Source organism: Streptomyces sp. NPDC001914, assembly GCF_042891215.1.
In the GTDB taxonomy this organism is placed as follows: domain Bacteria; phylum Actinomycetota; class Actinomycetes; order Streptomycetales; family Streptomycetaceae; genus Streptomyces.
In genome coordinates, this window is sequence record NZ_JBIASW010000011.1 from 113,808 (window position 1) to 296,044 (window position 182,237).

Annotated in this window: 160 protein-coding genes, 1 tRNA gene and 1 riboswitch (1 of these 162 only partly in view); of the genes, 88 read left to right on the top strand and 73 right to left on the bottom strand. The window is 71.8% G+C overall.

Annotation, left to right across the window (positions count from 1 at the left end; translation table 11 throughout):
* From ACFYYF_RS28400 to ACFYYF_RS28425, 6 genes are all read right to left on the bottom strand, one after another.
* Nucleotides 1–147: the start of a 4-coumarate--CoA ligase family protein gene (locus ACFYYF_RS28400; protein ID WP_388780415.1), read on the bottom strand. The gene continues 1,419 nt to the left of window position 1, outside the view; the window shows 147 of its 1,566 coding nt (coding positions 1–147); it begins with the start codon at nucleotides 145–147; its stop codon lies beyond the left edge, outside the window.
* A gap of 17 nt (nucleotides 148–164) precedes the next feature.
* Nucleotides 165–1,325, bottom strand: coding sequence for an acyl-CoA dehydrogenase family protein (locus ACFYYF_RS28405; RefSeq protein WP_361678536.1), 1,161 nt, complete (start codon nucleotides 1,323–1,325; stop codon nucleotides 165–167).
* A 253-nt stretch (nucleotides 1,326–1,578) separates the two neighbouring features.
* Nucleotides 1,579–3,447: an acetyl/propionyl/methylcrotonyl-CoA carboxylase subunit alpha gene (locus tag ACFYYF_RS28410; protein WP_388780416.1), complete on the bottom strand. Its 1,869-nt coding sequence runs from the start codon at nucleotides 3,445–3,447 to the stop codon at nucleotides 1,579–1,581.
* 8 nt (nucleotides 3,448–3,455) lie between these two features.
* Entirely contained in the window at nucleotides 3,456–5,054 is a 1,599-nt protein-coding gene (locus tag ACFYYF_RS28415) for a carboxyl transferase domain-containing protein (protein WP_361678542.1), read from the bottom strand.
* A complete protein-coding gene (locus tag ACFYYF_RS28420) occupies nucleotides 5,051–6,724 on the bottom strand; it encodes an acyclic terpene utilization AtuA family protein (protein ID WP_388780417.1) in 1,674 nt (557 codons plus the stop codon). The genes ACFYYF_RS28415 and ACFYYF_RS28420 overlap by 4 nt, the downstream gene beginning before the upstream one ends.
* On the bottom strand, nucleotides 6,721–7,515 hold the full coding sequence (locus ACFYYF_RS28425) for a TIGR03084 family metal-binding protein (RefSeq protein ID WP_388780418.1): 795 nt from the start codon (nucleotides 7,513–7,515) through the stop codon (nucleotides 6,721–6,723). The genes ACFYYF_RS28420 and ACFYYF_RS28425 overlap by 4 nt, the downstream gene beginning before the upstream one ends.
* A gap of 162 nt (nucleotides 7,516–7,677) precedes the next feature.
* Here ACFYYF_RS28425 and ACFYYF_RS28430 point away from each other — a divergent pair, with 162 nt between their 5' ends.
* Entirely contained in the window at nucleotides 7,678–8,445 is a 768-nt protein-coding gene (locus ACFYYF_RS28430; RefSeq protein ID WP_388780419.1) for an SDR family oxidoreductase, read from the top strand.
* Nucleotides 8,446–8,877: 432 nt separating this feature from the next.
* Here ACFYYF_RS28430 and ACFYYF_RS28435 read toward each other — a convergent pair whose 3' ends face one another.
* The 3 genes from ACFYYF_RS28435 to ACFYYF_RS28445 all read right to left on the bottom strand — a co-directional run bounded on the left by ACFYYF_RS28435 (nucleotide 8,878) and on the right by ACFYYF_RS28445 (nucleotide 14,138).
* Entirely contained in the window at nucleotides 8,878–9,870 is a 993-nt protein-coding gene (locus tag ACFYYF_RS28435) for a DMT family transporter (protein ID WP_388780420.1), read from the bottom strand.
* Between the two features lie 100 nt (nucleotides 9,871–9,970).
* The gene (locus tag ACFYYF_RS28440; protein ID WP_361678557.1) at nucleotides 9,971–11,095 is read right to left on the bottom strand and encodes a peptidoglycan bridge formation glycyltransferase FemA/FemB family protein; all 1,125 of its coding nucleotides are present in this window, start codon (nucleotides 11,093–11,095) and stop codon (nucleotides 9,971–9,973) included.
* Between the two features lie 46 nt (nucleotides 11,096–11,141).
* The gene (locus ACFYYF_RS28445) at nucleotides 11,142–14,138 is read right to left on the bottom strand and encodes an FAD-binding and (Fe-S)-binding domain-containing protein (RefSeq protein ID WP_388780521.1); all 2,997 of its coding nucleotides are present in this window, start codon (nucleotides 14,136–14,138) and stop codon (nucleotides 11,142–11,144) included.
* Between the two features lie 487 nt (nucleotides 14,139–14,625).
* Between ACFYYF_RS28445 and ACFYYF_RS28450 the strand changes: the two genes are divergently transcribed.
* The 7 genes from ACFYYF_RS28450 to serC all read left to right on the top strand — a co-directional run bounded on the left by ACFYYF_RS28450 (nucleotide 14,626) and on the right by serC (nucleotide 21,613).
* Nucleotides 14,626–16,419, top strand: coding sequence for an ATP-binding protein (locus tag ACFYYF_RS28450; protein ID WP_388780421.1), 1,794 nt, complete (start codon nucleotides 14,626–14,628; stop codon nucleotides 16,417–16,419).
* Nucleotides 16,416–16,823 (top strand): roadblock/LC7 domain-containing protein, encoded by a 408-nt coding sequence (locus tag ACFYYF_RS28455; RefSeq protein ID WP_361678563.1) that lies wholly within the window; start codon nucleotides 16,416–16,418, stop codon nucleotides 16,821–16,823. Before ACFYYF_RS28450 ends, ACFYYF_RS28455 begins: the two co-directional genes overlap by 4 nt.
* Nucleotides 16,820–17,176, top strand: a complete 357-nt coding sequence (locus tag ACFYYF_RS28460) for a DUF742 domain-containing protein (protein ID WP_388780422.1) — start codon at nucleotides 16,820–16,822, stop codon at nucleotides 17,174–17,176. Before ACFYYF_RS28455 ends, ACFYYF_RS28460 begins: the two co-directional genes overlap by 4 nt.
* Nucleotides 17,157–17,795, top strand: a complete 639-nt coding sequence (locus ACFYYF_RS28465) for an ATP/GTP-binding protein (RefSeq protein ID WP_388780423.1) — start codon at nucleotides 17,157–17,159, stop codon at nucleotides 17,793–17,795. Before ACFYYF_RS28460 ends, ACFYYF_RS28465 begins: the two co-directional genes overlap by 20 nt.
* Nucleotides 17,792–19,012 carry a cytochrome P450 gene (locus ACFYYF_RS28470; protein ID WP_361678566.1) on the top strand — a complete coding sequence of 407 codons (1,221 nt, stop codon included), beginning with the start codon at nucleotides 17,792–17,794 and terminating at the stop codon, nucleotides 19,010–19,012. Before ACFYYF_RS28465 ends, ACFYYF_RS28470 begins: the two co-directional genes overlap by 4 nt.
* A 112-nt stretch (nucleotides 19,013–19,124) precedes the next feature.
* Nucleotides 19,125–20,348, top strand: a complete 1,224-nt coding sequence (locus tag ACFYYF_RS28475; RefSeq protein ID WP_365482343.1) for a cytochrome P450 — start codon at nucleotides 19,125–19,127, stop codon at nucleotides 20,346–20,348.
* A 146-nt stretch (nucleotides 20,349–20,494) separates the two neighbouring features.
* Nucleotides 20,495–21,613: a phosphoserine transaminase gene (gene serC, locus ACFYYF_RS28480; protein ID WP_388780424.1), complete on the top strand. Its 1,119-nt coding sequence runs from the start codon at nucleotides 20,495–20,497 to the stop codon at nucleotides 21,611–21,613.
* A gap of 168 nt (nucleotides 21,614–21,781) precedes the next feature.
* Here the strand turns inward: serC and ACFYYF_RS28485 are convergent, their stop codons facing one another.
* Nucleotides 21,782–22,780, bottom strand: coding sequence for a WD40 repeat domain-containing protein (locus ACFYYF_RS28485; protein ID WP_388780425.1), 999 nt, complete (start codon nucleotides 22,778–22,780; stop codon nucleotides 21,782–21,784).
* A 175-nt stretch (nucleotides 22,781–22,955) separates the two neighbouring features.
* Between ACFYYF_RS28485 and ACFYYF_RS28490 the strand changes: the two genes are divergently transcribed.
* Nucleotides 22,956–23,639: an SGNH/GDSL hydrolase family protein gene (locus tag ACFYYF_RS28490; RefSeq protein ID WP_388780426.1), complete on the top strand. Its 684-nt coding sequence runs from the start codon at nucleotides 22,956–22,958 to the stop codon at nucleotides 23,637–23,639.
* A gap of 116 nt (nucleotides 23,640–23,755) precedes the next feature.
* Nucleotides 23,756–24,748, top strand: coding sequence for an aldo/keto reductase (locus ACFYYF_RS28495; RefSeq protein WP_388780427.1), 993 nt, complete (start codon nucleotides 23,756–23,758; stop codon nucleotides 24,746–24,748).
* Between the two features lie 249 nt (nucleotides 24,749–24,997).
* Here the strand turns inward: ACFYYF_RS28495 and thpR are convergent, their stop codons facing one another.
* The 3 genes from thpR to ACFYYF_RS28510 all read right to left on the bottom strand — a co-directional run bounded on the left by thpR (nucleotide 24,998) and on the right by ACFYYF_RS28510 (nucleotide 27,756).
* The gene (gene thpR, locus ACFYYF_RS28500) at nucleotides 24,998–25,588 is read right to left on the bottom strand and encodes an RNA 2',3'-cyclic phosphodiesterase (RefSeq protein ID WP_388780428.1); all 591 of its coding nucleotides are present in this window, start codon (nucleotides 25,586–25,588) and stop codon (nucleotides 24,998–25,000) included.
* A gap of 93 nt (nucleotides 25,589–25,681) precedes the next feature.
* Nucleotides 25,682–27,046 carry an MFS transporter gene (locus ACFYYF_RS28505; protein WP_388780429.1) on the bottom strand — a complete coding sequence of 455 codons (1,365 nt, stop codon included), beginning with the start codon at nucleotides 27,044–27,046 and terminating at the stop codon, nucleotides 25,682–25,684.
* Between the two features lie 272 nt (nucleotides 27,047–27,318).
* Nucleotides 27,319–27,756, bottom strand: a complete 438-nt coding sequence (locus tag ACFYYF_RS28510) for a MarR family transcriptional regulator (protein ID WP_339130041.1) — start codon at nucleotides 27,754–27,756, stop codon at nucleotides 27,319–27,321.
* Between the two features lie 144 nt (nucleotides 27,757–27,900).
* Between ACFYYF_RS28510 and ACFYYF_RS28515 the strand changes: the two genes are divergently transcribed.
* Nucleotides 27,901–28,083, top strand: coding sequence for a hypothetical protein (locus tag ACFYYF_RS28515; RefSeq protein ID WP_037624226.1), 183 nt, complete (start codon nucleotides 27,901–27,903; stop codon nucleotides 28,081–28,083).
* Nucleotides 28,084–28,134: 51 nt separating this feature from the next.
* On the opposite strand, the gene ACFYYF_RS28520 is transcribed toward ACFYYF_RS28515, so the two are convergent.
* Complete coding sequence (locus tag ACFYYF_RS28520; RefSeq protein ID WP_361678589.1) at nucleotides 28,135–29,586, bottom strand: NCS2 family permease; 1,452 nt, start codon at nucleotides 29,584–29,586, stop codon at nucleotides 28,135–28,137.
* Nucleotides 29,587–29,822: 236 nt separating this feature from the next.
* Between ACFYYF_RS28520 and ACFYYF_RS28525 the strand changes: the two genes are divergently transcribed.
* Together ACFYYF_RS28525 and ACFYYF_RS28530 are read left to right on the top strand one after the other, a co-directional pair.
* Nucleotides 29,823–30,098: a DUF2530 domain-containing protein gene (locus ACFYYF_RS28525; RefSeq protein ID WP_388780430.1), complete on the top strand. Its 276-nt coding sequence runs from the start codon at nucleotides 29,823–29,825 to the stop codon at nucleotides 30,096–30,098.
* Nucleotides 30,099–30,209: 111 nt separating this feature from the next.
* Nucleotides 30,210–32,609: a cation-translocating P-type ATPase gene (locus tag ACFYYF_RS28530; protein ID WP_361678595.1), complete on the top strand. Its 2,400-nt coding sequence runs from the start codon at nucleotides 30,210–30,212 to the stop codon at nucleotides 32,607–32,609.
* 15 nt (nucleotides 32,610–32,624) lie between these two features.
* On the opposite strand, the gene ACFYYF_RS28535 is transcribed toward ACFYYF_RS28530, so the two are convergent.
* The 5 genes from ACFYYF_RS28535 to ACFYYF_RS28555 form a co-directional block, all read right to left on the bottom strand.
* The gene (locus ACFYYF_RS28535) at nucleotides 32,625–33,560 is read right to left on the bottom strand and encodes a hypothetical protein (RefSeq protein WP_388780431.1); all 936 of its coding nucleotides are present in this window, start codon (nucleotides 33,558–33,560) and stop codon (nucleotides 32,625–32,627) included.
* Nucleotides 33,561–33,772: 212 nt separating this feature from the next.
* A complete protein-coding gene (locus ACFYYF_RS28540; protein WP_388780432.1) occupies nucleotides 33,773–34,618 on the bottom strand; it encodes a calcium-binding protein in 846 nt (281 codons plus the stop codon).
* A 260-nt stretch (nucleotides 34,619–34,878) separates the two neighbouring features.
* On the bottom strand, nucleotides 34,879–35,682 hold the full coding sequence (locus ACFYYF_RS28545) for a hypothetical protein (protein WP_388780433.1): 804 nt from the start codon (nucleotides 35,680–35,682) through the stop codon (nucleotides 34,879–34,881).
* Nucleotides 35,683–35,925: 243 nt separating this feature from the next.
* Nucleotides 35,926–39,087 (bottom strand): sacsin N-terminal ATP-binding-like domain-containing protein, encoded by a 3,162-nt coding sequence (locus tag ACFYYF_RS28550; protein WP_388780434.1) that lies wholly within the window; start codon nucleotides 39,085–39,087, stop codon nucleotides 35,926–35,928.
* A gap of 638 nt (nucleotides 39,088–39,725) precedes the next feature.
* Nucleotides 39,726–40,652, bottom strand: coding sequence for a DUF3027 domain-containing protein (locus ACFYYF_RS28555; protein WP_361678610.1), 927 nt, complete (start codon nucleotides 40,650–40,652; stop codon nucleotides 39,726–39,728).
* A 422-nt stretch (nucleotides 40,653–41,074) separates the two neighbouring features.
* Between ACFYYF_RS28555 and ACFYYF_RS28560 the strand changes: the two genes are divergently transcribed.
* From ACFYYF_RS28560 to ACFYYF_RS28575, 4 genes are all read left to right on the top strand, one after another.
* Nucleotides 41,075–42,499, top strand: coding sequence for an MFS transporter (locus ACFYYF_RS28560; protein ID WP_361678613.1), 1,425 nt, complete (start codon nucleotides 41,075–41,077; stop codon nucleotides 42,497–42,499).
* Nucleotides 42,500–42,574: 75 nt separating this feature from the next.
* On the top strand, nucleotides 42,575–43,078 hold the full coding sequence (locus tag ACFYYF_RS28565; protein ID WP_361678616.1) for a DUF2771 domain-containing protein: 504 nt from the start codon (nucleotides 42,575–42,577) through the stop codon (nucleotides 43,076–43,078).
* A 20-nt stretch (nucleotides 43,079–43,098) separates the two neighbouring features.
* The gene (locus tag ACFYYF_RS28570) at nucleotides 43,099–43,803 is read left to right on the top strand and encodes a futalosine hydrolase (protein WP_388780522.1); all 705 of its coding nucleotides are present in this window, start codon (nucleotides 43,099–43,101) and stop codon (nucleotides 43,801–43,803) included.
* Nucleotides 43,787–44,650 carry a 1,4-dihydroxy-6-naphthoate synthase gene (locus ACFYYF_RS28575; RefSeq protein WP_388780435.1) on the top strand — a complete coding sequence of 288 codons (864 nt, stop codon included), beginning with the start codon at nucleotides 43,787–43,789 and terminating at the stop codon, nucleotides 44,648–44,650. Before ACFYYF_RS28570 ends, ACFYYF_RS28575 begins: the two co-directional genes overlap by 17 nt.
* A 21-nt stretch (nucleotides 44,651–44,671) precedes the next feature.
* On the opposite strand, the gene ACFYYF_RS28580 is transcribed toward ACFYYF_RS28575, so the two are convergent.
* Nucleotides 44,672–45,055, bottom strand: coding sequence for a cold-shock protein (locus ACFYYF_RS28580; protein WP_361678622.1), 384 nt, complete (start codon nucleotides 45,053–45,055; stop codon nucleotides 44,672–44,674).
* 197 nt (nucleotides 45,056–45,252) lie between these two features.
* Between ACFYYF_RS28580 and ACFYYF_RS28585 the strand changes: the two genes are divergently transcribed.
* On the top strand, nucleotides 45,253–45,504 hold the full coding sequence (locus ACFYYF_RS28585) for a hypothetical protein (RefSeq protein WP_361678625.1): 252 nt from the start codon (nucleotides 45,253–45,255) through the stop codon (nucleotides 45,502–45,504).
* Nucleotides 45,505–45,593: 89 nt separating this feature from the next.
* Here the strand turns inward: ACFYYF_RS28585 and ACFYYF_RS28590 are convergent, their stop codons facing one another.
* Both ACFYYF_RS28590 and ACFYYF_RS28595 read right to left on the bottom strand, forming a co-directional pair.
* Entirely contained in the window at nucleotides 45,594–46,214 is a 621-nt protein-coding gene (locus ACFYYF_RS28590; protein WP_388780436.1) for an HAD family hydrolase, read from the bottom strand.
* A gap of 69 nt (nucleotides 46,215–46,283) precedes the next feature.
* Entirely contained in the window at nucleotides 46,284–47,288 is a 1,005-nt protein-coding gene (locus ACFYYF_RS28595) for an HAAS signaling domain-containing protein (RefSeq protein WP_388780437.1), read from the bottom strand.
* A gap of 527 nt (nucleotides 47,289–47,815) precedes the next feature.
* Here ACFYYF_RS28595 and ACFYYF_RS28600 point away from each other — a divergent pair.
* Entirely contained in the window at nucleotides 47,816–50,371 is a 2,556-nt protein-coding gene (locus ACFYYF_RS28600) for a helicase-associated domain-containing protein (RefSeq protein ID WP_388780438.1), read from the top strand.
* Nucleotides 50,372–50,446: 75 nt separating this feature from the next.
* Nucleotides 50,447–52,093 carry a DNA repair helicase XPB gene (locus tag ACFYYF_RS28605; protein WP_388780439.1) on the top strand — a complete coding sequence of 549 codons (1,647 nt, stop codon included), beginning with the start codon at nucleotides 50,447–50,449 and terminating at the stop codon, nucleotides 52,091–52,093.
* 128 nt (nucleotides 52,094–52,221) lie between these two features.
* Here the strand turns inward: ACFYYF_RS28605 and ACFYYF_RS28610 are convergent, their stop codons facing one another.
* A complete protein-coding gene (locus tag ACFYYF_RS28610) occupies nucleotides 52,222–52,416 on the bottom strand; it encodes a hypothetical protein (RefSeq protein ID WP_361678639.1) in 195 nt (64 codons plus the stop codon).
* Between the two features lie 485 nt (nucleotides 52,417–52,901).
* Here ACFYYF_RS28610 and ACFYYF_RS28615 point away from each other — a divergent pair, with 485 nt between their 5' ends.
* A complete protein-coding gene (locus ACFYYF_RS28615) occupies nucleotides 52,902–54,971 on the top strand; it encodes a HelD family protein (protein WP_388780440.1) in 2,070 nt (689 codons plus the stop codon).
* Nucleotides 54,972–55,050: 79 nt separating this feature from the next.
* Here the strand turns inward: ACFYYF_RS28615 and ACFYYF_RS28620 are convergent, their stop codons facing one another.
* Nucleotides 55,051–56,265, bottom strand: a complete 1,215-nt coding sequence (locus ACFYYF_RS28620; protein ID WP_388780441.1) for a trypsin-like serine peptidase — start codon at nucleotides 56,263–56,265, stop codon at nucleotides 55,051–55,053.
* A gap of 226 nt (nucleotides 56,266–56,491) precedes the next feature.
* A complete protein-coding gene (locus ACFYYF_RS28625) occupies nucleotides 56,492–57,196 on the bottom strand; it encodes a copper homeostasis protein CutC (RefSeq protein ID WP_388780442.1) in 705 nt (234 codons plus the stop codon).
* A gap of 155 nt (nucleotides 57,197–57,351) precedes the next feature.
* On the opposite strand from ACFYYF_RS28625, the gene ACFYYF_RS28630 reads away from it, so the two are divergent.
* Nucleotides 57,352–59,853 (top strand): N-acetylmuramoyl-L-alanine amidase, encoded by a 2,502-nt coding sequence (locus ACFYYF_RS28630; RefSeq protein WP_388780443.1) that lies wholly within the window; start codon nucleotides 57,352–57,354, stop codon nucleotides 59,851–59,853.
* 27 nt (nucleotides 59,854–59,880) lie between these two features.
* On the opposite strand, the gene ACFYYF_RS28635 is transcribed toward ACFYYF_RS28630, so the two are convergent.
* Nucleotides 59,881–60,558 (bottom strand): maleylpyruvate isomerase family mycothiol-dependent enzyme, encoded by a 678-nt coding sequence (locus ACFYYF_RS28635; protein WP_388780444.1) that lies wholly within the window; start codon nucleotides 60,556–60,558, stop codon nucleotides 59,881–59,883.
* A gap of 66 nt (nucleotides 60,559–60,624) precedes the next feature.
* Complete coding sequence (locus ACFYYF_RS28640) at nucleotides 60,625–61,665, bottom strand: saccharopine dehydrogenase family protein (RefSeq protein WP_388780445.1); 1,041 nt, start codon at nucleotides 61,663–61,665, stop codon at nucleotides 60,625–60,627.
* A gap of 110 nt (nucleotides 61,666–61,775) precedes the next feature.
* On the opposite strand from ACFYYF_RS28640, the gene ACFYYF_RS28645 reads away from it, so the two are divergent.
* The 3 genes from ACFYYF_RS28645 to ACFYYF_RS28655 all read left to right on the top strand — a co-directional run bounded on the left by ACFYYF_RS28645 (nucleotide 61,776) and on the right by ACFYYF_RS28655 (nucleotide 64,743).
* The gene (locus ACFYYF_RS28645; RefSeq protein WP_388780446.1) at nucleotides 61,776–62,828 is read left to right on the top strand and encodes a helix-turn-helix domain-containing protein; all 1,053 of its coding nucleotides are present in this window, start codon (nucleotides 61,776–61,778) and stop codon (nucleotides 62,826–62,828) included.
* Nucleotides 62,786–63,463 carry a hypothetical protein gene (locus ACFYYF_RS28650; protein WP_388780447.1) on the top strand — a complete coding sequence of 226 codons (678 nt, stop codon included), beginning with the start codon at nucleotides 62,786–62,788 and terminating at the stop codon, nucleotides 63,461–63,463. The genes ACFYYF_RS28645 and ACFYYF_RS28650 overlap by 43 nt, the downstream gene beginning before the upstream one ends.
* A 173-nt stretch (nucleotides 63,464–63,636) precedes the next feature.
* Nucleotides 63,637–64,743, top strand: a complete 1,107-nt coding sequence (locus ACFYYF_RS28655) for a GNAT family N-acetyltransferase (RefSeq protein WP_388780448.1) — start codon at nucleotides 63,637–63,639, stop codon at nucleotides 64,741–64,743.
* Nucleotides 64,744–64,786: 43 nt separating this feature from the next.
* On the opposite strand, the gene ACFYYF_RS28660 is transcribed toward ACFYYF_RS28655, so the two are convergent.
* Nucleotides 64,787–65,050: a DUF4031 domain-containing protein gene (locus ACFYYF_RS28660; protein ID WP_361678662.1), complete on the bottom strand. Its 264-nt coding sequence runs from the start codon at nucleotides 65,048–65,050 to the stop codon at nucleotides 64,787–64,789.
* The gene (locus ACFYYF_RS28665; RefSeq protein ID WP_388780449.1) at nucleotides 65,047–65,442 is read right to left on the bottom strand and encodes a hypothetical protein; all 396 of its coding nucleotides are present in this window, start codon (nucleotides 65,440–65,442) and stop codon (nucleotides 65,047–65,049) included. Before ACFYYF_RS28665 ends, ACFYYF_RS28660 begins: the two co-directional genes overlap by 4 nt.
* A gap of 56 nt (nucleotides 65,443–65,498) precedes the next feature.
* Here ACFYYF_RS28665 and ACFYYF_RS28670 point away from each other — a divergent pair, with 56 nt between their 5' ends.
* Genes ACFYYF_RS28670 through ACFYYF_RS28685 form a run of 4 tightly spaced genes read left to right on the top strand, consistent with a single transcriptional unit; the run spans nucleotide 65,499 to nucleotide 69,585 of the window.
* Nucleotides 65,499–66,419, top strand: coding sequence for a MurR/RpiR family transcriptional regulator (locus ACFYYF_RS28670; RefSeq protein WP_361678668.1), 921 nt, complete (start codon nucleotides 65,499–65,501; stop codon nucleotides 66,417–66,419).
* Nucleotides 66,420–66,457: 38 nt separating this feature from the next.
* Nucleotides 66,458–67,393, top strand: coding sequence for an N-acetylmuramic acid 6-phosphate etherase (gene murQ, locus ACFYYF_RS28675; protein ID WP_388780450.1), 936 nt, complete (start codon nucleotides 66,458–66,460; stop codon nucleotides 67,391–67,393).
* Between the two features lie 16 nt (nucleotides 67,394–67,409).
* The gene (locus tag ACFYYF_RS28680; protein ID WP_388780451.1) at nucleotides 67,410–68,963 is read left to right on the top strand and encodes a PTS transporter subunit EIIC; all 1,554 of its coding nucleotides are present in this window, start codon (nucleotides 67,410–67,412) and stop codon (nucleotides 68,961–68,963) included.
* A 34-nt stretch (nucleotides 68,964–68,997) separates the two neighbouring features.
* Nucleotides 68,998–69,585 (top strand): hypothetical protein, encoded by a 588-nt coding sequence (locus ACFYYF_RS28685; protein ID WP_361678676.1) that lies wholly within the window; start codon nucleotides 68,998–69,000, stop codon nucleotides 69,583–69,585.
* A gap of 107 nt (nucleotides 69,586–69,692) precedes the next feature.
* Here ACFYYF_RS28685 and ACFYYF_RS28690 read toward each other — a convergent pair whose 3' ends face one another.
* Nucleotides 69,693–69,905, bottom strand: a complete 213-nt coding sequence (locus tag ACFYYF_RS28690; RefSeq protein WP_365482283.1) for a hypothetical protein — start codon at nucleotides 69,903–69,905, stop codon at nucleotides 69,693–69,695.
* Nucleotides 69,906–70,020: 115 nt separating this feature from the next.
* Between ACFYYF_RS28690 and ACFYYF_RS28695 the strand changes: the two genes are divergently transcribed.
* Nucleotides 70,021–70,863, top strand: a complete 843-nt coding sequence (locus tag ACFYYF_RS28695) for a helix-turn-helix domain-containing protein (RefSeq protein ID WP_388780452.1) — start codon at nucleotides 70,021–70,023, stop codon at nucleotides 70,861–70,863.
* Nucleotides 70,844–71,044, top strand: a complete 201-nt coding sequence (locus ACFYYF_RS28700) for a DUF397 domain-containing protein (RefSeq protein ID WP_388780453.1) — start codon at nucleotides 70,844–70,846, stop codon at nucleotides 71,042–71,044. The genes ACFYYF_RS28695 and ACFYYF_RS28700 overlap by 20 nt, the downstream gene beginning before the upstream one ends.
* An 82-nt stretch (nucleotides 71,045–71,126) precedes the next feature.
* On the opposite strand, the gene ACFYYF_RS28705 is transcribed toward ACFYYF_RS28700, so the two are convergent.
* From ACFYYF_RS28705 to thrC, 5 genes are all read right to left on the bottom strand, one after another.
* The gene (locus ACFYYF_RS28705; protein WP_388780454.1) at nucleotides 71,127–72,248 is read right to left on the bottom strand and encodes an NADH:flavin oxidoreductase; all 1,122 of its coding nucleotides are present in this window, start codon (nucleotides 72,246–72,248) and stop codon (nucleotides 71,127–71,129) included.
* 311 nt (nucleotides 72,249–72,559) lie between these two features.
* Nucleotides 72,560–74,182: a chaperonin GroEL gene (groL, locus tag ACFYYF_RS28710; RefSeq protein ID WP_037622287.1), complete on the bottom strand. Its 1,623-nt coding sequence runs from the start codon at nucleotides 74,180–74,182 to the stop codon at nucleotides 72,560–72,562.
* 370 nt (nucleotides 74,183–74,552) lie between these two features.
* Nucleotides 74,553–74,756, bottom strand: coding sequence for a cold-shock protein (locus ACFYYF_RS28715; RefSeq protein ID WP_005315736.1), 204 nt, complete (start codon nucleotides 74,754–74,756; stop codon nucleotides 74,553–74,555).
* 441 nt (nucleotides 74,757–75,197) lie between these two features.
* The gene (locus ACFYYF_RS28720) at nucleotides 75,198–75,473 is read right to left on the bottom strand and encodes a MoaD/ThiS family protein (RefSeq protein ID WP_355766811.1); all 276 of its coding nucleotides are present in this window, start codon (nucleotides 75,471–75,473) and stop codon (nucleotides 75,198–75,200) included.
* Nucleotides 75,470–76,768 (bottom strand): threonine synthase, encoded by a 1,299-nt coding sequence (thrC, locus tag ACFYYF_RS28725; protein ID WP_361678692.1) that lies wholly within the window; start codon nucleotides 76,766–76,768, stop codon nucleotides 75,470–75,472. Before thrC ends, ACFYYF_RS28720 begins: the two co-directional genes overlap by 4 nt.
* Nucleotides 76,769–76,785: 17 nt before the next feature.
* A riboswitch (SAM riboswitch) is annotated at nucleotides 76,786–76,942 on the bottom strand.
* A 205-nt stretch (nucleotides 76,943–77,147) separates the two neighbouring features.
* Here thrC and ACFYYF_RS28730 point away from each other — a divergent pair.
* Both ACFYYF_RS28730 and ACFYYF_RS28735 read left to right on the top strand, forming a co-directional pair.
* Nucleotides 77,148–78,092 carry a glucosyl-3-phosphoglycerate synthase gene (locus ACFYYF_RS28730; protein ID WP_361678695.1) on the top strand — a complete coding sequence of 315 codons (945 nt, stop codon included), beginning with the start codon at nucleotides 77,148–77,150 and terminating at the stop codon, nucleotides 78,090–78,092.
* A 79-nt stretch (nucleotides 78,093–78,171) separates the two neighbouring features.
* Nucleotides 78,172–79,632 carry a trehalose-6-phosphate synthase gene (locus ACFYYF_RS28735; protein WP_388780455.1) on the top strand — a complete coding sequence of 487 codons (1,461 nt, stop codon included), beginning with the start codon at nucleotides 78,172–78,174 and terminating at the stop codon, nucleotides 79,630–79,632.
* A gap of 427 nt (nucleotides 79,633–80,059) precedes the next feature.
* Here ACFYYF_RS28735 and otsB read toward each other — a convergent pair whose 3' ends face one another.
* Nucleotides 80,060–80,914, bottom strand: a complete 855-nt coding sequence (otsB, locus tag ACFYYF_RS28740) for a trehalose-phosphatase (protein WP_388780456.1) — start codon at nucleotides 80,912–80,914, stop codon at nucleotides 80,060–80,062.
* 326 nt (nucleotides 80,915–81,240) lie between these two features.
* Nucleotides 81,241–81,468, bottom strand: a complete 228-nt coding sequence (locus ACFYYF_RS28745) for a DUF3263 domain-containing protein (RefSeq protein ID WP_261701885.1) — start codon at nucleotides 81,466–81,468, stop codon at nucleotides 81,241–81,243.
* 185 nt (nucleotides 81,469–81,653) lie between these two features.
* Here ACFYYF_RS28745 and ACFYYF_RS28750 point away from each other — a divergent pair, with 185 nt between their 5' ends.
* The 4 genes from ACFYYF_RS28750 to ACFYYF_RS28765 all read left to right on the top strand — a co-directional run bounded on the left by ACFYYF_RS28750 (nucleotide 81,654) and on the right by ACFYYF_RS28765 (nucleotide 85,417).
* On the top strand, nucleotides 81,654–82,649 hold the full coding sequence (locus ACFYYF_RS28750; protein WP_361678704.1) for an ROK family protein: 996 nt from the start codon (nucleotides 81,654–81,656) through the stop codon (nucleotides 82,647–82,649).
* Between the two features lie 7 nt (nucleotides 82,650–82,656).
* Nucleotides 82,657–83,841 (top strand): N-acetylglucosamine-6-phosphate deacetylase, encoded by a 1,185-nt coding sequence (nagA, locus tag ACFYYF_RS28755; protein WP_361678708.1) that lies wholly within the window; start codon nucleotides 82,657–82,659, stop codon nucleotides 83,839–83,841.
* A gap of 144 nt (nucleotides 83,842–83,985) precedes the next feature.
* Nucleotides 83,986–84,915 (top strand): 1-phosphofructokinase family hexose kinase, encoded by a 930-nt coding sequence (locus ACFYYF_RS28760; RefSeq protein ID WP_388780457.1) that lies wholly within the window; start codon nucleotides 83,986–83,988, stop codon nucleotides 84,913–84,915.
* A gap of 76 nt (nucleotides 84,916–84,991) precedes the next feature.
* Nucleotides 84,992–85,417, top strand: a complete 426-nt coding sequence (locus ACFYYF_RS28765; RefSeq protein WP_388780458.1) for a hypothetical protein — start codon at nucleotides 84,992–84,994, stop codon at nucleotides 85,415–85,417.
* Between the two features lie 73 nt (nucleotides 85,418–85,490).
* Here the strand turns inward: ACFYYF_RS28765 and ACFYYF_RS28770 are convergent, their stop codons facing one another.
* On the bottom strand, nucleotides 85,491–86,453 hold the full coding sequence (locus tag ACFYYF_RS28770) for a CBM35 domain-containing protein (protein WP_388780459.1): 963 nt from the start codon (nucleotides 86,451–86,453) through the stop codon (nucleotides 85,491–85,493).
* Between the two features lie 117 nt (nucleotides 86,454–86,570).
* The gene (gene cdgB / locus ACFYYF_RS28775; RefSeq protein ID WP_388780460.1) at nucleotides 86,571–88,280 is read right to left on the bottom strand and encodes a diguanylate cyclase CdgB; all 1,710 of its coding nucleotides are present in this window, start codon (nucleotides 88,278–88,280) and stop codon (nucleotides 86,571–86,573) included.
* A gap of 588 nt (nucleotides 88,281–88,868) precedes the next feature.
* Here cdgB and ACFYYF_RS28780 point away from each other — a divergent pair.
* Nucleotides 88,869–89,351, top strand: a complete 483-nt coding sequence (locus ACFYYF_RS28780) for a flavin reductase family protein (RefSeq protein WP_339135563.1) — start codon at nucleotides 88,869–88,871, stop codon at nucleotides 89,349–89,351.
* A gap of 67 nt (nucleotides 89,352–89,418) precedes the next feature.
* On the opposite strand, the gene arfB is transcribed toward ACFYYF_RS28780, so the two are convergent.
* Entirely contained in the window at nucleotides 89,419–89,847 is a 429-nt protein-coding gene (gene arfB, locus ACFYYF_RS28785; protein WP_365489449.1) for an alternative ribosome rescue aminoacyl-tRNA hydrolase ArfB, read from the bottom strand.
* A gap of 214 nt (nucleotides 89,848–90,061) precedes the next feature.
* Here arfB and ACFYYF_RS28790 point away from each other — a divergent pair, with 214 nt between their 5' ends.
* The gene (locus tag ACFYYF_RS28790) at nucleotides 90,062–90,637 is read left to right on the top strand and encodes a TerD family protein (RefSeq protein ID WP_361678727.1); all 576 of its coding nucleotides are present in this window, start codon (nucleotides 90,062–90,064) and stop codon (nucleotides 90,635–90,637) included.
* A gap of 71 nt (nucleotides 90,638–90,708) precedes the next feature.
* Here the strand turns inward: ACFYYF_RS28790 and ACFYYF_RS28795 are convergent, their stop codons facing one another.
* Nucleotides 90,709–92,118: a M1 family metallopeptidase gene (locus ACFYYF_RS28795; protein ID WP_388780461.1), complete on the bottom strand. Its 1,410-nt coding sequence runs from the start codon at nucleotides 92,116–92,118 to the stop codon at nucleotides 90,709–90,711.
* Nucleotides 92,119–92,529: 411 nt separating this feature from the next.
* Between ACFYYF_RS28795 and ACFYYF_RS28800 the strand changes: the two genes are divergently transcribed.
* Nucleotides 92,530–93,030 carry a hypothetical protein gene (locus ACFYYF_RS28800; protein ID WP_361678733.1) on the top strand — a complete coding sequence of 167 codons (501 nt, stop codon included), beginning with the start codon at nucleotides 92,530–92,532 and terminating at the stop codon, nucleotides 93,028–93,030.
* A 128-nt stretch (nucleotides 93,031–93,158) separates the two neighbouring features.
* Here ACFYYF_RS28800 and ACFYYF_RS28805 read toward each other — a convergent pair whose 3' ends face one another.
* Together ACFYYF_RS28805 and ACFYYF_RS28810 are read right to left on the bottom strand one after the other, a co-directional pair.
* A complete protein-coding gene (locus tag ACFYYF_RS28805; protein ID WP_388780462.1) occupies nucleotides 93,159–94,112 on the bottom strand; it encodes a hypothetical protein in 954 nt (317 codons plus the stop codon).
* A 144-nt stretch (nucleotides 94,113–94,256) separates the two neighbouring features.
* Nucleotides 94,257–94,964: a pentapeptide repeat-containing protein gene (locus ACFYYF_RS28810; protein ID WP_388780463.1), complete on the bottom strand. Its 708-nt coding sequence runs from the start codon at nucleotides 94,962–94,964 to the stop codon at nucleotides 94,257–94,259.
* Between the two features lie 123 nt (nucleotides 94,965–95,087).
* On the opposite strand from ACFYYF_RS28810, the gene ACFYYF_RS28815 reads away from it, so the two are divergent.
* The 3 genes from ACFYYF_RS28815 to ACFYYF_RS28825 all read left to right on the top strand — a co-directional run bounded on the left by ACFYYF_RS28815 (nucleotide 95,088) and on the right by ACFYYF_RS28825 (nucleotide 98,940).
* Nucleotides 95,088–96,323, top strand: a complete 1,236-nt coding sequence (locus ACFYYF_RS28815; RefSeq protein ID WP_388780464.1) for an FAD-dependent oxidoreductase — start codon at nucleotides 95,088–95,090, stop codon at nucleotides 96,321–96,323.
* Between the two features lie 56 nt (nucleotides 96,324–96,379).
* Complete coding sequence (locus tag ACFYYF_RS28820) at nucleotides 96,380–97,360, top strand: zinc-binding dehydrogenase (RefSeq protein WP_388780465.1); 981 nt, start codon at nucleotides 96,380–96,382, stop codon at nucleotides 97,358–97,360.
* A gap of 80 nt (nucleotides 97,361–97,440) precedes the next feature.
* On the top strand, nucleotides 97,441–98,940 hold the full coding sequence (locus ACFYYF_RS28825; protein ID WP_365489470.1) for an MFS transporter: 1,500 nt from the start codon (nucleotides 97,441–97,443) through the stop codon (nucleotides 98,938–98,940).
* A gap of 29 nt (nucleotides 98,941–98,969) precedes the next feature.
* On the opposite strand, the gene ACFYYF_RS28830 is transcribed toward ACFYYF_RS28825, so the two are convergent.
* The 3 genes from ACFYYF_RS28830 to ACFYYF_RS28840 all read right to left on the bottom strand — a co-directional run bounded on the left by ACFYYF_RS28830 (nucleotide 98,970) and on the right by ACFYYF_RS28840 (nucleotide 101,725).
* Nucleotides 98,970–100,376, bottom strand: a complete 1,407-nt coding sequence (locus tag ACFYYF_RS28830) for an NAD(P)/FAD-dependent oxidoreductase (protein ID WP_388780466.1) — start codon at nucleotides 100,374–100,376, stop codon at nucleotides 98,970–98,972.
* 9 nt (nucleotides 100,377–100,385) lie between these two features.
* Nucleotides 100,386–101,039: a rhomboid-like protein gene (locus ACFYYF_RS28835; protein ID WP_388780523.1), complete on the bottom strand. Its 654-nt coding sequence runs from the start codon at nucleotides 101,037–101,039 to the stop codon at nucleotides 100,386–100,388.
* Nucleotides 101,040–101,176: 137 nt separating this feature from the next.
* Nucleotides 101,177–101,725, bottom strand: coding sequence for a DUF1062 domain-containing protein (locus tag ACFYYF_RS28840; protein ID WP_388780467.1), 549 nt, complete (start codon nucleotides 101,723–101,725; stop codon nucleotides 101,177–101,179).
* 348 nt (nucleotides 101,726–102,073) lie between these two features.
* Here ACFYYF_RS28840 and ACFYYF_RS28845 point away from each other — a divergent pair, with 348 nt between their 5' ends.
* The 4 genes from ACFYYF_RS28845 to ACFYYF_RS28860 all read left to right on the top strand — a co-directional run bounded on the left by ACFYYF_RS28845 (nucleotide 102,074) and on the right by ACFYYF_RS28860 (nucleotide 107,439).
* Nucleotides 102,074–103,090: a phosphoribosylglycinamide synthetase gene (locus tag ACFYYF_RS28845; protein ID WP_388780468.1), complete on the top strand. Its 1,017-nt coding sequence runs from the start codon at nucleotides 102,074–102,076 to the stop codon at nucleotides 103,088–103,090.
* A 184-nt stretch (nucleotides 103,091–103,274) separates the two neighbouring features.
* A complete protein-coding gene (locus ACFYYF_RS28850; protein ID WP_388780469.1) occupies nucleotides 103,275–106,295 on the top strand; it encodes a BTAD domain-containing putative transcriptional regulator in 3,021 nt (1,006 codons plus the stop codon).
* A 125-nt stretch (nucleotides 106,296–106,420) separates the two neighbouring features.
* Nucleotides 106,421–106,591: a hypothetical protein gene (locus tag ACFYYF_RS28855; protein ID WP_388780470.1), complete on the top strand. Its 171-nt coding sequence runs from the start codon at nucleotides 106,421–106,423 to the stop codon at nucleotides 106,589–106,591.
* A 134-nt stretch (nucleotides 106,592–106,725) separates the two neighbouring features.
* On the top strand, nucleotides 106,726–107,439 hold the full coding sequence (locus ACFYYF_RS28860; protein ID WP_361678763.1) for a response regulator transcription factor: 714 nt from the start codon (nucleotides 106,726–106,728) through the stop codon (nucleotides 107,437–107,439).
* A gap of 4 nt (nucleotides 107,440–107,443) precedes the next feature.
* Here ACFYYF_RS28860 and ACFYYF_RS28865 read toward each other — a convergent pair whose 3' ends face one another.
* Genes ACFYYF_RS28865 through ACFYYF_RS28885 form a run of 5 tightly spaced genes read right to left on the bottom strand, consistent with a single transcriptional unit; the run spans nucleotide 107,444 to nucleotide 115,783 of the window.
* A complete protein-coding gene (locus ACFYYF_RS28865; protein WP_388780471.1) occupies nucleotides 107,444–108,517 on the bottom strand; it encodes an acyl-CoA dehydrogenase family protein in 1,074 nt (357 codons plus the stop codon).
* Nucleotide 108,518: 1 nt separating this feature from the next.
* Nucleotides 108,519–109,673, bottom strand: coding sequence for an acyl-CoA dehydrogenase family protein (locus tag ACFYYF_RS28870; protein WP_388780472.1), 1,155 nt, complete (start codon nucleotides 109,671–109,673; stop codon nucleotides 108,519–108,521).
* A gap of 10 nt (nucleotides 109,674–109,683) precedes the next feature.
* Complete coding sequence (locus ACFYYF_RS28875; protein ID WP_388780524.1) at nucleotides 109,684–113,778, bottom strand: amino acid adenylation domain-containing protein; 4,095 nt, start codon at nucleotides 113,776–113,778, stop codon at nucleotides 109,684–109,686.
* A 5-nt stretch (nucleotides 113,779–113,783) separates the two neighbouring features.
* On the bottom strand, nucleotides 113,784–114,908 hold the full coding sequence (locus tag ACFYYF_RS28880) for a M20/M25/M40 family metallo-hydrolase (RefSeq protein ID WP_361678772.1): 1,125 nt from the start codon (nucleotides 114,906–114,908) through the stop codon (nucleotides 113,784–113,786).
* Complete coding sequence (locus ACFYYF_RS28885; RefSeq protein WP_361678775.1) at nucleotides 114,905–115,783, bottom strand: RimK family alpha-L-glutamate ligase; 879 nt, start codon at nucleotides 115,781–115,783, stop codon at nucleotides 114,905–114,907. The genes ACFYYF_RS28880 and ACFYYF_RS28885 overlap by 4 nt, the downstream gene beginning before the upstream one ends.
* A 276-nt stretch (nucleotides 115,784–116,059) precedes the next feature.
* On the opposite strand from ACFYYF_RS28885, the gene ACFYYF_RS28890 reads away from it, so the two are divergent.
* The 8 genes from ACFYYF_RS28890 to ACFYYF_RS28925 all read left to right on the top strand — a co-directional run bounded on the left by ACFYYF_RS28890 (nucleotide 116,060) and on the right by ACFYYF_RS28925 (nucleotide 124,418).
* A complete protein-coding gene (locus ACFYYF_RS28890; RefSeq protein WP_388780473.1) occupies nucleotides 116,060–116,800 on the top strand; it encodes a sulfotransferase family protein in 741 nt (246 codons plus the stop codon).
* 330 nt (nucleotides 116,801–117,130) lie between these two features.
* Nucleotides 117,131–117,541 (top strand): hypothetical protein, encoded by a 411-nt coding sequence (locus tag ACFYYF_RS28895; protein ID WP_388780474.1) that lies wholly within the window; start codon nucleotides 117,131–117,133, stop codon nucleotides 117,539–117,541.
* Between the two features lies 1 nt (nucleotide 117,542).
* The gene (locus ACFYYF_RS28900; RefSeq protein WP_388780475.1) at nucleotides 117,543–118,595 is read left to right on the top strand and encodes a BtrH N-terminal domain-containing protein; all 1,053 of its coding nucleotides are present in this window, start codon (nucleotides 117,543–117,545) and stop codon (nucleotides 118,593–118,595) included.
* Nucleotides 118,596–118,638: 43 nt separating this feature from the next.
* A complete protein-coding gene (locus ACFYYF_RS28905) occupies nucleotides 118,639–119,934 on the top strand; it encodes a DegT/DnrJ/EryC1/StrS family aminotransferase (RefSeq protein WP_388780476.1) in 1,296 nt (431 codons plus the stop codon).
* Nucleotides 119,931–120,773 carry a transketolase gene (locus tag ACFYYF_RS28910; protein WP_388780477.1) on the top strand — a complete coding sequence of 281 codons (843 nt, stop codon included), beginning with the start codon at nucleotides 119,931–119,933 and terminating at the stop codon, nucleotides 120,771–120,773. The genes ACFYYF_RS28905 and ACFYYF_RS28910 overlap by 4 nt, the downstream gene beginning before the upstream one ends.
* The gene (locus ACFYYF_RS28915) at nucleotides 120,770–121,750 is read left to right on the top strand and encodes a transketolase family protein (protein WP_388780478.1); all 981 of its coding nucleotides are present in this window, start codon (nucleotides 120,770–120,772) and stop codon (nucleotides 121,748–121,750) included. Before ACFYYF_RS28910 ends, ACFYYF_RS28915 begins: the two co-directional genes overlap by 4 nt.
* Nucleotides 121,751–121,779: 29 nt before the next feature.
* Nucleotides 121,780–123,066 carry an acetyl-CoA carboxylase biotin carboxylase subunit family protein gene (locus tag ACFYYF_RS28920; RefSeq protein WP_388780479.1) on the top strand — a complete coding sequence of 429 codons (1,287 nt, stop codon included), beginning with the start codon at nucleotides 121,780–121,782 and terminating at the stop codon, nucleotides 123,064–123,066.
* Nucleotides 123,067–123,092: 26 nt separating this feature from the next.
* Nucleotides 123,093–124,418, top strand: a complete 1,326-nt coding sequence (locus ACFYYF_RS28925) for a PLP-dependent aminotransferase family protein (protein ID WP_388780480.1) — start codon at nucleotides 123,093–123,095, stop codon at nucleotides 124,416–124,418.
* Nucleotides 124,419–124,493: 75 nt separating this feature from the next.
* On the opposite strand, the gene ACFYYF_RS28930 is transcribed toward ACFYYF_RS28925, so the two are convergent.
* Nucleotides 124,494–125,360 carry an alpha/beta hydrolase gene (locus ACFYYF_RS28930; RefSeq protein WP_388780481.1) on the bottom strand — a complete coding sequence of 289 codons (867 nt, stop codon included), beginning with the start codon at nucleotides 125,358–125,360 and terminating at the stop codon, nucleotides 124,494–124,496.
* A gap of 326 nt (nucleotides 125,361–125,686) precedes the next feature.
* Between ACFYYF_RS28930 and ACFYYF_RS28935 the strand changes: the two genes are divergently transcribed.
* Nucleotides 125,687–126,502 (top strand): SAM-dependent methyltransferase, encoded by an 816-nt coding sequence (locus ACFYYF_RS28935; RefSeq protein ID WP_388780482.1) that lies wholly within the window; start codon nucleotides 125,687–125,689, stop codon nucleotides 126,500–126,502.
* A 112-nt stretch (nucleotides 126,503–126,614) separates the two neighbouring features.
* On the opposite strand, the gene ACFYYF_RS28940 is transcribed toward ACFYYF_RS28935, so the two are convergent.
* The 4 genes from ACFYYF_RS28940 to ACFYYF_RS28955 form a co-directional block, all read right to left on the bottom strand.
* Nucleotides 126,615–127,328 (bottom strand): 4'-phosphopantetheinyl transferase family protein, encoded by a 714-nt coding sequence (locus tag ACFYYF_RS28940; protein WP_388780483.1) that lies wholly within the window; start codon nucleotides 127,326–127,328, stop codon nucleotides 126,615–126,617.
* A 67-nt stretch (nucleotides 127,329–127,395) separates the two neighbouring features.
* Nucleotides 127,396–127,626 (bottom strand): acyl carrier protein, encoded by a 231-nt coding sequence (locus ACFYYF_RS28945; RefSeq protein ID WP_388780484.1) that lies wholly within the window; start codon nucleotides 127,624–127,626, stop codon nucleotides 127,396–127,398.
* 27 nt (nucleotides 127,627–127,653) lie between these two features.
* Nucleotides 127,654–128,478: an aminoacyl--tRNA ligase-related protein gene (locus ACFYYF_RS28950; protein ID WP_388780485.1), complete on the bottom strand. Its 825-nt coding sequence runs from the start codon at nucleotides 128,476–128,478 to the stop codon at nucleotides 127,654–127,656.
* An 11-nt stretch (nucleotides 128,479–128,489) separates the two neighbouring features.
* Nucleotides 128,490–129,365, bottom strand: a complete 876-nt coding sequence (locus tag ACFYYF_RS28955; protein WP_388780486.1) for a diiron oxygenase — start codon at nucleotides 129,363–129,365, stop codon at nucleotides 128,490–128,492.
* 593 nt (nucleotides 129,366–129,958) lie between these two features.
* Between ACFYYF_RS28955 and rocD the strand changes: the two genes are divergently transcribed.
* A complete protein-coding gene (gene rocD, locus ACFYYF_RS28960) occupies nucleotides 129,959–131,161 on the top strand; it encodes an ornithine--oxo-acid transaminase (protein ID WP_388780487.1) in 1,203 nt (400 codons plus the stop codon).
* A 64-nt stretch (nucleotides 131,162–131,225) separates the two neighbouring features.
* Nucleotides 131,226–131,981 (top strand): SDR family oxidoreductase, encoded by a 756-nt coding sequence (locus ACFYYF_RS28965; protein ID WP_365489538.1) that lies wholly within the window; start codon nucleotides 131,226–131,228, stop codon nucleotides 131,979–131,981.
* 271 nt (nucleotides 131,982–132,252) lie between these two features.
* On the opposite strand, the gene ACFYYF_RS28970 is transcribed toward ACFYYF_RS28965, so the two are convergent.
* From ACFYYF_RS28970 to ACFYYF_RS28985, 4 genes are all read right to left on the bottom strand, one after another.
* Nucleotides 132,253–133,587 (bottom strand): MDR family MFS transporter, encoded by a 1,335-nt coding sequence (locus ACFYYF_RS28970; RefSeq protein ID WP_388780488.1) that lies wholly within the window; start codon nucleotides 133,585–133,587, stop codon nucleotides 132,253–132,255.
* Nucleotides 133,584–134,864, bottom strand: a complete 1,281-nt coding sequence (locus ACFYYF_RS28975; RefSeq protein ID WP_388780489.1) for an ATP-grasp domain-containing protein — start codon at nucleotides 134,862–134,864, stop codon at nucleotides 133,584–133,586. The genes ACFYYF_RS28970 and ACFYYF_RS28975 overlap by 4 nt, the downstream gene beginning before the upstream one ends.
* 6 nt (nucleotides 134,865–134,870) lie before the next feature.
* Entirely contained in the window at nucleotides 134,871–135,761 is an 891-nt protein-coding gene (locus ACFYYF_RS28980) for a [LysW]-aminoadipate kinase (protein ID WP_388780490.1), read from the bottom strand.
* A 114-nt stretch (nucleotides 135,762–135,875) separates the two neighbouring features.
* Nucleotides 135,876–136,049, bottom strand: coding sequence for a lysine biosynthesis protein LysW (locus ACFYYF_RS28985; protein ID WP_328451071.1), 174 nt, complete (start codon nucleotides 136,047–136,049; stop codon nucleotides 135,876–135,878).
* Between the two features lie 569 nt (nucleotides 136,050–136,618).
* On the opposite strand from ACFYYF_RS28985, the gene ACFYYF_RS28990 reads away from it, so the two are divergent.
* Nucleotides 136,619–136,828, top strand: a complete 210-nt coding sequence (locus tag ACFYYF_RS28990; RefSeq protein WP_388780491.1) for a hypothetical protein — start codon at nucleotides 136,619–136,621, stop codon at nucleotides 136,826–136,828.
* Between the two features lie 114 nt (nucleotides 136,829–136,942).
* On the opposite strand, the gene ACFYYF_RS28995 is transcribed toward ACFYYF_RS28990, so the two are convergent.
* The 3 genes from ACFYYF_RS28995 to ACFYYF_RS29005 all read right to left on the bottom strand — a co-directional run bounded on the left by ACFYYF_RS28995 (nucleotide 136,943) and on the right by ACFYYF_RS29005 (nucleotide 140,447).
* On the bottom strand, nucleotides 136,943–137,623 hold the full coding sequence (locus ACFYYF_RS28995) for a 2OG-Fe dioxygenase family protein (protein ID WP_388780492.1): 681 nt from the start codon (nucleotides 137,621–137,623) through the stop codon (nucleotides 136,943–136,945).
* A gap of 77 nt (nucleotides 137,624–137,700) precedes the next feature.
* On the bottom strand, nucleotides 137,701–138,891 hold the full coding sequence (locus ACFYYF_RS29000; protein ID WP_388780493.1) for an acetyl-CoA carboxylase biotin carboxylase subunit family protein: 1,191 nt from the start codon (nucleotides 138,889–138,891) through the stop codon (nucleotides 137,701–137,703).
* A gap of 251 nt (nucleotides 138,892–139,142) precedes the next feature.
* Complete coding sequence (locus ACFYYF_RS29005; RefSeq protein ID WP_388780494.1) at nucleotides 139,143–140,447, bottom strand: MFS transporter; 1,305 nt, start codon at nucleotides 140,445–140,447, stop codon at nucleotides 139,143–139,145.
* Between the two features lie 396 nt (nucleotides 140,448–140,843).
* Between ACFYYF_RS29005 and argC the strand changes: the two genes are divergently transcribed.
* The 19 genes from argC (at nucleotide 140,844) to ACFYYF_RS29100 (ending at nucleotide 159,903) form a co-directional block, all read left to right on the top strand.
* Nucleotides 140,844–141,875 carry an N-acetyl-gamma-glutamyl-phosphate reductase gene (argC, locus tag ACFYYF_RS29010; RefSeq protein WP_361679081.1) on the top strand — a complete coding sequence of 344 codons (1,032 nt, stop codon included), beginning with the start codon at nucleotides 140,844–140,846 and terminating at the stop codon, nucleotides 141,873–141,875.
* 101 nt (nucleotides 141,876–141,976) lie between these two features.
* The gene (gene cysC / locus ACFYYF_RS29015) at nucleotides 141,977–142,540 is read left to right on the top strand and encodes an adenylyl-sulfate kinase (protein ID WP_388780495.1); all 564 of its coding nucleotides are present in this window, start codon (nucleotides 141,977–141,979) and stop codon (nucleotides 142,538–142,540) included.
* A 53-nt stretch (nucleotides 142,541–142,593) separates the two neighbouring features.
* Nucleotides 142,594–143,499: a sulfate adenylyltransferase subunit CysD gene (cysD, locus tag ACFYYF_RS29020; protein ID WP_388780525.1), complete on the top strand. Its 906-nt coding sequence runs from the start codon at nucleotides 142,594–142,596 to the stop codon at nucleotides 143,497–143,499.
* Between the two features lie 2 nt (nucleotides 143,500–143,501).
* On the top strand, nucleotides 143,502–144,869 hold the full coding sequence (locus tag ACFYYF_RS29025) for a sulfate adenylyltransferase subunit 1 (RefSeq protein WP_388780496.1): 1,368 nt from the start codon (nucleotides 143,502–143,504) through the stop codon (nucleotides 144,867–144,869).
* Between the two features lie 73 nt (nucleotides 144,870–144,942).
* The gene (locus tag ACFYYF_RS29030) at nucleotides 144,943–145,857 is read left to right on the top strand and encodes a LysR family transcriptional regulator (protein ID WP_361678851.1); all 915 of its coding nucleotides are present in this window, start codon (nucleotides 144,943–144,945) and stop codon (nucleotides 145,855–145,857) included.
* A 133-nt stretch (nucleotides 145,858–145,990) separates the two neighbouring features.
* Nucleotides 145,991–146,569 (top strand): cobalamin B12-binding domain-containing protein, encoded by a 579-nt coding sequence (locus tag ACFYYF_RS29035; protein ID WP_388780497.1) that lies wholly within the window; start codon nucleotides 145,991–145,993, stop codon nucleotides 146,567–146,569.
* Entirely contained in the window at nucleotides 146,566–147,867 is a 1,302-nt protein-coding gene (locus ACFYYF_RS29040; RefSeq protein ID WP_388780498.1) for a methylaspartate mutase, read from the top strand. Before ACFYYF_RS29035 ends, ACFYYF_RS29040 begins: the two co-directional genes overlap by 4 nt.
* The gene (locus tag ACFYYF_RS29045; RefSeq protein ID WP_388780499.1) at nucleotides 147,864–148,823 is read left to right on the top strand and encodes an amino acid ABC transporter substrate-binding protein; all 960 of its coding nucleotides are present in this window, start codon (nucleotides 147,864–147,866) and stop codon (nucleotides 148,821–148,823) included. The genes ACFYYF_RS29040 and ACFYYF_RS29045 overlap by 4 nt, the downstream gene beginning before the upstream one ends.
* Nucleotides 148,824–148,852: 29 nt before the next feature.
* Complete coding sequence (locus ACFYYF_RS29050) at nucleotides 148,853–149,896, top strand: DMT family transporter (protein ID WP_388780500.1); 1,044 nt, start codon at nucleotides 148,853–148,855, stop codon at nucleotides 149,894–149,896.
* Complete coding sequence (locus tag ACFYYF_RS29055) at nucleotides 149,893–150,942, top strand: aspartate-semialdehyde dehydrogenase (protein ID WP_388780501.1); 1,050 nt, start codon at nucleotides 149,893–149,895, stop codon at nucleotides 150,940–150,942. Before ACFYYF_RS29050 ends, ACFYYF_RS29055 begins: the two co-directional genes overlap by 4 nt.
* Nucleotides 150,939–152,039, top strand: a complete 1,101-nt coding sequence (locus ACFYYF_RS29060; RefSeq protein WP_361678870.1) for an aspartate kinase — start codon at nucleotides 150,939–150,941, stop codon at nucleotides 152,037–152,039. The genes ACFYYF_RS29055 and ACFYYF_RS29060 overlap by 4 nt, the downstream gene beginning before the upstream one ends.
* Before the next feature lie 3 nt (nucleotides 152,040–152,042).
* Nucleotides 152,043–153,092: a TauD/TfdA family dioxygenase gene (locus tag ACFYYF_RS29065; protein ID WP_361678873.1), complete on the top strand. Its 1,050-nt coding sequence runs from the start codon at nucleotides 152,043–152,045 to the stop codon at nucleotides 153,090–153,092.
* A 49-nt stretch (nucleotides 153,093–153,141) separates the two neighbouring features.
* Nucleotides 153,142–153,786, top strand: coding sequence for a hypothetical protein (locus ACFYYF_RS29070; RefSeq protein WP_388780502.1), 645 nt, complete (start codon nucleotides 153,142–153,144; stop codon nucleotides 153,784–153,786).
* 40 nt (nucleotides 153,787–153,826) lie between these two features.
* A complete protein-coding gene (locus ACFYYF_RS29075) occupies nucleotides 153,827–154,543 on the top strand; it encodes a hypothetical protein (protein ID WP_388780503.1) in 717 nt (238 codons plus the stop codon).
* 77 nt (nucleotides 154,544–154,620) lie between these two features.
* A complete protein-coding gene (locus ACFYYF_RS29080; protein WP_388780504.1) occupies nucleotides 154,621–155,559 on the top strand; it encodes a DMT family transporter in 939 nt (312 codons plus the stop codon).
* Between the two features lie 101 nt (nucleotides 155,560–155,660).
* On the top strand, nucleotides 155,661–156,254 hold the full coding sequence (locus ACFYYF_RS29085; RefSeq protein WP_361678885.1) for a DUF1326 domain-containing protein: 594 nt from the start codon (nucleotides 155,661–155,663) through the stop codon (nucleotides 156,252–156,254).
* Complete coding sequence (locus tag ACFYYF_RS29090) at nucleotides 156,251–157,141, top strand: DUF2182 domain-containing protein (RefSeq protein ID WP_388780505.1); 891 nt, start codon at nucleotides 156,251–156,253, stop codon at nucleotides 157,139–157,141. The genes ACFYYF_RS29085 and ACFYYF_RS29090 overlap by 4 nt, the downstream gene beginning before the upstream one ends.
* Nucleotides 157,142–157,201: 60 nt before the next feature.
* On the top strand, nucleotides 157,202–158,452 hold the full coding sequence (locus ACFYYF_RS29095) for an amidohydrolase (RefSeq protein WP_388780506.1): 1,251 nt from the start codon (nucleotides 157,202–157,204) through the stop codon (nucleotides 158,450–158,452).
* Nucleotides 158,449–159,903: an FAD-dependent oxidoreductase gene (locus ACFYYF_RS29100; protein WP_388780507.1), complete on the top strand. Its 1,455-nt coding sequence runs from the start codon at nucleotides 158,449–158,451 to the stop codon at nucleotides 159,901–159,903. The genes ACFYYF_RS29095 and ACFYYF_RS29100 overlap by 4 nt, the downstream gene beginning before the upstream one ends.
* A 122-nt stretch (nucleotides 159,904–160,025) precedes the next feature.
* On the opposite strand, the gene ACFYYF_RS29105 is transcribed toward ACFYYF_RS29100, so the two are convergent.
* A tRNA-Thr gene (locus tag ACFYYF_RS29105) sits at nucleotides 160,026–160,099 on the bottom strand.
* A gap of 240 nt (nucleotides 160,100–160,339) precedes the next feature.
* Between ACFYYF_RS29105 and ACFYYF_RS29110 the strand changes: the two genes are divergently transcribed.
* From ACFYYF_RS29110 to ACFYYF_RS29120, 3 genes are all read left to right on the top strand, one after another.
* On the top strand, nucleotides 160,340–161,476 hold the full coding sequence (locus ACFYYF_RS29110) for a sn-glycerol-3-phosphate ABC transporter ATP-binding protein UgpC (protein WP_361678897.1): 1,137 nt from the start codon (nucleotides 160,340–160,342) through the stop codon (nucleotides 161,474–161,476).
* Between the two features lie 246 nt (nucleotides 161,477–161,722).
* Entirely contained in the window at nucleotides 161,723–162,172 is a 450-nt protein-coding gene (locus tag ACFYYF_RS29115; RefSeq protein ID WP_361678900.1) for a hypothetical protein, read from the top strand.
* 104 nt (nucleotides 162,173–162,276) lie between these two features.
* Entirely contained in the window at nucleotides 162,277–163,008 is a 732-nt protein-coding gene (locus ACFYYF_RS29120; protein ID WP_361678903.1) for a nucleotidyltransferase family protein, read from the top strand.
* A 287-nt stretch (nucleotides 163,009–163,295) separates the two neighbouring features.
* Here ACFYYF_RS29120 and ACFYYF_RS29125 read toward each other — a convergent pair whose 3' ends face one another.
* The 6 genes from ACFYYF_RS29125 to ACFYYF_RS29150 form a co-directional block, all read right to left on the bottom strand.
* On the bottom strand, nucleotides 163,296–165,005 hold the full coding sequence (locus ACFYYF_RS29125) for a DoxX family protein (RefSeq protein WP_361678906.1): 1,710 nt from the start codon (nucleotides 165,003–165,005) through the stop codon (nucleotides 163,296–163,298).
* A 117-nt stretch (nucleotides 165,006–165,122) separates the two neighbouring features.
* Nucleotides 165,123–166,064, bottom strand: a complete 942-nt coding sequence (gene rlmB / locus ACFYYF_RS29130) for a 23S rRNA (guanosine(2251)-2'-O)-methyltransferase RlmB (RefSeq protein ID WP_365489619.1) — start codon at nucleotides 166,062–166,064, stop codon at nucleotides 165,123–165,125.
* 120 nt (nucleotides 166,065–166,184) lie between these two features.
* Nucleotides 166,185–167,585, bottom strand: a complete 1,401-nt coding sequence (cysS, locus tag ACFYYF_RS29135) for a cysteine--tRNA ligase (protein WP_388780508.1) — start codon at nucleotides 167,583–167,585, stop codon at nucleotides 166,185–166,187.
* Between the two features lie 303 nt (nucleotides 167,586–167,888).
* Nucleotides 167,889–168,455: a 2-C-methyl-D-erythritol 2,4-cyclodiphosphate synthase gene (gene ispF / locus ACFYYF_RS29140; protein ID WP_388780509.1), complete on the bottom strand. Its 567-nt coding sequence runs from the start codon at nucleotides 168,453–168,455 to the stop codon at nucleotides 167,889–167,891.
* Nucleotides 168,445–169,197, bottom strand: a complete 753-nt coding sequence (gene ispD / locus ACFYYF_RS29145) for a 2-C-methyl-D-erythritol 4-phosphate cytidylyltransferase (RefSeq protein ID WP_361678918.1) — start codon at nucleotides 169,195–169,197, stop codon at nucleotides 168,445–168,447. The genes ispF and ispD overlap by 11 nt, the downstream gene beginning before the upstream one ends.
* Before the next feature lie 354 nt (nucleotides 169,198–169,551).
* A complete protein-coding gene (locus ACFYYF_RS29150; protein ID WP_003953493.1) occupies nucleotides 169,552–170,034 on the bottom strand; it encodes a CarD family transcriptional regulator in 483 nt (160 codons plus the stop codon).
* A 964-nt stretch (nucleotides 170,035–170,998) separates the two neighbouring features.
* Between ACFYYF_RS29150 and ACFYYF_RS29155 the strand changes: the two genes are divergently transcribed.
* Nucleotides 170,999–171,667, top strand: coding sequence for a DUF461 domain-containing protein (locus ACFYYF_RS29155; protein ID WP_388780510.1), 669 nt, complete (start codon nucleotides 170,999–171,001; stop codon nucleotides 171,665–171,667).
* Nucleotides 171,668–171,870: 203 nt separating this feature from the next.
* Here the strand turns inward: ACFYYF_RS29155 and ACFYYF_RS29160 are convergent, their stop codons facing one another.
* Nucleotides 171,871–172,551 (bottom strand): response regulator transcription factor, encoded by a 681-nt coding sequence (locus ACFYYF_RS29160; protein ID WP_037622332.1) that lies wholly within the window; start codon nucleotides 172,549–172,551, stop codon nucleotides 171,871–171,873.
* Nucleotides 172,548–173,825: an ATP-binding protein gene (locus tag ACFYYF_RS29165; protein ID WP_361678925.1), complete on the bottom strand. Its 1,278-nt coding sequence runs from the start codon at nucleotides 173,823–173,825 to the stop codon at nucleotides 172,548–172,550. The genes ACFYYF_RS29160 and ACFYYF_RS29165 overlap by 4 nt, the downstream gene beginning before the upstream one ends.
* A gap of 243 nt (nucleotides 173,826–174,068) precedes the next feature.
* On the opposite strand from ACFYYF_RS29165, the gene phoU reads away from it, so the two are divergent.
* The 6 genes from phoU (at nucleotide 174,069) to ACFYYF_RS29195 (ending at nucleotide 181,249) form a co-directional block, all read left to right on the top strand.
* The gene (phoU, locus tag ACFYYF_RS29170) at nucleotides 174,069–174,758 is read left to right on the top strand and encodes a phosphate signaling complex protein PhoU (RefSeq protein WP_361678927.1); all 690 of its coding nucleotides are present in this window, start codon (nucleotides 174,069–174,071) and stop codon (nucleotides 174,756–174,758) included.
* 187 nt (nucleotides 174,759–174,945) lie between these two features.
* Nucleotides 174,946–175,098 carry a hypothetical protein gene (locus tag ACFYYF_RS29175; RefSeq protein ID WP_328451008.1) on the top strand — a complete coding sequence of 51 codons (153 nt, stop codon included), beginning with the start codon at nucleotides 174,946–174,948 and terminating at the stop codon, nucleotides 175,096–175,098.
* 332 nt (nucleotides 175,099–175,430) lie between these two features.
* Nucleotides 175,431–179,339: an ATP-binding domain-containing protein gene (locus tag ACFYYF_RS29180; protein ID WP_388780511.1), complete on the top strand. Its 3,909-nt coding sequence runs from the start codon at nucleotides 175,431–175,433 to the stop codon at nucleotides 179,337–179,339.
* Between the two features lie 135 nt (nucleotides 179,340–179,474).
* Complete coding sequence (locus ACFYYF_RS29185) at nucleotides 179,475–179,933, top strand: hypothetical protein (protein ID WP_388780512.1); 459 nt, start codon at nucleotides 179,475–179,477, stop codon at nucleotides 179,931–179,933.
* An 83-nt stretch (nucleotides 179,934–180,016) separates the two neighbouring features.
* On the top strand, nucleotides 180,017–180,514 hold the full coding sequence (locus ACFYYF_RS29190; RefSeq protein WP_388780513.1) for a lactococcin 972 family bacteriocin: 498 nt from the start codon (nucleotides 180,017–180,019) through the stop codon (nucleotides 180,512–180,514).
* A gap of 357 nt (nucleotides 180,515–180,871) precedes the next feature.
* Nucleotides 180,872–181,249: a hypothetical protein gene (locus ACFYYF_RS29195; RefSeq protein WP_388780514.1), complete on the top strand. Its 378-nt coding sequence runs from the start codon at nucleotides 180,872–180,874 to the stop codon at nucleotides 181,247–181,249.
* Nucleotides 181,250–181,252: 3 nt separating this feature from the next.
* Here the strand turns inward: ACFYYF_RS29195 and ACFYYF_RS29200 are convergent, their stop codons facing one another.
* Nucleotides 181,253–182,050: a maleylpyruvate isomerase family mycothiol-dependent enzyme gene (locus tag ACFYYF_RS29200; RefSeq protein WP_388780515.1), complete on the bottom strand. Its 798-nt coding sequence runs from the start codon at nucleotides 182,048–182,050 to the stop codon at nucleotides 181,253–181,255.
* Nucleotides 182,051–182,237 lie beyond the last annotated feature (187 nt).

Below are 182,237 nucleotides of genomic sequence, written 5' to 3' on the forward strand. Positions count from 1 at the left end.
CTGGTCGACCTGCGCGTAGGTGAGCGTGGTGCCGTCGACGCCGTCGACGAGCGCGGGCGTCTCGCCGCGCTCGGCCGCGTGGCCGAGGACGGCGTCGTGAATGGGTTCCTCGACGGCCGGTACATCTGCGTACTCGCTGCGGAACACGGTTCCTCCTAGAGCGCTCAGTACGACTTGGGCAGACCCAGGGTCTGGTGGGAGACGTAGTTGAGAATCATCTCCCTGCTGACGGGCGCGATACGAGACACGCGCGCCGCCGTAATCAGCGAGGCGAGGCCGAACTCGCGGGTGAGGCCGTTGCCCCCGAGGGTGTGCACCGCCTGGTCGACGGCCCGCACGCAGGCCTCCCCGGCCGCGTACTTGGCCATGTTGGCGGCCTCCCCCGCCCCGATGTCGTCGCCCTCGTCGTACAGGTACGCGGCCTTCTGCATCATCAGCCGGGCCAGTTCGAGCTCGATGTGGGCCTGCGCGAGCGGGTGGGCGATGGCCTGGTGCGCCCCGATCGGCGCCTTCCAGACGGTGCGCTCCCGCGCGTACTCCACGGCCCTGGCGAGCGCGAAACGGCCCATGCCGATCGCGAACGCGGCCGTCATCACGCGCTCCGGGTTGAGCCCGGCGAACAGTTGCAGCAGTCCCGCGTCCTCGTCGCCGACCAGCGCCTCGGCCGGCAGCCGCACGTCGTCCAGGGTGAGCTCGAACTGCTTCTCCGCGCTGGCCAGTTCCATGTCGATCTGGCGCCGTCCGAAGCCCTCGGCGTCCCGCGGGACGATGAACAGGCAGGGCTTGAGGCTGCCGGTGCGCGCGTCCTCCGTGCGGCCCACGATGAGCGTCGCGTCGGCGATGTCGACGCCGGAGATGAACACCTTGCGGCCGGTCAGGACCCAGTCGGTGCCGTCGCGGCGGGCCGTGGTGGTGATGCGGTGCGAGTTGGAGCCGGCGTCGGGCTCGGTGATGCCGAACGCCATCGTGCGGGTGCCGTCCGACAGGCCCGGCAGCCATGTGCGCTTCTGCTCCTCGGTGCCGAAGCGGGCGATGACCGTGCCGCAGATGGCGGGCGACACGACGAGCATCAGCAGCGGACAGCCCGCCGCGCCCAGCTCCTCCAGGACGATGGACAGTTCCGCGATGCCGCCGCCTCCGCCGCCGTACTCCTCCGGCAGGTTCACCCCGAGATAGCCGAGCTTGCCCGCCTCGGCCCACAGCTCGTCGGGGTGACCGCCCTCGGCGACGGCCTTGGTGAGGTACTCGCGGCCGTAGCGCTTGCCGAGAGCGGCGACCGCGGAACGGAGCGCCTTGTGTTCGTCGGTCTCGGTGACAGGGCTCATGAGGGCTCCTCGGTACGGAAGTTCGGTACGGAAGTACGGAAAGTGCGGGAGTACGAGGGGTGCTGGAGTGCTGGAGTGCTGGAGTGCTGGAGTGAGGGTGCTGGAGTGCTGAGGGCGCTGGGGGTTCGCGTGATGCGGTGCCGCCGCCCGTACGCGCCGGATCGCAACCGCGCGGCGGCCCGCGGCGTGGCGGGACCGGGACCGGCGTCCGCCGCGCGCGCCCCGCTCCGGCGCCCCGGAGCGGGACTCCGGTTCACTCCGCGGCGCCGGCCGGCGCCGCATCCTCGCTCACGACGGCCAGCAGCGCCCCCACCTCCACCTGTTGTCCGACCACGGCGTGCAGGGCGGTGAGGGTCCCCGCCGCCGGTGCCGAGATCCTGTGCTCCATCTTCATGGCCTCCAGCCACAGCAGCGGCTGCCCGGCCCGCACGGCGGTGCCCTCGGCCAGCCCCTCGGCCACCCGGACGACGGTGCCGGGCATCGGCGCGAGCAGCGAGCCCGGGGCCCGGTCCGCCGCCGGATCGGGGAAGCGGGACAGCTCGGTCAGCGCGGTCCCGTTCACGAAGACCCGGCCACCGGCGTACCTCGTCACCTCGAACGTCCGCCGCACGCCCGCCACTTCGAGGACGACCCGGCCGGCGTCGGCGTGCAGCACGCGCACGCCGTCGGCCGCGAGCCCCTGCCGCGTGTGCCGGTACGCGGCCTCGTGCTCGGCGCCGTGCATCCGGTAGCGCTTGGTCTGCGGCCCCGACGCCAGGTTCCGCCAGCCGCCGAAGCGCGAGCGTCCGTGCGCGTCGGCCAGGGCCGCGGCGAGCGGGGCGTACGGATCCGGGGCGGGCCCGGTCAGCTCGGCGAGGTGACGGTCGTAGAACCCGGTGTCCATCCGGGCCCCGGTGAACTCCTCGTGCCGCAGCGAGCGTACGAGCAGATCGCGGTTGGTGACCGGGCCGTGGAGCGTGGCCCGCTCCAGGGCGCCGGCCAGCCTGCGGACGGCCTCCGCGCGGGTGGCGGCGTGCGCGACGACCTTCGCGAGCATCGGGTCGTAGTGGATGCCGACCGAGTCGCCGTCGGCGAACCCGGTGTCCAGCCGGACGCCGTCCGGGACGGCGATCCTGTGCAGGGTGCCCGTCTGCGGCGCCCACGCGCCCGCCGGGTCCTCCGCGTACAGCCGGGCCTCCACCGCGTGGCCCCGTGCGGGCGGCGGCTCGGCCTCCAGCCGTTCCCCCTCCGCGATCCGCAGCTGCAGGGCCACCAGGTCGACCCCGAACACGGCCTCCGTGACCGGGTGTTCGACCTGGAGCCGGGTGTTCATCTCCAGGAAGTGCGCGGTGCCGTCGGCGACCAGGAACTCGACCGTGCCCGCGCCGACGTAGTCCACCGCGCGGGCGGCGCGCACCGACAACGCGTGGAGCGTGCGCGTGAGTTCGTCCCCGATTCCGGGTGCGGGCGCCTCCTCGATCACCTTCTGGTGGCGGCGCTGGAGGGAGCAGTCGCGGGTGCCGAGCGGCCAGACCGTGCCGTGCGCGTCGGCCAGGATCTGCACCTCGACGTGCCGGCCGCCCTCCACGTACGGCTCGACGAACACCTCGCCGTCACCGAAGGCGCTCAGCGCCTCCGCCCGGGCCGTCTCCAACTCGGCGTCCAGGTGCGCCAGTTCGCGGACGATTCGCATACCGCGGCCACCGCCGCCCGCGGCGGCCTTGACCAGCACCGGCAGATCCGCGGCGGTGACGTGCTCCAGCGGTTCGAGCCCCATCAGCTTCTTGGCCCGCGTCTTGGACGCCATCGCCTCGATCGCCTCGGGCGACGGCCCGACCCACACCAGCCCGGCGTCGATCACCGCCCGCGCGAAGTCCGCGTTCTCCGACAGGAACCCGTACCCCGGGTGCACCGCGTCCGCGCCCGCGTCCAGCGCGGCCCGCACGACGAGATCGCCCCGCAGATACGTCTCGGCGGGCGTCGCACCCGGCAGCCGTACCGCGGCGTCCGCCTCGCGGGTGTGCAGGGCGTTCTCGTCGGCGTCCGAATACACCGCCACCGTGCGCACCCCGGCCGCACGGCAGGTGCGGAAGACCCGGCAGGCGATCTCGCCCCGGTTGGCGACCAGCAGACTCGAAATCACGTGATCCCTCACATCCGGAAGACGCCGAAGCCACCGCGCGCGCCCTCGAAGGGCGCCGTGTGGATCGCGGACAGGCACAGGCCGAGGACGGTGCGGGTGTCGCGCGGGTCGATGACCCCGTCGTCGTACAGCCGCCCGGACAGGAACATCGGCAGCGACTCGGACTCGATCTGCTGCTCCACCATGGCGCGCAGCGCCGCGTCGGCGTCGTCGTCGTACGGGTGGCCCTTCGCGGCGGCCGACTGCCGGGCGACGATCGACAGGACGCCCGCGAGCTGCTGCGGTCCCATCACGGCCGACTTGGCGCTGGGCCAGGCGAACAGGAACCGCGGGTCGTAGGCCCGCCCGCACATGCCGTAGTGCCCGGCTCCGTAGGAGGCTCCCATGAGCACCGACAGATGCGGGACCCGCGAGTTGCTGACCGCGTTGATCATCATCGCGCCGTGCTTGATGATGCCGCCCTGCTCGTACTCCCTGCCGACCATGTAGCCGGTGGTGTTGTGCAGGAAGAGCAGCGGGATGTCGCGCTGGTTGGCCAGCTGGATGAACTGGGCGGCCTTCTGGGACTCGGCGCTGAAGAGCACGCCCTGGGCGTTGGCGAGGATGCCGACGGGGTAGCCGTGCAGGCTCGCCCAGCCGGTGGTCAGGCTCGTCCCGTACAGGGGCTTGAACTCGTCGAAGTCCGAGCCGTCGACGATCCGGGCGATCACCTCGCGCGGGTCGAAGGGGTGCTTCAGATCGCCGGGGACGATGCCGAGCAGTTCGTCCTCGTCGTACTTGGGGGGCTCGGCCGGGGCCGGATCGCCGTACGCCTTGCGGTGGTTGAGCCGGGCGACGACCCGGCGGGCCTGGCGCAGCGCGTCCCGCTCGTCGACGGCGAAGTAGTCCGCGAGGCCCGACACGCGCGCGTGCATCTCCGCGCCGCCCAGCGACTCGTCGTCGCTCTCCTCGCCGGTGGCCATCTTCACCAGCGGCGGCCCGCCGAGGAAGACCTTCGCCTTCTCCTTGACCATGATGACGTGGTCGGACATGCCGGGGACGTACGCGCCGCCGGCGGTCGAGTTCCCGAAGACCACCGCCACCGTGGGGATTCCGGCCGCCGACAGCCGGGTGAGGTCGCGGAAGATCGCGCCCCCGGGGATGAAGATCTCCTTCTGCGAGGGCAGGTCGGCGCCGCCCGACTCGACCAGGCTGATGCAGGGCAGCCGGTTCGCGAGGGCGATGTCGTTGGCCCGCAGCGCCTTCTTCAGGCTCCACGGGTTACTGGCGCCGCCGCGCACGGTGGGGTCGTTGGCGGTGATCAGGCACTCGACGCCCTCGACCACCCCGATGCCGGTGACGAGCGAGGCGCCCACCGCGTAGTCGCTGCCGTAGGCCGCGAGCGGCGACAGCTCAAGGAAGGGCGTGTCGGGGTCGAGCAGCAGCTCGATGCGCTCACGGGCCAGCAGCTTTCCGCGCTTCCGGTGCCGCTCGACGTACTTCTCGCCGCCGCCCGCGAGGGCCTTGGCGTGCTCGGTGTCGAGGTCGGCGAGCTTGGCGAGCATGGCCTCGCGGTTCGCCTGGTAGTCCTGGCCGCCCACGTCCAGGGCGGACGAAAGGACCGTCATAGCAGGACCTCCGGGATGTCGAGGTGACGGGAGCGGAGCCATTCGCCGAGCGCCTTGGCCTGTGGGTCGAAGCGGGCCTGGGAGGCGACGCCCTCGCCGAGGATGCCCTCGACCACGAAGTTGAGGGCGCGCAGCCGGGGCAGGACGTGCCGGACGACCTTCAGCGGGCGGCTCTCCGGGATCAGCTCCCGGAAGCGGTCGGCAGTCAGCTCGTGGGCGAGCCAGCGCCAGGCCTCGTCGGTGCGGACCCAGACGCCGACGTTGGCGTCGCCGCCCTTGTCGCCGCTGCGGGCACCGGCGACCAGGCCGAGGGGGGCCCGGCGGACCGGGCCCGGGGGCAGGGGCTCGGGCAGGGCGGGTTCCTCCGCCGCTTCCAGGACGAGCGTGTCCTGGGCCGGGAGCACGGACAGGCGGGTTCCGTCGTGCAGGACGGCCCGGTGGTCGACGGCGCCCTGAGGGACGTACACATCCTCGAAGACCCCATAGGGGGCGCCCTTCCCCGGTGGTGCCACCACATGGAATCCGGGGTAGCTGGCGAGCGCCAGCTCGATGGCCGCGCCGCTCAGCGCGCGCCCCACGACGGCCTGGTCGGGGTCGCGGACGACGAGCCGCAGCAGGGCGCTCGCCGTCTCCTCGGTGTCCGCGTCGGCCCGGTCGGTGCGCACCAGCTCCCAGCGCACCTGCGCGGGCGGTGTCTTGGCGAGGGCGTCGCCCATCTGCTGGCGCACCAGCGCGGCCTTGGCCTCGATGCCGAGTCCGGTCAGGACGAAGGTGACCTCGTTGCGGAAGCCGCCGAGCTTGTTGAGGCCGACCTTGAGGGTGGGGGGCGGGGCCTCGCCGCGCACGCCGTCGATCCGCACCCGGTCGGGTCCGTCCTGGACGAGCCGTACGGTGTCCAGGCGGGCGGTGACGTCGGGTCCCGCGTACCGGGCGCCCCCGGTCTCGTAGAGGAGCTGTGCGGTGACCGTGCCGACGTCGACGAATCCGCCGGTGCCGGGGTGCTTGGTGATGACGCAGCTTCCGTCCTCGTGGATCTCCGCGAGCGGGAACCCGGGGCGGCGTACGTCACCGTCGCCGAAGAAGGAGTAGTTGCCGCCGGTGGCCTGGGTCCCGCACTCCAGCACGTGCCCGGCGACGACGGCTCCCGCGAGCCGGTCGTGGTCCGTGGGCCGCCAGCCGAAGTGGGCGGCGGCGGGCCCGGTGACCAGGGCCGCGTCGGTGACCCGGCCGGTGACCACGACGTCCGCGCCCGCCGACAGGCACTCGGCGATGCCGAAGCCGCCGAGGTAGGCGTGGGCGGCGAGACCGCCCGGGTACGCGGCGGTGAGGTCGTCGCCCTCGACATGGGCGACGCGCACCGGGATGCCGAGCCGGCCCGCCAGCTCCCGTACGGCGTCGGCGAGCCCCGCCGGGTTGAGGCCCCCGGCGTTCGTCACGATCTTCACGGACCGTTCGTGCGCCAGGCCGAGACAGTCCTCCAGTTGCCGCAGGAAGGTGCGGGCGTATCCGGCGGCGGGGTCCTTCAGCCGGTCCCGGCCCAGGATCAGCATGGTCAGCTCGGCGAGGTAGTCGCCGGTGAGGACGTCCAGTTCACCGCCGGTGAGCATCTCGCGCAGGGCGTCGAAGCGGTCGCCGTAGAAGCCGGAGGCGTTGCCGATGCGCAGCGTCACCTGACGCCCTCCCTCGGCGGGCGTCCGTCGCCGGGCGGGCCCGCGAAGGCCTGGGCGATGCCGAGCCAGCGGTCGGCGTCGGGGCCCTCGGCACGCACGTCGACATCGGCGCGGTTGGCCCGCTGGGTGACCAGCAGACAGAAGTCGAGGGCGGTGCCGGTGACGCGCTGGGCGGCGTCCTCGGGGCCGTAGCTCCACAGGTCGCCGGAGGGTGCCTGGATCTCCACCCGGAACTCCTCGGCGGGCGCGGCGAGCCCGCGCGCGGCGAAGGCGAAGTCCCGTGTGCGCACCCCGATGCGGACCACATGCCTGAGGCGGTCGGTGGGGGCGCGGACCACACCCAGGGCGTCGGCGATGTCCTGGCCGTGGGCCCAGGTCTCCATGAGCCGGCCGGTGGCCATGGAGGCGCCGGACATGGGCGGGCCGTACCAGGGGAAGCGGGTGCCCGGCGCGGCCTCCCGCAGCGCCCGGTCCAGCGCGGTGCGTCCGGCGCGCCAGCGCGCCAGCAGTTCGGCGGACGGCAGCCGGGCCCCGTCGTCGGCACCGTCGTCCACGAACGTCGTGGGCGCCGCGAGCGCCTTCTCGACGAGGCCGTGGAAGGCGTCGGCGTCCGTGACGGACAGGAGGGCGGAGTGGTCGGTCCAGGCGAGGTGGGCGATCTGATGGGCGACGGTCCAGTGGGGCGCGGGCGTCGGGAGCGCCCACTGCTCCGGGCTCGACTCGGCCACGAGCCGGTCGAGTTCTTCGCTTTCGTCACGCAGATCGTCGAACACGGGCGTCGGATCGGACATGGGGGGAGCATGTCAGCGGCCCCAGAAACAATCAAGCATGCTTGCATCAATTTATTTCCCGCGATCCGCCCCCGCCCCGTCACATCTCCCGGCCCCGGTCCGTCATACCGATGACGACGCGATGAAGCGGGACACAGAGGGACTGCAGAGGGAGACGTGAACATGAGCGAGACCAGGAAGATCGCGGTGGCCGGGGCGACCGGGCGGCTCGGACGGCATGTCGTGGACGTGCTGACGGAACGCGGACACACGGTCGTACCGATGTCCCGGGCCACCGGGGTCGACGTCGTCACCGGCGCCGGGCTGACCGAGGCGCTGGAGGGCGTGGACGTCGTGATCGACGCGTCCAGCACGCCCTCGCCCGACCGGGAGGTGGCGACGGAGTTCTTCACGGCCGCGGCCCGCAATCTGCACGAGGCCGGGCAGAAGGCCGGGGTCGGCCGGCTGGTGGTCGTGTCGATCATCGGCATCGACGCCTCGGTCGCCGGATACAACGCGGCCAAGCTGGAGCACGAGCGCGCGGTGCTGGCCGGACCGGTGCCGGTGCGGGTGCTGCGGGCGGCGCAGTTCCACGAGCTCGTGGAGCAGTTCCTGCAGTGGGGGCGTCAGGGCGACACCGTCCACGTCCCGAGGATGCGGACCCAGCTCGTCGCGGCGCGGGCCGTCGCGGAGGCGCTGGTGGAGCTGGCCGAGGCGCGGGAGGCGCCGGGGGCGCGGGCGCCGTTCCCCGAGGTGGCCGGTCCGCGCGAGGAGAGCCTGGAGGAGGCGGCCCGGCTGCTGCTGTCCCTCCGGGACCCGGCCGCGCAGCTGATCGCCGTGAGCGACCCGGCCGACCCGGAGCGGGACCTGTTCGAGAACGGCGGCCTGCTCCCGGGCGCGGACGCCCGGCTGACGGGCCCGACGTTCGCGGAGTGGGCCGCGACTTCCTGAACCGGACGCACCCCCGGTCACCGGGGCGCGCACCACCGGGCCCCCGGACGGCAGCGGGCACCGGGAGCCGCGGGCACCGGGAGGCAGGGGGTTCGTGCCGGGCACCGGCCGTGCCAGGGGCACCAGTCACCGCCGGGCCACCGGGCCGCGGCAGTGGCGTCGGGCCGCCCGGGCGACCGTGAGCGCCCGGAGCCGTGGGCACCGCAAGACCGGCGGTTCACGCCGGGCCACCGGGCCGCCGCAGGACGCCGCACCGGGGGTCGCGGGGCGGATTGTCAGGGAGAGCCGCGAGGCGGGGCCGGCCCGGGCAGCTCGCCGGGGGCGGTGACGAGGTGCCGGTCCGGGCGGGTCTCGGGGCGCGCGGAGGCGGGGCCGGAAGCGCGGTTCCGGACATCCCCCGGGATCGGGTCGGGGTGCCGGTTCGGGGTGGGGTCAGGGCACGTCGAGCGGGAGGGTCGCCTTGCCTCGGCCGACCTGGGTGCGGACCGCGCCCATGCTCGCGCCGATGACCAGGGCGATCGCGGCCGCCTGGGTGGCGGTCAGGGCCTGGTCGAGGATGAGGAAGCCCGCTGTCGCGGCGATGGCGGGCTCCAGGCTCATGAGGATCGCGAAGGTGGAGGCGGGCAGGCGGCGCAGGGCGAGGAGTTCGAGGGTGTAGGGCAGGACGGAGGAGAGGACCGCGACCGCGGAGCCGAGGGCCACGGTGGTGGGGTCCAGGAGCCGGGTGCCGGACTCGGCGATCCCCAGCGGGAGGAACAGCAGCGCCGCCACCGCCATGGCCAGCGCCAGCCCGTCGGCCTGCGGGAACCGGCGGCCCGTGCGGGCGCTGAAGACGATGTACGCCGCCCACATCGCGCCCGCCCCGAGCGCGAACGCGACGCCCACCGGGTCCAGTGAGCCGAATCCTCCGCCGCTCAGCAGGAAGACCCCGCACAGGGCGAGCCCCGCCCACACCGCGTTGACCGCGCGGCGGGAGGCGAACACCGAGAGCGCGAGGGGGCCGAGCACCTCCAGGGTGACGGCGGCGCCGAGGGGGATGCGGGCGACCGACTCGTAGAAGAGGCCGTTCATCGCGCCCATGGCGATGCCGAAGACGGCGACCGTCCCCCAGTCGGTGCGCGAGTGGCCGCGCAGCCGGGGACGGCAGAACAGGAGCAGGATCACCGCGGCGGCGAGCAGGCGCAGGGTGACCACGCCGAGCGCGCCGGCCCGGGGCATGAGGGTCACCGCGAGGGCGCCGCCGAACTGGACCGAGATCCCCCCGGCCAGCACCAGTCCGACGGGCCCGAGGGAGCCGAGACGGCCGGGCGCGCCGCCCGAGGACACGGGGACGTGCTCCGTCCCGGGGGCGGTTGCGGACGACGGGGTGGTGGCGCTGGGGGTGCTCACGGGCGGTCCTGGAGGCTGGCTCGGTCGGGCGTTCATCACGATGTACTGCCGAGTCCAGGGTAGTGGACTTCGTCAGGAGTGTGAACCGCTTATACAGCTGTCCTGCATGCTGAGACCCGGATCGGGACGCCCCGCCTCACCGTCGGGACATGTAGACGTCCAGCGCCTTGTGCAGCAGCCGGTTGATGGGGAGGTCCCACTCCCCGAGGTACTCCGCGGCCTCGCCGCCCGCGCCCGCCTTGAAGCGCAGCAGTCCGACGAGGTGGTCGCTCTCGTCGAGGGTGTCGGTGATGCCGCGGAAGTCGTACACGGCGGCGCCCAGCGCGTGGGCGTCGCTCATCATGCGCCACTGGATGGCGTTGTTGGGCTGGACCTCGCGCTTGCGGCTGGTGGAGGCACCGTAGGAGTACCAGACGTGGCTGCCGACGGTCAGCATGGTCGCCGCGGCCAGGACGTCGCCCTCGTGGCGGGCGAGGTACAGCCGCATGCGGTCGGGGTCCTCGGCCGTCAGCGAGGTCCACATCCGCTGGAAGTAGGGCAGCGGGCGCGGGATGAACCGGTCCCGTTCCGCCGTCTCCGCGTAGAGCTCGTAGAACGCGGGCAGGTCGTCGTAGCCGCCCCTGACCACCTCGACGCCGGCCTTGTCGGCCTTCTTGATGTTGCGCCGCCACTGCTGGTTGAGGCCCTTGTGGATCTCCTCCAGGGAGCGCCCGGCGAAGGGGACCTGGAAGACGTAGCGCGGCTGGCCGGCCGCGAAGCCCTCCTCGCCGCCCGGCTCGGTCCGCTGCCAGCCCATGGCCCGCAGCCGCTCGGCGATCTCCGCGGCGCCCGGCTCGTGGGAGGTCGCGGTCACCTCGCCGAGGCGCCGCGCCGCGGGATCGGCGATGGCCGTCTTCACGGTGTCCGCGCTCCAGCGCCGCGCGACGACGGGCGGCCCCATCTTCACGGTGAACGCGCCGCGCGACTTCAGATGCGCGACCATCGGCCGCAGCCAGCGTTCGGCGAGGTCCGGGTCGTGCCAGTCGATGACGGGCCCCTCCGGCAGATACGCCAGGTACCGCCTGACCTTCGGCAGCGGGCGCAGCAGCACGAGACCGGCCCCTCGAAGGCGGCCGTCGGCGTCGAACCAGCCGAGGCTCTCCGCACGCCAGTCCGGCTTCACGTCCCCCCAGGACGGCACCTGCATATGGCTGGCCGAGGGCCGCGAGCGGACGAACGCCAGGTGTTCGTCGCGGGTGATCGACTGCAGGCGCAGGGTCATGCGGGTCGCTCCTCGGAGTCCTTCGGCCGGTGAAATGCCAGCGTAGCTACGCGGTTCCCGCGGGCCCCCCGTTCCGTGGGCCGGCGTCCAGAGCCTGTGCCAGGACCTCCGCCAGGTGGCGGCCCCTGCGGCCGGAGAGCTGGGCCAGCTGGGTGCGGCAGGAGAAGCCGTCGGCGAGGACCACGGCGGTGTCGCCGGCCGCCCGGACCGCCGGGAGGAGCTGTTCCTCCGCGCAGGCCCGCGACACCTCCTCGTGGCCCCGCTCGAAGCCGAAGTTGCCCGCGAGTCCGCAGCAGCCGCCGGCGAGGGCGCCTCTCAGGCCCGCCGCCTCGCGCAGCCGGCGTTCGGCCCCGTCGCCGAGGACCGCGTGCTGGTGGCAGTGCGTCTGGCCCACCGCCGGGCGGTCCAGGCGGGGCGGGGTCCAGTCCGGCGCGTGGCGTTCCAGTGCCTCCGCGAAGGTCACCACCGCGGCGGCGAGGCGCGTCGCGCGCGGGTCGCCGGGCAGCAGTTCGGGCAGGTCCGTGCGCAGGGCCGCGGCGCAGCTCGGCTCCAGCACGACGACCGGGAGGCCGTCCATGGCGAGGTAGGGCTCCATGAGGTCGAGGGTGCGGCGCAGGACGGCGCGGGCGCGGTCGAGCTGGCCGGTCGAGACGTACGTCAGTCCGCAGCAGACGCGGTGCCGGCGGCGCGGGAGGAGCAGGCCCGGGCGGAGGGGGCCCCTGGTGACCCCGTCGCCGACGGGCCCGTGGCGCCACACCGTCCTCGGCGGCAGCAGGACCGCCAGTCCGGCGGCCTCCAGGACCCGTACGGCGGCACGGCCGACGGAGGGTTCCAGGTGTTCGGTGAAGGTGTCGGGCCACAGGAGGACCGTCCTGTCCCCGAACCCGGGGAACAGTCCGGCCGGGGGCCGCCGCCCCTCACGCTCCGCCCCGCCCGGACCGCCCGGACCGCCCGGGGCGTCCGGTCCGCCCGGTGCCTCCGTCGCGCCCCGGCGCCGTTCGCGCACGTACGCCCGTGCCCGGTCCCGGAACCGGGCCGACCACCACTGGCTGAACGTCTCCGGTGCCAGCCGCGGGATCTCCCGTGCGGGTGCGACACCGGCCAGGCGCTTGGCCGCGGCGGCCAACAGGGGCAGGGACATCAGGGAGTTGACGAGCCGGGCCGAGCGGGTGCGGGTCACGGCCGCGAGCCAGAAGGGGAGCCGGCCCAGCGCGTAGTGCGCGGCGGGGCGCCGGCGGCCGGCGTAGTGGTGGTGGAGGAACTCCGCCTTGTACGTGGCCATGTCGACGCCGACGGGGCAGTCGGACCGGCAGCCCTTGCACGACAGGCACAGGTCCAGCGCGTCGCGGACCTCCGTCGAGCGCCACCCGTCGGTGACGATCTCGCCGGCGAGCATCTCGTGCAGCAGCCTGGCCCGCCCGCGTGTGGAGTGCGCCTCCTCGCCGGTCGCCCGGAAGGAGGGGCACATGACCCCGTCGCCGCCCTGCGCCGATGCCGTACGGCACTTGGCGACGCCCACACAGCGGCGCACCGCCGCCGAGAAGTCCCCGCCGTCCGCCGGATAGCCGAACTCCACGTCGACGGGGCGGTGCGGCAGCACCGCGAAGCGCAGGTTCTCGTCCAGCCGGTGCGGGCGCACGAGCATGCCGGGGTTGAGCAGGTCGCGCGGATCCCAGAGGTCCTTGGCCTGTTCGAAGAGGCGGACCATGTCGGCGCCGTACATGGCCGGCAGCAGTTCGGCCCGGGCCTGCCCGTCCCCGTGCTCGCCGGACAGGGAGCCCCCGTGGGAGACGACGAGGCGGGCGGCCTCCTCGGAGAAGCGCCGGAAGCGGGCCACGCCCGCCGGGGAGATCAGGTCGAAGTCGATCCGGACGTGGATGCAGCCGTCGCCGAAGTGCCCGTACGGGGTGCCGTGCAGGCCGTGGGCGGCGAGCAGGGCGCGGAAGTCGCGCAGATAGGCGCCGAGCCGGGCGGGCGGGACCGCGCAGTCCTCCCAGCCGGGCCAGGCCTCGCCGCCGAGCCCGCGGCCCCGGCCGGCCGGGGCGCCGTCGCCCGCGTACGGCATCCGGGTCGCCGTGCCGCTCGCGTCCTCCCGCAGCCGCCACAGCGCCCGTTGCCCCGCCGGGTCGGTGACCACGAGCGCGTCCCGTACGCCGGCGGCGCGCACGATCGTGTCCGCGCTCGCGCGTGCCTCGGCCGGCGATCCGCCGCCCGTCTCCACGAACAGCCAGGCCCCGCCGCGCGGCAGCCCCGCGTCGGCGGGCACGAGATCGGCGGCCATCCCCTCCACGGTCAGCGGCCCGTGCCCGAGCAGGCCGGCCGCGGCGTCGGCGGCGGCGCTCTCGTCGGGGTAGGCGAGGACGGCGAGGGCCCGGGCGCGGGGTGCCTCGACCAGGCGTACGACCGCCTCGGTGAGCAGGCCCCAGGTGCCCTCGGAGCCGCAGAACGCGCGGGCCACGTCCGCGCCGCGCTCGGGCAGCAGCGCGTCGAGGGCGTATCCGGAGATCCGCCGCGGAAGCTCGGGGAAACCGGTCCGCAGCAGCGCCAACTCGCCCTCCACCAGGGCTTTCAGGCCGTCCGGTGCGCCCTGCCAGGCACGGCCGAGGCGGCGGGTGTCACCGGCCGCGCCGACGACGGTGATCTCCCGTACGTTGTCGGCCGTGGTGCCCCAGGCGACCGAGTGGGAGCCGCAGGAGTTGTTGCCGATCATCCCGCCGAGGGTGCAGCGGCTGTGCGTGGAGGGGTCGGGGCCGAAACGCAGGCCGTGCGGGGCCGCGGCCTCCTGGAGGCGGTCGAGGACGGCACCGGGCTGGACGACGGCCGTACGGGCCTCCGGGTCCACCGCGAGGATCCGGTTCATGTGGCGGGTGAAGTCCAGGACGACCCCGGTGCCCGTGGCCTGCCCGGCGATCGAGGTGCCGCCGCCGCGCGCCACGACCGGCACCGCGTGCTCGCGGCACACGGCGAGCGCGGCGGCCACGTCGTCGGCGTCCCGCGGGGCCACCACGCCGAGCGGTACGCGCCGGTAGTTGGAGGCGTCCATGGTGGTCAGCGCCCGTGCCGTCACGTCGAAGGAGACCTCGCCGCGCACGGCGCCCACGAGGTCGGACCTGAGCCGGCCGTCCGGCTCCTCGGGCTTCCCGGCCAGGAGTCCGTCCGGCCCCTCCCCCGACAGCCCGCCGAGTCGTCCGGGGTTCCGTCCCCGGCCTCGCCGCCGGGACCGCCCGCCCGGCTCGCCCCCGGCCCGCCCGCCGGGATTCCCCCCGGGGCTTCCTTCCGGCCGTCCACCCAGATCCGTCATGTCTCCAGGATGCCGCCGGGCTTCGGCAGCGGCCCTCCGGCCGCGCACCCGAAAGGCCCCGATATGCGGGGGCGATCATGAAACCGCTTTTCGAAGCTTCCCAATCGGATCACGAACTCTCATATAGTGACGGCGACTTGAGCATCATGTGTCGCTTCTCGCCCAGGACCGACCGAGGACACGACCGAGGACACGTTCTCCCCCCAGGAACACGACCGAGGACCGATTGATGACCCCGCCCCAGCCCTCCGGCGAACGACCCACCCCGCGCGCCACGGCGAAAGCCGCGCTGACCGCCGCCGTCCCGGCCGCCGCCGCGGTGGTGGCCGCCGTCCTGCTGGCCCCCGAGCCCGCCCGCGTGCCCCTCGCCTGGGGCAGCGGCGCCGCCGCGTTGCTGCTGTGCGCCGCCGTCGCGGTGGCCGCCCACGCGGTGCAGGCGAAACGCATCGCGCTCCGGCGCCTCGACGGCGTGACCAAGGACGCCGGCCGGCTCCTGCAGGAACGCGCCCGGCTGGCCGAGGAGTTCGGCCAGGAGCGGGCCCGGCTCGCCGACGAGAGCGCCCGCGAACGCGCCCGCGCCGCCGAGGCCGCCGCCCAGGAACGGATCCGTCTGACCGAGACGGCCGAGCGCGAACGCGCCCGCCTCACCGAGCAGTTCGCCGAGGAGCGGGCCCTGCTCACCGGGGACCGCGCCCGGCTCACCGAGCGCAACGCCGAACTCTCCGAGCGCACCCGGCGGGCCGTCGGCGACCGTGCCGCCGCGATCTCCGCGACCGCCAACGCGGCGGCCCGCATGCAGGCGCTCTCCACCGGCATGCTCGCCGACCTGCGGGCCATGGAGGAGCGGCACTCCGACGAGGACGTCCTCGCCGACCTCCTCCACCTCGACCACCGCACCGCGCAGGCGGGCCGCCTCGCCGACTCCGTCGCCGTGCTGACCGGCGCCCGCTCGGGACGCCGCTGGGCCCGGCCGATCGTCATGGAGTCCATCCTGCGCGGCGCCATGGGCCGCATCGGCGGCTACCAGCGCGTGCGCGTCCACTCCACCAGCGAGGCCGCCGTCGCCGGCCACGCCGCCGAGGGCGTGATGCACGCGCTCGCCGAACTCCTCGACAACGCCGCCAACTTCTCGCCGCCCACCGCCGAAGTGCACGTGTACGTCGAGGAGGTCCCCGCCGGTGTCATCGTCTCCGTCGAGGACAGCGGCCTGGTCATGGGCGACGTGCCGCTGCGGCGCGCCGAACGCGCCGTCTCCGGGGAGGCGGTGGGCCCGGCCGGTCTCGGCGGCCTCACCGGCACCCGCCTCGGTCTCGCGGTGGTCGGCCGGCTGGCCCGCAAGCACGGTCTGAAGGTGTCCTTCCGGCCCTCCGCCCGCGGCGGCACCGGCGTGCTGGTCCTGATCCCGCAGGACATCCTCACGCAGCTGAACGCCCCCCTCACCACGGCCCCGCCGCCCGCCGGCCCCGAGGCGGTCTCCTCCGCCCCGACCGCCGTCGACGGCCACACGTCCGCGCCGACGCGGCCGGACGGCACCGGAACGCCGGAGCCCGTGACGGCGCCGGACCCGCAGGAGTCCCGTACACCCGCGGAATCCGCCGAGTCCCCGGCCTCTCCGGCGTCCCCCGTGTCCTACGCCGCCGCCCGCGCGGCCGGCGATCTCGACCCGGACCCCGTCCCGACCCACGACTCGCCCCGGCACGAGCAGGGCCTCGCGGCCACCGGCGGCCTGCCCAAGCGCCGCCGCGGACGCACCCTCGCGCACGCCGAGCGCAGCCGCTCGCACGCCGAACGCGCCGCCGCCCCCGAGCCCCGTACCGGCGACGACCCCAAGAACCGGCCGGCCGCCCGCTTCGGCACCTTCCGCCAGGCGGTACGCGGCACGGCGCCGGAACCCGCGGAGGCCGGCGACCCGGCCCCGGCCAAGACACCGGCACGGGCCGAGGACCACGCATCGGCAACGACCAGTCCCCCCACCACGACCCCCACCGCGCACCCGCTCCCGGAAGGCGACACCACTTCATGACCGGCACCATCACCGCCGACGAGAAGCTCACCTGGCTCATCGAGGGTCTCCTTGAGCGCACCCCGGGCGCACGGCACGCGCTCGTGCTCTCCCGCGACGGACTGAAGCTGTGCCGCACCCCGGAGCTGTCGGTCGACCAGGCCGACCAGCTCGCCGCCATCGCCGCCGGCATCCAGTCGCTGTCCCACGGCGCCTCCGTGGAGTTCGGCGACGGCAGCGGCGGCGTGCGCTCGGCGATGGCCGAGTTCTACGGAGGGGTGCTGTTCATCGTGGAGGCCGGTGACGGCGCTCACCTCGCCGTCGTCACCGCCGAGGACGCCGATGCCGGACTGGTGGGCCACAACATGAGCGAACTGGTGGAACAGCTCGGCGAGTACCTGACCGCGCCGCCCCGCTCGTCATGAGCCGTCCTGGCAGGGACGACGCACCCGACCGGCTCTACACCCTCACAGGAGGGCGCACCCGGTCGGGCCCCGACACCCCCTTCGACCTCGTGACCCTGGTGGTCGCCGAGTGCGATCCGGCGGTGGGCATGCAGTCCGAGCACGCCGCGATCCTGCGGATGTGCGAGCGGCCGACGGCGGTCGTGGAGATCGCGGCGGAGCTGAGCCTGCCGGTGTCGATCACCCGCGTCCTGCTGTCCGACCTGCTCTCCACGGGCCGGGTCAGCGCCCGTCACCCGCACACCACTGTTCCCTCCGGTCTTCCCGATCCCGACATCCTGGAGCAGGTGCTCGTTGGACTCCGTAACCTCTGACGCTCGTGCGCCCCTGTCCGCGTCGGCCGACAACGGCCTCAAGATCGTGATCGTGGGCGGCTTCGGTGTCGGCAAGACGACCCTCGTCCGCTCGGTCAGCGAGATCCGTCCCCTCAACACCGAGGAGACGATGACGCAGGCCGGCGAGAGCGTCGACGACATCAGCGAGGTGCGCGGCAAGTCCGCGACCACCGTCGCCTTCGACTTCGGACGCATCACGCTGGACACGCACAACATCCTGTACCTGTTCGGCGCGCCCGGCCAGGAGCGGTTCTGGTTCCTGTGGGACCGGCTGTTCTCCGGGACGCTCGGGGCGATCGTCCTGGTCGACACCCGCCGCATCGACGAGTCCTGGTACGCCATCGACCGGCTGGAGCACCACGGCACGCCCTTCATCGTGGCCTGCAACGACTTCGGCGGCCCCGCGCACACCCCCGCGCAGATCCGCGAGGCCCTCGACCTCGACCCCCACGTACCGCTGCTCGACTGCGACGCCCGCTCCCGGGAGTCCAGCAAGCAGGTGCTGATCACGCTGGTGGAGCACCTCCAGTCCCTGTACGCCCGTCACGGCGCCGCGGCCGCGGAAGGCGCCCTTCACTCACCGGAGCCCGCGCTGTGACCTCCGCCCCCACCACCGCGCCCGTCCCCCTCGGCGGACCGCGGTTCCAGACCGAACCCGCCGAGCTGTACCGGGAGATGCGGCGCGACCACGGCTCCGTCGTGCCCGTCGTCCTCGACGGCGACATCCCGGCCTGGCTCGTGCTCGGCTACCGCGAACTGCACCAGGTCACCGGCGACCCCCAGCTCTTCAGCCGGGACTCGGAGCTGTGGAGCCAGTGGGACCGCATCCCCGACGACTGGCCGCTGCTGCCGATGATCGGCCGCAGGCAGCCCTCCATCCTGTACACCGTCGGAGAGCGCCACCGCGAGCGCGCCGCGATGATCAGCGACGCTCTCGAAGCCGTCGACCCCTTCGAACTGCGCTCCCAGGCCGAGAAGTTCGCCGACGAGCTGATCGACGCGATCTGCCCCAAGGGCGAGACGGACCTCATCGGCGACTACGCGGCCCTGCTGCCCGTACGGGTCCTCGCGACGCTCTACGGCTTCTCGGACGAGCAGGGCCCCGGACTGGTCACCGCCCTGAACGACATGATCAACGGGCGCGAGGGCGCGCTGGCCGGACAGCAGCATCTGGCCTCCTCCATGGCCGGGTTGATCGCGGACCGCACGGAGAAGCCCGCCGACGACGTCGTCTCGCGGATGCTCGCGAACACCGCGGGCTTCGACGCCATGGAGATCGTCCAGGACCTCATGGTCATGATGGCCGCCGGCCACCAGCCGACGGCCGACTGGATCGGCAACTCGCTGCGGCTGATGCTCACCGACGACCGGTTCGCTGCCTCCCTGTTCGGCGGCCGGCACAGCGTCGCCGAGGCCATGAACGAGGTCCTGTGGGAGGACACGCCGACCCAGAACGTGGCCGGACGCTGGGCCTCCCGCGACACCCAGCTCGGCGGCCGCCGGATCCGCTCCGGCGACCTGCTGCTGCTCGGTCTCCAGGGCGCCAACTCCGACCCCCAGGTCCGCACCGACAGCTCCGCGCTCACCGGCGGCAACAACGCCCACTTCTCCTTCGGCCACGGGGAGCACCGCTGCCCGTTCCCGGCCCAGGAGGTCGCCGAGGTCATCGCGCGGACCGGCATCGAGGTCGTCCTGGACCGGCTGCCTGACATCGACCTGGCCGTGCCCGCCGAGACACTGACCCGGCGCCCCTCCCCGTGGCTGCGGGGACTGAACGAACTGCCCGTGCGGTTCACGCCCGTACCCGTCCTCTGAGACCCCCCTCGCCACCCGGCCGGCACACCCCTCGTCCGGCCGGGTCCCGGGGCTGTCCCCATGCCCCGGGGAAAACGCTTCACCCCACCCCAGCCCTTGGAGGCACCCCCGCATGACCACCGGTACCGAAGAGACCCGCATAGCCCTGGACCCCTTCGTCGCCGACCTCGACGGCGAGAGCGCCGCGCTGCGTGCCGCCGGGCCGCTCGCCGCCGTCGAACTGCCCGGCGGTGTCCCGGTGTGGGCGGTCACCCACCACGCCGAGGCGCGCGCCCTGCTCACGGACCCCCGCCTGGTGAAGGACATCAACGTCTGGGGCGCCTGGCAGCGCGGCGAGATCGCCCCCGACTGGCCGCTGATCGGCCTCGCCAACCCCGGCCGCTCCATGCTCACCGTGGACGGCGCCGACCACCGGCGGATGCGCACCCTGGTGGCACAGGCGCTGACCCCGCGCCGGGTGGAGCAGATGCGGGAGCGGATCGCGAAGCTGACGGAAAGTCTGCTCGACAACCTCACCGGTGACGTCGTCGACCTGAAGGCCGACTTCGCCTACCCCCTGCCCATGTACGTCGTCGCCGACCTCATGGGCATCGACGAGTCCCGGCTGCCGCGCCTCAAGGAGCTGTTCGAGAAGTTCTTCTCGACGCAGACCCCGCCCGCCGAGGTCATCGCGACCCTCACCGAGCTGGCCGGGATCATGGCGGAGACGGTGGCGGCCAAGCGTGCCGAGCCGGGCGACGACCTGACCAGCGCGCTGATCCTGGCCTCCGAGGACGGCGACCACCTCACCGACGCCGAGATCGTCTCGACCCTCCAGCTCATGGTCGCGGCCGGTCACGAGACGACGATCTCCCTCATCGTCAACGCGGTCGTCAACCTGTCCGCACACCCCGACCAGCGCGCCCTCGTCCTGTCCGGCGAGGCGGACTGGTCCGCGGTCGTCGAGGAGACCCTGCGCTACGCCACCCCGACCTCGCACGTCCTCATCCGCTTCGCCACGGAGGACGTCCCGGTCGGCGACAAGGTGATCCCGGCGGGCGACGCGCTCATCGTGTCGTACGGGGCGATCGGCCGCGACGAGAACGCCCACGGGCCCACCGCGGGCGAGTTCGACATCAGCCGCACGAGCAAGAACCGGCACATCTCCTTCGGCCACGGACCCCACGTCTGCCCCGGCGCGGCCCTGTCCCGGCTGGAGGCGGGCGTCGCCCTGCCCGCGCTGTACGAGCGCTTCCCGTCCCTGGACCTGGCCGTCCCGGTGTCGGAACTGCGCAACAAGCCGGTGGTGACGCAGAACGACCTGTTCGAGCTGCCGGTCCGGCTCACCGCCGAGTGAACTGACCGGGCGTGACCCGCGGGCCGCCGGAGGAGCCGCCACGGCCCCTCCGGCGGCCGCGCCCGCACCACGCCCCGTCAACACGCGCCGTCTCAGCCGACGGACGACGTTTCACCGAGGTTTCCCGGAACGGCTAGGCTCCAGGCGTGGCTGATATCCAGATCCCCGCTGACCTCAAGCCCGCCGACGGACGATTCGGCGCCGGCCCCTCCAAGGTGCGGACGGAGGCACTGGACGCGCTGGCCGCGACCGGCGCCTCCCTGCTCGGCACATCCCACCGCCAGGCCCCGGTCAAGAACCTGGTCGGCAAGGTGCGCGAGGGCGTGCGCGAGCTGTTCTCCCTGCCCGACGGGTACGAGGTCGTCCTCGGCAACGGCGGCTCCACCGCGTTCTGGGACGTCGCGACGCACGGCCTGATCGAGAACAAGTCGCAGCACCTCACGTTCGGCGAGTTCTCCTCCAAGTTCGCCAAGGCCGCCAAGCTCGCCCCGTGGCTCGCCGAGCCGACCGTGGTCTCCTCCGACCCGGGCACGCACCCCGAGCCGGTCGCCGAGGCGGGCGCCGACGTCTACGCCTTCACCCACAACGAGACCTCGACCGGTGTCGCCGCCCCGATCAAGCGGGTCGCGGGCGCCGACGAGGGCGCCCTCGTCCTGGTGGACGCCACCTCCGGCGCCGGCGGCCTGCCCGTCGACATCGCCGAGACCGACGTCTACTACTTCGCCCCGCAGAAGTCCTTCGCCTCCGACGGCGGCCTGTGGATCGGTGTGTTCTCCCCGGCGGCGATCGAGCGCGCCGAGCGCATCCACGCCTCCGGCCGGCACATCCCGGAGTTCTTCTCGCTGCCCACGGCGATCGACAACTCCCGCAAGAACCAGACGTACAACACCCCGGCGCTGGCCACGCTCTTCCTGCTCAACGAGCAGCTGGAGTGGATCAACGGCCAGGGCGGCCTCGCCTGGTCCGCGGCCCGCACGAAGGACTCCTCGACGCGCCTGTACCGCTGGGCCGAGGACAGCAAGTACGCCACCCCGTTCGTGACGGACGCGGCCAAGCGCTCGCAGGTCATCGGCACGATCGACTTCGCCGACGAGATCGACGCCGCCGCGATCGCCAAGGTCCTGCGCGCCAACGGCATCGTCGACACCGAGCCGTACCGCAAGCTCGGCCGCAACCAGCTCCGCGTCGCCATGTTCCCGGCGATCGACCCGGCGGACGTCGAGGCGCTGACGCGCTGCATCGACCACGTGATCGAGAAGCTGTAACCGCACGACGGCGACCGAGGGGCGTCCGGCACGCGAGTGCGGGGCGCCCCTTCGCCGTGCGCGGGGACCGCCGGGCGCCCTCGGCCGTACCTGCGGCCCGTGACCGCGGCTCAGCGGCACTGCGGGCCATGACCGCGGCTCAGCGGCACTGCGGGCCATGACCGCGGCTCAGCGGCGGCGCAGCCGCCTGAAGCCGAACACCACGGCGAACAGGGCCGCGACCGCGATGGCGCCGATCTTCACCTCGCCGTCCATCCCGTCACCGCTGCCGCCCCCGGCGGCCGAACCACCCTCCTTGGAAGACGAGTTGGAGCCCGACCCCGAGGCGCCCGGCGCGTCCTCCGGCTCCACGGCGCTGTCCGCGCCCTCGCTGCCGTACATGAGCTTCGATCCGTCGGGCGTGTAGGTGATCGACTCGCCCTGGCCCTGGAGGGGCACGTTCAGGCGCTCCTGACGTTTGATCCGCCCGTCGTTCCAGGCGTAGGCGATGCCGCCGAAGTAGCCGCGCACGGCGAGCTGCCGGCCGTCGGGGGAGAACGCGCCGTCGGTGACCCACAGGTCGATGGTGGCCACCGGCTTGAAGACGTTGGTCGAGCCGGCGGAGAGCTCGGCGGGACCTTCGTAGAGGTGGCCGCCGTCCTCGTCCTTGTCGGCGATGTAGACGCGCCCCGTCTTGGGATGCACCATCAGCGCCTCCGCGTTGCGGGGGCCGTCCGAGTACTTCACGTCGTACTGGGTGGCGCGGACCGTCTGGTCCTTGAGCACCTTCGGCTCGGGGAGCTTGTAGATCCACACGTGGTCCCACTTGCCGCCGAGGTTGTCGCCGATGTCGCCGACGTACAGGTCGCCGTCGGGACCCAGGGAGATCGCCTCGACGTCCCGGGGCGCGCCGACCCCGCTCATGGTGATCCTGGCGACGGTCTCGCCCGTACGGCTGTCGACCGCGTACAGGTACGGCCCGTCGTCGCTGTCGTTGTGGGTCCAGTAGACGCCCGGGTGGATGCGCGAGGCGGCCAGTCCGCTGGATTCCTTGATCCGGGGGTCCTTGATGGTGAATCCCCCGTCCCCGCCGTCGGCGAGGGCGGGCGCCGCCAGGGCGAGGACGAGGGCCGCTCCGGCAAGGGCTCCGGCGGCGGCTCCGGACACGAACGAGTGGGATCGGCGCATGGCCCAAGCCTGCCATCCCACCGGCCCGTTCACGTCGCCGCCCGCCCCTCGGACCCGCGCATCCCGGCCCGGCGCCCCGCCCGGACCCGCGCGGCGCGCCGGGCCGCGCGGGGGCGTGTCCAGCCTCACACCGCCGGGGCCCGTGGCGCCTGGGGCGATCGTCCATGATGATCGGATGCTCAGGTTCATGCCCGTCGGCGACTCCATGACGATCGGTAGCGCGGGCGAACACACGTGGCGTTACCGGATGTGGCAGCACCTGCGCGCGACCTGCGGGGGCCCGTTCAAGATCGTCGGCCCGCGCGAGACGCTCCACGACAAGGCGACCGGCTCCGCCGACTCCTACGAGTACGCGGACCCGGAGTTCCCCCGCGCCCACCTGGCCGGCTGGGGCGAGGGCTGGCTGCACATGGCCCCCCTGATCCGCGAGGCGGTCCGCGCGGAGCGCGCCGACGTCCTGCTGGTCTCGCTCGGCCTCATCGACCTCGGCTTCTACACCAACGCCGTCCAGACGGCCGACAACGTCCGCGTCTTCGTCGCGGAGGCCCGCGCCGCGAACCCGCGCGTCCGCATGGTCCTGCTCCCGGTGATACCGAACGTCCGCGCCCAGGACGACGCCCTTTTCGCCGCCGAGGTGGCCGCCTTCAACGAACTCCTCGCCAAGACGGTCGCCGACCTCGACGAGGCGCGCTCCCCGCTGCTGCTCGCGTCCCCGCCCGCCTCGTACGACATCGCCTTCGACACCTACGACGGCACCCACCCGAACGCGAGCGGAGAGCACAAGATCGCGGAGGGTTTCGCGGAGGCGATGCACCAGGCCTGGGACCTGGGCGAGCCCTACACGGCCGGGCCCGCCTGACCGCCGCGTCCGGCCCTCGCCCGCGCGGCCGGCGCCGGCCACCCCCGGCCCCCTCCCGCGCGGCCGTCCGGCCCGCCCTTGCCTAGAGCGCACTCCACGCCGTTGGCTGGTGAACCATGAAGTACACACAGCTCGGACGCACGGGGCTCAAGGTCAGCCGGCTCGTCCTCGGCACCATGAACTTCGGCCCGCAGACAGACGAGACCGACAGCCACGCGATCATGGACGCGGCGCTGGACGCGGGGATCAACTACGTCGACACCGCGAACGTGTACGGCTGGGGCGAGAACAAGGGCCGTACGGAATCGATCATCGGCAACTGGTTCGCCCAGGGCGGCGACCGCCGGGACCGGACGGTCCTCGCCACCAAGATGTACGCGAACATGGGCGCCGAGGGCGACCCGTGGCCCAACCACGACAAGCTCTCCGCCCTGAACATCCGGCGCTCGGTCGAGGCGAGCCTGAAGCGGCTCCAGACCGACTACATCGACATCTACCAGTTCCACCACGTCGACCGGTCCACCCCCTTCGAGGAGATCTGGCAGGCCGTCGACGTCCTGGTGCGGCAGGGGAAGATCCTCTACGTCGGGTCCAGCAACTTCCCCGGCTACAAGATCGCCCAGGCCAACGAGATCGCCGCCCGCCGCGGCGGGACCATCGGCCTGGTCAGCGAGCAGTGCCTCTACAACCTCGCCGAGCGCCGCGCCGAGATGGAGGTCATCCCGGCCGCCGAGGAGTACGGGCTCGGTGTCATCCCCTGGTCGCCGCTGCACGGCGGACTGCTGGGCGGTGTGATCAAGAAGGAGGTCGAGGGCGGCCGCCGGGCGAGCGGCCGGGCCGCCGACGCCCTCGCCGACACGGCCGTACGCGCCCAGATCCAGGCGTACGAGGATCTGCTGGAGAAGCACGGCCTGGAGCCCGGAGAGGCCGCGCTGGCCTGGCTGCTGACCCGCCCCGGGATCACCGGACCCATCGTGGGCCCGCGCACCGCGCAGCAGCTCGAATCGGCGCTGCGCGCGGTCGAGCTGGAGCTGTCGAAGGAGGTCCTGGAGGGGCTCGACGAGATCTTCCCGGGTCCGGGCCCGTCCCCCGAGGCGTTCGCCTGGTAGGGAGCGCGTCCGCCCTCGGGGTTCCGGCCTCGGGACGTCGGCTCGGGCTTCGGCCTCGGGCCTCGGCTCGGGCTTAGGCCTCGGGATGCCGGCCTCGGGGTGCTCGCCCCGGCGGCCGGCAGTGCGCGGCCTGCGCCCGGCGGTGGCGGTCGTTACCTGACCGCCGCCGCCAGGGCCACGACGACGAACATCAGCACGAGCACACCGGCCATGATCCGGTTACGGGTCTTCGGGTTCACGCCAACGAGGTTAACGGGCCGCGGGACCGCTCCCGTCGCCCGCCCCCAGCGGGCAGGCGGCCACCGTCTCGTATCGCGGCTGCTCACCGGGCACTCCCGACGTCGGCAGGTTGCTGCGGACGAGACACAGCTCACCCACCGTCCAGGACTTCCCGGCGAACGCGTCCAGCGCGGCGACGTACGGCCTGAAGTCCGCGGAGTCGCGGCTGCGGGCCACCGTCAGATGCGGCCGGTAGCGGCGGTGCTCCTCCATCTCGACGCCCGCCTTGCGGCCCGCCGCCTCCGCCCGGTCCGCCAGCAGCCGCATGGCCGCGATGTCCCCCGCCGCGCCCACCCACAGGGCCCGCCCGCCGAAGTGCCCGCCGCCGCGCAGGGACAGCGGGAACGGATCGGTGCGCCGGCCGGCCCGCAGCAGTCGCTCCGTGAGGTCCGGGACGGTCTCGTCGGCCACCTCGCCGTAGAACGCGAGCGTGAAGTGCCAGCCGGGGCGGTCCGTCCACCGCAGGGCGTCCGCACCCGGCGTCCGCCGCAACGCGTCCACCGCCGGTGCCAGCTCACGCATCGCACCGGCGGGGGGCAGGACGGCCGCGAAGAGTCTCATGCCCCCAGCCTTCCAGGGAACGGCGATCAGCACACGGGAGTACGCGAGAGGCGGCCGGCCCGTACGGGGTCGGCCGCCTCTCGCGTCGCCGGGTCACACCGCGGTGGCGACCCGCTCCTCGCTCCGGGCCCGCGGGACGAAGCGGACGCGCGGGCGGCCGTGATGCCACCCGAGGGAGACCCGCAGCCCGCCGAGACGGGCGAGGACCAGACCGATCGCCGTCGCGGCGGCCATCGAGACCAGGCCGCCGAGCGCGAAGCCCACGCGGGGGCCGTAGACGTCCGTGACCCAGCCGATCAGCGGCGCGCCGAGCGGTGAGCCGCCCACGAAGACCATCATGAACAGCGCCATGACCCGGCCGCGCATGGCCGGGTCGGTGGCCATCTGGACCGAGGTGTTCGCGGTGACGTTCACCGTCAGCCCGAAGATGCCGATCGGGACCATCAGGAGCGAGAACAGCCAGAGCGTGGGAGCCGTGGCGGCGACCACCTCCAGCGCGCCGAACGCCACCGCCGCCGCGATCAGCACGCGGAGCCGGGCCGTGCCGCGCCGGGCCGCGAGCAGCGCTCCGGCCAGCGAACCCAGCGCCATCAGCGTGTTGAAGAGGCTGTAGGCCCCGGCGCCCGAGTCGAAGATGTCGTCCGCGTACGCCGACAGCCAGACGGGGAAGTTGAAGCCGAAGGTGCCGATGAAGCCGACGAGGACGATCGGCCAGATCAGTTCGGGGCGCCCGGCGACATAGCGGAGGCCCTCGCGCAGCTGGCCCTTGGCGCGTGGCGCCCGCTCGACGACGTGCAGTTCACGGGACCGCATCAGCAGCAGACTCGCCAGCGGGGCCACGAACGACAGGCCGTTCAGCAGGAAGGCCCAGCCGGTGCCCACTCCGGTGATCAGCAGGCCCGCGACGGCGGGTCCGACCAGCCGCGCGGACTGGAAGTTGGCCGAGTTCAGGCTGACGGCGTTCTGGAGCTGGCCGGGACCGACCATCTCGGAGACGAAGGACTGGCGTGCCGGGTTGTCGACCACGGTGGCCATGCCGACGGCGAACGCGGCGAGGTAGACGTGCCAGACCTGGACGTGTCCGGAGAGCGTGAGGAAGGCGAGCACGAGGCCGGTGAGGGCCATCGCCGTCTGCGTCACCAGCAGCGTCGGCCGCTTGGGGAGGCGGTCGACGAGAACACCGCCGTACAGGCCGAAGAGCAGCATCGGCAGGAACTGGAGCGCGGTGGTGACACCGACCGCGGCGGAGGAGCCCGTGAGGCTGAGCACCAGCCAGTCCTGGGCGATGCGCTGCATCCAGGTGCCGGTGTTGGAGACGACCTGGCCCAGGAAGAACAGGCGGTAGTTACGGATCTTCAGCGAGCTGAACATCGAGGAGGAGCGGGGGGAGTCGCGGGTGGCTGTGGAGTCGTGGGTGGCTGGTGCGGGGGCGGAGTGTGCTCCGGGTCCCGTACTCAAAAGGGCTCGCCTCCAGGGCAGTCGTGGACGTCGGCGTCATGGGGGGCGTCGGCGCTTGCGGGGCAGGGCGGGCCCTCGTGCTCCGCGATCGCTGATCCGGACCGAGATCGCTGATCCGGGCCGAGACCGGTGATCTCGGGGCCGAGACCGGTGATCTCGGGGCCGAGACCGGTGATCCGAACCAAGATCAGTGATCCGAACCGAGATCAGTGATCCGATGCGTGACCGGTGATCCGGACCGGGGTCGCGGAGCGCGGGAGGGCCGCCGTCGGTCAGATGTGCGCGAGCTTCTCCAGGACGGGAGCGGCCTCGCGGAGCTTGGCCCACTCGTCCTCGTCGAGGGCCTCGACCAGTCCGGCCAGGAACGCGTTCCGCCTGCGGCGGCTCTCCTCGAGCATTGCCTCGGCCTTGTCGGTCTGCGTCACCACCTTCTGGCGCCGGTCCTCGGGGTGCGGCTCCAGCCTGACCAGCTCCTTGGCTTCGAGCAGCGCGACGATGCGGGTCATCGACGGCGGCTGCACGTGTTCCTTGCGGGCGAGCTCGCCGGGCGTGGCACTGCCGCAGCGGGCGAGGGTGCCGAGCACCGACATCTCGGTGGGGCTCAGCGACTCGTCGACCCGCTGGTGCTTGAGTCGACGCGACAACCGCATCACTGCGGAGCGCAAGGCGTTCACGGCGGCCTCGTCGTCGCCATGGGTGAGGTCAGGCATGTTCTTTAGCGTAACTCATTACTCTCGCTAAAGAACAACGGGGCACCCCCGAAACGCGCCATCGGACGCGGGGATCACTCATATGAGTGAGATCGCTCCGGAAAGTGACCCGGATCCGGTCGGGAAGCGGCGACCCTCGACTCCATGGGGACCAGCGTGCTCAGCCTGCGTATCGACGGGGAGCTGCTCGACCGGCTCCGCGACCATGCCGCGAAACGCGGAATGAGCGTCCAGGACTATGTGGTCCGGACGCTCATTCGCGACGACTTCGACGAGCGGTTCCAGACCGCCGTCGAGGAGACGGAGAAGTTCTACGGGGTCACGTGACCCCGCGGGTGCCGCCGGGGGTCGTACGGACCCCCGCCCGGCCTATGGCGCTCAGGTCAGGCCGAGGGCCGGCATGAGGTAGTAGAAGGTGAAGACCGCCGCCACCACGTACATGGCGACCGGGACCTCACGGCTGCGGCCCGCCGCCAGGCGCAGCACGACGAAGGTGATGAAGCCCATCCCGATGCCGTTGGTGATCGAGTAGGTGAACGGCATCATCATCATCGTCACGAAGGCCGGGATGGCGATCGTGTAGTCCGCCCAGTCGATCTCCTTGACCGAGTGGGACATGATCAGGAAGCCGACCGCGATCAGCGCCGGGGTGGCGGCCTGGGCCGGGACCATCGTGGCGACGGGGGCCAGGAAGAGGGCCACGGCGAAGAGCGCGCCGGTGACCACGTTCGCGAAGCCCGTGCGGGCGCCCTCGCCGACGCCGGCCGTGGACTCCACGAAGCACGTGGTGGCCGACGAGGAGGAGGCGCCGCCCGCGGCGACGGCGATGCCGTCGACGAAGAGGACCTTGTTGATGCCGGGCATGTTGCCCTGCGCGTCCGTCAGCTTGGCCTCGTCGCTGATGCCCATGATCGTGCCCATCGCGTCGAAGAAGCACGACAGCAGCACGGTGAAGACGAAGAGGATGCCGGTCAGCACGCCGACCTTGCTGAAGCCGCCGAAGAGGCTGAACTGGCCGACGAGCCCGAAGTCCGGGGCCTCGACCGGGTTACCGGGCCACTTCGGGACGGTCAGTCCCCAGTTGGGCACGGTGGTGACCGCGTTGATGATCACCGCGACGACCGTCATGGTGACGATCGAGATGAGGATGGCGCCGGGCACCTTGCGCACCATCAGCGCGAGGGTGAACAGGGTGCCGAGGATGAAGACCAGCACGGGCCAGCCGTGCAGGTGGCCGTCGGTGCCGAGCTGGAGCGGGACGGTCGTCTGGGCGATGTCCGGGATCCGCGTGACGAAGCCGGAGTCGACCAGGCCGATCAGCATGATGAACAGGCCGATGCCGATCGCGATGCCCTTGCGCAGGCCGAGCGGCACCGCGTTCATGACGCGCTCGCGCAGACCGGTGGCGACCAGGAGCATCACGACGAAGCCCGCGAGGACCACCATGCCCATGGCGTCCGGCCAGGACATCCGGGGGGCGAGCTGGAGGGCGACGACCGTGTTCACGCCGAGGCCGGCGGCCAGCGCGATGGGCACGTTGCCGATGACGCCCATGAGGAGCGTGGTGAAGGCCGCGGTCAGCGCGGTCGCGGTCACGAGCTGCCCGTTGTCGAGGTGGTGCCCGTACATGTCCTTCGCGCTGCCCAGGATGATCGGGTTCAGCACGATGATGTACGCCATCGCGAAGAAGGTGGCGAAACCGCCGCGGATCTCGCGCGGAAGGCTGGAGCCCCGCTCGGAGATCTTGAAGAAGCGGTCGAGAGCGCTCTGCGCGGGCCGGGACTCCGGCTCCTGCGGGGCGGGGGCCTTGGTGGCGGCCGAGGTGGACATGCGGGTCCTCAAACGTGCAGGGGGACGGGACGTGATCGAGCCTGGTCAGCAGTCGTTCACCAGCAGGTTCCCCCAGGTCGCTGTTGGTGTTTTATACGAATACAACTGGCCAGACTCGGACCGTTTCAGTATGAACATATGAGTCAGAAATCGCTATCTCCGCGCGTAGACCCTTGCCGTACATAGGGAGACCGGGTGCGAACACAACCGGTCGCGGACCCTCGTAAGCTGTGCACATGGCGAAGTGGACCCCCAAGCACGAGGCGCCGGAGCCCCTGGAGGGCCCCGTGGTCGCCACCATCACGGGCGGCACGATCCTCTGGTTCGTCCTCTTCCTGGTGCAGCTCCCGTTCTACGGCTGGTTCGACGACCACGGACACCTGTGGTGGCTGTGGACCTGTCTGGCCGGCGCGGGCCTCGGGCTGATCGGCATCTGGTACGTCCGCAAGCGTGACGCCGCGATCAAGCGCGCCCGGGCGGGCGGCTCCCCCGCCACCCCCGTGACGGAGTAAGGGACTTTCTCCACCCACGGCAGCATTGCCCGCCGCCCCCGGTCCTCCCCAGGTCGGAACTTTGGCGCACTCGGCGGGTGAAGCCGCATATCCGCACGTACCGTCGATGGCATGACCCACACCGACGCGGGCGCCGGACTGGATCCCGTACACCCCGTGCCCATGGCCGCCTCCCGGCGGGCCGAGGGGCTGTCGGCCGCCGAGGTGGCCGAGCGGGTCGCGCGCGGCGAGGTGAACGACGTCCCGGTGCGCAGCAGCCGCTCCATCGGCGAGATCGTCCGGGCGAACGTGTTCACCCGCTTCAACGCGATCATCGGCGTCCTGTGGCTGGTCATGCTGTTCGTGGCGCCGTTCCAGGACAGCCTGTTCGGCTACGTGATCATCGCCAACACCGGGATCGGCATCATCCAGGAGTGGCGCGCCAAGAAGACCCTGGACTCGCTCGCGGTCATCGGCGAGGTGAAACCCACCGTCCGCAGGGACGGCGTCGCCGCCGAGGTGCGGTCCTCGCAGATCGTGCTCGGGGACCTCATAGAGATCGGGCCGGGCGACAAGGTCGCCGTCGACGGAACCTGCGCCGAGGCCGACGGGCTGGAGATCGACGAGTCGCTGCTCACCGGTGAGGCCGACCCCGTGGTCAAGCACGCCGGCGACCCGGTGATGTCCGGCAGCTTCGTGGTCGCCGGCAGCGGCGCCTTCACGGCGACGAAAGTGGGCCGGGAGGCGTACGCGGCACAGCTCGCGGAGGAGGCCTCGCGGTTCACGCTGGTCCACTCCGAGCTGCGCACCGGCATCTCCACGATCCTCAAGTACGTGACGTGGATGATGATCCCGACCGCCATCGGCCTGATCATCAGCCAGCTCGTCGTCAAGCAGCACGGCTTCAAGGACTCCGTCGCGCGGACCGTCGGCGGGATCGTGCCGATGGTCCCGGAGGGCCTGGTCCTGCTCACCTCCGTCGCCTTCGCGATCGGCGTGATCCGCCTCGGCCGAAAACAGTGCCTCGTCCAGGAGCTTCCCGCCATCGAGGGCCTGGCCCGCATCGACACCGTCTGCCTCGACAAGACCGGCACCCTCACCGAGGGCGGCATGGACGTCACGGAACTGCGGCCGCTGAACGGCGCGGACGAGTCGTACCTGCGCAAGGTCCTCGGCGCGCTCGGCGAGTCGGATCCGCGGCCGAACGCCTCCCTCCAGGCGATCATGGCCGCCTACCCGGACAGCGAGGAGTGGCGCTGCACCCAGTCCCTGCCCTTCTCCTCCGCCCGCAAATACAGCGGCGCGGGCTTCAGCGAGGGCAACGGCGAGTCGAGCACCTGGCTGCTCGGCGCCCCCGACGTGCTGCTGGCAGCCGAGGACAAGGCGCTCGCCGAGACCGAGCGCCTCAACGAGGCGGGGCTGCGGGTGCTGCTGCTCGCCAGGACCACCAAGGACCTCGACGACCCCGGCGCCGCGGAGGCCGCCCGGCCCGCCGCGCTGGTCGTACTGGAGCAGCGGCTGCGCCCGGACGCGGCCGACACCCTGCGCTACTTCGCCGAGCAGGACGTCAAGGCCAAGGTCATCTCCGGTGACAACGCGGTGTCGGTGGGAGCGGTCGCCGGGAAGCTGGGGCTCACCGGCGAGGTCGTGGACGCGCGCCGCCTGCCGGACGAGCGCGAGGAGATGGCCAAGTCCCTGGAGAAGGGCACGGTCTTCGGACGGGTCACCCCGCAGCAGAAGCGGGACATGGTCGGTGCCCTGCAGGCCCGCGGGCACACGGTGGCGATGACCGGCGACGGTGTGAACGACGTCCTGGCCCTGAAGGACGCCGACATCGGGGTCAGCATGGGCTCGGGGTCCGAGGCGACCCGCGCGGTGGCCCAGATCGTGCTGCTGAACAACAGCTTCTCGACCCTGCCCTCGGTGGTCGGCGAGGGCCGCCGGGTCATCGGGAACATCACCCGGGTCGCGACGCTGTTCCTGGTGAAGACGGTCTACTCGGTGCTGCTGGCCGTGCTGGTGGTGTGCTGGCAGGTCGAGTACCCGTTCCTGCCGCGTCACCTGACCCTGCTGTCCACCCTCACGATCGGCGTCCCGGCGTTCTTCCTCGCCCTCGCCCCCAACAAGGAGCGCGCTCAGCCCCACTTCGTGCGGCGGGTCATGCGGTATTCGATCCCGGGCGGCGTCGTCGCCGGAGCGGCCACCTTCCTGATGTATCTGATCGCGCGCCACTACTACACGGGAGAGGGCGCACTGGAGGCGGAGACGAGCGCCGCGACGCTGACGCTGTTCCTGGTCTCGATGTGGGTGCTCGCGATCATCGCCCGGCCCTACACCTGGTGGCGGATCTGCCTCGTCGCCTCGATGGGCGGGGCGTTCCTGCTGGTGCTCGTCGTGCCGAGGCTCCAGCACTTCTTCGCGCTGAAGCTGGTCGGCACGACGATGCCGTGGATCGCGGTGCTGATCTCGGTGACGGCGGCGGCCGTCCTGGAATTCCTGTGGAGATGGGTCGACCGCCGCGTACCCGCGTAGGGCTAGATCACCTGACTACTGCACGTCGACGTAGTCACCCGCGGCGTTGACGGCCGGGGTGGTCGCGGTGCCCGCGAAGCTGTAGCGGAAGTAACCGTCGACGGTGGCCGTCGTGGTGGTCTTCAGGTTGCCGGTGCTGTCCGACTTGATCGTCTTGATCGTGGTGTAGGTGCTGCTGCTCTTCTTGCGGAACTGCAGCTTCACCGACTGGCCCGTGTAGCCGTGGTAGGCGAAGTCGTCCCAGTTGGCGCGGGAGAGCTTGCCGGTGACCGTGACGGTCTTGCCCTTCTTCACCGGCTCCGGCGCGGCGTTGACCGTCAGCTTGGAGTAGCGCTGGAGCTTGGTGGTGGCGAGGTCGCCGGCACCGGCGAAGCCGACCTGGCTCCAGTCGATGTCCTCGCCCAGCGGGTCCTGGTCGTTGAAGTCGAGGACGTAACCGTCGGCCTTCCACGTGGTGGCGTCCTCGTTGCCCACGAAGTCCCAGGTCGGGTCGGCCTCGATGGTGCTCGTGCAGTTCGCCTTCGTGGCGGAGACGTCGGTGCAGCTCGGCCAGTCGGGGCCGACCAGCCAGTTGGCCTGGTCCTCGTAGGAGCCGCGGTAGAGCTCGATGTCCATGTACGTGTCGGAGGCGTAGATGTCGACGTCCGCGGCGTGCGTCACGGTGAAGGTGACGGGGACCGTGACCTTGTTGCTGACGCCCACCACGATCGGCTTGCCGTTGTTGACCTTCACGGCGGAGAAGGTGACGTCCAGCGGGTACGGCTCGCCGTCCTCGCCCGTGGAGCCGGTGTAGGCCGACTTGCCGTCGGCGGCCTCGCGCGCGGCCTGCGCGATCTTCTGGACGTCGTCGTGGTCGAACGAGTGACCGCCCGTCGCCTGGGCGGCGGGTACGGCGAGGGCGGAAAGAGCCAGGGCGCCGGAGAGGGCGGCCACAGTGGCACGTATGCGCATGCGATCCCCACGTGGAGAAAGGGGCCCCGACGGCGGCCGGGCCTGACGGCCGGCGATCGCGGGGTCCAAGTGATCATGGAGTCCGTTGACTCGGAAGACATGATCGCCGACGCCTTCACAAGGTTGTACGCGGGGTGAACTTTTTGTGAGCCGTTCCGGACGGACCAGAGGCCCCCGGCACTGGAGCCGGGGGCCTCTGGGCGCATCAGGTGTTACTGCACGTCGACGTAGTCACCCGTGGCCTTGATGGCGGGGGTGGTCGTGGTGCCCGCGAAGCTGTAGCGGAAGTAACCGTCGACGGTGGCCGTCGTGGTCGTCTTCAGGTTGCCGACGCTGTCCGACTTGATCGTCTTCAGCGTGGTGTACGTGTCACTGGTCTTCTTGCGGAACTGGAGCTGCACCGACTGGCCGGCGTAGCCGTGGTACTGGAGGTCGTCCCAGTTGGCGCGGGAGAGCTTGCCGGTGACCGTGACGGTCTTGCCCTTCTTCACCGGCTCCGGCGCGGCATTGACCGTCAGCTTGGAGGCGCGCTGCACCCGGGCGGTCTTGTAGGCGTCGACGATGGTGTAGTCGTAGTCGTTGCCCATGGCACCGACCCACACCTTCCAGGTGCCGGCCAGGATGTTGGAGTAGATGTTCTCGTTCGGGTCGGCGACGATCGTGACCTTGCAGGTCCCGGTGGTGGCGCCGGTGGCGGTGCAGGTGCCCGTGTCGGCGTCCGGAACGAGGACGCCGTCGGGGCTGTCCACGTCCGAGCCGTGCCAGAGCTGGGCATAGCCGTCGTAGATGCCGGTCGGGTCGCTGGCCGACACCGAGATGGTGAAGGACTTCTTGAGCGTGGTGCCGACGACGATGTCCTTGCCACCGTTGACGGTAACGCTCGTGATCTTGGTGTCGCCGACCGTCTCGTCCGCGGGCGAGGAGCCGGTGAACGGCGTGACCTTCGAGGTGGACGGCGCCAGCGAGGCGAGCGAGCCGTGACCGTCCGCCTGCGCGGCCGGAACGGCGAGAGCGGAAAGAGCCAGGGCGCCGGAGACGGCGGCCACAGTGGCACTCATGCGCATGCAATCCCCCAGTGGAGATAGAGCCCGGGTGCGGTCGAGCCTCGCGGCTCGGGGGCACGGGGGCCCAAATGATCGTGGAGTCTGATGACTCAGGTGAAAAGATCATCCAGGTCGTCGAATGGTTGTACGTTGGATGAACTTTTTTCTTACGCGTGAGCGGGCGGGGACAAACAGGAATCCCCGGCCCGTGGAGGGCCGGGGATTCAGGTCACGCCCGGTTGCCCGGCTGGATCGTCGTCCGGCCGGAGCGCGTGTTACTGCACGTCGACGTAGTCGCCCGCGGCGCTGACGGCCGGGGTGGTCGTGGTGCCCGCGAAGCTGTAGCGGAAGTAACCGTCGGCGGTGGCCGTCGTGGTGGTCTTCAGGTTGCCGGAGCTGTCCGTCGTGACCGTCTTCAGCGTGGTGTACGTGCTGCTGCCGGCCTTACGGAACTGCAGCTTCACCGGCTGGCCCGTGTAGCCCGCGTACTTGTGGCTGTCCCAGTTCGCACGGGTCAGGGCACCGGTGACCGTGACGGTCTTGCCCTTCTTGACCGGCTCGGGGGCGGCGTTGACCGTCAGCTTCGACAGGCGCTGGACCTTCGCCGCGCCGAGGTCGTTCTGCCACTTGGTGTGCCCGCTGTTGTCGAGGGCGACCGAACCGACCTTCCAGCTGCCGGCCTGGGAGTTGGCCAGGTCGTCGTAGTCGCCGGTGGCGGCCGGACGGAACTGGATCTTGGCCGTGCACTTGAGCACGGTGGAGGACGAGGCGGTGCAGGTACCGGGGTCGTCGCCGCCGATGAGAGCTTCGCTCGGCGAGGTGATCGAGGTACCGCGGTAGAGCAGCGGACCGCTGATGAAGGAGCTCGCGCTGAGGCTCGCGGGGTGCGTCACGGTGTAGGACGCACTGACCGTGACCTGAGCGGAAGCGCCGACCACGATGTTCTTACCGCTGTTGATCACGACGTTGGAGACGGTGACGTCGGCCAGCGGGTTGCCTGCGGCCTGTGCGGCCGGCACGGCGAGAGCGGAAAGGGCCAGGGCGCCGGTCACGGCGGCCACGGCGGCTCGTATGCGCATGGGATTCCCCAGGTGGAGAAAGGGGGGCCCGGAGATGGTCGTTCCTCACGGGACCCAAGTGATCGGTGAGTCTGTTGACTCGAAGGGTGAGATTAGTGAGAGGCGGGACGGGTTGTACGGGCGGGGTAAGGGAATCGCAGTTTTTAGGTGCGCATGACGCGGCGATGGTGAAGCACAGAGAAAAGCCCGGCCCCGGAATTCCCGGGACCGGGCAGACGTGCCGCGCGAATGCCGCGGGCCGGGTCAGTCGAACCAGCGGTCCCGGGCCAGCTCCTCCGTGCGGGACGGATCCTCCAGCAGCGCGGCGACCTCGAAGCGGCGCGGCCACTGGCCCGCGGACCAGGCGAGTCCGGCGGCGACACCCTCCAGGGTGGAAGCGTGCAGGACCCCGTCGCGCGTACGGCGCCAGTCGAGCTCGGTGCCGTCGACCACCAGCTCCTCGTGCTCGACGTACGAGGCGGGGGTCGCCGGGCCCAGCAGGACCCGTACGGACTCCGGTACGTCGTGCTCGGTGCCCTCGGAGGTCACCTCGCCGGTGACGGACTCGCTGAGCCGGCGCACCTGGAACAGCTCGGCGAGCTCGGCGGCCCGCGACGGAGGCACCGGCAGCAGCGGCACCCCGTCGGTGAAGGCCAGCAGGTCCGGTGAGTCCACGACCACCGCGTCGGCCGCGTCCACGACCCGCACCTCGCCGTCCACGACCGCCCGCAGCTCGTCCGGCAGCGTCACCCGCTCGGGGTCGAGGTCGGCCAGCGCGCTGTACAAGCCGTGCAGTTGGGCCCCCGAGACCGGGCGGTCGGGGTCGGCGAGCCGGTCGAGCAGTTCCGCCGCTCCGCCCGGCTCGTCGAGCAGGGCAGCAACGGAGGTGCGGACACCGAGCGCCCGCAGGACCTGCTCGTCGTCGAAACCGGTCGCGTCGGCCTCGTCGTACAGACCCCGCAGCAGCGGATCGCCGCCGGCTGCCCGCAGACCGGCGGGCCGGCGCCCGTCGAGCACCGGATGGCCGCGCAGCCACCACGCCGTGTACGGCCGGACGATCTCGTGCGTGCCGTCCGGGAGCAGGACGCGCACCTGCTGGATGATCGCGTCCCGCAGCGGCGGCCGGGCGAGCAGCGCCAGGGCCTGCGGCCAGTGGTCGTCGTCCACCAGGTCCAGATCCCGTACGGCCACGATCTCCGTGGCGACGGGCGGCACCGGCGAGTCGGGCAGCCGGTCCAGGACGTCCTCGCACCACACGTCCACCGCGTCCAGCAGACCCGCGTCGTCCGGCTCGGCGAAGTCCCCCTCGCGCGGCTCCAGTTCGTCCGGGTCGAGCACGACGTCGGTGGCGCGCACCAGGGCGAAGCCCGCGAGGACGCCGCAGGCGGCGAGCGGCTGCTCGCCCCAGCGCTCGGCCAACTCGGAATCGACGGAGGCCAGTTCGTCCTCGCGCATGATCCGGGCGAACGGGCTTCCGGGCAGCACGAGTTCGCCGGCGGGCACGAGTTCACCCTCGTCGTCCGGCAGGGCGAGCGCGCCCAGCCAGGGCTCGTCGCCGGGTTCGAGCGCGGCGTCACGGACCAGCGCGAGGACGGTGTCCGCGAGCTCCTCCGCGTCCAGGGTGTCCTCGTCCCACGCGCCGCCCTCGTCGTCGAGCGAGGCGGCCACCGCGGCCCGCACCTGCGGCGTCGTGAGCACCGCGCGGGGCGAGGCCGGCAGAGCGCCCAGCTTCTCCAGGAGGGGGTGGGCCGCGTCCGGGTGCGCGACCTTCAGGCCGAGCCTGGCCAGCGTGGCGGGGGCGACCAGGGACCCCTCGGGGGTGGGCAGCAGGATCTGGCGGGGCCCGATCGTCGTACGGCCGTCGGCCAGCGGCACCGGCAGTCCCGACAGCCGGTCCGGGTCGACCCCGGCGAGGCTGTCGTACAGGCGGTACCACCACTCCGGGTCCTTCTCCAGGCCGGCCAGCCGGTCCACGGCCTCGGTGAGCGGGACCCGGGCGACGCCCAGTGTGCGCAGCTCCACTCGCCGTTCGAGCCCGGCGGGCAGCAGGCCCGTCAGCACCTCGGCGAGCACCCGGACGGTCTCGGCGCCCGCGCCCTCCACCACCTCGGCGTCGCGCGGCCGCAGGGCGGCCGGGGTGTCCGTGGGGCTGCTCCCCGGCCAGTCCTCGGGGGTGTCGACGGCCGGCGGGCCCGCCGGCGGGGCGGCGGGCGGCAGGAAGGCGGTGCGCGGCAGCCGGTCCAGGACCGCCTGACGCAGCGCTCCGTCGAGCTCGCCCTTGCCGAGCGGGCCGGGCACCAGGTCGATGATCCCGGTGTCCACCGGCCGCCAGGACGCGAGGAGTTCGGCGTAGGCGTCCGCCGCGCGCTCCACCAGGAAGTCCGTCAGCGGGCCGGGGGCCGTGTGGCGCCGGGTGGTGTCGAGCGGGAACGAGGCGATGAGGAGCGCGGGCACGCCTAGGGCCTCGTCGCTCGGCGTCGGCGCGTGCACGACGGGGCTGGTCCTCGGGCGGGCCGGGGCTCCCTCGGGGCCGACCGGGACGGCCCAGGTCACGGACCAGTGCGGGCGCAGGCGCTCCTCGACCGGGCGGTCGGCGAGCAGGGCGGGGTCGAGGGTGCCGTGTGCCGCGACCGTGCGGTAGCGGGTGGTGCCGTCGCGGGAGTCGTCGATGACGGCGCCGTGCTCGGCGGTGGTCCGGCGCAGGGTGCGGACCTCCGCGTCGCCGATCTCCACGACCACTTCCTCCAGGCCCGGGAGGGCCAGCAGGAGGGCGTCGTCGATGTTCCGCAGGAGGCGCTCGGCGAGGTCCTCGGCGGCGGTGTCGCGCAGCGGGAGGATCACGGCGGTGTCGTACGGGGCCGGGGCGGTGCCCTCGGCCGCGAACGGAAGCCTCAGCAGCGGCACGTGGCCGTCCCGGCGGCGGATCTCGTCGCCGAGGCCGGGGCTGTCGGTGGCGGTGCCGGCGGCGAGGTCGCGGGCCTCGGCGAGCGCCCAGCGGACGCCGCCGTGCCGGCCCACGACGGCGGGCTCGTCGGTGACGGCGAGGACCGCCGCGAAGCCGACGCCGAAGCGGCCCACGGCCGTGTCGTGGGCGTCCCGCTTCGCGGAGGCCCTGAGGGTGGCGAGGGATTCGACGCCGGTCGCGTCCAGGGGGGCGCCGGTGTTGGCCGCCACCAGGACGCCGTCGCGGAGTGTGAGGCGCAGGCGGCCGGGGGCGCCGGCGCGGGCCGAGGCGTCGGCGGCGTTCTGGGCGAGTTCCACGACGAGGCGGTCGCGGTACCCGCCGAGGACGAGGTCCTCCTCGGCGTTGGCGTCCTCGCGGAACCTGGCCGGGCTGGCCGCCCAGGCGTCCAGTACTCCGCGGCGCAGGCGGGCCGTGCCGAACGGGTCCGCACCCTCGGCAGCCGGCCGCACGAACTTACTCACGGGTTCACTCTCCCTCTCGCCTGACGCGACCGCGAATGCTGCACCGCGTCGCGGCATGAAGGTACCGCGAGCGTTCTCCGACTCCGGCCCGGCGGGTGGGCCGGGGCCGTCACCGGCGGGTGGGCCGGGGCCGCGCCGGTGCATCAGGCCGCCGCCGGTACCGGTGGGTGGGTCGGGGCCGTCACCGGTGGGCGTCGCGGGTCCCGCCGGTGGGTGGGCCGGGGCCGCGCCGGTGCATCAGGCCGCCGCTGTCGGGCAGAGAAGTGACCGTTAGTGGCGACGGCCATCGATGTACCGGCACGTCCCCTCGCGTCGCATCCCGGCTGCGGGTGCGTCGTGGTGGCGGACCATTTCGGCCCCGGCTGGTGAGCCTCCAGCCCCAGCCGGTGAAGCTCCAGCCCCAGCCGGGGAAGTTTCAGCCCCGGGCGGGGAAAATTCAGCACCCGCCGGTGAAGCTTCAGCCCCGGCCGGGAAAATCCAGCCCCTCCGGCGTTTGAGGAGCGGGGTCTGGGGCGGAGCCCCAGGGTGGGACGGGTAGGGGCGGAGGGGGCGATGAACGGCTGGGGAGCGTTCGTGCCGGGGGAGGTGAAAGCACCGGTTCCCCGCCCCCCGGTCGAGGCCCCGGGGCCAGTGGAGAGCTAGGAATGCCCCAGCTCCGCCTCGGACTCGTCCGTGGTGGACGGGACCGAGCCCGAGTCCGGGGACGGACGCAGCGGGAAGGGATCCACCTGGGTCTCGTCGATCACGGGAAGCGGCGGCCGCGGCGGCGTCGGCATGACGGCGGCCTCGGAGTGCCCTCCGCACCCGTACGCGAGAGACACCACCCGCCCGTCCGCCGGCGAGAACTCGTTCGCACAGACACCGAACGCCTGCCCGAGCGAGCCCCCGATACGGTTCAGGAAGCCGCAGCTCACGCACGTGGCGGGCGCGGCCTGCGCCATGGCCGTCTTGGCGCCGAACGAGTCCTCCCAGCGGTCGGCCGCGACATGCAGCCCGTACCGGGAGAGGACCCGGGCCCGGCGGAGCCCCAGTTCCTCGGCGACGGCGGCGATCGAGCCCCGGCGCGGAGTCATCGGCAGCTGCGCGGGCGTGCCCGCGGTCACCTCCGCGTCCTCCGCCTCCACCAGCTCGGCCATGTCCTCGGAGACCGCGGAGTTCGGCGCGGGCTCGTCCTCGCCGGACCAGCCCGGCTCCAGCCGGAGGTCCTCGGCGTCCGTGGGAAGCAGGTCCCCGGGGCCCATGTCACCGGGGCGGAGCCGCTCGCTCCACGGCACCCACTCCGGGGCCAGCAGGGCGTCCGTGCCGGGCAGCAGCACCGTCTCGTCGAGGGTGACGATCTTCGCCCGCGAGGCACGGGCCACGGTGGACGCCCAGCGCCAGCCGCGGTACCCGGGTTCCTTGCACTCGAAGTAGTGCGTGACAACGCGGTCCCCCTCGGAGACCAGCCCGAGGTGCTCGCCGACGACGCCGGGGTACGCGGCCTCCTCGGCGGCCGCGCGGGCGAGGTCGACGGCCTCGGCGCACAGACGGTCCGGGGTGCGGCTTCGCGTTGTCGCTGCGCTCACAGGTATCGCTTCTCTCCTACGCCGTCTCACGGGTGCGCCAGTCCTCGGCGGGGGTGCGGACGGAGCGGACCGGTGGGCCGCGTCGACGTCCGCGCCCGATCGCACTCGGGCGCACCTACGCCATCCATTCTGCGGGATGGCCGAGAGGCGCGCGGCCGAGAACAATCGCCGCAGGCGCGTTACGCACGCTACCTTCTCCTGGCCCCTGGGCCCACACCGGCGGGCGTCTTCGGGACCCCGCGCCGGGATCTTTGCCGCTCCGCGGCCCCCCGGAGTCCGTCCCTCCGCGGGGTTTCCCCCGGCGCCGGGCGCCGGATGTCCGCGACGCGCCCAAGCGTCCCGCCCGGTCCGATCGGCCCCACTCGGCCCCCGTACGCGCGGTAACCGCACTACGCACCCCGAACTCGGGGCACTATGACGGAGTGGCGTCCGCAAGGTCACCCCAGGGAGCAACCGGTGTCGGTGGCGCCAAGGGGACCAACCGAAATGGCGGATCGGGCCGGGTGACCGGATCCGTCCGTGCGGTGGGGCGTGCCCTGCACTTCCCCGTGACGCGGACGGTCCGCGGCATCCGCAAGGCCACGCACGCGCACGGAGCGGGCGAGTCGGGCCTCGGGAAACTGATCGAACTGCACGCGGTGAACGGCGCGGGCGACGTCATGATCACCGTGGCGCTGGCGTCCACCGTGTTCTTCTCCGTGCCGACCGACGAGGCCCGCGGAAGAGTCGCCCTGTACCTGGGCATCACGATGGCACCCTTCGCCATCCTCGCCCCCGTGATCGGTCCGCTGCTCGACCGGCTGCCGCACGGCCGGCGGGCCGCGATGGCGGGCTCGATGCTCGCGCGGGCCATGCTCGCCCTGATGCTGGCGAGCGCGGTCGTCACCGGCACCTTCGAGCTGTATCCCGCCGCGCTCGGCGTGCTCGTCGCCTCCAAGGCGTACGGCGTGGTGCGCAGCGCCGTCGTGCCCCGGCTCCTGCCACCCACGTTCTCCCTGGTCAAAGCCAATTCCCGGGTCACCTTGGGTGGACTCCTGGCCACAGGTGTGGCCGCGCCCGTCGCCGCCCTGCTCCAGTCGGCGGGCGCTCGCTATCCGCTCTACGGCGCCTTCACGATCTTCATCCTGGGCACGTTCCTGTCGTTCTCGCTGCCGCCCAAGGTCGACTCCGCCAAGGGCGAGGACACGGCACTGCTCGCCGCCGACGCGGACCATCTGCACGGCCCGCATCTGAAGAAACCCCCGCGCCCCGGACTGCGGACGGTCGGAACGGCCGTCACCCACGCGCTCGGCGCCAACGCCTCGCTGCGCTGCCTGTCCGGCTTCCTGATCTTCTTCCTCGCCTTCCTGCTGCGCGAGCACCCGCTCACCGGCAAGAGCGCGGCGGTCTCTCTCGGCCTGGTGGTCGTCTCGGCAGGCGTGGGCAACGCGCTCGGCACGGCCGTCGGAGCCTGGCTGAAGCAGCGCGCCCCGGAGATCATCATCGTGACGGTGGTGGCGGTCGTGGTGGCCGCGGCGGTCACGGCGGCACTCTTCTTCGGCACCCTGATGGTGGCGTGCCTCGCGGCGGTCGCCGGCTTCGCGCAGGCTCTCGCCAAGCTGTCCCTGGACGCCCTGATCCAGCGTGACGTCCCCGAACTTGTCCGGAATTCGGCGTTCGCGCGCTCCGAGACACTGCTCCAGATGGCCTGGGTGCTCGGCGGGGCCATCGGTATCGCGATGCCGCTCAACGGACCGCTCGGGCTCTCCGTCGCCGCCGGGATCGTCGCCGTCGGATGGCTGACGACCGTGCGGGGGCTGCTTCTGGTGGCACGGCGCGGGGGATCGGCCCGCGGCCGTGTCTCCTGAGCCGCGCGGGGGCCACACGCGGCACGCCGCACCCCACGTGGGGGCACCGGTGGGCGTGCCCGATAGCCTTCGGTCATGACCTCCCTGCCCCGCGGCAGAGCCGCTAATGGACAACGCGCTGCGCGCCGTCGCCGCGCCGTCGCCACGGTCGGCGCCGTTTCCGCCGGACTCCTCACCCTGTCCGCCTGTGACAAGCCGACACCGATCGCCACCGTCACGGTCGGCACCAAGTCGGTGAGCTCCGAGGCCGACTGCTACAACGACGGCGACGCCCTCAAGGCGGACCTGACGGGCTGCCTGCGGTCCAAGGACATCAAGTCCATCACCGTCGACCCCGACGAGACCGTGCGGTTCGGCGTGGACCCGAAGATCGCGGACGAAGGCTGGACGATCCTGATGAACGGGCAGCAGCTGCTGCCCGAGACCACCAACAAGACGTACCTGACGATCCCGGGCAGCGTCTTCTTCAACCAGCAGTACGGCGCCACCGGCAACTCGACGCTCGTCTCCGTCAGGGAGGGCAAGACGTCGCCCACCGGCCTGTGGTCCTTCAAGTTCAAGAAGGACTCGGACAACTGATCGCCGCCGCCGGGCCGAGGGTGCTCGTGGCCACCGCCGTCTCCGTGGAGTCGGAAGCGGTGGCCGCGGCGTCGTCCGGCACGGCGCAGGAGATACGGATCCCGGGGGCGACGCTCCACCGGACCGGCGGGCTCGATCTGCTCGCCGCCGGTGTCGGCCCCGCCCGCGCCGCCGCCTCCGTGTCCGCCGCGCTGACCGCCGCCGCCCTCGGCGGCGTGCCCTACGCCCTCGTCGTCTGCGCGGGGATCGCGGGGGGATTCCAGCCCGGCGCGCCCGTGGGCTCGCTCGTGGTCGCCGACGACATCGTGGTGGCGGACCTGGGCGCCGAGGCGCCGGAGGGGTTCCTGCCGGTCACCGAGCTCGGCTTCGGGACCGTCAGCCACCGGCCTCCGGAATCACTCGTACGGGAGACCGCGTCCGTCACCGGCGCCGCCGTCGGCACGGTCCTCACCGTGTCGACCGTGACCGGCAGCACGGCGCGCGCCGCCGAACTGCGCGCCCGGCACCCGCACGCCCTCGCCGAGGCGATGGAGGGCTTCGGGGTGGCCGAGGCGGCCGCCGCGCACGGTGTGCCGGTGCTGGAGATCCGCGCGGTGTCCAATCCCGTCGGCCCGCGGGACCGCGCCGCGTGGCGCATCGGCGAAGCCCTCGCGGCCCTCACCGGGGCATTCGGGAAGCTGGGGCCCCTCTTGGAGAGTTGGAACCCACATGAGCGCACCCACTGAATCCGCCGACACCCTGCGGATCGCCTACTCGCCCTGCCCCAACGACACGTTCGTCTTCGACGCCTGGGCGCACGGCCGTGTCCCGGGGGCGCCCGCGCTGGACGTGACCTTCGCGGACATCGACATCACCAACGGCATGGCCGAGCGCGGCGAGTTCGACGTACTGAAGGTGTCGTACGCCGTACTGCCGTACGTCCTCGACGACTACGCGCTGCTGCCGTGCGGCGGCGCGCTCGGGCGGGGCTGCGGTCCGCTCGTCCTGACCAAGGAGGCCGGTACGGACCTGACCGGCCGCACGGTCGCCGTGCCGAGCGAGCGGTCGACGGCGTATCTGCTGTTCCGGCTGTGGGCGGCGGACACGGTTCCCGGCGGAGTCGGCGAGATCGTGGTCATGCCGTTCCACGAGATCATGCCGGCCGTGCGGGACGGGAAGGTCGACGCGGGACTCGTCATCCACGAGGCGCGTTTCACGTACCGGAACTACGGGCTGCACAAGCTCGCCGACATGGGCGAGCACTGGGAGCGGACCACCGGGCTGCCGATCCCGCTGGGCGCGATCATCGCCAGGCGGTCGCTGGGGGCCGAGCGGCTGCTGGAGCTCGCCGAGGCCGCACGGGCCTCGGTCCGCGCCGCCTGGGACGACCCCGAGGCCTCCCGTGCCTACGTCCTGGAGCACGCCCAGGAGATGGACCCGGGCGTCGCGGACCAGCACATCGGCCTGTACGTCAACGAGTTCACGGCCGATCTGGGCGAGCCCGGTTACGCGGCGGTCCGCGGGCTGCTCACCCGTGCGGCGGCCGAGGGGCTCGTACCGCCCCTCGGACCGGACGCGCTGGCCTTTCCCTGATCCCCGGCTCGCGCCCGGGCCTCACACGTCGAGCTGGTCGGCGACCGCGCGCAGCAGACCCGCGATCTTCTTGCCCGAGGTCTTGTCCGGGTAGCGGCCCTGTTCCAGGGTGGGCGTGATGTTCTCGAGCAGGGTCGTCAGGTCCTGGACGATGGACGCCAGTTCGTCCGGCTTGCGGCGCTGGGCGGCCGCGACCGACGGGGCCGGTTCCAGCAGCGTGACCGAGAGGGCCTGGTCGCCGCGCTGACCGGCGACGACGCCGAACTCGACACGCTGGCCGGGCTTGAGGGCGTCTACACCGGCGGGCAGGACCGAGGAATGGACGAAGACGTCGCCGCCGTCGTCGCGGGAGAGAAAGCCGAAGCCCTTCTCAGTGTTGAACCACTTGACTTTGCCGGTGGGCACGTCTGTCCTCGTCCTCGTACTCGTCGGAAACTTCTCTGGGAAGAGCTCGGAAGGTTGCGGGGGCAACTGCCCGAGAAACGCCTCTGGATAGCACTACAGCGGGTCAGCCGACCCGCCGGTACCAAGGCTAATGGTCCGTCGGCTCGTGACAAGACGTCGCTGGATTGTTCCTTCGCGCAGGGAACTACCCTGGTGGGGTGCGTGACAAAACCCAAGCGAATTCCGCTGAAGCCGGTGACCGGCTGATCCGTGCCGGTGCCATCGTGTTCTTCGTCGGAGCGTTGGCCACACTGGTCACCGTGGCCCCGCTGTTGCTCGGTACGAAACCTTTTCCGTTCTACATGTTCGGCTTGAGCATGCTCATGGGTGTCGGATTCCTGCTGGCCGGGGCGGGCGTGCTCCAGTCCGCCGCGCAGGGCCGCCGCCGGGCCCGCGCCGCCCGTTCCTGACGGCGGCCGTTCCCGGCGGAGGCGCCCCCCTCACGGCCGCGGCGGTCGTCCCGGCGGCGGGTCCGGCCGGGGCCGTGTCCGGCGTGCCCTCAGCGGTGGTTGTCCAGCCACGCCGGGAACTCCGTGAGGTCGCCGAGGACGACGTCCGCGCCCGCCGCGCGCAGTTCCTCCGCGTCGCAGGGACCGGTCGCCACGGCCACGCTGTACGCCTGAGCCGTGCGCGCTCCGCGTACGTCGCCGGTGTGGTCGCCGACGTACACGCTCGCGCCGTGCTCGCGCAGCGCGACCGCCTTCTGTTCGGCCCACAGGTTGCCGACCACCTCGTCCGCCTCGATGCCGAGGTGGTCCAGGTGCAGCCTGGCGTTGGGCTCCCACTTCGCGGTCACGACCAGTGCGCGGCCGCCCGCCGCCCGTACCGCCGTGACGGCCTCGCGCGCTCCGGGCATCGCGAGCGTGCCGGTGATCGCGTGCTCGGGGTACATCGCGCGGTAGAGGTCGGCCATCGCCGGTATGTCCTCGGCCGGGAACCAGTGGGCGAGTTCCTGCTCCAGCGGGGGCCCGAGCCGCGTGACCACGAGATCGGAGTCGATGTACGTCCCCGTCCGTTCCGCCATCGCCTCGAAGCAGGCGTGGATCCCGGGACGGGAGTCGATCAGGGTCATGTCGAGGTCGAAGCCGACGGTCAGCGCAGGTGAGGTCATATGGGCCATTGTGCCCAGGCTCCCGGGAACACGGTCCACACCTTTTCCGGAAGGCCCGCACCTTCCGGTGGGCCGGGGTCAGCGCCTGCGCTGGGAGCGCCAGGCCAGGTACAGGGCCGAGGCGATCGCCGCGCCCCGCACGACGAAGGGCCAGGTCTCGGCCATCGCCTCGTTCATGTGGCCCTCGGCGACGGGAGCGCCCCACCGGCCCTCCGAGCGGCCCCAGAGCCAGACGACGCCCGCCGTGACGGAGAGCCCCGGCAGGACGAGCACGGCCCACTTCGACTCCGCCTGGGTGAGCCGGCGCGAGCCGTAGGCGATCAGCCAGCCGAGGCCGAGCGCGAACCAGTTGCCGAGGACCGCGCCGGCGACGAGGAGGGCGGCGGCGAGCAGGAGCAGCGGATTGGTGTATCCGCCGGCGCGCGGGAGCAGACGGCGGAGCCGCCGGCGCGCGGGGGTGGCCTCGGCTGCCGGCTCGTCCCGGGGGTCCGGTGCCGCGCTCTCCTCGGCCGGGTCCGTCTCCTTCCCCGGGCCGTCCTCCTTGTCCCCCGGGGGCGGCTTGAGCAGCTCGGGGATCTCCACGCCGCCGACGAACCCCGGCACGCTGTCGCCGAGTCCGAAGGGGCTGCCGGTGCCGCGCCACCAGTCGGGCCGGGTCGCGCTGTCGCCCAGTTCGGCCGCGCTCGCCAGATGGGGCGGGGAGGGGACGTCGGTGCCGGTGCTCTCGGCGGGCCGCTCCTGGGCCGGGCGGGGGCGGGGGACGACACGGCGCAGTTTCCCGGGGCGCTCCTCCGGTTCGGCGGCGGCGCGCTGGGACGGCACGGCGGCCCAGGTCCGGGTGCCGGCGCCGGTTCCCGCGGTGCCCTGTCCGGCCGCCGCGACGATCTCGTCGGGGGTGCCGAGCCGGTCGAGGATGCGGCGGACCGCTGCCGGGGTGTCGGAGCCGGCCCGGCGCCGGTCGATCTCCTCGCGCAGTTCCGTGACCAGGCGCATGCGGGTGTCCGACGGCAACTGCCGCTGCTGGGCCAGGTCGCCGACCCGGCTCAGATAGTCGAAGACCAGCTGGTCGCTCTCGATCCCCACGAAGTCCCCTCCGGGGCCGGTGCGTTGGATACCCCGTGGGGACGAAGGTACCGGTTCTCCCCGGCGCGGGAGCGTCGGGTCCCGGGCTCGGCCTGCCGTACGAGAGGCACCGGGCCGGCGGGCCGCCGGGAGCCGGCCGCCGGAAGCCGTACGGGACCCGGGGCCGGGCCACTTGAAGACGCGCGCGGCGCCGGGGCCGGCGCCGGGAGCCGTGCGCGGCGCCGGAGACCGGGCAGCGGGAGACCTGCGGGACACGGAGACGGGGCACGGGGAGACGTGCGGGACAGCGGAGACCGGGCACCGGGAGACCTGCGGGACGGCGGAGACCGGGCAGCGGGAGACACCTGCGGGGAAGCGGAGACCGGGCACGGGGAGACGTGCGGGACGGCGGAGACCGGGCAGCGGGAGACGTGCGGGTGGCGGGGCGGGCGGGAATGTGATGACAGGTCCCGGATCGCGCGGCCGCCCGGCGGTCCACCGGCCGGGGGCCGGGTCCGGCGGGCATGCCACCCGCTACCGTTGACAGGATGAGCCCCGAGACGACCGCCCCGCGGTCCCTGGCGGAAGCACTCCGCGCGCGGGACGACGCCTCGCTGTCCGCCCTCCTGCGTTCCCGGCCGGACCTGATCACCCCCGTCCCCACGGATCTCACCCAGCTCGCCACGCGGGCGGGCACCCGGGCGTCGGTCGTGCGCGCCCTGGAGCGTCTGGACCGCTTCACGCTCCAGACGGCGGAGGCGCTGGCGGTGGCGCGGGAACCGGCGACGTACGACGAACTGCTCGGGCTGCTGGCGGGCGACGACGGCGACCCGGCGGTCACGGCCGCCTTCCCGCACGCGCTCGGGACCCTTCGCGAGCAGGCGCTCGTGTGGGGTGCCGACGACCGCGTCCGGCTCGTCCGCACGGCACGTGAACTGCTCGCGCCCTCCCCGCAGCACCCGTCCCCGACGGGGCTCGGGCCGACGGTCGGCGAGGCCACGGCCGGCATGTCGCCCGGGCGTATCCAGGAGATCGTGGCCGCGGCGGGGCTGGCGTCCACCCATGACTCCGTGTCGGCGGTGGCCTCGCTGAGCGCCCTGTTCGCCGACCGGGGCCGGATGTCGGCGCTGCTCGACGAGGCGCCCGCCGAGGCGGTGGAGGTGCTGTCCCGGCTGGTGTGGGGTCCGCCGTACGGGCAGGTGACGGCGGAACCCGCGGCACATCTGCGCTGGCTGATCGCGCGGGGGCTGCTGCTGCCGACGGCGCCGGGCACGGTCGTGCTGCCCCGTGAGGTCGCCCTGCATCTGCGGGCCGGCCGCGCGCACCGGGTGACCGAACCGGTGGCGCCCGCGGTCGAGACCGCGGCGAACCACCGTCCACAGGCTGTGGACGCCGCCGCGGCCGGCCAGGCGTACACGACGCTGGCGACCGTCGAGGAGCTGCTGAAGGACTGGCACGAGGGCGGACCCGCCGTGCTGCGCGCGGGCGGTCTGAGCGTGCGGGACCTCAAGCGGACGGCGGTGGCGCTCGACGTCCCCGAACCGGTCGCCGCGTTCTGGGTGGAACTCGCCTACGCGGCGGGCCTGGTGGCGTCGGACGGCGAGGCCGACGAACGCTACGCGGCGACGCCCGCGTACGACGCGTGGCTGGAGCTGCCCGCCGCGGAGCGCTGGGGGCGGCTCGCCTCGGCGTGGCTCGCGGCGACCCGCACGGCCGGTCTCGTGGGCGGGCGGGACGCGAAGGACCGTACGCTCTCGGCGCTCGGCCCCGGCCTCGACCGCTCACCGGCACCCGAGGTCCGCCACCGCGTCCTCGCCCTGCTCGCCGGGCTTCCCGAGGGCGCCTCCCCCGACACCGACTCACTCCTGGCCCGGCTGTTCTGGGAACGGCCCTCGCGCGGTGCCCGGCCCTCACCGGAGGACCTGCGGGCCCGGCTGGCCCGCTGGACGCTGTCCGAGGCGGAGCTGCTCGGGGTGACCGGCCGGGGCGCGCTGTCCGCCCAGGGGCGGGCGCTGCTGGGCCTGCCGGCCACGGCGGACGCACAGGCCGCGCAGCCGTCCGGGCCGGGCGACAAGCTTCCCGCGCACAAGCGGCGCCCTCCCCTGGCCGCTCCCGTGGCCGCCGCCGCGCAGCCCACCCCCGCCGAGCAGGCCGCCGCCGCGGCCCGGGCCGTCGCCCTCCTCGCGCCGCTGCTGCCCGAGCCCCTCGACCACGTCCTGCTCCAGGCGGATCTGACGGCGGTCGCCCCCGGCCCGCTGGAGCGTCCGCTGGCCGACACCCTCGGGGTGCTCGCGGACGTCGAGTCCAAGGGCGGCGCGACGGTCTACCGCTTCACCCCGGCCTCGGTGCGCCGGGCGCTCGACGCGGGCCGCTCCGCGTCCGACCTGCACGCCTTCCTCGCCGCCCACTCCCGTACGCCGGTCCCGCAGCCGCTGGCCTATCTGATCGACGACATGGCGCGCCGGCACGGCCACCTGCGGATCGGGGCGGCCTCGGCGTACGTCCGCTGCGACGACGAGTCCGTGCTCAACGAGATCCTGGCCGACAAACGCTCCCAGGAGTTCGGGCTGCGGCGGATCGCGCCGACCGTGCTGGTCGCGCAGACCGACCCCTCGACCCTCCTCGCCGGTCTGCGGACGATGGGCTTCGCGCCGGCCGCCGAGTCGGCGGAGGGCGACGTGCTGATCAGCCGGGCGCACGCCCACCGCACCCCGCCGCGTACGGCGCCCGAGCCCGTCCCGGACGGCCCGCCGGTCCCCGACGCCACGCTCCTCGGTGCCGCGATCCGCGCGATCCGGGCCGGCGACCTCGCCTCCACGGCCCCGCGCAAGGACGACCCGGCCGCCGGGCGTCCGGGCGACGGCGCGCTGCCGCGCACCAGCTCCGCCGAGACCCTCGCCACCATGCAGGCCGCCGTGATGACCGGCGAGGCGGTGTGGATCGGCTACGTCAACGCCGAGGGCGCGGCCAGCCAGCGCGTCATCGCCCCCATCCGGGTCGAGGGCGGCTTCGTGACGGCGTACGACCACACGGCGGACGAGGTGCGCACGTATCCGCTGCACCGGGTCACGGGGGTCGCGGAGCTCGCCGACGACCAGCCGTGACCGCCCGCCGGTAGGGCACACTGGACGTTTGGCCGAGCATCCGCGCCGGGTGCCGCCACGCAGAAAGGGACGGGTGTGAACGGACCCCTCATCGTCCAGTCCGACAAAACGCTGCTGCTGGAAGTCGATCACGATCTGGCCGACGCCTGCCGTCGGGCCATCGCCCCCTTCGCCGAGCTGGAGCGGGCGCCCGAGCACATCCACACCTACCGGGTGACCCCGCTCGGCCTGTGGAACGCGCGGGCCGCCGGGCACGACGCCGAGCAGGTCGTGGACGCGCTCGTGGAGTTCAGCCGCTATCCGGTCCCGCACGCGCTGCTGGTGGACATCGCCGAGACGATGGACCGCTACGGACGCCTCGCCCTGAGCAAGCACCCGGCCCACGGGCTCGTCCTGACCACCACCGACCGGCCCGTCCTCGAGGAGATCCTGCGCTCCAAGCGGATCACCCCGCTCGTCGGCAACCGGATCGACCCGGACACCGTGGCCGTCCACCCCTCCGAGCGCGGCCAGATCAAGCAGACCCTGCTGAAGCTGGGCTGGCCGGCCGAGGACCTCGCCGGGTACGTCGACGGCGAGGCGCACGCCATCGAGCTCGACGAGACCGGCTGGGCGCTGCGGCCCTACCAGCGTCAGGCCGTGGAGAACTTCTGGCACGGCGGCTCCGGTGTGGTCGTGCTGCCCTGCGGCGCGGGCAAGACGCTCGTCGGGGCCGGTGCCATGGCGGAGGCCAAGGCGACCACGCTCATCCTCGTCACCAACACCGTCTCCGCCCGGCAGTGGAAGCACGAGCTGGTGAAGCGGACCTCGCTGACCGAGGACGAGATCGGCGAGTACAGCGGCACCCGCAAGGAGATCCGCCCGGTCACCATCGCCACCTACCAGGTGCTGACGACCCGGCGGAAGGGCGTCTACCCGCACCTGGAGCTCTTCGACTCCCGCGACTGGGGCCTGATCCTCTACGACGAGGTCCATCTGCTGCCCGCCCCGGTCTTCAAGTTCACCGCCGACCTCCAGGCCCGGCGCCGGCTGGGGCTGACCGCCACGCTGGTACGGGAGGACGGGCGCGAGTCGGACGTCTTCTCGCTCATCGGGCCCAAGCGGTTCGACGCGCCCTGGAAGGAGATCGAGGCGCAGGGCTACATCGCGCCGGCCGACTGTGTCGAGGTGCGGGTGAACCTCACCGACTCCGAGCGGCTCGCGTACGCCACCGCCGAGAACGAGGAGAAGTACCGCTTCTGCGCCACCACCGCGACCAAGCGGAAGGTGACCGAGGCGCTGGTCCGCAGGTTCGCCGGTCAGCAGATCCTCGTGATCGGGCAGTACATCGACCAGCTCGACGAACTGGGCGAGCATCTGAACGCGCCCGTGATCAAGGGCGAGACCAGCAACGCGCAGCGGGAGAAGCTGTTCGACGCCTTCCGGGAGGGCGAGATCAGCGTGCTCGTCGTGTCCAAGGTCGCGAACTTCTCCATCGACCTGCCGGAGGCCACGGTGGCCATCCAGGTCTCGGGCACCTTCGGCTCCCGCCAGGAGGAGGCCCAGCGTCTGGGCCGCGTCCTGCGCCCCAAGGCCGACGGCCACCAGGCCCACTTCTACTCCGTGGTCGCCCGCGACACGATCGACCAGGACTTCGCCGCCCACCGCCAGCGCTTCCTGGCGGAACAGGGCTACGCCTACCGGATCATGGACGCCGACGAACTACTGACAGACACCGAGTAGCAAGAATTCAGCCCCTCCGGCCTTTGAGGAGCGGGGTCCGGGGCGGAGCCCCGTGGGGGGCGGAACGACGGGGCCGGGCCCGATGTCAGGGGCCCGGACCGGAGTTCTGGTGGGCCCGGGGAGAAACCTCAGCGGCGCCGGACGCCCGCTTCTTCGCCGTACTCGCCGAGCAGGACGACCCCGATGGCCGCGCGCCCGTACACCTTGACTGCTTTCAGCGCGTCGCCGAGGCGATGCCGGTGCTGGATGGAAGTGACGGCCGTCGCGCCACGCGCGACAGGCCCGGGACGGGCAGGACCTGGGGTGAAAGTGGCTGCGCTCATATCTCCATGGTGCGGCCACCCCGACCCGAACGGCGTCGGTCCATGGACCGAACCTCGCCCACCCTCAGGTACGGCTCCGGGCCGGCCGCCGTACGCCTCACGACGGACCCCGCCCCCTAGGGACTCCGGGGCCGGACCCTGACACGCCCCGCGGGCACCGGGAAGGGCGCGGGTCAGGGCAACGGGAAGGGCGCGGGTCAGGGCAACGGGAAGGGCGCGGGTCAGGGCGCTGGAAAACCATTGGCCCCGGCATCCATCCTTCGCCTAGAATCTTCGGTCTTGCCCGCCTCCCTTCACGGAGTGCCGCCGCCCGGCCGGAAACCGGACGGCACCCGGAATCCCCCTGCGGATTCCGCAGGGATTCCCCGCGGAATCCCGACGGAATCCGCGGCGATTCACGATCTGCATCACTCGCGCAGCACTGCCACGAGCACCACGGCACTCCCGCAGCACCCCCACAGCAGGTTTCCCGGAGGCAATTCCCCGTGTCCACCCTGTCCGAAGGTCCGTCCGGCGCCCCGTCGGAGTCCGACGACCCCCTCTCCCGCGAACGCTCCCACCTGACCCGGTCCCGTACGGCGCTCCGCGCGATGCGCGAGGACGCGGAGAACCTCGACATCCGCGACGTCACCGCGAACTGGGTGAACGCCGAGGTGCTGCACCGCCAGATCGCCGAGCGCATCAAGGCCCTCGCCGACCTGAGCCACACCCCGCTGTTCTTCGGACGGCTCGACTACCTGCACGCCCCGGGCTCCGACCTGGCGGAGGGTGCCGAGGGCGAGCGTTTCTACATCGGGCGACGGCACGTCCACGACGCCGACGGCGACCCGATGGTCATCGACTGGCGTGCTCCGGTGTCCCAGCCGTTCTACCGGGCCTCGAAGAAGGACCCGATGGACGTCGGCCTGCGCCGCCGCTTCGGCTACACCGGCGGCGACCTCACGGCGTACGAGGACGAGCACCTTTCCGACCCGGCCGAGACCGCGGCCACCAGCAAACTGCTCCAGCAGGAGATCGAGCGTCCGCGCGTCGGCCCGATGCGCGACATCGTGGCGACCATCCAGCCCGAGCAGGACGAGATCGTCCGGTCCGGGCTGTCCGGTTCGGTCTGTGTGCAGGGAGGCCCCGGCACCGGAAAGACGGCCGTCGGCCTGCACCGGGTCGCGTATCTGCTGTACGCGCACCGGGAACGGCTCGCCCGCACCGGCACCCTGGTGATCGGACCGAACAAATCCTTCCTGCACTACATCGAGCAGGTCCTGCCCGCGCTCGGCGAGCTGGAGGTCAGACAGGCGACCGTCGACGACCTCGTCGCGCACGTCGAGGTGCGCGGCAGCGACGACGCGCCCGCGGCCGTGATCAAGGGCGACGCCCGGATGGCCGAGGTGCTGCGCCGGGCCGTGCGCTCGCACGTGACCGTCCCCACCGAGCCCGTGATGGTGGTCAGGGGGTCGCGGCGCTGGCGTGTTCCCGCGTACGAGCTGGAGGAGATCGTCCGCGAGCTGCTGGACCGGGACATCCGGTACGGCGCCGCCCACCAGGCCCTCCCGCAGCGGATCGCGCACGCCGTGCTGGTCCAGATGGAGCGCTCCGGCGAGGCACCGGACGACCGGGTGCAGGACGCCGTCGCCCGCAACGCCGCCGTGAAGGCCGCCGTGAAGGCGATCTGGCCGCAGGTCGACCCCGCGAAACTGGTGCTCCGGCTGCTGACCGACGCCGAGTTCCTCGCAGCGCACGCGGAGGGACTGCTGGACGAGGGCGAGCAGAAGGAGATCCTCTGGGCCAAGCCCGTGCGCAGCGTGAAGAGCGCGAAGTGGTCGGCCGCCGACGCCGTGCTGATCGACGAGGCCACGGACCTCGTCCAGCGCACGCACTCCCTCGGGCACGTGGTGCTCGACGAGGCGCAGGACCTGTCGCCGATGCAGTACCGCGCCGTGGGCCGGCGCTGCACGACGGGGTCGGCGACCGTGCTCGGGGACCTGGCACAGGGGACGACCCCGTGGGCGACCCGCAGCTGGGAGGAGGCCCTCGGGCATCTGGGCAAGGGCGACGCGGTCGTCGAGGAGCTGACCGCGGGTTTCCGTGTCCCCACCGACGTGATCACCTACGCTTCCCGGCTGCTGCCGCACATCGCGCCCGGTCTCGCTCCGGTCGCCTCGGTGCGGGAGAACCCGGGCTTCTTCGAGGTGCGCGAGCGTACGGCGGACGCCGACGTCCTGGGCGCGGTGGAGGAGTTGCTGGACCAGGAGGGGTCGGTCGGGCTGATCGCCGCCGACGCCCGGATCCGGGTGCTCGCCGAGGCGCTGACGGCGGCGGGGCGGACGTATCTCGGTCCGGGCGAGGAGACGACGGCGGAGACCCGGCTGACGCTGGTGCCGGCCTCCCTCGCGAAGGGCCTGGAGTACGACTACGTGGTCCTGGACGAGCCGCGGGCCGTCGTCGACGGGGAGCCGGACGAGCGCACCGGGCTGCGTCGTCTGTACGTGGCCCTCACCCGGGCGGTGTCGGGGCTGATCGTGACCCACGCGGCCCCGCTCCCGGCCGAGCTGGTCTGACCGGCCGACGGCCCCGGCACGGACGCCGACGGCCCCCGGCATCGGATGCCGGGGGCCGTGAACCACGGTGCGTGAGGGGTTACTTGAACTTCCTGCTGGTCGCCAGGTAGACCTGCTTGGCGTTCTCGCCGAGGCGCGGCCCGGTGATGAACGTCTTGCGGTCGCTCAGGGAGTTGTTGGAGACGAGATAGGTCCGGCCGTTGTGGCTCAGGAACCAAGGACCGCCGGACGCGCCGCCGTTCATGGTGCAGCCGATCATGTACTGGGCGGGGACGTTGCTCGCGAGCACGAACCGCTTGGTGGCGCCGTGGCAGTCGTACATCTTCGAGCCGTCGTAGGGCGCCTCGGCCGGGTAGCCGCGGACCTTCATGGACTTGACCTTGTTGGCGGCGGGAGCGGCGAACCACACCGGCAGCGCCGAACCGAGCTGTTCCTGAAGGGACTTGCCGCCGCTCTCGGGCTTGACGTGGAGCACGGCGTAGTCGTACCCGGAGGCCGCGTTGCCGGTGTGGCCGCCGCCCTTCATCCACTGGGAGGAGGTGGTGGCCCAGTCGGCCCACCAGATGCCGTACGGGGAGACCGACTTGGCGCGCGGGTTAGTGATCTGACGGCTGGTCAGGCTCGCGCTGTTGTTGTACGAGGGGACGAAGGCGATGTTGCGGTACCAGCCGCCGCCCTTGCCCGCGTGCACACAGTGGCCCGCGGTCCAGACGAGGTTGGACTTGCCGGGGTGTGCCGGGTCGGTGACGACGGCGGCCGAGCAGACCATGTTGCCCTGGGGCGAGGAGAAGAACATCTTGCCGACGGGCGGCGCGTAGTGGTGGTAGGTGCTCTTGACCTTGGCGGCGGTCTGCTTCGTCACCTTGCCGTCGGGCAGGTAGGAGGTGGCGCCGCTGCCCGAGCCCGAACTGGTGCTGCCCGCCCGGGCGACCGGGATGCTGGCCTTGGCCTGGGCCATCTTCTCCGGCGACCAGAAGTCCTTGATGTAGGGGTTGGCGAAGTCCTCGGCCTTGGAGGCCCAGTCGCTGTAGTCCTGCCATCCCCCGTTCTTCCACTTGTCCAGGGCGGCGCCGCCGAGTTCGGTGGGGATGCCGTCGGGCAGCTTGTACCCGCCGAGCGAGCCGGAGCCGTCGTCCTGGCCGGTGTCGACACCCTTGTCGGCCTGGGCGGACGACGAGGGCCGCGCGGCGGTCCCCTCGTCGTCCTTCTTGCCGTCACAGGCCGTGGTGGTGATCATGACGGCCGCGATCGCGGCGGCGGCCGCCGCGAGCGTGCGGCTGCGTATGGATGGCATGAAGCCTTGTCCCCCTGATGCTGCTGTGCTGCCGCACCGCTTTCGCCGGCACGCACATCCGTGTGATTGTCATGCCCCGGCCGATCGGGGCAGATCAAATATGCACGCAAAAAGCCGTGCGGTGATCGGCACGTGACTCTCACAACACAACAACTACGAGGCGGAGATGGATCCGTGACCTCCCGGACCCGCCCGGCGCACGGGACCGGCAGGGGGATGGGGCCGGCTACGCGTCGACGGCGGTCCGCCACTCCCGTACCGACTCCGCGGAGACCGGTCCCGCCCAGCCCTCCGGACGTGCGGCACCGCCGATGTGGAAGGCGTCGAGGCCCGCCGCGCGCAGCCGCGGCAGATGACCGAGCCGCAGACCGCCACCGACCATGATCCGCGGCTTGTACCCGGGTTCACCGCGGCGGGCGGCCTCGGCCGCGAGGACGGAGAGTCCGTCGTCGACACCCGCGGGGGACCCGGCGGTCAGATAAGCGTCGAGGCCGGGCAGGTCCGCGAGCTGCTTGCGCAGCGCGTCACGGTCGGCGGCGCGGTCGATCGCGCGGTGGAACGTCCAGCGGCAGCCGTCCAGTTCGGCGACGATCCGCTCCACGGCGGTCAGGTCGGGGCCGCCGTGCTCGTCGAGGAACCCGAGCACGAACTCGTCCGCGCCCGCGGCCCGCAGCTCGCCCGCGGCCCGTACGAGAGCGTCGGCACCCGCGGCGCCGCCCGCCGAGAAGCCGTCGGACAGGCGCAGCATCACGCGCAGCGCGATGTCGACGGAGGCACGGATCGCGGCGAAGGTCTCCACCGACGGCGTCAGCCCGTCGGCCGCCATGTCCGTGACCAGCTCCAGCCGGTCCGCACCGCCGGCCTGAGCGGCGACCGCGTCCTCCACGCCGAGGGCGATCACCTCCAGGACCGCGCTCTTCCGCTCACTCATCGGACCTCTTCCCTTGGGCCGCTATAGGTCTAGTCCAATCCAACAGTACGCGGGCGGGCGGCGGGGCGCGAGAAGATCGCGACGCCGTCCTAGTTGATCTTTCATATAACCTCCTCGTGCGTGAAGATCATGTGATGACCGCGTGAAGGGGTGGGATGGTGCGACGACGTGCGTGGGGTGTGGCCGTTCTGACGGCCGCGGTGGTCTCCGGAGCCCTGGTGGCCCGGGGAACCGGTGCCGGGACCGGCGGGAGCGACGGCGGATCCGGGCCGGTCCGGACCCGTACGACGACCGCCGCGCTTACGGTGGCCGACGGCGGCAGGTCGGCCCGGCTGAGCCGGCGGGACACCGCTCCCTTCAGCATGCTCGGGATCACCTGGGCCGACGCGTCCGCACGGGTGAGCGGCACGATCGAGGTCCGGACCCGGGACACCGCGCGCCACGCGTGGTCCGGGTGGCTGCGTCTTGACGGTGACAGCGGCGAGGGCGAAGAGGGCGCGTCCCGCGGTGGCACCGCTCCGGCGTGGGTGGGCCCGTCCGACGGGGTGCAGGTCCGGATGTCCGGAGCGCCGTCGCGGCGGCTGCCCGAGGGTCTGAGACTGCACATGATCGACCCGGGCGGTGACGGGGCCTCGGGGCTGGAACCCGCCGGGTTCGTGATGGACCCGACCGGGACGGCGGACCCGACCGGGACGGCGGACGCGACCGGCCCGGCAGAGCCGACCACGACGGACGTGCCCGCGGAGGCCTCCGCTCCCGACGACGAGTCCCCGTCCCCGGCCTCCGAAACCTCGCCCGACCCGACGGCCTCCGCCGTGCCCACGGAGTCGGCGGTCCCGCCCTCCGAGAGCGCGAGCCCTTCCGCGCCCGGCTCCTCGCCGACCGCGACCACGACCGTGCCCCCGGCCCCGCAGTCCACCGTGCCGCGCCCGCCGATCGCCTCGCGCGCGGACTGGGGCGCCGACGAGTCCATCAGCCCGGAGGAGCCCGGCTATCTGCCGGGCGGGAGGATCAAGGCGGTGGTGCTGCACCACACCGCCACCTCCAACGACTACACCTGCGCCGAGGCCCCGGCCCTCATCCGGGCCGTCTACGCCTACGACGTGCAGCAGCTGACCTGGAAGGACATCGGCTACAACTTCCTCGTCGACAAGTGCGGCACGGTCTACGAGGGCCGCAAGGGCGGTGTCGACCGGCCGGTGATGGGCGCGCACGCCTACGGCTTCAACTCCGAGACCACGGGCATCGCCGTCATCGGTGACTACAGCGACGCGGCCCCCTCCAAGGAGGCGATGACCTCGGTCGCCCGGCTCGCCGCGTGGAAGCTCGGCCAGTACGGCGTCGACCCGACGGGCACCGCCACCCTCACCGCGGGCGCGAGCGGGCCGAACTACTTCCGCCGGACGTGGGAAGCGGGCACCAGAATGACCTTCCCCGTCATCCACGGCCACCGCGACGGCTACAACACCGTGTGCCCGGGCGACGCCTACTACGCCCTGCTGCCCACGGTCCGTTCCTGGGCGGGCGGGACCGTCGAGGGGCTGAAGCTGGACTCGGTCGCGGGTGGCGGCGCCTCCGGCACCACCGTCCCCGCCGACACCGCCGTCACTGTGACGTGGTCGGCCTCCACCCCGGCCGCCCTGGTCGGGCAGTACGACGTCCTGGTGGACGGCGAGGTCGCGGCGAGCGTCGCCGGCACCGCCTCCTCCGCCGAGGTGACTCTCGCCCCGGGGACCCACAGGATCGCCGTGCGGGGCGTCCACCAGTCCGGCAGGACCGCGGTCACCGAGGACGTCACCGTCATCGCCGAGACCGCCTCGCCCACCCCCGCCCCCGGCTCTCCCACCCCGACCACCGCGTCTCCGACGGGCACCACCACTCCCGACGCGACCACCTCGCCCACGGCGGCGCCCACCACCCCCGCGGCAACCGCCTCGCCCACCACGAACCCCACGACCCCCACCACGACCGCCTCGCCCACCACGAAGCCCACCACCCCCACCACGAAGCCCACGCCCCCCGCCGACACCACCCCGCCCGACTTCAGCACCAAGCCGAATCTCGCCCTGCGCACCGGCACGGTGAGCACCACGGCCGTCCCGGTCACCCTGAGGTGGAAGGCCACCGACGCGAACGGCCTGAAGGAGGTCCGCCTCACCGCCCCGGTCGCCAGGACCTACGGCCCGACGGTCACGAGCGCGAGCCTCACCACCAGGTCCGGCGCGGCCACGACCTGGCGGATGACCGCGTACGACAAGGCCGGCAACGCCCGCTCGGCCTCGGTGAGCGGCACGCCCGTGATCCTGCAGGAGAGCGCGGCCACGAGGTCCGGCACCTGGACGTCCAGGTCGTCGAGCAGCTACCTGGGCGGCAGGTCGTACGTCAGCTCCACCAAGAACTCCTCGCTGACCTGGACGTTCACCGGGCGCTCGGCGGCCCTGGCGGTCTCGCGCGGCGCGGCCTCCGGCCAGGTGTACGTGTACGTGGACGGCAGGAGGACCGCCACCGTGGACCTGAGGTCGACGACCACGAAGTACCGCGACGCCGTCTGGGCGACGACGTGGGCCGCCGCCGCCCGGCACACCGTGAAGCTCGTGGTCGTCGGGACCGGCGGCCGGCCCACGGTCACGACCGACGGGCTCGTGTACCTGAAGTAGTCGCTCGCCGTCCGGCGGCCGGTCGGCTCACCCGAACAGGTTGAGCTCCTCCTCCCGCGCCCCCACCAGCTCGTACACCGTCGTCCTCGGGACCGGCCGGCCCGAGCAGAGCCGTACGAGGGTCGCGGCGCCGCCGATGTAACGTGCCGGGGGACGGTCGCCCGGCACACCGCCCAGGAGCAGCGGATCGTCGAGCTGGTCGACGTCGGCGTGCAGCGGCACCCGGCCGGTCCCGCGGCTGTGGCGCACCAGGAGCGCGAGCGCCTGCGGAAGTCCCTCGCCCTCGTAGGCACCCGGTTCGCCGAACGCCTCGCGCACGTCTCCGGCGTGGATCCACTCGCCGAGCGCCACGGCGTCGAGGGCGCCTCGGGTACGGGCGATCGCCGGGCCCGCCTCGGTCATCCCGCGTTCCAGCTCGTCGATCACCCGCTCCGTCGGCCAGTCGGAGCGCTCGGCGATGTCACGGTCGTTGGACTCGGGCTCGAACACCCCCGGTTCGTAACGGCGCTCGACGACCCGGGTGAGCACGGCCGAGCAGTGCGCCAGCAGGTCCCGCACCGTCCACGCCGGACATCCGGCCGTCGGACGGGAGAAGTCCCCCTCCGGGCGGGCCCGCAGCAGCGGGATCAGCGCGTCGCGCTCGGTGCGCAGGAGCAGACCGGGCAGTTCCGGGTCCCGGACATCGTGTGCGTCTTGAGGAATCATGACTCCACGCTAGGGGCCGACGGGCGCGAAGGCCGCGGTCCGCCGTGCCCGTTGTCCGGCGGACCGTCACCCGGGCAGGTCGACGGAGACGTGCGGGGACAGGGCGCGGAGGAAGTCCGGCGCGTCGAAGATCTCTCCGGCGGAGGCGACTCCGGTCGTCCTGGTGCGTCCGGTGAGGATGCGGTCGAGCGCCTCCACCACGAGCGGCGCGGTGACGGCGTAGATGTCCCCTCCCCGTGCCACGGCCCGGCGTTCGGCGCCGCCGGAGCGCACCACGACGTCGACGACGAAGGTCTGGTCCGACCGTCCGCGCTCGTCGGCCGCGCTCGGCGCCGGGGTGTCCGGGGCCGCGAGTTCCCCGGCCGCCTCGACGGTCATGTAGGTGCACACCTCGGGGACGGCCACGTGACGGGGCACGGTGACCACGTCGGCCATCGAGAACTCGCCGAGGACGGCACGCGGGCCCGTCGGTTCGGGGAACGGCCACTCCAGGACGGGCAGGTCGCCGTGGACGTACTCCAGCCGCCCCTTCGTGTAGCGGACGCGCCGGCCGCCGCGCCGCTCCCGGGAGACCGCGCCCGCGGCGCGGGTCCCGGCGGTGGGGTGCCAGCCGCTCAGCCCGTACGCGATGTGCGCCTCGTCGGCCCGCGTCCACTCGCCCATGGCGGCGGTGACCAGCAGGTCGCCGAAGCCGCCGTAGAAGGCCATCGCCGGGACGATCACCGCTCCCGCCGCCCGGGCCCGCTCGGCGAAGTGCGTGAACGTGTCGAGGTTGGCCTCGATCTCGGCCGCCACGTCCACGTACGGGATCCCCGCGCGCAGGGCCGCCCCGATCACGGGGGCGGCCGTCGTGGCGAAGGGTCCGGCGCAGTTGACCACCGCGGCGGCGCCGGTCAGCGCGTGGTCGAGGGACGCCGGGTCGTCGACCGTGGCCGGACGGACGTCCAGGTCCGGCCACGCGGCCGCCATGTCCTTCAGCTTCCCGGCGTCCCGGCCGGAGAGGACCGGGGTGAACCCGCGCTCCAGCAGTTCGGCCACCACGAACCGGCCCGTGTGGCCGTACGCCCCGAACACCGTCACCGACTGACCCGACCGACCGGACTTCATGGGTACTCCCCCGTCCTCGAAGTGAACTGCCTTGATCCGTAAGGACATCCTGGCGAGAGCGGGCGTCCCGCACGAGTGTCCGGAACGCCACGCCCCATACACTTCCGGACATGACCTCTGTCGCGCTGGCCGTCACCGACGGGATGCTGCACTTCGAACTGGGCCTGGCCTGCGAGGTGTTCGGCTCCGCACCGGACGCCGTGCGGGTCCCCTGGTACGACCTCGCGCTCTGCGGGCCGAAGGCCGTGCGGGTCGGCCCGTTCCGGCTGGAGCCCGACCACGGCTTCGACCGGCTCTCCCGCGCCGACACGGTGATCGTCCCGGGCTGGGCCGATGTCGACCGGGAACCGCCCGCCGACCTCGTCGACGCGGTGCGCGCGGCCCACGAGGCGGGCGCGCGCGTGGCGTCCCTGTGCACCGGCGCGTTCGTCCTGGCCGCCGCCGGGCTGCTGGACGGGAGACGCGCGACCACGCACTGGGCGCACACCCGGGTGCTGGCCGCCCGACATCCCCGGGTGAGGGTGGATCCGGACGTCCTCTACGTGGACGACGGCGGTGTGCTCACCTCGGCGGGCAAGGCCGCCGCCATGGACCTGTGCCTGCACCTCGTCCGCCTCGACCACGGCTCCTCGGTCGCCAACACCGTCGCCCGCAACCTGGTCGTGCCCCCGCACCGGGACGGCGGCCAGGCCCAGTTCGTCAGCACCCCGGTGCCCGCCCCCGATCACCATCCGCTCGCCGGGCTGCTCCCCTGGGCCATCGAGCGGCTGGACCGTCCGCTGACCGTGGAGGACCTGGCCCGCCGGGCGGGGATGAGCTCGCGCCATCTGGGCCGCCATTTCCGGTCGGTGACCGGCACCACCCCGCTCCAGTGGCTGCTGACCCAACGGATCCGCCACGCGCAGGAGTTGCTGGAGACCACCGACGCGGGCGTCGACGCCATAGCGGCGGCCACCGGCATGGGGACCGCCACGACACTGCGCCGGCACTTCAACCGCACGGTGGGCGTGCCGCCGGACGCCTACCGCCGCACCTTCCGTGCCCGGACGGGCCCCGCACCGGCGGACGCTTCCAGGGAGGGCACCACGCCGGGGACCGCGGCGGCGGGGACAATGGAGGCATGGCAGCAGAGAGCAACCGCCACCCCGCCCACGAGGAACTGACGAAGCGCTGGGCGGACACCGTCCTGGCCGCACGGGACGGCGACGGGTCCGGACCCGCGCCGGGGCCCTACGCGGCGAACCTGCTGGACCGGTGGGCCGAGCCGCAGCGCCGGTACCACACCACCGACCACCTCCTCGCGGTCCTCGACCGCATCGACGTGCTGGAGGCCCACGGGGAGCGTCCGGGCGATCAGGCGGCCGTGCGTCTGGCCGCCTGGTTCCACGACGCCGTGTACCTACCGGACCGCTCGGAGAACGAGGAGCGGTCCGCCCGGCTCGCCGAACGCGCGCTTGACGAACTGGGCGTCGCCCCGGACCGCACGGCCGAGGTCGCCCGGCTCGTCCGGCTCACGGTCTCCCACGACCCCGCCGACGACGACACCGACGGCGCCGTCCTGTGCGACGCGGATCTCGCGGTCCTGGCCTCGCCCCCGGCCGCGTACGCCGCCTACACGGCCGCCGTCCGCGAGGAGTACGCCTTCGTCCCCGACGACGCCTTCCGCGCGGGCCGCGCGGCGATCCTCCGCCAACTCCTCGACCTGCCGAAGCTGTTCAGAACAACCTACGGACAACAGACCTGGACCACCCAGGCCCACCACAACATGCAGTCCGAACTGGCCACGCTGACCGAGTAATGATCCAACTCCGGCAAAATCTCAGCCCCTCCGGCGTTCGAGGAGCGGGGTCTGGGGCGGAGCCCCAGGGGTGGGAAGGGCAGGGGCGAAAGAGGCTTGAGGCCCGGCACGGCGGGCGCCACGGCGGGTAATCCCGTAGGTCCGCCCGGGTGATCCGCCCTATCCTCGGCCGCATGACAGACACGGGCGGGGATCAGGTCGAGGAAGCCGTCGCAAGCTGCACCGCACTGCTGCGGGCGGCGGCCGGACACGACTGGGACGGCACACGCGCGGGCCGCCTGGAGTGGAACTGCCGGCGGACCGCCGAGCACATCGCCGGTGACCTCATCGCGTACGCCGGCCAGCTGGCCGGCCGGGCCACCACGGCCTACGTGCCGTTCGAGATCACGATGGACGAGGGCACGGACGACGCGGGCGTCGTCGACGTGATCGAGACGACCGGCGCCCTGCTCGCCGCCACCCTCCGCACGACCCCCCGCGAGGTCCGCGCCTTCCACCCGTACCCGTTCCGCAGCGCGAACCGCGAGGGCTTCGCCGCGATGGGCGTCGCCGAGGTCCTGCTGCACACGCACGACATCGCCGAGGGCCTCGGCCTGCCGTACGAGCCGCCGGCCGGGCTGTGCGCCTGGGTCCTCACCCGGATCTTCCCGCACGTACGGCCCGAGCCCGACGCCCCGTGGAGCACGCTCCTGTGGGCCACCGGGCGCGGCGACCTGCCCGGCCGTGACCCGCTCACCGAGTGGCGCTGGAACAACAACCTGGTGATCGGCACCGAGCGGCTGACCCTCCAGGGCGTCACCCCGGCCGCCGCCGCCGATCTCCACGCGGGCGGCACGGGCGGTTTCGCGTGGATCGAGGGCGGCCCGTTCGAGGGCACCCGGTTCGCCGCCGGGATGGTCGTGAGCTCCTACGAGGAGGGGGCGCACCGGGCGGAATGGGGGATGTTCGTGCTCGTACGGCGCGAGGACGGTCTCGCGGTGGGCGGGATCGGCTTCCACGGCGTGCCCGACGCGGAGGGACACGCGGAGGTCGGCTACGACCTCGCGGAGAGCGCCCGCGGCCGGGGCTACGCCACCGAGGCCCTGCGCGCCCTGGCCGAGACGGCCCTCGCCCGCGACGACGTCAAGCTCCTGATCGCCGCCGTCGAGCAGGAGAACGCCCCCTCGCAACGGGTCGTCGCCCGTGCCGGTTTCACCCGGGCGAGCGAGGACGTGGAGAAGGCCGCCCGCGAACTGCACGGCCTAGAGGCGTCCTTGAGGCTGTACTCCCGCGAGGCCTGAGCCCGCGTCCGGGCCGGGTGCCTCCCGGGACGGGCCGGCCCGGTCAGCGTGCCCGCTTGCGGCGGCGCAGTCCCGCGCCGTGCAGCAGCCGGACGACCTCGCGGCTGCTGACCTCCACCGCTCCGGCGGCGACCGCGTCGGCGTAGCGGTGCGAGGGGATGTCGTAGTGGTCGCGCTCGAAGGCCCGTGGGGGCGCGCCCAGTTCCCCGGCGAAGGCGTGGAGTTCGTCGTACGAGACGTCGCTGATCAGGTGGGACCAGACACGGCCGTGCCCCGGCCAGGTGGGCGGATCGATGTAGACGGTCACGAGGGCGGGTTCGTGCCGGTCGCCGAGCCGAGCGAGCCGACCGGGGAGATCTTCACGCCCGCCTGGTGGCACACCCAGTGCGGGTCGGGGCCCAGTTCGGGCTCGACGTCCAGCGCGTGCGGGTCGCCGGAGGAGCACACCGGGCACAGTGGCCACCGTCCGTGCCGCTCCAGGATGGCGTCCTGCACGTCCTGGGCCACCAGACCGGCGACGAATCCGACGCCCTCCGGCCACTGTTCGACCCACCAGCGGCGCTGCACCACCGAGTCCTCTACCAGGGAGACGACGTCCGCCTCCGCCACCCGGCCCGCGACGAGGTCGGCGAGCACACGGGCGCGCGCCGCGTGCAACGCCTGCTCCAGGGGGCTGAGGGGTGTACCGGAGGGGTCCATGCCCCTATTGTGCGCACCCTTGACCGTACGCCCCAAAGGAAAATATCTTTCACTGTGTGACCCATGACGTGAAGGAAATTTTCGCGGGTGAGGCACCCCCCGCCCCCGCGGCCCTCGCGGCCAAGGTGCGGACCCTCGCCCCCTCGATGACACGCTCCATGCAGCGGGTCGCCGAGGCCGTGGCCGGTGACCCGGCCGGATGCGCGGCCCTCACGGTCACCGGACTCGCCGAGCTCACCGGCACGAGTGAGGCCACCGTCGTGCGCACGGCCCGGCTCCTCGGCTACCCGGGATACCGGGACCTGCGCCTCGCGCTCGCCGGGCTCGCCGCCCAGCAGCAGTCGGGCCGGGCCCCCGCCGTCACCGCGGACATAGCGGTCGACGACCCCATCGCCGACGTCGTCGCCAAGCTCGCCTACGACGAGCAGCAGACCCTCGCCGACACCGCCGCCGCGCTCGACACGGTCCAGCTCGGCGCCGCCGTGGCCGCCATCGCCACCGCCCGCCGCGTCGACGTCTACGGCGTCGGCGCGTCCGGCCTCGTCGCCCAGGACCTCCAGCAGAAACTCATGCGGATCGGCGTCATGGCCCTCGCGCACATCGACCCCCACCTCGCCGTGACCAGCGCGGTCCAACTGCGGGCCAAGGACGTGGCGATAGCCATCACGCACTCCGGCTCGACCGGCGACGTCATCGAACCGCTCAGGGCCGCCTTCGACCACGGGGCGACGACGGTGGCGATCACCGGCCGTCCGGGCGGCCCGGTCGCGCAGTACGCCGACCACGTCCTCACCACCTCGGCCGCCCGCGAGAGCGAGCTGCGCCCGGCGGCCATGTCGTCGCGGACCAGCCAGCTCCTGGTGGTGGACTGTCTGTTCGTGGGGGTCGCCCAGCGCACCTACGACACGGCGGCGCCCGCGCTGTCCGCCTCGTACGAGGCGCTGGCGCACCGTCACTCCCCGCGCGGCGGCCGGTAGCCGCTCCGCACGACCTCGTCCGAAAGAGCCGCCTCTCCATGACCTCCATGCCCAACCACGGCGATCTTCGAGCAGAGTTGGAGACGCTGACCACCGAGGCTTTCCGCCCCGAACTGTCGGAGATCGACCGGCTGCCGACGCTGGAGATCGCGCGGCTCATGAACGGCGAGGACGCGACGGTGCCCGCGGCCGTCGCCGCGCAGCTCCCCCGCATCGCCGCCGCGATCGACGACATCGCCGAGCGCATGTCCCGCGGCGGCCGTCTCGTCTACGCGGGCGCCGGCACCGCGGGCCGCCTCGGCGTCCTGGACGCCTCCGAGTGCCCGCCCACGTTCAACGCCGATCCCTCCCGGGTCGTCGGCCTCATCGCGGGCGGCCCGGACGCCATGGTGACCTCGGTCGAGGGCGCCGAGGACTCGCGGGACCTCGCGGCGGCCGACCTGGACGCGCTCGCCCTGACGCCCGACGACACCGTGGTCGGCGTCTCCGCCTCGGGCCGCACCCCGTACGCCGTCGGCGCGGTCGAGCACGCCCGCAAACAGGGCGCTCTCACCGTCGGCCTGTCCTGCAACGCGGACAGCGCGCTCGCCTCCGCCGCGGACCACGGCATCGAGGTCGTGGTCGGCCCCGAACTGCTCACGGGCTCGACCCGGCTGAAGTCCGGCACCGCGCAGAAGCTCGTCCTGAACATGCTGTCGACGATCACGATGATCCGGCTCGGCAAGACGTACGGGAACCTGATGGTCGACGTCCGGGCCTCGAACGAGAAGCTGCGGGCCCGCTCCCGCCGCATCGTCGCCCTCGCCACCGGGGCCTCCGACGAGGAGATCGAGCAGGCGCTCGCCGCCACCGACGGCGAGGTGAAGGACGCCATCCTGACGATTCTCGGCGGAGTCGACGGGCCCACCGCCGCCCGCCTTCTGGAGGAGTCGGGGGGCCATTTGCGCGCCGCGCTGGCGGCTTCGGCCGACTGACCAGCACGCTCGGGGGGTGAGCACCCCCGACTCCACCACAGCGGCGGCGATCCTCCCCCTCGTGGGCGGTCCCGCGAACGTCCTGGCCGTCGCCCACTGCATGACCCGGCTCCGGCTGGGTCTGCGGGACCCGGGCCTGGTGGACGAGCCGGGCCTGCGGGCCCTGCCCGCCGTCCTCGGTCTCGTCGCGGACGGCGGCTCGTACCAGATCGTCCTGGGCCCCGGCACGGTGGCCCGGGTGACCCCCGCGTTCGAGGCGCTGCTGGCGAACGCCCCCGCGCCCCTCGCCCCGCACGGCCCGGCGACCGCCACCTCGCCGGACGGGGCCGCCCCCGGCGCCGCCGGTCCCGCGGACCCGACCGCTCCGCACGGCACGGAACCGGCGACCGCCGCGGACCGGCTCGCCCTGCGCGGCGCCGAGCTCAAGGCCGCCCGCTCCCGACGCAACGCCACCCCGCTCAAGCTGTTCCTGCGGCGGATCGCGGACGTCTTCGTGCCGCTGATCCCGGCCCTGATCGGCTGCGGGGTGATCGCCGGCCTCAACGGCCTGCTGATCAACCTCGGCGTGCTCAGGGGCCTCACCCCCGCACTGACGGCCATCGCCTCCGGGTTCATGGCGCTGATCGCCGTCTTCGTGGGCCACAACACGGCCAAGGTGTTCGGCGGCACCCCGGTCCTCGGCGGCGCGGTGGCCGCGGTCGTCGTGTACCCGGGAGTCGCCAAGGTCACCGTCCTCGGTGTGACGCTCGCCCCCGGCCAGGGCGGTGTCCTGGGCGCCCTGGCTGCGGCCCTGCTCGGGACGTACGTGGAGAAGTGGTGCCGCGGCTGGGTACCGCCCACCCTGGACGTCCTCCTCACCCCCACCCTGACCGTGCTGCTGACCGGCCTGGTGACGCTGTACGCGCTGATGTACGCGGCCGGTGAGCTGTCCGCCGCCATCGGCACCGCCGCCGCCTGGCTGCTCTCCACCACGGGCGCCTTCGCCGGGCTCGTCCTCGGCGCCCTGTTCCTCCCCCTGGTGATGCTCGGCCTCCACCAGGCCCTCATCCCCATCCACACCACGCTCATCGAGCAGCAGGGCTACACCGTCCTGCTGCCCGTGCTCGCCATGGCGGGCGCGGGCCAGGTCGGCGCCGCCCTCGCGGTGTACGTCCGGCTGCGCCACGACACCTCGCTCCGTACGACGATCAGATCCGCGCTCCCGGCCGGTCTCCTCGGCGTCGGCGAACCCCTGATCTACGGCGTCTCCCTGCCCCTCGGCCGGCCCTTCGTCACGGCGTGCGCGGGCGGAGCGGCGGGCGGCGCGTTCATCGGATTCTTCTCGATGCTGGGCGAGCGGGTCGGCTCGACCGCCATCGGCCCCTCCGGCCTGGCCCTGTTCCCGCTGCTCTCCGGCAACCGGGGTCTCGCCGTCACCGCGGCCGTCTACGCGGGCGGGCTGCTGACCGGATACGCGGTCGGCTTCGCCGCCACGTACGTCTTCGGCCTCCGCGGCATCCGCGACGACGCTCCCGACGGCGGCCTCGGCAGCGAGCCGCCGGCCCGCCGGGCGGAACAGGCCGCCGTGTAGCCGCGCTGTCGGTGGCGCGTGCGAGGCTGGGGGCATGAACCACGCACAGCTGACCGCCCTCGGCCGCGCCCTGCGGCTGCTCGGGGAGCACGGCGACACACTGACCGCCGACACCCCCGACGCCAGGCTGCACGAGGTCAAGGCGGATCTGAAGCGGGCCCTGGACCTGCTCGACGAGACGGTGTCGACGGCCAAGCCGACCACCCGCTGCTCCGAGCACCCGAACGGCCCGGTGGACGAGAGCGCCCCGGACCGCTGTCTGCTCTGCGAGACCCGCCGCCGCACCGCCCGCCGCACCGAGGTCAACGACGCGTACACGCACGGCCGGACGCCCGCACCGGACGAGCTGCCCGACCGCACGATGTCCCGCTACGGCGTGCGCGGCGACCGCCCCCAGCCCCAGCAGCGCTGGCTCCCGGAGGTCTGGAACGGCCAGACGTGGCTCCTGTGCGGCACCCCCCGCCGCGACCGCCAGGAAGCCGAGCGCTTCCTGGCCGCCGAGCGCCGGGCTCCCCGCCCCGGCATGGCCTACCGCCTCGTCCACGAGTTCACCGACTACGAGGTGCTGCGCATCTGGGGCACCCCGGTCAAGGTCGACATCGAACCCATGGGGAATCTCTAGACGGGCAGGTGGGCCCGGCCGGACGGCCCAGGGTGACCGGACCGGCCCGGAGGCCCGGCAGGCCGGAGAGGGCCGGGAACGGGCGGCCCCCTGCCGGAGTCCGCGGATCAGGGCAGGCGCCCCTCCGCGTTGATCCGCCGCACCCGTGCCCGCAGCACCTCCCCCGGCGGCGCCTCCGCCAGGGCCTCGGGCGGACAGTCCCACTCGATCCCCCCGCCCGGCGGCCGCAGTTGTACGAGGCCGCCCTCGCGCCCCATGACCCGGCCGAGCCGCCCGTCCCGCACGTCGATCGCGTACTCCTCGCCCGACGTCGTCTCCATCGCACCGAACCTTCCACGCTGAGTGTTCGCTTTCACCACCCAGCGTGACCGTCGTGCCCGTAACCTGGCCAGAGTCGGCGCTCCAACAACCCCACCTGTTGGACGGGAGGTCGCCATGCCCAGCCCCAAGGACCTCGACCCCTCCTCCTCCCCGCGCGCCATGATCGGCGCGGAGCTGCGGCACGCCCGCGAGAGCGCCGGCCTCAGCCAGTCGGACCTGGGTGAACCGCTCTTCGTCAGCGGTTCCTTCATCGGCCAACTGGAGTCGGGGACACGCCGGTTGCAGCTCGAATACGCCGTCCGGATAGACGAGATCCTCGGGACCAGGGGCTTCTTCGAGCGCAACTGCAGGGCCCTGGCCAGGTCGAAGTACCCGGACCACTTCGTGGAGGCGGCGGAGGCGGAGGCCTTGGCGGCGGCGATCAGGGAGTATGCGACGCTGCTGATCCCGGGGTTGCTGCAGACGCGGGGGTACGCGGAGGAGATCTTCCGGGCCTACAAGCCGACCGCGCAGGGCGAAGAGATCGAGGCTCTGGTGACGGCCCGACTCGAACGCGCTCGTCTCATCGGCCATCCAACAACGCCGTTGTTGTGGGTGGTTCTGGACGAAGCCGTACTCCGGCGCCGGGTCGGCGGTCGCGGGGTGATGTCAGCGGCCCTCCTTCACATCACGGCCCTGGCCCGTCAACACCGGATCATTGCCCAGGTACTGCCGTTCAGCTCCGGAGCCCATGCGTCGATGACCGGCCCTTTGAAGCTGATGGAGTTCGAGGACGCGCCCCCGCTGTCGTTCGTCGAGGGACCGGACATGGGGAAGCTGATGGACGATCCGGCAACAGTCGCCCGCCACAACCTCACCTTCAACCTGCTTCAGGCTGCGGCCCTTTCACCACAGGACTCGCTGGCCCTGATCGAATCCGTGGCGCAGGATTACGGGCATGGAGACCAACACCCGTGAGAGCGACCTGACCACCGCTACCTGGCACAAGTCCAGCTACAGCGGGGGCGAGGGCGGGAACTGCCTGGAGGTCGCCGAAAGCCGACGCAACGTCATCCCGGTCCGGGACTCCAAGAACCCCGGCCCGGTGATCACCTTCGGCACCGCAGCCTGGGGCGCTTTCGTCGCGCACCTCGGCTGACCGGAAGAGCGCAAAAAAGGGACGGCGCCCGCGTCACAGCGGGCGCCGTCCCTCCCCCGTTCCCCCCGTTACCGGGAAGCTGTCAGCTCAGCGAGCCGAGCGCCGCCGCGTCGTACGGCGCGAGCTCGTCGAAGCGGCCGGCCAGGACCTTCGCCGCCCACTGGGGGTCCTGGAGCAGCGCGCGGCCGACGGCGACGAGGTCGAACTCGTCGCGCTCCATGCGGTCGAGGAGGTCGTCGATGCCCTTGACCGGGGAGCCCTCGCCCGCGAAGGCCTTGATGAAGTCGCCGTCCAGACCGACCGAGCCGACGGTGATGGTGGGCCTGCCCGTCAGCTTCTTCGTCCAGCCGGCGAGGTTCAGGTCGGAACCGTCGAACTCGGGCTCCCAGTAGCGGCGCGTGGAGGCGTGGAAGGAGTCCACTCCGGCCGCGGCGAGCGGGGCGAGGATCGCCTCCAGCTCCTCCGGGGTCTCCGCGAGGCGGGCGTCGTACGCCTGCTGCTTCCACTGCGAGTAGCGGAAGATGACGGGGAACTCGGGCGAGACGGCCGCCCGCACCGCGGCGACGATCTCCGCCGAGAACTTCGTACGGGCCACCGGGTCGCCGCCGTAGGCGTCCTCGCGCCGGTTGGTGCCCGCCCAGTGGAACTGGTCGAGCAGGTAGCCGTGGGCACCGTGCAGTTCGACACCGTCGAAGCCGATGCGCTCGGCGTCGGCGGCGGCCTTGGCGAACGCCTCGATGACGTCGTCGAGGTCCTGCTGGGTCATGCTCTTGCCGGTGACCTCGGCGCCCTCCTTGTAGAGGCCGGAGGGGCCGACCGGCGGGGCGTCGGCGAAGGGCGGCTCGCCCGCCTTGCGGACCATGCCGATGTGCCACAGCTGCGGGACGATCGTGCCGCCCCCCGCGTGCACGGCGTCGGCGACCTTCGCCCAGCCGGCGAGCTGGTCCTCGCCGTGGAAGCGCGGCACGCTGTCGCTCTGCCCGGCCGAGTCGTGGCCCACGTAGGTGCCCTCGGTGACGATCAGGCCGACGCCCGCGGCGGCGCGGCGGGAGTAGTACCCGACCACGTCCTCTCCCGGTACGCCGCCCGGCGAGAACATCCGGGTCATCGGGGCCATGGCGATCCGGTTCGGGACGGTCAGGCCGTTGATGGAGATGGGACGGGCCAGGATCTCGGCTGCGCGGGACGCGGCGTCAGCGGTCACGTGGGGGCTCCTCGGGGAGGTGGGCGGTATGACGTCGGGCTGTCTGCGAAACAGGAGATTCCATGCGGTATGTGCACATGCATCGACTGCTCGTCAGCGTCAACCTCCGCACCGGGCGAGGCATTCCGCCGCCCCCGCACTCACCCCTGTGATCCGGGCCACGTAACGGGCCGTACCGTCCCCGGCGAACGCCCGGGGCAGGCGTCCGGGGCAGGGGCAGGCGTCCGGGCCGGGAAACGCCCGAGGGCGGCACCCTCCCTCGCGGGAAGGTGCCGCCCTCGGAACGTCAGGACGTTGATCGACGGGGTCGATCAGAAGTCCATGTCACCGCCCGGCATGCCGCCCGGAGCGGCCGCGGCGGCCTTCTCCGGCTTGTCGGCGATGACGGCCTCGGTGGTCAGGAACAGCGCGGCGATGGAGGCGGCGTTCTGCAGGGCAGAGCGCGTCACCTTCGCCGGGTCGATGATGCCTTCGGCGATCATGTCGACGTACTCACCGGTCGCGGCGTTCAGGCCGTGGCCGACGGGAAGGTTGCGCACCTTCTCGACGATGACGCCACCCTCGAGGCCACCGTTGACGGCGATCTGCTTGAGCGGGGCCTCCAGGGCCAGACGCACGGCGTTGGCGCCGGTCGCCTCGTCACCCGAGAGCTCGAGCTTCTCGAAGACCGAGGAAGCCTGGAGCAGGGCCACGCCACCACCGGCGACGATGCCCTCCTCGACGGCCGCCTTCGCGTTGCGAACGGCGTCCTCGATGCGGTGCTTGCGCTCCTTGAGCTCGACCTCGGTGGCGGCACCGGCCTTGATGACGGCCACGCCGCCGGCCAGCTTCGCCAGACGCTCCTGGAGCTTCTCGCGGTCGTAGTCCGAGTCCGAGTTCTCGATCTCGGCACGGATCTGGTTCACACGGCCGGCGACCTGGTCGGCCGAGCCGGAGCCGTCGACGATCGTGGTCTCGTCCTTGGTGATGACGACCTTGCGGGCGCGGCCCAGCAGGTCCAGACCCGCGTTCTCCAGCTTGAGGCCGACCTCCTCGGAGATGACCTCGCCGCCCGTGAGGATGGCGATGTCGCCGAGCATGGCCTTGCGGCGGTCACCGAAGCCCGGGGCCTTGACGGCGACGGACTTGAAGGTGCCACGGATCTTGTTGACGACCAGGGTCGACAGGGCCTCGCCCTCGACGTCCTCGGCGATGATCAGCAGCGGCTTGCCCGACTGCATGACCTTCTCCAGGAGCGGGAGCAGGTCCTTCACGTTCGCGATCTTGGAGTTCGCGATCAGGATGTACGGGTCGTCGAGGACGGCCTCCATACGCTCCATGTCGGTGGCGAAGTACGCCGAGATGTAGCCCTTGTCGAAGCGCATACCCTCGGTGAGCTCCAGCTCCAGACCGAAGGTCTGGGACTCCTCGACGGTGATGACGCCTTCCTTGCCGACCTTGTCCATCGCCTCGGCGATGAGCTCGCCGATCTGGGTGTCGGCGGCGGAGATGGAGGCCGTGGAAGCGATCTGCTCCTTGGTCTCGACATCCTTCGCCTGCTCCAGCAGGGCACCGGAGACGGCCTCGACGGCCTTCTCGATACCGCGCTTGAGGGCCATCGGGTTGGCGCCGGCGGCGACGTTGCGCAGGCCCTCGCGGACGAGCGCCTGGGCGAGAACGGTCGCGGTGGTCGTACCGTCACCGGCGACGTCGTCCGTCTTCTTGGCGACTTCCTTGACCAGCTCGGCGCCGATCTTCTCGTACGGGTCCTCGAGCTCGATCTCCTTGGCGATGGAAACACCATCGTTGGTGATCGTGGGCGCGCCCCACTTCTTCTCGAGGACGACGTTGCGGCCCTTGGGGCCGAGGGTGACCTTGACGGCGTCGGCGAGCTGGTTCATCCCGCGCTCGAGACCGCGCCGTGCCTCCTCGTCGAACGCGATGATCTTGGCCATGTGAAGTGGTCCTCCCGGACGGGGTGGATTGCTCCGGATCGCGCCCGCGCCCGCGACGGACGGCCCCCGAGCCCTGTGGTTCCTTGCCCCACAGGCCCGTGAGCCTCGCCGGCCCGATCCAAGTTCTGTCACTCTCACTCGGAGAGTGCTAACGCCAATGATTAGCACTCGACCCCTGCGAGTGCAAGCGCCTCTCAGCAAAACAGGGCCGCCGGGCAGCCTCCGCGCGACGCCCCGGCCGAGGGGGCTCGCGGGCACGCGGGCGCACGCGCCACGCGGCAGGACCGGCCGGGGACGCACGAGGGGCCCGCATCCCCTGCGGGATGCGGGCCCCTCGTGCGTGAGTGAGTCGGTGGTCGTTCGCGCCCGATCAGACGGCGAGTTTGACCATGTCCGCCTGCGGACCCTTCTGGCCCTGCGAGATCTCGAACTCCACTCGCTGACCCTCTTCAAGGGTGCGGTAGCCGTCCATCTGAATCGCGCTGTAGTGCACGAAGACGTCCGCACCACCGTCGACCGCGATGAAGCCGTACCCCTTCTCCGCGTTGAACCACTTGACGGTGCCCTGAGCCATGCCTAACTCCCCTATTACTGGCCCTTGCACAGATCCACACTTCGCGGATCCGGGTCAGACCTCACCCCCCAACGGTTGGGGGTGTGCGCCGGAACGCGTCGACCGCGGCTGAATGTATCTGTCCAACTGCCCTCTGCAACAGGTCAATCGGACGAGAATTCTGGGCATGGCCGATCAATGATATGCGGAGAATGCGCAAGGATTCGGGGCAAGTCGGGCCCCGCAAATGCCATAAAATGCCCAAAAAGGTGAGCCATTTTGGCTACTTCTTGTCGCCCGCCGAAGGGTCACTCATATGCGTCCGGCATGAAACCAACATCCAGATCGGCGCGACTTCCCCAACTCTAGCGCGTTCAACCCTACAGAATTGCCCCCTCCGCTTGTCTCACGGAGGGGGCAATTATGTGAACGCAATGTGTTCGGCATTACCGAGGGTAACGATCAGCCTCCGGCGACGGCCGGAATGATCGAGACGCCGACGCCGTCCGGGGTCGCCGTCTCCAGTCCCTGCTCGAAGCGCACGTCGTCGTCGTTGACGTACACGTTCACGAAACGGCGCAGCTTGCCCTGGTCGTCCAGGACGCGCGCGGCGATGCCCGTGTGGTTCTTCTCCAGGTCGCTGATGACCTCGGCGAGGGTCGCGCCCTCGGCCGTCACCTCGGCGGCGCCACCGGTGTAGGTGCGCAGGATGGTGGGGATGCGGACGTTGACGCTCATGATGCGAGGCCAGCCTCTCGGAAGGAGTCGAGGTTCGGGCGGATGGTCGCGGTCAGCCCGGTGTCGGAGGCCACCGCGTCCAGGGTCTTGAGGCCGTCGCCGGTGTTCAGCACGACCGTGGTGAGGGCCGGGTCGAGAAGACCGTTCTCGATGAGCTTGCGGGTGACGCCGACGGTCACGCCGCCCGCCGTCTCCGCGAAGATGCCCTCGGTGCGCGCGAGCAGCTTGATCGCGTCGACGATCTGCTCGTCGTTCACGTCCTCCACCGCGCCGCCGGTGCGCCGCGCGATGTCGAGCACGTACGGGCCGTCCGCCGGGTTGCCGATCGCGAGCGACTTGGCGATGGTGTCCGGCTTCTGCGGCCGTACGACGTCGTGGCCGGCCTTGTAGGCGACGGAGACCGGGGAGCAGCCCTCGGCCTGGGCGCCGAAGATCTTGTACGGCTTGTCCTCGACGAGTCCGAGCCTGATCAGCTCCTGGAGCCCCTTGTCGATCTTCGTGAGCTGGGAGCCGGAGGCGATCGGCACGACGAGCTGGTCGGGGAGCCTCCAGCCGAGCTGCTCGCAGATCTCGTACGCCAGGGTCTTGGAGCCCTCCGCGTAGTACGGCCGCAGGTTCACGTTGACGAAGCCCCAGCCCTCGCCGGCCGGGTCGCCGATCAGCTCGGAGCAGAAGCGGTTCACGTCGTCGTAGTTGCCCTCGATGCCGACGAGCTCGCCGCCGTAGACCGCGGCCATGACGACCTTGCCCTGCTCCAGGTCGTGCGGGATGAACACGCAGGAGCGGAAGCCGGCGCGGGCCGCCGCGGCGCCCACCGCTCCGGCCAGGTTGCCGGTGGAGGAGCAGGAGAGGGTGGTGAACCCGAAGGCGCGGGCCGCTTCGAGGGCCTGGGCGACGACGCGGTCCTTGAAGGAGTGCGTCGGGTTGCCGGAGTCGTCCTTGACGAAGAGCTTTCCGGCGTCGACGCCGAGCTCACGGGCGAGGTTGTCGGCCTGGACGAGCTTGGTCCAGCCGGGGTTGATGTTCGGCTTGTCCGCCACGTCCGCGGGGACGGGCAGCAGCGGCGCGTAGCGCCAGATGTTCGCGGGTCCCGCTTCGATGCGCTTGCGGAGTTCCTCGGTGTCGTACGCCGAGAAGTCGTAGGCGATCTCCAGCGGGCCGAAACACTCCTCGCAGGCGAAGAGCGGGCCGAGCGGGACGCGGTGTCCGCACTCGCGGCAGGAAAGCGCCGCGGCGGGGCCGAGGTCTACCGCGTCGGCGGAGTTCGTGGTGCTTGCAACTGTCTGCGCAGCCATGGAGGCGAGGCCCTTTCTCCTCATCTTCCTCACGACGCACTTCGCCGTGAGACGGATTTGGCACCTTCCCTAGCCGGGAGCCTCGCGACGCGATCGACATCGATCGGTACGAGACCGGCTGGAGGGTTGCCGGGGCTTCATCGGGCCGTATCCCTCTGCCCCTCTGGATGAGCGGTATTTGATTGTTGAACTGTTGAACACGATACGCGCCGACGATCCAGGACATGCGATGGTCATGCGCGTTGTTCAAGACTGTAACCGAAGGCCAGGACAGTTGAGATAGTCGTCCGAACCGCGAGACGACGGCAATCGATCTGCCGCTGGCCGCAGCGGGCACGCCGATGAGAGCGTGTGATCAGACAGTGAGGAGCCGCAGACGGTGCTGAGAGAAGTCGAAAGCTGGCTGAGCACACGCTCCTGGTCCGCGACCGACCGCCCGCTCCACAAGATCATGGCAGCCAAACGCGTCACCGGCTCCACGGTCAGTGTCGTCCTGCCCGCGCTGAACGAGGAGGAGACGGTCGGCGAGATCGTCGCGATCATCCGCCACGACCTGATGCAGCAGGTGCCCCTCGTCGACGAGATCGTCGTCGTCGACTCCGGATCGACCGACCGCACCGCCGCGGTCGCCGCCGCCGCGGGCGCGCGGGTCGTCCACCGCGACGACATCCTCCCGCGCATCCCGGCCGTGCCCGGCAAGGGCGAGGTGTTGTGGCGGTCGCTGCTCGTGACGAGCGGGGACATCGTCTGTTTCGTCGACGCGGACCTCAGGGAGTTCTCGTCCGACTTCGTCTCCGGGATCGTGGGACCGCTGCTCACCGACCCTGGCGTGGACCTGGTCAAGGCCATGTACGACCGCCCGATGGCCGGCGGCGGCGGGCAGGGCGGCCGGGTCACCGAGCTGATGGCCCGCCCCCTGCTGAACATGCACTGGCCCCAGCTCGCGGGCTTCGTCCAGCCGCTCGGCGGCGAGTACGCGGCCCGCCGCTCGCTGCTGGAACAGCTCCCCTTTCCCGTCGGCTACGGCGTCGAACTGGGCATGCTCGTCGACGCCCTGCACCTGGTGGGCCTGGACGCCCTCGCCCAGGTCGACGTCGGGGTGCGCAAGCACCGGCACCAGGACGGCCAGGCACTCGGCCGCATGGCCGCCGCCATCTACCGCACCGCACAGCTCCGGCTGGCACGCGGGCACCTGATCCGCCCCTCCCTCACCCAGTTCGAGCGCGACCGCGACGGTTTCCGGCCGCGCACGTACTCCGTGGACACGGAGGAAAGGCCGCCGATGAGCGAAATCTCCGAGTACCAGGCGCGCGAAGCCGCGTAGTCAGGCCCTGAACGGCCGGGCATCGCATACGGCCGAAGGGCGCGTTTGAGCGTTTCGAGACGGGGCTAGGTTTCGAGGCATGGCTTCAACGCACGGTGCCCACAGGATTCTGGTCGCCTCCAACCGCGGCCCGGTCACCTACGAGGTACGGGAGGACGGCTCGCTGCACGCCAGACGCGGCGGCGGCGGCCTCGTCTCGGGACTCTCGGCGATCGGGCCGGACGCGGGCGCCCTCTGGGTCTGCTCCGCGCTCGGCGACGGTGACCGGGAGGCCGTCCGGCGCGGAGTCCACGAGGACGGCGTACGGATGCTGGCCGTCGACGCGGACACGCACGCCGACGCGTACAACGGCATCGCCAACTCCGTGCTGTGGTTCGTGCACCACCTGCTCTACCAGACCCCGCTGGAGCCGGTCTTCGACGCGGAGTTCCGGCGCCAGTGGGAGTCGTACCGGACCTACAACCGCGCCTTCGCCGAGGCGCTGGCCGAGGAGGCGGCCGAGGGCGCGGCCGTGCTGGTCCAGGACTACCACCTGTGCCTGGTGCCCGGGATGCTCCGCGAACTGCGCCCCGACCTGCGCATCGGTCACTTCTCCCACACCCCGTGGGCGCCCGAGGACTACTTCCGGATACTGCCCGACGACATCCGCGCGGAGCTGATGGCGGGCATGCTCGGCGCGGACCGGGTGGCCTTCCTGACCTGGCGGTGGGCCACCGCGTTCATGCGCTGCGCGGAGGAGACCGATCCCGCCCGCTACCGCGCCGTCCTGCCCCCGGACGGTGCCCCCAGGACGATCGAGCACCTGGACGGCACCGGGGCGCCGGTGCGCGAGACCCGCGTCGGCGTGCACGGCCTCGGCGCGGACGCCGAGTTCCTGCGCGAGCGCTCGCACCGCGCGGACGTCGGGGAGCGGATGGCCGCGCTGCGCGAGGAGATCGGCGCGGACCGCCGGACGATCGTGCGCGTCGACCGGACCGAGCTGTCCAAGAACATCGTGCGGGGGCTGCTGGCGTACCGGCAGCTCCTCGACGACCACCCGGAGTGGCGCGAGCGGGTCGTCCACGTGGCGTTCGCCTATCCGTCGCGGCAGGACCTCGCGGTGTACCGGGACTACACGGCCGAGGTGCAGCGCGTGGCTGACGAGATCAACTCCCAGTACGGGACGCCTGGCTGGACCCCGGTGGTGCTGCACGTGAAGGACGACTTCGCGCGCTCGCTCGCCGCCTACCGGCTCGCCGACGTCGCCCTCGTCAACCCCATCAGGGACGGCATGAACCTCGTCGCCAAGGAGATCCCGGTCGTCTCCGACGAGGGCTGCGCGCTGGTCCTGTCCCGGGAGGCCGGGGCGTACGAGGAACTGGGCGAGGACGCGATCTCCGTGAACCCGTACGACGTGACCGGGACGGCGCGGGCGCTGCACGAGGCGCTCGTGATGCAGCCGGGCGAACGCGCGGAACGCACCAAACGCCTGACCGCGGCCGCCACGGCCCTCCCCCCGGCCCAGTGGTTCCTGGACCAACTCCACGAACTGGAGTCCTGACCGGGAGCGGGCGGCGGTCGCGGTTCCGGTCCGGTGGGTGGGTCGGGGCCGCGCCGGTACATCAGGCCGCCGCCGTCGGACGGAGAAGTGACCGTTAGTGGCGACGGCCATCGATGTACCGGCACGTCCCCTTCCGCCGGATCCCGGCCGCGGGTGCATCGTGGTGGCGGTCCCAGCCCAAGATTTCAGCCCCGGCCGGCAAAAGTTCAGCCCCTCCGGCGATTGAGGAGCGGGGTCCGGGGCGGAGCCCCAGGGGGTCACGTCTCGGGTGCCGTGCAAGATTTCAGCCCCGGCCGGCAAAAGTTCAGCCCCTCCGGCGATTGAGGAGCGGGGTCTGGGGCGGAGCCCCAGGTTCGGGACGGGTAGGGGCGGAGGGGGCGAGACAAGCCTGACCCGCGCCGGGTCACCGGGGTGACGAGCGGCCGGGTCAGGGGAGTTCGGCCGCGATGGCCGCGAGCAGCCGGACGACTCCGGCGGGCCCCTCGACCACCAGGTCGGCCCGCTCGGCGAGCTCGGCGACCTCGGAGCTGCCGCTGCACACCAGGAGCCCGGGAATCCCGTCGGAGCGCAGCTTCTCGACGGCGGCGAAGGCGGGCAGATCCCCCAGATCGTCACCCGCGTACAGAACGGCCTCGGCACCGGTCTCCCGGATGTACTCCAGAAGGGCGACCCCCTTGTCCATGCCCGGCGGACGCAGCTCCAGGACCATGCGCCCCGGCTCGACGATCAGCCCGTGCCGGGCGGCAAGTTCACCCAGCGGCCCCCGCAACGCCTCGAAAGCGGCCTGCGGATCGGCGGCACGCCGCGTGTGCACGGCGACCGCACGGCCCTTCTCCTCGATCCAGGTGCCCTGCCAGGCGCCGATCCGGTCGAGGAACCCCGGCAGCTCGGCACGGACGGCGGCCACGCCGGGGTGCGGGGCGGGCGCGGTGACCGTACCGCTGACCGCGTCCCAGCGCTCGGCGCCGTAGTGGCCGAGGACCACCAGGTGCTCCAGCCCCGCCACACCCGCGAACCCGCCGTGGCGCACGGCGACCCCGGCCGGGCGGCCGGTGACCACGGCGACGGAGGCGACCTTGGGGGCGAGCGCGGCGAGCGCGGGGACCGCGTCGGGGTGGGCGCGGGCCCGGTCGGGGTCGGGGACGATCGGGGCGAGGGTTCCGTCGAAGTCGAGTGCGACGACCGTCCTGGCGGGACGCGTGAGGATCGCTTCCAGCGCGTCGCGACCGGCGGGGGTCACCGGAGCCGGCAAGGAGTCCTTGGATTCGGGGTGGCTGCCCATGGGGCGACCCTATCGGGGCCGCGGCGGCAACACCTCCGACTCCCGACCGACCGGGCACCCCCGGACAGCGAATGCCTCGATCCCAGCACCGCCCCCGACCACCGGCACCAGCACCGGGTCCCACCACTCGCCCCGCCGACCGCCGCCGCCATCGGCTCCCGCCACCCGCCCCGCCCCAGGCCCCGGCCGCCCGGCCCGAGCCACCGGATCCCGCCGCCCCGCCCGCCGTCCCACCGGCACCGGGTCTCACGACTCCCTCCGCCCCCGGCTCCCGCCGTCCGGCCCACCGGCACCAGCACCACCACCGGGTCTCGCCGCGCGCGGTCTCAGCGCTCGTCGCGGCGGGACTCGCGGACCCGGCGGAGTCTGTTCACCGTGACGGGGTCGTGCGCGAGGGCTCGCGGATCGTTCAGGAGCGCGTTCAGGAGCTGGTAGTAGCGGACCGGGGCGAGGCCCAGCTGTTCGCGTATGGCGCGTTCCTTGGCGCCGGGGCCGGGGAAGCCGCGGCGCTCCAGGGCGAGAATGCTCCGTTCACGCGCGGGCAGTTCTTCCATGGACAGCACGGTAGCCCCCGGTACCGACAGGCGCCGGGTACGGGGCCTGTCGGCGACCGGCACGGGCCTTCCCCGCCTTCGGGGCCCCCTCCCCGGCCCCGGTCACGTCTCGGAATGCGGATTAAGGGTCTCCATCACGCGAGTGGACTAGACCTTTCCAGGGGTAAAGCGCGACACTGTCCCCCGTGAGACACGTCATCGCCCTCGATGTGGGCGGCACCGGCATGAAGGCCGCCCTCGTCGGGGTGGACACCGAGCCCTCCCCGGACCGCCCCGACGCGCCGCGGCCGCAGGCCTCCGGACACCCCGCGCTGCTGTACCAGGCCCGCCGGGCGACCGGCCGCGAGCGCGGGCCCGACGCCGTCGTCGAGGACATCCTCGACTTCGCCGCGGAACTGCGCGCCTACGGCGAGGAGCACTTCGGGACGAGCGCGCTGGCCGCCGGCGTCGCCGTCCCCGGCATCGTCGACACCGCCGAGGGCATCGCGGTCTACGCCGCCAACCTAGGCTGGCGCGACGTCCCGCTGCGCCGGCTGCTCGCCGAGCGGCTGGGCGGCGTGCCCGTCGCGCTCGGGCACGACGTGCGCACCGGCGGCCTCGCGGAGGGCCGGATCGGCGCCGGGCGGGGAGCCGACCGCTTCCTGTTCGTCCCGCTGGGCACCGGCATCGCGGGCGCCATCGGCATCAACGGCGGCGTCGAGGAGGGCGCGCACGGCTTCGCGGGCGAGATCGGCCACATCGTCGTACGGCCCGGCGGTTCCCCGTGTCCGTGCGGGCAGCGCGGCTGTCTGGAGCGGTTCGCCTCGGCGGCGGCCGTCAGCCAGGCCTGGGCCGAGGCGTCCGGCGACCCCGGGGCGGACGCGGCGGACTGCGCCAAGGCCGTCGAGTCGGGCGACCCGAGGGCGCTGGCCGTCTGGCAGGAAGCCGTCGACGCGCTCGCCGACGGCCTGGTCACCGCGCTCACCCTCCTGGACCCGCGCACCCTGATCATCGGTGGCGGGCTCGCCGAGGCGGGGGAAACCTTGTTCACACCCCTGCGGGCCGCGGTCGAACGCCGTGTCACGTTCCAGAAGCTGCCGTCCATCGTCCCCGCCGCCCTCGGGGACACCGCCGGATGCCTCGGTGCCGGGCTCCTCGCCCGGGACCTCCTGAACACCACTTCTACGACTCCCCGGAGGTAACCACCCGATGGCCCCTAGCAAGGTTCTCGCCGGCGCCCGGGTGGTACTGCCCACCGGGATCGTGCACGACGGCCGCGTGATCATCGACGGTCCGCGGATCGCCGGCGCGGGTGCCTCCGAGACGCGACCTGCCGGAGTCCACGGGGCGGTCCCCGCGGACGCGGACGTGACCGACCTGTCCGGCCACTGGGTGGTCCCCGGCTTCGTCGACATCCACAACCACGGCGGTGGCGGCGCGTCCTTCACCTCGGGAACGGCCGAGGACGTCCTGCGGGGCATCCACACCCACCGGCTGCACGGCACCACGACCGTCGTCGCCTCGACCGTCACCGGCGACATGCACGGCCTCGGCGAACGCGCCGGGATGCTCTCCGAGCTGGCCGAGCAGGGCGACATCGCCGGCATCCACTTCGAGGGCCCGTTCATCTCGCCGTGCCGCAAGGGCGCGCACTCCGAGGAACTGCTGCGCGACCCGGACCCGGCGGACGTCCGCAAGCTCCTCGACGCGGCCCGCGGCCGGGCCGCCATGGTCACGCTCGCCCCCGAACTGCCCGGCGGCCTCGACTCCGTACGGCTGCTCGCCGAGCACGGGGTGATCGCCGCGATCGGGCACACGGACGCGACGTACGAGCAGACGAAGGCGGCCATCGACGCGGGCGCGACCGTGGCGACGCACCTGTTCAACGCGATGCCGGCGCTCGGGCACCGGGCGCCGGGTCCCATCGCGGCCCTCCTGGAGGACGAGCGGATCACGGTCGAGCTGATCAACGACGGCACGCATCTGCACCCCGCCTCGCTGGAGCTGGCGTTCCATCACGCCGGGCCCGGCCGGGTCGCCTTCATCACCGACGCGATGGACGCGGCCGGCTTCGGCGACGGCCGCTACATGCTCGGCCCGCTGGAGGTCGAGGTCGCGGACGGCGTCGCCCGCCTGGTGGAGGGCGGGTCGATCGCGGGCTCCACGCTCACCCTCGACCGCGCCTTCCAGCGCGCCGTCACGGTCGACCGGCTGCCGGTCGAGCAGGTCGTCGCGGCCATTTCGGCCAACCCCGCCCGCCTGCTGGGCCGCTACGACCGGGTGGGCTCCCTCGAACCCGGCAAGGACGCCGACCTCGTGGTTCTCGACGCCGACTTCGCCCTCAAGGGCGTCATGCGCGGCGGCGAATGGGTGGTCGATCCCCAACTGGGGTGATTCACACCTTTGTTGCTTGCGGCGGTTGGCCCGGGGGGACTGGGCCGACCGCCGTTGTGTTTGGCATGATCGAGCCTCCGGAAACACCGGCGGGCGTCCGACCGGCGCCCAGGTCGCAGAACTCTTCGGGGGAGGTCGTCGCAGGTGATCCTCACGGTCACGCTGAACACCGCTCTCGACATCACCTATCGCGTACGGGGACTGCGCCCGCACAGCTCTCACCGGGTGAGCGAGGTGACCGAACGCCCGGGCGGCAAGGGCCTGAACGTGGGTCGCGTGCTGGCCGCGCTCGGACACGAGGTGACGGTCACCGGATTCACCGGCGGCGCGACCGGACGCGTCGTACGGGACCGGCTGGCCGAGTCGGCCGGGGTGGTGGACGCGCTCGTGCCGGTGGGGGGATCGACGCGCCGCACGATCGCCGTCGTCGACACCACGACCGGTGACACGACCCAGCTCAACGAACCGGGACCGGCGATAACCCCAGCCGAGTGGGCGGCCTTCCAGGAGACGTACGGACACCTGCTGCGCTCCGCCTCGGCCGTGGCCCTGTGCGGCAGCCTCCCCCCGGGGGTCCCGGTCGGGGCCTACGCCCAGCTCGTACGCTCCGCGCGCGCGTCGGCCGTCCCGGTGCTGCTCGACACCAGCGGGGAGCCGCTGCGCCGGGGAGTCGCGGCCCGCCCCGACATCGTCAAGCCGAACGCCGAGGAACTGGCCGAACTCACCGGCTCCCACGACCCCCTCCAGGCCACCCGCTCGGCACGCCGGCGCGGCGCCCACACGGTCGTGGCCTCCCTCGGCGCGCAGGGACTCCTCGCGGAGAACGCGGCGGGCCGCTGGCGGGCCGCTCCCCCGCGCCCGGTCCACGGCAATCCGACGGGCGCGGGCGACTCGGCGGTCGCGGGCCTGCTGTCGGGCCTGGTCGAGAACCTGCCGTGGCCGGAACGGCTGGCACGGGCTGTGGCCCTGTCCGCGGCGACCGTACTGGCCCCGGCCGCGGGCGAGTTCGACCGTCCCGCCTACGAGGCCCTGACGGAACAGGTGGCCGTGACGAGCGAGGCGTCCGCGGCGTAGCCCGTGTGACCTGATCCGCACAACCGCGGAGAAAAACTCCGCGCCGAACTCGGACTGAACGATTAACGTCATGCGCATGTCACTCACTCAGTCAAAGCTTCGCAGGACCGTTCAGCTCGGGGGCACCGCCCTGGGGGCGATGATCCTGACGGTGGCAACCTCGAACGCCGCGCAGGCCAACCCCATGCAGGCCGAATGCTCGACCACCGGCGCGTACGGATACGTGTACTCGGACTTCTACGGCGCCGACACCCGGATCGACTTCGACATGACCGTCTACGACTCGCTGGCCGACGGGCACCACGTCCGGGCCCGCCTCATCACCAAGGACGTCAACGGCGTCCGCAAGAACTGGCCCTGGCACGCCAACATCAAGGGCTACAACACCAGCCTCGACCTGACCTCGTACGCCATCAACCAGTCGGGCATCTTCGACTGGGGCGTCCAGGTGGCCCGGTTCGAGGGTGACACGCTGCTGAACTCCTGCACGAACTGGATCTGACCCGACGCGAGAGGGGCGTGACGGCAGTCCCGCTGCCGTGACGCCCCTCTCGTGTTCGCCTACCGGCCGCGGGCTACTTCCACCCGGACTCCAACCAGAGCTGGTCGAAGTTCGCGTCGCACTGGTTGCCCTCCGCGCAGGAGATCTGAATCGTGTTCGTGCCCTTGTTGAGGGTGATGTCCGCCCAGGTGTTGGTCCAGCCCTTCGCGGCGTCGCCCTCCGCCGCCTTGGCGAAGTTCTGCAGGTTGAGGGGGCGATCCTGGGCGGTGCCGTTGACTGTGAGGGTGGCGTTGGCGTCCTTGCCGGGCACTCCGTAGTCGACGTTCAGCGTGTACTTGCCGGCCTTCTCGATGCCGCTGACGTTCCAGATGACCGACGCGCCGACGTGGTTGAACCCCGTGACATAGACACCGCCGTCCGCCTTGGCGCCCTGGATGTCCGATGCCGTCGTCACCCCGCCGTCCAGCTTCAGCGCCTTCGCGTCGATCTTGGGGAGCGCCTTGGGCTCGTCGGCGTTCTTCGTCTCCTGTTGGGTCGGGGCGGCGCTCTGGGAAGCCGTCGGGGTCGTGCCCGCCTGGTCGCCCTTGTCGTCGTCTCCGCCGCCCGTCATGGCGACGGCGATGCCGATCACCACGGCGGCGACCACGGCGATCGCGCCGATGAGGAGCCCCTTGGTGTTCGGGCCGCGGCCGCGACCGCCGCCGTCACCGTGACCGGGCATCGGCGTCCGCGCCGTCTGCGCGCCGCCGGGAGCGGTCTCGGGGGCTCCGTAGTACGCGTTCGGCTGGCCGTGGCCGCCCTGCTGCGGAACCTGGCCGTACGGGGCGGTGGGGGCCTGCTGGCCGTAGCCGCCCTGAGCGGTCTGCTGGCCGTACTTGCGCTCGCCGACCGCCCGCACCCGGTTGACCGAGCCCGGGTAGCCGTAGCCGCCGCCTCCGGGGGGCGGCGTGGCTCCGTTGGCCTGACCGTCGGCGTACAGATAGCCGAACGGGTCGTCCTCCTCGGGCGTGCTCGCGCCGTTGTTGCCGGGCGTCATCCCTTGGTCTCCTCAGCGGGTGCGGTTCTGATGCGGTACACGAATGAATGGCGAGCCTACCCGGTTTCACTGGGCCGAACGGGGGGCCTTCACCGCATCGACGCACTGACCTGCGTGTTATCCCGCACGCCTGTGCTGTTTGGGACGAGAACGTTTCTCGACGTACATCCGCTCGTCAGCGGATTTCAACACCTCGTCCGCCGTCATCCCGCAGTGGGCCCACCCGATGCCGAAGCTGGCGCCCACACGGACGGCCCGCCCGTCGACCCTGATGGGAGGAATGATCGCGTTCCTCAGGCGTACGGCGAGGTCCTGGGCGTCCGCGCGGCCGAGACCGTCGGCGAGCACCACGAACTCGTCACCGCCGAGCCGGGCCACCGTGTCGCCGTCCCGGACCCCGTGGGTCAGGCGGCGGGCGACCTCGATGAGAACCTCGTCACCCGCGTTGTGCCCGAACCGGTCGTTGATCGACTTGAATCCGTCGAGGTCGCAGAAGAGCACCGCGAGCCCCTTGGTGCCGTCGTCCGTCTCGCCCTCGGGGGCGACGGTGTGCACATGGTGGTCGAAGGCCTCGAACGCCTCGGCGCCGTTGCGGAAGTCGAAGCCGTTCCCGTCGTAGGCGGGGTGGCCGCTGTCGTCGTACTCGCCGGACAGCGGGTCCACGAAGTCCCCGTGACCGTACGCGGCGTCCAGCGAGGCGACCAGGCCGGGCGGCAGGGACGCCGGGCGTCGGCACAGGCGGGCGCCGAGCCGGGAGCGCAGCTCGGCGGAGTTGGGCAGGCCCGTGAGGGCGTCGTGCGAGGCGCGGTGCGCGAGCTGGAGCTCCCGGCGCTTGCGGTCCTCGATGTCCTCGACGTGGGTGAGCAGGAAGCGGGGGCCGTCGGCGGCGTCCGCGACGACGGAGTTGCGCAGGTGGACCCAGACGTACGTGCCGTCGCGGCGCCCGAGCCGCAGCTCGGCCCGGCCGCCCTCGGCGGAGGTCCGCAGCAGGGTGCCGATGTCCTCGGGGTGCACGAGGTCGGAGAAGGAGTAGCGGCGCATCGCGGAGGCGGGGCGGCCCAGCAGCCGGCACAGGGCGTCGTTGGTGCGCAGGATGCGGCCGTGCTGGTCGCCGCCCATCTCGGCGATGGCCATGCCGGAGGGCGCGTACTCGAAGGCCTGCCGGAAGGACTCCTCGCTGGCGCGCAGGGCCTGCTGCTCGCGCTCCAGGCGGACCAGGGCGCGCTGCATATTCGCGCGTAGACGGGCGTTGCTGATGGCGATGGCGGCCTGGAAGGCGTACATCTGGAGGGCTTCGCGGCCCCAGGCGCCCGGCTTGCGGCCGTTGCGCGGCCGGTCCACCGACAGCACGCCGATCAGCTCACCGTGGCCGCCGCTGCCGCTGCCGGTGACGCTCGGGGTGTACAGCGGGGCGAAGAGGCGGTCGGAGGGGTGCCACTCGTCCTCGAAGCGGGGCGCGGGACCGTCGGTGTACCACTGCGGCACGTCGTCCTCGTCCAGGACCCAGCCCTCGGTGTGGGGTATGAACCGCAGGTCGCCCCAGGCCTCGCCCATGGTGAGCCGGCGGTCCCAGGACGTGCGGGAGCCGACGCGTCCGGTGATGAGGGCTTCGGCGGCCGGGTTCCCGGCGAGGGCGGCGACGACGAGGTCGCCGTCGGGGCGCACGAGGTTGACACACGCCAGCTCGTAGCCGAGCCCGGTGACGACGCCGTCGGCGACGGTCTGCAGCGTGTCGGCCAGACTGCGGGCCGTGTTCATGTCCGCCATCACCTGGTGCAGCTGCCTCAGGGTCGCAAGACGGACGTAGGGCTCCGACTCGGTCTCCATTCGCCCTCCCCTCGAGACCTCGCAGCAACTCCAGGGTTCTCTCGGCGTACTGGGTGCTCTTTCGGTTCCGTGCTGACTGCCCGGCGCTTCTCCGTGAACCCCTTCACGCCATACTGCTCGGTAGCTTCCCCGCTTAACGCCTCCGCCACTGAATCACAGCGCGCTCCCCACTCGGTACACAGGGTCAACAAAATATGGCTCCTGTGACTCAAGTCACAGCTGAACCTGAGCAATTGAGTGGAGTTTCTGCATTTCAGTGTGCGTTTGCCGAATGCATTATTGGCCGACTGTGCAGAACCTGTGCACGCCGGCCTTCCGAACGAGTACGCAGAAGAGTACGGCCGTCACCGACCGCGCGTTCGCCCACCCCGCCCGTAACCGTTCCCGGGCCCCCGCCCCCTCCGCGCCGGGCCCCGTCGCCCCGGCCCGGCCCCGTCCCGGGACCTAGGTCCCGCATCGGTCCGAGGTCCGATGCGCCGCCCGCGGCGCGGAGACTAGCGTTTCGGCGTGCTCACGACTTCCCCCGCTCTTCCCGCCACCCCGTCCGTGCATGCTGAGGGGGTGAGCAACGACGAGTTCCGCGCCGCCATGACCCGGCTGGCCGCGGGTGTGGTCCTGGTGACCGCCCACGAGCCCGCGCTGGCCCCGGACGGGCCGCGCGGCGAGGACGTCGGCATGACCGCGACCGCGTTCATGTCCGTCTCCCTGGACCCGCCGCTCGTCCTGGTGAGCCTGCGCGAGGGGTCCCGGATGGACGACCTGCTCGACGAACAGCCCCTGTGGGGCGTCTCCGTGCTCGCGGAGAGCCAGCGCCACATCGCCGGCCGCTTCTCGATGAAGGGCCGCATCAGCGACCGGCTCCTCTTCGAGGACATCCCCTACGTCCGCGGCGAGGCGTCCGGCGCCCTCCTGGTGGGCGGCGCGCTGGCCACCCTGGAGTGCAGCACCGAGCAGCGGATCGCCGCGGGCGACCACACCCTCGTCATCGGCCGCGTCCTGACGGCCCGGGTGCCGAGCGCGGACGGCGGCCCCCTGACGTACTTCAAGGGCCGCTACCGGCAGCTCGGCTGAGGCGCCCGGAACGGGCCCGGCGGTCCACGGCGGCCGGCGGGGCCGGCCACGGTGGAGGAAGCGGGCCCTAGCCCCAGTCGCGGCCCGTGCGGCCGCGCTTGGTGTCGGAGCGGGCCTTCTTCTCGCGCAGCCGCCGTTCGTTGATGCCCCGCGGGATGCGGGTGGGGCGGCGGGGCTTGGGCGGCGGCGCGGTCGCCTCGGCGAGCAGGGAGGCCAGACGCACGGCCGCCGTCTCGCGGTTGCGCCACTGGGAGCGGTGTTCGGAGGACCGGACGCTGATGACCCCGTCGACGAGCCGCCCCTCCAGCTTCGCGAGGGCACGGTCCTTCCAGACGGGCGGCAGCGCCTCGGTGCTCGCGAGGTCGAAGCGGAGCTCGACCTGCGAGTCGCTGGTGTTCACGTGCTGCCCGCCCGGACCGCCGGAGCGCGAGAAACGCCACATGAGCTCGGCCTCGGGCAGGGAGACGGAGCCGCGGATGACATAGGGACCGGACATGTGTTCATGGTCGCGCGCGCGGCCGGTCCGCGTCACCCGCTTTTCGGCGTCCGTCGGAGTGAAGAGCGGCCCGTGCCGGGGTGAAGAGGGGGGTCTCGGTAAAAAAGGTAAAGACAGACGGAACCTCGGGTACCCCCCTTGGCGTTCATAGGGGTGACGGTAGCTTCGTCCCCAGTACGAAGCCCGTACGTCACGAGGGAAGGGACTCCCAACAATGGCTGTAAGCCTGTCCAAGGGTGGCAACGTCTCGCTCACCAAGGAGGCTCCGGGCCTGACCGCCGTCACCGTGGGCCTCGGCTGGGACGTCCGCACCACCACGGGCACCGACTTCGACCTCGACGCCTCGGCCATCGCGGTCAACCCCCAGGGCAAGGTCTACTCGGACGCCCACTTCGTGTTCTTCAACAACAAGCAGACCCCGGACCAGACCATCGTCCACACGGGCGACAACCGCACGGGTGAGGGCGCGGGCGACGACGAGGCGATCAACGTCAACCTCGCGGGCCTGCCCGCCGACGTCGAGAAGATCGTCTTCCCGGTCTCCATCTACGACGCGGAGAACCGCTCGCAGAACTTCGGCCAGGTCCGCAACGCCTACATCCGCATCGTGAACCAGGCCGGCGGCACCGAGATCGCCCGCTACGACCTCTCCGAGGACGCGGCCACCGAGACCGCCATGGTCTTCGGCGAGCTCTACCGCAACGGCGCGGAGTGGAAGTTCCGCGCGGTCGGCCAGGGCTACGCCTCGGGCCTCGTGGGCATCGCGCAGGACTTCGGCGTCAGCGTCTGACGCCCGGCGCGCAGGCGCACTTCGAGAGGAGCCCCCGGACCGCGGTTCGCCCGGGGGCTCCTCTCGTGCGCTCACGGGTGGGCCGGTTTCCCCTCCCCGTACAGCCAGTTCTTCCAGATGCCGCTGAAGTCCTTGTCCGGCGCGGCCTTCTCGACGTACGCGGTGAACTGGGCCGTGTCCGCGTTCCCGTGCCGGTGCGTGGCCGCCCAGCCCTGGACGATGTCGTAGAAGGTGTCGTCGCCCACGAGCTGGCGGATCTTGTGCACGACCATCGCACCGCGGTAGTAGACCGGCGGATCGGAGATCTGCGCGGCACCGGGCGGGTCCGCGGGCGGGAAGGCCCAGACCTCGCTGCTGTCGACCGGTTCGTAGTAGTCGCCCCGGTAGAGGGAGTTGAAGATCTTCTCGGCCGAGTCGCCGCCGTGGTCCTCCTGCCACAGCCACTCCGCGTAGGTGGCGAACCCCTCGTTGAGCCACATGTCCCGCCAGGACTTCGGGGTGACCGAGTCGCCGAACCACTGGTGGGCCAGTTCGTGGACCAGCGTCCCGGTGTCGGGGGCGCCGGGGAAGACGGGGCGCGTCTGGGTCTCCAGGGCGTAGCCCGCGTCGTCGGGGCGGTCCACGATCGCGCCGGTGGAGGAGAAGGGGTACGGGCCGAAGTTGTACTGCTCCCAGTCCATGACCTCGGGGATCTGCGCCAGCACCTTCTCGCTCGCCTGCTTCTGGGTCGGGTCCACCGCCACGTGGACCGGAAGGCCGTCCTTCGTCGTCGAGCGGGTGACGTCGTACCGGCCGATCGCGAGCGTCGCCACGTAGCTCGCCATCGGTTCGGCGGTGTGCCAGGCGTACGTCGTGCGGCCGTCCTTGGTCGACTCGCCCGTCAACTCGCCGTTGGAGAGGGCCTGGAAGCCCTTCGGAACGGTGATCCTGACGTCGTAGGCCGCCTTGTCGGAGGGGTGGTGGTCGCCGGGGAACCAGGCCATCGACCCGGTGGGCTCCCCGAGGGCGAGGGCACCGTCGGCCGTGCGCAGCCAGCCCTCCTTGGAGGCGTCGGCGTCGGTGATCGTCCGGGGGATCCCGGAGTAGCGGACGGTCGTGCTGAACGTCTCCCCCTTGTCGAGGTCGTCGTGCGGGCGCACGGTCAGTTCCTGGCCCGCCCGGCTCCAGCCGGCGGCGCGGTCCTCGACGGTGACGTCGGAGACGTGCAGCCCGAGCAGGTCGAGGTGGAAGGCGCTGAGGTCCGCCCGGGCCCGCGCGGTGATCTCTGCGGTCCCCGTCAGCCGTTTGTCCCGGGGGTCGTAGGACAGGGTGAGTCCGTAGTGCGTGACGTCGTACCCGCCGTTGCCCATCTTCGGGAAGTACGGGTCGCCGACACCGGCCGCGCCGGGTTTCCCGTGCACGCCGTCCCCGCCGCAGGCGGTGAGCCCGGCGACGAGCGCGAGAGCCAGGGCAAAGGTGACGGTGGCGGAAGATCGGGGCACATCCGCGATCCTAGGCCGCCGCTCCGCCCCGTGCGGGGTGCGATGGCAGGCCCGGGGCTCCGGCACCCCGGCTCCGGCCGAAAACCACCGCCGCCGGATCCCGGCAGTCCGGAACCCGACCGCCCCACCCACCCGTCCATCGGGGGCCCGCCCTGGACGGACGGGAGAAGGACCGGCCCCGGACGGACAAGAGGAAGACGACCCCGGGACGCCGGAAGCGGACGGGACGAGCGGACGGACGCGGACGCCCCGGACGCATGCGAAGGAGTCCCCCTGACCGACGGGAGGCGGACGGCCCGGGCGGACGGGAGCAGACCACCCGGGCGGACGGGAGCGGACCGCCCCGGGCGGACCGGAGCGGACCACCCCGGGCGGACCGGAAGGGGACCCCCGGCGTGACACCATCACCTCGTGCTCGACATCGGCTACGCCCTCTCCAACCGCTTCCCCGACCCTCCGCAGACCGACTACCGGCGCGCGGACGTCCGCGCGCTGCGGCACGACCTGTTCTGCGGGGACGTCTACCTCGCCGACACCAAGACGGACCGGGAGGTGTCCACGGGCTGGGGCTGGGTGCCGGTGCTCGACTTCGCGTGGGCGCTGTGCGACATCGTGGAGCAGCTCGACCGCGACCCGCTGGGCAGCCGGGCCTCCCGCCCCCAGCAGGCGGAGCTGGACTTCACGGAGTCCACCGACCGCATGCTCTTCGAGCGCCGCTTCGGCTGGGTGGACATCGAGGCGGACTGGATGCCGGGCGACGAGGAGCCGCTGACCTTCTCCCACACCGAACTCCGCCGCGAGGCCCGCGACTTCCTGCACGACCTGCTCGCGGACCTGACCGACCTGCACGAGGACCTCGCCGAGAACCCCGCGATCTGGACCCTCCAGGCCCGCTTCCCCCGCGTCTCCTAGACCGGCCGGCATGGCGTTCTCCGGCATGCGGAGGGATCTCCTCGGGGCCGGAGCGGATGGAGGAGGGCTGCCTGGCCGCCGGCCGCCGCGTGCGGTCGTCCCGGGGCCCGCGGCCAGGTACCCCCGGGTCACATGGCCTGACCGCTGCGGTGGGTGACGGCCTTCGGCGGTGGCACCGGAAGGGCCGACGATGTCGCCACCGCGGACGTGCTGGAGGTCACCGCACCCGGTGACTGAAGGGAGGCCGCGCTCGTCAGGGCCGGCGAGCCGGACGTCGGCAGCGGGTTCATGGCGTAGGTGTCGGCGGGCAGGCTCGTGTTGCTGTCGCCCTGCCGTGCGCTGACGTCGGCGCTCACGGCCGGCGATGCGGTGTACGGCAGGAAGTTCTCCTGCGTGGGGCGGTTGGTGAAGCTGGTCAGCCCACCCGCGGCGGTGAACGCCGCACCCAGGGTCGTGAGCTGCTGCAACTGCTCACGCGTCCGCTCGGGCTCGCCCGCCTTCGCGCTCATCACCGTTCCGGCGACGGAGGCCAGACTGCCCGCCACGCTGGTCGCGGCCTGAAGCCGGTTGGTGCTGGGGTCGCTGTAGGCCTTGTAGGCGGCGTGGCCCATGTTGCCGACGGCTTCGGCGGCCGCGAGATAGGTCGACGCCTTCTGCAGGTTGGCGGACGTGGCGCCCTCGGTATAGGTCGAGGCGACCTGGGTGGCGAGGGGGAGGGCCTTCGCCGCGAACGAGAGGATCGGCTCCGCGTTCGTCTTGAGCCATGCCCCCGCTGCCTGGCTGTAGTTGTAGATCTGTCCGGATATCCCCTGCGCCACGAACTGCGGGGGTACGAGGTCACCCGCCTCGAAGTAGATGCCGTGTTCCCGCTCCGGGTGGATCGGCTCGGGGAGCTCGGTCATGTCCGGCGGAGCGGGGGCGGTGATGGGGAGAACACTGGGTTCGCCCTGGCCGTTGACGGTGGCGGCGACGAAGGGGACGTCCGTGACACTGACGGTCGACGCGTTCGAACCCTCGTTGTCCGAACCCGAGGCGATCTGCGCCTCCATGTCCCGGTCCCGCGTCTTCTTCTTGGGTGGCATCCGAGCTTTCCTTCCGTGTGCCGGGGCCTTGTGCAGGGAGCACAACGAACCCGTCGCCACGCCGGTTCACCGTCCTTCACAAGTCGGCGGACCGGTGCCCCCACCGTGAACGCGGCAGGGGCGCGGAACCTCAGCCCTCCACCCTCAGCCCTCCACCCTCACCCCCAGCGCCGCCGCCAGCACCGGTGCGAGGTCCAGGAGCTGGTGGGTGCTGATGACCGCGCCCGCGAGCCGGTCCACGCCGCGCGCGATGTCCAGCTCCGCCGCCTTGCGCAGATCCACGTCCACCAGGGTCGCCCCGGTGAGGTCCGCGCCCTTCAGGACGCAGTCCACGAACTCCACCCGCTCCAGGCGCGCGCCCCCGAAGTCCGGCTCGACCAGGACACAGCCCTCGAACACGACGTCCTTGAGCCCCGCCTTGCGCAGGTTCAGATAGTCGATCTTCCCGCCGCGCACGACCACCCGCTCAAGGACCGAGCCGTGGAGCTGCACTCCGCCGAGGCGGGCGTCGATCACCTCGACGTCCCGCAGCGTCGACTCCGCCAGATCGGTGCCGACCCCCCGGATGCCCGTGAGGACCGAGTCCAGCACGCGCGCGTGGTGCAGCCGCGTCTCGTCCAGCGCGCAGCCCGTCAGCGCGCAGTCCATGAAGCGGGCTCCCCCGCCGTCCTGCCCCGCGAAGTCCGCCTCCAGGAACTCCAGCCCGTCGTAGTCGCCGTCCGGCTCCAGCTCCGCGCCGTCGTGGGGCTCCAGCGGGGGCAGCCGCAGCTCCGGCCGCCGTGCCGCCCTCGGTCCCGCCCCCGGCGCCTTCGCACCCGCACCGCCGCGCCCGCCCGCCACTCTCCTCGCCATGCCCCCATCCTGCCCGCCCCCACCGACAACGGGCGCCGGACCGCCCCGCCGGGCGCCCTGGCCTGCGGAAACGCCCCTCATGTCACATTCCGGGCCCGCGTCCCGTCGTACTCACGGAAGGGCATGTCGTCACAGCACCGCCGCGCCCCGGGGCGCGGGACAGCCGACACCGAGCAGAGGAGACCTCCAGCCATGCACCGCATCACCGTCATCGGCGGCGGCTTCGCCGGACTCACCGCCGCCATCACCGCCGCCGAGGCGGGCGCCGAGGTCACCGTGTACGAGGCTCACCACACCCTCGGCGGACGGGCCCGGACCTCCGAGGGTCCCTACCGGACGAACGAGGGACCGCACGCCCTCTACAGCGCGGGCCCGCACTGGACCTGGCTCGCGCAGCGGGACCTGATCGGAGCGCTCGCCCCGATCCCGCCCCTGGAGGCCGCCCGGCTGCGCCTGCGGCACAGGGGCGTGCTGCGCCGCACCCCGCCCTTCGCGATGCTGAAACTGCTGCGGCGCTCCTGCCAGCGGGCGCCGGCGGACGTCGACTTCCTGACCTGGGCGACCGGCCAGGCCGGTGAGGAGGGGGCCCTGGCCGCGGCGAACTACGCGGCCGTCGCCCTCTTCCACCACGATCCCGGTTCGCTGTCGGCCGCGTTCGTGCAGCAGCGGCTGCGCCGGGCGATGAAGGTGCCGACGGAGGTGCACTGCCCCCGGGGCGGCTGGGCCAGTGTCATCGACAAGATGGCCGGGCGGGCGTGGAACCTCGGCGTGCGGATGGAGACGCTGGCCCGGATGGACACCGTCCCCACCGGCCGGGGCCCGGTCGTCGTCGCCACCTCGCTCGACTCGGCCCGCCGTCTGCTCAGGGACGACTCGCTGACCTGGACGAGCGGCCGCACGGCCCTCGTCGACCTGGCGCTGCGCACCCGCCGCGGCGACGCGTTCGCCGTCTCCGACCTGGACGCGCCGGGCTGGATCGAGCGTTTCACCGCCCGGGACCGCACGCTCGCCCCGGCCGGGGAGCAGCTCCTCCAGGGGCAGATCCCGATCGCCCCGGGAGAGTCCGGGGCGCACGGCGCGGCCCGTGCCGAGCAGTTGCTCGACCTCGCCTTCGAGGGCTGGCGCGAGCGGGTCACCTGGCGGCGTACGAGCGTCGCGAACGGCCGTACGGGCGCGGTCGACCTCCCCGGTACGACCTGGCGGGACCGCCCACGCATCGACCGGGGCGACGGCGTCTACCTGGCGGGCGACCAGGTCGCGGCTCCGGGGGTGCTCTCGGAGGTGTCGTTCAACAGCGCGATGGAGGCGGTGTCGCTGGCTCTGGGCATCCGGGAGCGGCTTGACCTCAAGCGGGCTTGAGGTTGAACGCTGGTCACTGGACGCCGTAGATCCCGCAGATCCCGAGGAGCCCCCCGATGCACGCGATCCGACTGCACGCCTTCGGTCCCGCCGAGAACCTCGTCCTCGAACGGACCGGGGACCCCGAGCCGGGGCCCGGCCAGGTCCGGATCGCCGTGGCCGCCGCGGGCGTCCATCTCCTCGACACCGCCCTGCGCGCGGGCATGCGGGGCGGCCCGGCCCCCCAGCCCGTCCTGCCGACCGTCCCCGGCCGGGAGGTCGCCGGGACCGTCGAGTCCCTCGGCGAGGGCGTCGCCGGGCTCTGGCTCGGCAGGCGGGTCGTCGCCCATCTCGGTTTCGCCCCGGGCGGCTATGCCGAGCTGGCGGTCACGGACGTCGAGCGGCTCCACGACATTCCCGGGAATCTCGACTTCGCGCAGGCGGTCGCCATGATCGGGACGGGCCGTACGGCCATGGGCATCGTGCAGTTCGCGGACCTCGGACCGTCCTCCGTGGTCGTCGTGCCCGCGGCGGCGGGCGGGATCGGCACCCTCCTCGTGCAGTACGCGCACCACGCGGGCGCGACCGTGGTGGGCCTCGCGGGCGGCCCGGAGAAGGTGGCGCTGGCCCGCGCGAACGGCGCCGATCCGGCCGTCGACTACACCGATCCCGGCTGGCCGGAGAAGGTCCGCGCGCACCTCGGCGGCCGGGCGGCGACCGTCGTGCTCGACGGGGTCGGCGGCGACGTGGCCCGGGACGCCGTCGGCCTGCTCGGCCCCGGCGGCCGGCACCTGGTCTTCGGCTGGTCCGGCGCCGGCCTCGGCGGCGGTTCCCCGTACCTCGTGGAGGGGGTGTCCGAGCAGGTGCTCGGCCCCGTGATGATGCGCAGGGCTGGCGGGCCCGACCCGGTGCGGACCCTGGAACTGCGGGCGCTGGCCGAGGCCGCCGCCGGGCGTCTCGTCCCGGCGGTCACCCGGTTCCCGCTCGCCGAGGCCGCCGCGGCGCACCGGGCCCTGGAGAAGCGGGCCACGACCGGGAAGGTGGTGCTGGAACCATGACCACGAGCGGGCGGAACGCGTCCGGCGAACCCAAATGGCGCAAAGATGCGGCTCATTCCGTTTCATGGTCTTCTGAGCGAATGAGTGTCACCCGGACAGGTGAACCAGAAGCACCCGTGGGTCCCGACCCGCATCGCTGGTGGGCGCTGGTGATCATCGCGCTCGCCCAGCTCATGGTGGTGCTGGACGCGACGATCGTGAACATCGCGCTTCCGTCCGCTCAACGCGATCTCGGCATCTCCGACGGCAACCGGCAGTGGGTCATCACGGCCTACACGCTTGCCTTCGGCGGGCTGCTGCTGCTCGGCGGCCGCGTCGCCGACCTGGTGGGACGCAAACGCACCTTCGTCATCGGGCTGATCGGCTTCGCGCTGGCGTCCGGTCTCGGCGGCGCGGCCACCACGTCCGGCATGCTGTTCGGCGCCCGCGCCCTCCAGGGCGCCTTCGCCGCCCTGCTCGCGCCCTCGGCGCTGTCCCTGCTGACCACGACCTTCACCGACCCGAAGGAACGCGGCAAGGCGTTCGGCATCTACGGGGCGCTGGCGGGCTCGGGCGCGGCGATCGGCTTCATCGTGGGCGGCCTGCTGACGGAGTACCTGGACTGGCGCTGGTGTCTGTACGTCAACATCCCCATCGCCGTCGTCGCCGTCTTCGGCGCGTTCGGGCTGCTGCGCGACCGGCCCGGCCACAAGAACGTCCGGCTGGACGTGCCCGGCGCGGTGCTGGGCTGCGGCGGGCTGGTGGCGATCGTCTACGGGTTCAGCGAGGCGGAGCCGCGCGGCTGGACGGACCCGCTGGTGCTGGGCCTCCTCGCGGGCGGCGTGGCCCTGCTGGTGGTGTTCGTGTGGTGGCAGAGCAGGGCGCCGAGCCCGCTCCTGCCGCTGCACATCGTCAAGGACCGCAACCGCGCGGGCTGCTTCCTGACGATGGGGCTCGCCGTCATCGGCATGTTCGGCGTGTTCCTGTTCATGACCTACTACCTCCAGGTCGTCCTCAGGTACTCGCCGCTGAAGACGGGCCTGGCCTTCCTGCCGCTGACCGTCGCCATCATCATCGGCTCGACGCAGATCTCGGCGCGGCTGCTGCCCCGCGTGGCCCCGCGCATGCTGATGGTCCCGGGCATGATCCTGGCCGCCGGCGGCATGCTGTTCTTCACCCAGCTCACCGTCGACTCCGACTACGCGGGCGAACTGCTGCCCGGTCTGCTCCTGCTGGGCCTGGGCATGGGTCTGACCTTCATGCCGGTCTTCGCCACCGCCACCGCGGGGGTCGCCCCGCAGGACGCGGGCGTGACCTCGGCGACGGTCAACACCTCGCAGCAGGTCGGCGGTTCCATCGGCACGGCGCTGCTGAACACCATCGCCACCACCAGCAGCACCGCCTACATCGCCGCCCATCTCCGCGATCCGGCGCAGAAGGCGCTGGTCGTCCGGGAGGGCACCGTCCACGGCTACACCGTGGCCATCTGGTGGGCCGCGGGCATCATGCTCCTGGCCGGGCTGGTCGCGGGCCTCATGGTGACCGCCAAGGCCCCCCGGCACGCGCCGACGGGCGCGGCGGTCCCGGAGTCCGTGGGCTGACGCCGGGGCCGGTGGGCCGGCGCCGGGGGTCAGTGGCGGCCCGCCACCCGGTCGGCGATCCGGGCCAGCCGGGAGGACTCCGGGCTGTGGGTGGTCCGTTCGCGGCGGTCGGCCGTGCGGTAGGTCGCGTACATGCCGTGGACGCCGATCCAGCGGAAGGGCTCCGGTTCCCACTTGCGGACCTCGTGGCCGACCCAGGGCAGGGCGGTCAGCTCGGTCCCGCCCGCCTCTCCCGAGTCCTGCCGCACGAGGTCGCGCAGGGTGCGGGCGGCGAGGTTGGTGGTGGCGACACCGGAGCCGACGTAGCCGCCGGCCCAGCCGAGGCCCGTCGAGCGGTCCAGGGTGACGGTGGCGCACCAGTCGCGCGGGACGCCCAGGACGCCCGACCAGGCGTGGGAGACCTGGACGCCGGTCAGCGACGGGAAGAGGCGGACGAGGATCCCGTACAGGGCGTCGACGGTGGACTGCTGGGTGCGGCCGTCGTTGTCGGTGCGCGAGCCGAAGCGGTACGGGACACCGCGGCCGCCGAGCGCGATGCGGCCGTCGGCGGTGCGCTGGGCGTACATGTACGCGTGGGCCATGTCGCCGAGCGTCTCGCGGCCCTCCCAGCCGATCTCCGCCCACTGGGCGTCCGTCAGCGGCTCCGTCGCGATCATGGAGGAGTTCATCGGCAGCCAGGTCCGCTTCTGGCCCTTGAGGTTCGCGGTGAAGCCCTCGGTGCAGCGCAGGACGTAGGGGGCGCGGACGGTGCCGTACGGGGTCACCGCGTGCCGCGGGCGGATCTCGGTCACCGGGGTCTGCTCGTGGATGGTCACCCCGAGGGCCTCGACGGCCGCGGCAAGGCCCTTGACCAGCTTCACCGGGTGCAGCCGGGCCCCGTGCGGGGTCCAGGTCGAGCCCACCGCGTCGGCGACGCGGATCCGTTCGGCGGTCTCCTTCGCCCCGTACAGCTCGCGGTCCTTCTCCCCGAAGGTCAGCTCGTGCGCGTGGAAGGACTTCAGCCGCGCGAGCTGGGCGGGCGTGTACGCCACCTCCAGGACGCCGCCCTGGTGGATGTCGGCGTCGATGCCCTCGTCGGCGGCCACCCGGACGACCTCGTCCACGGTGTCGTTCATGGCCTGCTGGAGGCGTACGGCCGCCTCCTTGCCGTGCAGCTCCGCGTACCGGTCGCGGCCCGCGATGCCGTTGTAGAGCCAGCCGCCGTTGCGCCCCGAGGCGCCGTAGCCGCAGAACTTCTGCTCCAGGACGGTGACGCGCAGGGAGGGGGCCGCCTTCTTCAGGTAGTACGCGGTCCACAGTCCCGTGTAGCCGCCGCCGACCACGACGACGTCGGCACTCGCGTCGCCGGGCAGCGGCTCACGGGGCGCGGGCAGACCGTCGTCCGCGTACCAGAAGGAGATGCCACCGTTCACGACCCTGCTCGCCGAGCTGCTCATGGCGGGACGTTAACTCCGGCGAGTACCGGCTGTCTCCTTCGGATTCCATGCTTTTCCGCGCCCTCTGGTCAGCGGATAACAGGCCAGCCCGACGAGAACGGAGGTGAAATGCCCGAGATCGGTGAAGGTCCTTTCCATCATGAAGGGAATTCCGTACGCCGCCAGGACGGCCAGCAGATACGCGTACCGCCAGGGCGCCGCGATCCGGTAGGTGAGCACGCCGACCACCCCCGCCAGGGCGTAGCTGACCCCGACGTCGAGGGTGTCGACCGCGGAGTGCGGCGCCAGGTCGCGGTTGATCGCCCAGAGCAGGGCACCCTCGCTGACCAGCGTCGACAGGACGTGAGCCGCGGCGTTGACCGCGAGCCAGCGAGCGGTTCCGAGCCAGCGTTCGGCGGGCGCCTGGAAGAGGGTGTAGAGGGCGGCGTACGGCAGCCAGTGACCGCCGTCGATCCACATCGCGCTCGCGAACAGCACCCGTACCGGATTGCTCGACAGCTCGTGGATGTTCGTCGAGCGCTGCCGCAGGAAGTCCTCTTCGAAATCCGGGGACATGTGGTGCAGGGCCACGGTGGTGATGAAGAGAATCGTCAGCCAGACGTACGTACCCGGCGCACCGCGCACGTACGTCCACACCCTGTGGAAGAACCGTTCACCCCGCATGGCCTGATTCACCCATGCCCGCAGTGTCCCTCGCACGACCGACATTCCGGCCGATCCGAGCGGACCCCGGATGCCCTCGCTCCGCGCCGGCCGCGGGGACGTCCCGGCCACGCCCCGGAGGCGGGGACGGGGACGGCTCAGCGTTTGAGCGTGAAGGTGAAGTCGCCGGAGAGCCTGCCGCCGAGCCGGACCGCCGAGACGAGCTTCCCGTCCGCGAGCAGTCGCTCGACCTCGGCCCGCGACAGACCGCAGCCCTCGGCGATCAGCCGCACCGGCCGGACGGGGATCCGCGCCGCGAAGCGGACCGAGACATCGATCACCTCACGGTCCAGGTGATCCGATCCGCCGGTGTCGAGGCGCCAGGCGCCCTCCCAGTCGAGGGCTACGCGATTGCGGCGCAGCAGGGCCGACTCCTCCAGCAACTCGGCCGCCAGGGAGGGGTCGTTGTCGTGCGCGCGATCCAGCGTCCGCGGCCGCACCGAGCGCACGTGCGCCCGCTCCATCACCGTGAGCTTCGTGGTCTCCCCGCAACCGGTGCACAGCGCGAGAAGCCAGACGTCGATGAGCTTGTGATTCGCGTTGACACGGAATTTGCCGCTCGTCCGGAAGGTGTCGGACGCGCACACATGGCAGCGACGGCGGATGAGCGGAAGACGGACGGGTTCGACTACCCAGTTTTCGAGCACAGAAGTACACCTGTTTCAGCGAGAAGTCCGCAGCGAAAGGCAGCACGGCGCACATGCGCGACGAATTGGTACTCGGGAGGTCTCACGAGGGGTACGACGGACGCTACGGAAGCGTGAACTCCCCGGCGTCCGCGACCGGTTGAGGTGCGGGTACGCACGGCGCCGACTTCTCGCCACCAGGGCTGCGCATCTCGCTTACCCGCCTGCGGCCCCGTCCGGGGCACTCTCGACCGGGGCGCGGAGACCCGCGGGGACGACCACCGCACGAGGCCGGCGGCAGTGGGCGCCCGGCGGGGAAGGGAAGGGAACGGGACCAAAGCGGGAAGACCGCATTACATAGTGACCTGTATGTGTGCACACTCGCCGAGAAGCCCGCAGTCCAGACTGCTCCTGGTGATGCCGAGCCACCAACTCGTGCAGAAGGGAGCCGAGTTGGGGTTCCGTATCTGGTCGCTGTGGGATCCCTCGCAGCTCGAGGCCGACTTCGCGCCGCACTTCGACGCCGTCTCCGAGGAGCTGCTGCTCACCGACTTCACCGACGAGAGCGGCCTGCGCGAGACCGTCGCGCGGACCGCCCGGCGCCATGACATCGACACCGTCCTGCACTGCGGACACGGCGGCTCCGTCCTGCCGGTGGTCCGCGAGGCGTGGCGGCTGGGCCTGTCCCCGAACCCGCCGGCGGTGTACGAGCAGCTCCAGGTCCACGAAGGGGACGACCAGGTCCCCGCCGAGGTCCCGAGAGTCAGCGTCGAGACACTGACCGTGGACGGGACCCACCACGTCGTGGGGATGACGGCCCAACGCACCTCGGGGCCGCCGCACTTCCTCGTGACGGGCCACCTCCATCCGGCACCGCTGACCGACAACGAACAGAAGATCATCGAGGCGGCGGTCGAGGAGCGGCTGGCGGCGAGCGGCTACCGCTTCGGTCCGGCCCACACCCAGGTGGCGCTGCTGCCCGACGGGCCGCGGATCGTGTCGTGCCGGGCGCACCTGGGCGCCGACCGCATTCCCCTGCTCGTCGAGACGGCCCGCGGCTTCGATCTGGAGACGGCGGTCTTCTCGGGCCTCGGGGGCACCGCCCCCGTCGTGCCGAGCGCTTCCCGGTACGCGGAGGTCGGCTTCTTCCTGCTGCCCGGGGGGCGGCTGGAGACGTACACCGGCATGGAGGAGATAGCCGTCACCCCATGGGTCCGCGGAGCCCGCTTCCCGTACACCGCCGGGGACTTGATCGCCCCCGTCGGCGACCCGCGCGCCCGGCGCGCCTACGTGGCCGTGGAGGCCGACACACCGGAACTCACCCGTGAGCGGATCGCCCGGGCGCGACGGGATCTCGTCACCTACATCCGGCCCGACGACCGATGACGGGCACCGGACGGCCGCGCCCCGCCTCCGAGGCGTGGTCACACCTCTCCCAGGAGTCCCGTGAAGGTGAGGAGAAGGTACATGAAATGAACATGCCTAGTGTGGTTTCGGCACGGAATGATCTACTCTCGCGTGGAGGTGCGTTCCATTCTCATCACTGACGGGGGAGGTCAGGGTGCGGACCGTGACATCGAAAGAGGACGAAGAGGACATAAGCCCTCCAACGGAATTCGTCGTCCTGGGCTCTCTGGAGGTCCGCAGAGGCAGCGTTCTCATACCCGTCACAGGGGATCTGCAACGACGTGTCCTCGTGGCGCTGCTTCTCGAAGCCGGGCGGGTGGTACCCGTCTCCCGGCTGGTGATGGCCGCCTGGGACGAGGACCCGCCGGACAGCGCCGAGCACCAGGTGCGCAAGACGGTGGCCAAGCTGCGCGGCCGCATTCCGGGGGGACCGGAGATCATCGTCACCGACGGGCCCGGCTACCGCGCCGTGGTCGACGCGGGTCAACTCGACCTGCTGCGGCACCAGAAGCTGTTACGGCAAGCCAGGGAGTCACTGGACTCGGGGGAAGCACAGCAGGCCGCCGCGCAGTTGCGTGAAGCGCTGGCGCTGTGGCGCGGACCGGTGCTGGCGGGTTCCGGCGGCCGTGTGGTCGACGCCGCGTCGACGGCGCTGGAGGAACAGCGGCTCACCGCCGCCGAACAGCTCTACGAACTGTGCATCGACGCGGGCGAGGCCGCCGAGATCACGGGCGAGCTGCGGCTCCTCGTGGACGAGCACCCCCTGCGCGAGACGCTGCGCAGCCGCCTGATGCTCGCCCTCTACCACTCGGGCCAACAGGCCGCCGCGCTGGATGAGTTCACCCGTGTGCGCGACCATCTCGCGGACGAACTCGGCATCGACCCCGGCGTGGAGCTGACCGGGCTGCACGAGCGCATCCTGCGCCAGGACCCGTCGCTCGCCCGTCCCGGACGCGCCGCGCCCCGCGTCCCGCAGCAGGTGGCCAAGGTCCCGCACGCGCTGCCGTTCGACGTGCCCGACTTCTCGGGCCGCAGCTCCGAGCTGCGCGGGATCTGCGACGCGGCCCGACGCGCCCCGGAGGGGTCACCGACGGTCCTGGCCCTCGACGGCATGGGCGGCGGCGGCAAGACGGCCCTGGCCATCCGCGCCGCCCACCAACTGGCCGAGCAGTACCCGAACGGCAGTCTCTTCATCGACCTGCACGGCTTCACCCCGGGCCAGACCCCGCTCAGCGTGTTCCACGCGCAGGGAGACCTGCTCGCCGCCGCCGGCATCCCCAGCGAGGAGATACCCACGGTGCCGGCGGGACGCGCCGCGCGATGGCAGTCGTACATGCGCGGCCGTCGCATGGTGCTGGTCCTGGACAACGCGGCCGCCTCCGAGCAGGTGCGGGCGCTGATCCCCGCGTCCTCCGACAGCCTCGTCCTGATCACCAGCCGCCCGCGGCTGACCGGACTGGACGGAGCCGAATGGCTCTCCGTGGGCGCCCTTCCGGAACTGGACAGCCATCAGCTGCTGCGCAACACCCTCGGGGTCGAACGCGTCGAGAGGGAACCGGACGCGGCCCGCGAGCTGCTGCGGCTGTGCGGAGGGCTCCCGCTGGCGCTCAGGATCGCCGCCGCCCGGCTGGCGAACCGTCCGTACTGGACCGTCCAGCGGCTCGTCGAGCGGCTGCGCGACCACGACCGGCGGCTGGACGAACTCACCAGCGAGGGCCGGGGCGTCGCGGGCGCCCTGCTGCTGTCGTACCAGTCCATGCCCCCGGGCCAGCGCACGGCCTTCAGGCTTCTGGGACACCACCCCGGCCGCTACCTGGACACCGAGGAAGCCGCCGCTCTGCTGGACACCGACGTCCTGACGGCCGAGGACGTACTGGAGGAACTGGTCGACGTACGGCTGCTGGAGGCCAGGGAACCGGGCGTCTACGCGCTCCACGACCTCGTGCGCAGCTTCGTGCAGCGGGTCGCCCAGGATCAGCGGGAGCCCGAGGACGGGCAGGCGGTACGGCGGCTGCTGGACCACTACCTGAACACGGCGGAAGCCGCGTGCGACGCGCTGTTCCCCGGGCGGCGCCGTTTCGGCAACCACGAGGAGACGGGCCGGGCGGGCACCGAGTTCGACCACAAGGACAAGGCGCTCCAGTGGCTCGACCAGCACCGCGACAGTCTGCTGGCGGCGGTGGACACCGCCTACGACGGAGGACTGCTGTGGCACGCCGCGCGGCTGCCGCGTGAGCTGGGCTTCCACTCCAGCATCCGCGGCTACGACGCCAGCGCCAACATCGCGCTGGAGAAGGGGGTCAGCGCCTCGCAGCAGCTCGGGGACCGCTCCCTGACCCGGCTGAACCTGATGAACCTGGCCATGGGCAAGTGGCGGCTGGGGCAGTTGCGCGAGGCCGTCGCCCGGCTGGAGGAAGCCGTCGAGCTGTCGCAGCTGATGGAGGACGTGCAGAGCGAGGCGGAGTGCCGGGCCCGGCTGGGACAGGCCTACAACAGCATGGGCGACCTGGAACGCGCGCTGCGGCTGTGCCAGGAGGCCAACGCGTGCGCTCAGGAACTCGGCTTCACCCGGCTCGACGGCTCGTCGCTGAGCACGCTGAGCCTGATCCAGGTGCGGCTCGGGCAGTTCGAGGAGGCGGCGCAGTCGGCGGAGCGGGCCGTGCTCATCTTCGACTCGATCAAGGAGATCCAGCTCTCCGTGGACGCGCTCAGCAACCTCTCCCAGGCGATGGAGGGGCTGGGCCGCTTCGAGGAGGCGCTCGCCCGCGCCGACGCGGCTCTGGAGCGCTGCCAGCGCATGAACATGCCGTCCGTGCTGCCGCTGGTGCTCGCCCGCAGAGCCGACGTGCTGGTGCGCCTGGGTGAGCTGGAGGAGGCGGCGGACAGTGCCGGCCACGCCCTCACCAAGGCCACCAGCAGCACCGACGACATCCACCGTGCCACCGTGCACCTCTCGGTGGGCCGCGTGATGTACGCGCAGCACGACCTGGACACCGCACAGGCCCAGCAGCTTCTGGCCCATGAGATCGCCTGCCGCATGGAGTTGCGCTACGACGAGGCGTGCGCCCTGTGGGGCCTCGCCCGCACCGCCGAGGCCCAGGGGCGTACGCACGTGGCCGAGCAGCACCGCACGGCGGCGGGTGACCTGTTCTCCCTGATGAACGTGCCGGAGAACGCCCGGTGAGTCCCGCACGGCGGGCGGCTCATGAGGTGGGGATCGGGGGGGTGCCCAGAGGGGAACGGACGGGGAGCGCGGAGCGGAAATATCAGCGGCGTCGAAAAGGTCTTCCTTCCCAGAGGAGTTCACTCATGCGCTTCGCCCCTGTCGCCGCCGCCACCGCCGCCCTCGCCCTCGGCACGCTGCTGGCGGGACTCACGGCCTCCTCCGAGGCCGGCGCGCAGACGGTCCAGCAGCGCACTGTCGCCTCCGCCACCGTGGCGGGCACCGCCGCGGTCGCGGACAACAACGGCAACGGCTGAGCCGGTGGGCCGCAACCGGCGGTTGCGGCCCACCGGTCCGGCACCCGGACGAGCGTGAGCCTCGCGCCATCCGCGCGCCGCGATCCCGTTCATGACAGTGAGGCTCTGCCTAGTCCTTATCGAGGGGGCACGTAATGACCATTCGGGTACTCATCTGTGACCAGCTGCCCGTCATCGCGGACGGTCTCAGAACCCTCCTCGACGCGGTGCCGGACATCGACGTGATCGGGACGACCCCGAACGGCATGGAAGCCATCGTTCTCGTGCGCACCACGCAGCCCGATGTCGTGGTCACGGATCTGAGCCTCCAGACGATCTCCGGACTCGAGCTGATCCGCAGACTCGGCAAGGAGGACGAGCCGCCCAACGTCGTCGTGTTCACCGCGTCCGACACCGACAAGACGGTGAGCGACGTGCTGCACACCGGCGTGAGCTGTCTGCTCGGCAAGGACGCGAGCCCGCAGGAGCTGATCAGCGCGATCCAGGCGGCGGCCGCCGGCCAGACCATGCTCGCGCCGAACATCGCGCAGCGCCTGGTCACCTGGTTCCGTGCGCAGCCGGAGCCCCAGGAGGCCGTGCTGTGCCCGGAGGTGACCGAACTGACGCCGCGGGAGCGGGAGGTGACCCGGATGGTGGCGCAGGGCATGTCCACCGAGGAGGTCGCCCGGGAGCTGATCATCGGCGAGGCCACGGTCCGCACCCATCTGTACCGGGTCCGCACCAAGCTCGGTGTCCGCGACCGTGCCGAGCTCGTGTCCCTCGCCTACCGGACCGGGCTCATCCACTCGGCCGGGCAGCCCCTCGGCGACCTGCGGGTCGCGTCGCCGGTGGGTCTGCGCGCCAGCTGACCCCTCACGGCCAGGCCGTCGCCCCGACCGGAAGCTCCCTGCCGGCCGCGGCGCGCCTGGCCGTTCGCATGCGCTCCGCGCCGACCGTCCGCCACAGCGCGGCGGGATCGCCGTACCGCCCGGACTCGGCCGCGGCCAGCCGGAAGTACCGGTGCAGCCCCAGTTCCGCCGTCATCGCGCGCACTCCGCAGCTCTGCATGCTCAGCCGCACCACGTCGCGCGCGGTCTCGGCGGCCATCGCCAGCGCCGCCACCGGCGCGGTGCCGACCGCCTCCGGCTCGTGGTCCACCAGCCAGGCCCCCCGGTACACCGCCGCCCGGGTCGCGCGCAACGCCACCATGGCCCGAGCCAGCGGGAACGAGACCGCGGGCAGATCACGCAGCAGGGTGCCGGACTGCCGCCGGAAACCGGCGTATCCCACCGCGACCCGGTGCGCTCCGTCCGCGATGCCCAGGAGGTAGGCGGCCTGCCGCAGCCGCGCCCGCGCGAGCGGACCGGTGGGCGAGTCGTCCAGCGTCCCGACCACGTCCGCCGCGGTCACCGACGTGGCCTCGAACCGGGCGGCCGGCGGCCAGGTGCCGGCCTCCACGCGGACGCCGGCCGCGTCGCGCGGCACCGCGATGAGCACCGCCTCGTCGCCCATCCTGACGGCCACCAGAAGCGTTCCCGGGCCCGCGTCGTCGACCGTGACCGTGCCGGTCAGCTCCCAGCCGCCCGCCCTCGGGGCCGCGGTGAGACCGGTGCCGGCCGGCAGCGCCTCCAGCCCGGCCAGGGCCCCGCCGGCCGGACCGCCCAGGGAGGCGGCCATCGCGTCGGCCCGGTAGGAGTTGCCGCGGGCCGCGCGGCCCAGCTCCTCGCCGACGAGCACCCCGGCCGTCAGCCCGAGGCCGAGACCGCCGGCGGAGGCCGGCCGTTCGAAGTCGGCCGCGCCCAGCGCGTCCAGCACCGCCCGGGTCGGGCCAAAGGCTCCGTCGGTCACCGGCGCGCCGTGCAGCCCGGTCCGGGCGGGGACGCCGGCGAGGCCCGCGCGCAACGCCCTGCGCAGCTGGACGGCGAGCGGATCGGGGGTGAGGTCCATGTCAGTGTTCTTCCTGTCCGATGGAGTCGAACGCGGCGGCCATGATCTGGAGCATCACCTCGGAGGTCCCCGCCGACAGCGTGAGCCCCGGCGCCTCCCGGTGGGCGGAGTCGAGGGTCACGGACGCCCCGGTGCGCCTCGCCCGCTGCTCGGGGCTTGGGACCGCGGCGGCCCACTCGGCGACGCTCCGGGCGAGTTCGCTGGTGTGGTACTTGGCGACAGCCGCGGAGACCGGATCGACCTGGTCGGCGGCCAGGCCGGTGAGGACCTCCCAGGCCAGGACGTGACCGGCGCTCAGCGCGCCGTCCCAGCGGCCGATCTGCTCCAGGCGGTCGTCGTGCGGGGAGTCGGGGGCGCCGTCGATCAGCGCGTCCAGCGCGGCCTCCAGCCAGCGCTCCGCCTTGAGGTGGTAGTCGAGACCGGTGCGTTCGATGGCCAGTGCCTCGTTGAGCAGCGGCCACCCCTCGTCGCGGGGACCGAGCAGGTCGTCGCCCTCCACCCGGACCGCGTCGAGGTCCACCCGGTGGAAGTGCTCGTCGCCGATGCCGGGGATCACCGACACCGTCACACCGGGGGCGCGCAGGTCGACCAGGAACAGACTGATTCCCTGGTACTTCCCGCCGCCCGCCGTCGTACGGGCCGCGCACAGCCCGAGGTCGACGAACCGTGTCTTGAGGCTGAACACCTTCGTGCCGGTGATCCGGTAGCCGTCGCCGTCCGGTTCGGCCACGGCCCGCAGCGCGCCGAGGTCCGATCCCGCGTCCGGTTCGGTGTAGAGCACCGACGCGAAACTCTCGCCGCGGGCCAGCGCGGGCAGGTACCGGCGCTTCTGCTCGTCGCTGCCCGCCATCAGCAGGAACTGGCCGACGATCTGGATGGTGTTGACGTGGAACGTGTCCGGCACGCCCGCGCGCACCAGTTCCTCGGCGACGATGGCGGCGTCGGTCGGCGGGCGGCCTTCTCCGCCGAATGCGACGGGCCAGTGCACGGCGAGCAGTCCCAGCTCTCCGAGCAGGCGGTAGAGCGGGCGCCCGTCCGGCTCGACACCGTCCGCGCCGGTGGCCTCCGCCGCCGCGGCGCGCACCTCGGCGGAGAGCAGTGTCCGGCGCACGTCCGCCCGGAACCGTTGCTGTTCCTCGGTGAATCCGAACCGCATGTACGTCTCCTCAAGAGGCCAGCGTCGCTTCGATCGCCGCGACGACCCGGCTCAACACCGGTTCCGTGAAAAGGGTGTAGTGGTCTCCTGGCACGTTCTCGGCCCGGAACGGGCCCGTGCACACCGTCCGCCACCGCTCTTCCGCGGCACGGTGGGGCGAGGCGGTGAGCACGGTCACCGGTCCGCCGTACGGGCCCGGGGGGCGGTACGCCTCCAGGGACAGGGCGGCGGACCGGAAGGTCGCGAAGCGTGCGGCCAACTCGGCTTCAGGGAGACCGAGTTCGACACCGAGGCCGGTCAGTGTCGTTCCGACGTCGGCCGTGCCGGCCGCCGGGTCGTCGAGGACCGCGCGCACCGCCGCTCCGTCGCGTCCCGTCAGCCTGGCGACGTCGTGGACGAACCGCTGCCTGACCGTCGGCTCGTCGAGAGCGACGGAGTCCTCGGCGTAGTCGGCGTCCAGCAGGACCACCGGCGGCGCTTCCCCGGTCTTCCGCTCGATCTGCCGGGCGACCTCGAAGGCGAGCACGCCGCCGTACGACCAGCCGGCCAGACAGCACGACTCCGGCAGGCCGGAGCCGATGAGGGACCCCGCGATCCTGGCGGCGGTCGCCTCCATCGCCTCCCGCGGAGCCACCAGGGCGTCACGCGGGTCCGCGGCGAAACCGGTCACGCCGATGGACCCGGACAGTGCCCTGGCGAGCGGCATGTAGCAGAACAGCTCACCGCCCGAGGGGTGCAGCAGGATCACCCGCGCCGGGCCCGACGCGCGCATCACCACCGGCGCCCGGTCGTCGTCCGGGGCACCGGTCCGGGCGGCTTCGGGACCGGACAGGCTCTCCAGCGCGCCGAGGGGATCGCCTTCGCCGGCGCGCCGCGCGGCGTGCGCGGCGTCGACGGCGGCGGCCAGGTGGGCGACGGTGGGCGAGACGAAGAAGTCGCCGAGCGTGATCTCCACCCCGAACCTGCGGTTGATCGCGGACATCAGCTGAACGGCCTGGAGGCTGTTGCCGCCCGACAGGAAGAAGTCGTCGTGCACACCGAGCCGGTCGTCGCGCAGCAGGGGGGCGAGCACGTCGCGCAGCAGCCCGCGTTCCGTCGCGGTGAGCGCCCCGTCGTCGTACCCCTCGCGCGTACGGCTCAGGTCCGGCGCGGGCAGCCTGCGCCGGTCGACCTTGCCGCTGCTGGTGAGCGGAAGCTCGTCGAGCACCACGAAGTACGACGGGATCATGTACGAGGGCAGGATCGCGCCCAGATGCTCGCGCACCGCCGGCACCTGCTCCTCGGTGACCCCGGTCAGATGGGCGACCAGGTGCTTGTCCCCGTTGTCGTCGGTCCACGCCTGCACGCTGACCGGCCCCATCGCGGCGAAGCCGGTCAACGCCGACTCCACCTCGCCCAGTTCGATCCGCAGACCGCGGATCTTGACCTGCTGGTCGATGCGGCCGAGGAAGACGAGGCGCCCGTCCGCGAGCCGCTTCACCAGGTCCCCGGTCCGGTACAGCCGTCCGCCGGGCGCGGTGCCGAACGGGTCGGCGATGAACTTCTCCGCGGTCAGCTCGTCCCGGTTGAGGTAGCCGCGCGCCAGCCCGGCGCCTCCGATCACCAGCTCGCCCGGCACCCCGACCGGCACCTGCCGCAGGTCGCGGTCGAGCACGTGGGCCACGTGGTTGGTCATGGGCAGGCCGATGGGCGGTGAGGCGTCCCAGGTGCCCGGGCACTCCTCGACGATCACCGTGACCGTGCACTCGGTCGGCCCGTAGCCGTTGAACAGCCGCCGGCCGGGGTTCCACCGGTTCACCAGCTCACCGCTGAACGCCTCCCCGCCGACGAACGCGATCCGCAGGTCGGTGAACTTCTCGGGCGCCAGCAGCGGCATCACGGTCGGGGGCAGGTCGATGACGGTGACGCCGGCCCGTTCCATCAGCGACTGGAGCCGGTCGACGGACAGCCGCTCGTCCTCCGTCGCCAGGCACAGGCGTGCTCCGGTCAGCAGCGCCGAGAACGTCTCGAACACGGAGACGTCGAAGGTCACCGAGGCGAACCCGAGCACCCGGTCGGCCGGGGTCAGGCCGAACAGGTCCCGCGTGGAGTCGATGAAGTTGACCACGCTGCGGTGCTCCAGCAGCACGCCCTTGGGCTTGCCGGTGCTGCCGGAGGTGTAGATGACGTACGCGACGTCGCCGGGCTCCGCCGCGAGCGGAGGATCGTGGTCGGGCATCGCCGCCAGTTCCCCGCGGACCTCGTCCAGCGTCACGACGGGCGCGTCGACCTCGCTCACGGCCGTCGCGGCCCAAGCGTGCGCGATCACCGCGCACACACCGGCGTCGGCGGCGATCTCCGCGACCCGCGCCGGGGGGTGCGTCGTGTCGAGCGGCACATAGGCCGCGCCGGTCTTGAGCACCGCGAGGATCGCGGCCGGCAGGTCCACGTTCCTGCGCAGACACAGGCCGACCCGCGCGCCCGCCCCGACACCGCGCTCGCGCAGCAGCGCGGCGAGCCGGTTCGCGCGGGCGTTGAGTTCCGCGTATCCGGTCTCGACGCCCGCGACCACGACGGCCACGCCGTCCGGAGACTCCCGTACGCGCTCCTCGAACTCCCGCACGACGGTGGATTCGCGTATCGGCCGCACGGGTCCCCGGCCGGCCTCGGCCAGGAACTCCCTGTCGGCGGGGCTCAGCATCCCGGCGGCGGACACCGGGGCGTCCGGGGCGGAGGTCAGGGTGCCGAGCAGTGCGTCGTAGTGCCGGGCGAACCGGGCGACGCTCTCGGTGTCGAACAGGCCGGTGTCGAACTCGACGCGGAGGCGTGCGTCGGCTCCGGGGGCCGTCCGCTCCGACAGGTTCCAGGTCATGTCGAACCGGGAGACGCCGGTCCGGACGGTCTCGTGCGAGGTGGCGATGCCGGGCAGGCCGGTCGCGCCGGCCGCCTCGTCCACGCCGAACACGATCTGGAAGAGCGGTGCGCGCGACGGGTCGAGGACCGGCTCCACGGCGTCGACCAGCCTGCCGAACGGCAGTGCGCCGTGCTCGTACGCCTCGGCCGACACCCGCCCGACCCGCCGGACCAGTTCGCGGAAGGTCGGGTCGCCGGAGAGGTCCGCGCGCAGCACCCTCATGCCGGTGAGGAGTCCGACCACCGACGACAGGGCCTCGTGCCGCCGGTTCGCGTCCGGCGAGCCGATCACCAGGTCGTCCAGGCCGGAGTAGCGGTGCAGCAGGACGAAGAACGCGGCGAGCGCGACGTCGGACGGGCTCACGCCCTCCTGCCGGGCCAACTCCTCGGCCCGCTCCAGTCCTTGGTGCCCGACGGAGAAGACGGCGGTGTCGCCCGCGAAGGTGCGTGTCTCGCCGTGGGGCCGGTCGGTCGGGAACTCCAGCACCTCGGCGCCCGCGAGCCTGTCCCGCCAGTACGCGGCCGCCTCGTCCTGGCCGCGGCCGCCGCTCCGGCCGCGCTGCCACACCGCGTAGTCCGGGTACTGCACGACGGGACCGGGCAGCCGCGGTGCGTCGCCGTCACGCAACGACCGGTAGAACTCGGCCAGTTCGGCCATCAGCACGGTCCGCGACCGGGCGTCGCACACGATGCCGGGTACGTCGAGCAGGAAGAGGTGGTCGTCCGGCTCCACCCGGACGAGCAGCGCGCGCCACACCGGCGTCCGGGTCAGGTCGTACGGTGTCCCGCCGCGGCTCTCCACCAGTGCCCGTGCGGCGGCGAGCCGCTGCTCGTGCCCGGCGCCCTCGACCTCGATCAGCGGCAGTTCGACCCGGACCTCGGGCAGGACCACCTGCATCGCGGCGCCCTCGCGCTCCACGATCTGGGTCCGCAGCGCGTCGTGCCGGGCCACGACCCCGGCCAGCGCCGAGCGCAGGGCGCGCGGGTCCAGAGCGCCCCGCAGGCGCAGGCACAGCGGTGTCCCGGGGACGGAGCCGTCCGGCGCCGGGCCGTCGAGGAACCGGAGGGTCTCCTGCTCGTGCGTCAGCGGTACGGGCCCCGTGTCACCGCGGGGGGTCGGGCCACGCCGTGCCGCGGCCCGCGTCTGTTCCCTCAGCCCCGCGAGGAACCGCGCGCGGCGCTCCTCGGGCAGCGCGGCCAGACGCCGGGTCATGTCGGTCACCGAAGACTCCTCACGGACTGCAGTGCCTCGCCGACCCGGCCGCCCTGGTTGGCGGGCAGGTGCGCCAGCTCCGAGATCGCCACGGTCAGCACGTCGATGCCCCGCAGGTAGTCCGACAACACGATGTGCTCGTCGTCGGCGTGGTCGAGGCCGCTGTCGCCCGGACCGTAGGTCGCCATCGGGACGTCCCAGACCTCGGCCAGGGTGTTCATGTCCGAGGTGGCCGTCTTCACCACCAGGCGCGGCTGGGCGTGCAGCCGCCGGATGCCGGACACCAGCGCGCGGACCGTCGGGTCGGCCCGGCCCACCCGGCAGGCAGCCACCGAGTTCAGCACTTCGAGGTGACCGGCGGGCAGCCGCTCGCGCAGCGCGCGCACCAGGCCGCCGACGTCGAATCCCGGCGGGACACGGACACTGAGGTCGGCGCTCGCCTTGGTCAGATCGCCGTTGAGGCGGGACAGCGTCGCGCCCGGCCGGTCGAAGGCGCCGTGGCCGGCGTCCGGACCGAGCAGGTCGACCAGCGCGTCCCAGCAGGCGACGGCCAGTTCGGACGCCTTCGGCACCGGGTTGCTCGGGTGGGTGGCGGGAACCCTGACGGTGTAGCGCAGGTCCAGCTTGCCCTTGTAGCCGAGCACCACGCTCGACCAGCCGCTCGGTTCGCCGATGATCAGCGCGTCGGGCCGGTCGTGGGTGGCCCGGATCGCCATCGCGCCACGCGAGCGCGGGGTCTCCTCCTCGACGACGCCGATCACCACGATCCGGCCGGGGAAGTCCACCGCGCCGGCCGCGGCACAGATCATCGCCGCGAGCGGTCCCTTGGCGTCCACCGCGCCGCGCCCGTAGAGCCTGCCGTCCTCGGAGCGGACCGGGAACTGGCCCGGGACGGTGTCCATGTGGCCCAGGAGCATCAGGGTCGGGCCCGCGCCGCGTTCGATCACGCCGATCACGTTGCCCACGGCGTCGATGTGCGTCTGGAAGCCCAGGTCCGCCATCGCCACGGCCAGGTAGTGGGCCAGCGCGCGCTCCTGGTAGGACGAGGAGGGGATCTCCAGCATCTCGCGCAGCAGCCCGGCGGCGTACGTCTCGGTGACGTTGCCCGACGAAGTGAACGCCCAGTTCATCGTTGCGCTCGTTCCAGTAGGTGGCCGACGATGTGGTCCGCGACGTCGACCCGGTCGCCGAGTGCGGACTGGAAACCGGTGAACTCGACCCGGTGATTGACCTCCAGAACCAGCAGCCTGCCGTCGCGGTCCTCGATCAGATCGACGCCGGCGATGTCGGCGCCGACCGCGGCGGCCGCGGCGAGGGAGAGCTCGGCGATCTCCGGAGTCACCTCGCACGGCAGGGTCCGCCCGCCGAGGGCCACGTTGGTGCGCAGGTCCTCGCCGGTCCGGTAGACGGCGCCCAGCACGCGGCCGCCGACCACGATCACCCTGATGTCCCGGTCGGGTTTGTCGATCAGCTCCTGCACGTACCCGAGGTGCGACTGCGGACCGGGCAGCGCGCCGGCGTACTCGAGGACGCTCTCAGCCCCGGCACGGTCGGGCAGCCGGACCACCAGCCGGCCCCACGAGCCGACCAGCGGTTTGATCAGCGCCGGATAGCCGAGGGAGTCCAGGGCGGCCAGCGTGGCCTGCGGGGTGAGACCGAGCACGGTGCGCGGTGTCGGCACCCCGGCCGCCTCCAGGGCCACCGTGGAGCGCCACTTGTCGCCGCACACCTCGGTCGCGTCCGCGCTGTTGACCACCTCGACACCCGCCGCGGCGAGGCAGCGGGCCGCGTACGCCGCGCGCACCTGGCCGATCTCCCGGTTCAGCGCGAGATCCCAGGGCAGGTCACGCCCGCCGGCCAGGAACCACTGTCTGCGCGTGTCGACCTGCTCGAAGGGGACCCCGCGCCGGTCGAATGCGTCGAACAGCCTCTTCTCGTCGGCGCCGACCCTGCTGGCGAGTACGGCGATCCTGCAGTCACCTAGGCGCTCTGGTGTCCCTGGCACGTGACCTCCGCATTAGAACCACTGACAGATCGGACGGCATGAATGGTCTGCCTCGCGAAAAGGAAACTATGGGGCACCGGCACGGTGCGCGTCCGCGGCAAGTTCATGCGCGACGACGCGCCACGTTGACTTTTCTCCCCCACCGCGGCGAATTCTGCTTACCCGGTTCCGGGTACGCCCGTGCCACTCTTGATCGGATTCCAATACCTGCCGCAATAGATCACTGCGCGCATTCCGCCGGCGGGAGCCGTGCGGCGCCAGAGAAGAGGGGGAAACGTGGGAAACACACCGGAGCGGATCCCGGTGCTCGCCCTGTGGAGCGCGCCGCGCTGCCGCTCGACGGCGTTCGCGCGGATGATGACGGAGCGGGACGACCGCGTCGTCGTGCACGAGCCGTTCTCCCGCGTGGTCGACTTCGGCGAGGTGGAGGTCGGCGACCGGGTCGCGCGCTCGGAGCGGGACGTCCTCGCGGCGCTGGGCGCCATCGCGGCACGGAAGCCGGTGTTCTTCAAGGACACCACGGACTTCCACTACCCGGCCCTGCTCGCCGACGAGGGCTTCCTCGCGGCAGCCACGCACACGTTCATCATCCGCCACCCGGCCGAGGCCATCGCGTCGCACCACGCGCTCAACCCGGACCTCGGCCGCGACGAGATCGGCTTCTCCCGGCTGTACGAGATCTTCACCGCCGTGCAGGCCGCCACCGGCAGCACGCCGGTCGTGATCGACTCCGACGACCTGCTCGACCGGCCGGCCGAGACCGTGCGGGCGTACTGCTCCGCCGTGGGCATCCCCTTCCTCCCGGACGCGCTGAGCTGGGAGCCGAGCATGCGGCCGGAATGGCGCTCGACCAGCGAGTGGCACAGGTCGACCAGCGAGACCGCCGGCTTCGCACGCGGCGGGAGGGGCGCAGCCGCGGCGGCCGAGGCGGTCGAGGCGGACCCGGCCCTCCGGGCCTACCGCGACTACCACCTGCCGTACTACGAGAAGCTGCGCGCCGTCGCGCTCCGGCCGTGACGGTGCCGACCGGAATAGTCGACATGATTACCCGGCGGGTGCGCGGGACGGCGATTCGGGCATTCAAGGTAGTCGTGGTGCGGACAAAAAGTTTGAACGACCGGGCTAGATTCGGAATATAGGGCGGTTTTCAGTGAGGTGGGTCCCTTGACCAGCGTTCCGGTGTCCTCTGCCAATGCCAGAACAAGGCTGTGTGAACCGGTCGACATTTCCGGCCATCGCAACAACACGGCCATCTCCGCGGCGACGGAGACCGAAGCGGGCGCATTCAACGTCTGGAGGAACTCGTTCGCCGCCGAGTACCTTCCCGCGGGCAGGAGCCTCGTCCACGTGGACGGTGTTCCCTTCGAGTTCCCTCCCGTCTGCGAGGGCCCGGACAACGTCCGCTGCGCCGGGCAGTTCATCCGTGTACCCGAGGGCCGCTACGACTGGATCCACATCCTGACGGCGTCCGAACGGCGCTGCGAGGACACGGTCGAGCTGAGTTTCGCCGACGGCTCGATCGACATGGAGGCCCTGAGGGTCTCCGACTTCTGGGCGGCACCCGCGTGGTTCGGCGAGGTCAAGGCGTTCGAGAGCCTCGCCATGCACTACCCGCACCACGTGCAGCGCGGTGTTCCGGCGGTGATGTGGGCGCAGCGCGTGCCGGTCACCCGGCGGGCCGGTCTGACCGGCGTCCTGCTGCCCCGCAACGTCGCCGTGCACGTCTTCGCGGTCACCCTCCAGCGGACGGAGCTCTGACATGGCCGTCGACGTGACGACACGGACGTACACGATCACCGGACCGGAACCCGAGTTCTGGTACCGCGACCTCGTCAGCTGCCTGCACTCCACGTTCGGCGCGCTCCTGATACGGGAGGGCGCCGACCCGCTGGCCGTGCTCGGCGCGGGGTGGCGGTTCCTGCACCTGCCGGGTGACGTCAGGTCCGAGGAGTTCTACTACCCCTGCCCGCCCGACGAGTCCGGTGCCACCGACCTCGGTGCCGCTCTGGCACCGCACCACGAACTGCACGCGCGCTGGTGGCGGCCCGCCGACGAGAACGACGTCTGGCGGGAGGTGCGCGCGTCGCTGGCCGCCGACCGTCCGGTCGTCGCGGCCGTGGACAACTACCACCTGCCGTTCCGGCCCGCGTACGGAGACGTGCACGCCGCGCACCTGGTGGTGATCTACGGCCTGGACGAGACCCGCGGGGTGGTCCACGTCGCGGACGCGATGCCGCCCGCGTTCCGCGGAGCCGTCCCGATCGAGAAGTTCCTGCTGAGCTGGGACTCGGCGAACCCGACCGACGTCCAGGACGCGTTCTTCAGCGACTCGCGGATCGGCCGGCGCTGTCTCGACGTCCGCCTCGACGCCCCGCCGCCGCCCCTGACGCCCGAACTGCTCGGCGGCTACCTGCGCACCGACGTCGACGGCTTCACGACGGCCGGGCCCTCCCGTACCGGCCTGGCTGGATACGACGAGTTCGCCGCCGAACTGGTCGGCCGGTGCCGGGCCGCGGACGCGGGCGCGCTGCGCGAGCTGTACCCGTTCGGCTGGGCCATGCAGGCACAGGCGTCGCTCCACGGCGAGCTGCTGCGCCGCTGCGGCCACACATGGGGCGATCCGGCGCTCGCGGGGGCGGGCCGCGCGGTCGAGGCCGTCGCGCACGCGTGGACCGGACTGCGGTTCACCGGCGCGCACGGACTGCAGGACCCGAGCGCGGTCGCCTCCGACATCGCGCACCACGCCACGGTGCTGCGCGGCGCGTACGAGCGTGCGGTCGCGGCCGTCGGAGCGGCGGCGGCGCGGCTGTGAACCCACACATACCGACGACCGTGGCCCTGTGGAGTGGAGAGTGATGAGCAAGCTGGCAGCGTTCGGCGGCACGGCGGCCGTGCCGAAAGACCGGCGCCGTGTGCAGTGGCCGTTGGTCGAGGAGGAGGACCGCAAGGCCGTCCTCGACGCACTCGACGGCGCACGGCTGGTGTCCGACACCGACGGGATGAATCCGGTGTCCGGCCTGGAGGAGAACTGGGCCCGCCACTTCGGCTTCGAGCACTGCGTCGCGGTGTCCAACGGCACCGCGGCACTGGCCCTCGCCCTGGCCGCACTCGGCGTCGGACCGGGCGACGAGGTGATCGTCCCCGCGTTCAGCTTCATCGCGACCGGGCTCGCGCCGGTGCACCAGATGGCCGTCCCGGTCTTCGCCGACATCGACCCCGTCACCTTCAACATGGACCCGGCCGACATGGAGCGCCGGATCACCCCCAGGACCAGGGCGATCATCCCCGTGCACCTGCACGGCGCGCCCGCCGACATGGACCGGATCACCGCGATCGCCCGCAAGTACGGCCTCGCGGTGATCGAGGACGCCGCACAGGCTCCCGGGGCCACCCACCACGGGCGGCCGGTCGGCGGGATCGGCGACGCGGGTGCCTTCAGCCTCCAGGTCAGCAAGAACATACCCACCTGCGGCGAGGGCGGCCTGCTGGTCACCGGCGACGCCGAACTGGCCGGGGCGATGCGCCGCGGCAGGCAGTTCGGCGAGGTGATCGAGGCCGGCCGCGAGCGCGCGTACGTGTCCCACGGCCTGGGCTGGAACTACAAGATGAACGCCCTCCAGGCCGCGTTCACCGACGCGCAGCTCGCCCGGTTCGACGGGTACGAGCGGGCGCGGCAGCACAACGTCACCGCGTTCCTCGCCCGGCTCTCGGAACTGCCCGGCCTGCGGGTGCCGACCGCGCTGCCGGACACCACCCACGCCTGGCACATCCTGCGGTTCCGGTTCGACCGGGACGCGTTCGGCCTGGACGGAGTGCCCCCCGAGGCGCTGCGCTCGGCGCTGCGGCGGCTGCTGCGCGCCGAGGGCGTACCGATGTCGCAGTACCAGCTCATGCCGCTGCCCGACCAGGACGTGTTCGTCAACCGGGTCGGCTTCGGCTCGGGCTACCCGTGGGCCGTCACCGGAGCGCGCGGCACGGTCGCGGGCCAGGGCTACCCGGTGACCCGCGCGGTCATCGCCGACTCCCTGACCATCCAGAAGCGCCACCTCCACCCCGGGGCGGGCGACCTGCTCGGCCTGTACGCGGACGCCTTCGAAAAGGTGTGGGCCAACAGGGACATGGTGGCCACGCTCGCGAGGGCGGCCTCATGACCGTCACCCCGGTCATGGAACGGGACACCCTGGACACCGTCGCCGCGCGCATCCGCGCCCATGTCGTCGACATGTGCGCGGGGCCCGAAGGCGGCCACCTCGGCGGCGCGTTCTCCTGCGCCGACGTGCTCGCCGCGCTCTACTTCTCGGTCCTGAACGTGGACCCGCTGCGACCGGACGACCCGGATCGCGACCGTTTCCTGCTCAGCAAGGGGCACGCCGCCGTCGGCCTCTACGCGACGCTGGCCGAACGGGGTTTCCTCCCGGTCGGGGAACTCGCCGGATACGGGCGCCCCGGCAGCCGGCTGATGGGCCATCCGGTGCGCGCGGTCCCCGGTGTGGAGATGCCGACCGGATCGCTCGGCCACGGACTCGCGCTGGGCTGCGGGTTCGCGCTGGCCGCCCGGTACGCCGGGCGTGACGCGCGCACCTTCGTCCTGCTCGGCGACGGCGAGCTCCAGGAGGGCTCGGTGTGGGAGGCGGCCATCGCGGCCGCGTCGCTGCGCCTGGACCGGCTGGTCGCGGTGGTCGACCGCAACGGACTGCAGCTGACCGGCCCCACCGACGGCATCGCGCCGATGGAACCGCTGGCCGACCGCTGGCGCAGCTTCGGCTGGGCGGTCCGCGACGTGGACGGCCACGACCCGGAGCGACTGGCGGAGCATCTGGGCTCCGCGCCGTGGGAACCGGGCAGACCGAGCGTGCTGATCGCCCGTACGGTCAAGGGCCACGGGCTGCCGTTCCTCGCCGGCCGCGGCGCCAGCCACTACGTGACCCTGTCCCCGCGCAACCACGCGCGGGCGGTCCGCGCCCTGCGAGCCGACGGGGCGGCGGGATGAGCCGCGCGACGAGGGAGGCGTACCGCGACGTTCTGCTGCCTCTGCTGCTGCGGCGTCCCGAGCTGATGTGCCTGGACTCCGACACCGGTCTGTTCGACGCCGCGTACGCCGAGGCGGCCGGCGACCAGTACCTCAACGTCGGTATCGCCGAGCACAACCTGATGGGCATCGCCGCCGGGATGGCGGCGAGCGGGCGGGTCCCGTTCGTCAACACCATGGCCGCCTTCGCCACCTCCCGGGCACTGGAGGCGATCAAGATCGACATCGCCTACAACCAGTTACCGGTCCGCATCATGGCCACCCACGGCGGGCTCGCCGCGGGCCACCTCGGGCCGACGCACCAGGCCCTGGAGGACCTCGCCGTGATGCGGGTGCTGCCCGGGATGACCGTGGTGGTGCCCGCCGACGCCGCCGCCACGGAGGCGTTCGTCGAGCAGAGCACGGACGTGCCCGGACCGCTCTACGTCCGGCTCGGCCGCAAACCGACCCCGGCACTGCCCCCGGCTCCCCCGCCGGTCATCGGGCAGGCGCAGACGCTGCGGCGCGGCGGCGACGTGGTGCTCGTGAGCTGTGGCCCCTACCCCGTGCTGGCGTGCCTCGCCGCGGCGGACGTCCTGGCCGGTGAGGGCGTCGCGGCCACCGTGCTGAACATGCACACCCTGCGGCCGTTCGACACGCAGACGCTGACGGCCGCCGCCCGTCCGGCCTCCCTCGTGGTCACGCTGGAGGAGCACTGGCGCGGCGGCGGTCTCGGTGGCGCGGTGGCCGAGGCACTGTCGGAGGCGGCGCCCACGCGCGTGCTGCGACTCGGCATGCCGGATCAGTTCGTCGACACGGTCGGCAACCAGGAACACCTCGTCGACCACTACGGCCTCACCGCGGAGCGGGTGGTGGGAACGGTCCGTACCGCCCTCGGCACGGCCGCCCCCGAAAGGCCCGGCCGGGAGAACGTCACCACGAGGCCCTCCCATCCGTGACACACGAACCTCCGAAGGAGACAAGTGCCGTGGACACCACGAGCAGCCATGTAGTCCATCTCGGCTTCGCCGAGCAGCACATCGACTCGATCGAGTTCGGCGAACACCAGGTGTCCCTGCTGGTGCACCGGCACGTCGCCGAGCACATGTCGGACGCCGCACGGCGGCGGTTCGCCCGCATCGGCGTCCTCGACGTGCCGCACACACTGGACTTCGACGCCTACGACCAGGCCCTCGACCAGATGATCCGTCTGGTCGACGAGTTCGCCGCGGAACTCGGGCCGCCGGCCGCCGTCGTCGCCATGTACGAACACGTCACCCTGCCCGCGGCACGCCTGCGCGACCACTTCGGTGTGCCGGGAGTCGACACCGAGACGGCGACGCTGTGCCGCGACAAGGTCCTGATGAAGGAGGTCATGCGGAGCAGCGGCATCCGCGTCCCCGCGTTCTGGGCGGTCGACGCGGCCACGCCGTACGCCGAACTGGAGAAGATCGCGGACGCCGTTCCGGGCCGGCTCGTCCTCAAGCCGCAGCGCCAGGCCGGGAGTTTCGGCATCGAGGTCTTCCGCGACGGAACGGAGTTCCTCGCCCATGCCCGGACCCACGGCATCCCCGACGACCACGAGGTCGAGGAGTTCGTCGAGGGCGACGTGTGCCATGTCGACGGAGTGGTGCGGGACGGCGAGATCCGCTTCATCAGCGCCTCCCGGTACATCGGCGACTGCCTAGGCTTCCAGAACGGGCAGCAGCACCTCTCGGCCGTCACGTTCGACGACGCCTCGACCCTGGCGCGGATCACCGACTTCACCGCGCTCGTACTGAAGTCGCTGAGGCTGCACACCAGCACCTTCCATCTGGAGCTGTTCCTCACCCCCGGCGACGAGCTGGTCTTCCTGGAGGTCGGCAACCGCTTCGGCGGTGCCTACATCAGCGATTCCCTCCGCGCGGTCTACGGCGTGGACCTGGTCCGCGAGTCCGTCCTCGCCTGCATGGGGCTGCCGTCCGAGGTCGGGAACGTCACCGGCATCCTGGACCACGAAGGCGTCGGCGCCTCCGGCTGGCTGTACTCCGCGCTGCCGGAGAACGAGCCCCGCGTGGTCAAGCGGATCCGCGGTCTCGACACCTGCCCGGACTCCGTGGTGCTGTCCGACATCCCCGGCATCGGCCAGACGGTCAACGCCGACATCACCGTCTTCCCCTCCGCAGGCAAGTTCGCGTTCTCCGGAGCGAGCACGGCACAGGTCGAGCGGGACATACGGCGGCTGGCCGCCGCGTACACCCTCGAAACAGCCCCCCGGAGGATCCCGCACCTCTGATCCGCGCCCCACGGAAAGGCGTACTCATGATCACAGAAAGTGCCCCGCGCACCACGGTGGACCTGGGGGATCTGCACGGCTCCCTGTCCGACCCGGTGCTGAGTTCGATGACGCTCCTCAACGAGCTCGCGGGACGGTTCCCAAAGGCCGTGTCCTTCTCGGCCGGGCGGCCCTACGAGGAGTTCTACGATCCGCTGCAGCTGCACGACCACCTGGAGCGGTTCCGCAAGTACCTGGAGGTGGAACGCGGTCTCGGCCCCGACCGGGTGCGGACGGCGCTCTTCCAGTACGGCCACACCAAGGGCCTGCTGACGGACCTTCTGGTGCGGCACCTGGCCGTCGACGAAGGGGTGGACGCCCTCCCCGAGTCCATCGTGGTGACCACCGGCTGCCAGGAGGCGATGATCCTGCTGCTGCGCGCCCTGCGCACGGGCGACGAGGACGTGATCCTGGCCCCGGCACCGACCTACGTCGGCTTCCTCGGGGCGGCGCGGCTGATGGACATGCCGGTGCTGCCCGTCTCGGAGGGCGCCGGGGGCATCGACGTCGAGGACCTGGCGGTGCAGATAGCCCGGGCCCGGGAGCGGGGACTGCGCCCGCGGGCCTGCTACGTGGTGCCCGACTTCGCCAACCCCAGCGGGCTCAGCATGAGCCTCGCCGACCGCCGGCGACTGCTCGAGGTGGCGGAGCGGGAGGACATCCTCGTCATCGAGGACAACCCGTACTCCCTGTTCAACGCCGACGGCCACCGCCTGCCCACGCTCAAGTCGCTCGACACGACCCGACGCGTCGTCTACGCAGGCTCCTTCGCCAAGACGGTCTTCCCCGGCGCCCGCGTGGGCTACCTGGTCGCCGACCAGCGGGTCGCGGGCACGGACCCCGGTGAGGGCCCGCTGCTGGCCGACCAGCTCGCCAAGCTCAAGAGCATGCTGACGCTCAACACCTCGACCGTCTCCCAGGCCGTGATCGGCGGGAAGCTGCTGGCGAACGACTGCAGCATGGCCAGGGCCACCGAACGCGAGGCACAGGTCTACCGCCGCAACCTCGCCGCGGTCATGGCCGGCCTGGACAGACACTTCCCCGCCCCGGACGACGGCTCACGGCCGAGGACGACCTGGAACGTGCCGGGCGGCGGGATGTTCGCGGTGCTCTCCCTGCCCTTCGAAGCCGACGACACGATGCTCGAGTACTCGGCGAGCCGGTTCGGCGTGCTGTGGACCCCGATGCGCTACTTCTACCCCGACGGCGGAGGCACCCGCCAGATCCGTCTCTCGTTCAGCGTGCTCACCCCCGCACAGATCGACGAGGGTCTCTCGCGGCTCGCCGCCCTCGTCCGTGACCGCACCGCCTGACCCGCAAGCGCCGAAAGCCCCGCAGGTCCTCGACCTGCGGGGCTTTGGCGTGTCCGGAGTCCGTCCGGTTCCGGCTCAGTTCAGCCGCAGCCGCAGGAAGTCGCCGATCTCGCCCAGTGCCTCCCTGGCGGTGCCGAGCACGGCCGCCATGGACAGGAAACCGTGCGGCAGATCCGCGTACCGGCGGCAGTCCACCGGCACGCCGGCGCGCGCGAGCGCGTCCGCGTAGGCCTCGTCCTCGTCGCGCAGGGGACAGAACTCGGCCGTGATCATCAGTGCCGGGGGGAGTCCGCTCAGGTCGGTCGCGTTGAGCGGTGAGGCGTACGGGGAGTCGCCGTCGGCGGGATCGGGGAGGTAGTGGTTCCAGAACCACGGGACCGAGTGGCCGTTGAAGAACATCGGATCCACGTTGTCGCGCATGGAGTCCGTCGCCGAACCGAACTGCATCGCCGGGTAGATGAGCACCTGGGCACTGATCCGCGGTCCGTCCTGGTCCCGGGCCATCAGGGAGACGGCGGCGGACAGGGTCCCGCCGTTGCTGTCCCCCGCGACGGCGATGCGTCCGCCGTCGGCGCCGAACTGGGACGCGTTGTCCGCCACCCATTGCACGGCCGCGTAGCAGTCGTCGATGGCCGCCGGGTACGGATGCTCCGGCGCCAGCCGGTAGCCCACGGACACGACCACGCAGGAAGCCAGGGTGGACAGCGCCCGGCAGAAAGCCTCCGACGTGTCCAGGGAGCCGACGACGAAACCGCCGCCGAAGAAGTAGACCAGGACGGGAAGCGGCCCCTCGCTCTCGACCTGCGGCCGGTACACCCGCAGCGTCATCGGGCCGGCCGGTCCCGCGATGTCGAGGTCGAATATCTCCTTGGGCTGTCCGACCCAGTCCCAGACCGCGGCCTCGGTCTCGGCGTCCGCTTTTCTGGCCTCGTCGACCGACATCGTGTAGAGCGGGGTGAAGCCGGTTGCGGCACGAAATTGCCTGATACCTTCTACGATCGGATGAAGCGGCACCAGAACGCCTCCAGTTCTTCGGTATCAACGGTGCATGGTCTCCGCGTGATACACACGCGCCCAGGACGCGTTATGCCGCGCCGCGAAGAACAGTACGTTCGCGCCGTCCCCGCGCACGTCCGCGGAAAGTTCGCCCGCGAGGGCATATCGAGTTCACTTTCCCCTCCCGCGGTTAAGCATCTTGCTTACTCGGCGTACCCCCCTGCCGTGCCACTCTTGGCGGACATACGGAATCGAGGGGAAATCGCCGCGCCATGACCATTGAGAACGCGACTCCACAGACCTCCGGGGACAGCGGATTTCTGGAACGCCCGGACGCGCACCCCGCACGCGTCTACGACTACTTCATCGGCGGCGAGAACGGCTTCGCCGCCGACCGGGCGGCCGGCGCCTGGATCGGTTTCCAGGCTCCCGACCTGCTCGCGACGATGCAGACGAACCGTGCCTTCCTCTCCCGGGCGGTGCGCTGGCTGGCCGCGCAGGGCGTCGACCAGTTCATCGACATCGGTTCCGGCTTCCCCGTGTCGCCGAACACGCACGAGATCGCCCTGTCGGCGGCCCCCTCGGGTTCCGTCGTCTACTGCGACGTCGACCCCGAGGTCGGACAGCGCACGCAGGCGCTCATCTCCGGGCAGCCGGGGGCCTCGTTCGTGCCGGGCGACATCTGCCGCCCGGAGGAGCTGCTGGCTCAGCCGGCCGTCCAGGACCTGATCCGGTCCGGCCGCCCGGTGGCCTGCGTGCTGGCCGCGGTCCTGCACTTCGTGCCGGAGGGCGCGGACCCCGCGAGGATCACCGCGGTGCTGCGCGACGCCCTGCCGCCGGGCAGCTATCTCGTCGTCTCCCACATCGCGGGTGACATTCCCTGGGGGGACCGCAATGACGAGGAGACCCTGAAGCGCGCCTTCGAGGACATGTACCCGCGCACCCGGGAACAGGTCACCGAGTTCTTCGGCGACTTCGAGCTGGTCGCGCCCGGTGTGGTCCGGGCGGCCCAGTGGCATCCCACCGAGGAGGTCGCGATCGAAGGCAGCCGCTCCGCCCTCTACGGCGGAGTCGCCCGCAAGATCTAGTCGGTGCTCTTCGCGGGCGCCGACGGGACCGGCCGGGAAGGCTTCGCACTACAGCACACACGAAGGCACCGCGGGCCGCAGGGGACGATCCCTGCGGCCCGCGGTGCCTTCGCTACGCGGTCGCCCGCCCGTCGGGCCGGCCGGCTCCGCTGGACACGTGAAGCCGGTCGCCGATGAGTTCCGCTCCGCTGCGGACGGACAGCGGTGTCCCGGGTCCGAGGACCGCGAGCGACCCCACGTACGGGGCGGGCAGCGGGACATCCCGGAGGGTGTAGTCCTCCGGGCGGCCGAGCTCCTCGGGAAGCGCGAGCAGCGTCGACCCGAGGACCTCGATGCGCCCCGGGTGGACCGCGAGCCCCTTGCCGACCGCCTTGAGCACGGCTTCCTTGCGCGTCCACAGCCGTGCGAAGCCGGCGTAGTCCGGGCAGGCCGCGCGTTCCCGCTCCGTCAGCGCCGCGTCCAGCGGCCGCTCCCCGGCCGTGGCGTCCTCGACGTCCAGGCCGACGGGGCGGTCCGAGACGGCGACGACGGCGAGCTCCCCGGCGTGGGAGAGCGAGAAGTCCAGACCGGGGCCGGCGTCCTCCACGACCGGCTTCCCATGTCCCGTGTCACCGCAGTGGGTACAGGTCCGGTCGAAGCCCAGGGCCCCCGGATCCCGTCCCAGCCTCTCCCCGAGGACGACGCGCGCCAGCACCCACGCGGCGAGAAAGCGGTCCCGGTCCGCCGCGCGCATGATCCGCCCGCGACGGGCACGGTCGCGCCCGTCCAGGAGCACGGCGAGCGACTCGGGCACCTGGCCGACGCGGACGTACCAGACGTCAGCCACGGACGCCCCGCTCCACCGGCACGAGGTCCACGAAGCTCCTCCGTTCCTCTCGTCGGGGCCCGGCGGTTCAGGCCACCGGCACCAGGAAGTTCTCCTTGATCCGGTCGATGGTGCGGAAATCGTCGACACTCAGCGATCCGACGTCGATCGACTTCCCGGAAAGGTCCTCCAGCAGACTGATGAATTCCAGGAACGAGATCGACGCGATGAGCCGGGATTCGATGAGATCGGTGTCCCCGGATATCTCCCCGTCCAGCTCCGGGTTCTTGGACCGGATCCAGGTGATGATTTCGTCCATGTCATACCTTTCTGGGCTGTCGTTTCTCTAGGCCGTCGTTTCGTGGAGGGCGTCGAGCGCCCTCCACGGGTCGCCGTGCACCTGCAGCAGCGCGTGCACCCAGCGCTCCACACCGAATGCCAGGCATCCGCTGTAGGCGGACTCGTCCGCGAAGCGGATGCCCAGACGCTCGCCGAAGAAGTTGCGGTGCCGGTTGACCGACGCGATGGCGGTCCCGTCGTCCGAGACGAACTCGAACTTCACCGGGTCCAGCTGGTTGAGGAGCGCCCGCGAGCCGTCACCGAGGTAGAAGGGATCGGTCGCCGGCTCCCGGCGCACCTTGATCCCGAGCCGGTCCGCCAGGGCCAGTACGTGCTCCGTCGCCCGGCTCAGGTGGTCCAGCACGCCCTCCTGACTGCCGACGTACAGCGCTTCCCGCATGTGGAAGGCGCGCAGCCGGCGCAGGCCGTCGTAGTGGTCCTCGTTCCTGAAGCAGCGGCCCACCGACGTGATGACCTCAGGGGTCTCGAAGGCGCGCTCCTTCAGCGACACCAGCAGGCCGTAGCAGGTTGCGGTGGGCAGATAGCAGCCGGTGGAGACGAGCGGGTGCTCGGGGGACGGGGTCGAGACCTCCCCGCGGGCCAGTTCCCCGCGGGCCTGCTCCGGGAGCGTGGCCACGGGGAGACCGAGGTGGGGGAAGTTGCGGAAGAAGTCGAGGCTCGCCAGGTCCGCCTCGGGGAGCAACGCCGGGCCGGCCACCTGCCGGGCTCCCAGAGCGGCGGCGATGTCCTGGAAACGGGCCTCGAGAGCGTCGAACAGGGCGGCCTCCTCTGGTGCGAGGACCGCGACTCCGGGTGCGACAAAGGTCGGCATGAGATCTCCCGTCAGTGGAACAGGCCGATGCGTCGGTAGAAGTTGTTGGTTCGTTCGGTGATGCGGGCCGTGATCGCCGGCCTCGCCGGGTCGGCCATGACGGCGGAACGGAACCGCCCGGGGTTCTCGATGCCGGCGTCCTGGTAGGCGTCGCGGCTGTACAGCATCTGGATGATCAGATCGATGTAGCCGCGCAGGTAGTGGCCGACCTCTTCGACTTCCTCGGCGGTGTGGGTCCTGCGGACCTCTTCGAACAGCGCCTTCACGAGCTTGCCGCCGAAGGCGATGTGCCGGGACTCGTCGCGGTGGTGAATCCGGTTGACCGCTCGCACGGTCTCCGGGAGCTCGGTGTCGGCCGCCATCTTGGCGTTGAAGTAGTCGCCGATCATCTCGAAGATGAGGATCTGGCTGAAGACGATGAAGTTGTTCATCTCCGGCGCGCGCTCGTCCGTCGGGAACACCATCCGCCGGTCCGGATAGATCCGGCCGCCGTAGCGCAGGCAGAATTCGGCGAAGAACCACATGTGTTCGTTCTCTTCGCCGATGAAGTGGTGGAAATACGGTGTGGGAATCTCGTACCCGGGTGTGTGAATGCGGCGCATCACCTCGATGAGCAGTTCCCTGATGCCGTGGGCGATCAGGCTGTAGAGGTTGACGCTCTCCCAGCGCGAGAGTTCCACGAGCTGTTCGTGGCTGAGTTCCTGCTCCGCGGAAGTTCCGTAGACGGAAAGCAGCTCCCGGCTCATCCACAGGCCGTCCGGCGTGATCGATTCGGGCCACTCGAAGGTACGGTACGGGTTGTAGTAGTCATCGACGGAGACATCGATGAGCCTGCTCACGGCCCGGGCGAATTCGTCCGTCCACTCGATCGTCGACGCTGCTGACACGTAACCTCCTCGATAGTACCGATATTGACCGAAAGAGCCGGTCCGGCGGTGCCAAGAAGGACCGTACGACTACGCCGACGGCGTGCGCGTCCGCGACAATTTCAGACGCGGGAACGCATTGCGTTGACCTTTCTCTCCCGCGGCTCATCGCCTCGCTTACTTCGGCACGCGGACCCGATGCGCATGCGGGGAATCCCGCCGGCCGTATTGCGCCGGTAATCGGAGTGCGTCGTCCACGCGCGGGAAAGTCAGCCTGGCGCGTCCCGCGGAGTGCGCGCGCCGCGGACGCGTGGGGCACGGGTGAGTTCGTAGTTTCCCTGGTGGTGGAGCGGACGGTGGAGACCCGTGCCGCACCGGGCGGAGCCGACGGCCACGCCCGTGGCGGAGCCCATCGCGCGCGACCCGCACCGTGACGAGCACGAGCACGGTCCACCGCTCCCCGGACGACCGACGCCGCCGCCGGGCCGGGACGCGTGTCCCCCGTCTCCGGCGGTCCCGGCGCGGATCGTCACCGTCCGGCGCGAGCCGCGGCGGATCGGGCGGGTCCATCTCTACGACACCGGCCCCGACAGGGAGCCGAAAGGAGTATCGCCATGACAGTGGACGTCCTCTCCTCTCAGGACCACATAGCCCTCGCCGAGCGCTACGGCGCTCACGACTCCGTGCCGTTCCCCGTGGTGCTCACCCACGGGGAAGGCGCCTGGATGCACGATCTGGACGGCCGTCGCTATCTCGACTTCCACGGGGGCTACTCCGCGTCCAACTTCGGCCACCAGCACCCCGTTCTCATCGCCGCGGCCAAGGCTCAGCTCGACCGGCTGACGCTGAGCACCCGGGCCTTCCACAACGACCAGTACGGGCCGTTCTGCCGTGAACTGGCCGAGCTGACGGGCACCGAGACGGTGCTGCCCTCCAACTCCGGCGGCGAGGCCGTCGACACGGCGGTGAAGATCGCCAGGAAGTGGGCCTACCAGGTCAAGGGTGTGCCGGAGGGAGCCGCCGAGATCATCGTCGCGGGCGCGAACTTCCACGGCCGCACCACGACCATCGTCTCCTTCTCCACGCACCCGAACCACCAGGCCGGGTTCGGCCCGTTCACGCCGGGCTTCAAGGTCGTGCCGTTCGGCGACATCGACGCGCTGCGCTCGGCGATCACCGAGAACACGGCGGCCGTGCTGCTGGAGCCGATCCAGGGCGAGGCCGGTGTGGTCGTTCCGCCGAAGGGATACCTCACCGAGGTCCGCGATCTGTGCGACGAGACCGGCACGCTGTTCGTCGCCGACGAGGTCCAGTGCGGACTGGCCCGGGCCGGCACGACCCTGGCCCTGGACCACGAGGGTGTCCGCGCGGACCTGTACACCCTGGGCAAGAGCCTGAGCGGGGGGATCCTGCCGGTGTCCGCGGTGGTCGGCCGCGCCGACGTCCTCGGGGTGATCACGCCCGGCGACCACGGTTCGACCTTCGGCGGCAACCCGCTGGCCTGCGCGGTCGGCCTCGCGACGGTACGGCTGCTGGCCACCGGGGAGTTCCAGGAACGCTCACGCGAACTCGGCGCGCACCTGCACGCCCGTCTGAACGAGCTGGACGGTGTGACCGAGGTCCGCGGGCGCGGTCTGTGGGCCGGCGTGCAGCTCGCCGAGGAGCGGATCGCCGGGCGCCGGGTGACCGAGGCGCTGGCCGAGCGCGGCCTGCTCTGCAAGGAGGCCAAGGGACACCTGCGGGTGGCGCCCCCGCTGGTCGTCACCCGCGAGGAGATCGACCTCGGCGTCGACATGATCGCCGACGTGCTGTCCTGAACCGGACCCGGGCAGGACACCCGCGTCGGGCCGGCTCGACCATCGATGGGACAGGAGGGAATTCGTGAGTGACTTCACAGGACTGGTCGCGATCGTCACCGGCGGTGCGTCGGGCATCGGTCTGGCCACGGTCAACCGGCTCCGCACCTGGGGGGCCCAGGTGGCCGCTCTGGATCTGAAACCGGAGGGGCTCCCGGACGACGTCATGGGCGTCCAGGTCGACGTCACGGACGACATCCAGGTCAAAGCCGCCGTCGATGCCGTGGTCGAGCGGTTCGGCAGGCTGGACGTCGTGGTGAACAACGCCGGCATCGGCGCCATCGGGGACGTCACCGTCAACGGCGACGAGGAGTGGGCGCGCGTCCTGGACGTCAACGTGGTCGGGATGGTCAGGGTCGCCCGGCACGCGATACCGCACCTGCGGCACTCACCCGCCGCCTCGATCGTCAACACCAGCTCGATCGTGGCCTGGGCCGGGGTGGGGCAGCGGGCCCTGTACTCGGCCAGCAAGGGAGCGGTGTACGCGCTGACGCTGGCCATGGCGGCCGATCACGTCCGCGAGGGCATCCGGGTCAACTGCGTGGCCCCCGGCTCCGCGGACACCCCGTGGATCGGCAGATCGCTGGAGAACACGGAGGACCCCGTGGCGGCCCGGGCCGCGCTCGACGCGTTCCAGCCCACGGGCCGTCTGGTGTCGGCCGACGAGGTGGCGGGCGCGATCGCCTACCTGGCGAGCCCGTTGGCGAGCGCCGTCGTGGGCACGGTGCTCGCCGTGGACAACGGCATGCACGGTCTGCGGCTGCGGCCCCGGAACCTGTAGGGCCGGACGGGAGCACACCGCCGCGGGCCGCGAGGGGTTCAACCCCCCGCGGCCCGCGGCGCTTTCGTGGATCCCCCGGCCCCCGTGCTTTCGTGGAACCACGGCGGCCCCAGGGGTACGAACCGTGGCGCCGCCGAGCCGGCGTGCCGGTCCGGCGGCGGCTGGAACCCGGCGGACACGACCGCTCCACCGGCCGGGCGGGACGACCGCCGGGCCGGTGGAGCGGTTGTGCGGAAGGCCGGCGCCTGTCGCCACCGGGCCGGCCGGGGCGTCAGGAAGCCGGTTCGTCCGCCGTGGCCTCACCGGCCTTGGCCTCGACGGCCTTCGCTTCGCCGGCCGCGGTCTCGCCGACCGCGGTCTCGGCGGCCGTGGCATCGCCGGCCGTGGCCTCGGGGCGGCGGAGCCCCAGACTGAGCTGGGCGCCCAGCAGTCCCATGACGCCGACCAGGGTCCACAGCGCCCAGGGGGCGGCCGCGTACACGGCACCGCCGATGACCGGACCGGCGCCCGTACCGACCGCGTACGCGGCGCCGTAGATCCCCTGGTACCGCCCGACCATGCCCGGCGGGGTCAGACTCGCCAGGTGGGCCTGGACGATGGAGGAGTACGCCATCTCGCCGAACGTCCAGATCATCACCGTCGCCGCCAGCACGACCATCTCGGTGGCGACCCCGGTCAGAGCCAGACCGGTGCAGACGAGCAGGTTGGCGAAGGCCAGGACGTACTCCGGCCGGAACCGGGAGACCACACTGGTGATGGGCAGCTCCAGCAGCACCACCAGCAGACCGTTGAGCCCCATGAGAAGACCGAAGTCACGCTCGCTCAGGCCGACTTCGTCGACGTGCAGCGGCAGGCCGACGGCCGTCTGGGTGTAGGCGAACATGGAGAACACGGTCATCAGCAGGAAGCACACCAGGACGCGGTCGGTGAGCATCTGCCGGTACCCGACCGCCGCCTCCGCCGGTGTCTCCGCGGTGCCGGAAGCGGACTTCTGCGGCGGCGCGTCCCGCAGCAGCACCGCCACGATCACACCGAACAGCAGGAGTGCGCCCGCCTCGATCAGGAAGAGCCCCGTGTACGAGACGGTGGCCACCACGCCGCCGAGCACGCCGCCCAGGGTGGAACCGATGTTCTGGGCGAAGCGGAGCACCCCGAAGGCGGCGAGCCGTTGCTGGGTGGACGTCACGGCGTCGACCAGCACCGCCGCCATGGCCGGCCGGTAGACCTGCGACACCACCCCGATGAGACCGACCACCGCGATGATCGTCGGGAGGGCTCCGAGGAACGGCACGACCGCGGTCAGGCCCGCGGTGGCCACGACGGACAGCAGGATGGCCCGCCGTCGGCCGATGAAGTCGGTGAGGTGGCCACCGACGACGTTGCCGAGCACCCTGCCCAGACCGGCCGCGCCCAGCACGAGCCCCGAGGCCGCGCCGGACTGCCCGCGCTGGGTCAGGTAGAGCACGATGAAGACCGGCAGGAAGCTTCCCGCCTGGAGGATCAGGTTGCCGAGACTGATGACCCAGACCCGGCGGGGCAGGCCGCGCAGCGCGTCACGGAATCGCGGCTCGTCGGCGCGCGACCGGTCCGATGTCCCCGTACTCATGCCGTCGCCAGCGGGCCGCCGGCGTAGAGGTGATCACGTTCGATCTCCCGGAGCCTGCGGTAGTCGGCGCGAAGCTGCTCGGGGTCCTCGGAGATGAGGATCACGTACCCCGGCTGGGTCGCGACGTCGATCGTCCGCGGCAGCGGGGCCCCCGCCGCCCGCGTCGTCACGGCGTGGGCGTAGGACGGGAGCGCCCGGACGGCGGCCATCGCCTCTTCGGACGGGGCCACGCCGTGGTCATCCGGGTTGACGAGATGCACGTACCGCACGCGCCGCAGCAACTGGTAAGCGGTGGTGGGCAGTCGGTCGAACGCGTCGGGGTCCGCGACGGCCAGGGCGATGAGGTCGATCTGGTTGGTGCCCAGGCAGCGGTTGCCGATGTCCGGGACCTGTCCCCCGCCGAAGCGCGCGGCGCACTCGACGAGCACCGGACCCCGGGCGGTCATCATGACCTCGGTGTGGCCCGCCCAGTTCCGGACCTCCAGGGCGTCGAGGACCTGGTGGGTGTAGGCCTCCACCCGCTTGGCCTGCGGATCGTCCGGCGCGAGCGGCTCGTTGTAGTCGTAGATGATGTTGCCGCCGGGCAGCCGGGTCTTGAAGTACCGCCAGATCTCGACGGTGTGGTGCCTGCCGTCATGGCTGACCGTGTTGACGAAGTACTCGTCCCCGTCCAGGAACTCCTGCGCGAGCACGACCGTGTTGGGCTTGGCGTGGCGGTCGGCGCTGCTCATGATCTGCTCGTGGACCGCGCGCACCTGATCCGCGGAGGAGCAGGCCACCACGTTGTCGGTGCCGGAGCTGGCGACCGGCTTCAGGACGACCGGGTAACCCGCGGTCGTGTCGGCCCACTTGACGATCTCCTCGGCGTCGGAGGAGACGATGGTGGCCGCGTGCTCGACTCCCGCGTCGCGCAGGGCGAGGACCATGTCGTACTTGTTGCGGCGGGACGTCGGCCTGCTCATCCCGTTGCCGCGCGTGCCCAGTTCGGCGGCGAGCCGGTCGGTCAGCTCGACACCCGACTCCCCGACGGAGACGACCCAGCCGACCCCGAGCTCGCGCAGCGCGGATGCCGTGGCCTCGATGTCACCCTCGTGCAGGACCTTGGCCGCGAAGCCCTCGGGGAACGGCAGCCGGGATATGTGGACGTCGGGGTTCGGCGACTGGACGTGCACGCACTCCAGGCCGAACCGGCCGAGCGCGGGCAGGAGATGACGACCCAGGGAGAAGGCGTCGACGAACGCCACCCGCTTCGATTGCGCGCCGGAACTGTTGGGCATCCTCAGCTACTTCCCTTGTGAGTCGGACAATGCACGGACGGAAGGGCTCCGGTCCTGCCGGTGGCCGGATCCCGACCCCGTGGTGATCGCGGTGCCGTGTCCGGCCAGGGCCCTGCTGACGGGGTCGGCCGCGCGCCCGTCCGCGATGCGGACCGACGGCACTCCGCCGGCCAGTGCCTCCCGTGCCGCGACGAGCTTGAGCGCCATGCCGCCTCCGGCGAACCGGCCGGGTGCGCCGGTCGCCGGCACATCGTAGGTATTCAGCACACTGGTCTCGTCACCGGGATCGGCGAGCACCCCCGGCGCACCGGTCAGCAGCACCAGGCGGTCGGCGCCGAGGGCCGCCGCGAGCGCGGCGGCGACACGGTCGGCGTCGACGTTCACCGGACGACCGTGCTCGTCGGCCGCGGGCGGCGAGACCACCGGGACGAAGCCGGACCGCAGCAGCGTCTCGGGGAGTTCGGTGCGCACCTCGGCGAGCCGGCCGCTGTGGTTGTCCCGGACCAGGGTCGTCCGGCCGTCCACCACGGAGCGCACGGCGGACTTGCGGCGTGCGCGCAGCATGCCGCCGTCCAGCCCGGTGAGACCGACCGAGGGCACCCCGAGCCGGGACAGCTCCGCGACGATCCTCGGCTTGACCCCGCCGGCCAGCGCGAGGGTCACGACCTCCAGCGTCGCCGGGTCGGTGTAGCGGGCGGACACTCCGTCCGGGGCGACGAGGGTGCGCTGCGGGACACCGAGTCTGCCGGCCAGCCGGGCGATCTCGCCGGAGCCGCCGTGCACGAGGAGGACCGACTGTCCTTCACCGACGAGTCCGGCGACGTCGGCGCAGATGCCCGCGGCGTCGACGGACGGGTTCCCGCCGCACTTGACGACCGTCAACGGTCTGGTGGTCACGGTTCCTCCGGTTCGCCGGGGTTCGGATGGAATGGATGCGGGCCGGGGAGGGCCGGCCACCGCCGGGTGGACCGGGGCCGGCCCCGGAGCGTGCCGCGTGTCCGAGCGCGGCCGCTACTCTCCCCAGTCCTCTTCGACCTCGGGCGCGCGGGCGAGCACCGCCGGACTCAGCGCCACGATCTCCAGTTCGCTTCGGCAACCCGCGCAGTCGATGATCTCGTTGAGCCGCGCAGATTGGCTGATCTGCACCTCGTCCTCACACTCAGGACAGGCCTGCATGGTGGGCATGTGACGAATTCCTTTCGATCGGTTGTTCCAGAGCGGATCGCCGGACCGCCGCGTCGGAGGAGACGCTACGACCACGCCGACGTCATGTGCGTCCGCGGCGAGGGCACTTGGGGAGACACGTCGTGCTGACCCTCCCGCCGCGGGACGAAACGCCTCGCTTACGGCGGGGGCGAACGATCAGCACTCCGCAGCCGGACGGTTGATTTTTCCGCGGACGCACCAGGTGGGGGTGTGCTCGTAACGTCCGTTGCACGCGGCAGGCCGGGTGGGACCGGCGTGCGGCGACACCCGGGTCGTACCGGAGGACGACGTCGGCTCGTCGAGCGGGGAGGAACCAGTCGTGAGAGTGCTGTCCGTTCTGCGTTCCTTCGTCGCGCGCCGGCGGGCCGCCGGGGACCGCGGTGCACGGGAGGACCGGGCCGCGGCCTGCCCGTGCGGTTCGGGGTCACCGGACTTCCCGCGGACGACGACGTTCTGGGCACGGCGGGGTTATCCGTCCTCGTGCTGGTCGTGCCGCTGCCGGTGACCGGCGCAGCGGGCGGCCCTTCGCCTTCACCGATCGGAGAGCCATGCGTACTCCACCCCCCTTCGGATACCAGCAGCTCCACGAGGGATCCGTCCTGATCACCCGCAAGTGCCGCACCGTCAACATCGTGCGCGGCAAGGAGCAGGTGTCCGAGCTGCTGTCGGCCCTCAGGAGCGAGGACACCCAGCTCGTGCTCTCCCGTTACGCGGAGCGTGCGCGCGGGACGGGCGCCTCGCGCCGGGCCGGAACGTGACCGGTGCCTGAGTACCGCGCCGGAACGTGACCCGCATCCGCATACGCGCCTGCCCGGGGCGTCACCTCCGAGAAGGTGACGCCCCGGGCAGGTTCCGGCGGGGCCGGTGACCGGTCAGCAGAACTCCAGGAAGAACATGTCGCGGTACCCCTCCGGAGCCGCCGGGGCCACCCGCACGCGGGACACCGAGTGCAGCCCCGTGCGGTCGTCCAGGAATATGTAGTCCCCGGGCTCGCTGAGGGTGTGCGTGAGCACCGGGGACTCCGCGTTGTCGTAGAGCGTGCTGACGCCGCCGGTGACGGCCTGCCGCGCGACCAGCATCATGACGACGTGCTCGACGCCGTCCCGGTGGATTCCCTCCGGGGTCGGATTCCCGAGCTCGTCCTCCGAGGCGACGATACGGTGCTGATGGACGTTGATCCGCCGGACCGGGGGCACGGGTCCGCCGTCGGGCGTGGCCTCCTCGATGCGTGCGACGAAGTGGGCCAGCATCCGCCGGAACACGGACGTGTCCAGCAGCGCCTGGTCGACCGGTTCGAAGTGGCGGACGATGCCGCCGTTGAGCCGGTTGATCTCCTTGCTCTGGTGAAAGCCGTTCCGGCCGGCCGACCGGACGGTGCCGTCGCCGACGTCGTACGAGATCAAGGAGTGCTTGCGGCGCCGGTAGGTGCCGCCGTCTCCCATGTACGGGTCCAGCGGCAGGCCTTCCCAGAACCGGCTGAACTTGTCCCAGTCGTCGCCGCCCCGGAGCAGGTCCTCACGCACGTTGCCGAGCGCATACCTCGGTCCGCCCATTCTCTCGGTCTCCTCGGGTCGGGTTGACGGTTCCCGGGCTTCGGGCTGCCCGGGGGTACGGCGGCGTCCCGGAGAGGTCACGTCACTCGCCACCCGTCCACGACGCCCAGGACGTCGGCCACGCGGGCGCGCAGCTGCTCCACGGAGTCGGCGGTGATCGCGAAACGGAGGAAGTAGTTCTCCTGCTCCAGGTCGGTGACCTGGTAGCCGTCGACGACCACCGCCGCTATGACGCCCGGGAGTTCGCGGAGTTCGTCCTCGGTGACGCCGATCTCGACCCGGCCGAGCTCGTCCGCCTCCACGTCGACCCAGCCGATGACCGCCCGGTCGCGCGGCGGGCCGAGCCGGTCGAGCGTGAACTCGCCCAGCGACATGGCGACGACCGCCTCCGCAGGGTCGATCCCGCCGATCTCCTGGATCGCCGTGGGGTACATCCCGCCGCCGAACCGGGGATTGATCTCGACCAGCTCCGTCCGGCCGTCCTCGTCCGCCCGGCCCTCGACGTGCAGCCAGAGCTGGTCGAGGCCGAGGTCGGAGCAGAACGTGCTGATCATCCCGGTCAGGACGCGCACACCGTCCCGTACGTGATCACGCTGCGGCGGATGCACCCGAAGTCCCGCGTCATGGTGTCTGACGTCGTCGTGGTCGGGTTTCTCGACCGCCAGGACCGGATGGAAGCGGCCGTCCACGACGGGGCCGTCCACGGAGAACTCGACACCGGGCAGATACTCCTCGGTGATCATTTCCGTGTCACCCAGGCCGCGGGCGGCCACATGGTCCCGGTAGGCGCGCAGTTCGGCCAGGTCGTTCACCCGGCGCACCAGCCGCGAGGCCGTGGAGTCGCGCGAGGGTTTGACGATGGCGGGGAAGAAGTCCGCCTCGGCCGGGTCGCCGCAGAATCTGATGGCGGACAGCCCCAGGTCCCGCATGCGTTCTCGCACCAGCGTCTTGCTGGCCAGCACGTCGAAGCCGGCGCCGGCGCCCGGAAGGCCGTAGTGCCTGATGAGGCCCCCCTGCCAGGGGAGCAACGGTTCGATCAGGTTCACGACCGCCGTGGGCACGATGCCGCGCCGGTCGAGCCGGGTGATGAGGGTGGACAGGTTCTCGCCGTCCCAGTCCACCACGACGTGGTCGTCGCATCTGTCGCGGTGGGGGGTGTCGGGAATCTCGGAGATCAGCACCGACCGCAGACCGCGGGCGCGCAGCTGTTCCGCGGCAAGGGCCACGGCACCGGCATTCCATTTGGAGAGGATGAGTACGGATTTCACGCAGCGACCTCCGGAGGTGAAATCGAGGGCTGGCATCGAAAAGTACGGACGGGCAGGGAAAAGAGGACGGGCAGGGAAAGCAGGGCGGGCAGGGAAAAGCGGCACGGGGCGGCCGCTTCGAAACGGCCGGGTCATTCGGCCGCGGTCGGGAAAGGCCGGCACGACGTGTGCCCGCGAACGCGGATGACGTCCGTACGGTCACGCGTCCCGCCGGCCCTTCACCGGAGCCGGATCCGGCTGAACCGTCCGGTTCAGCCCTCCACCGGTGCGGGCGTGGAGTCGGGGATACCGGCGGCTGTGGCGTCGGACGTCGAGGGCGTCGGCGGGGCGTCGCCCGTACCCGCCGTCCGGACGTCCGAGAACAGCACGATGAGGAACGACAGGGCGCCGACCCCCGCCGAGACCCACATGGCGCGGTGCAGGCCGATGCCCGAGGCCAGCGCACCGGAGCACAGCGATCCGAGGGGAAGGGTGCCCCACATGACGAACCGGATCGTGGCGGTCATACGGCCCATGAGCGGTCGGGGGGTGACGCCCTGGCGCAGGCTGACCTGGTTCACGTTGAAGAGCACCACGCCGAACGACTGCACGAACACACCGCAGGTGATGACCACTTCGCGGGCCGAGGCGGGCGCGGCGGGGGTGAGGAGCGGGCCGAGACCGTCGATGAGCGCGCCCAGGACGATGCTCGGTCCGGTTCCCAGACGCTGGGACAGCCTGCGGGCGACGGCGGCACCGAGGACGACGCCGAGCGAGCCGACCGCCGTCACGATGCCGAGTTTGGCCGCGGAGAAGCCCAGTTCACGCACCGCGTAGGTGGTGAAGATGGCCGCGACCATGCCGTAGGAGAAGTTCAGGAGCGCCCCGGCGCCGGCCAAGGGGGCCAGCAGGCGGTGGCGCCGCACGAAGGTCAGCCCCTCCCGGACCTCCTTCAGCAGCACCGGCCAGGTCGCCCGCCCGTCGCCCTTCGTCACCGCCTTCTCCCGGTCGCGCGGGATGCGCGACACCATGAACGCGGAGAACAGGAACGACAGGGCGTCGGCGCACAGCGCGAACGGGGCCTTCAGCACCGAGATCAGCCAGCCGCCCACGCTGGGCCCGACCAACTGCGACGCGGACCGCGCCAGCTCCAACTGGGCGTTTCCGTCCGTCAGTTGATCGGCCTCGACGATGTCCGGCAGATAGGACTGATAGGCCACGTCGAAGAACACGTTCGCGACACCCTGGATGAACGCGACCGCGTACAGCTGACCGATCGTGAGCACGTCCAGCGCGTAGGCCAGCGGGACGGTGAGCAGCAGCAGCGCACGCGTGAGGTCGCAGACGATCAGGACGGGCCTTCGGAGCATCCGGTCGATCCAGACCCCGGCGGGCAGCCCGATCAGCAGGAAGGGCGCGACCTGCGCGGCGATGAGCGCACTGACCTCGAACGCGCCGGCGTTCAGCACCTGGAGCGCGACGAGAGGCAGCGCCAGGAAGCCGATCTGGCTGCCGATCTGGCTGACGCCCTGCGCAGCCCGCAGCCGCCGGAAGTCGGGATTCTGGGTGACGCTCATCTGGTCCGTCTCTCTCGGTGACTTGATGACCGCTGACGTGACGAGACCGGCGCACGCGCCCGGTGCCGCGGAGTCCGTGCCCGTCGCCGCGCGCCCGGAGGACGCCGTGCCGTCTTTTGTCCTTCGTTCTCCGAAATGGATCCCCGGTCTCCAAGCCGCGGACCGCGACCGGAATACGGGCCGGTCCCAAGACTGACACACGCGCGGTGCGCGCCGAGTAATCGGTGCGCTTAGCCGTTCGGCCGGGAACTAAGTCCGGCGTCTCCCCCACGATCTGTTTGTCGCGGACGCGGATCGAATGGAAAGGTTCGTAGTTTCCTTTCGCATGGGTGATGGGTTCGGACCGGAGGGAGTCGCGGTGTCGGGTCGGAACATCTCGGAAAGGGAGGAGTGGTCGTGATACGGGTGGCGGTGGCCGGTGCGGCCGGTTATATCGGCGGGGAGTTGCTGAGGCTGCTGCTGGGACATCCCGAGATCGAGGTGGCGGGCGCGGTCTCGTCCCGTTTCCCGGGGAAACGGGTCGACGGCGTGCACCCCAATCTGCGGTCCGCCACGGATCTGACGTTCTGTTCGGCCGACGAGGTCGGAGAGTGCGACGCGGTGTTCCTGGCCCTCCCGCACCGGGTGGCGATGACCCAGATCGATCACTGGGCCCAGCGGGCCAAGCTCGTCATCGACCTGACCGGGGACTTCCGGCTCGACGACACCGAGGTCTTCCGGCGCTACTACGGCGAGGAGCACCAAGCCCCGCATCTCCTGGGCGACTTCGTGCCCGGCCTTCCCGAACTGCACCGCGAGAGTCTGCGCACCGCGGACCTCATCAGTGTTCCCGGCTGCATGGCCGCGGCCGGCGTACTCGCCCTGTACCCCCTCGTGGCCCGCGATCTGATCGATCCCGGGCAAGGGGCCCAGTTCGACGCCCGCACCGGTTCCAGCGGCTCGGGCGCCACCGCCGGTCCGGCCAACCTGCACGCCGAACGCAGCGGCGCCATGCGCGTGTTCGCCCCCACCGGGCACCGCCACGAAGCCGAGATCTCACGGCATCTGGGCCTGCCGGCCGCGATGACCGCGACCGGCGTCGAAGCCGTCCGCGGGGTCCAGACCATCTGCCACGCCACCCTGCGCCCCGGCGTGGACAAGCAGACCGTGCGCCGGGCCTTCCGCGAGCAGTACGCGGAGGAACCCTTCGTCCGCGTCGTCGCGCACCAGCGCGGCATCTTCCGCTACCCCGACCCGAAGATCCTGCTGGGATCCAACTTCTGCGACGTCGGCTACGCGATCGACGAGGACAGCGGCCGTCTGACCACCATCGCCGCCCTGGACAACCTCGTCAAAGGCGGCGCCGGCAACGCCCTGCAATGCCTCAACATCCGCATGGGCCGGCCCGAGACCCTCGGCCTGACCTTCCCCGGTCTCCACCCCCTGTGACCCCCGGCCGACCGGAGGGACCGTGACCACCAATCCGCCGACCCTCGTCACGTGAGGCCGCGATCCGGCCGCCCGGACACCGGAAAGGGAGAGATCCGCACATGAGAGAACCGAAGGGCACACCAGCCGAGTGGCGCGGCGGCACGGTCTGGCTGACCGGACTGCCGAGCTCGGGCAAGACCACCATCGCGACGGGTCTCGCCGGGCGACTGCGCGCCGCCGGACACCGCGTTCAGGTGCTCGACGGTGACGAGGTCCGTGCCGCACTCTCCGCGGAACTGGGATTCTCGAAGGAGGACCGGGACACCAACGTGCGGCGGATCGGCTACGTGGCCGGCCTGCTCGCCGGGCACGGCGTCACGGTGCTGGTGCCGGTCATCGCGCCCTACGCGCTGTCCCGCGCGGCGGTCCGGGACCTGCACGCGGCCCGCGGCGTCCCCTGCGTCGAGGTGCACGTGGCGACTCCGCCGGACGTCTGCGCCGACCGGGACGTCAAGGGCCTCTACGCCAGGCAGGCCGCGGGTGAACTCAGCGGTCTCACCGGCGTGGACGACCCCTACGAGGTGCCCGTCGACCCCGACCTGCGTCTCGACACGCAGCACCAGACGGTCGACGAGTCGGTCCGGCAGGTGCGCGCGCTGCTCACCGCACGGGGGCTGTCGTGATCGCCGCCACGCGGACCGTGCCCACCGGCCGTCCCGGACGCCTCGGCCCGCGGATCGATCAGGTGCCCCCGCTGTCGCACCTGGACGCGCTGGAGTCGGAGGCCGTCCACATCTTCCGTGAGGTGGCGGGTGAGTTCGAGCGGCCGGTGATCCTCTTCTCCGGCGGCAAGGACTCCATCGTCATGCTGCACCTGGCGCTGAAGGCGTTCGCCCCCGCGGCGATCCCCTTCTCGCTGCTGCACGTCGACACCGGCCACAACTTCCCCGAGGTCCTCGACTACCGCGACCGCACGGTCGCCGAGCACGGCCTCAGGCTGCACGTGGCCTCGGTGCAGGACTACATCGACCGCGGTGTGCTGCGCGAGCGCCCCGACGGCGTCCGCAACCCGCTGCAGACCCTGCCGCTGACCGAGAAGATCCAGTCCGAGCGCTTCGACGCCGTCTTCGGCGGCGGGCGGCGCGACGAGGAGAAGGCCCGCGCCAAGGAGCGGGTGTTCTCGCTGCGCGACGAGTTCTCCCAGTGGGACCCGCGCCGCCAGCGCCCCGAGCTGTGGAACCTGTACAACGGCCGGCACGCGCCCGGCGAGCACGTCCGCGTCTTCCCGCTCTCCAACTGGACCGAGCTGGACGTCTGGCAGTACATCGCCCGCGAGGGCATCGACCTGCCCGAGATCTACTTCGCCCACGAACGCGAGGTCTTCCAGCGCAACGGCATGTGGCTGACCGCGGGCGAGTGGGGCGGCCCGAAGGACGGCGAGACGGTGGAGAAGCGGCTCGTCCGCTACCGGACCGTGGGTGACATGTCCTGCACCGGCGCCGTCGACTCCGACGCGACCACCCTGGGCGCCGTCATCAACGAGATCGCCGCCTCCCGGCTCACCGAGCGGGGCGCGACCCGCGCCGACGACAAGCTGTCCGAGGCCGCGATGGAAGACCGCAAGCGCGAGGGGTACTTCTAGACATGACCAGCACCACCGAACCCACCGAGCCCCTGTCGGTCGGACAGCTCTCGGCGACCACCCTGCTGCGCTTCGCGACCGCGGGCTCCGTCGACGACGGCAAGTCCACCCTCGTCGGACGGCTGCTGCACGACTCGAAGTCGATCCTGACCGACCAGCTGGAGGCCGTCGAACACGCCTCCCGCAACCGCGGCCAGGACACCCCCGACCTCGCGCTGCTCACCGACGGCCTGCGCGCCGAACGCGAGCAGGGCATCACCATCGACGTCGCCTACCGCTACTTCGCCACCGCCCGGCGCCGGTTCATCCTCGCCGACACCCCCGGCCACGTGCAGTACACCCGCAACATGGTCACCGGCGCCTCCACCGCCGACCTGACGGTGATCCTGGTCGACGCCCGCAACGGTGTCGTCGAACAGACCCGCCGGCACGCGGCGATCGCCGCCCTGCTGCGCGTGCCGCACGTGGTGCTCGCCGTGAACAAGATGGACCTCGTCGCGTACGCGGAACCCGTGTTCGCCGCCGTCGCCGAGGAGTTCACCGCGTACGCAGCGTCGCTCGGCATCCCGGAGATCACCGCGATCCCGATCTCCGCGCTGGCCGGCGACAACGTCGTCGAGCCCTCCGCGCACATGGACTGGTACGGCGGCCCCACCGTCCTCGAACACCTGGAGACGGTCCCGGTCAGCCACGACCTGGCGCACTGCCACGCACGCTTCCCCGTGCAGTACGTGATCCGGCCGCAGACCGCCGAGCACCCCGACTACCGGGGCTACGCGGGCCAGATCGCCGCCGGAACCTTCCGCGTCGGCGAACAGGTCACCGTCCTGCCGTCGGGCCGCACCAGCGCCATCGCCGGCATCGACCTGCTCGGCGAATCCGTCGACATCGCCTGGGCTCCCCAGTCCGTGACGATCCGTCTCGCCGACGACATCGACGTCTCGCGCGGTGATCTGATCGCCCCGGGCGACGACGCCCCGGCCCTGGTCCAGGACGTCGAGGCGACGGTCTGCCACGTCGCCGACGAACCGCTGGCCGTCGGCCACCGGGTCCTGCTCAAGCACACCACCCGCACGGTCAAGGCGATCGTCAAGGACATCCCCTCGCGCCTGGCCCTGGACGACCTCTCCCAGCACCCGGACCCCGGGCAGCTGGTCGCCAACGACATCGGCCGGGTCGTCGTACGCACGGCCGAGCCGCTCGCGCTCGACGCCTACGCCGACTCCCGCCGGACCGGGTCCTTCCTGCTCGTCGACCCGGCCGACGGCACGACACTCTCCGCGGCCATGGCGGGCGAAGCCTTCGCCGCGACCGCGGAGCACGTCCACGAGACCCCTCAGCACCAGGACGAAGAGAGCTGGGACTTCTGATGGACGCCCTTCACCGGGACCACCGGCCCCGGCGTCAAGCAACCACCGCACACCCGCTCCCAGGAGGAATCCAGTGGACATAAGGCAACTGACCACGTTCCACAAGGTCGCGACGCTGCTCAGCTTCACGCGCGCCGCCACCGAACTCAGGTACGCGCAGTCCAGCGTCACCGCCCAGATCAAGAGTCTGGAGACGTCCCTCGGCGTCGAGCTCTTCGAGCGGCTCGCCGGAAAGATCCAGCTCACCCCGGCCGGTCAGCGGTTCCTGCCGTACGCCGAGCAGATGCTGACCCTCGCCGGCGAGGCCCGCGGCATCGCGTCCGGTGACGGTGAGCCCTCCGGCCTGCTCACCATCGGCACCATGGAGAGCATCACCTCGTACCGCATGCCGCCGGTGCTCGAACTCTTCCACCACCGCTACCCGCAGCTGCAGTTGGTGCTGCGTCCCAGCCTCTGCGCGGAGACGCTGCACTCGCTGCGCCAGGGCACCTTCGACATGGGTTTCCTGATGGAGGCCGAGACCCGGCACCCCGGTGTGGAGAGCGAGATGCTCGGCCCCGAACCGCTGGTCGTCGTGGCCGCTCCGGACCACCCCCTGGCCAAGGAGACCAAGGTCGAACTCGACCAGCTCCGCGACGTCCAGGTGCTGGCTCCGGAGGCCGGGTGCGCCTACCGGGAGCTGTTCGAGGCCGAGTTGAACGACGGCTCGGGCGAGCCGGTGCCGTTCCTGGAGTTCGGCAACATCGAGTCGATCAAGCGGGGTCTGACCGCCGGGCTCGGGGTCAGCCTGCTGCCCACGATGACCGTGGCCGACGACATCGCGGCGGGCACGCTGGCCGCGCTCTCCTGGGAGGTGCCCTTCGAGGTCTACACCCAGCTGGCGTGGCGCAGGGGCTGCCGGCAGACGCGTGAGATGCGCCTGTTCATCGACCGGACGCTGGAATGCATGGCGAGCGAGTACAGCGCGACGACCGGCTCGGCCGACTGACTCTCCGGCGCGTCGGCCGCGAGCGGCTGGCGCCCGGGCCGTCCGAGGTGCCCGGGTCGCCGGCCATCCGGCTCCGGGGTTCTGGGATCCAGAAACTCCGGGCCGGGAAACGGAATGGCGAATTACGGCCGGTGTGATCGAGCATCGCGATTCTTGGTATCGATCATTCCCGGCCTTGCTGCTGGACGCGGATGTCGCTCTCCCGCGAGGATTTCCCTATCACTCCCTCACGTTTGCGGAGAAGCCGATGTCGAATGTAGTCCGCCCGGCAACGAAATTCATCGTATCGAGCGTTTCCTCGGATGCCCACATGTGGAACCTGGTGTTTCTCCAACTACTTCTGGAGGAGCACGGAGGGGAGGTCATCAATCTCGGAGCCTGCGTTCCCGACGACCTCATAATCGAGGAATGCCGACAACAGCGACCGGACGTACTCGTCCTCAGCACGGTCAACGGACACGGCCATCTCGACGGAATGCGACTCATCCGCAAAATACGCAGCCAGCCCGATCTCCAGGACCTGCGAGTCGTCATCGGCGGGAAACTCGGTGTGCGCGGCAAGGACAACGTCCGGTTCATCGAGGGCCTCTCCGCGAGCGGATTCGACGCCGTCTTCGAATCCGAGGGCGCCCTGCAGAACTTCAATGAGTTCCTGCGCGACCTCGGCCCCGGCGCACAGCGCGCCCTTCCGATGACGGAGGCCGCCGCATGAGCGTCACCGTCCCCGACGCCCCCGCCCGGATCCGCACCAACCGCTTCTCCGCGTTCGTGCACCGGACCAAGGAAGCGGGCGGCCTCGTGGTCCAGCCCCGGATGGGTTTCGCCGAACTCCCCGTCATGCGCGAGGGACTGCTCGGCGTCCGCGGCGCCCGGGCCACCTCCGCCGGCACCATCACCCTCGACAGCTACACACGGGTCAACGACCACGACTCGGCACGGGAGGCCCTGCGCACCGGCGCCGACCTGAACGGCTTCCCCCTCGTCGCCCACGGCCCGGACGCCACCCGGCGGATGCTCGAAGGAGTGGCCGGCGAGGACTTCCCGATCCAGGTGCGGCACGGCTCCGCCCTGCCCTACCCGCTCTTCGAGGCCATGGTCGCAGCGGACATCGACGCCACCGAGGGCGGCCCGGTCTCCTACTGCCTGCCCTACAGCCGGGCCCCGCTCACCGAGGCCGTCGACGCGTGGGCGCGCTGCTGCGAACTGCTCGCCGCCCAGGACCGGCAGATCCATCTGGAGAGCTTCGGCGGCTGCATGCTCGGCCAGCTGTGCCCGCCCAGCCTGCTGGTGGCGCTCAGCGTCCTGGAGGCGCTGTTCTTCGCCGAGCACGGCCTGCACAGCATCTCGCTGAGCTACGCCCAGCAGACCAGCTCCGCGCAGGACCTGGAGGCACTCGCGGCGCTGCGCAGGCTCGCCGGCGAACGCCTCGGCGATCTCGACTGGCACGTCGTCCTCTACACGTACATGGGCGTCTACCCCCGTACGCCGGTGGGTTCCTTCCGGATCCTGGAGGACAGCGCCCGGCTCGCGATCCGCAGCGGCACCGAGCGGCTGATCGTCAAGACGCCCGCCGAGGCGTTCCGGATCCCGACCGTCAACGAGAACGTGGACGCGCTGGAGTTCGCCGCCTACGTGGCCGCCGACGAGGCGTTGCACGGGCAGCCCGAACCACCCACCGAGACGGGCCTGTACGAGGAGGCCCGGATGCTCGTGGACAGCACCCTCGCCCTCGCCCCGACGGTCGGCCAGGCCCTGGTGCGGGCGTTCTCCCTGGGCCATCTCGACGTGCCGTTCTGCCTGCACCGGGACAACGCCAACAAGTCCCGGGCGTACGTCGACGCACGAGGGCTGCTGCGCTGGGCCGAGCCCGGCGCCATGCCCCTGGCGATGGACCGTACGGCCGGCAGGAAGCCGCTGTCCGCCCAGGGCCTGATCGAAATGCTCGGCTACAACGAGCGCCGCTTCGACCGTGAGCAGCTGACCCGTGTGCCCCAATGGAGCCTGACATGACCACACTTGCCCCGGTCACCACCCCCACCCTCGACGCGGTCCGTGACCGCGGTGCGCTGCGCGCGGTCGTCAGCCGCGGCATCCGAGGGCTCTCGCTGCCCACCGCGACCGGCACGTGGACAGGGCTCGACGCCGACGTCGCGCGGGCCGTCGCGGCGGCCGCGCTCGGCGACCCCGAGGCGATCCAGTGGCTGCCGTCCGACCCGGCCGACCGCCTGGAGCCGCTGTACGAGCGCACGGCCGAACTCTCCGTCTGCAACCTGACCTGGACACTGGGCCGCGAGGCACACCGGCCCGTCCTCTTCGCGGGAGTGACCTGCTACGACGGCGAGGGGTTCCTGGTCCGCGAGGACAGCGGCATCGAGGACCCGGGGCAGCTGGCCGGCCGGCGGGTCGCGGTGCAGCGCGGCACGACGAGCATCGCCAACCTGGCCGCCTGGTACGGGCGGCGCGGCCTGTCCGTCGAGCCCGTGGAGTACGCGACGCCCGCGCAGACGCTCGCCGGCTACGCGTCGGGCGAGTGCGCGGCGTACGTACTCGACCGTACGGCGCTGGCCGGGGAGCGGGCCGCGCTGCCCGACCCGCAGGCGCACCGGATCCTCGACACCGCGATCTCCCGCGAACCGATGGCCGCCGCGGTGCGTGACGACGACGCCCAGTGGTACCGGCTGTGCCGCTGGGTGCTGCAACTGCTGCTCTCGGCCGAGCACCACGCCGACGAGGCGGGCCCCGGCGGCCGGTCGCGGGCGCTCGCCGAGGCGGCCGCCCTCGCCGGCGCGCACGGAGCGGCGATCGGTCTCGACGAGGAGTGGGCGGCCCGCGTCCTGGACGCGACCGGCACGTACGCCGAGATCTACGAGCGCAACCTGGGCGCCGCCTCCGGGCTCGGTGTGCCGCGTGGACTCAACGAGCTGTGGACCCGTGGCGGTCTGCACTACGCCGTGCCCCTGAACTGAAACCACCCGCTCCGAGTGAGAGGACTCTCATGTCAACCGAACCAAGCACGACGAACACGGAGTTGAAGGGAGCGGTCGAGCTCACGCTCGCCATGGTGCTCTCCGGAACACTCGGCATCTTCGTCGTCGAGTCCGGCGCGTCGCCCTTCAACGTGGTCTTCTTCCGCTGCGTGTTCGGCACGATCGCGCTCGGTCTGTACTGCCTGGTCCGCGGCTTCTTCAAGAATCACGGCTTCACCCCGAAGAAGATCGGCCTCGCGGCACTCGGCGGCGTCTTCATCGTCTTCAACTGGGCTTTCCTCTTCGAGTCCTACGAGTCGACGTCCATCACCGTGGCGACCGTCGTCTACCACACCCAGCCGTTCTACGTGATGATGCTCGGCGCGCTCCTGTTCCGCGACAAGATCACCGCGGCCAAGCTGGGCTGGCTCGTCGTCGCCTTCGGCGGACTGATCCTGGTCGCCGGCATCTCCCTCTCCGACTTCCAGGACAGCGGACGCAGCGGCTACCTCACCGGACTCGGGCAGGCCCTGCTCGCCGCCGTCTTCTACGCCTTCGCGACCGTGATCACCAAGCGCGTCACCGGCGTCCGGCCCCATCTGGTCGCGCTCGTCCAGGTGCTGCTCGGCATCCCGCTGCTGCTCCCCTTCACCTCGTTCGGCGAGCTGTCGGGCATGGGCGCCGACTGGGGCTGGCTGGTCGGGCTCGGCCTGATCCACACGTGCCTGATGTACGTGCTCATGTACTCCTCGTACCAGAAGCTGCCCACCTCGAAGATCGCGGTCCTGGCCTTCATCTACCCGGCCGTCGCGATGCTCTGCGACTGGAGCGTCTACGGACACCGCATCAGCCTGCTGCAGGCGCTCGGCATCCCGCTGATCGTGGCCGCCAGCCTCGGCATCAACCTCGGCTGGAAGCTCGGACCCCGCCGGACCGGGACCGCAGCCCCGGCCGCCCCCGCTCCCGCAGCCGCCGCTCCCACCGCCGCCCCCGCCCCCGCTCCCGCAGCCGCTCAGCAGCCTGCCGCGCAGGCCGCCGGGGCCGACAAGATCACCATTGGAGAGTCCCGATGAGTTCCGCACCGGACCGGACCGCCGCCGCACCCCGCATCGCGATAGTCGGGGCCACGGGTGCCGTGGGCACCACCATGCTCGAGATCATCGAGGAACGCGCCCTGCGCTACTCGGAGCTGCACCTGGTCGCCTCGTCCCGGTCGGCCGGCCGCAAGATCTCCTTCGCGGGCCGCGAGTACGAGGTCCAGGCGATCGAGGAGTTCGACTTCGGCCAGGCCGACATCGCCTTCTTCTCGGCCGGCACCACCGCCAGCGAGAAGTGGGTACCGGTCGCCACCGCCGCCGGCGCCGTCGTCATCGACAACACCATCGCCTTCCGGATGGACCCGGACACCCCGCTGGTCGTGCCGCAGGTCAACGCCCACGAGCTGGACCGGCGTCCGAAGAGCGGCGTCATCGCCAACCCCAACTGCTCCACCATCCCGCTGGCCCGTCTGCTGCGCGGCATCGAGGACCGCTGGGGCATCCGCAACGCCGTCGTCAGCACCTACCAGGCCGCCTCCGGCCTCGGCTACTCCGGCGTGGAGGAGCTCCAGGAGTCCACCAGGGCCTCCCTGCAGGGTCCGGACGCCGACTTCGAACCGCACCACTTCAAGCCGGCGCTCGCCTTCAACGTCATCCCGAAGATCGACCGCTTCCTCGACTCCGGCTTCACGCTGGAGGAGGAGAAGATGCTGCGAGAGACCAGGAAGATCCTGGGCCTGCCGCACCTGGACGTCACCACCACCTGTGTCCGGGTGCCCGTCGCCAACTGCCACTCCGAGTCCGTCTACGTCGAGTGCCAGTCACCGGTGGACCGCGCCGAACTGGTCGAGGTGCTCGCCGCCCTGCCCGAGGTGCAGGTCCACGACCGCGAGACGATCAGCGCCTTCCCGACCCCGGCCCAGGTCGGCAGCTCCGACCTCGTCCACGTCGGCCGGATCCGCGCCACCCAGAACAACCCGCGCGCCTTCTGGCTCTGGCTGGTCGCCGACAACCTGCGCATCGGCGCGGCACTCAACGCCGTGCAGATCGCGGAGGAGCTCATCGAACGAGACACGCTGTGAAGTCGCCCGCCGTCCTGAAGTTCGGCGGATCCAGCTTCCGTACCCTCGCGGCGTACGGCGACCTCGCCAGGGCGCTCAGCGACCGCGTCGAGCGGGAGGACACCAAACTCGTCGTCGTGGTCAGCGGCCAGCCCGGCGAGACCGAACAGTTCAGGGACCGGCTCAACCAGGTCAATCCGCACCCCGAGGACGAGAGCGTCGCCGGCCTGCTGACCCTGGCCGACACCGTCGGCGCCCAGCTCCTCGCCACCGCGCTGCACCGGACCGGACGCACCGCCACGGTCCTCGCCGGGCACCAGCTCGGCCTCGTCACCAACTCGGCCTTCATGTGGGCCCGGTTGGAACACACCGACTCGGAACCGCTGCTCACCGCGCTGTTCGACAACGACGTGGTCGTGGTGCCCGGCGGGCAGGCCGCGGACACCCGGGGCCGGCCCACCTGGCTCGGCAAGAACAGCTCCGACCTGTCGGCGGTCGCCGTCGCGGCCGCGGTCGGCGCGGACCGCTGCGAGATCCACTCGGACGTGGACGGCATCTACAGCACCGACCCGCACCTCGTCAGCGGCACCCGGCTGCTGAAGGAGGTCTCGTACAACATCGCGGCGCTGATGTCGCTGTACGGGGCGAAGGTGCTGCACCGCAGGGCCGTGCGGCTCGCCCAGAAACACCGGATCGAGATCGTCTGCCGGCTCAACCGGGCGCCGTTCCCCATCGGTTCCGTGATCGGGACCGGGGGCACCTCGGCCTCCGCGGTGGTGCTCAACCAGCGCTCCATCGCCCTGTCCTACGACTCCGACGCCGACGCCGACGTCGCGTTCGCCGCCTTCCACGCCGCGAACATCGACACCATCCGCCTCACCACCGGGCCGCAGGTCGCCGTCATGGGCGGCTTCGTCGACCTGGAGGAGTTCCAGCGCCGGCAGGGCCTGAAGCCGGGCGTCTACGCCGGTGTCCCGGTCACGGCGCTGCGCGGCAGCAAGGTCGCCACCCATCTGGCGGCCGGCGAGGACGACGCCCTGCACCTGGCACAGCGGCTGCACGACGAACTCCAGGACCCCAACGCCCGGTTCCCCGAACCCGTACTGCAAGGAGTGTGACGCATGACCACCTTCGTCGAGAGTCCGCTCGAGACCGGATCCGGCGACAGCCGGCCGGCCACGGCGACCTTCGCCGAGATCAATCTGCCGGACGAGGTACGCGACGCCCTCGGCGCCGGGCTCGCGACCGTCGGCCGTCCGGACACCGACATCGACCGTGCGATGACCCGCTACCTCCAGGTCTTCGCGGGCCTGCCCACCGAACTCCTGCAGCAGATCCTGGACTTCGGCCGGCACATCGACACCCCCGGCGTCACCCTGATCAACAACCTGCCCGTGGACCCGGACCTGCCCTCCACCCCGGTGGACGGCGGACCCAGCGGGGTGAAGGAGACCTTCATCGCCGAGGGCGTGCTGCTCGGCCTGAGCGGGCTGCTCGGCGAACCCATCGGGGTGACCACCGAGAAGGCCGGACAGCTGGTCCACGACGTCATCCCGGTGTCCGGCGGCTCCAGGACCCAGACCAACCAGGGGTCCGAGGTCTTCCTCAACTTCCACAGCGACATCACCCACGACGTCATCGGCCGGTACGACGTCGCCAACCCGGACTTCCTCGTGCTCAGCTGCCTGCGCGCGGACCACGAAGGGGTGGCCGGCACGTACTACGCGGACGCCCGCGACGTCTCGGCGGCCCTCGCCCCGGACGTCCTGGAGGTCCTGCGCTCACCGCTGTTCCGGCTGAACGCGCCCGGCAGCTACACCCGCGAGGCCGCCGCCGACGCCGAGGTGCTCTCCGACCCCGTTCCGCTCATCAGCGGGACCCGGGAGCACCCCGAGATCGTCATCTCGGCCAACGGGGTGCGCGCGCTGACCAGTGGGGCCCAGGCCGCGCTCGACCGGCTCCAGGACGTCTGCGGGGCGGTGGCGCACGGCGTGCATCTGCGCCCGGGCCAGGTCCTGCTGATCAACAACCGCAAGGGCGTCCACGCCCGGTCCACCTTCACCGCCCGCTACGACGGGCTGGACCGCTGGCTCCAGCGCACCTACGTGCGCCGGAACCTGTGGGACATCCGCTACCGGGTGACGCCGGAGAGCCGCCGGGTCCACTACTGACGGCCGCCGGCGGGCCGACGCGTCAGATCTCAGCGAATCAGGGGAGCACATGACAGAGATGTTCAGTTTCTCCGTAACCGCGAACACGTCGGAGCTCGCGGAGGCGCACGCCCTGCGCCTCCTGCGGTACGAACCCAGATTCCCCGACGACGAGTTCTGGTGGCTGGACCGGGACCGTGACGCGGCGGGCAAGGTGTTCCTGCTGCGCAAGGACGACCGGGCGGCCGCGACCCTGCGGATCGTCCCGGTCACCGCCTGCACCACGGAGATCGCCGAACTCGGCCTTCTTCCGGCCGAGTTGGCGAACGACCCGGGCGTCTGGGAACTGGGAAGGCTGGCCGGCCTCCCTCGGCAGGGACGCGATCTTCCCTACTCCCTGCTGCTGTTCGGCTGGGCCTCGGCCTGGTCCCTGGAGCGGCTGCCGATCGAGCGCGTCGTCGCCTACTGCCGGGGCGGAAAGCTCGCGGGCTTCCAGGCCGCGGGCGCCGAGATCGTCGCCGGTCCCCGCGACGTCCCGGGACGCGGCACCGACTACTACACGATCGTCGCCGACGTCGCGAAGGTCGTGGAGAACATCCGGGCCTACGGGTTCGGAGACCTGATGGAAGCCGCCGCCGCGGGAGAGGGCGAGTTCGCCCTCGACGACATCCTGGCGGCCGCGGGCATGGCCCGCCCGGTGGCTTCCCGCAGCTGAGCGAACACAACAACGACCCTTGCAATTAAGGAGCATTGGCATGAGTGACGAGGCGATCATCCGCCCCGAGCTGTTCGCGAAGGTCAACAGCAAGCTCGACGCGTTCATCGGCGACTTCTACCGTGACGTGCCCTACGCCCAGCACTTCCTGAACGGCTCCGAGATCGACCTGCCCTACTACAAGCGGCACACGATCGAGACCATCCTGCGGATCCGGCGCAAGCGCACCATCGACGCGCACGCCATCCGCTACTTCACCCTCCACGACCCGGAGGCGGCGAAGAAGTGGGCCGCGTACACCGATGACGAGATGCTCCACGACCAGCTGTTCCTGGCCGACCTCAAGAAGGTCGGCGTGGAGGCGGACGAGGCGTACGCCACGGAGCCCTTCCTGGCCACGAAGCTGCTCAACGGCTACTTCCTGTACTGCCTGGAGTTCGAGGGCTCGCCGCTCGGCGCCATCGCCAGCAGCTACTTCCTGGAGTACACCACGCGGCTGACCCAGCCCGACTGGCTGGACAACCTGGAGAAGACGCTGGGCGAGGAGAACGTCGAGGGCGCCCGCACCCACGTGAACTACGACATCGAGGAGGACCACACCGGCGATGTGTGGAACGTGCTGATGACGCTGGTGAAGACGCCCGAGGACGAGGAGCGCCTGTCACGCCACTTCGACCACCTCTTCAAGCTCTTCACCATGTACTTCGTCGAGGCCTACGAGGCCACCTCGAAGGCGGCGGCGCCGGCGGGCGTCTGACCCGGAGGCCGGATGCCGTCCCCCCGGCATCCGGCCCCGCCCCGTCCCCGGCCTCCCCCTCACAGACAAGGACCGGCATGACCGATCGCGATGCTCCGGCATCCTCACATCTGTTCGGACTGCTCATGGCAGGCACCGGAGTACTGGCGTTCTCCCTGACCTTCCCGGCCACGCAGAAGGCGATGGCCGTCTTCGACGCCTGGACGGTCGGCATCGGTCGGTCCGTCGTCGCGGCCGCCCTCGCCGGCATCTGCCTGCTGATCGCGCGGGCCCGCTTCCCCCGCCGGGAGCACCTCCTGCCGGTGGCCCTGGTCGGCGCGGGCATCGTCGTGGGCTACCCGATCTTCACCGCGCTCGCCCTGGAGCACGTGTCCTCGGCGCACGCCGCCGTCGTGACCGGCCTGCTGCCGCTGGCCACCGCCGCCATGAGCCGGCTGCGCGGCAACGAACGGCCGAGCCCGCTGTTCTGGGCGGCGTCGGTCGCCGGCGCCGTGGTGATCCTCGCCTTCACCCTCCGCGACGGAATCAGCGGCTTCGGCGTCGCGGACCTCCTGCTGATCGGATCGCTCGTCACCGGCGGCATCGGATACGCCGAGGGCGGCCGGATCTCCAAGTCGATGCCCGGCTGGCAGGTGATCTCCTGGGGCCTGGTGCTCTCGCTCCCCGTCACCCTGCCGATCACGGCGGCCTCGCTCGTCCTGGCGCCGCCCCGCTTCGAGCACGCGGGGGCGTCCGCGTTCATCGGCTTCGGCTACGTCGCGGTGTTCTCCATGTTCCTCGGCTTCTGCGCCTGGTATCCGGGCCTCGCCCGGGTCGGCGTCACCCGCGGCAGCCAGATGCAGCTCCTCCAGCCCCTGCTGACGGTGGGCTGGGCGGCCCTCCTGCTCCACGACTCGGTCGACGCGACGACGCTGACCACGGCTGTCCTGGTGCTCGCCTGTGTGGGGCTCGCGCAGTGGGCCAGGCTCAGCGCTCCGGCGGCCCCCGCCCTGGCCGGGCCCGCCATCCGCTCGTAGCCCCGTCACCGCCTTCGTACCACCGCCTTCGTACCACCGCCTTCGTACCACCGCCTTCGTACCACCGTGTCCGCACGCATCGATTCGCAAGGAGCAGGACGATGGACTGGGAGATCGACGGACGGCTCGCCGGAGCCTGCAACTGCGGGACCCCGTGCCCGTGCTGGTTCGCCGAGGAGCCGACCCACGGCTCCTGCGACGCCATCGGTGTCGGCTTCATCGACAGGGGCCACTACGGCGACGTCGACCTGGCGGGCTGCAAGCTGGGCGTGGCCTACCGCACTGTCCGGCACGTGTGGGACGGCGGCCTCCAAGTGGCCGTCTACATCGACGAGAAGACACCCGGACCGCAGAGCGAGGCACTGGAGCAGATCCTGACCGGCAAGGCGGGCGGCCTGCTCGCCACGCTGTTCACCCTGGTCGAGGACTTCAAGGGCATCCGCCGGGTCCCGATCGAGCTCGACGAGACCGGGGAGAAGCCCTCCTTCACCCTGGGCCGCGACGCCGTGGTGGGGCTGCGGCCCCTCATAGGCCAGGACGGCACGACGCCGATCGAGGTCAACAACGCGCTGATGTCGTTCGGCGGGGCCCGGCTGCTCGCCAAGACCGACAGCCGGTTCGTCGACGACGAACTCGGCTGGAACTGGCAGTTGGAGCACGCCGACTTCGGCCCCATGAAGCTGACCTCGGCATGAGCGGCTCCGTCAGCACACGGCCCGCGCCCGGGGCGCTCCGGCCGACCTCGACACCCCGGCAGTGGACGCGCCGCATCAGCGTCACCACCACGATCTGGGTGGGCGCCGCCTCTGCGCTGGCCTGGTGGTGGATGCTCGGCGGCCACCACACCGCGGCCCCGGCCGGGCACGACGCCATGGCCGGGATGCCGGGGATGGACGACATGCCCGGCATGGAGCACCACACAGCGGGCGCGGCCGGCCAGGAGGTGTCCGCCGTCGAGGCCGGCATGTTCCTCCTGATGTGGACCGGCATGGTCGTGGCGATGATGTTCCCGGTCGCCGTCCCGCTGATCGCGGCCCACCGCTTCGTCACCCGTACCCGCGGCGCGCGGGGCAGGACGGAGACGGCGTGCCTCGTCGCGGGCTATCTGCTGGCCTGGGTGCTGGCCGGCGCGGCGCCGCTGCTGCTCATGGTGGCCAAGCGCGCCGCGCTGCCCGAGTCCTTCGACGGGCCCTGGCGGGTGGCGTCGACCGGACTCGTCCTCGCGACCGCCGGACTCTTCCAGTTCAGCGGCCTGAAGACCAAGTGCCTGACGGTGTGCCGCAGCCCCCTCCAGTTCGTCCTCACCCACGACTTCGCCGCGGGAGCGGCCGGCGCGCTGCGCGCCGGTGCCCTCAACGGCCTGTACTGCCTCGGCTGTTGCTGGGCGCTGATGCTCGTACAGGTCGCGGTGGGGCTCGACAACATCGCCTGGATGGGCACGCTCACCCTGCTCTTCCTCGCCGAACGGACGCTCAGGCGCGGGGTGGCGCTGGCCCGGGTGACCGGCACCGTGATGACCGTCCTTGGCACGGTGCTCGTCCTGGAGCCGCTGACCCACACCCCGCTGGCGAACCTGATCTGAGACCCCGGTCCGGCGTCCCGTCCCAGCACCCCGCCGTCAATCCAAGGGAGAACCAGAACCATGTCCGTGCTCTTCGACCGTCTGGACGGCCTGCTGCCGGACCTGGAGAGTGTCTACCGGGACCTGCACGCCCACCCCGAACTCGCCTTCCAGGAGAAACGAACCGCCGCCGTCGTGGCCGGCCTGCTGACGGAACAGGGCTGGGACGTCACCTCCGGCGTCGGCCGCACCGGAGTCGTCGGGGTGCTGCGCAACGGCGCGGGCCCGGTCGTGATGCTCCGCGCGGACATGGACGCGCTGCCCGTCGAGGAACGCACCGGACTGCCGTACGCGAGCACGGAGACCGCCATCGACGAGAGCGGCGAGAAGGTCCCCGTCATGCACGCCTGCGGGCACGACATGCACGTGGCCGCCCTGCTCGGCGCGTGCGCCCTGCTCGCCGGGGCGCGCGACACCTGGCACGGCACCGTGGTCGCGGTCTTCCAGCCCGGCGAGGAGAGCGGCTTCGGGGCGCGGGCCATGGTCCAGGACGGCCTCTTCGAACGCTTCCCCAAGCCCGAGGTCATCCTCGGCCAGCACGTCGGCCCGGGGCCCGCCGGGCTCGTCGCCACCTGCCCGGGCACGGTCATGGGCGGCACCGACAGCCTCCGGATCCGCCTCTTCGGCCGCGGCGGCCACGGCTCCAAGCCGGAGTCGGCGGTGGACCCGGTCGTGATGGCCGCCTCGGTCGTCACCCGGCTCCAGACGGTGGTCTCGCGGACCGTGGCCGCGAGCGAACCCGTCGTGGTGACCGTGGGCTCGATCCGCGCGGGCACCACCGCGGCGACCATCCCCGACGAGGCCGAACTCGCCGTCAACATACGGACGTCGTCGGCCGCGACCCGGGACCTCGTGCTGGCCACCGTCGAACGGCTGGTCAAGGCGGAGGTGCTGGCCGCGGGCGCCCCCAGGGACGCCGAGATCACCTCGGTGTGCTCCCTGCCCAACACCGTCAACGACCCCGCCGCCACCGAGCGCGTCGCCGACGCACACCGGGCGCACCTCGGCGAGGGCGCGGTGATCCCGGTGGGACCCAACAGCGCCAGCGAGGACTTCGGCCTCCTCGCCTCGGCCGCCCAGGTCCCCGCGGTCTTCTGGTTCTTCGGCGGCCTCGACGCCGAGGAGTACACGAAGGCGTTCCTGGCCGGCCGGATCGCCGAGGACATCCCGCAGAACCACTCGTCCCACTTCGCGCCCGTCGTCCGACCGACCCTCGCCACCGGCGTCCGGGCCCTGGTCAGCGCGGCCCTGGCATGGATGGAGCCCCGATGAAGACCCCGAAGCGGGTGGTCGTGATCGGCAACGGCATGGCGGGCGCGCGTGCCGTGCGCGAACTGCGCCGCCGGGACCCGGCCATCGCCATCACCGTTCTGGGCGCCGAACGCTGCGCCCCGTACAACCGCATCCTGCTCACCGACGTCCTGGCCGGCCAGATCGACGAGGACGAGATCTTCGACCGCCCGGCGGACCAGCGCGGCGCCACCGTGCACACCGGGGTGAGCGCCGTACGCATCGACCGCGAGCGGCGGGAGGTGATCACCGGCGACGGCGGCACCCACCCGTACGACAGCCTGGTCCTGGCCACGGGCAGCACGTCCACGATCCCCGGCATCCCCGGACTGCGGCTGGACGACGGCACGCTCGTGCGGGGCGCGGTGGGCTTCCGCACCCTGGAGGACTGCCACGGCATCCTGCGGGGCGCGCACCGCGGCTCCCGGGCGCTGGTCCTGGGCGGCGGGCTGCTCGGCCTGGAGGCGGCGCGAGCGCTCGCGGGACGCGGGGTCCGGGTGACGGTCCTGCACCCCACCGACACCGTGATGAACCGTCAGCTCAGCCGTCAGGCCGCCGACATCCTGACCGGCCAGCTGGCGGAACTCGGCGTCGCGGTGCGCCGGGGCGCGGTGGTGGGCCGGGTACGCGCCGGATTCCACACCGGGACCGGCGAGGAGCGGATGACCGGCGTGGAGCTCACCGACGGCACCGTCGTCCCCGCCGACCTCCTGATCGTGGCCTGCGGGGTCACCCCCGAGACCGGCCTGGCCGCCGCCGCCGGGCTGACGGTGGGCGAGGGTGTCGTCGTCGACGCGTCCATGCGCACCAGCGACGCCGCGATCTACGCGATCGGCGACTGCACCGAGCAGTCCGGCAGGGTCTCGCGCCTGGTCGACGACGCCTGGTCCCAGGCGAAGACGGCAGCCGACGCCATCACCGGCTCCCTCGCGAACGCCCCCCTGCCGGTGGTGCCCGTGACCCGCCTCAAGGCCGACGACATCGACCTGACGCTGATCGGCGCGTGCCATCCGCAGGATTCCACCGACGGTTCCTTCGAGGTCCTGACCGACGTCGACAAGGACGCGGGCCGCTACCAGCGCATCGTGCTCAGCCAGGGCCGGATCCTGGGCGCGACCATCCTCGGCGACCACCCGGACACCGGTGTGCTCACCCAGGCCTGCCGCGACCACCGCGTCCTGACCTCCGACGAGCTCGCCCGGCTCGCCCGGCTCCCCGGTCCCCGGGGCGATCTCGCGCCCGACAGCCCGGACACCGGCCAGGACGCACCGGTCTGCTACTGCCGCAACGTCCCGAGGTCCCGCATCCTGGAATCCTGGGCCGGCGGCGCCCGCACGGTCTCGGCGATCGCCCGCACGACACGGGCGACGACGGGCTGCGGAATCTGCCGCACGGCGGTCAAGCAGCTCCTGAAGACGGCCTCGGCCGAGTGAGACGCCACCCCACGAGCCGTGCGAAAGCCCCCGGGCCATGCGGAGACCCCCAGGCCATGCGAAGGCCCCCGCGAGCCACGCGAAAGGCCAGGTCACGAGCGACGTGACCTGGCCTTCACCGGAGCCCCCTGTCGGATTCGAACCGACGACCTACGCATTACAAGTGCGTTGCTCTGGCCATCTGAGCTAAGGAGGCCTGCCGCGCGCCCCGGGGCGTGCGTGCCCGTGCAGTGTACCCAGGTCGCCGCGGGGGGCCGCCGGGAGTTTCCGCGAACTTCATCGGCGTCCGGGTGCTGACAGAACACATGAACGCCAGGTAGCGTCCTGACCCAGTTCACTCATATGGACTACACCACTATGGGCGTTTCCATAGTGGATCACCACCTTTACAACGGATCGTCCGGCACGTTCCTGCCGGTGAAGGGGGCCCATCACCATGGCCACTGTCTCGTTCGACAAGGCGACCCGGATCTACCCGGGTTCCGAGAAGCCCGCCGTCGACGGCCTGGACATCGAGATCGCCGACGGCGAGTTCCTCGTCCTCGTCGGTCCGTCCGGCTGCGGCAAGTCCACCTCGCTCCGCATGCTCGCGGGGCTCGAGGACGTCAACGGCGGAGCCATCCGCATCGGCGACCGCGACGTCACGCACCTGCCGCCCAAGGACCGGGACATCGCGATGGTGTTCCAGAACTACGCGCTGTACCCGCACATGACCGTCGCCGACAACATGGGCTTCGCGCTCAAGATCGCCGGCGTCAACAAGGCCGAGATCCGCCAGAAGGTCGAGGACGCGGCGAAGATCCTCGACCTCACCGAGTACCTCGGCCGCAAGCCGAAGGCGCTCTCCGGCGGTCAGCGCCAGCGTGTCGCCATGGGCCGCGCCATCGTGCGCGAGCCCCAGGTCTTCCTCATGGACGAGCCGCTGTCGAACCTCGACGCCAAGCTCCGCGTGTCGACCCGTACGCAGATCGCCTCGCTCCAGCGCCGCCTCGGCATCACCACGGTGTACGTCACCCACGACCAGGTCGAGGCCATGACCATGGGCGACCGCGTGGCCGTGCTCAAGGACGGTCTGCTCCAGCAGGTCGACTCGCCGCGCAACATGTACGACCGCCCGGCCAACCTCTTCGTCGCCGGCTTCATCGGCTCCCCGGCCATGAACCTGGTCGAGGTCCCGATCACCGACGGCGGTGTGAAGTTCGGCAACAGCGTCGTCCCGGTCAGCCGCGAGGCCCTTCAGGCCGCCGCCGACAAGGGCGACCGCACGGTCACCGTCGGCGTGCGCCCCGAGCACTTCGACGTCGTCGAGCACAACGGCGAGGCCGCCAAGTCGCTCTCCAAGGACACCGAGGACGCCCCGGCCGGTCTCGCCGTCTCCGTGAACGTCGTCGAGGAGCTCGGCGCCGACGGCTACGTCTACGGCTCCGCCAAGGTCGGCGACGAGCACAAGGACCTCGTCGTCCGCGTCAGCGGCCGTGCCGTCCCGGACAAGGGCGCCACGCTGCACGTCGTGCCGCGTCCGGGCGAGATCCACGTGTTCTCCACCTCGACGGGCGAGCGCCTGTCCGACTGACGTCCGCGTCATCCGGGCGGGAGAACTCACCCCCGGAAGGGTTGAATTCACCCAAGTTGACGAAGAGGGCCCCGCGGCCGACCGCGGGGCCCTCTTCGTTGTCGACCAATACCCCGGCAGACCGGGCATTTCGACCCTCGTACCGTAGCCGCTCGTCAACCCGCTACCCACAAAAACCAACTTCCCCGTCCCCCGAACCGGTGACTAAATGTCGCCAAATCATCACCCCGCGCTACCCTCACTCGCGTGAAGCACTCCACCACTAACCAGCGGCCCCGGCGTGGCCGTGGCCCCGCCCGTCAGATCGGCCGGACCCTCGCCCTCGTTCTGCCTGTCGTCCTGGTGCTCTCCGGGACTCTCGCGGTCACCCAAGTCAACTGGTCGGGGAACCCCTCGAGCTCGGTGCTCACCGCGTCCTCCGAGGAGGTCTCGACGCGAGCCGTCTCCCGCGCCCCGCAGGACGTCCTGCGCGACAAGCTGCTCCTGGAACTCCAGGAGAAGAACCCGGGCGTGGCCCTCACCCACCTCCAGCAGGCGGTGAACGGCCGTCCCTCGCTCGCGAAGCACTGCGTCTCCATCGCCCGCACCCTCGGCCGCGCCGCGGTCCGCGCGTACGGGCCGACGCGCGCCCAGTCCTTCGCCCGGCCCGTGTGCGACACGGCGTTCGCCTCGGGGGTCGCGGCCGGCCATTTCTAGTACGCACAGGTCACCACGCACCGGATCAGCACCGGCCGGTAACAGCCTGTTAAGGAACGGTTGCCGCGGGAAAGCGCGTACGGGGCGCCACGTACAGTTCGAACATGACCGATCCGAACGCCGCGTTGCGCCCCGTGCAAGCCGTCGTCCTGGCCGGCGGCCAGGGTTCCCGGCTGCGTCCCTACACCGACGACCGGCCCAAGCCGATGGTCGAGATTCCCGGCACCGGGACACCGATCATCGGCCACCAGCTCACCTGGCTCGCCGAGGAGGGCGTCACCGACGTCGTCGTCTCCTGCGGTCACCTCGCCGACGTCCTCCAGAAGTGGCTGGACTCGGCCGACCTCCCGCTCGCCGTCACGACGGTAGTCGAGACGGAACCCCTCGGCCGCGGTGGCGGCCTCAAGTACGCCGCCGCCCACCTGCCGCACCCCGACCGGCCCTGGTACGCGACGAACGGTGACATCTGGACCCGTTTCTCGCTGCGCGACATGGCGGACTTCCACACCGAGCGCGACGCCGTCGCCACCCTCGCGCTGGCCCGCCCGCGCATCCCGTGGGGCGCCGTCAAGACGGACGGCTTCGGTCACATCACCGACTTCATCGAGGCCCCGCCCTCCACGTTCGAGATCAACGCGGGCGTCTACGTCTTCTCGCCCGAGTTCACCGACATGCTCCCCGAGCGCGGCGACCACGAGCGCACCACGTTCCCGCGCCTGGCCCGCGAGCGCCGGCTGTCCGGCTTCCCGATCCCGCAGGGCGCCTACTGGCGTGCCATCGACACCGCCAAGGACCTCACGGAGGCGGCGAAGGAACTGGCCGCCCTGGGCCGCTAGGGACCACCGCACGACCCCGCGGGACGACACCGCGCGGAGCAGGGTTCCACGGGTTCCACGGAGCCTTGACGGGCCCACGGAGCCATGACCGGCCCACGCGTTGACCGGTCCCACGGAACCTCGACCGGCCCACGGGGCTCGTGTGCCCACGAGAGCCACCCACGGCCCCGGGCCCACGGCGCGCCCGCCCGGCACGGCAGCACGACGGCAGGGCCCCGCACACGGAATGTGCGGGGCCCTGCCGTCGTCGCGCCCTCCCGGGCGGACCGTCGAGCGTCGGTGGGGCGTCAGCCCAGCAGGCCGCCCACCAGGCCCGGCTGGCCCGTGGACGAGCTCCCGCCGGTGGAGGTGCCGCTCCCGGTGCCCGTGCCACCGCCGCCGGTGCCACCGCTGCCGCCGGTCGCCGAACCGCCGCTGCTGGAGGGACCCGCGCTGGTGCTCGGGGCCCGGTCCACCGGCGTGGACTGCTGGGGTGGAGCCTGGCCGCCGCCCTGGGTCTGGCTGGGCTGCTGCCCGCCGCCGACCGGATCGGTCTCCTGGGTCGCGCCCGGCGTACCGGCCGTCTGCGACGGGGTCGCGGAGCTGCTCCGGGTGGGCGGCTCGGAGGCCGAGGGGGTGGCCTTGCGGTGCCGCTCGCCGGGCGTCTCGGGGAGCGGGGAGCCGGGCAGTTCGTTGCGCGGGGCCTCGCCGGGACCCGGAACCACGATCCGGCTGGAGTCACGGACGGCACCGCCGAGGAGCGAACCGATGAGCAGGGTCAGTCCGACGACGACGGCCGCGAGCAGCGCGCCCCGCCGCAGCACACGGGCCCGCAGGTCCCAGATGTCGGCGCGCGGTCCGAGCGTCCGCCATGCCTCGCTGGACAGCCGTCCGTCGGCCGAGTAGACCGGGGCGCCCGCGATGATCAGCGGGGACCAGGCGGCGAGGTAGATGATGTCCGGCGTGTCGTACACGGGCACCGTCTTCCAGCTCACGGTGACGATGAGCGCCGCCGACAGCATCGCGCCGACCACGGCCGCCACCCGCTGCCACAGCCCGAGGACGGTCAGGACGCCGACGATGACCTGGAAGAAGGCGATGACGAGTCCGGAGCCGATGGGGTGCTGGAGCGCGAACTGCCGCAGCGGCTCGGCGACTTCCCACGGGTGCAGCGTGTTGAGCCACTTCACCATGGAGCCGCGCTTGCCGCCGTCGAAGTAGACGGGGTCGCAGAGCTTGCCCATGCCGGCGTAGACGGAGATGAACCCGAGGAAGACGCGCAGCGGAAGCAGCACGACACCGAGGTTCATCCGGCGCCCGGGGTGATAGGCGTGCCGGACCGTGTCGGAGCCGCGCCGCCTGACGGGCGTCTCGCGCGCCGCCTCCTCGAAGCGGTCGTCGTCCTCGAAGCCGTCGTCGTCCCCGAAGTCGCCGTCCGTGTACGCGTGTTCGCCGTAGGGCGGTCCGCCGTACCGCGGTTCGTCGTAGGCGCTGTCCACGCTGCGCATCTGGGGAAGCAGCCGCTGCTCGTCACCGAGGGGGGAGCGCTGGCTGCCGACGAGGGGCGTCTCGACCGTGTCGACGGTCAGATCGCCCGCGTAGCCGGGCTGTTCACCGATGCGCGGGATGACCTGCGTCGAACCGGCGTCGGCCGCCGGCCCGGTGGAGCCGTGGGGCACGCCCGCGCTCCGTACGGCCTGGAGCAGGCGGTGGGCGCCGGTGTCGTCCGGCGCGGACTTCCCGCTCCAGACGACGGGCGCACGGCGGCGGGCCCCGCCGGCCGGACCGGCCCCGCCCGCTCGGCCCGGCGCGCCGGCGCCGGGAGAGCCCGAGTGCCGCGCGATGCGCGGGGACTGGCCCCGTGACGCACCCGCCAACTGGACGCGGAAGCTCGCATGGTTGACGATGACCTGCGCCGGATCGCTCGGCACCTTCACCATGCTCAGCGCGGGAACGTCGTCGAATGCCGACGAGCGGTCCCCCGTGGGTGTGCGGGGTGTTCTGGTGTCCACACTCATCTAACCGAGTGACGTGTGGTTAGGACACTGCTTTGACCACGCGGAACTGTCCGGACCGCGTCAAGATCGTTCAGAACACCCCGATCACCCCGCGGGGGTGAGTGCCGGGACGCCCGTTCAGGCGCGGCGGCGCGCCGCCTCGTACAGCACAACTCCCGCCGCCACACCGGCGTTCAGCGACTCCGCGCCACCGGGCATCGGGATCCGCACCCGGAAGTCGCAGGTCTCGCCGACGAGCCGGGACAGGCCCTTGCCCTCGCTGCCGACGACGATGACGACGGGTCCGCCCAGCGCCTCCAGGTCACCGACCTCGGCCTCGCCGTCCGCGGCCAGGCCGACCACAACGAGGCCGGCCTTCTTGTAGGCCTCCAGCGCGCGCGTCAGGTTGGCGGCACGCGCGACGGGCGTACGGGCGGCGGCACCGGCCGACGTCTTCCAGGCACCGGCGGTCATGCCGGCCGCGCGCCGCTCGGGCACGACCACGCCGTGGCCGCCGAAGGCGGAGGCGGAACGGACGACCGCGCCGAGGTTGCGCGGGTCGGTCACGCCGTCCAGGGCGACGATCAGCGGGTCCTCGCCCTGGTCGTACGCGGCGGCGGCGAGGTCCTCGGGGTGCGCGTACTCGTACGGCGGGACCTGGAGGACGAGACCCTGGTGGTTGAGCCCGTTGGTCATGCGGTCGAGCTCGGGGCGCGGGGCCTCCATCAGGTGGATGCCGCCGCGGTCGCTGACGAGCTGGAGCGCCTCGCGGACCCGCTCGTCGTTGTCGATGAACTGCTGGACGTAGAGCGTCGTCGCGGGGACGCCCTCGCGCAGCGCCTCGACGACGGGGTTGCGGCCGACGACCATCTCGGACGTGCCCTTGCCGCCGCGGCCCCGGGGCGCGGGGCGGCGGACGGCCTGCTTCGCCTTGGCGCCCGCGATGCGGTTCTTCTTGTGGCCCTTGCGCATCTCGGCGGGCGGGGTCGGACCCTTGCCCTCCAGGCCCCGGCGCCGCTGGCCGCCACTGCCGACCTGCGCGCCCTTCTTGCCGGACATGCGGCGGTTGTTAGCAGCCATGACCTACCTGTCTGTGTGAGACGTGCGTACGTACGTATATGCAGTGTGCCGCCCGGAGGTCCGGGCGGCACAATCGATCAAGGCCGACCGGGGGGTCGGCCGGGGCGCCGGAGCGGGCCGTCAGCGCGGTCCGAGGGTCCAGCGCGGTCCCTGCGGGCTGTCCTCGATGACCAGACCGGACTGGTTGAGCTGGTCGCGGATGGCGTCCGCGGCGGCCCAGTCCTTGCGGGCGCGGGCACCCTCGCGCTGGTCGAGAACCAGGTGGACGAGGGTGTCGACGACGCCGTGCAGATCGTCGCCGCGGTCGCCCTCCTCGGCCCAGTGCGGGTCGAGCGGGTCGAGTCCGAGGACGCCGAGCATGGCCCGTACCTCGGCGAGGCGGGCCACCGCGGCTTCCTTGTCGTCGGCGGCCAGCGCGGAGTTCCCCTGGCGGACCGTCGTGTGCACGATGGCCAGCGCCTGGGGGACGCCCAGGTCGTCGTCCATCGCCTCGGCGAACGCGGGCGGCACCTCGGCGGCCGGCTCGACGACTCCGCCCGCCTTCTCGACGACCCGCTGCACGAAGCCCTCGATGCGCGCGAACGCCGACTCGGCGTCACGCAGGGCGCCTTCGCTGTACTCGATCATCGAGCGGTAGTGCGGGGTGCCCAGGTAGTAGCGCAGCACGATGGGACGCCACACCTTGGTCATCTCGGAGACGAGGACCGAGTTCCCGAGGGACTTCGACATCTTCTCGCCGCTGAGCGTGACCCAGGCGTTGTGCACCCAGTACTTCGCGAACTCGTCCCCGAAGGCCTTGGCCTGCGCGATCTCGTTCTCGTGGTGCGGGAAGATCAGGTCGATCCCGCCGCCGTGGATGTCGAAGGCGCTGCCCAGGTACTTGTGGGCCATGGCCGAGCACTCCAGGTGCCAGCCCGGACGGCCTGGGCCCCAGGGCGTCTCCCAGCTCGGCTCGCCCGGCTTCACGGCCTTCCACATGGCGAAGTCGCGCGGGTCGCGCTTGCCGGTCTCGCCCTCGCCCGACGGCTGGAGCAGGTTGTCGAGCTCCTGGTTGGAGAGTTCGAGATAGCCCTCGAACGACCGCACGTCGAAGTAGACGTTCCCGTCGGCCTCGTACGCGTGACCGCGCTCGATGAGACCGCGCATCATCTCGATCATCTCGGGGACATGACCGGTGGCACGCGGCTCGTACGTGGGCGGCAGGCAGCCGAGCACGTCGTAGCCCTCGTTGAAGGCACGCTCGTTCTCGTAGCCGATGGACCACCAGGGGCGGCCCTGGGCGGCCGACTTGGCGATGATCTTGTCGTCGATGTCCGTGACGTTCCTGATGAACGTCACGTCGTAGCCGCGGTACGCGAACCAGCGGCGCATGATGTCGAAGTTCAGGCCCGAGCGGATGTGCCCGATGTGCGGGGCGGCCTGCACGGTCGCGCCACAGAGGTAGATCGAGACGCAACCCGGCACGAGCGGGGTGAAGTCACGGATCTGCCGGGCGCTGGTGTCGTACAGGCGAATAGTCACCACTCCAGGGTAGTAGGCCCCGGGCAGTGCCCTGCCCCCCTTCCCCCAGCATGGCCACGTATTCGTGACAAACGGGGGAGCCGGGGGGTGTACGGGGGAGCGCCGGGGGACCACCGGGGTCACCGGAGCACCCGGCCGGGCGTCCCCGCCGCCCCCGAAGACCCCTTCGACCGACGGCCGGACGGCAACCCTGGCGCGCCGGAACGCCGGGCACGGCCACTCAGGATCGCCGGTCACCATTACTCCGAACAGCCGACGCTCCCCACCGTCCAGACAGCGGTGCTCCCCGTCCGCTCGGCTCGCTCAGCCCGCCCGTACGACCAGGGCCGTGGCGACCGCCATCAGGCCCTCGTCGCGGCCCGGGAAGCCGAGGCCGTCCGTCGTGGCGCCCGACACCGACACCGGTGCCCCGACCGCGTCGGAGAGGATCTTCTGGGCCTCGTCCCGGCGCTTGCCGATCTTCGGGCGGGGTCCGACGACCTGGACCGCGACGTTGCCGACGACGAAGCCGGCCTCGCGGACGATCCGCGCCGCCTCCGCCAGCAGGACGACGCCCGCCGCCCCGGACCACTCCGGGCGCCCGGTGCCGAAGTGGGCCCCGAGGTCACCGAGGCCCGCCGCCGAGAAGAGCGCGTTGCAGGCGGCGTGCGCGACGACGTCGGCGTCGGAGTGCCCGGCGAGCCCGGGCCCCTCCCCCTCCCACTTCAGGCCGGCGCACCACAGCTCCCGCCCTTCCTCGAAGGCGTGGATGTCGGTGCCGATCCCGACGAGCGGGAGCACCAGGCCCTGGACCGGCCCCGGTCCGGACCCGTGGCCGGCCGCCCGCTCCGGCGTCCCGTCCCCCGTCGTCCCCGGTGTCTCAGAACCCATCGTTGAGCCTCCGCCGCGCGAGAACCGCCTCCGCCAGCACCAGGTCCAGCGGGCGCGTCACCTTGAACGCCTCCTCGTGGCCCGGCACCACCACGACCGGCACGCCCAGCTGCTCGACCATGCTCGCGTCGTCGGTCACGTCGTCGGTGACGGTCTCGTGGGCCCGCAGCAGCGTCGCGCGGTCGAAGCCCTGGGGCGTCTGCACGGCACGCAGCCGGGCCCGCTCCGGGGTCGCCACGACCGGTTCGCTCTCCCCGGCGACGGCCGCGGGCTCGACCTCCTTGACGGTGTCGGCGAGCGGCAGCGCCGGTACGACGGCGGGAGAGCCGTCCCGTACGGCCTCGATGACGGCGTCCACGGTGTCGACGGGGACGAGCGGCCGGGCCGCGTCGTGCACCAGGACGATGTCGATGCCGGGCGGGAGCGCGTCGAGCCCGTACTTCACGGACTCCTGGCGGCTGTCACCGCCCGGGACGACGAGGAAGTCGGTTCGCTCGGGCAGCGCGTGCGCGTCGAGCAGCGTCTTGACCTCGGCGGTGCCGTCCGGCGGAGCCACGACGACGACCAGCGAGACGGCACGCGAGGCGGCCATCGCGCGCACCGCGTGGATGAGCATGGGCGTGCCGTTCAGCGCGCGGAGCGCCTTGGGGGCGCCCGGACCGAGGCGCACACCTCGTCCGGCGGCCGGGATCACGGCGGCGGTACGGGCCTCCGGCGGCGATGGGAGCGAAACGTCAGACATCGGTTCCTGTCAGGTTTGTGTGCTCGACCGGGATGGGTATGGCCTGGGGGTACCCCCTGCTCGGGGAGCTGGGGGAACGCCGGGCGCGACGACTTGACCGGACCCTTCCGTGACATCCGGTCAAGTCGACTGCCCGGATCGGCATCCCGAGTATCGGACACGCCGGTATACCGCGGGAAAGCCGATGCCGGGTGAACGGCCGGTTTACCGAATGGGTGCGGGTACGAACATGCCGCAGCGCCCGGCGACAGCAATACGGTAATTGCGTCATCGGGCACCGCGGCATTTCATTGCGCTGCTGCGCGGGCTTGGGCGTGCGTCAAGACGGCTCGCGTCTCGGCGACTGAGCCGGCGTCAGGACGCGAGAACCTCGTCGAGCAGGGCCTCGGCCTTGTCCTCGTTGGTGTTCTCCGCGAGGGCGAGCTCGCTCACCAGGATCTGGCGCGCCTTGGCGAGCATGCGCTTCTCACCTGCGGAGAGTCCGCGCTCGCGCTCGCGACGCCACAGGTCACGCACGACTTCCGCGACCTTGATGACATCGCCGGAGGCGAGCTTCTCCAGATTTGCCTTGTAGCGACGCGACCAGTTCGTGGGCTCCTCGGCGTACGGCGCACGCAGCACCTCGAAGACCCGGTCCAGCCCGTCCTGACCGACCACATCACGCACGCCGACGAACTCCGCATTGTCCGCTGGCACACGTACCGTCAGGTCACCCTGGGCGACCTTCAGCACCAAGTAGGTCTTGTCCACGCCTTTGATCTGGCGAGTTTCGATGGCCTCGATCAGCGCGGCCCCGTGATGGGGATAGACCACGGTGTCGCCAACCTTGAACGTCATGTGACAGGTACCCCTTCCGTGGCTATCCAGAGTAACACGGAAACGGCGTCTTCTGAATGGCGTTTTCGCAGGTCAGGGCATATCTCGGGGCTTGACAACCGCAACAGGAACGTGCTGCGAGGGGCGAGCGGAAGAGGGTATTCGCAGGTGGGAGCGGCTGTCCAGGCGGAGTGAAACGCGCACGTTACACACACCCGGAGCCCGCCGCCAGGGTCCGAACATCCCGTTTTGTCCTGCTCCAAGAGCGCTACTTCCGCTACTCCGTTCGACGGACGGAGCCGAGTACGAGACGAATCCGGAATTGATCAAGACACTCGATGATCACGCACTCATCGGTGCCCGATGACACCGTGATCCTTTTCCCGGGGGCCGGACATTCATTCCACGAAATGCGCAAGCCTAAGTCTGCGGAACTTATGTGAATGGCGGACCGGCGCACGACAAAACGGCAGGCACACCACCGGAGCACGGCGTGTCGAACGACGGCCAGGGGCGCACACGGGTCGCACAGAAGCCCACCCCCGCACCCCGCCCACACCCGGCCCGTGAACCCCGACCCTGCCCACACCCCGCCCCCGAACCCCGACCTGCCCACGCCCCGCCCCGCCACGACCCCCACCACCGCCACCACCCCCAACCCCCACGCACCCGCAGTCGGCCACGGACGCGAGGGGCCGTGCCGGTACATCGATGCCCGTCGCCACTAACGGTCACTTCTCTGCCCAACGGCGACGGGCTGATGCACCGGCACGGCCCCGACCCACCCACCGGCCGGAACCGGCACCGCGACGGCCTCCCCGACCGGGCCGTTGTTTCCTTCGGGTGAGCAAAGTCGGGGCCTTGGGGAGGGTCGGGTGCGGTCGGACGGGAACGGATCGGTAACCTAAGCCCGCTGACAGACCCTTAGGACGGCTTTACACAGAGGTCGTCCTGCTTCGCCCACGTTCAAGGAGTTGCCGCCGCCGTGAGCAGCAGCCTTCGACGCGGCTCTCTCGCCGCCGCCGTCATCGCCTTCTCGATCGCCTCGCTCGCCGCGTGCGGTGCCGGCACCGACGCCCAGACGTCCGAGATCAAGCCGGACAACGCGGCCACCTCCGTGGGCGTGATCAAGGTCCAGAACGCCCTCGTGATCACCCAGCCCGACGTGAAGGCCACCGGCCCGGCCGTGGTCTCCGCGACGCTGTACAACAACGGCACCACCGCGCAGACCGTGGACTCGATCAACGTCGCGGGCGAGGGCACCGCCCAGATCAAGGCCGCCGACGGCAAGAGCAAGCTGACCGTCCCGGCCGGTGGCTCGGTCGTCCTCGGCGGCAAGGGCAACGCCTCCGCGGTGCTGTCCAGCCCCTCCGAGACCGTCCTGAACGGCAGCGTCCAGAAGGTGACCTTCGCCTTCAGCGAGACCGGTGACGTGAGCCTGAGCGCCTTCGTCGTCCCGGCCGAGAGCTACTTCTCCGGCTGGGGCCCGAGCGACATCCCGTCGGCGCCGGCCACCTCCTCGGCCCCGGCCGCCTCGCCGTCCGAGTCGGCATCGGGCTCCCCGTCCGCCTCGGCCTCCGCCTCCGAGGGCGCGGCCGGCACGACCGCGTCGTCGAGCGCCACGGCCACCGCGTCGGCGTCCGCCGGCCAGTGACACCGGACGCGCGCCGGCCGTAGGCCGACCCCGGCCCCGTACGCCGCCGGTGCGCACCGCCCGGCCGTACGCGCGCACCGCAGTCCAGTACGCCGAAGGGCGGGACCCCTCTCCGGGGGTCCCGCCCTTCGGCGTACTGCCGTGTCCCGCAGCCGACGGCCGGCGGACGAGGCCGGTCTACGGATCGAACTTGTAGCCGAGGTCTACGGCTCGAACTTGTAGCCGAGACCGCGGACGGTCACCAGGTAGCGCGGCGCACCCGGGTCCGGTTCGATCTTCGCGCGCAGACGCTTGACGTGGACGTCGAGGGTCTTGGTGTCACCGACGTAGTCGGCGCCCCAGACCCGGTCGATGAGCTGCATCCGGGTCAGCACGCGGCCCGCGTTGCGCAGCAGCATCTCCAGGAGGTCGAACTCCTTCAGCGGAAGGTCGACCTTGCCGCCGGAGACGGTGACCACGTGACGGTCGACGTCCATCCGGACGGGACCGGCCTCCAGGGCGGCCGGGGCGACCTCCTCCGGCTCCCCGCGGCGGCGCAGGACGGCCCGGATACGGGCGACCAGCTCACGGGAGGAGAAGGGCTTGGTGACGTAGTCGTCGGCTCCTATTTCGAGTCCGACCACCTTGTCGATCTCGCTGTCCTTGGCGGTGACCATGATCACCGGAACGTTGGAGCGGCCGCGCAGCTGGCGGCAGACCTCCGTGCCGGGCAGCCCCGGCAGCATCAGGTCGAGCAGGACGAGGTCGGCGCCGTTGCGCTCGAACTCGTCAAGACCGTCGGGCCCGGTGGTCGCGATGGCGACCTCGAAGCCCTCCTTGCGAAGCATGTACGACAGGGCGTCGGAGAACGACTCCTCGTCCTCGACGACGAGCACACGGGTCACGGAAGGACCTCCGGGGCAGGAAGCGGTTCGTACGGGGATGTGACGGTGGTCGTCCCGTCGGGCTGCCCGGTCTCGTCCTCTTCGTCGAGTCCGGGCATGGGGTGATCGGTCACGCGGTCGCGGGCCGCACTCGCCTCCGGCAGCCGCAGGGTGAACGTGGAGCCCTGACCCTCGGAGCTCCACACCGTGACCTCCCCGCCGTGCGAGGCGGCCACGTGTTTGACGATCGCCAGCCCGAGGCCCGTACCGCCGGTGGCACGGGAGCGGGCGGGATCGACCCGGTAGAAGCGCTCGAAGATGCGCTCCTTGTCCTTGTCCGAGATGCCGATGCCCTGGTCGGTGACGGCGATCTCGATGTGCTCCCCACCGGGTGCCGTCACCCGGCGGGCGGCTATCCCGACGCGGGTACGGGCGGGTGAGTAGTTGACGGCGTTCTCCACGAGGTTGCCGAGGGCCGCGGCGAGCTGGCCCCGGTTTCCCCACAGGCTCAGGTCGGCGGTGCCGCCCGCGGCCATGGTGATCTGCTTCGTGCCCGCCTGGTGGCGGCAGCGGTCGATCGCCTCGGCGACCAGTTCGTCGACCCGGACCGGCTCGGCGTCCTCGAGGGGATCGTCGTTCTGCACCCTCGACAGGTCGATGAGCTCCTGCACGAGGTTGGTGAGCCGGGTGGCCTCTATCTGCATGCGTCCGGCGAAGCGCTCGACGGCCTCCGGGTCGTCCGACGCGTCCATGACGGCCTCGGAGAGCAGGGAGAGCGCTCCGACGGGGGTCTTCAGTTCATGGCTCACGTTCGCGACGAAGTCCCGCCGCACCGCTTCGATGCGGCGCGCCTCCGTCAGGTCCTCCACGAGAAGGAGGACGAGCCGGGATCCGAGGGGAGCCACTCTGGCCGAGACGGCGAGGGCCTCTCCCCGTCCCGTGCCCCTTCTCGGCAGGTCCAGCTCCACCTGACGTATCTCCCCGTCACGACGGGTGTCACGCGCCATGTGGAGCATCGGTTCGACGGCCAGTTTGCCGCCGCGCACCAGACCGAGGGCGTACGCCGCCGAGCTGGCCTTGACCACGGCGTCCGCCTCGTCGAGTACGACCGCGGACGACCTGAGCACGGACAGCACGGTGTCGACGCCGGGCGGAAGCACGGCGTCCGTGTGCAGAGAGGTGCGGGTCGGGCGTTTCTGGTCGCGCTCGCTCCAGCGGAACGCCAGCATGGCGATGACACCGGTGAGTACTCCGGCGATCGCTGCCGCTGCGGCGACCGCCGCGTTCACGTCCATGCACCCAGGTTAGGCATGCCGTCGCTCCTGGCCACAGCCATCCGTGGGCCGGCTCGAACACTCGTCGCCCAGAGTTCACCCAGGAGCCAGTACTGATTCACTTGAGATGCCGGAAACGGACGCGTACGGGCCCGAACGTGGGAGCGTGGGGTTCCAGGGTCCTTCCGGCGGCCGGCCGGCCGCCGGAGCCGCAGGGTCCCGGACCCCGGACCCCGGAAGCTGACGTACGAGAGGGACGACCACATGCGTGACGCGTATCACGAGGAACTTGACTCGATCGGCGACGGCCTGGTCGAGATGGCCCGGCTCGTCGGGTCGGCGATCGGGCGCGCCACCACGGCCATCCTCGACTCCGATCTGAAGCTGGCCGAGAGCGTGATCGCCGCCGACCAGAAGGTCGACGATCTCCAGCACGAGCTGGAGGCCCGCGCGATAGCCCTGCTGGCCCGGCAGCAGCCGGTGGCGACGGATCTGCGGATCGTCGTCACCTCGCTGCGGATGTCGGCCGACCTGGAGCGCTCCGGCGACCTGGCCCAGCACGTGGCCAAGCTGGCCCGGCTGCGCTTCCCCGACCGCGCGATCCCGCACGACCTGCACGCCACGATCCTGGAGATGGGCCAGCTCGCCCAGCGCCTGATGGCCAAGGCCGCCGAGGTCATCATCACCAAGGACGTCGACCTGGCGATGCAGCTCGAGCAGGACGACGACGAGATGGACCTCCTGCACCGCACGCTCTTCCAGCACCTGCTGGACGACAAGTGGAAGCACGGCATCGAGACCGCCGTCGACGTCACCCTCCTCGGCCGCTACTACGAGCGCTTCGCCGACCACGCCGTGTCGGTCGCCAAGCGCGTCGTGTACCTGGTCACCGGCGAGCACGCCGACGAGCTCCAGGCCGACATCCAGCCGGTCACGGGGGTCGAGGGCGCGTAGGGCCCGTCGCCGGGCGGGCCCGGACGGTGCACCGGCCGCCGGCCCGCCCCGCGCGCGATTCGCGCCCCGGGCGCGTGAGACGCCTCAGTGCGCCGTTGATGCGCCCGCCGGGCCGGGCATGAGATGGGCGACAGGAGCCGTGCGGCGCGGTGTGCGCCGGACGCCTTCGTGCCTGAAGGAGGGACCCATGGCCGAATCCCCCAGCACGCCCGACCCGACCCAGGACCGCGACACCCAACAGCCCGCCGAGATCAAGAACCTCCCCCTGTTCGGCGCCTGCGGCTGCGGATCGGGCTGCGGCTGCGGCTGCCAGTCCGGCAATCCCTGCCAGTGCGGCTGATCACGTACGTACGTCACGGAGGGGCCCCGTCACCACGACGGGGCCCCTCCGTCGTTCCGTACGCAGGTCGCCTGCGCACCTGGTGCGGGTCGCCCGCGCATGCGCTGCGAGTCGCCCGTGTACAGGATCCGGGTCCCCCGCGCACACGGTGCGAGGAGACCGGTCATGGCCCCCGTGGACCGGATCCGCTCGGTTCGGACCGAAATCCGCTCGATTGTGGTGCTGTTGTGCGATTGACCGTGGCCTGACCGGCGAACTCTGCTACCTCTGAGACAGGGGAGGCGGGCCCTGGCCCGCGGCGGCGCGAGTGGCGTCGCCAGGAGGGGATACACGTGAGCACGACACCACGGGACGCGGTCATCGCCATCGAGCAGAAGGCCGTCGACCGCGCCTACGACTGCTACGAGGCCAGACTCGCGGAGATGACCTCGCCGTCCACGGCGACGGCCTCCGCGAACGCCAAGGACGGCGTCGCGGTCCGCGAGAAGGCGGAGAGCGCGGCGGAGGAGTACGGCGGTCTCGGGGGCGAGGCCCTGGTCATCAGCCGTGTCGACGTCCAGGAGACGGACGACGCCGAACCGGAGACGTTCTACATCGGACGACGCCACGTCTTCGACACCGAGACCCGCGATCAGGTGGTGGTCTCCTGGACCAACCCGATAGCCGTGAGCTGGTACAACGCCCGGCCGGAGACGCCGGGCGACGTCCTCCTGAGGCGCCAGTTGCGCTGCTCCGGGCGCCTGGTCGAGGACTTCCTGGACGAGATCACCCCGTCCGCGGACCCGCACCCCGGCCCGCCGGAGCCGGGGCAGGAGGGCGCCCTGCCGCCCGCTTTCACCGACGAACCCGCGCCACCGGAGGCCCTGGACCTTCCCGGCACCCCCGGAACACCCGGCACCCCCGGAACCGGCGGAGCACGCGGAGCACGCGGAGCTCACGGAGCTCACGGAGCTCACGAGGACCTGGAGCCCTCCGGAGTCCCGGACACCCCTGACGCCTTCGACGACGAGGACTCCCCGGAAGAGGCGGACGGCATCCCCGCCCCGCCCGCCGGGGGCCGCCACGCCCGGCCACGCCTGATCCCGTTGCAGCGGCAGCCCGCCGGCCGGCGCCGCCAGAAGCCGCAGCCGGTCGACGAGTTCCTGCTGCGGGAACTGCGCCGCTCCCGCAGCGGCCGGATGCGCGACATCGTCGAGACGATCCGACGCGACCAGATGGCGCTGGTCACCGGCTCCCCCACGGACATCCTCGTCATCCAGGGCGGCCCCGGCACCGGCAAGTCCGCGGTCGGACTGCACCGGGTGACCTGGCTCGTCAACAACGACCACTTCCGCGCGCAGGACATCCTGGTCGTGGGCCCGCACCAGAACTTCCTGGAGTACGTGGGGCGCGTACTGCCGACCCTCGGCACCCGGAACGTCACCGCCGTGCAGCTCGCCCGCCTCTGGGAGGGAGAGGTCAGGGGCTCGGACTCCCCCGCCGCACGGCTGGTGAAGTCCGACGAACGGATGGCGGCCGTGCTGCGCAGGCGGGTGGAGGGCGAGTGCCGGCCCGAGGCGCTCGACGCCGTCGTCTCCGCCCCCTCCCACGCCCGGGACGAACCGGCCTTCGTCGTTGTCGTGGGCGGCACCTCCCTGCGTCTTCCGCGCTCGGAGGTGCTCGGGCTCCTCCAGGAAGCCCGTGAGGGAACCGAGGGCTACCGTGCGCGCCGGGACCGGTTCCGCACCCTGCTGGTGGACCGGCTGCTCGGCGAACTCGCGGGCATCGCCCCGCAGCGCGGCAGGGACGCGACCGTGCGCCGCGACCTGGAGCGCAACCGGCAGGTCACCACCCTCACGGACCGGATCTGGCCCGCGCTCAGCCCCGAGGAGGCGCTGCGCGGCCTGCTCAACTCGCCCACCCGGCTGCGCGAGTGCGCCGAAGGCATCCTCGATCAGGACGAACAGGCCTGCCTGCAACGGCAGAAGGCCGACAGCGCCGCCGAAGAGCCTTGGACGATCGACGACTTGGTGTGCCTGGAGGAGCTTCGCTTCCTCATCGCGGGCGAGAGTCCACGGCGCTACCGGCACATCGTGGTCGACGAGGCGCAGGATCTCACCCCGATGCAGGCGAGGTCGCTGCGCAGACGGTGTCCGACCGGCTCGATGACGGTGCTCGGCGATCTGGCCCAGGCCACCGGACCGCATTCCTACACCAGTTGGAAACAGCTGGGCGGCATCCTGTCCGCGCGGGGCGACTGGCGGGTGGCCGAACTGAACACCAGCTACCGCGTCCCCGCGGAGATCATGGAGTTCGTGGCGCCCCTGGCCCGGGCCATCGCCCCCTCCCTGCCCTACCCGACGGCCGTACGAAGGGCCGGCGACGGGGCCGTACGCCTCGTCCCCACGACTCCCTGGGAACTGCTGGACGACGCGGCGACCCGTACGGCACTCCTCGCGGGCACGAACGACGGCCGCACCCCGCGGTCGATCGCGGTCATCGTTCCCGACGGCTCCGACTGGCTGGAGGAGGTCCGGCGCCGCGTCGACCTCGTGGACGGCATGACCGAGGAGACCCTGCGGACCGTGTCCGTACTCCCCGCGGGACAGGCCAAGGGCATGGAGTTCGACCACGTCCTGGTGCTGGAGCCGACGGCCATGGCCGAACCGGGTCCCGCCGGGCTGCGCCAGTTGTACGTCGCCCTGTCCCGCAGCACCCAGACGCTGACGGTCCTCCACACCACCCCGCTGCCGCCGGAGCTCGGCACGCCGGACGACGACACGAACGGCGAGGTCACGTCCGCGTACGCCTACTTGACGCCCACCACGACGCGGCCGGTGAACGGCACGCGGGCAGCCGGCGCCGCCCCCGACGCTTCGGCGGCCCACGACTCCACCGGCGACGACCTGCCCGTCGGCACGCCCGTCGAGGTGCGGGTGCTCGGACCCGGCCCGGGTTCCCACCTCAAGGTGAAGGTCCTCGCGCCCGCGACCGAGCGAACCGTCCTCCTCGTCCCGCGGCACGGCGAGCCCACCCCGGCCACCGGCTCCCGGTTGGGCGGCTGGGTGTCCCGGAACGAAGGCCAGTTGAGCCTGGTCTCGGCCGGCGACTTCGGCCGCCGGCCCGTCTCCTCCCGGATGGCTCCCCGTTACGAGGCCGCACTCGGCGTCCTGCGGGACATCGCGAGCGGTGACGGCCCGCCCCCGCCGGAGGCGACGGCCCTGCTCTCCGAACTGAAGGGGATGGCCGCCCGCTGCCTGCGACGGGACCGGGTCGACTGGCTGAGCGTCTGGCGTCTGCTGGGGTCCGCCGACCGCGACCGGCTGAGCGATCTGGCGGACCTCGCCCAGCGCACGCGGCAGGCGATCGCCTCGGACGCTCCCGGCCTGCGGGCCGCCCTGACGGACGACCCGGTGTTCCGCCACTGGACCGACGCCCTGGACCGGGCCCGGGACGAACTCCGCCACCGGCTCCACACCGGCCCGGAAACGGGGACGCCACCCGAGACGGCCCCCACGCCCGAGGCCGCACCGCAGCCGCAGCCCCAGCCCGCGCTGCTTCCCCGGCCCGCATCGCAGACCGAGCCGCAGACCGAGCCGCAGACCGAGATCGGGGCCGAGCCCGGAACGCCGGCCGCGGCGGAACCCGAAACGGAAGCGGCACCCGAAGCGGACGCGGCACCCGAAGCGGACGCGGAACCCGAAGCGGACGCGGCACCCCCCGGCACGATCACGCTCCCACCCACCGAGTCGCGCAGCACACCCGAACAGAAGGACACCGACCCCATGAACACTGCCGCCCTCCTGGAAATCGAGCCCGCCCCGTCCGAGGGAGGGACGGCGTGGAGCGACGCGCTCGCGCGGCGGCTGGACGTCGAGGCACAGGCCGACCGGGACTGCAACACGCACGAGGCCGTGCGCTACGAACTGAAGGCCGCGCTCCTGCGGGCGGGGCTGCGGCCCTCGGACTCCCGGGTCTCCGACGCGACCCTGGAGGGCCCGGACGGCTTCGCCCGCTACGAGGTGCTCGGCGCCGACCGCTCCGGCTACGCCCAGTTGCGTGCGGGAGCGGCCCGCCTCCTGGAACTCGACCGGGTGGAGACACGCACCGCGGACACCCGGTACCTGATCCTGTCCGAGCCGCCCACGGAGGACTGGGCACCCGACGCGATCCGGGAGTCCTTCGGCGTACACGTCGTCTGGCGGACCGCGGCGGGCTGGCACGGCCCGACCGCCCGAACGGCCCTCCGCCTGACGGACTGACCGCCCCCTCTACCGACCGACCGCCTTACCGACCGACCGGCCAACCGACCGATCGACCGATTGACCAGGACCCGACCGCCCGATTGACTGCGCTGTCGGGGACGGCACCCGCCGTCCCCGACAGCGCAGAAACCAGTGCCCGGACACCAACCACCCGCCATTCACCCCCTCCCGGAGAACAACAAGGGAAACCCCCTTCCGGGGCGGCTCGACCCGAGTGTGGGCCCCCGTCTGCTGGCACTGGGATGCGAGCTGGTGTGGGCCACGACGTGGATGGAGGAGGCGAACGAATCCGTCGGCCCCCGGATCGGACTGCCCCGACTGCCGGTGGTGGAGTGGCCCGAGACCACCGAGGCGGGCCCGCGGGGGCTGCACTGGAAGACCCGCCCGATCCTCGAATGGGCCGGAGGCCGCCCGTTCATCTGGATCGACGACGAGATCGGCGCCATGGACCACCTCTGGGTGGCCGCGCAGTACGAGAGCCCCCACCTGCTGCACCGCGTCCCCTCGTCCCGGGGCCTGACCGACACCGACTTCGCCACCCTGACGAACTGGCTCCGCACCAATTGGTTTCAGGTCGTGTCGGGGCCGTAAATCGGCCAAGCCTTGACCGCCAAAGAGCCCCTCATGGAAGATCCCTTGGAGCCCTCGATAACGGGGAACGATGAAGGGGCAACGTGAAGAATTTCGGGAAGTTAATGCTCTTCGGCCTTTCGGGCGCCGTGCTTGCGGTTTCCGGCTTTGCCGCTCCGGCGACGGCCTACAGCTCTCAGAGCGGAACCGGTACCGGCAATGCCGTGGTCGAGGCCGACGACGGCCTCATAACCGGGCAGCCCGTCATCCACAAGAGGGGTGACGGCGTCAACCCGCCGGCGGAGCTGGGCGACCCCTCCGAGTGGGGCGTGGTAAAGCTGGAAATCAAGGATTCGGCCGTCCAGCTGAGAGGCAACACCTGCGAGAACGTGACTCATGGCAAGTGGTGCTATGGGTACGACCTGGTGTCGGCCGGCAAGAAGTGCTATTCGAACTACATCGCGGACGTGAAGCACAAGACGACGGTCAGGGTCCAGAACGTCGACCATTCGAGCGGCTGGGTGGCGAAGGGTGCTACCTCCTACGCCAACTCCACACAGGGCGCGGCATGGACCTGCTACGCATATTACGACAATGCATAAATGCGTCAGCCGCGATGAGGGTTGACCTCCCTTGATCGCGTCCTTACTCCGGGCGCACTCGAGCCCGGAGTAAGGACGTATTGGGCCAGGAGTAAGGGCGCATTGGGGCCGGAAGGCGAGAGAGTGAAATTTTGGGGTGCCCGGGTCGCGTCGTTTGCCGCGCCACTCGGGATTGGCTTGCTGCTCGGCCTGATAGGGCCCACAGCTGAGCACTGGGCCGGCCGTCCGGGTGCGGCCGTGGGTGCCGTTTTCACCGGCGGGTGGCCGTGGGCCTGTTACGCGTTTCTGGTGGGCTATTTCCGACGGTCCAGAATCGAATCGCTTGTTCTCGCGCCTCTGGGGCTGACTGTCGGTGTCGTGACCTACTACCTGATCAAGGGAAGCATGGCCTCCATGGGGGGACTGGATTCCTCAGGTGCGGGATCCTCCGGAATTGCCCTCTGGGGTGTGCTGGCGTTCTTCCTCGGAGCACCCCTCGGGCTCCTGGGCAACCTCGCGCGGGTGCCGGGCATCGGCGGCCTGTTCTTCCGGCTGCTGATTCCCCTGACGGCCTTTTATGAGACGTCCATGCGCCTGGAGATGGAGTCGCACGGGCCGAGCCAGGTCGTTCTGGGCACCTGGACCACCGTTCGGTTCACGGCCGTCGCCGTCGCGGTCGCCCTGGTCGGCCACACGGTCTGGGACTGGTGGAGGTCCCGCCGCACGCGTTCCACGGAGGTGGGCGTAGGCCAGTGAGGCCTACTCCTCCGGCTCCCAGTCGCGGAGCAGGTCGAACAGACCTGCGTCTCCCTCCAACTGCAGGGAGTCGGCCGGGATTCGGTCGTACACGAAGAGAACCAGCTCATTGGCCGTGCCGTGAACGGAGACGCCGGCCGGGTTCGGGTGCTCGTCGGCAGTGGCGGCGAGCGTCGTGCCGGGTGCGGAGATACGGGTCGAACGTGCGCCGCCGCCGTCGACCGTGAGGCGCCAGGAGTGGCCCTCGGTGGCGTGGAAGTCGAAGGCGGTGGGCTTGTGCGGCCAGGCACTCGTCGTCGCGACGCAGGTGAACAGGAACTCCTCGACACCGTCGAGTGCCACCTCGACCGGCAGCGGCTCCGGGGCACCCACGGTGATCTGGGCGTCGTAGGTGTGCACCGCCATCTGCTGGAGCTGGTGCCGGGCGACGGCCCCACAGGTCTCCGGCGACTGGGACGCGGCCCACCACGTCCAGCAGCCGCGATCCGGCCCGGCCTCCCGCAGCTCGTCCAGCAGTTGCTCCGTGGACTCCGCCAGCCAGGACACCAGAGCCTCGCGCTTCCGAGGCATGGCCGGGGTGTCCTCCGCCGCGGACTTGGCCGGGGCGGGCCCCGCGGCGACGGTGGCGGCCCAGTCGCGGCGCCCCTCGCCGATGTGCCGCGCCAGATCGAACAGCGTCCACTCGGGGCAGGTCGGCACCTGCGCGTCGAGGCTGGGCGCGGAGGCCACCGCGGCGCGGAAGGCGCGCGACCGTTCGTCGATCAGTCGCAGCAGAGCGGGGAACGCAAGAGTCGTCGTCACAGGGATTCTCTATCACCGCGTTCCGACAACCGGACAATGATTTTCACGGCTCTGCGGAGATGCCGTGTGGCGGGGGGGGGGGGGGGGGGGGGGGGGGGGGCCCCCCCCCCCCCCCCCCCCCCCCCGCCGCGGGGGCCGGTACCGAAAAGCGAGACAGGGCTGACCACGATGTGACCGGCCGGTAAGG

Coding starts and splice junctions, on each gene's coding strand:
- ACFYYF_RS28405 (WP_361678536.1), bottom strand. CDS start 1,325: ATGAGCCCTGTCACCGAGACCGACGAACACAAGGCGCTCCGTTCCGCG.
- ACFYYF_RS28415 (WP_361678542.1), bottom strand. CDS start 5,054: ATGACGGTCCTTTCGTCCGCCCTGGACGTGGGCGGCCAGGACTACCAG.
- ACFYYF_RS28425 (WP_388780418.1), bottom strand. CDS start 7,515: ATGTCCGATCCGACGCCCGTGTTCGACGATCTGCGTGACGAAAGCGAA.
- ACFYYF_RS28430 (WP_388780419.1), top strand. CDS start 7,678: ATGAGCGAGACCAGGAAGATCGCGGTGGCCGGGGCGACCGGGCGGCTC.
- ACFYYF_RS28435 (WP_388780420.1), bottom strand. CDS start 9,870: ATGAACGCCCGACCGAGCCAGCCTCCAGGACCGCCCGTGAGCACCCCC.
- ACFYYF_RS28440 (WP_361678557.1), bottom strand. CDS start 11,095: ATGACCCTGCGCCTGCAGTCGATCACCCGCGACGAACACCTGGCGTTC.
- ACFYYF_RS28445 (WP_388780521.1), bottom strand. CDS start 14,138: ATGGACGCCTCCAACTACCGGCGCGTACCGCTCGGCGTGGTGGCCCCG.
- ACFYYF_RS28450 (WP_388780421.1), top strand. CDS start 14,626: ATGACCCCGCCCCAGCCCTCCGGCGAACGACCCACCCCGCGCGCCACG.
- ACFYYF_RS28455 (WP_361678563.1), top strand. CDS start 16,416: ATGACCGGCACCATCACCGCCGACGAGAAGCTCACCTGGCTCATCGAG.
- ACFYYF_RS28460 (WP_388780422.1), top strand. CDS start 16,820: ATGAGCCGTCCTGGCAGGGACGACGCACCCGACCGGCTCTACACCCTC.
- ACFYYF_RS28475 (WP_365482343.1), top strand. CDS start 19,125: ATGACCACCGGTACCGAAGAGACCCGCATAGCCCTGGACCCCTTCGTC.
- ACFYYF_RS28485 (WP_388780425.1), bottom strand. CDS start 22,780: ATGCGCCGATCCCACTCGTTCGTGTCCGGAGCCGCCGCCGGAGCCCTT.
- ACFYYF_RS28490 (WP_388780426.1), top strand. CDS start 22,956: ATGCTCAGGTTCATGCCCGTCGGCGACTCCATGACGATCGGTAGCGCG.
- ACFYYF_RS28495 (WP_388780427.1), top strand. CDS start 23,756: ATGAAGTACACACAGCTCGGACGCACGGGGCTCAAGGTCAGCCGGCTC.
- thpR (WP_388780428.1), bottom strand. CDS start 25,588: ATGAGACTCTTCGCGGCCGTCCTGCCCCCCGCCGGTGCGATGCGTGAG.
- ACFYYF_RS28510 (WP_339130041.1), bottom strand. CDS start 27,756: ATGCCTGACCTCACCCATGGCGACGACGAGGCCGCCGTGAACGCCTTG.
- ACFYYF_RS28515 (WP_037624226.1), top strand. CDS start 27,901: ATGGGGACCAGCGTGCTCAGCCTGCGTATCGACGGGGAGCTGCTCGAC.
- ACFYYF_RS28520 (WP_361678589.1), bottom strand. CDS start 29,586: ATGTCCACCTCGGCCGCCACCAAGGCCCCCGCCCCGCAGGAGCCGGAG.
- ACFYYF_RS28525 (WP_388780430.1), top strand. CDS start 29,823: ATGGCGAAGTGGACCCCCAAGCACGAGGCGCCGGAGCCCCTGGAGGGC.
- ACFYYF_RS28530 (WP_361678595.1), top strand. CDS start 30,210: ATGACCCACACCGACGCGGGCGCCGGACTGGATCCCGTACACCCCGTG.
- ACFYYF_RS28535 (WP_388780431.1), bottom strand. CDS start 33,560: ATGCGCATACGTGCCACTGTGGCCGCCCTCTCCGGCGCCCTGGCTCTT.
- ACFYYF_RS28540 (WP_388780432.1), bottom strand. CDS start 34,618: ATGAGTGCCACTGTGGCCGCCGTCTCCGGCGCCCTGGCTCTTTCCGCT.
- ACFYYF_RS28545 (WP_388780433.1), bottom strand. CDS start 35,682: ATGCGCATACGAGCCGCCGTGGCCGCCGTGACCGGCGCCCTGGCCCTT.
- ACFYYF_RS28565 (WP_361678616.1), top strand. CDS start 42,575: ATGACCTCCCTGCCCCGCGGCAGAGCCGCTAATGGACAACGCGCTGCG.
- ACFYYF_RS28575 (WP_388780435.1), top strand. CDS start 43,787: ATGAGCGCACCCACTGAATCCGCCGACACCCTGCGGATCGCCTACTCG.
- ACFYYF_RS28590 (WP_388780436.1), bottom strand. CDS start 46,214: ATGGCCCATATGACCTCACCTGCGCTGACCGTCGGCTTCGACCTCGAC.
- ACFYYF_RS28600 (WP_388780438.1), top strand. CDS start 47,816: ATGAGCCCCGAGACGACCGCCCCGCGGTCCCTGGCGGAAGCACTCCGC.
- ACFYYF_RS28610 (WP_361678639.1), bottom strand. CDS start 52,416: ATGAGCGCAGCCACTTTCACCCCAGGTCCTGCCCGTCCCGGGCCTGTC.
- ACFYYF_RS28620 (WP_388780441.1), bottom strand. CDS start 56,265: ATGCCATCCATACGCAGCCGCACGCTCGCGGCGGCCGCCGCCGCGATC.
- ACFYYF_RS28625 (WP_388780442.1), bottom strand. CDS start 57,196: ATGAGTGAGCGGAAGAGCGCGGTCCTGGAGGTGATCGCCCTCGGCGTG.
- ACFYYF_RS28630 (WP_388780443.1), top strand. CDS start 57,352: ATGGTGCGACGACGTGCGTGGGGTGTGGCCGTTCTGACGGCCGCGGTG.
- ACFYYF_RS28635 (WP_388780444.1), bottom strand. CDS start 60,558: ATGATTCCTCAAGACGCACACGATGTCCGGGACCCGGAACTGCCCGGT.
- ACFYYF_RS28640 (WP_388780445.1), bottom strand. CDS start 61,665: ATGAAGTCCGGTCGGTCGGGTCAGTCGGTGACGGTGTTCGGGGCGTAC.
- ACFYYF_RS28645 (WP_388780446.1), top strand. CDS start 61,776: ATGACCTCTGTCGCGCTGGCCGTCACCGACGGGATGCTGCACTTCGAA.
- ACFYYF_RS28650 (WP_388780447.1), top strand. CDS start 62,786: ATGGCAGCAGAGAGCAACCGCCACCCCGCCCACGAGGAACTGACGAAG.
- ACFYYF_RS28655 (WP_388780448.1), top strand. CDS start 63,637: ATGACAGACACGGGCGGGGATCAGGTCGAGGAAGCCGTCGCAAGCTGC.
- ACFYYF_RS28665 (WP_388780449.1), bottom strand. CDS start 65,442: ATGGACCCCTCCGGTACACCCCTCAGCCCCCTGGAGCAGGCGTTGCAC.
- murQ (WP_388780450.1), top strand. CDS start 66,458: ATGACCTCCATGCCCAACCACGGCGATCTTCGAGCAGAGTTGGAGACG.
- ACFYYF_RS28685 (WP_361678676.1), top strand. CDS start 68,998: ATGAACCACGCACAGCTGACCGCCCTCGGCCGCGCCCTGCGGCTGCTC.
- ACFYYF_RS28690 (WP_365482283.1), bottom strand. CDS start 69,905: ATGGAGACGACGTCGGGCGAGGAGTACGCGATCGACGTGCGGGACGGG.
- ACFYYF_RS28695 (WP_388780452.1), top strand. CDS start 70,021: ATGCCCAGCCCCAAGGACCTCGACCCCTCCTCCTCCCCGCGCGCCATG.
- ACFYYF_RS28700 (WP_388780453.1), top strand. CDS start 70,844: ATGGAGACCAACACCCGTGAGAGCGACCTGACCACCGCTACCTGGCAC.
- groL (WP_037622287.1), bottom strand. CDS start 74,182: ATGGCCAAGATCATCGCGTTCGACGAGGAGGCACGGCGCGGTCTCGAG.
- ACFYYF_RS28715 (WP_005315736.1), bottom strand. CDS start 74,756: ATGGCTCAGGGCACCGTCAAGTGGTTCAACGCGGAGAAGGGGTACGGC.
- ACFYYF_RS28720 (WP_355766811.1), bottom strand. CDS start 75,473: ATGAGCGTCAACGTCCGCATCCCCACCATCCTGCGCACCTACACCGGT.
- thrC (WP_361678692.1), bottom strand. CDS start 76,768: ATGGCTGCGCAGACAGTTGCAAGCACCACGAACTCCGCCGACGCGGTA.
- ACFYYF_RS28735 (WP_388780455.1), top strand. CDS start 78,172: ATGGCTTCAACGCACGGTGCCCACAGGATTCTGGTCGCCTCCAACCGC.
- otsB (WP_388780456.1), bottom strand. CDS start 80,914: ATGGGCAGCCACCCCGAATCCAAGGACTCCTTGCCGGCTCCGGTGACC.
- ACFYYF_RS28745 (WP_261701885.1), bottom strand. CDS start 81,468: ATGGAAGAACTGCCCGCGCGTGAACGGAGCATTCTCGCCCTGGAGCGC.
- nagA (WP_361678708.1), top strand. CDS start 82,657: ATGGCCCCTAGCAAGGTTCTCGCCGGCGCCCGGGTGGTACTGCCCACC.
- ACFYYF_RS28765 (WP_388780458.1), top strand. CDS start 84,992: ATGTCACTCACTCAGTCAAAGCTTCGCAGGACCGTTCAGCTCGGGGGC.
- ACFYYF_RS28770 (WP_388780459.1), bottom strand. CDS start 86,453: ATGACGCCCGGCAACAACGGCGCGAGCACGCCCGAGGAGGACGACCCG.
- cdgB (WP_388780460.1), bottom strand. CDS start 88,280: ATGGAGACCGAGTCGGAGCCCTACGTCCGTCTTGCGACCCTGAGGCAG.
- ACFYYF_RS28780 (WP_339135563.1), top strand. CDS start 88,869: ATGACCCGGCTGGCCGCGGGTGTGGTCCTGGTGACCGCCCACGAGCCC.
- arfB (WP_365489449.1), bottom strand. CDS start 89,847: ATGTCCGGTCCCTATGTCATCCGCGGCTCCGTCTCCCTGCCCGAGGCC.
- ACFYYF_RS28790 (WP_361678727.1), top strand. CDS start 90,062: ATGGCTGTAAGCCTGTCCAAGGGTGGCAACGTCTCGCTCACCAAGGAG.
- ACFYYF_RS28805 (WP_388780462.1), bottom strand. CDS start 94,112: ATGCCACCCAAGAAGAAGACGCGGGACCGGGACATGGAGGCGCAGATC.
- ACFYYF_RS28810 (WP_388780463.1), bottom strand. CDS start 94,964: ATGGCGAGGAGAGTGGCGGGCGGGCGCGGCGGTGCGGGTGCGAAGGCG.
- ACFYYF_RS28815 (WP_388780464.1), top strand. CDS start 95,088: ATGTCGTCACAGCACCGCCGCGCCCCGGGGCGCGGGACAGCCGACACC.
- ACFYYF_RS28820 (WP_388780465.1), top strand. CDS start 96,380: ATGCACGCGATCCGACTGCACGCCTTCGGTCCCGCCGAGAACCTCGTC.
- ACFYYF_RS28825 (WP_365489470.1), top strand. CDS start 97,441: ATGAGTGTCACCCGGACAGGTGAACCAGAAGCACCCGTGGGTCCCGAC.
- ACFYYF_RS28830 (WP_388780466.1), bottom strand. CDS start 100,376: ATGAGCAGCTCGGCGAGCAGGGTCGTGAACGGTGGCATCTCCTTCTGG.
- ACFYYF_RS28835 (WP_388780523.1), bottom strand. CDS start 101,039: ATGCGGGGTGAACGGTTCTTCCACAGGGTGTGGACGTACGTGCGCGGT.
- ACFYYF_RS28845 (WP_388780468.1), top strand. CDS start 102,074: ATGTGTGCACACTCGCCGAGAAGCCCGCAGTCCAGACTGCTCCTGGTG.
- ACFYYF_RS28855 (WP_388780470.1), top strand. CDS start 106,421: ATGCGCTTCGCCCCTGTCGCCGCCGCCACCGCCGCCCTCGCCCTCGGC.
- ACFYYF_RS28860 (WP_361678763.1), top strand. CDS start 106,726: ATGACCATTCGGGTACTCATCTGTGACCAGCTGCCCGTCATCGCGGAC.
- ACFYYF_RS28865 (WP_388780471.1), bottom strand. CDS start 108,517: ATGGACCTCACCCCCGATCCGCTCGCCGTCCAGCTGCGCAGGGCGTTG.
- ACFYYF_RS28870 (WP_388780472.1), bottom strand. CDS start 109,673: ATGCGGTTCGGATTCACCGAGGAACAGCAACGGTTCCGGGCGGACGTG.
- ACFYYF_RS28875 (WP_388780524.1), bottom strand. CDS start 113,778: ATGACCCGGCGTCTGGCCGCGCTGCCCGAGGAGCGCCGCGCGCGGTTC.
- ACFYYF_RS28880 (WP_361678772.1), bottom strand. CDS start 114,908: ATGAACTGGGCGTTCACTTCGTCGGGCAACGTCACCGAGACGTACGCC.
- ACFYYF_RS28900 (WP_388780475.1), top strand. CDS start 117,543: ATGGCCGTCGACGTGACGACACGGACGTACACGATCACCGGACCGGAA.
- ACFYYF_RS28905 (WP_388780476.1), top strand. CDS start 118,639: ATGAGCAAGCTGGCAGCGTTCGGCGGCACGGCGGCCGTGCCGAAAGAC.
- ACFYYF_RS28910 (WP_388780477.1), top strand. CDS start 119,931: ATGACCGTCACCCCGGTCATGGAACGGGACACCCTGGACACCGTCGCC.
- ACFYYF_RS28915 (WP_388780478.1), top strand. CDS start 120,770: ATGAGCCGCGCGACGAGGGAGGCGTACCGCGACGTTCTGCTGCCTCTG.
- ACFYYF_RS28925 (WP_388780480.1), top strand. CDS start 123,093: ATGATCACAGAAAGTGCCCCGCGCACCACGGTGGACCTGGGGGATCTG.
- ACFYYF_RS28930 (WP_388780481.1), bottom strand. CDS start 125,360: ATGTCGGTCGACGAGGCCAGAAAAGCGGACGCCGAGACCGAGGCCGCG.
- ACFYYF_RS28935 (WP_388780482.1), top strand. CDS start 125,687: ATGACCATTGAGAACGCGACTCCACAGACCTCCGGGGACAGCGGATTT.
- ACFYYF_RS28945 (WP_388780484.1), bottom strand. CDS start 127,626: ATGGACGAAATCATCACCTGGATCCGGTCCAAGAACCCGGAGCTGGAC.
- ACFYYF_RS28950 (WP_388780485.1), bottom strand. CDS start 128,478: ATGCCGACCTTTGTCGCACCCGGAGTCGCGGTCCTCGCACCAGAGGAG.
- rocD (WP_388780487.1), top strand. CDS start 129,959: ATGACAGTGGACGTCCTCTCCTCTCAGGACCACATAGCCCTCGCCGAG.
- ACFYYF_RS28970 (WP_388780488.1), bottom strand. CDS start 133,587: ATGAGTACGGGGACATCGGACCGGTCGCGCGCCGACGAGCCGCGATTC.
- ACFYYF_RS28975 (WP_388780489.1), bottom strand. CDS start 134,864: ATGCCCAACAGTTCCGGCGCGCAATCGAAGCGGGTGGCGTTCGTCGAC.
- ACFYYF_RS28985 (WP_328451071.1), bottom strand. CDS start 136,049: ATGCCCACCATGCAGGCCTGTCCTGAGTGTGAGGACGAGGTGCAGATC.
- ACFYYF_RS28990 (WP_388780491.1), top strand. CDS start 136,619: ATGCGTACTCCACCCCCCTTCGGATACCAGCAGCTCCACGAGGGATCC.
- ACFYYF_RS28995 (WP_388780492.1), bottom strand. CDS start 137,623: ATGGGCGGACCGAGGTATGCGCTCGGCAACGTGCGTGAGGACCTGCTC.
- ACFYYF_RS29005 (WP_388780494.1), bottom strand. CDS start 140,447: ATGAGCGTCACCCAGAATCCCGACTTCCGGCGGCTGCGGGCTGCGCAG.
- cysC (WP_388780495.1), top strand. CDS start 141,977: ATGAGAGAACCGAAGGGCACACCAGCCGAGTGGCGCGGCGGCACGGTC.
- ACFYYF_RS29025 (WP_388780496.1), top strand. CDS start 143,502: ATGACCAGCACCACCGAACCCACCGAGCCCCTGTCGGTCGGACAGCTC.
- ACFYYF_RS29040 (WP_388780498.1), top strand. CDS start 146,566: ATGAGCGTCACCGTCCCCGACGCCCCCGCCCGGATCCGCACCAACCGC.
- ACFYYF_RS29045 (WP_388780499.1), top strand. CDS start 147,864: ATGACCACACTTGCCCCGGTCACCACCCCCACCCTCGACGCGGTCCGT.
- ACFYYF_RS29050 (WP_388780500.1), top strand. CDS start 148,853: ATGTCAACCGAACCAAGCACGACGAACACGGAGTTGAAGGGAGCGGTC.
- ACFYYF_RS29055 (WP_388780501.1), top strand. CDS start 149,893: ATGAGTTCCGCACCGGACCGGACCGCCGCCGCACCCCGCATCGCGATA.
- ACFYYF_RS29065 (WP_361678873.1), top strand. CDS start 152,043: ATGACCACCTTCGTCGAGAGTCCGCTCGAGACCGGATCCGGCGACAGC.
- ACFYYF_RS29070 (WP_388780502.1), top strand. CDS start 153,142: ATGACAGAGATGTTCAGTTTCTCCGTAACCGCGAACACGTCGGAGCTC.
- ACFYYF_RS29075 (WP_388780503.1), top strand. CDS start 153,827: ATGAGTGACGAGGCGATCATCCGCCCCGAGCTGTTCGCGAAGGTCAAC.
- ACFYYF_RS29080 (WP_388780504.1), top strand. CDS start 154,621: ATGACCGATCGCGATGCTCCGGCATCCTCACATCTGTTCGGACTGCTC.
- ACFYYF_RS29085 (WP_361678885.1), top strand. CDS start 155,661: ATGGACTGGGAGATCGACGGACGGCTCGCCGGAGCCTGCAACTGCGGG.
- ACFYYF_RS29090 (WP_388780505.1), top strand. CDS start 156,251: ATGAGCGGCTCCGTCAGCACACGGCCCGCGCCCGGGGCGCTCCGGCCG.
- ACFYYF_RS29095 (WP_388780506.1), top strand. CDS start 157,202: ATGTCCGTGCTCTTCGACCGTCTGGACGGCCTGCTGCCGGACCTGGAG.
- ACFYYF_RS29100 (WP_388780507.1), top strand. CDS start 158,449: ATGAAGACCCCGAAGCGGGTGGTCGTGATCGGCAACGGCATGGCGGGC.
- ACFYYF_RS29110 (WP_361678897.1), top strand. CDS start 160,340: ATGGCCACTGTCTCGTTCGACAAGGCGACCCGGATCTACCCGGGTTCC.
- ACFYYF_RS29120 (WP_361678903.1), top strand. CDS start 162,277: ATGACCGATCCGAACGCCGCGTTGCGCCCCGTGCAAGCCGTCGTCCTG.
- ACFYYF_RS29125 (WP_361678906.1), bottom strand. CDS start 165,005: ATGAGTGTGGACACCAGAACACCCCGCACACCCACGGGGGACCGCTCG.
- rlmB (WP_365489619.1), bottom strand. CDS start 166,064: ATGGCTGCTAACAACCGCCGCATGTCCGGCAAGAAGGGCGCGCAGGTC.
- ispF (WP_388780509.1), bottom strand. CDS start 168,455: ATGGGTTCTGAGACACCGGGGACGACGGGGGACGGGACGCCGGAGCGG.
- ispD (WP_361678918.1), bottom strand. CDS start 169,197: ATGTCTGACGTTTCGCTCCCATCGCCGCCGGAGGCCCGTACCGCCGCC.
- ACFYYF_RS29150 (WP_003953493.1), bottom strand. CDS start 170,034: ATGACGTTCAAGGTTGGCGACACCGTGGTCTATCCCCATCACGGGGCC.
- ACFYYF_RS29165 (WP_361678925.1), bottom strand. CDS start 173,825: ATGGACGTGAACGCGGCGGTCGCCGCAGCGGCAGCGATCGCCGGAGTA.
- phoU (WP_361678927.1), top strand. CDS start 174,069: ATGCGTGACGCGTATCACGAGGAACTTGACTCGATCGGCGACGGCCTG.
- ACFYYF_RS29175 (WP_328451008.1), top strand. CDS start 174,946: ATGGCCGAATCCCCCAGCACGCCCGACCCGACCCAGGACCGCGACACC.